The organism is Stenotrophomonas pavanii (assembly GCF_900101175.1).
Taxonomy (GTDB): domain Bacteria; phylum Pseudomonadota; class Gammaproteobacteria; order Xanthomonadales; family Xanthomonadaceae; genus Stenotrophomonas; species Stenotrophomonas pavanii.
In genome coordinates, this window is the sequence record NZ_FNFQ01000002.1 from 244,203 (window position 1) to 435,232 (window position 191,030).

The following is a 191,030-nucleotide window of genomic DNA, read 5'->3' on the forward strand; positions in this document are numbered from 1 at the left end:
CGCCCACCGCTGCGGTAGTGCCGGCCGCTGGCCGGCAACCTCACGAGCTCCGGCAACACCGTGCAGTTGCCGGCCAGCGGCCGGCACTACCGGTCGGCATCTACCGAGGGCGGCTTTGCTATCCTTTCACCCCACGCCAGGGAGCCGTCCCGATGCCATCGCTGTCGCCCCGCCGCCCGCTGGTGCTGCTGGCCCTGATCGTCGTGATGGCCGCGATCTTCCTGATCGACACCGTCACCGATTATGCGGTTGCCGCCGCCTGCTTCTACGCGGCGGTCATCCTCGCGGCGTCGCGCGTGCTGGCCGCCCGCGGCCTGATCACGCTGGCCATCGCCTGCATCGCGCTGACCGGGCTGAGTTTCTTCCTGACCCGCTTCGGCACCTACCGCATCGGCCTGGTCAACTCGGTGATCGGCATGCTGGTGATCGGCATCACCACCTACCTCGCGCTGAACATGGAAGCGGCCAAGGCCGCCGTGCAGGAGGCGCAGGGCCGCCTGTTGCGGGTGGCGCGCGCGTCCACCGTGGGCGAACTGACCACCTCCATCGCGCATGAAGTGAACCAGCCGCTGGCGGCCATCGCCAGCAGCGCCGAGGCCTGCCAGCGCTGGCTCGCGCAGGACCCACCGAACGTGGACAAGGCGCGGCAGACCGTGGCCCGCATCCTCGCCGACGCGCATCGCGCCGGTGACGTGATCGCCCGCATCCGCGGCCTGACCCAGGGCGCGGCACCGGAACGACGCGCCTTCGACCTGAACCAGGCCGTGGAGGAAATGCTGGCGCTGTCGCGCAGCGAACTGGACCGGCAAGGCGTGGCCGTAGCCCTGCTGCTGGACCCCGACCTGCCCCCGGTGCATGCCGACCGCGTGCAGGTGCAGCAGGTGATCGGCAACCTCATCCTCAATGCGGTGGACGCGATGGAAGCGGTGCCTGCCGCTGATCGCCGCCTGTCCCTGCTGACCCGGCGTGATGGCCAACGGGTCAGCCTCAGCGTGCGCGATCGTGGCGTCGGCCTGCCCGCCGAGCATCCCGAGCGCGTGTTCGACGCGTTCTGGACCACCAAGTCACACGGGTTGGGGCTGGGCCTCAGCCTGAGCCGTTCGATGATCGAGGCCAACGACGGCCAGATCCGTGCCGAACGCCCGGCAGGCGGCGGTGCCTGCTTCGTCTTCGACCTGCCGGTCGCCACGGATGTCCACCATGCGTAAGCCCACGGCCCCGGCCATCGATCCAGCGCCCATCGTCTATGTGGTCGACGACGATCCCTCTGTACGCGCGGCGCTGGAAGACCTGCTGGCCTCGATGGGCCTGCACGTGCGGGCGTTCGCGTCCACCCAGGCCTTCCTCGAACACGACCTGGAAGACGCGCCGGCGTGCCTGGTGCTGGATGTGCGGATGCCCGGGCAGAGCGGCCTCGAATTCCATCGCACGATGGGCAGCCATGGCCTGCAGTTGCCCGTGGTGTTCATCACCGGCCACGGCGACATCGCGATGGGTGTCAACGCGATCAAGGACGGCGCCATCGAGTTCCTGACCAAGCCCTTCCGTGACCAGGAACTGCTCGATGCCATCCACAAGGGCATCGAGATCGACCGCCAGCGCCGCCGCGAAGGCGACGTGCTGGGCGCGCTGCAGCAGCGCTGGGATTCACTGAACGCTGGCGAGCGCGAGGTGGTCGATGGCGTGGTGCGCGGCCGGCTCAACAAGCAGATCGCCGGTGACCTCGGGGTCAGCGAGATCACGGTGAAGGTCCGCCGCGCGCAGGTGATGCGCAAGATGGGCGCGCGCACCCTGGTCGACCTGGTGCGCATGTACGACCGCCTGCAGGCCGGTTCCGGCTGAGCGCCGCCCCACCTACTGCGGATCGGGCAGCGAATACAGCAGCCGGTACGCGTGGCGGCCCTCGCTGATGGTGATCTCCAGCGTGCCGTCCAGGCCCAGCAGGCCATCACTGCCGGAATCGGGCACGACCACCACCCTCAGCTCCGGCGTGCCGCGGGTCATCAGCCCGGTGTGCTGCAGGGTGAAGCCGCCCTGGCGCCCGGCCAGCGTGGCCGTCACCCGTTCCATCGCCACGTAGCCGGCCGAGCCCTGCACCGGCGTGCGGAAGGCCAGCATCTGGCCGACACTGCTGCCCTGCAGGTCGCCGGCGAAAGTCTTGTCGATCGACATCACCGCAATCGGGCCGTCGTTGCCACCAACCGGTCGCAGATCCACTTCAAACGTACCGTGTGCCTCACCCTGCATCCCGCGCTCCTGTCTGATCAGTCGGATTCCGCTACTTCTTCGTCGCCAGCACGATCACCCCGGCCACCACCAGCCCGATGCCGCTCCACTCCCGCAGGCTGGGCCGCTCGCCCAGCAACAGGTAGGCCAGCACGATCACCAGCACCACGCTGAACTTGTCCACCACCGCTACCTTGGCCAGCTCGCCGCTCTGCAGCGCGCGGAAGTAAAACAGCCACGAGGCGCCGGTGGCCAGCGCCGAAAGCACCAGGAACAGCTGGGTGCGCCCGGGCAGCAGCAGCGGGTTGGACCATTTGCCGGTGAGCACCACCAGCGGCAGGATCACCGCCGCCACCACCAGGGTGCGGATGGCCATCGCCAGGTCCGAGTCGACGCCCTTGACGCCAACCTTGGCAAACAGCGCGGTCAGCGCTGCGAACACGGCGGACAGTCCAGCCCAGAGCAACCATTGCGGTAGGTTCTGCACGAAGCCCTCGCTTGCCTGCTCGGCGGGTGTGCCAACGCTACTCCACCCTGCCATCGGTGGGGCTTCACCTGCCCATCACCGCCGCTACAATGGGCCAGGAATCGCCATGGGGCGATCTGCAGGGATTGCACCGTGCTTGAACAGGACACCCTCCTCGCCCAGAGCGGGCCCGCTGCCCGCGAGCGGCCCGGCCGGCCGTGCAGCGCGCGGCTTGCGCTCAACTTCCCCTTCGATTCGCAGCACCCTGCCCGTTCCGCGCGGCAGTTTTCCCATCGTTTGCCCTGGACGGAGCCGTCGAAATGCCCGAGAACACTCTCCTTGCCACGCCGGCTGCTTCGGCACCGATCAAGTACCTCGACCGCGCCATGGCCACGCTGCGGAGCCTGGGCTTGGCCGCTCCCCAGGACAACAACGCACCGGCCATCGCGCTGGTCTCGCAGTTGTCGAGCCTCGACCAGGGCCGGGTGGTGGCCATTGCCCGCGTGCTGCAGCAGTCCGGTCATTTCAACGCCGTGATGCGTGACGAAATCAGCTCGGCCAAGGTGTCCGACCGCTACACCGAGATCATCCGCGCCTTCGACAGCATCCGCGACGATGCCAGCGCCATGGTCGAACAGGTGCGCGACGGCAGGATCGACATGGGCGAGCGCCTGCAGAACCTGTGGATGAAGGTCACCCGCGGCGACATCCCGAGCCGGTTCGAGAAGATCCGCCGCACCTTCCTGGAGGTCAGCCGCGATTCGGCCGAACAGCTGCAGCGCGAATCGCGCGTGCTGGAGATGTACGGCGACTTCCGCCTGTCGATCAAGGATGCGGAAATCCAGGCGCATGAACTGTTGAAGCTGCAGGAGCAGGCGCTGGCCGATGCGCGCGAAGCGTTGAAGCAGGCGCAGGAGCGCGTGGAGTCGGCCGACCCGGGCGCCGATGCTGCCGACACCGGCCGCCTGGTCATGGCCCGCGATGAGGCCCTGCGCACCCAGCAGGCCGAAGAGTCGCGCTACCAGCTGGCCAAGGACCTGGCCGAGAACCTGCAGGTGAACTACGCCACGTCCGAGGCGATCATGCTGCGCGTGCACCAGTCGCACGAGGTCAAGCGCCGCGTCAACGAGCGCTCGGTGGTGTTCTTCTCCACCAATGAAACCAGCTTCACCGCCTTGAACCTGGCCTTCACTACGCAGATGGGCCTGCACGAGTCCACCCAGGCGCTCAACGCGATGACCGAGGGCACCTCCAAGGGCCTGGAAGCGGTGGCCAACATCGGCGACGACGTCCTGCACGAGGGCCTGAAGGCCGGCTATGGCGCCACCATCGGCGTCGATTCGGTGCGCAAGCTGGTCGATGCAGTGGTGCGCTTCCAGGAAACCTCGCTGCAGGAGATCGAGCAGCTGCGCAACCAGGCCACCCGCGATTCGGCCGAGATCGCCGAGTATGTCGAGCAGGGCAAGCAGCGTTTCGCTGCCCTGCTGCAGGCGCCGCCAAGCCCGGAGCCGCGCTGAAGTGAGTGCGACGATGGCCCCTGCGGAGCTGCAGGATGCACTGCTGACCATGGATGTGGTCGACCAGCTGCGTTACCGCAATGCCGAAATGAAGGCGCTGGCCGACAGCGGCCATGACAAGGCGGCCTTGAAGCGGCGCCTGCTTGAGTTGTACCGCTCGCAGGGAATCGAGGTCTCCGACGAGATCCTCGAGGCCGGCATCCAGGCCCAGCGTGAGCAGCGCTATCTCTACACTGCGCCGCGTGGCTGGAAGGCGTGGCTGGCGCGGCGCTGGATCGACCGCGCGCGCCTGCTGAAGTGGGCACTGGCCGTGGTCCTGGCGCTGCTGGTGCTGGTGGCGCTGCTGGTGATGGCACGCAGCTTCGGCGCGTTTGTGCACGACATCAACGTGCAGAACAACGTGCAGGCGCTGAACGACAAGGTCGCCGCACAGCAACAGGAGGCTGTTGCAGCGCGCGCCCTGCTGGCCGCGCAGGAACAGGCCCTGCAGGGCCTGCTGCCACGTGCCAGCGCCAGCGGCGACCGCCTGCAGCCGCTGACCGAAAGTGCGCAGGCCGCGCTGGCCGAAGCACAGCGCCACTTCGCCGAACTCCCGGCCACGATGGCAGCGCTGCCGACCCTTGTGCGCAAGGACAAGCTCACCCGGCTCAGCAGCGGTGGCAGCGCCACCGGCGAGCGCGCGGCCGCGCAGGTGGAGCAGCATCGGCTGGCTGCTGCGCAACGGCTCGCCAACGCACGGGACACCCTGCCCGCGCTGACCGAGCGGGTGAAAATCCTCGTCCAGGCCGTGGAGGCCAGCGAGCTGCTGGACACCACCAACACCGCCGCAAAGGCAGCACGCCTCACGCCGGATGCAGAGCAGGTGCGCGCACGCGCCTACACCGGCGGTGATGTCGCGCTGCGCGCAGGCGACATGGCCGCGGCCGGCCAGGCGGTGTCGACCCTGAAAGACCTCATCAGCAGCGCCGACACGCTGGCCGCGCTCAACGATCGGCTGGCCCGGCTCAAGGCCGACGGCCTGGCCACCGGCGTCGCCGGCGAAGACCGCAAGCGCTTCGAGCGAGCGCTGGACCAGGCCGCGCGCCTGATCCGGGTCGAGACGCTGGCCGAGGCCGGTCCGGCCCTGGACAACGTCAGCCAGCTGGTGGGGCTGCTGTCACAGACCCTGGTCTACCGCATCGTCAACCGTGACGACGAACGTACCGGTGTCTGGCGCTACAACGAAAAGGCCAACGGTGGCCGCAACTACTATCTGGTGGCCGAAGCGCTGGACGAAGCCGGCAACGCTGCCGAACTGCCGATCCGCAACGAGGAAACCGGCAAAGAGGAACGGGTCTCGGTGTTCGCGGTGCGCGTTCCGCAGGCTACCTATAACCGGGTCGCCGCCGACAAGCAGGACAACGGCATCATCGAGGACGACCTGATCGGCAGCAAGCCGCGTGGCAGCCTGTCGCCGCGTTTCCGCATGCCCACGACCGGCGGCTACATCACCGAATGGTGATGGACAAGGAACCGACATGAGAGATTTGAACGACGCGATCGCCGAAGTCGCGGCCGATATCCGCCAGGTCCAGGCATCGCTGGCCGAGCGTGGCGATGCGTGCCGGGAACTGATCAAGGAACAGGAGGCGCTGCACGGCCAGGTCCGCGAGGACTTCAATGCCCTGGCCCGGCTGCACGCCCAGGCGGCCATTGATTCGCCGCCGGCGATGGCCAGGGACCTGCTGCAGCAGTCCAGCGCCGACCTGCAGCGCCGTGACCGCAAAGCAGCGGTGCTGGCCGACGAACTACAGGCGCTGCTGGACATCGAACAGTCGTTGCAGCAGCGCTCGCAGGTGGCCGTGGCCGCACGCGACGCCGTCGGGGGGCAGTTGCAGGCACTGCAGGACCAGGTGGATGCTGCGCTGGAAGCGGACCCCGCCTGCCGGGCCCTGCAGGACGAACTGCAGCTGGCACAGGCGCGGGCCGAGACCGTCGAGCGCATGGCCGCCTCTGCACAGGCGGAGCATGATGCCAAGGCCGGCGCCTATCAGGCCGACCCGGTCTTCATGTACCTGCACCGGCGCGGCTTCGGCAGCACGGCCTACCGCAGCTGGCCACTGGTGCGCACGGTCGATGGCTGGCTGGCCGAGCTGTGCGGCTTCGAGCGCGCCCGCCGCGAGTACGCCACGCTGGTCGAACTCCCGCCGTACCTGCAGGCGCATGCCGGACAGGCCCGCGACGCGAGCGAAACTGCCCGCCAGCCAGTGCAGCAGGCCCGTGACGCCGCGCTTGCCCAGGCCGGGGGCGAGCCGCTGAGGCAGCAGCTGCAGACCGCACAGGGCGCCGTTGCACAGGCACTGCTGAACGAGCAGCTGCATCGGCAGGCCGTGGACGCCAAGCAGGCACAGATCGATGGCTTCCGCAGCTGGACCGACGCGGAGGGCAGTGCCCTGCTCACCGCGCTGGCACGCACGCTGTCGGCCACCGGCATGAACGAACTGTACCGGCGCGTCGCCGCCACGGCGTCCGGCGAAGACGATGCGGTGCTTGAGCGCATCCAAGGCACTCGCCAGCGCTTGGGCGAGATCGATGGCCTGGTGGCAGAGCACACCCGCGAAATGGCCGTACTGAAGAAGCGCCTGGACAACCTGCAGGCGACGCGCAGGAGCTACCAGGCGGCAGCAGACGCCGAACGCCAGGCCTACCAGGCCCCGACCTACCGCAGGGCCACCGCTACCGCAGTTTCGGCGTCCTTCTTCAGCACGACCCGCAGCGGCAGCAGCAGCAGCAGCGCTTCCTCGGGCGGCCTGTTCAACTGGGCATCGAGCAGCTCCAGCAGTTTCGATTCCAGCTCCAGCTCCAGCTCCAGTTCGAGTTCCCGCTCCAGCGCCCGTTCCGACAGTGGCGATGGCTTCAGCAGTGGCGGTGGCATCAGCGGTGGCGGGGATTTCAGGACCGGCGGCGGCTTCTAGCCCGGCCGTTGCCGGGTGCGCCCGGCCAGGCGCGTGTCCAGCAGGCCCACGCCCAGCAGCACCAGGCTGGTCAGCCAGCCGGCGGCGAGCAGGTGCGTCCAGGGCAGTGCCAGTCCCAGCGCCAGCAGCACCAGCGCGCCCAGCAGGTGGGAGCGCGGCGCGCGGCCGTAGACCACGCGCTTGTACAGGGCACTGCCCAGCAGGTAGAGCAGCGGACCGGCCACCATCATGGCGGCGTACTTCCAGGTCGTGCCTGCCCCCGGGTGGTCCATGACCAGGTCGTTGCCCACCGCAGTGGCGATGATGCCGGCGATCAGCAGCGCGTGTACGTAGTGGAAGTTGGCCCCCATCCGGCCGGGGTCGTCGGACCGGGTGATCGCGGCGGTGGCATCGCGACTGGAGATGCCGAAGTACAGCCACCACATCGCCAGTGTTCCGGCGAAGGTCGCCAGCACCGCCGACACCACCTCCGGGCTCCAGTGTTCGACCTCGCTGAGCACCCCGCCGGTGGCCAGCAACGTCTCGCCCAGGGCGACGATGACGAACAGCTGGCAGCGTTCGGCCAGGTGGCCGCCCTCGATCGTCCACTCACGGGTGTGCGATCGCCCCAGGCACGGGAACGCGAAGCCGAACATCGGCGAGATGTACTCGCAGGCCACCGCCAGCGCCCACAGTGCCAGCCGCAGATTGCCCTCGGCGGCCGCGCCAGCCAGCCAGAAACACGCCGACACGCTGACCCAGGCCAGCATGCGACGGAAGTTGGCTGCCAATGGGTGGCCGCGGCCTACCTCCAGCAGTACGAAGCTGGTGCGTCCCACCTGCATCGTGGCGTATGCCCCGGCGAACACCCAGGCGCGATCGGCGAACGCCTCGGGAATGGAGGAGGACATCAGCAACGCCAGCAGCATGGTGGCAAACAGCAGGCCACGGATGCGCGGCGCCTCCGGATCGAACCAGTTGCTGACCCAGCACGCATACTGCCACCCCAGCCACACCGCGAACCACAGCACCAGGGTCTGCAGCACGCCGGCCAGGTCCAGGTGGTGCAGCAGATGGTGGCTGAGCTGGGTGACCGCGAACACGTAGACCAGATCGAAGAACAGTTCTTCATAGGTAACGCGGGCATGGTGGCCGTCGCGGTGGCGCAGCGCAGGCAGTCGCAGTCGGGGACTCATGGCGGTCCTTCAGCGCGCCAGGCGCCAGTACAGGAGGGCGGCCAGCAACGCCGGCACGGTGAAGACCAGCAACAGGATCGGCAGCTCTTCTCGCAGGGCATAGCCTGCGTTGCTGACGCCCACCCACAGGTTGGCCACCGTGACCAGCAGCCACGTGGCGATGAACGCCAGCAGCGCGGTCGGCAGCTGCGATGTGCCGACGCTCCACAGCCGGCCAAACAGCGCGAATACGCCCAGCAACAGTACGCCGCCCAGCATCACCATAAGCACATGCATGGTCCACCTCCTCGAGCCTGTGGGCAGGCTAGCTGCGGCCGATTCTGCGCTCCAGCCCGTGGAGATGGATTCACAATCCAGGGCGGGCGAACAATGCTGCGCAGGCCGCGGCGGACCTTATCGCAGCCATGAATTATTCGCGAAACGGCCGGCGCGACGCGCATGCTAGCTTCAACGGCCTCTCCCCAGACACTTTCCGCCATGCGCCTCTGCCTGACTCCCCTCGCCCTGGCTGCCACGCTCGTCTTTGATGTCGCTGCCGCCGACGCACCGCTGCCGCAGCTCCGGGCCTACACCGTCGACGCTTCGTGGCTGCAGCCGATGGCACCGCTGCAGATTGCCGACCACACCTGGCAGATCGGCACCGAGGACCTGACCGCACTGCTGGTGCAGACCACCGAGGGCGCAGTGCTATTGGATGGCGGCATGCCGCAGATGGCCGATCACCTGCTGGACAACATGAAGGCACGCGGGGTGGCACCACAGGATCTACGGCTGATCCTGCTCAGCCACGCACACGCCGACCATGCCGGGCCGGTGGCGGAACTGAAGCGCCGCACCGGTGCCCAGGTGGTCGCGAACGCCGAAACGGCCGTGCTGCTGGCGCGCGGCGGCAGCAACGACCTGCACTTCGGTGATGACATCACCTACCCGCCGGCCAGTGCCGACCGCATCATCATGGATGGTGAAAGGGTGACGGTAGGCGGCATGGCATTCACCGCGCACTTCATGCCTGGGCACACCCCCGGCAGCACCGCCTGGACCTGGACCGATACTCGCGATGGCAAGCCCGTGCGCATCGCCTACGCCGACAGCCTGAGTGCGCCGGGCTACCAGCTGCAGCACAACGCACGCTATCCCCGCCTGGTCGAGGACTACCGGCGCAGCTTCACGACGGTGCGCGGCCTGCCCTGCGACCTGCTGCTGACCCCGCATCCGGGCGCCAGCCGCTGGAACTATGCCGCCGGTGCCGAGGCCGGAGCCAACGTCCTGACCTGCAAGGGCTACGCGGATGCGGCCGAGAAGGCGTTCGACGCGCAGTTGGCCAAGGAAACGGCCGGGGCCCGCTGATGCTGCAGATCCCGTAGCGCCGAGCCTACGCTCGGCTCCACACAAGACGCGTCGAAAAGTGCCGGCCAGGACGACCGGCACCCGCCGTCCATCAGCCGCCCTGCCCGTGCTGGGCAAACGGCTCGGTTGTGCCATCGGTGCGCACCAGTTCGACCGTGTACGGCTGGACGTAGCCATCGGGCATTTCCATACCCGGCGAGCCGGCCGGCATGCCGGGCAGCACCAGCCCGCGCGCCGCCGGTCGTTCGGCCAGCAGGCGCTTGATGTCCTCGGCCGGGATGTGGCCCTCCACCACGTAGCCGCCGATCTCGGCGGTATGGCAGGAGGCCTTGCCCACCGGCACGCCCAGGCGGACCTTGACCGGGTTCATGTCGTCGGTGTCTCGGACATCCACCTGGAAGCCGGCCGACTTCAGGTGGTCGACCCAGATGCCGCAGCAACCGCAGCTGGCGGTCTTGTGCACGATGGCCAGCGGCAAGGCCGGATCGACCTTGGCCGGGCTGGCCGGACTCGGGGCCGGTGCCTCGCTGGCGACCGCTGCCGCGGAGGATTCTTCGGCGGCACGCGCGCAGGCGGTCGTGGCCAACACAGTGCCCAGCAGCAGGCTGAGGGAGAGCGTACGGTTCATTGAGTGATTCCTTTGCAGAGGCGGGCAACGCGGCCCGCCGCCCACGCATCGAAGGCGCAGGCAGAGTCGAGAAAAAGTCGAACAGTCATGGCAGGCGCGTGAGGCCTGCAGGAATTCACGCGATGGGGGGACGCAACGGATCCGGCATCAATGGCGACGCGCGTTGCGGGCTACTGGCCGGAACAGGCGCCTCGCGCCAGGGCGAGGCGGGCGTTCCGTTCAACGCTGCCAGCATGCCTAAACACGCCGCCGGGCATTCGCACTCACTGCTCTGGCAGGCCAACGGGGCCGCATCATCGCAGCAGCCGACGGCTGCCATCGCGGCCGAGTGCGGTGCGGCGCAGTGATCCTGGTTGGCGGGACCGTTGTACGAAGATGCAGCGAGCGCCAGCCCCGGCGCATTCAGCGCCAGGGCCACAAGCAGCATCCATCGCAGCAGCAGGCCAGGCAGGTTCACCCGCCGATGATAGCCGATGCGCGCATCAACCGATCGCCGCCGCCATCGGCCGCATCCGCACCGGGATCGACTTGGCCGCTGGCGTGCCGCTGATCCGGTCGTAGTAGTCCAGCGGCAGCAATGGATTCAGTTCGGGGTAGTACCCGGCCAGCGCGCCGCGCGGCATCGGATAGTCCAGCACGGTCAGGCCCTCGATGCGCCGCTGCACGCCATCGCTGCTGATCGTCTCCAGGCTGACCCGCGCTTCCTTCTCCAGCCCGCGCGCCAGCCGGTCCTCGATGTTCATGAACAACACCATGCGATCGTTGTACACACCGCGATAGCGATCGTTGTAGCTGTAGATGGTGGTGTTGTACTGGTCGTGCGAGCGCACCGTGGCCAACCGCAGCATCTCCGGGTCGTGCACCGGATCGTCCACGTCCAGCCCGGGCATCACCAGGATGTTGGCCTTGCCATTGGGCGTGGGCCACACCCGGCGGCGCGGCGGGATGTCCAGATGGAAGCCCTGCGGCTGCTGGATGCGCTCGTTGAAGCCGGTGTAGATCTCCGGATACACCGCGGCAATCAGCTCGCGGATGGGCGCGTAGTCGTGCATGCAGCCGGCCCAGTCAACCCTGCTGTCGGGCAGCGTGGCCAGTGCCATGCGGCAGACGATCTCGACCTCGGGCAAGACATCGGCACTGACCGGCTCCAGTACCCCGCGCGACGCGGTGACATTCGACATCGCGTCTTCGATGGTGACGAACTGCTCGCCGGCCGACGTAACGATGCGCTCCGAACGCGCCACCACCGGCAGGATCAGCGCGTCGCGGCCATGGACCAGGTGCCCGCGGTTGAGCTTGGTGGCAATGCCCACGGTGAGCTCCAGGCCGCGCATCGCCTCATACGCACGCGGCGTATCGGGCACGGCATGAATGAAGTTGCCTCCCAGGCCGATGAACACTTTGGCGCTGCCGTCCAGCATCGCCTCGATCGATTCGACCACATGGTGGCCATGCTCGCGCGGCGGGTCGAAGCCGAACACCTGCTGCACGCGGTCCAGATAGGCCGGCTTCGGCTTCTCGTCGATGCCGACGGTGCGGTCGCCCTGCACATTGGAATGGCCACGGATCGGCCCGATGCCGGCGCCGGGCTTGCCGAAGTTGCCGCGCAGCATCAGCAGGTTGGCCACCTGCTGCAGCAGGCGCGAGCCGTACTGGTGCTGGGTCAGGCCCATGCCGTAGCAGATCACGGTGGCGTTGGAGCGGATGTAGATCTCCGCGCAACGGCGGATCTGCGCCTGCGATATACCGGACACCTGCACGATCTGGTCCCAGTCCTGCGCCAGCACGTCTTCGCGCAGCGCCTCCAGGCCCACCGTGTGTTCGGCCAGGAACGCGTGGTCGAGCACGCGCTCGCCCTGCGCCTCGCGCTCGAACATCACCTTCATCATGCCCTTGATCAGGGCCAGGTCGCCGCCGATGCGGATGTGCACGAACTCGCTGGTGATCGCGGTCGAACCGAACGTGGCCATCTGTACAACGTCTTGCGGTTCGGCGAAGCGGATCAGCGCACGCTCGGGCATCGGGTTGACCGCTACGATCGGGATGCCGCGTTTGCGCGCTTCGACCAGGTTGCTCATCATCCGCGGTGAATTGGTGCCGGTATTCTGGCCGATCACGAAGATCGCCTCGGCGTGCTCGAAGTCCTGCAGCACGATGGTGCCCTTGCCCACCCCGATGGCCGGCGGCAGGCCACGGCTGGTCGGCTCGTGGCACATGTTCGAGCAGTCCGGGAAATTATTGGTGCCGAACTCGCGCACGAAGATCGAATACAGGAACGCCGCTTCGTTGGGCGTGCGCCCGGAGGTGTAGAACTCGGCCTGGTGCGGGCTGTCCAGCGCCTGCAGGTGGCGGCCGATCAGTGCGAACGCATCGTCCCAGCTGCACGGCACGTAGTGGTCGGTGGCTGCGTCGTAGCGCATCGGCTCGGTCAGCCGGCCCTGCATCTCCAGCCAGTAGTCGGTCTGTGCCATCAGCTCGGTGACGGTGTACCGGGCGAACAGTTCGCGGCCGGCGCGGAACTGGGTGGCTTCCCAGGCCAGCGCCTTGGCGCCGTTCTCGCAGAACTCCAGCTTCTTGCGCTCGTCGGCATCGGGGAACGCGCAGCTCGGGCACTTGAAGCCGCCCGGCTGGTTCATCGCCAGCAGCGCCTTCGAGCCCTTGCCGATCACGCTCTGCTGCAGCAGCACCTTGGCCGTGGCACCGGCGGCACCCCAGCCTCCGGCCGGCTGGTCGTAGGGCTTGTAACGCGGCGGCTTCTGCTCGGACATGATCGGGGACCTGACGGGAGGAACGCAGCAACGAACGGCACAACGCGGTCCGGCAGTGCATCCAGTGGCACGACCAGCTGCACAGTCAAGCACGCCCGGCCACGCTTCGCCAGAGGGTGCCGGCGGATTCGGTACACCCTGGCATGGCAACGGTTACAGCCGCGTCTGCGCGCAGCCACTGCGCTATCCTCGGAACCGCAGGCGGTGGCCCGCCTCGCGGTTCTCCCTCGTCCGGACGCGCTGCATGCCTGATTCGATCCCACCCCACATCCCACCGGCCGGCACTGCCCAACGCCCCTTGCAGCGCTGGCGCGGCGGCACGCAACAGCAGCAGGTCGACGTCGTGGCCGAGGAAGTGCCGGTGGCGCTGCGCTACAACGATGCCGCCTTTGCCGTGATGATGGCCACACCGTGCGACCTGGAGGACTTCGCGCTCGGTTTTTCGCTCAGTGAAGGCCTGATCCATACGCCCTCGCAGCTGCTGTCGATCGATATCCGTCCCCAGCTGGAAGGCATCGAGCTGCAGATGACCGTGGCCGAGGATGCACCCGGCGCAAGCCTCGACTCGGACAAGGGGCGCCTGCTGCCCGGCCGAGGCGGCTGTGGCCTGTGTGGCACGCGCCAGCTGGAGGAGGTGCTGCGCCCCCTGCCGCAGATCCGCGAGCGCCGCAGCTATGCCGCCGCCGCCCTGCAGCGGGCGTTGGCCACCCTGGCGCAGCACCAGCCGATGAATGCAGCGAGTGGCTCGATCCACGCCGCGGCCTGGGCCGATGCCAGCGGGCGGATCGGCTGGGTACGCGAGGACGTCGGCCGCCACAATGCACTGGACAAGCTGATCGGCGCCCTGCACCACAACGAACACGCCATCGACGGCGGCCTGCTGGTGATCTCCAGCCGGGCCAGCTACGAAATGGTCAGCAAGGCGGTGCGCGCCGGCGCCAGCGTGCTGGCTGCGGTATCGGCACCCACCGCGCTGGCGATCGACCTGGCCCGCAGCGCCGGGCTGTGCCTGATCGGGTTCGCGCGGGAGAGCGGATTCAATGTGTACACCCATCCCGATCGGCTGCGGGCGGACGGGCTCCGGGACACCTGAGTGCGACCGGGCGCATGCCGCCCGGCCGCATACCGCTCAGCGCAGCGCCACCTTCGGGAAGTCCACCGGCACGTCGAACGCCACATTGACGTAATTGGTGAACAGGTTGAGCGCCACATGCGCGAGGATCTCGACGATCTGCTCATCGTCGAAGCCGGCCACCCGCAGCGCCTGAACATCGCCGTCGGCAATCTGCGCACGCTGCTCGACCACCTTCAACGCGAATCCCAGTGCAGCGGCGGTCGCCGGGTCGCTGGACTGTCCGGTCTGCGCGGCAGCCATCTGCTCACTGCTGGCGCCGGCCTTGCGGCCCAGTGCCGTGTGCGCGGCCAGGCAGTACGCGCAGGCATTGCGGTTGGCGATGGCCACGGCGATCTGCTCGCCCAGCAACGGCGACAGGCGACCGCCACCCAGCGCGCCGAACGAACCCCACATGCTGTGCAGGGCGGCCGGCGAGTTGGCCACAGCGCGGAACATGGCCGGGGTGGCGCCGAAGGCGGCGTGGACCTGGCCCAGCAGGGCCTGGCGGTCGGCGGTGGTGGTGGCGGCATCGATCAGGGGGACACGGGACATGGTGGATCTCCTTGGAAACGCGCCCGGAATTGGACGACCCGCTCATCCTAGGTAGACTCGCTGGACGTATCCTGCGCTATTCGCCACACCTGTTGTCCATTCGTCCATGACTGCGCCCACTGACGTCGCCACGCCCGATCGCCTCTCCACCCTGCTGGAACGCTTTCGCGTGCAGGCCGCGCTGTTTCACAGCGGCCCACTGTGCGGGCGCCATGTGTTCGAGCCGCAGCCCGGTCGTGCGTTCCTGCACATCCTGCGCCAGGGCGAAATGGAGGTTCGCCATCGCGAGGGCGATACGACGCTGCCTCGGCTGAAGATCGACGCGCCCAGCCTGCTGCTGTATCCGCAGCCGCTGCATCATGTGTTCTTCAATGCACCGCTGGATGGCCCGGATTTCACCTGCGCCACGCTGGACTTCGACGGCGGCGCGCGCAATCCGATCGTCCAGTCGCTGCCACCGGTGATGGTGGTGCCACTGGCGGCGATCGGCGAACTGGACGACACCCTGCGCCTGCTGTTCGCCGAGGCCGATCGCCGGCGCTGCGGCTCCCGGCTGCTGACCAACCGTCTGTTCGAGGTGGCGCTGATCCAGGTCCTGCGCTGGGTGGTCGATCATCCGGAGGCGGCAGGCGTCAGCCACGGACTGATGCGCGGGCTGTCCGATGCACGGCTGGCACGCACGCTGGTGGCGATGCACCAGGCGCCGCAGGAGGCGTGGACGCTACCGCGCATGGCGTCGACCGCCGGCCTGTCGCGCAGCGCGTTCGCGGCGGTATTCAAGGAGGTGATGCAGGCGACGCCGGCCAGCTACCTGCTGGACTGGCGGCTCAGCCTGGCCTGTACGCAGCTGCGCGCAGGTGTGGCGGTCAAGCAGGTGGCGATCGACGTGGGGTTTGCCGATACCGCGTCGCTGTCGAAGGCGTTCCGCAAGCGGCTGGGGGCATCGCCGCGGGCGTGGTTGGCCGCGAGCGACGCGCAGGCTGGGTAAATGGATGAGGGGTAGAGGCGACCGCTGGTCGACTATCGCGCGACGCGCGGGATTTTCCTGGCCTGACCGAAGGGCAGCCGACCCGCGGTCGGCTCTACCACGGGCGATCGAAGCGGCATTTCCGTGGCCTGGCCGGAGGGCAGCCGACCCGCGGTCGGCTCTACCACGGGCGATGTCTGCGCGCCGGCTGGCCGCTCAACTGGGCGACCCGTCAGGCTTCGCCAGCAGCCCGGCGATGCGCTCGGCGACTTGCGCGCGTACGCCTTCATCCAGCTGGCCTTCGTACATCGCCTCGTAGATCCACAGGCCATCGGCAGCCAGCCGCGCCACGAAATTGTCGAGCGCTGTCGCGTCGTCGCTGCCGGCTTCGGGTGCGGACGGCGCCCAGCGTCGCACTACCGGCCCCCACGGGCGCTCCGCGGCATCGGGGTCGCCCGATTCCAGCATGAACATCAGTTCGGCACGGGTGGCGCTCTGCGCCGACACGCGCACGAAGGTCTGGTAGCGCTCCAGCGCCGATGCCTGATCTGCACGCTTGCCCAGCAACGCTTCCATCGATGCTTCCCAGGCCTGCACCAGGTGTTCGTCGATGCCGCGGAGCAGCGCCTCGCGCGACGGAAAGTGGTACAGCAGGCCGCCGCGGGTCAATTTGGCCTCGGTCGCCACCGACTCGAAGGTCACCGCTCGCACGCCGTCACGATTGATCACGTTGACGGCGGCGTCGAGGATGCGCTCCCGCTTGCTGGTTCTCATGGCGTCATTTTACGCGATCGGCGGCGCCCTCGCGGCTGCCGGCCCGGCCACGCAGCAGTCCCGCGATGATCGTCGCACCCAGCGCCAGCGCCGCAGTGATCACCAGCAGCACGATCTGGTAGCCACGGTCATACGCGGCTGTGGCCAGCGCGAACCACTCGCCCTGCCCGCCTTCGCGCGCCGCGTGCAACGCCTGGGTGAAGCCTTCACGCGCCAGCGCCGGCATGTCAGCCGAAACCGGCAGGAACACGCCGTACATCGCCGCGCTCAGGCTGCCCAGCATCGCCACCGCCAGCAGGCCACCGAACTCGTAGGACACCTCTTCCACCGACGAGGCCATGCCCGCCCGGTGCGCAGGCACATTGTTGAGGATGGCCGTGGACGCCACCGAGATGGCCGCGCCCATGCCGAAGCCGGTGATCGCCATGCCGGCGATCACCCAACCGAGGCCGTGCGGAAAGCCGAACGCCACCACGCCGACGCCCAGCGCGCCCGCAGCCAGTCCGCCGCAGATCAATGGGCGCAGGCCGACCCGATGCAGGATGCTGCCGCCCAGCAGCGCGCTGGGCAGGCTGCCCAGCGCTGCCACCGACACCAGCAGACCCGCCTGCAGCGGCGTGAAGCCCGCCACCAGTTGGAAGCGCTGGGTGGTGACCAGCTGCAGGCCGGCCATCGCAAACAGGGTGAACACTGCCGACAGCGTGCCGGCCAGGAACGCCGGATTGCGGAAGATCGCGACGTCCAGCAGCGGGTACCGCAGCTGCTGCTGGCGGCGCGCGAACGCCGCACCAGTGATGACGGCCAGCAGCAGCGCGCCTGCACCCAGCGCATACGACGGCGGCGTAGCGATCAGCGACTTGATTGCCAGCACCAGGCCGGACAGCGCAGCCAATGCCAGAACTGAGGACACCAGGTCCCATGGCCGCGAGCTGTCGCGCTGTCCTTCCGGCGCCAGCAGCAGCGTGGCCACCAGCGCCATCACCACCACCGGCACGTTGATCAGGAACACCGAGCCCCACCAGAAGTGCTGCAGCAGCCAGCCGCCAATGATCGGGCCGAGCGCCGCACCGACGATGGCCACCGAGCCCCAGATGGCGATGGCGATGTTGCGTTCGCGCGCTTCGTGGAAGCTCAGGCCGATCAGCGCCAACGTGGCCGGCATCATCGCGGCCGCGCCGACCGCCAGCAACGCGCGTGCGGCAATCAGCTGCGCTGCGGTGTCGGCGAACGCTGCAGCCAGCGAGGCGACGCCGAACACCACCAGGCCGATCAGGAACATGCGGCGGTGACCGATGCGGTCGCCCAGCGTGCCCGCGCCCAGCAGCAGGCCGGCCATCACCAGCGGATAGGCATTGATGATCCAAAGCGCCTGGCCGGCACTGGCCGAGAGTTCCTCGGTCAGGGTGGGCAGTGCGGTGTAGAGCACGGAGTTGTCGAGGGTGACCAGCAGCAGGCCGGCGGCGACGGTGAACAGCAGTGCCCAGCGGCGGGCACGCGACAGGGCCGGGGCACTGGCCAAGGGCGGGGACAAAGCCATGGGAGAACCTGGTGGGGGTGGAGTACGGCCATAACTATACCGGATATCCTGTACAGTTATGGTCTTCAAAGCCCACCGATTCAGCTTTTGTAGAGGCGGGCTTGCTCGACTGCGCCGCCAGCCAGGCATGGCCTGGCTCTACTGAAACGGGCCAGGGATGGCCTGGCTCTACTGATGAACGTTTACCGGCAGTCCTCCGGCAGCGCGGCAATCGCCGACACCACCGCGCTCTGCATGCCCTGCCCCACGGCGGCGTCCAGTTCGCCGCCGATGCCCCCATGCTGGCGCCGCAGCTCGTCCTCGCACAGGCCGCGCACGCGCGCACGGGCATTCGCGCGCAGGCTGCTGCACCGCCAGTCGGTGCCGCCCAGCGGCAGCACCGAATACACCACGCTGTTGCAGGCGTTGCCGGCGCGCTGGTGCAATGGCAGTCCACCGAAATCCCGCGGCTCGCTGCTGCGCTGCGGGTCGAAGTAGCTGTCCGGGAACGTGCGCGCGTACTGTTCGATGTCCACCGCCATGCTGCGCCCACCGGCCAGCGGCATCTGCAGCGGCTGGCCGCACTGGGTCGCGTCGGCGCGGTGCTGGATGTACTGGTAGATCGGCCGGTCCAGCGATGGCTCCTGCTGGGTCACCGCACTCACCGACGCCAGCACCGGCAGCGATGCACGATTGGCCATGCGCGCCAGCAGCCCCGCCTGCGCGGGCTGGCAGCGGTCGCGCACGGTTGCCGCAAGCAGGAACAGCACGTCGTTGCGGAACGCGTGATCGTCGCGCAGGCGCTGTTCGATGCGCTGGCTGGCGTCGGCGGCCGGTGCCGGAAACGCGACCGCCGGCGGCGCGGTGGTTGCGCGCTGCCGCTGCCACAACGCCAGGAGCACGATTGCGCCCAGCAGCGCCGCGGCAGCCAGGATCCAGCACCGGCGCATCAGTTGCGAATCGCCGTCAGCGTGGCCGCCGCAGCATCGTAGGACGCGCTGGCGATGTCCGCGTCGAAACGCTTCACCTGCAGGCGGCCAGCGAGCCGGTACGGATCCCACAGATCACCCAGCGCGATCGGCGTGGCCAGGGTCACGTGGATGATCTGGTTCGGCGGCGGTGGCGGCACGTGGATGCAGGCCCCATAGAACGGCACGAACAGCAGTTCATCGACCAGCCCGGCATCGTTGGTGCCGAGCGGTACCACGTAGCCATCCAGATCCACCGCGCGACCGTCGACAGCGTCGACCACGCGCGAAGAGCCGAACTGCCTGGCGCGATCCGGGCTGGAATGGTCGATCTCCTGCCCCGGTGGCGTGCCGGAGCCGGTGTCGTCGATCAGCCCGCCCACGCCATCCATGCCACCGCGCGACAGGCCGATCTGCGGCGGCGGGCGCTGATAGGTGACCTCGTCGGGCCGCAACGCATCCCAACGGTCGATGGGGCTTTCGGCCGTGGCGGAGGGCGCGGGTTTGTCCTGCGGCGTGACCGCCACGGCATCGGCGCCCGGTGACGTGCAGCCTGCCAACCAGATGCATCCAAGCAGCAACACAGCGCTACGGTTCATAGGGCCTCAGCTGGGCATCGCGCATGGTGTAAGCAGAACCGGCCAGATCATCATCCAGCCGTTCGGCACGCAGGGTGCCGGCCAGGAAGAATGGCGAGTACATGTCCGGCATCTCGATCGGCCGCGGCAGCACCACGTGCACGATCTGGTTCGGCGGCGGCGGTGGCACGTGTATGCAGGCGCCGTAATACGGCACGAACAGGAATTCGGTCAGCCGCCCGTCCTGCGCGTTGGCCAGCGGTACCACGTAGCCCGGCAGGCGTACCGGTCGCTGCAGCACAGCAGCCACGGTACGGAACGTCCCGAACTGCGGCATGCGCCGGTTGCCGCTGTGCTCGACCTCCGGGCCCTCGCCCCGCTCCAGCGCGGCCAGTTCGTCCTTGGGCATCATCTGCAACCAGTCCAGCTCCTGCTCTGCCGCGTCCGCAGCGTCAGCGCGGTCGACAACCGGCGAAGGTGGCAAGGCCTGCACACCGGAATCCACCGGCCGCTCGCAGGCGGCCAGCGCCAGCACCATCGGCAATGGCCGCATCCAGCGCATGCTCAGCCTCCCGGTGACAGGCCATCGGCCAGCGTGCGCCGGTAGGCCAGCAATGCCGGCACCAGCCCGGCGACCGCACTGATCGCCAGCACGCCTGCTACCCAGGCCAGCTCGCGACCGTCCGGCCAGACATGGGTGATCGACAGGCCAAAGTTGGCCAACACCCAGCCGCGCCCTGCAAGGCTGGCGACCACCAGCAGTGACAGGGCCAGCACACAGGCCAGCGCACTGGTCGCCACCGCTTCCACCACCAGCAGGCCGGCGATGTAGCCCGGCCGTGCCCCGGTGGCACGCAGGATCGCCATCTCGCGCCGCCGCTCCTGCAGGGTCGAGACCAGCAGCGCCACCAGCGAGACCATGCCCAGCAGCACCACCATCGCGCTGATCAGCTGCAGCGCACGCTCGGCGGTGCCCAGCGACTGCCACAGCTGCTGCAGCGTCACGCCGGGCAGGATCGCCAGCATCGCCTCGTCCGGGTACTCATTGATCCTGCGCTGCACCGAAAACGTGGCGATGCGCGAGTTCAGGCCCAGCATGAAAGCGGTGATGCTGCTGGGGGTCAGATCCAGATGGCGGGCCTGCTCGGCGCTGACACGCTGGCTGCGCAGCTGCACGCCCGAGCGCCAGTCGACATGGATCGCCTCGATCGCCGCCAGCGAGACCAGCAGCGACGAATCGACCGGCGTGCCGGTGCGCTGCAGGATGCCGGCAACACGGAACGGCTTGTCGGCATGCGTGGCCAGGGTGACCGCACCGGTGCCGTGCGCCAGCACGATCGCATCGCCCAGGCCGACCTTCTGTGCCTGCGCCACCTCGGCACCGATCACCACGTCATACAGATCATCGAACCGCCTTCCGTTCGCGAACGCCAGCGCATGCCCGGCGCCGTAGCGATAGTGCTCGAAGTAGCCACCGCTGGTACCGACCACGCGGTAACCGCGCCACGAATCGCCCAGCGACAACGGCACTGACCACTTCACCTGCGGCAGCGCGGACAGCTCCTGGTAGGACTGCCAGGACACGTTGTTGGTCGGGTCGCCGATATGGAACACCGAGTACAGCAGCAGGTTCACCGGCCCCGAGCGCGCACCGACAATCAGATCGGTGCCGGACACCGTGCTGGCGAAACCTTCGTGCGCCTGCGTGCGTACGCGTTCGACACCCAGCAACAGGACCATGCTGAGGGTGATGACCAGCACGGTCAGGCCCACGCTCAACGCGCGGCTGCGCAGGCTGGCCCAGGCAAGCTCAAGCATGGCCGGCACCTGCCTGGTTGATCTCCGACAAGGCGATCGTGCGGTCGAACAACGGCTGCAGGCTGTCGTCATGGCTGACCACCAGCACCGTGGTGCCGGCCGCCTGGCACTGCGCAGACATCAGCTGCAGGAAGGCGGTCGCCGCCTCGCGGTCGAGCGCCGAGGTCGGCTCATCGGCCAGCAGCAATGCCGGGCGACCGATCAGCGCGCGTGCCGCTGCCACGCGTTGCTGCTGGCCGACACTCAGCGTACCCGCGCGCCGCTGCATCAGCGCCGGGTCCAGCTGCAGGGCCTGCAGCAGTCGCGCGATCTCGGCATTCAACGGCCCGCTGATGCGCGCGCTGCGCAGGCGGGAGAAACGCAGGCCCAGCGCAATGTTGTCGCGCACGCTGAGGAACGGCAGCAGGTTGAACTGCTGGAAGATCACGCCCAGGTGGTCAGCGCGGAATCGATCCCGCGCCGCGCCGCGCATGGCCTGCAGTGCGTGGCCTGCCACCTCGACACGGCCCTCTCCAGGCAGCAGCACACCGGCCAGCAGGCCCAGCAGGGTGCTTTTGCCGCCACCGCTGATTCCCCGCAGCAACACGCTGCTGCCCTGCTCGATCCACAGCCGCGGCACATCCAGCACCCGCCGCGCGCCGTAGCCGAACTGCACGCCCTCCAGCGCGATCATGGTCCGCAGGCTCACGGCGCCAGCACCACGCGCAGGTTGTCCGGGGTCAGCACGCTGCGGCTCTGGCCGTGGGCAGTGGCGCTGTTGACGATCACTTCATGCAGGCCCGGGAACAGCAGCGGCAGGCGCACCACGATGGCGCGCAGCTCGGCGGGCTTTGCACAGCGGTACTGCAGCGTTGCGTTGAACCCCGCGTGCCGGTGCTGACCTGGCGGCGGCGCGACGGCGGTCGCGTCGAAGCCCTCGGCCCTGGCATCGTTGCCTGAAAGGCGGCAGCCCGCGGCGGTGGGCAAGGTGACCCAGCTACCGCCCTGCAGCAGCGCAGTCGCACGCGCCAGCGCAGCCTGCTCGGCTGCATTGGCCGGCGGCCGCTCGAAATCGAGGATGCCGATGCCGGGGGCCTGCAGGCTGACGTCCAGGGTTTGCTGGTCAAGCGCAAGATCGACCGTGGCCTGGCCGTGCACGTGCGCCCCCAGCTGGCGGACGTCATGGGCCTGCGCGGCGCTGGCGGCCAGCAGCAGGGAAAGAGCAGCAAGACGCTTCATGGGGAAGGCTTCAATTGTTACTATGTAACATTATGGACCACATCCCCACGACGCCCGCAAGGGCCTTGGCCCAGTCGCCAACTTCGGCACGCTGGCACCCCCGCTTCGATCTTGCCGGCGCCTGGCTGTCGCTGGCCTGCGCCGCCCACTGCATCGCCCTGCCGCTGCTGCTGGCCTTCGTGCCGGCCGCGATGATGGCGCTGCGCTCGTTCCAGCACCCCGGCCATGGGGCGATGACGTTGCTGCTGGTGATGTCGCGCTGGGAATGGCTGTTCGCGCTGCTGGCCTCGTCGCTGGCCCTGGCCAGTACGACCGCCGGGGTGCGCCGGCATGGACGCTGGCAGCCCCTGTGGTGGGCGTGCATCGGCGCCGTCCTGCTGCTGTCGGCCTCGCTGTACCTGCCGCTGAAGGAATCGCTGCTCTGGCACGGCGTAGCGACGGCCATGGGTGGTGCGCTGCTGGCATGCGCGCACATCGCGAACCGGCGCGCGCTGCACAAGCGATAACGCCGGCCAGCGGCCGCACCCAACAGCTGATACGCAGTTGGTAGTGCCGGCCGCTGGCCGGCAACCCCGAGGTCTCGCCAGCCGGCCAGCGGCCGGCTCTACCCCTCCGTGCATGGGCCACGCATCAGGTGACGCGCAGTCGGTAGTGCCGGCCGCTGGCCGGCAACCCCGGGGTCCCGCCAGCCGGCCAGCGGCCGGCTCTACCCCTCTGTGCATGGGCCAGCCAACAGCTGGTACGCAGTCGGTAGTGCCGGCCGCTGGCCGGCAACCTCGGGGTCCCGCCAGCCGGCCAGCGGCCGGTTCTACCCCTCCGTGTATGGACCATGGAACAGCTGATACGCGTGGGTAGTGCCGGCCGCTGGCCGGCAACCCCGAGGTCCCGCCAGCCGGCCAGCGGCCGGCTCTACCCCGCCTTATTCGTCGAACGGGCGCTGCCCCAGCGTCTGCGTCACGTGGTCCACGAAACAGGTGATGCGTGCGGCCAGCGCGGTGTTGCGGTAGTACACCGCATTGATCGGCTGCCGCACGTCCTGCGTCTGTTTGCCGAGCAGCTGCACCAGTCGGCCCTCGCGCCGGTCCTGGCGGGTCAGGAAGTCCGAGAGGCACGCAATGCCCAGCCCGGCCACCGCCATCTGCCGCAGCGTCTCGCCACTGGATGAAGCGATCGCCGGCTCGATCACGAAAAGCCCGCCATCGGCATCGTGCAGCGGCCACTCGTTCAATGAACTGGGCTGGGTAAAACCCAGCAGATCGTGCTTGCGCAGCTGCTCCACGCGTGTCGGCGTGCCATGCCGGCGCAGGTACTCGGGACTGGCGACGACGCGGATGCGGCTGTGGCCGATCGGGCGCGCATGCAGGGTGGAATCGCGCAGCACGCCGATGCGGAACGCCACGTCGGTGCGCTTCTCGATCAGGTCGGTGATGCCCTCGTTGGAGTTCAGCTCCAGCTCCACCTGCGGGTAGCGCTCGCGGAAGCCCTCCAGCAGCGGCACGATCACATGCAGCATGAACGGCGTGGCCGCGTCCACCCGCAGGCGCCCGACCGGCTGCAGCCGCCGCGCCGCCATCTGCTCCTCGGCCTCGTCCACCGTGGCCAGGATCGTGCGCGCGTACTCCAGGAACGCCGCGCCCTCTTCGGTCAGTTCCAGCCGCCGCGTGGTCCGCCGCAGCAGGGTGGTCTGCAGCTTGTCTTCCAGCCGCGCCAGGGTGCGGCTGGTGGCCGAGATGGTCAGCTCCAGCGCCTCGGCCGCCGCCGTGATCGAGCCGCCATCGACCACCGCCACGAAGGCCTTCAGCTCATCCAGGGTGGTTTTCATTATTTACCTCGCCGCAAAAGCATTTCCCGTATACACGGCTTAATCAACAAATGTAAAGCGCCCACACTTCGCCCTGTCACGAGCCCGCCGGCTCTCAACCAAGTCCCTGGAGTCCATCATGAGCGTTCCTTCCTTTGGCGTCGGCACTTTCCGCCTGACCGGCCAGACCGTCATCGACTCGGTGCGCAACGCCCTCGACGTCGGCTACCGTGCCATCGACACGGCGCAGATCTACGGCAACGAAGCCGAGGTCGGCCAGGCCATCGCCGAATCCGGCGTTCCGCGCGACCCGCTGTTCCTGACCACCAAGATCTGGGTCGACAACTACGGCGCCAACAAGCTGATCCCGAGCCTGCGCGACAGCCTGGCCAAGCTGCGCACCGACTACGTCGACCTGCTGCTGATCCACTGGCCGGCGCCGGGCAATGGCGTTGAACTGCGCGAGTACATGACCGCGCTGGCCGAAGCCAAGCGCCTGGGCCTGACCCGCCAGATCGGTGTGTCCAACTTCAACATTGCGCTGACCCGGCAGGCCATCGAGGTGGTCGGCGTCGGCGAGATCGCCACCAACCAGATCGAACTGAGCCCCTACCTGCAGAACCCTGCTCTGACCGCCTTCCTCCAGGACCAGGGCATCACCGTCACTTCCTACATGACCCTGGCCTACGGCAAGGTGCTGAAGGATCCGGTGCTGGCCGCCATCGCCGACAAGCACCAGGCCACCGTGGCCCAGGTCGCGCTGGCGTGGGCGCTGCAACTGGGTTACTCGGTCATCCCGTCCTCGACCAAGCGCGAGAACCTGGCCAGCAACCTGCTCGCCCAGGACCTGCACCTGGATGCCGACGACATGGCCGCGATCGCTGCGCTTGACCGCAACGGCCGCGAAGTCGATCCGCCGGGCCTGGCCCCGGCCTGGGACTGAGGAGCCTCGCCATGGGCAGTGCGTTGGCGCGGCTGCAGGCCGGTGGTTTCAGCATCGGCATCGAAGCACCGCTGGACAATGACTGGACGCCACTGGGCGAGCAGGCACGACGCGCCGCGCGACGCCGGCCCGGCGAACCGGACCTGCAGCGCCATGCGGAACTGGCACGGTTGGCCGACCGCCTCGGCTTCCGTGCGCTGTGGGTACGCGACGTGCCGGTGTACGACCCGGCCTTCGGCGATGCGGCGCAGGTGTTCGAGGTATTCAGTTACCTCGGCTACCTGGCCGGCATCACCAATGACATCCTGCTGGGCACCGGTGCGGTGGTGCTGCCGATCCGGGAGCCGTTGCTGACCCTGAAGTCGGCGCGCAGCGTGCAGCGGCTGAGTGGTGACCGCCTGCTGCTGGGCGTGGCCAGTGGCGACCGCCCGGTGGAGTACCCGCTGTTCGGCCGTGACTTCGACAGCCGCGGCAGCCGCTTCCGCGAGCAGATCGCACTGCTGCGCGAAGGCGCCGCCGCGCACCTGCCGCAGGGCCTGGATGTGTTGCCCGCGGATGGCCCGGCCCTGCCGCTGTTCGTGGCCGGCCTGGCCCAGCAGCAACCGGCGTGGATCGGCCAGCACATGGACGGTTGCCTGGCCTATCCGGGCACGCCGCAGGACCATGCGCAACGCGTGGCGGCCTGGCGCGCCGTGGCCGGCAATAAGCCCTATGCCAGCTTCATCCACCTGGACCTGCTGGCCGATGCCAATGCCCCCCTGCAGCGCTGGCGCTTCGGCCTGCGCGGCGGCCGCAACGCCCTGCTGGCCGAGCTGCACGCCATGCAGGCCGCCGGTGTCGACCACATCGGTCTGCAGTTCCGCCGCAACGAACGGCCGTTGGCCGAGACCTTCCACGAAATCGCCGAGTACGTGCTGCCGCACTTCCCGGCCCATGCCGGCGCCGCCGCGGCGGCCTGACCGTTACCGGAGCTTTGCCATGAAGATGAAGACCCTGGCCGCGCTTGCGTTGGCTACCCTCCCGCTGTCTTTCCAGGCCACCGCCGAGGACTGGTATCCCTCTGCCTATGGCGCCAACGATGAGATCGGCGCGGCCAACCTGCTGACCGCGGACGTGGTCAAGCGCGCGGTCTCGCTGGTCAGGACCGGCAAGACCTATCCGCTGGCGGTGCCGGTGGACAAGAACCTGCCCGCGTTCCGCCACCGCAGCTTCCGCCTGTACAACGTGCAGGTCGGCCAGCAGGCCGGCAGGTCGCTGGGCCCCAACAGGTTCACCTTCAACGATGAACTGGTGAACGCGTGGACCGGCGTTGGCACCCAGCTCAACGGCATCGGCCATATCGGCATCGACAACGTCTACTACAACGGCAACAAGGCCGCCGACTTCGTCACCGTCGACGGCGTGCGCAAGCTCGGCGTCGAGAAGGTGCCGCCGATGGTCACGCGCGGCGTCGTGCTGGACATGACCGCGTACTACGGCAAGGCGATCGTGCCCGGCGGCACCGAGTTCACCGTGGCCGACATACAGGCCGTGCTGAAGAAGCAGGGACTGAGCCTGCGCAAGGGCGACGTGGTGCTCTTCAACACCGGCTGGCTGGAACTGATCGGAAAGGACGACAAACAGTTCCTGGAAGTGGAACCGGGTATCGGCATGGAGGCCGCGAAGTGGCTGGCCGACCAGGGCATCGTCGCCTTCGGTGGCGACACCTGGGCCTCGGAGGTCTACCCGAACCCGCACGGTGCCGAGGAGTTCCCGATCAACCAGTACATGCTGGCCAAGCGCGGCATCTACAACCTGGAGCTGATCGACAGCCGTGCGCTGGTGCGAGACAAGGCCTGGGAATTCCTGTTCGTGCTCGGCCAGCCGCTGTACGTCGGCTCGACCCAGGTCAACATCAACCCGGTGGCGATCCGATGAGCGCCGCCTCCGCCCTGCCGTTGTTCGCCGGCCGTCGCTTCCGCGTCCGCTATGACGGCCTGGCCGCCGACAACGTCTACAGCGCCGATGGCCGCCACGTGCAGTACGCCATCGTCTCCGGCGCCTATGCCGGTGCGCAGGGCGAAGCCGCCTGCGAGTGGCAGCAGATCAGCGAAGGGGTCTATGCCATTTCGTGGCAGGAAGCCGATGGCGCAACGGTCGTGCATGTCGATGACTTCGTCGGCGGTCGTTCGCTGGCCTGGTTCACCGCCACCGATGGCAGTTTCCATCGCATGCAAGGGCCGCTGCACCCGCTGTGATGCCGGCCAGCGGCCGGCACTACCGCGTGCGGTCGGACGGCTTCGCGTGCTGCTTCGGTAGTGCCGGCCGCTGGCCGGCAACCCCGGTCTGCTCGAACACCCCGGCCACCCAGTCGATGAAGACCCGCAAGCGTGGCGATGGCGTGCGGTTGCGCGGGTAGACCAGGCTCAACGGGCTTGGCGTCGGCGGCGCCTCCGGCAACAGCTCCAACAGCTGCCCGCGCGCGATGTACGGGTCCATCCGGTAGCGGGGCGCCTGGATGATGCCCAGGCCCGCCAGCGCGGCGCCGAGGAACGCATCCGCACCGGAGACACGCACCCGTGCAGGCAGCGGCACGTAGTGCACCTGCCCGGCCTGCTGGAACTCCAGGGGAATCAGCTGGCCGGTGGCGCTGGAGCGATAGCCGACCATTTCATGCCCGTCCTGCAGGGACGCGATGCTGCCGGGCACACCCTTGTCCTGCAGGTAACCTGGCGCGGCCACGGTGACCTCGCGCAGCATCGTCAACCGGCGCGCCGCCAGATCGCTGTCAGCCAGCGTCCCCACCCGCAGCGCCGCATCCACGCCTTCGCGCAGCAGGTCGACATAGCGGTCGCCTTCGCTGACCTCCAGTTCGATCTCCGGGTAGCGCTGCAGGAATTCCGGCAGGTGCGGGAACAGCAGGTGCCGGCCCAACGTGCCATGCACTTCGATACGCAACGGGCCGCGTGGCGGCGCATCCCGGAACGCGGCCTCGGCATCGTCCATGTCGGCGATCAGGCGCAGGCATCGCCCGTAGAAGGCTTCACCTTCCAGCGTCGGCACCACCAGCCGCGTGGTCCGGTGCAGCAGGCGCACGCCCAGCCGCTGTTCCAGCGCCTTGATCGCGTCGGTCACCGTGGCCCGCGGCAGCCCGAGGTCCTCGGAGGCGCGGGTGAAGCTGCGGCGCTCGACGATACGGACGAAGGCGCGCATGGCCGTGAAGCGGTCCATTGTTCGGCTATCCGGATGATGTTGGCGGATTATGCAGGATTATCCGAACGCGCAATGGCGCGAAGATGGTCCTGCGTCGCTCCGGCGCGTCCCCGTGGAAGCCACCATGACCCTCTCCCCCGCCCGCTCTGTCGCCCTGGTCACCGGCGGATCGCGTGGCATCGGTGCCGCCATCTCGCGTCGGCTGGCCGCCGATGGCCACGCGGTCGCGATCAACTATGCGGGTCGCCGCGACGACGCCGAAGCCTTGGCCGCCGAACTGAACGCCGCCGGCGCGCAGGCCATCGCGCTGCAGGCCGATGTGTCCGATCCGCAGGCGGTGCGGCAGCTGTTCGATGCCATCGACGCCCGCTTCGGCGGCATCGACGTGGTGGTCAACAGCGCGGGTGTGCTGCAGCTGGCCCCACTGGCCGATTGCGACGACGCCCTGTTCGATCGGGTGATCGGCATCAACCTCAAGGGCGCCTTCAACGTGCTGCGCGAAAGCGCGCGACGGGTGCGCGACGGTGGCCGGCTGATCACCCTGTCCACCAGCGTGGTTGGCATCAGGCTGGAGAACTACAGCGTGTATGCGGCCAGCAAGGCGGCGGTGGAGACGATGGGCGCGATCCTGAGCAAGGAGCTGCGCGGGCGCAACATCACCGTGAACGCGGTGGCGCCCGGACCGACCGCCACCGATCTGTTCCTGGATGGAAAATCGCCGGAGCTGATCGAGCGGTTGGCGAAGATGAACCCCCTGGAGCGGCTGGGTACGCCGGACGACATCGCCGGTGCGGTGGGGTTCCTGGCCGGTGCCGATGGCGGATGGATCAACGGCCAGGTGCTGCGCGCCAACGGCGGGATGGTGTAGATCGCGCGAGCGGCATCCACGCATGGCGTGGATCTACCTAGAAACCCGTGGCGGTTGATCGAATCCACGCAGGACGCGAAGCCCCTGTAGAGCCGAGCGTGGGCTCGGCTCTACAGCAGGGTCAGGCGATACGTGCCTCGCGGCGGCGATGCACCCAGTAGTACAACGTGGGCAGCACCAGCAGGGTCAGCAGCATCGCCGACAGCAGGCCACCGATCACCACCACCGCCAGCGGCTTCTGGGTTTCGGCACCGATCGCGTGCGAGGTCGCCATCGGCAGCAGGCCGAACATCGCCAGCAGCGCGGTCATCAGCACCGTGCGCAGGCGCTGCAGCGAACCCTGCACCACTGACTGCAGCAGGTCCATGCCCTGCTCGCGCAGCTGGGCGAAGCGACTGAGCATCACCACGCCGTTCAGCACTGCTTGCCCGAACAATGCAATGAAGCCGATCGCCGCCGACACTGAAAGCGGAATGCCGGTCAGCCACAGGGCCAGGATGCCGCCGATCATCGCCAGTGGCACGTTGGCCAGGATCAGCGCGGCGCTACTGATGTCCTTGAAGGCATCGAACAGCAGCACGAAGATGATCAGCACCGACAGCGGAATCACCCAGCCCAGCCGCTTCATCGCCCGCTGCTGGTTCTCGAACTCGCCGGACCACTCCAGCTGGTAGCCCTCCGGCAACTGTACGCTGGCCTCCACGCGCTTGCGCATGTCAGCCACCACGCTGCCCATGTCACGCCCGGCAATGAAGATGCTCACCGCCTTCACCCGCTGCGCGTTCTCGCGCGAGATGTTGATCGCGCCGCTGGCCATGCGGAAGTCGGCCACGTCGGACAGCGTCACCGTGTGGCCATCGCCGATGCCGACCGGCACCGTGCGCAACCGCTGCAGGTCGCGGTCGGCGTCGTCTAGGCGCAGCGTGATCGGGAACCTGCGGTCACCTTCCCACAGTTCGCCGACCTGGCGCCCGCCCAGTGCGGTCTCGATCACCTCGTCGATGTCGCGCACGTTCAGGCCGTAGCGCGCGGCGCGGTCGCGATCGATCTCGATCTGCAGTTGCGGCAATGAGCCGTCGCGGTCGATGAAGGCGCTCTCCACGCCCTCTACGCTACGCACCTGGCCGAGGATCGCCTGCGCCTGCTGGTTCAGCACGTCCAGGTCGGAACCGCTGACCTTGATCACCACCTGGCCCTTGATCTGCGAGATGCTCTCCAGGATGTTGTCGCGCACCGGCTGCGAGATCGAGAACTCAGGGCCCGGAATGCGCTGCTCCAGCGTACGCTGCAGATCACTGACCAACTGCCGCTTGTCCACGCCCTTCGGCCACTCCTTCTCCGGCTTCAACGCTACCAGCGCCTCGATCTGGTTGGCGCCCTTGGCATCGGAACCGTCTTCCGGGCGCCCCAGCTTGGCCACCACCGTCGATACCTGAGGAAAGGTCCCGACCAGCTCACGGATGCGCCGCGACTGCTGCTGCGCCTCGGCCAGGCTGGTGCTCGGGTCGAGCGTGGCGGTCAGCCAGATCGACCCTTCGTCCAGCTCGGGCAGGAACTCCGAACCCAGCCGCGTGCCCAGTGCCAGCGTGCCGACCAGCAGCGCAACCGCGGTCAGGACCACTGCACGCGGGCGGGCCAGTGCGCGCTCCAGGACCGGCCGGTACCAGCCGGTCAGGCGGTCCATCAGCGGATTGCCGTCGCGCATGCGATCGCGCCGCAGCCACCAGTAGCAGAACAGCGGCACCACGGTCAGCGCCAGGATCAACGCACCGATCAATGCCGAGGTCACCGAGTACGCCATCGGCGCGAACATGCGGCCTTCCTGGCGCTGCAGGGTGAAGATCGGGATATGCGCGGCGATGATGATCAGCATCGAGAAGAACGTCGGCCGGCCCACTTCCGACGCTGCCGAAAGAATGGTCGAGAACCGTGTCTTCCGGTCGGCCGTGGGTGGCAGCTTCGACAATCGCGAGACGATGTGCTCGGTCACGATCACCGCGCCGTCGATGATGATGCCGAAGTCCATCGCACCCAACGACAGCAGGTTGGCCGGCACGCCCCACAGATGCAGGCCGAGGAAGGTCGACAGCAGCGCCAGCGGCATCATCGCCGCCACGATCAGCGCGGCACGGGCGTTGTACAGGAACAGCCACAGCACCAGGAACACCAGCACCGCGCCTTCCAGCAGGTTGCTGAAGACGGTTTTCAGCGTGGTCGAGACCAGCCACGAGCGATCATAGAACGGCTCGATGCTGACCCCGGCCGGCAGCTGGTTCGCCTCGATCTCGGCGATGCGCGCATGCAGCGCGTCGAGCACGTCGGAGGGATTCTCGCCCTTGCGCATCAGCACCATGCCGAACACCGCATCGTCGTTGTCGTCCTGGCCGACCAGGCCCTGCCGGGGCAGGCCGGTGTCGGCGACGCTGGCCAGGTCGCGCACCAGGATCGGCGCGCCCCCGCGCTGCGCCACCACCACGTTGCCGATGTCGGCCGGCGAACGCATCAGGCCCACGCCGCGGATCAGGAACTGCTGCTGGCCGCGTTCCACGTAGCCGCCGCCGGCGTTCGAGCTGCCCTTCTCCAGCGCCTCGGCGAATTCACCCAGGCTGATGCCGCGGTCACGCAGCTTGTCCAGGTCCGGCTTGACCTGGAAGGTCCGCGCGAAGCCGCCGAAGCTGATCACATCGGCCACGCCCGGCACGGTGCGCAGGCTGCGCTCCATCGTCCATTCCTGCACGGTGCGCAGCTGGGTCGGCGTCATGTGCGGGCCCTTCAGCACGTACCGGTAGATCTCACCCACCGCCGAACTCATCGCCTCCAGTTCCGGCGTCACCCCTTCCGGCAGCTCCACCCCCTGCAGGCGCTCCAGCACCTGCTGGCGCGCGAAGTAGTCATCGGCCTTGTCGTCGAAGGTCAGGATGATCATCGACAGGCCGAACTGCGTATGCGAGAACACCCGCACCGAATGCGGGAGGCCGGACAGCGCCACTTCCAGCGGCATCGTCACCTCGCGTTCCACCTCTTCAGCGGCGCGGCCCGGATGCAGCGATACCACCGTCACCTGGGTGTCGGACACATCCGGAAAGGCTTCCACCGGCAGCACGCGGAACGCGGCGATACCCGCGCCGATGAACAGCAGCAGTGCCAGCATCACCATCAATGGCTGGCGCAGGCAGTACGCAATCAGGCGATCGATCATGGCGCAGCGTGCCCCGTGCCGGTGCTGGCAGCGGCCGGCGCGCTGTCCACCAGCTGCTGCAGCAGCAGCCCGCCTTCAACCACCACTCTGGCGCCCTGGGCCAGGCCCTCGCGCACCCACAGGCGGCCATCGCCCAGTTCCTCGGCATGCACGGCGTGGCGCGCGAAGCGGCCCTTGGCCTCCTCCACGAACACCACCTGCTTGCCGTCGATCAGCAGCACCGCGGCATCGGGCAGCGAGACACCGCCCTCGGCCGGCACTGCCACCTGCGCACGCACGTACTGGCCCGCCTTGAAACCGCGCGCACGGTTGTCCAGCTCGGCGCGCGCCTGCACCACGCGGCGCTCGCTGTCGACGAAGTCATCCACGTGCTGCAGGGTCGCCTGCAACGGTTGGCCATCGGCGCCGGGCACACTCACCTGCATACCCGCCTTCAAGCGTCCGGCCAGGCGCTCGGGAACATCCAGCAGCAGCCACAGGCGGTCCGGATCGCCGATCACCGCCAGCGGCTGCTCGCTGTCGGGGCTGACCGCCATGCCCGGGCTCATCCGCCGCTCCACCAGTACGCCATCGATCGGCGTGCGCAGCGGCAGGCGCTGGTCCACGTGCTGGCCATTGCCATACGCCTTGGCGAAGGCGGTCGCGCGCGCGTGATCGGCCTGGCTGGCGGCGAAGTTGGCCTCGGCTTCGTCCAGTTCACGACCGGACGCCACACCCGCCGCATGCAGCTCGCGGGTGCGGTCCAGTTCCCTGCGGGCCTGCTGCAGCTGCGCGCGACCACGCACACCATCAGCCTGGGCCTGGCCGAACTCGGGCGAGGTGATCCAGGCGATCACCTGGCCTGCCTTCACCTTCTGCCCAGGTTGTGCCTCGATGCGCGCCACCTGCCCTGCCAGTGGGGTGCGCAGCGCACTGGAGCGGGTCTCGTCCCAGACCACGCGGCCCGGCAGCTGCAGGTTGGCGCTGGCGACGGCGGTCACCGCCTCGCTGCGCAGTACATCCAGCTGGCGGCTGCTGGCGGGAAACTGGATCTGGCCGGCACTGACCTGTGGCGCGTCCTCGGTGTACGACGCCGGTTCGCGGCCGCAGCCGCCCAGCAGGGCCAGCGCCAGCAAGGCGGGCAGCACGGCATGGCGCGCCTGCGGGCGGCAAGCGACGGTGAACTTCATCGAGACTCTCCTTCTGCAACGGATGTGGCCGCTTCCCAGCGCGCCAGGGCGATGGCATGGTCGGCACGCGCCTCGATCAACGCGGCTTCGAACTCGCGCCAGCTGCGGCGCGCGTCAAGCAGATCGGTCAGGCTGGCGGCGCCGCGGCGGTAGGCCAGTTCGATGCCCTGCACCGCCGTGCGTGCGGCATCGGACTGCAGCCCTTCGTAGTCGCTGCGACGCTGCGCGGCCGACCGCGCGCTGGCCTGCAGCTGGTCCAGTTCAGCGCGCGCCTCGCGCTGCAGTACCTGCAGTTCCAGCGCCGCACTGTCACGCTCGGCTTCGGCGCGCTGGATCGCGCCGCGTGCACGTGACGGGCCGCCGAGCGGAATCGTCAGCGATACGCCCCAGGTGACACCGCTGATGTCGGTCGGCTCGCGCTCGGCCTCCACTCCCAGCTGGATGTCGCGGTGGCGCTCGCTGCGCGCCAGTGCCACACCGGCGTCGGCGGCGACCAGGCGTGAACGCGCCGCGCGCAGGTCGGCGCGCTGCTGCGGGTCGAACGCGCGTGTATCGGCGATGTTGCCTGGATCTGGCCATGGATCATCGGCACTGAGGTCATGGCTGTCGTCACGGCCAAGCAGCAGGGCCAACGCATGCCGCGCATCGCGCAGGTCCAGCGCGGCCTCGCGCGCCGCATCGGCCACCGCGAGGTCGTCCACCGCCAGTCGCGCACGATCCACCGGTGCCATCGCCCCAGTGGCGACCTGCTTGTCAGCGGCGGCCAGCTGCTCGGTCGAGCTCTGCCGGTTGGCCTCGGCGATCCGCACCCGCTCCTGTGCGCCCTTCAGTCCGAAATAGGCTTCATGCAGCGCCACCTGCTGGCGGCGTCGCGTGTCGAGCATCTCCAGCCCGGCCACCTGCAGCAACCCGTCAGCCTGGCGGATGCGCAGCGCACGCTTGCCGCCGCGCTCCCAGGTGAAGCCCAGGCCCAGCGTGCTGTCCATCCGCTTGTCCTGCCAGCGCCCCGGGCCGACGCCGTGCTTCGGGCTGATCTTGCTGCTGCCGATCGACAGCTCGGCCGCTGGCCGCAACGCGGCGGTCTGCGCATCGCCCTGCACCCCGCGCAGTTCCAATGCCATCGCGCGCAGGTCCGGGTTGTACGCCTCCATGGCGCGCTGCGCTTCCGCCAGCGACAACGCTGAAGCCACGGGTGCGCACAGCAGAGCGGCCAGCGCGGCCGCAAGACGAGGGGAGAAATTCATGCGCGTCACGGTAAGGTGACGCACTTGCGCCAAACTTGCCCCAACCTTGCACGAAGCTTGCAATGCGAATCCTGCTGATCGAAGAAGACGCCGCTCTGGCCGATGGACTGATCCGCGCCCTGCAGGGCGCCGGCCATCTGTGCGACCACCTTTCGCGCGGCCTGCACGCGCCGGCTGCACTGGCCAGCGCGCCGTATGACGTGATGGTGCTCGACCTTTCATTGCCCGATGTCGACGGCCTCGACCTGCTCTCGCGCCTGCGCAATGACGGCGTCACCCTGCCGGTGCTGATCCTCACGGCGCGCGACGGTGTGGAGGACCGCATCCTCGGCCTCGACCGGGGTGGCGACGATTACCTGGCCAAGCCATTTGCACTCGGTGAGCTGGAGGCGCGCCTGCGTGCGCTGTCACGCCGCCGCAGCGACGCACCGGCACAGAAGCGGCTGGGCCGGTTGTGCTTCGACATCATCCGCAATGAAGTGCAAGTGGAAGGCCAGCGCATCGAACTGACCGCGCGCGAGCTGTCGCTGGTCGAGGCATTGATGCAGCATCCCGGCCGCACCGTCACCAAGCAGCGCCTGTTCGACGCCCTGTACAGCTGGGACCACGAGGCCAACCTGTCGGTGATCGAAGTGCATGTCAGCCGCCTGCGCCGCAAGCTGGAGCAGGCACGCGCCGGCGTCGGCATCCGCATGTTGCGTGGCCTGGGGTATCGGCTGGAGGCCGGGGGTGACTGAGCGCGTGCACAGCCTGCGGGGCCTGCTGCTGCGTCGCCTGTGGCTGCCCTTGCTGGTGTTGCTGCTGTGCAGCGCGGTCGGTTCATTCGCGCTGGCCCGCTTCTACGCCGGCCAGGTCTATGACCGCTGGCTGCTGGACTCGGCGATGTCGTTGTCCGAGCTGGTGAAGGTGCAGGACGGGCGTGCCTCGATCGAGATCACGCCTGCGGTGTCGCGCATGTTCACCTGGGATACCGCTGACGAAGTGCATGGCGAAGTGGTCGACGCCGCGGGCGGGCGCCTGTATGGCGACCTGCCCGAAGCGCTGCCCCGCCCCTCGATCGCTGCCGGCAGCGACGATGCCGTCTACTACGACGCGCGCCTGCGTGGGCAGCCGGTGCGCATGGTCGAAGTCGTGGTCAGCGCCGGGCCGGGCCACGATATCCGCCTGCGCGTGGCCGAGACGCTGCGCAAGCGCCATCGCCTGGAGCGCAAGCTGCTGCTGACCAGCATTCCGTTCCAGGCCGCGATCCTGGCGCTGGCTGCGTGGCTGGCCTGGTCCGGTACCGGCGCGGCTGCACGCCACGCCAACCAGGTGGCGCGGCGGTTGGCCAGCCCACGCCCCGACCCGCTGGCGCCACTGGAGCCGGCGCAGGAGGCGCCGCGCGAACTGTGGCCGGCGGTGGAGGCCTACAACGCCCTGCTGCAGCGACTGGACGCCATGCAGGCCGCGCAACGGCGCTTCGTCAGCAACGCCGCGCACCAGCTGCGCACGCCGCTGGCGGCGATGCAGGTGGAGCTGGAGAGTTCATTGCGGCAACAGGATCCGCAGGCCCAGCAGCTGGCGCTGTCCGGCACGCTGGCCGGGTTGGCGCGGCTGCAGCACCTGGTCAACCAACTGCTGATGCTCAGCCGTTCGGAAGATCCCCATGGCAGCGTACTGCCGCTGCAGCCGCTGGACCTGGCCGCGCTGGCGCGGGGCGTGGTCGAGCGCTACGCCGACCGTGCGTTGGCGGCCGACGTGGACCTGGGTTACGACGGACCCGACGACGGTGTGCAGGTGCAAGGTGATCCGCAGCTGCTGCGCGAGGCGCTGGGCAACCTGCTGGACAACGCGCTGCGCTACGGCGCGGCGCCCGGTGTGATCACCCTCGGCGTTCGGCAGGAGACCGACGGCGTGCAGGTATGGGTAGACGATGACGGCGCCGGCATCGCCGAAGCCGAACGCGCACGCGTCACGGAACGCTTCTACCGGGCCAGCAGCGAGGGCGACGGCTGTGGGCTGGGCCTGGCGATCGTGGCCGAGATCGCGCAGCGGCATGGCGCGATGTTGAAGATCGAAACGGCGCCGCTCGGTGGCGCGCGGGTAGGGGTGCGGTTCCGTTCGCGTTGACGTCCTGCGTGCCAACCAAGGTTGGCACCTACCAGGTGCGGGGCAATGACGGCGGCAATGCGGCGCCGCTCCGCATCATCGGCTCATCGAATACGGCGCCTGCGCGCCCTGTCCCGGCCAGTCCTTGTTCGGCTCGGCCTGCATGCGGAAGTGCAGTTCGCCGCCCGCCAGGATTTCGTCATGGCCCAGGAAGGTGCGCTGCAGCGGCTTGCCGTTGAGGCTCACGCTGCCAACGTACGTGTGCTTGTCATCCAGGCCCTCGGCCACGATGGTGAACGTCTTGCCGTTCGGCAGACGCATCGCGGTCCTGGGCAGGAACGGACGGCCCAGGATGTACTCGCCCGAGCCCGGCGCCACCGGGTAGAAGCCCAGCGCGGTGAACACGTACCAGGCCGACATCTGGCCGACGTCATCGTTGCCGGCCAGCCCATCGGGGCGGTCTGCATACTGGGTGTCCATGATCTGCTTCAACCGCGCCTGGGTGCGCCACGGTTGGCCGGCGTACGAGTACAGGTAGGCCACGTGATGGCTGGGCTCGTTGCCGTGCGCATACCAGCCGATCAGGCCGGTGATGTCTTCCATGTGCTCGAAGATCGATGGATCCACCTTGGCGTTGAACACCTCGTCCAGGCGCGCGAGCAGTTTGTCGCTGCCCCCGTGCGCCGACGCCAGGCCGGCGACGTCCTGCGGCACGTACCACGAGTACTGCCAGGCGTTGCCCTCGGTGTAGTCGGTGCCGTAGCCGCTGGCGCTGGGGTCGAACGGCGTACGGAAGCTGCCATCGCGCTTGCGCGCGCGCATGAAGCCGGTGTCCTTGTCGAACGCGTTGCGCCAGTTACCCGCGCGTTTGTCGAAAGTGGCCGCGATGTCGGCCTTGCCCATCGCCTGCGCCATGCGTGCGATGGTCCAGTCATCAAAGGCGTACTCCAGCGTCTTGCTGGCCGCTTCGCCTTCCTCGTCGATCGGCACATAGCCCAGCTCACGGTACTGCGCGATGCCATCGTACGGGCCGTAATTGGCGGTCTCGACCATCGCCTTCAGCGCCTTGTCGGCGTCGAAACCACGAATGCCCTTCACGTAGGCATCGGCGATCACCGGCACGGCGTGGTAGCCGATCATGCACCAGTCTTCCAGGCCATGGAACGACCACACCGGGAGCATGCCGTAGGGACTGTGCTCATGATGCGCCAGCATCGAATTGACGAAGTCGCTGTTGCGCTTCTCCGGCTGCACCAGCGTCAGCAGCGGGTGCAGCGCGCGGTAGGTGTCCCACAGCGAGAACGTCGAATAGTGCGTGAAGCCGTCAGCCTTGTGCACCGCGTTGTCCGAACCGCGGTACTGGCCATCGGCGTCCATGAACAGCGTCGGCCCCAGCATCGTGTGGTACAGCGCGGTATAGGCACTGCGCCGCGCATGCTCGGGGGCATCGATATCGAGTACCGACAGCGCCTGCGTCCAGTCCTGCTTCGCCTGCGCACGCACCCGGTCGAAATCGAAGTCGGCCACTTCCGCGTCGAGGTTGGCGATGGCACCGGCCTCACTGACCGGCGAGATGGCTACCTTCACCACCAGCGGTGCATCCAGCTTGCCGAAGTTGAAGGTGCCGACCAGCTGCCGGCCTTCGATCTGGGCGCGCTGGGCCGGGTCCTTCTCGCCCGGCGGCGGGAAGCCCTTGTAGACGATGTCCTGCTCGGTGTTGTGCAGCTCATGGCCGGCCAGCGGCCGCGAGAAACGCATCGCGAAATACAGCTGGCGGCCCGGTGCCCAGCCACGGGTTTCGCGGAAGCCGGTCACGGTGCCATCGGCGCGCACCCGCACCCGCGACCACAGCACCTTGCCCGGGTAGTCGTACATGCTGGTACGCATGTCCAGCAGCACCTTGGCGTCGGTGCCCTTGGGGAAGGCATAGCGATGCACGCCCACGCGGGTACTGGTGGTCAGCTCGGCACGCACCTTGTAGTCGTCCAGGGTGACCGCGTAGTAGCCCGGCTCGGCCTTCTCGTCAGCGTGGCGGAAACGTGAGGCGTAACCGCTGCGCGGCTTCTCCGGATCACCCCGCTCCAGCCCGGGGTTGCCGGTGAACGGCATCAGCAGGATGTCGCCCAGGTCCGAATGACCGGTGCCGGAAAAATGCGTGTGCGAGAAACCGACGATGCTGCTGTCGTCATAGCGATAGCCCGCTGCCCACCCATAGGCCTTTTCGCGCGGCTGGATGCGCGTGTCCGGGCTGAGCTGGACCATGCCGAACGGCACCGTCGCCCCCGGGTAGGTATGGCCTTCTCCGCCGGTGCCGATGAACGGGTCGACCGAGGCGTATGCCTTGTCGGCGACGGTTCTGGCTGGGGCCGCACTGGCCAAGCCGGAAGCGAACATCGCCGTGGCGGCGACAGCGATCAGGAGGCGACGGTCCAGCATGGGCATCGGCATTTGGATCGATTCAGGTGGTGGTCCGATCCTAGCATCGGCCCGGCCCTGTCGCATGCTGCAGTGCGGCCGCCGGAACCGGCACGATGATTTGCACGTAATTGCATGGCCGGACGACGAGCCGCCTCATAGCCTTCCGGTCTCCCGCTTCCCGATCGGTGCCAATACGGCAATGGATGTCCACACATGCACTTCTGAAAGACCGCGCCTTCGGAGCGGGAGAAAGCGAGACGAACCATCAATTGGTACGCAGCGCCTCGATCTGCCCAGGATGGCGCCGCAGCGGACATACCGCTGCCGGGATTGGAACCCCGTTTTGAGCTACGAGATCTGCTTGCCGTAACTACGGCGGGCGGTGTGCGGCGGCCGCATGGCCCTCCGGCTTTTCTCGTAGCTCAGCCGAAGTTCCAACCTCGCATCGCCCGCCACCCTTGCGGTGGCCCTCGCACCCAAGGAGTTTCCGCATGACCCAACGTCTGCTCAGCCCGGCCATGGAGTCGCTGTTCCAGCGCATCGAACACGCCCTCAACAGCGCCGAAGGCATGGCCATCCTCATCGGCGAGCAGTACGGCCCCGAGCCGAAGCCGCCCGCGCCGATGGGCTACAACGCCAAAGAGATCGCCAATGCGATGGTCATGCTGAGCCAGCATGGCCGGTCGTTGCTGCAGAAGCTGCGTGCGGAAGCGGAAAAGGTGACCTATCACTAGGCCGCCCTGCAGCCGAGCCTGCTCGGCGCCGTGCGCACCGCACGCAGCGATTGCTGCCTTCAATCGGGCAATGCGCCCTGCAAGGTGGCGAGGTCGGCGCTGTCGACCGGCCTCACCACGCGCGCCACTTCCTGGCCGTCATGCAGCAGCACCACGGTGGGCCACAGTTTTACCTTGAACGCACGCCCCAGCGGCTTTCCCTTGCCATCCTCGATCTTCCAGTGCACCAGATCGTGGGCATCCACGAATGCCTGGAGTGCGGGCTGCGCCGCCTGGCAATGACCACACCAGGGTGCACCGAACTCCAGCAGCTGCCAGCCCGCCTGAGCTTCCACGTCCGCACCGGCGGGCTCGGCCGCCGAGTAGTCACGCATGAACGCCATGCCGGTTACGCCGCCAACGCTTTCTGGATATCCGCCAACGGAGCATTGGTCAGGTCCTTGGCAATATCGCCCAGCAGGCGCGCCTGGACTTCCTTGTGCAGCAGCGGGCGGATGCGGCCCAGCGTGGTCGGGTCTGCCACCAGCACCAGGTGTGCATAGCGGTTGTTGAGCGCATCTTCGTTCAACTGCTCGGCCACCTGCTTGGCGAACGTCGCCTCGTTGAGCTGCGAAATGGACATGTCCTTCGGCACCGCGCCGGCCGGGCCCTGACCAGAGACGCCCTGCTCGCTGATGTCCTGCAGGCGCAGCTCACCTTCCTGCTTCAACGCCAGCTGATGTTCGCTGCCGACGTTGGTGAACACGCGGGCCGAACCACCATCGGCGACGATGATCAGCGTGCCTTCGGGAATGCGACGGGTCATGCGATGCTCCTTCTCGATTGCGTTCAGCGCTACCGTAGACAGCGTGGCGTGAGCGCTGCGGCCAGAGTTCGTTCAACGCATGTCATTGCACGCTGCGCGGATGAACAGGCGCCATGGAACACAGCGTACAGATCAGTCCGCTTCGCTGCATGCTCACGCCGATGCCGTTATGATGAACGGATGATCGACACGACCCACTACGTGACGGGCGCACCTGTTACGTGGGAAGCACTGCCGACCGGCGCTTCGCTTGCCACGATCGCTCCCGCCCTGCCGTTCCACCGCCTCGCGCTGGATCCTGGCGGATGAAGCCCGCAGGCCCTCGGCCTGCACGCCCCACGCTGCTGTGACCTCCGGCCGCTGACTGCGCGACCGCTGTGATCCCGTTGCTGCGTTTCCGCCGTTGCGGCGGTGCGTTGCCGTGCGCGTGGCGTCGTGCCTGCACACATTCCCCGGCCCCCCACGCCACTCACCGATGCCCCTGCGCCACCTGCGCCTGCATCGCCGTTTCCGATTTCCGGGACCTACCTCACCGCTCATTTCCCCTCTTCTGCCCACAAGGGAGCCCCCATGCAGGACACCCCCGATGCACATGCCCATTTCGGCTGGTTCAAGCGCCGCCGCCACCTGAAGGTCGATGAGATCACCGTCGTAGACAAGCCCATGCTCAAGCGCGCCGTCGGCGCGGCCGCACTCGGCAATGCCATGGAGTGGTTCGACTTCGGTGTCTACGGCTACCTGGCCGTCACCATCGGCCAGGTGTTCTTCCCGTCCAGCAATCCCACCGCGCAGGTGATCGCCGCGTTCGCCACCTTCACCGTGGCGTTCCTGGTGCGGCCGCTGGGCGGCCTGGTGTTCGGCCCGCTGGGTGATCGTTACGGCCGCCAGAAAGTGCTGGCTTTCACCATGATCCTGATGGCGCTGGGCACCTTTTCGATCGGCCTGATTCCCGCCTACGAGCGCATCGGCATCTGGGCGCCGGTGCTGTTGCTGCTGGCGCGCGTGGTGCAGGGCTTCTCCACCGGCGGCGAGTACGGCGGCGCGGCCACCTTCATCGCCGAGTATTCCACCGACCGCAACCGCGGCCTGATGGGCAGCTGGCTGGAGTTCGGCACGCTGGGCGGCTACATCGCTGGCGCCGGTACCGTCACCGCGCTGCACATGCTGCTGAGCAGCGGGCAGATGCTGGACTGGGGCTGGCGCATTCCGTTCCTGGTGGCCGGCCCGCTGGGCCTGCTCGGCCTGTACATGCGCATGAAGCTCGAGGAAACCCCGGCGTTCCGCGCCTTCGCCGAGGAAGCCGAGAAGCGTGAGCACGAGCGGCCGGGGCTGGGCGCGCTGTTCCAGGTGCATGGCCGCCAGCTGCTGGTGTGCATGGGCCTGGTGCTGGTGTTCAACGTCACCGACTACATGCTGCTGACCTACATGCCCAGCTACCTCAGCGTCACCATGGGCTACGCCGAGAGCAAGGGCCTGCTGCTGATCATCATCGTGATGCTGGTGATGATGCCGCTGAACATCGTCGGCGGCCTGTTCAGTGACCGGCTGGGCCGGCGCCCGATGATCATCGGTGCGTGCATCGCGCTGCTGGTGCTGGCCATTCCGTGCCTGCTGCTGGTCGGCAGCGGCAGCGACGGGCTGATCTTCCTCGGCCTGATGCTGCTGGGGCTGGCGCTGGTGTGCTTCACCAGCTCGATGCCGTCCACGCTGCCGGCGCTGTTCTACACCCCGGTGCGCTACAGCGCGCTGTCGATCGCCTTCAACGTGTCGGTGTCGCTGTTCGGTGGCACCACGCCGCTGGTGACCGCGTGGCTGGTGGAACGCACCGGCGACCCGCTGGTGCCGGCCTATTACCTGATGGGCGCGGCGGTGATCGGGCTGGTGACGATGCTGTTCGTGAAAGAGACCGCCGGCCTGCCGCTGCGCGGTTCACCGCCGGCGGTCGGCAGTGAACGGGAAGCGGCTGCGCTGTTGAAGAGCGATGTGCCGGTGACGGTGGACCCGACCTTGCCGCCGCTGCCGGAGGCTTCAGAGGCCGAGCAGGTGAAGCCGGCCTGAGGCTCGGCGGGACCCGCGCTGTACAGCCGAGCCCGCGCCCGGCTGCCTTTCGGGGATCCGCCGGGCAAGGGCCCGGCGCGACGCCCCGTGCGACATCAATCACCCCGGGTGTTCAACGCCATCGCGCGCATCACGATGGGCTTGGCCCAGCCGGGCGTGTGCAGCAGGTCGGCTACCGCAATCGGGTACTGCAGTTCGCCCGCGGCCATGGCCAGTACCGGCAGCGGCACCACGCAGCCGTCGGCATCGGCCGGCGCGCTGTTGTCGTAGACATGCAGCTCGGCCAGGTGCGGCAGCAGCTCCAGCAGGTTCGCGCGCGCCGAATCGAAGCGCGCGTGGATCTTCTCCACTGGAATGTCATGGCCACCGGCGGCGACCCGCGCGGCAACGCGGGCGATATGCAGCTCGACGTTGGCCAGGCCACAGAACCAGATGGCCACGTGGTGGTGGTCGCACGCCTCGCGCAGCAGGCGCGGGATGGTGTTGCCCCCCAGCGTGGTCTCGAAGGCGAAGTCGGTGCCATCGGCCATGGCCTGGCGCAGGCGGCGGGCGCCTTCCTGCCAGGCCTCGGCGTTCGCCTCCGGCAGCGGCCAGCCGGCATTGACGAGGCGGCGGGTGAAGGAATCCGGGTTGAACCAGCCCAGCCCTTCGGCGTTCAGCCAGGTACCCAGCAACGAACTTTTGCCGGCGCCATTGACGCCGGCCAGCGCCAGGATGCGTCCCATCGATCAGAGCGGACGGCCGAGGGTGACCTTGCCGCCGCGCCGGATCGGCTGTCCCAGCACCTTGGCCAGCCCCGCCCCCTGCTGCAGGCCGGCCAGGGTCTGGTCGAACTCGCTGCGCAGGCGCTGCAGTTCTTCGTTGCGCTCGCCGGCATCACCGCCAGCGGCCTTGGCCAGCAGCTCCTGGTAGGTGCGGATGTCCACGATCACCGCTTCCGGGTGATTGTGGTTGGTGATGACCAGCGCCTGCTTCTCGCGCACGGTGCGCATCAGGCTCGGCCAGCCCCGGGTCTTCACCGACGAGGCCGGGGCCTTCTCAAGGCCAGGTAGATCCAGTGGCAGGGTCATGGCATCGCTCCAGGCGGGGTGGACGACCCCACTATACCCAATTTGGCCAAATTGGGGATAAATCCCCTTTTCAGCCCGATGATCCCGCTTCCGGGGCATCGGTCTGCAGCAGGCTGTCGCGCTCGCGCAGCGGGAAGCGGATCCAGGCATCGAGCCCCTGCGGGCCAAAGCGCAGTTCGCCGCTACCGGCCAGCTCGTACGGCACGCGCTGCTCGATCAGCGCCCGGCCCAGGCCGCGCTGGCGTGGCATTTCCCAGCCCTCCACGTCGGCATGGCGCTCGCACCAGTGCAGGCCCAGCCACGGTTCGGCGTCCTGCACCTGCAGATGCCAGGACACCTCGATCCGCCCCGCCTCGCGCGCGGCTGCGCCATAGCGCAGCGCGTTGCTCGCCAGCTCATGGATGGCCAACGACAGCACCTCGGCCGCTTTCGGTGGCAGCAGCACGTCTTCACCGTGCAGCTCGCACAGGCCCGTGCCCGGCATCTGCGCCGACACTTCCTCTTCGATCATCCCGCGCAGGCAGACCCCGGCATTGCCGCCGCGGGTCAGCAGGCTCTGAGTGCGCGCCAGCGACATCAACCGCCCGCACAGCCGCTCGGCGTACTCGTCCACGCTGGCCACGGTGCTGCGCGTCCGCCAGGCAAGGGCATGGATGGTGGACATGATGTTGCGGACCCGGTGCTGCAGCTCCGCCAGCAGCACCGCCTGGCGCTCGGTGGCGCGCTTGAGGTCGTCGATATCCACCGCAATGGCGAACACCCCGGTCACCTCGCCGTCTGCATCGCGCAGCGGCGCAGCGGCGACGCGTGTCCAGCGGGCGCGCCCGTCGTCATGGATGAACTGGAACTCCAGGCCAGGGACCACCGTCTCCCCCCGCAGGGCGCGGGCGATGGCGAAATCATGGGGTTCGATGGGCGAGCCGTCGGGGTGCCATCCCTGCCAGCGGTAGTGGTTGGGGCGATCGGTGTACGGCACCTTGCCGGTGGGCAGATAGGTCCGCATGCGGTCGTTGGACAGTTGCAGGCGGCCTTCGGCGTCGACAATGCAGACCCCTACCGGCAGCACCTTGAACGCCAGCGCCAGGCGGCGGTCGCTCTCCCGGCGCTTCTGCTCCTCGCGTTCACGGGCGGCCTGCGCGACATGCGCCGCCGTTGTCTCGAACATGGTCACCAGCACGCCGTTGATGCGCCCTTCCTCACCGCGGATGGGGCTGTAGGTGATGGTGAACCAGACATCCTCCAGCCGTCCCCGCCGCGCCAGCGGATAGAGCTTGTCCTCATAGGTGATGGTCTCGCCCTGCCACACCCGCTGGTAGATCGGGCCGTTGATGTGCCAGACCTCAGGCCAGCACTCGCGCGTGGGCTGGCCAAGCCCGCCCGGATGCTTGTCGGCGAGGATCTCGGCATAGCCATCGTTGTAGAGCTGCACCAGCTGCTGCCCCACAGCACGATCATCGGGAAGCCGTGGGCCAGCATCAGGTCGACGGTGGCGCGCAGGTGCGGCGGCCATTGCTCGATCGCCCCCAGCGGCGTGCCTGACCAGTCGTGGCGGGCAATTCGGGCGGCCATGCCGTCATGGCGCGCATGCGCCCGCAGCGACGGCGGCATGCCCGCCGGGCGCTCAACGGCCTGGAGACCCTCGATGCGGCGTGACATGCCGCGCAATCAGGCGATACCCGCAGCCGCCTGCGGGCGTGCCACCAGCCGTGCCAGCTGCTGCACCAGCGCCTCGATGTGATAGGGCTTGGTACAGCGGGGCGCGCCAGCGAAGCGGCTGGGCAGGTTGTCATCGTAGCCGGAGGTCAACATGAACGGCGTGCCGGCTTCCGCCAGGCGATCGGCCAAGGGGTAGACCAGTTCTCCCCCCAGGTTGATGTCCAGCAGGGCGACATCGATGGGGTGCTCATCGACCAGACGCCCCAGCGCCTGCAGGTCACCGGCCGGTCCCACCACCTGCGCTCCTTTCAGTTCCAGATAGTCCACCAGGAACATCGCGATGGCGAATTCATCTTCCGCCACCAGCACTCGCAGCCCTTTCAGGCTCTCTGGCTTGTTGCCCGCTTCCAGCACGACCCGCGCTCCTCGATACACGCGGCGTACCTCTGCCGCAACGCCTGCAGGATGCGCGAATCGGGCTACAAGGGCGCGTGATGATCGATGAAGATCGCGGCCACGACCTGTTCACTCCGGCCCTGCGACGGCGTCTTCAGAACGCGCGCTCCCATTTCAGGCTGAGCAGGCTGCGGTCGTGGCTGTACAGCCAGCCGACGTTGCTGTCGATGCGGGCATAGCGCAGGCTGAGGCTGGGGACCAGCCCGGCCACCGCCAGCCGCTCGCTGCGCACGATGGCGATCAGGGTCTGTTCTTCGTCCTGCCGGCGCGCCTCCAGCAATGGGCTCCAGGCCGCGTAATCGCGGTGGCGCAGGGTGATGAACACTGTGGCCGTGGTACCCCGCCACTGACGGGCCGCGCCCAGCCGCACGCCGCGCTGGCGGTAGCCGTTGGCCGGGTCGGCAGCGCTGCTGTCGGTCAGGTCCACGCCCGCGAACAGGGTCCAGCGCGGGTTGAGCGCGCGGAACCCGGTGGCATACAGCGCCGCCAGTTCGCCATCGTAGTTGTCGGCCAGGCCCGGCCGCCGGTAGCGCTGGCGTTTCCAGTCGGCCTCCAGCTTGAGCAGGCTGCGCGCGTCCAGCGCGTACTGCCATTCGCCGTGCACGCCACTGCCGCCCTGCAGGGCATGATTGCCCAGCGCCTGGTAGTCATAGCTCGGCGCCAGCTGCAGGGTGTGCCGTGCACTGCGCCAGCTGTAGCCGGCCTGCACGCTGGCGTTGAGCTCGTTGTATGCGCTGTAGCCACGCCAGGCCTGGCCGAACGCCAGCCCGCGCACGTACAGCCCATGATGGCCGGCCAGCGCCCAGCGCCGTTCCAGGTTGGCGTCGTAGTCCAGGCCGGTGGCGCGCTGCGCTTCGGGCAGCGTGCGTTCGATCAGGCAGGTGTCGCCGACACCGAACAGGCACGTGCGGCTGGCCGAACTGCGGTTGATGTTGTCGCTCCATGCAGGCCCGGCGGCGACCGAACCCTTCCAGCGCCTGCGTGCCTGCAACGCGTCCAGATAGCTGTCCACGCGTGCGCGCACACCAGCGGTGGCCGGATCGTTGCTGTCGATACCGGCCTTGATTGCACCGAACAATGCCACCGCCTCGCGGTCGCGCTGGTCTTCGGCATAGACACGCGCCAGTTCAAGGCGGGCGGGCAGGAAGTCCGGCTTCGCGGCCAGCAGTGCTTCGTACTCCTGTGCGGCGCGCGAATGATCACCGGCGACGCGGGCCAACGCACCCTGCGCATAGTGGCGCAGCAGCGGATCGTGCCCGGGAAGCTCGATGTACTCGGCCAGGAATGCCGCGGCGGCCGGCCACTGCTGGTGCTGCAGCGACAGGTACAGCGCCTGCCCGAGATCATCGACGGTGCGCTCCACCCGCACGGTCTGGCCATCGAGGGTGAGCGTCGGCCGTTGCGATTCGGCCTGCTGCAGGCGCTGCTGGTCCTGCTGCTGGTGGCGCAGTTCGCTGCCCTGTTCGAGCACGCGGCGGAGGTCGTCCTGCTGGGCGCGCACGTCGGCGGCAGCCAGCAGCAGGAACACGGGAAGCAGGGGGTGGCGCATGGTCGATCCGTGGTGCATGCAGCGGGCCGAAGCAGGGACTGGCGGATCGCGGCTTGTCCCTGCCCTGCCCCGTCAGGGGCGTGGCAATCAGTTCTTGCTGCCGCCGAAGGCGGTGTCGTACTGGCTGTTGCCGGCGAACGTGGCGATACCGGCCAGGGTGGCGGCGTTGGCGCCGAAGAACTGGCCCTGGCTGTTGCCGGTGACCGAACCGTTGGCGACGGCGGTGCCGGCGAAGGACGCGTCGGCGCTGTTGATGTTGGCGCTGATCGCCAGGGTCTGGCCACCACCGGCCAGGCCGCCGGTCAGCTTGCCAGTGCCGAAGTCCGCCGCGAAGGTGCCGCTGAGCAGGTTGCTGCCGTTGAACTTGTTCAGGCCGGCGACCGCGTAGGTGGCGGTGCCGCTGGGCAACGTGGTGCCTGCGCGGTCGCCGGCGAAGTACACCTGGCGGTTGTTGAAGCCACCCGCGGCGCCATCCTTGGACCATTCACCGAACCACACATCGCCACTGCCCACCTTGACGAAGTTGAAGTGGCCCATGCCGGCATGGTTGCCCGGCGTGCCGGTGATCGGCATGGCCAGCGTACGCACGGTCACGTTGCCCACGGTGGTGGGCGCCGAGTACGCGGACAGGCCCTGGAAATCGACCGGCTTGGCGTTGGAGACGGTGCCGACGCCGATGCCGGCCTTGCCTGCGCTGTGCGGCCCGCCGTTGACTTCGGAGGCACCGACCTTGACGTACAGCTGCGAATCGGTGGCCGGGCTGGCCGCACCGACGATGTCGGCCGCCTGGGCGGCACCGGCCAGGGCGAAGGTGGCGGCCATGGCCAGTACGGAACGGGAGATCATCTTCATGGAACTACTCCTTGGGTTGAGGGAACAACGGGTACAACAACAGAACAGGTGATCAGAAGCGCGCAGTGACACCGAGCTTCAGCGTGCGCCCCGGCGCCGGCAGCGTGGAGCGCGTGGCCGGGTCGACGTAGTAGCGGTTGCCGAGATTGGTCCCGACCAGCTCGACGCTGGCATGGTCGTTGATGCGCCAGCGCGCGTAGGCGTCGACGGTGGTGATGTTTCCCCAGGTGAACGGCACGTTCTGCCAGATCAGGCCACCACTGCCGCCATACAGGCGGTCACGATAGGCCTGCAGGTCCGGGTTCTGGTGGCGCTGGTAATGCACGATGCGGCTGCCCAGTTCCAGGCGCTCATCGAACAGCCGGGTGCCCAGCGACCCGTTCACCGACAACCGGGGAATGGCCTGGGTCAGCAGGTAGCCACTGACGAAGCCGTCCTGCACGCAGTCGGGCACCTTGCCGGCCAGTGCATCGAGCTGCACCGCCATGCTTTCGTCGCATACCTCGTTTTCCAGCGTGCGGCTGATGCCCAGGTCGATGAAGATGCGGCGGTTGTCGAAGCGCGCCTGCAGCTCCACGCCGCGGATGCGCTGCTTGTCCAGGTTGTCGAACAGGAAGTTGCCGTCGCGCTCGATCACGTTGCGGGTCTTGTGCACGTAGTAGGCCAGCTTCACGTCGGCATCAGCGGTGTTGCCGAACAGCGCCGACAGGTTGTGCACGTAGCCCACTTCGTAGTTGTAGGCGTGTTCGGGCTTGAGCGGGTACAGCGGGTTCAGGCTGCTGGAGAACGCGATGGTGCTCTCGAACATGCTGGGGAAACGCACCGCCTCGCTGTAACGGACATAGGCGCGCGCATTGGGCGAGAAATGCGCGGTGGCCGAGAAGGTCGGCAACCAGGCATGGTCGCGCCTGCGCTCATTGCGCCCGGATACCGTCTGCGGCCGCCCGCTCTGGATGCTGCACAGGATCTGCGCGCCCTGCACCGGCAACAGCCCGGGAATGGCCGCCACCTCGCCATTCAAGCAGGGGTTGCTGGCACGGCGGTAGTTGCCGTCCGCATCCGGCAGCCAGGGAATGCTGTGCTCCACCGCCACCGGCGTCTCGTACCTGCTCAGCAAGCCCTTGAGCAGATCATCGACGATGAAGCCCATGCCGATGCTGTCCCAGAACGCGCGCTGCGACTCGATGGCGTCGATCTCGCCCTGCAGGCTGGCCGGGCGCTCAGGCAGTTCGTTGACCCGGTAGCGGGCCTCCTTGGGGAACACCGAGGTGGTCATCAGCTCCGGGTGTTCCTGCAGGAAATCGTCGAAGGCCCAATAGCGCGCGTAGCGCACGCCGGCGCTCAGCGAGAGGAAATCCACCGGCCGCCAGTCCAGCACCAGATAGCCCTCGCCTTCCTGGCGGCGCCCGGCGCGCGGGTACATGCGCCAGCCATCGCTGACCCCGAAGTACGGGTCCGCCGAGCGCAGTTTCTCGAACTGCCAGTTGCCGCCCACGGTCAGGTCCAGGGTCGAATGCAGCGCGAAGCGGTTGCTCAGGGTCAGGCCGGTGCGGTCGTTGCGGGCATTGGCCAGCGCGGTATTGCGCAGGATCGGGCTGCTGCCGGGGTTCCAGTCGGGGTTGCTGGCAAAATTGGGGAAGCCGCCGGCGGTGTAGGTATCGCTGGTGGTTTCGGTGCGCCACAGGTTGGCACGCAGGTCCAGCCAGCGGCTGCCGGCGGGCTGCCAGTGGTATTCCAGGTTCCAGGCATCGGCATCGACGCGGCTCAGCGGCCACTGGATGCGGCCGTAGTCGGGCGCAGACAGGATGCGCGAGGGCATGATCTCGCCGTAGTGGGAGAGCGTACGCCGCCAGGTGGCGCGCAGCTGCTGGTCATCGTTGATCTGCCAGGTTGCTTTCAGCAGCCACGATTCCTGCTCATTGGAGGTGTTGGGCACCTCGTCGCCGGGCTTGAAATAGCGCGCCAGCGTGGTGATGTAGTCCAGGCCCTTGTACTCGAACTGCTCGCGTGGCTCCTGGTCGTAGTAGGCCGCGCCGCGGGTGCCGGAGAAGTAATTGCCGCGCTTGCGCCAGGCATAGGCCGCCATCACGTCGACATGCTCGCCGCGCAGGCCCAGCGCCAGCCGCCAGGCCTGGTCTTCCCCGGCGAACACATTGGTTTCAGAACCGCGCGACTTCACCGGCACCAGCAGCGTGCTGTCGGCATACGGCGCCGAGGGCGAGCCCTGCGGGAACCCGGGCACCGTGCGGTAGTCCTCGCCGGTATGCAGCCGCGGCAGGCGTGGCGCCACCGCATTGCTGCTGCCTTCGATCTTCAGCTCCCCGCCGAAGCGCTCACCGGCCTCCACGATGTCATCGACGTCGATGGTCTTGATCACCAGCGCGCCACCGATCCCGCTGTGCACATCGCGCACCAGCCCTGGCCCCTTGATGACCTGGATGCCACCTATCAGGTTGGGATCGATGTAGTTGCGGTTGCTGACGCCGTTGTAGCCGCGCCAGACCGTGAGCGCCTGCTCGCCACCGTCGATGCTGACCGGCACCCGCCCCGGCCCCTGGATGCCGCGGATGTTGATGTCCAGCGCGCCGCTGTTGCGCGCATCGCCGCTGAACACACCGACCAGATCCTTGACCACGTCGGCCGGATTGGCGCCGCGGTAGCGCTCCACCCGGTCGCGCCCCGAATACGCCGTGGTCATGTCCAGCGCGAACACATCGTCGTAGCCGCGCCGATCGCGGGCCTCACCCCCTTCCGACTGCAGGCGACCGGCCACGTCCAGTGTGTCGGTCACCCGCACCCCTTCCCCTTCCCCCGCCTCCGCTGCGGCGCGCAGGCTCCAGGTGCCATCCATGCCACGCAGGGCGCGCACGCCGCTGCCGCGCAGCAGCTGCTGCAGGGCCTGCATCTGGCTGTACTCGCCGTTCACCGCGCTGGAACGACGCCCTTCCACCAGGTCACTACGGAACACCACCTGCACATCGGCCTGGCGGCCAAAGCTGCGCACGGCATCGGCCAGCGGTTGTTCCGGGATGGCGTAGCTGCGCAGCGGTGCGGCCACCGCCGCTTGCGCCTGCGCGCTCGGCACCCAGGCCATCGGCAGCAGTGCAGTGGAGATGGCCAAGGCCAGGACAGTGGCGCGGCGATGACAGGCAGATGCCGTGGACGGCATGGACAGGAACTCCTCAAGCGGGGCGGGACCACGAGCACATCCGGTGCCGGTGGTGCGTCTGGCTTGAGGAGAAACGCTGTTTCGCTCTGGCTATACCTCTATAGACAGCCGGGTACGACCACTGCCCACGGTTTTTTCATGTTTTTTTCATGCGACCGATTCATGCGTGCTCCGCGAGTGCTTCACCACACCAGCAACGCACCGCCGGGCAAGCGCTGCACGCGCAGTCCCGCCTGCGCGGCCACGGCGTCGATGGCCGTGTCCGGCTGCTGCAGATGGAACAGGCCACTGACCCGCACGCGGGCGCTCTGGCCGGCCAGCACCCAGACCGGTGCACGCCGGTAGCGGCCGAGGTCGGTGATGGCCTGCGCAGCGGGCAGATCGTCGATGACCACCTCACCGCGACGCCACGGTGCCATCGCCTCCGGCGCGGCCTGCTGCAGCGGCTGCAGCCAGCGCCCGTCACGGAACGCCCGTGCCTGCCCGGCGCGCAGGCGCTGCACGCTGCCATCGCCCGGGCGCACATCGACCATGCCCTCGCTGACTTCGGTGGTGATGATCGCGCCCTGCATGGACACGCTGAACGCCGTACCGATATCGCGGATCCGGCCACCGCCGGCTTCGACCTGGAACGGCCGCTGCTCGTGCGCGACCTGGAACCAGGCCTGCCCGCGCAGCAGGCGCACGCGCCGCTGCGGGCCATCGAACGCGAGTGCCAGCGCGGTGCCGGCATCGAGCACCGCCGTGCTGCCGTCGTCCAGCTGCACCACGCGCGGCGCAGTGCTGCTGCGCAGGTCGCTGCGCGCGAGCAGCAATGCGTGGGGCGCGGCCGCGACCATCAGCACCACCACCGCTGCGCTGGCCAGCCGCCACGGCAGCCGGCGGCGCGGTGCGATCGGACGCAGCCCTTGGCGATCGGTGGTCAGTTCGGGCAGCGCGGCCAACACTTCGGGCCCGGCGGCGTCCAGCCGCAGCCAGAAGGCCTGTTGCTGGCGCCACGCCAGTGCGTGGCGGGGATCAGCCTGCAGCCAGCGCTGCAGGCTGCGTTGCTGGCGTTCCGGCAGCGGGCCTGCACTGCACCGTATCACCCAGCGCAACGCCTGCCTGGCCTGCCGCGGCGAGGGTTCGGACGTGGTCATGGTTGTGGCCTGCCGCACCGCGAACGGGTGCGCTTTCCTGTTGTGACAACGGCGGGCACGATCTGCCCACGGCAATCGCCGCTCATTGGCCCATTCCCCGCTGCTGTTGCTGGATCAGCAGCGCTGCGCGCAGCACATGCTTGCCGACCAGGCTCTTGGAGATTCCCAGGCGCGCCGCGATTTCGCGCTCGCTCAGGCCCAGGTAGCGGTTGAGCACGAAGCACTCGCGCACCTGGGCCGGCAGGGCCAGGATGGTCTGGGTGATCTCGCGCAGCTGGGCCTGGTCCAGCGCCTGCGCCTCGCCATCACCACGGGCCTCGGCCATGTCGACGGCGTACTCGGCCATGGCCCGGCGCTCGCGGGCGTCGGCCTGGCTGCGGTTGAGCGCGTGGTGGTAGGCCATCCGGTACAGATAGCCGCGCGGCTCCAGGATGGGCGGATCGCCGGGCACGCTGCTGGCCTTCAGGTACAGGTTCTGCAGGGTGTCCTCGGTGCTGGCCGGGTCGAGGTAGCGCGCGATGAAGCGGGACAACGCACGGCGCTCGCGGATCAGCAGCTCGACCAGCGCCAGGGCATTGGGAGACATAGGTGCCAAGGCCGGACCGGGGAATGATGGGCGTGATGGCGGCGGTCCGGACGTGGATTGTGGGCTGCGCGGCCGCAGGCGGCAAGCCGCGCCACGAAAGCATCATCCACGCACGGCGTGGAGAGGATCTACGGTTCCTCCAGCGCCTCGAAGCGTTCGGCGAGGTAATCGATCAGCGCACGCACCGCAGGCAACAGACCGCGTCGCGACGGGAACACTGCGTGCACGATGCCGTGCCTGGGCACCCATTCCGGCAGCACCCGCACCAGCGCGCCGCTGGCCAGCTCGTCGCTGATCATCATCCGCGGCAGCATCAGCACGCCCACCCCGGCCACCGCGGCGGTGCGCAACGCGATCATGTCATCGCTGACCAGCCGCGGGCGATGGTGCACGCTGGCCAGCACCTCGCCCGGCCCGGTGTATTCCCAGGCATGCTGCTGGCTGGGCGATGCCAGATCGACAGTCGGCATCATCGCCAGGTCGGCCGGCACCTGCGGCGTACCCAGCCGCTGCAGCAGCGCCGGGCTGGCACTGGTGCACCAGGCCCGGCGCGCCAGCACGCGCACCACCAGGTCACTGTCCTCCAGGGGTGGCGGCCGCACCCGGATCGCCACGTCCACGCCCTCGCCCACCACATCCACGCGCCGGTTGGTGGCGTCCAGCTGCACCGTCACCTGCGGGTGCAGGGCGAGGAAATCGGCCAGCATCGTGCCGATGCGCGCATGCAGGATCGCGATCGGGCACGCCAGGCGGATCGTGCCGCGCGGCTCAGCGCGTGACATCGCAATGGCTTCTTCAGCCGCTTCGGCCTCGACCAGCATGGCCTTGCAGTGGCGGTAATAGTCCTGGCCGACCTCGGTGACCGAGAAGCGCCGGGTCGAACGCTGGATCAGGCGCACGCCCAGCCGTTCCTCCAGCAGCGCGATGCGCCGGCTCAGTTTCGACTTCGGCATGGCCAGCGCCCGGCCGGCCTGCGAGAAGCCGCCGTGCTCGACCACCATGGCGAAGTAGAACAGGTCGTTGAGGTCACAACGGCGGATATCTGCGATGAACACGAGGCGACCTCCTGCGGCCGACGGCCTGCCGCCAGTGTTCACCATACAGGACTATGACGGCAACTATTGGCGTCTACCGGTCCCATTGTTGCGCCGATATCGTCTTCGCAACGAACAACAGCGGCCGGCAGCCCCGGCCAGGAGATCGCCATGAAGCGTGTCACCGGTACCTACAGCGCCCCCCGCCCGCACTGGGTGGGCGACGGATTCCCCGCCCGCTCGATGTTTTCCTACAACACCCACGGCCAGCACCTGAGCCCGTTCCTGCTGCTGGACTACGCCGGCCCCTACACCTTCGCCCCCAGCAATACCCCGCGTGGCGTCGGCCAGCATCCGCACCGCGGATTCGAGACCGTCACCATCGTCTATGAAGGTGAGGTCGCCCACCGCGATTCGACCGGCGCCGGCGGCACCATCGGCCCGGGTGACGTGCAGTGGATGACGGCGGCCTCCGGCATCCTCCACGAGGAATTCCACACGCCGGCGTTCAGCAGGCGCGGCGGCACGCTGGACATGGTCCAGCTGTGGGTGAACCTGCCGGCACGCGACAAGATGGGCGCACCGGGCTACCAGACCCTGCTCGACGCGCAGATTCCCTCGGTGGATCTGCCCGATGGCGCCGGCCGCGTGCGTGTCATCGCCGGCCGCTTCGACGGTCATGCCGGCCCGGCGCGTACCCACACGCCGATGGATGTCTGGGACATCCGCCTGCGGCAGGGCCGGCACGCCGAGCTGCCGGTGGCCGAGGGCCGCACGCTGGCGCTGGTGGTGCTGAAGGGCACGCTGCGGATCAACGGCGGCCAGCCGGTCGGCGAGGCGCAGCTGGTCACCTTCGACCGCAGCGGCGAGGACGTGTTCGTCGACGCCGACAGCGACGCCACCGTGCTGCTGCTCAGCGGCGAACCAATCGACGAGCCGGTGGTCGGCTACGGCCCGTTCGTGATGAACAGCCAGGCCGAGATCGCGCAGGCGGTCAACGACTTCAACAGCGGCCGCTTCGGCCAGATCGCGCACTGATCGTTTCAACGCGGCGGGCGATGGCCCGCCGCATCCTCCGGGCCCTCGCCCCCCCTTTCCAGGAGACTGACCATGAGTACCCCCGCCAACTTCAACGGTGCCCGCCCGGTGATCGATCCGGACAACGCCGCGATGCTGCTGATCGACCATCAGAGCGGCCTGTTCCAGACCATCGGTGACATGCCGTTCACCACCGTGCGCGCCCACGCCACCGCGCTGGCCACGATGGCCACGCTGGCAAAGATGCCGGTGATCACCACGGCCTCTGTTCCGCAGGGCCCGAACGGCCCGCTGATCCCGGAGATCCATGACGCGGCCCCGCATGCGCAGTACGTGGCGCGCAAGGGCGAGATCAACGCCTGGGACAATCCCGAGTTCGTCGCTGCGGTGAAGGCCACCGGCCGCAGGCAGCTGATCATTGCCGGCACCATCACCAGCGTGTGCATGGCCTTCCCGTCCATTGCCGCCGTTGCCGATGGCTACCAGGTGTTCGCGGTCATCGATGCCTCCGGCACCTATTCGAAGATGGCCGAGGAGATCACCCTGGCCCGCGTCGTGCAGGCGGGCGTCGTGCCGATGGACACCGCCGCGGCGGCCTCGGAGATCCAGCGCAGCTGGAACCGCGACGATGCCCAGCAGTGGGCCGAGGTCTACACGAAGATCTTCCCGAACTACCAGCTGCTGATCGAAAGCTACCTGAAGGCGCAGGAGGTGCAGAAGAACCACGAGCCGCTGGATTCGCAGCGCAGCTGAGCGCGCAAGACGGTACAGTCCAACGCGTCGGGCACGGCTCGACGCTACAGACCGATGGAGAACCTGATGGCCTACGCACGCATTGTTTCGACCGCCGACAATTACCTGCACCACATCAGCAATGGCCACTTCGATGTGGATGCGGACGAGCCCGCCGCGTTGGGCGGCCAGGGCAAGGGCTTCGCACCGTTCGACCTGTACCTGGCCTCACTGGCGGCCTGCACCGCCATCACCCTGCGCATGTACGCGCAGCGCAAGGGCTGGGACCTGGGCGAGTTCCATGCCGAGCTGCGTTCGGAACGTGACCCGGACGGACGCCTCCACGTGCACCGCGTGCTGCATGCCAGTGCCGAGCTGAGCGATGCGCAGTGGCAGCGATTGCTGGAGGTGGTGGAAAAGACCCCGGTCACCCTGGTGATGCGCGAAGGTGCGCGCATCACCAGTGAGCGTGGGGCTGCAGCGTAACCCCATCCACGCATGGCGTGGATCTACTGTGGAGCCAAGGGCAACGGCAGGAGCCGTTGCCAATGTCGCGCGCGGCGGGCCGGAAAGCCGGGCATGGGCCCGGCTCTACGGAAGCTTCAGCGCCGTGAATGCAGCACGGTGCGCTGGCGCATCGCGTTGAACTCCTGCTCCACCTGCTGGATGTCCTCGGCCTCGAACCCGGCCGCATCCAGCAGCTGGTCGGCGGCTGCGGCCGCCAGCGGATCATCGTCGCGCTGGCGCCAGCAGCGTGCCGGCAGGAAATAGCCCACTTCGCTGCGCCCGCGCATGATCACCACCGGCCGGCCCGCATACAGCAGGAACTCGGCCAGGTGCTGGCGCAGGCCCTCCACGGAAACATAGGCCGGCCCAGCGCCCAGCATCTGGCTGGACGGTTCGGGACTCTCGAACAGCTTGCGACGGCTCATCCACTCCTCCTTTTGAACAACGCGTGGTCTCCTTTCCCTAGACGGGTGCATCGCCGTGCCCCCGCCACGCGCCACGTGAACCGCATCACGCCACCACTCAGAAGCCGGTATTGAACTCCAGCTGGAACACGTCGATCGACAGCGGCGCACCGGACACTTCCTTGGCCGCCATCCACTTGCCGCTGATCCAGCTGCGCGCGTCCAGCGCGTAGGCACCGCCTACGTAGTAGCCGCGCGCATTGGTGCCGCCAAGGTGGAAGTTCGGATCGTTGTAGGCATCGGGCAGCGCGTCGGCCTCGATCCGCTTGTAGCCCAGCAGTGCCTGCCACTGGCCCTTCTCCTTCAGCTCGGCGGCACCGAAGGTGGCCTGCACCATCCATGCCGTGTCGCCGCTGCGGAAGGTATCGATGCTGGCGGTGCCGCCGGCGCCGTAGTTGTTGACGATGCCATTGTTGGCGCGGTTGAACATGGCCTGCTTGTCGTAGGCCAGGTTGCGGATGTAATCGCCCTCCAGGCGGAGACCGATGCCCTGGGCCAGCTGTGTGTCCCAGCGCAGGTTCAGCGTGGCCAGGCGGAACGCCGAGGCCAGGCCCACGTACTGCGGGGTCGGGGTGTTGGCCGGATCCAGCGGATTGCGCGCGATGTCGCGGATCAGCATCAGGGTGTTGCCCTTCTGCATGAACGCCGGGCGCGACCAGTCGGTGTCACAGCCCACTGCGCCCGCATACAGCGCGCACGGCGAGGACAAGCGGCCGCTGATGTTCTTGAAGTCGTAGTAGCCCAATGCAGCGCGCAACGCATTCTCGTCATTGAAGCGCCAGTTCACGCCGACCTGCGCACCGGACAGCCACTTGTTCTCGTTCGGCGTCTTGACCCGGCTCTGGCTGGGCGAGCTGTCGGAGGTGTACTCCAGCGGCACCACCGCCAGGTTGCCGAACAGGCCGAGATCGCGACCGTCGACGTCGTACTGCAGGTTGGCGGCCAGGCCGTCGAAGTTCAGGTCGTTGGAGAACAGCGTATCGCTGGTCCAGAACGGGTTGCCGAAGCGGCCACCGCGCGCCGTCACCCAGTCGGCCGGGCTGTAGGCCAGCCAGGCCTGGTCCAGCCACACGTCCTTCTTGCTCAGGCCGCCACCCAGCTGTTCGGTGGTCGACACCGGGCCATTGCTGCTGCCGCTGGCCAGGCGCACGCCGGCCGTGGTGTGCTGGCCGATGGTCGCCTCGATGCCCAGGCGCGCGCGGATGCGCCACAGGTTGCGGCGGTCCTGGCGGGTGTTCAGCAGCGGTGGCAGCTGCAGGTTGGTGTTGGTATTGGTGTCGAAGCCGTTGCCGGAATTGATCGACGACCAGTTGCTCACGATGTCGCTGTTTCGTTCGGAGAAGAAGCGCGACTCGCTGCGCACGCGCATGTCACCGGTGACCTTGATGCGCTTGGTCCACTCGGCCACTTCGTTCGGTGCCGCCCAGCCCTCGGACCTGGCCTGCGCCATCACGTCCTGGCGCACCTCGTCACGGATGCCGTCGCGCACGCTCTGCGGCACGTAGGGCACGCGCACGTCACCGGCCTCCAGGGCCACACCACCGCTGGCAGTGGCGGGTGCGGTGGCTGCGGTGCGCTGTGCAGCCGCTGCTTCGGCCTCGGCCTGGACCAGCAAGGCCTGGCCGTCTTCGGGCTTCAGCGCACCGCTGGCGATCAGGCCCTTGATCAGCTTGACCATGGTCGTTTCGGCGGCCATCGCACCGGCCGGGGCGGCCAGGCTGAGCAGCACGGCACAGCACAGCAGCGCCCGTCGGGCCGGCCGCGGGTGGCGGGAATCGGATCGTGCGCGGACGTGGTCGTTCATCACGGTTCTCATCGAAAGAAGGGAAATCGGGGAGGTCGGGAATCAGGCCCCGGGCCGGCGGCCCTGGATCAGGACGCGGGCGGGGAAATCGAGCGACGGCGGCGGTGCCTGGTCGACCTTGCCGATGCGGCGCAGTGCATCGAGCACGGCCGCGTCGGCCTCTTCGTTGCCGCTGCCACGCACCAGCTCGACCTTTTCCAGGCGGCCATCACTGGCCAGCCACACGTTCACCTGCAGCTGGAACGCCAGGCGCCTGACCTTGTCATCGCGCGAGATCGCCTGCTGCATCAGGTAGCCCAGGTAGCGCCCATAGGTGGCATTGCCGCCACCACCACGACCGACGCCGGACGAACCGCCACCGCTGCCGGACTGGATGCCGAAATTGTCACCACCGGCCTGCGCATCGGCATCCATCGTCACCGGATCGGCGTTGTCCGGCGTCGGCGTCGGCTCTTCGGCCGGCGTCGGCTGATCCAGCGGCTCCGGTTCGGGCATCGTCTCTTCCGGCGGCGTTTCCGGCTCTGGCGGTTTTTCCGGTGGCGGCGGGGGCGGCGGAGGCGGTGGCGGCAACGCCAGCATCGGCGGCTGCAGCACCGGCCGCCGGGTGCTGGCGGTGTCCTTGAACAGCAGCCACCACAGCGCGACGCCGAGCACCAGCAACGCGGCCAGCACCAGCGCGACGGTCACCAGCAACGGGCGACCGCGCATGCCGGGATCCGGCCGAGGGGGTTGATGGGCCGTCATGCCTCAGCCCTGCGCCTTGCCGGTGACCAGGCCCACCTGGGCCAGCTCCAGGCGCCGCAGCAGGTCCAGCACCTCGACCACGCGGGCGTACTGCACCTGCGCGTCACCGCGCACGATCACCGGGAAATCCGGCGTGGTCGCGCGCTCGGTGCGCAGGCGGTCTTCCAGCTCGGTCATCGTTACCGGGTAGGCATCGAGGAACACCTGGCCGCTGGGGTCGATGGTGATCGCCTTGGTCTTCGGCTTCTCCAGCGCGACGCTGTTGCTGGCCTTGGGCAGGTTGACCTCGATGCCGGGGATGGAGGCGTTGCTGGTCAGGATGAAGATCACCAGCACCACCAGCAGCACGTCGACGAAGGGCGTCACGTTGATGCCCTTCTCGCGCTTCTTGATGCCGAACTTCGCCTTCTGGCCCATGGCGCGCCCCTCAGCCCTGGACCGCAGCCGGGCCGCGCCCGTCCTGCTCTTCGGCCAGGCGCGCAGCGAACTCGTCGATGAACACCGCCATGTCCGCACCGATCGCTTCGGCACGCGCGCCCAGGTAGTTGTAGCCAAACAGCGCCGGGATCGCGACGCCCAGGCCGGCTGCGGTACACAGCAGCGCCGCGGCCATGCCCGGCGCCACCGAGTTGATGTCCACCGCGCCCGCCATCGCGGCCACCACGAACACCAGCATGATGCCGATCACGGTGCCGAACAGGCCCACGTAGGGCGCGCCTTCGATGGTGGTCGACAGCCAGTTCATGCGCCGCGCCATCGCCTCCTGCTCGCGCACCATCACTGCATCCATCGAGGCGCGGATCGCCGCGATGGTGGCACCACTGAGGTAACCGCTGTTGCCATCGCGCTGGTGGCGCTGCTGCATTTCATCGATGGCCACCTGGTAGATGCGCCACAGCGAGCCATCGTGCATGGCGGTGGGCGCCTTGCCCTGGCGGTCCATGTCGGACAGGGTGCGCAGCGGTACGCCGGACAGCTTGCCGAAGCTTTCGGTGAACACCGCATTGGCCTTGCTGGTACGGCCGAAGTGGCGGCTCTTGGCGATCATGATCGCCCACGACAGCAGCATCATCAGGCCAAGGATGGCGACCACCACCCAGGCATCGAACGGCATCGCCTTGAGAATGAAGGCGAAGTGGCTCTGCCCGGCCGACTGTTCGTCGGCGCCGTAGCTGATCAGGCGCGAGTCGGCCCCTTGGGCAGTCGCGTCGGCCAGCAGCAGTGCCGCCGGGCGTGCCACCCGCGAGATGCGCAACTCGTCCAGGGCACCTTCGAAGTTGGCCAGCGGCTGCGCCGCGCCCGGCACGTCGGCGCCGACCACCGGCGCGGTGGCCAGCGCCGGCAGCGCACCGCTCAGCTGGGCGACCACGCGACCATTGAGGTACAGCTGCAACGCGCCCTTCTCCGCAGTCAGCGCCACATGCGCCCACTGCCCTTCCGGAATCGGCTGCGCCGGGGTGCTGCGCTGGCCATTGAGCTGCACGAACGGCACGCGGTTCTCGATGCCCAGCACCAGTTCGGACGCACCGTCGCGACGCGCGTAGATCGCCTGAGCCGCGTTGTTGCTGCCCGGCTTGATCCAGGCCGAAACGGTGAGCGGCGCGCCCGCCTCCTGCGCCAGCGATGCGCTGGCCGGCAGCGGCAGCGGGCCGGCGCCCAGCTGCACGCCGCGGCCGATCACCGCGCCTTCCGACGGCGGCACCACGGCACCGGCGTTGTTGCCATAGGCGGTGGTGTCGCGTGCCGGTGCATTGGCCTCGGCAAAGTGGTAGACCAGCGTGTAGTCCGGATCGAACACCTGCTGGCCGTTGCCGCTGGCCGGGGCCTTTTCATTGCCGTAGTACATCCAGATCGTCTGCGGCGCGGCGGCACTGACTGCCGGCACGTCCACCCAGACCAGGGCCAGCCCGAGCGTGGGATTGAACTGCTCGATCTGGTGGGCCAGCACGGTACGGCCATCACCCGAGACGAAGCGCAGGTCGTTGCCCGCGTCCTGGGTACCGTCGAAGCCGAAGTTGCCGGTATGCAGGCGCAGCAGCAGCGGCGTGCGGCCCGGGTCACCGGCCAGGCCCGCGCCCTGCGGGCCGGCGTCGATGGTGATCGGCTTGCGGTACTTCCATTCGGCCTGCCACCAATTGGCATCGGCCGCAGCCGCAGGCAACGCGACCAGCGCGGCCAGCAGCAGCAACACTCGGGAAAGCAAACGGTCCATGCGAGGGGTCTCCGGAGAACGCATGTTCGAGGAAAGGGTCAGTAGCTGGTGCTGAGGTTGAAGTGCAGGCGCGGGTCGTCCTTGCGCGTGACCGGGCCATCGGCATAGGGCCAGGCGTAGTCCAGGCGCAGTTGCAGGTGGTCACCCAGGCGCAGCTGCGCGCCCAGGCCGACCGAGGCCAGGTTGTACTTGTCCCGCTGCTCGGGCAGCGGCTGGCGCAGGCGCAGGTAGGCCGCATCGGCAAAGCTGTAGACACGCAGGTCGGTGCCGCTCCACAGCGACCACGCCGGGGTGCGCCATTCCAGGTTGGCCAGGCCGCCGTAATCGCCGATCGCCTCGGCCGACAGGTAGCCGCGCACGGTGTACATGCCACCTGCGGCGAACTGCTCGGCCGACACCAGCGGCGCATCGGTCACCTGCAGCGAGCCGCGCGCATACCACTGCCAGTCGCTGCCGAAGGTATGCGTGTTGGCCACGTCGGCCTTGAAGGCCACGAAACTCGGGTCGGCCCAGTAGCGCTTCTGCCCGAACGCAGTGGCGTCGCTGCCGTAACCGAACAGGCGGCGGGTACCGGCCACCAGCTGGGTGTTGATGCTCAGCTGATCGTGCTCGCCCTGGCGCACGCCGACGAAGGCCAGGGTGATCGGCGCGTACTTCAGCGGCGTCTTCAGGCTGTCCTTGCCCATCTGGGTGTCTTCCTCGGTGTCCTTGAAATCCACACCGAGGCTGAGCTGGCGCCACCATTGGCTGCTGCCGGCCAGGCGATAGTTGAGCTTGAGGCCGATCGAATGGCCGTTGCCGATCACATTGGTGCCGGTGCCGGTACCGACCTGCCCGCCTGCATTCAACACGCGGCTGTCGGATCTGTAGCCGGAGGCTTCCAGGCTCCACGGCGTACCTTCGAACGGCATCGTGTACGAGGCGGAAAAGACCTTGGCCTGCTTCGTGTCTTCCGGCGCCAGGTACACGCCGATGTTGGCGCTGTGCCCCCGCTTCCACAGGTTGTCGTAGGCCAGCGACGCACTCAGGCGCAGTTTCTCGGTGTCGGCGCTGTGGTCGTTGTTGAGCGCCGCACTGGCGCGCCACGGCGACTTCTCCTCCACCTGCAGGTCCACATCCATCGTGCCCGGCACCTGGCCCTCGCGCACCAATGGCATCACCTGGCGACGTCCGCCTTCATTCAGTGCGGTCAGTTCCTTCTGCGCCTGGTCGAAATCAGGCACCTTGCCCTCGGCCAGCGCCGGCACGCGTTCGCGGATGCGTTCGGGCGATTCGTGGCGGGTGCCGACCACGCGCAGCTGGCCGATCGGCGTCTGCTGCACCTTCAGCAGCACCACGCCGCCACTGACCTGCTGCTCGGGAAGCTCGACGTAGACGGACTGGTAGCCCGCCTGCTGGTAGAGCGCATGGACCGCATCGCGCGCCTTCTCGACATCGGCCAGGGTCTTGCCCGGGCCGAGGAACGGTTCCACCGCGCGCTCAATGTCCCGGGGATCGAGCACGGTATTGCCGCGCACGATGTACTCGTTGATGTTCACGCTGGGCGCAGGCGCCGCCTCCTGCGCGAACAATGGCAGCGGCATCGCGGCCAGGGCCAGCACCAGTGGATGCAGGCGCAGCGGAAGGCGGGCGGCTCGGCACGGAACAGGAGTCATCGAAGGCATCGCGTCGTATCGAAGGGAATGGCCAGGGAGCGGCGCGTGGGTCTACCAACAGGACGTGCACGTCGCGTCAAAGCCGCCAACAGTTTTGTGACAGCCCTGTCATCTTTTGACAGCGCCGCGATGCCCGCAGGCGGACCCTGCATTCGCCACACGTCTTCATGGCAGAACATCGATTGCTGCGGGAGATTCGAGATGCGTGAATCGCCGATGGTGGGCCTGCGCGCTGCCCTCGCCCTTGCCCTGCTGCTGGCACTGCCACCGGTGCGCGCTGACGAGACGAAGAAGCAGGAAGACGCTGCACCCTGCATCGAAGTACAGGTCAATGGCGAGCGCATTCCGGCCTGGGACTGCCTGCAGCGCAAACTTGCGCCGGCATCGAAAGCGGCGAAATCACCGGCGCTCCCCGAGGCCGAACGCCTGATGCGGCAGCCCGCCAACCAACTGATGCAGTACAACCTGGAAGGCACGCGGCAGCGCATGGGCGATGCCTTCGGGCGCTCGGTGGTGCCGCAGCGACCTGCGCGCTGAGCCTGCCAGGCCTTCGCCGAGCCCACGCTCGGCAGGATCTTGTAGAGTCGAGCCATGCTCGACTGTCCGTCCAGACGCAGCCGAGCGTAGGCTGGGCTTTATGGGGCGGCCGGCACGATGCCATCGCTTGGAACCGGCGGCAGCTCGGGAACCGGCAGGCGGCGCGACCGCCCCGCCTGGTTCAGTTCCACCGCGTTGGCGCTGATGCTGGCGAGAACCGTGCAGGGCCCCAACCGCTGGCCCGGCGCGTAGGCTTCGGCAGGACGGCCATCCACGGAAAGCAGCGCCAGCGGCGCGTGGTCGCCGGCCATAACGCCCAGCACGACCACCTCGGTCTGCACCGCACCGGGGGACAGCAACCGCACCAGCGGCAGGCTGGCCACCGCATCGAACAGGGGCCTTGCAGGGGCCTCTGCGTGCGTTTCGCTGGCCGCCGCCGTGGGCGCCACCGCAGACAGGGTCACACCCCAATAGGCCACCACCGCCAGCAGCAGGGTTGCCGCCAGCAACGTGAGTATGCGATTGCGATCCCAGCGCCCGCCTTCCATGTTCCGCACCGTCGCCACGTTCGTGTCCGCTTACGCTAGCAGCTGCCGCTGACGCTTTTGTTTCATCATGCGTGCCTACGCTGGCTGGTATCGACCCGGACAGGAGGCGACGTCGATGCAGCACATGCCGCGGGGTTTCACCCTGCTGGAACTGATGGTGGTGCTGGTGATCATCGGCATCTGCACGGCGGGCATCGGCCTGGGCCTGGGCAGCCTGCTTGATCCGGGTCGCCAGCTGCGACAGGAAGCCGAGCAGCTGGCGCAGCGCCTGCAGGTAGCGCGCGACGAGGCGCGCATCGACGGCCGTCCGCTGCGCTGGCAGGCCGACGCCACCGGCTACTGGTTCAGCCGTCGCGAGGGCGCCCGCTGGGTAGACGTGCAGCGCGACGACCTGCTGCGCCCGCAGCGGTGGCGGCCCGCAGGCCTGGCAGTGCAACCGGCCACGCCGATTGAACTGAGCCCGGAGTGGATCGGCGTGGCGTGGGAACTGACGCTGTCGTTGCAGGGCCGCCAGCTGCGTCTTCGGGATGATGGCAGCGGACAGTTGCAGGTCGAGCAGTGAGGCGGGGAACGCGCGGATTCACGCTGATCGAAGTGCTGATCGCACTGGCGATCGTATCGATTGCGCTGGCTGCGGTGATGCGGTCGGTGGCAGTGGCCACCGATGATCAGTCGCGCCTGCGCGACCGTCGCCTGGCGCTGTTGTGTGCGCAGGACCGCTGGCAGGAGCTGCGCCTGGGCGGACAGGCAGCGCCCGATGCACGGCAGCGCTGCATGCAGGGGCGCAGCCGTTTCCTGGTGCTGCAGCATATCGGCACGGGGAGTGACGGGCAGCCGCAACTGGAACTCAACGTGGTGGCCGAAGATGCACCGCGGCAGTCGCTGGCGCGGATGCAGCTGCCGTGGACCGCGGCGCAATGAAGCGTAACGCAGCAGGTTTCACCCTGATCGAGGTGATGATCGCGATCACCCTCATGGGCGTGCTGGCGCTGATCTGCTGGCGTGCGCTGGACAGTGTGGCCAGCAGCGACCAGCGCCTGCGCCGGGCCGATGCCGAAACCACGGCGGCGCTGCGCGTTCTGCAACAGTTCCAGCGTGATATCGAAATGCGCGCAGACGACGCGCTGATGAATGGCGCGGTGCGCCCGGCCGATCAGCCGCAGCGGTTGCTGCCTCCTTCGCTCGCAAGCGAGCGGCATCCGGATGGAAGCTTCGCGCTGGAGATCACCCGCAGTGTCGGCAGCGACGGGCTGCGTTGGCAGCGGGTACGCTGGTGGCGCCAGGGCAGCACGCTGTGGCGGGCCAGTGGTGCGGCGACGGACCGGTATCCCCTGCCGGCGCCGGAGCCGTCGACGGGCATTGCGGTGGCGCATGAGGTGCAGCAGTTCGAGGTACGGGCGTGGCAGCCGGGCGCAGGCTGGGCGATCCTGCCGAGCGAGGGCGAGGTGCTGCCGGCCACTGCACTGGAGCTGCGGTTGGGATTGCGCGACGGGCGTGGGCCGCTGAGTTACCGGCGGGTGCTGGCGCTTTAGGGCGCTTGCCTGCAACGCATCCACGCATGGCGTGGATCTACTGCCGAGCCCGCCGCCGGGCGCGCTCCTGCACCCGGCGGCGCCGTGTCGGTGGTCCTCACCGCTGATGGCCGCTCCCTGCCCTCCGTGCCGTCCTGGCTGGGGCCGCTGCCGTTCCTTGGCGGCTGGCCCGATGCTGTCTGTTCCTGCAGGTCAACTGCATCCACGCACGGCGTGGATCTACTACCGGCCACGTTCGGCAGCATTGTGTGCCGACCCAGGTCGGCACCTGCCAGGATCGTGCGGTGCCTAGCGGCGCTGCGTGCCCTCGTCGCGACTTGCCTGCGGGAACTGGAACGCGCTGTCGGCGTCGTAGCCGTCGTTGGCGGTGGCGCCACGCGCCGGCGGGTTGATGCTGCTGGTGCCGCTGCCGAAGCCGAGGATCTGCACGCTGATCACCGACGGCTGGTTGCGCCGTGCATCGTCCTGGCTCTTGCGCATCACATCCTGCGCGGCCTGGCTGGCGCTGTTGGCCGCCGCACTGGCCGAGGCCAGCGCATTGACGTTGACCGATGCCAGCACCGGCAGGCCCTTGCTCTCGCCCTGTACCTGGATGTTGGCCGCGTTCAGCACCTGCAACGCGGCCAGGTTGATATTGCCCGAGACGCGGATGCCGGCCTCGCCCGCGTCGATGGTGCCCAGCGGCGCGATCAGGTCGACGTCGCCCGGCCGCACTTCGGCAATGGGGTTCAGCGTGGCGATGCCTGCACCACTGGCCGGGGCCTGCGGCGACAGGATCACATTGCCCCAGCCGTCATAGACGCGGCGCGGTGGCGTGTACAACAAGGTGGTCTGCGAACCGCGACCGGCATTGATGTCACCCTGCTCCGACCAGGCCAGGATGTCACCGCCGAACGTGGTCATCACCCGCGACAGGCCCAGCAGCACGCTGTCCTGGCTGAACAGCCGGATGTCCCCCTGCCCCTGCGTCACCAGCCCGGCACTGGCCGGTGGCACCACGCCCTGTACCCCCACCACGATCTGTCCACCCGGTGCCATCAGCTCGATGTTGCCGCCGGCTTCGGTACGCACGCCGGAGCCGCCATACATCAGGATGTCGCCGGTGCGTTGGATCGTCGCACCTGCTGCATCCTTGTCCGGCATCAGCGTGGCGATGGCCTCGCGGCCGCGCAGGTAAGAACCAACGCGTGGCCCATTCCGATCGGTGTACTCGCGGCCGCCTTCGCGCAGCTCGGCGTAGTAGACCTGGCGCAGGAAGATCCGCTGCTGCTCCTTCGGCAACCGGTCGAACGCCGCCAGTGCCTCGGCGCCGTCGGCAGCCACACCGAAGCGTTGTTGGAGCCACTGCTTCAGTTCCCTGTCGTAGATCTTCACCGCCTTGCCGGGCTGCGAGGCCAGCGACTGCGCCGGGTCGGCGAGCCTGGCCGGATCCAGATAGCGTGCGCGCAGTGCGTCGAAATCAATGTGCTGGTTGCCTGCGGTCACCGCAATGCTTGCGCCTGGCCGCGTATCACCCTGCACGATACCGCCAAGGCTGATGAGGTTGCCCGCCTCTTCCTGGCGCAGCTGCCGGCCTGCACTCACCTCGACGTCGCCGGGGCCGGCCACCGTCAGGTTGCTGCGGATGATGTCCCGTCCCGCTTCGATCCCGCTGATGTCGGTACCGCTGGTGTTGAGCGCGGTGACGTTCGCATTGATCACGTCACGCCCGGCGCGCAGTTGCACTGCCGATCCCGCTTCATACCAGTCAAACAATGTCCGGTTCGCGGTACCGGTGTTCTTCTCCAACTGCCGGCGATCACCACTGCCCAACCCGATGATGTCACCGGCCACGGCATAGAAGCGGCTCGGTAATGTGGGCCGGGACGTCAGCGCACCGGTGGTCGGGGTACTGGGGCCGAACGCGAACAATGGCAGCATCGCCGCCGGGTCTGGCCCCTGCACCCCATCGTTCGACAGATTGTGACTGACCCGGGTCCGGCTGACGCCCTGCTGGGCCATGAATGCAGGATCAAGCGGCCCAGGCAGGCGGGCGTCGCTACCGGAACGTGCAATGCCGGTGGCATTGGTCGCGGCATGGATCGAGCCCCCGGCCATAACATCGAGCCGGCCGCTGGCCGAAGGCGCGAGCAGGATCACATCGCCCGTGGTCGCCCCCGGTCCGAGGCCTCGAAGCGAGGCGCTGATGATGTCACCACTCGCAGCCACCGCGCTGAACCTGGACGGATACAGCCAGTAATTGATGCTGGCGGGAACGGATTGCTCGCGCAGCGCGATGCCTTCAGCGAACATGTTGCTACCGGTTGCATGCAGGCTGCCGGCCAGGCTGGGTGCGAGATTTCCGCCTACCGAGAACAGGTCCAGTGCCGTGCCTCGGGTCCAGAGCGAGAACCACGTCGTGCCAGCTGCATGCTGGCCATCGCCCAGAACCACGTCGTTGTAGTTGGACGTCGGTACACGCCCAGCATCTGCGGCGCCACCGAGAACAATGTCACCACGGGCCTGCAGCCGGGCAGTGGAATCCCCCAGGATGAGCACGGGCCCGGCCATCGCCACCGGCGCGTCGGCCACGAACGGATCCTTCAGGCCCAGCGTTCCGTAGCTGCTCTGTATCGCGCTGAGGCCACCGATGCGTGCCGCCTGCAGCAGGGTGCTGCCGCGCAGGTTGGTCACCGCGCCATTGAGATCCAGATCCTGCAGGAACCCTTCGGGCTGCTGCGCGCTGGCGCGCAGGCCCGGGTTCAACGCACCGCCACTGCGCAGCGTCAGGTCGCCGCCACCGGTCAGATGCAGCTCACCGTTGCTGACGCGCCCGGTCGACCCGACCGCAGCAACAATCGCGCTGGAGTGAGGCGCGGTCAGCAGGCCCAGGGCATTGCCCATCGGGTCGAGCACGCCGGCGTGCCGGCCCGCTTCCAGTGACAGGTTGCCGCCTCCCAGCGTGCCGAAGCCGGTGAAGCCGACCATGCGCGGCGCTGCGTCCGCTTCGGCGCCCACGGTGCTGTACGTGCCGAAGTTGATCCACCAGCTCGTCGGTGTCGCCTGCACGCCTTCGGTGGTGCCGGAACCCTGCCGCCACAACCAGCCGCCCACCGCCGCGCTTGAATGCCCGGCCTGGTCACGCTGCGCCGTACCCGATTCGGACCGGGCGGTCCAGGCGTCGCCGATGATGTCGCGCCCGGCTTCAACCCTGACATCGCCGCCATGGTCGGGATACCACGCACGGTAACCGGCCAGCGCCGCATCATAGTTGCCCGACACCTGGTTCCTGCCCAACAGCGCGGTCTGCCAGGGTGCAGCCGAACGCGCCGTGTTGAACTGCGCATCGCGGCCATCACCCAGCGCCGTCGGCGCACCTGCGGTGTACACACCGAAACCGGACTTCATGCGCACGTCCTGCGCGGCCAGCAGCGTCAGGTCTCCCTTGCCGGTGCGCAGCACGCTCCACGCGGGAGCGCCCAGCCGCCTGCCATAGGTCGTGACTTCAGTCAGCGTGCCGCCGCCGTAGCAGTAGCCCATTGCCGCGCAGATCTCTTCCTCCGACATGCCCATCTCGGCGCCCAGTTCCGTAGCCGGGCGGCCGACCCAGGATTCATCGCCCCACCATGCCAGCGAGCCTTCCTTGTCCACCAGGCGCGGCGCGGCGCCGCAGAAGGGACCTGCATCGCAGATCTCTGCCTCGGTAACCCCGAAGATCTCGGCGACCTCTGCAGGTGACTTGCCCGCCAGGCTCTCGTCGCCCCACCAGTACAGTGAACCTTCCAGATTGACGATCCGATCGCCCTTCCATTCCGTGGTCGTGGTCACTGTCCCGATGGTGCTGTAGTGGCTGTCGGCCAGCACGATGCTGCCGTCGCTACCCAAACGGCGGGTCCGCGGATCGGCGGCCGCCGTATCCGCACCGGCCACCGCGGTCAGGTCCCAGGAGGTGGTGACTTCGGGCAGCATCGCCGCCAGCGCCCAGTTGCGCCCCTGGCGCCCGCTGGCGTCGGCCGTTCGCAGCTTCACCGGCGCATCGCCGGCCAGCTCCACCTTGGTCATCGACGGGATGATCGCACCGGCATGCAGGTCCAGCGCGCCCGACAGCTTCATCGCCATCGGCAGCGCGACGCCGGCCGGCCACACCTGTGCAGCGACCGGCGCCGGCGTGCGCAGCCGGAAGCCGGCGCCCAGGCGCGCACCCGCCTGCAACGACAATGCCTGGGCCAGCACGGTTCCAGCCGCGACCACCTCGCCACCCGCCGTCGTCACTGCTGCGCCCAGCACGGTGCCGGCCGGCAGCAGCAGCGGTCCCGACAGCCGCATTTCTGCCGGCAGCACGGTTCCGGCCGGCAGGGTCACGGCGTCGAAGGGAAGTGCATAGTTCAGCGTGGCACCGGCGCGGAACTCGGTGCCGCGCTGCAACTGCACACCCTCGCCCGGCACGATCAGGTCACCACCGAACGCGGTGTTGGGCGTACCGCCACTGCGCCCTTCCAGCAGCACCCAGCCGTCCTCATCGGGATTGGCGGGCGGCGGCGCGAAGCCGTCGTTGATGCTGCCGTAGACGTTGATATCACCCTCGGCACGCAACACCAGCGCGGCCGACTCACCGAACCCGCGCCGCGCTGGATCGGTCCGGTTCGACTGCGGTCCGTAGCGGTACCCGGACAGATCGATATCGCCGGCCACGACCAGATCGCCACGCGGGTTGTCGCTGCTGGTCCGCGCCACGATCTGCACGCCGGGGCGAAGGCGGTAGCTGCCCAGGGCGGCAGTGCGCTGCTGCAGTCCTGCATTGGCCAGCGCAGCGTTCATCCATTGGCGGTTGTCCGGGTCCACCACCGTATCCAGCCACTGCTGGTTGATCACCTGCGGACGATGGCCATGCACGTCCGCAGCGCTGGCCAGCGGCGCCGAATCATAGCTGCGGAAGGCGTTGACCTGGAGGTCGCCGGCACCGGCGATGCGGAGTCCGCTGGCCGCGTCGATCGCGGCGTCGTTGCTGCCCACGCGTGGCACGTTGAGCTTGACGCTGCCGCGTGCGCGGCCATCGTTCTGGGCCGGGCCGCTACCCGCAGCCACCGAGGTGCCGGCGCGCAGGTCCATCGAAGACGACGCGCCCAGCTGCAGTGTGCCGTTGGCTGAAGTCAGTTCGATCATCGCCCGGTTCGGGCTGTCGATGATCTTGCCGTAACTATCGACGCGTAAGGCGCTGCCATGCGCATCCAGCGCCCCGTCCACGCGCAGCAGATCGCGGGCGGAAAGACGGATGCTGCCGACCTGCTCACCACTGGCATCGATGCGGCCGTTCACCTGCAGGCTGCCGCCATCGACGCTGATGTCCACGTGGCGTGCCTTCACTTCATCGCCGATGACAAGGTCGCCTTCGCTCAACTGGAACGTCCGGCCACCGGTAATGCCACCGGCAGTAAGCCGGGTGTTCAGGCCGGAGAAGTCCTGCAACTGGCGTGCACGCACTACCAGCTCGCCGCCGTCGTAGGGCACTTCGGTGCCACCGGCGTCGTAGCGGCCGCTGGCTCCGCCAAGCAACGTACCTGCCAGATCCACACGGCCGCCCTGCGGGCCCAACGCAGACACCGTCAAGCGGCCACCGCGGTTGTTGCGGGCGGAAAGATCAATGCGCGACGCCGCGTCGGCAACAATGTCACCTTCATGGCTCGACAACGCGACGTCACCGCCCCAGCTGTACTTGTCCACGTCGAACAGGTTGATCTTGCGCCCCGCCATGTCCAGCACCGCATGGCTGCCAAGCGCCATGCCCTGGCGGGCATTGGCCTCGAACCGACCGGACGCCAGCGCCACCCGGCTGTCGATCACCACGCGTTCGGCCGTGATGGACAACTCCGCACCCAACGCATCGCTGCCCGCGGTCGCCGCGGCGCCACGCAACTGCACCGTTCCGCCATTGCGGATGGCCAGCTGCGCACCCGCGCTGCCGGTCAGAAGCGGGGTGACGATATCCAGCGCGCCGCCGCTGAACTGCCAGCCACTGCCTGCCACGTAGTCGCCCTGCCGCTGGAAGACATCCAGGCTGCCCTTGCCGGAGAACAACATGCGATCCGACGCTGCCAGCGTAACGCCGGCGAAGCCAAGCACCTGGCGGTCAGCGGCCACCGACGAACTGGGCCGGGTGAAGGGCGCTCGCCCCAGCTCCAGCACCCGCGTAGTGATTTCCAGCTGCCCTTGGCCAAGCCGACCCACCATCGCCTCGCCGGCCGGCTGAGTCTGTTCACCGCCGGGCAATGGGGTGCCGGCCAGCGTACCGTCCCACACCAGCGTGTCGGCGAAAATGCGCGCACGATCGGTCGCGGTGCCGTAACCGTGAATGGCTGGCGCGCCCAGCACCAGGCTGCGCAGACTGCTGCGGCCGGTCGCACCGTCACGCGTATCCAGGTCCACGCTGCCGAACACATTGATGGCATCGCGCGCAGTCAGGCTGAGGGACTCGAGCGCCGGCGCGCCGGTGGCGGTGTTTCCGCGCAGTAATCGCTGCAGGACCTCCTGATTCATCGTCATGCCCGCCGGCAGGCCGCCGGCCGCCGCTGCCGCCGCGATCGCTTCGGCACTGCCAAGATTGAGCGCCGACATGCCCAACCCGAGCTGGCGCGTTCCGTAGCTCACCGCGTCGCCAATGCTCAGAGCGCCGTCGGTGACCACATTGATGCTGCCCGCCGACAGCAGCCGGGTCTGCCCGCTGCAGTTCGATTCGCAACCCCCGATGTCGATCGCCACCGGACCGGCCGCGCTTCCCCCCTGGGTACTGAGCGCCGTGAGGCGCTGATTGGACACGGCCAGCAGACCGCCTGAAACCAGGTAGGGTGCAGTGGGTTGCGCCACGCGCGAAGGATCGGCCTGGGACAGGGTGTTGATCGAAGCGCCCTGCTCCACCAGGATGCCGTTGCCCCCGAATGCAGCCGACAACAGGACTTCCTGCGCCGAAAGGCTGACACCGTTGCGCAACACAACATGCTGGGCGGTGCCTTCCACCGAGTAGGTGGTCGCATCACGCCGCAGCGCGCCACCGATCAGCAACGTCGACGGGCGGAATGCGTTGAGCGCACTGTCGAAAACGGTAGCCCCGCGCCCGCTCGCCGCCGCGCTGCCCTCCGTGACGATTTCCAGCATCGCGTCGTTGGACGCATGCAGGTTGACCGAAAGCGTGCCGCCGCGTCCGTCATTGCTGCCCGCATTGAAGCGGGACAGACCGTGGAACGTCACTGCCGGCGCGCCGGTGCGGCCCGCGCCTTCGCCGAACGTCAGGCTGAGAGCCGCGGCATCGGTCGGTCGCCAGCGCAACGCTTCGCCTCGCCGTTCGGCCACGCCCTCCACGAACGTGCTGTAGGACGTTTCGTTGTAGCTGGCATGGCGGCGCACCGCTTCGGCCGGGGTCAGCACCAGATCGGTGAGCAGTGGCGACACTGCCCCGCCCAGGCCTTGCGCTTGGTGCCCGCTGACACGCCAGGAACCCGTGCTTGTCGCCACCGGCTGCGTGTTGCCACGCGCATTCTCGGCACCGATCTCAACGCGGAATGCCCCCTTCTGCAGGGCGTAGTTGGCGGGCAGCAGCGTGTAGGTTCCGGCGGGCAGACCCGGCACTCCGCCGGGGATGACGATCTGCTGGCCGATCCGGGGGTCGGCACTGCCGTCAGCGGTCGCCAGCGGCGCCTGCGTGTCCGTCCGCCCCGGCACGATCGCATAGACCGCATTGCCGGCACGGCTGAAGCCGTAGCGCGGGTTCGCATCCGCCAGCGCATGCCGCAGGATATCGACCGAGCCACCCCGCCCGGCTACGAACGCGGCGCCGGACAGTTCGCCGCCTCCGGACACATCCACGACGCTGCCGGCGGCGCCGTTGAACGCACTGGCCACGATGTCCACGCCCATCGGAATGTTGACCGATCCGGGGCCCTGAACATCGAAATCGGCACCGTCGCGGCGCCACGCCACACCATCCACGGTGCCACCGAACGGCAGCGTCAGGCCGGCGCCACTGACGGAGGTCACGCTGCCCGCAAGCAGCTCGACGCGCGCAGCGCGGCTGGAGTTGAACTCAGTACCACCCAGCTGCACCCGGCCCCACGGCGCCTGCACGTTGCCGCCCTGCACTACCGTGGCGGCGGTCAGCGCCAGGCTGCCGAACGCCGAGTCCGGTGCCGGTTGCGCGCCACTGCCGACACCGTGGATGCGCAGTACCGCCTCTGGATTGGCCCAGCCCGGCAATCCCGAAGGTCCGGCCTCAGGCACGCCGGCCACGATGCGCCCCTGCGCCCGCGCGGCGGGATACAGGCGGGCGGCGCTGATATCGATCGATCCCGGTGCGGCGAACCTGGATTCCTGCAGACTGCTGGCCATCGGAGCCAGCATCCGGATGTCGCCGCTGCTCTGCAGGTTGACATGGTCGAAGCTCGCCAACCAGGTGACATCGCGCAGGTCGATCAGGTCGGCGGTCACATCGAACCGATGCTGCTTCCCTGCATCGATCGGCGCCTCCACCGGTCGCAACGTGCCTTCCCCGGCCGGCTGCCACCAGCGCCCCTGCGCAAGACGCACGTAAGGTGCGCTCAGCAGCAGGCGACTGCCCTCCTGGTTGCCCGCTGCAACGCCCAGGGCGCGTTCATTCGGGCCATGGATGCGCAGGCTCTGGTCCATGCGCAGAGTGACATCGCCTTGTGCCCGGATATCGCCGAACAGCGAAAGATGATCGAAGCCACCGGCCTTGATCTGCTCGACGGAGAGCGTGGCATGGCCGTACGCCAGGCGCTCGGGCAGAGCCTCGCCCGCCGGTGTGTCCTGGGTGAGCGAGATCGCCCGCGGTGCCAACACCTCCTTGTTCCTGGCCGTCGCGCCATAGGTGCCGCCGCCGAACGCGACCCCCAGCGTGCCGCCCCGTGCGCCATCACCGCCCGCCGCTGCATCGAGCGACCCTTGGAGGTACAGCGCATTGGCTGCACGCAGCACGATGCTGCCGCCATCACTGTCCACCCGGGTACGGCCGCTGCCTTCGACATCAAGCCACGCCGAGGCACCGGAGGCCTGCAGCCGCGCCCCGCGCTCGATGACCACAAAGGTATCCGGTGGCAGGTGGCGGACGTTGTCCTGGTCTTCCCAGTCCAGTGCACCACCAATCTCGATGGTTCCGCCCTTGCGCACCTGACCGCGCAGCATCTGCCGCGCATCGCCCATGGAAACCGCATCGCCACTGACATCCAGCAGCGCGCCCTCGGCGATCGTCCAGCGACGCTCGCGGCGTTGATCGCCGCGCACACCGGTCGGGTCGAATGCCTCATCGAGGCGGATCCGCCCGCCCGCTGCCTGCAGGTGGCCGGCCACGGTCACGTCACCCGAACCGAACAGCTCGATCGTCTGGCCGGGATCAACCCTGACCCCGGCCCCGGTGCCGACGCGCAGATCGGCCGCAGACAACAGATGTCCCGCGCGCAGCACCAGGCTGGCGCCACCGCGTTGGGTTACGCGCCCATTGCCAGGATCGGCCGTGTACAGTGGCTGCGTCCAGGCCTCCAGCGCCTGCTCCCGCGCCAGCGCATTCTGTGCGCCGGCTGCCAGGCGAATGCCCGGCCGTTCCACGTGCAGCAGGGTGCCCTCTTCAACCGTCAGCCCGGCATGGCTGGCGATGTCATAGCGGGCAAACCCACTCGTGAACAGCGGGGCCTGTAACCTCAGCAGATCCTCTACGGCCGCGGTGGAATCGCCGATGGCCAGCTTGCCGCCCGTTGCCAGGGTCAGTGCACCGCTGCCATTGCCGAGCGCGGTGATATGCACGCCATCCCCCATGCGCAGCCGACCGCTGCCATCCGTGGCGACATCGGTACTGGCCGCCTGCAGGCTGACACTGCCGCCCTTTCCGACGCGTCCCTTGCCATCGGTACCGATCGCACCACCGGCATCCACCGAAAGAAGGGCGCCATCGACCAGGGTGATGTCATGACTGCCAACGAAGCGCACCTGTCCGCCATCGATCCACGCCTTCGTTGCCAGTGCATCGGTGGCGAGCAGAGCGTTGCTCCAGCCGCCGGCAAGATCGATGCGGGCACCGGCAGCAGCCTCTACGCCCGCGCGGCCGCCGGAGAGCAGCGCCGTCGGCCGGCCGAGTACCGGAAGCAGGTTGCCCGCCTCCACCTGGCCACCGGCGATCTGCACGGTGCCGCCGAAACTGACCTGGCTGCCGGTGAGCGCAAGCTGCCCGCCCTCCTGCAGCGTGAGCGTTCCGTCCAGCGCAATGTGCCCGGCCGAGGCCAGATCCAGGCGTCCCCAGCGCTGTCCGCTCAGTACGTCGCTGTCCAGCCACACGGTGTTGCGCCTTGTCGCCCCGATCGGCGCCTGCAGCGACCATGGCGTGGGATCGGCCGGGATCCCGCCGATGCGCACCTGCGAGTCGAATACCCCGTTGCGACCCGTGCTGTCGAAGCGGCCGAGCCAGAGTTGTGCGTTTCGCGCGACTGCCGTCTGCGACTGCGAGTACCCCTCCTGTCCCGGGTCCGGCCGTGATGTCTGCAACTGGCCCTGGAAGGTGCCTGTCTCCACCTGCCCCTGCAGGACCACGGTGGGTGAAGAGACCTGCAGCCGGCCCGCATCGCGACCGACGGTATAGCCATTGTCGAAACGCTGGCCGGGTGCCACCAGCGGATTGCGGAACGATTCGGTCACCCCCCATCGTTCCTGCTTCACTTCGTAGCCCTGGTACAGACCGTCGTACAGCATTTCGGCCGGTGCATCATCAAGCCGGTACAGCTGCCCGTCGCGCCCACGCAGCCAGCTCTGCTGTACCACGCCCGACTGTACGTCCAGGCTGCCGCCGGCCAGATTGATGCGGGACCCGGCATGGCTGACCACTTCCTGGCCGGCCAGCTGCACGGTGCCGCCCAGCGCCGCCCACTCACCGATTGAATGCCCCTGGTTGTCCAGGTAACCGCCCACCTCAAGCAGGCCGCCGCCGGCGTACCAGCGCGTGCGGTCATAGCCGCCGGTGCCGGCAGCGACCTCGGTCAGCTGGCGGCGGTCAATCCACACTTCGCTGCTGATCAGCTTGCCACTGTCACGGTTGTCCGGCGAATCGCGCAGTTCATTGCCCTGCACCTTCACCTTGACGTTGTTGCTTTCCATCGCCACCTGCACGCCTACCGCACCGGAGACGTCCACCCGCGCCCCGTCGTCCAGGTAGCTGCGCCGGGCTGCATCGGAAACGACCTGGCCACCGGTCGCCACCGCCAGCGAGCCCGCCTGGAAATTCACGTCGCCGCCGGAGACGATCTCGATGCGCGACTGATCGCGACGGTCCTGCAGGCGCGAGAGGTTGTCGAAGGTGCCGCTGTTGCTGGACCCGCGAAGCTTGTCCTGCTCGGCGGATTCCTTGACGAGCGCATCACGCTGGGTATCCAGCGCGGTGGCCTTGCCATCGTCTTCGATCAGCACCGCCGTGGCAGACCCGGCCTGCAGGGTCACGCTGCCCTTGCTGTCGGATGCCGAGTTCAGCAGATGCACGGTGCCACGCTGGTTCAACGTCGTGGTGGCTACCGCCACGCCGGCCTGTTCGACGGTGCGACCGGCCAGCGTGACGTCTCCTTCGCGCGCCTGGATCAGGCCACTGTTGCGCACGTAGCCGGCCGTGCTGTCGCTGGCGAAGCGTGGCGCGATCTCATTGCCGCGGGTGGTGGACGCGGTGTTCTGCGCGGTGCCCACGCCGCGACGGATCACGAAACTGTCACCGGCCGCCAGCTGCGCCTGTCCCATGCGGGTTTCGATCTGGCCTGCGTTCTCCACGCTGTGGCCCGCCAGCAGCACATAGCCACCGCCACGGGTGGCCGTGGTCGGTTCATGGGTGGCGATGCGTGCACCACGTTCGACCATGACCTTGCCCACGGCATCGGTCAGCGCCGAGGTGTTCGCGTCGGCACTGTACAGGCCGTGCTCACGGAACTGCGCGTCACTGATCCGCGCTGCTGCCGCAACAAGGTTGCGGACGTTGACCTGGCTGTTGTTGCCGAACACCACGCCGTTGCGGTTGGCCACGAACACGGTGCCATTGGCCTTCAGCTGGCCCAGGATCTGGCTGGGCCGCGCCTGCGGATCATTGACGCGGTTCAGTACCGCCCAGTCGGGGTCCTGCAGGAAGTTCAGCGTGGTGTTGCCACCGATGTTGAAGGTCTCCCAGTTCAGGATCGCCTGGTCCGCAGTCTGCTCGATGCTGACCTGCAGCCGCCCGTCGGCAGCCTGCGACTGGATGGCCTCGCGGGCGTTGATCCAGCCGCGGGTCAATGGATTCTCGTCAACCTTCAGGCCGTCCTTGCCGAGGCCGTCGGCCACCACCACGCCCGCGTCACGTCGCCCCTGCCGCGCCTGTTCCTGCAGGCGCTGCTGCAGGGCGATCGCCTGTGCGGCCGTGCCCAGGTTGTCGATCGACTGCTGCAGCTTCTGCCGCGCCGCATCCTGCTGCTGCGCTGGCAACTGGAACTGGACCGGCACGCCGTTGGGCATGCGCCCGCTCTGCGCCGCCGCGCCCTGCGCCGCGCCGCGCTCGGCGAACCAGCCCGGGCTGAATGCCTGCTGGGCCTGGCTGGCCGGTGCCACCACCGTGCCCAGGGCCACGGCAACGGCCCAGGCCATCGGGTGGCTGCGCCACAGGGCAGCAGGAGGGCGGGCGTGGGGCGAATGCGGGTGCGACATCGGGGACCTCGTCAACCTGATGGGCCGCGTCAGCGGCGGCGAGTACGGATGGGCCTGCGTGACGCACGCCCTGCACCTGATAGACGGTGGTAGTGGCGTGAAGGCGACACCGCGCTCGCCACCGTGCGGGGCGAAAACGCAGAAAGCGCCGGCATTGCTGCCGGCGCCCTTTCATGTTCCAGACGAGCGCCGAAGCGAACGCCGTTACAGCGGACGGCCGATGCCCGAGCAGGTGCTCGGATTGTTCACCGCACCGGCGTTGGTGGCGGTGGCGAAGCGGGCGCGGACGGCGTCACGCCAGGCCTTGGTCAGCGGGATGAACTTGTGCGCGCGGATGGCGGCGTCGTTCGGGCCCTGCTCCACACCGTTGACCACGGTGCTGCCGTAGTGGCGGGTCAGGAAGCCGCGCACGTTGGCGCCGACGGTGGCGTTCTTGTAGCACTGGCCGAACACGAAGTTCGTGTAACCCGCGATCGGGTAGCCCGCGCTCGGATTGCCGAACACCGGCACCCAGTTGGCGGGGTTCTCGGCAGCAGCGCCGGTCGGCGGCGCCGCCGTTTCCAGGGTCGCCTGCACGCTCACTTCGTCCGGCGAGAAGCCCTTGACCTTGGCGACCTTGGTGGCATCGGTCAGGCTCGGGATCACGTCCGGACCGACATAGCCGATGCGGCCGTCGGCAGCGTAGACCGCGTTGTACAGCGCGGTACCGCCGGTGGCCGGGGCGGCGATGAAGTTCGACGGCACGGTGGTGAACAGGTTGGCGAAGGTCGACTGCACCGAGAACGCCGGCACGCCGTTGGTCAGCTTCAGGGTGGTGCCGGAGACATCGGCCGGCTGGCACGCGGCGGTCAGGAAACGGGCCAGCAGTTCGCTGGTGCCGCTGCTTTCGCCACGGTAGACCACCTGGATGGTGCCGCTGCGGGCGCTGTCGATGCTCGACCAGTTGGTGATCTTGCCCGAGAAGATGCCGCAGATCTGGGCGACCGACAGGTCGATCGCCGAACCGGCCTTGTTGAACGGAACGGTGACCGAAGTGGCGACCGACGGGATCTGCACCAGCGCGCCATAGCGGTTGGTGTCGCCGGACACGTTGTAGGTGCTGTTGTAGGTGCTCAGCTCGGTGCTGCTCAGCACCGAATCGCTACCGGCGAAGTGCACGGTGCCGGTGGTGGAGAACAGCGAGGCATTGTTTTCCAGGAAGGCCTTCTTGCCCGTGCCCGAACCGGTCACGGCGTAGCTGAAGTTGGCCGGCAGGATGCTGTCGGCCGCGCCCTTGTAGAGGTCGGCCGGCAGCGACGCGCCGCCGCCGGTCACGGCGGTCTGGGCCGAGGCGGCGCCAGCAGTGGCGAGCAGCGCGGTGGCAACCAGCGCGGCCAGAGTCTTGTACTTGTTCATGATCTTCTCCTGAAGGGTTTACTGCGAAGGGAAACACCGAGGGAGGAACGGTCACTACACGCCTGCTGCCGCCGAGGGCCTCCCAGCCCGCTCTGCGGCGACGTGGCCATGCTGGTCCGCGCCGATGACAAGCCGCTTAAGAAACCTGTGGAAGATCAGGAAAAGGTGTGGAGGATTGTCTGGAGAATCGGCCCATTGCCACATTCCAACGACGCCGCCCGATCGACTGGATGGAATCGACTGAATTGAATCGACTGGATGGAATCGACCTGATGGGATCGACTGGGTAGAGTCGACTGTTAGTCGACTGCTTTTCACACGCAGAAACGGTCTGAACGCACTCGGTCGCCGCGCTGGTCGACTAACAGTCGACTCTACCCGTGATGCGCGTTGCGCATCACTGCACCAATTGATTCATTTCCATGATCGGCATCAGCACGGCCAGCACGATCGTCAGCACCACGCCGCCCATCACCAGGATCATGGTGGGCTCCAGCAACGCGGTCAGCGCCATCGCACGGCGCTCGATCTCGCGCGAGATCGTCTGCGCAGCGCGATCCAGTAGCGGCGCCAGCGAACCGGTCTTCTCGCCACTGGCCACCAGATGCACCAGGATCGGCGGATACACCTTCTGCACCTTCAGTGCGGCGCCCAGCGCAGCGCCTTCGCGTACGCGCGCGGACACGTCATCGGCACAACGCGCCAGCAACGCATTGCCCAGTGTCTGCCGGGCAGCTTCCAACGCGCGCAGCAGCGGCACGCCGGCATCCAGCAGGATGGCCAGCGTCGAGGCAAAGCGCGCACTGTTCACACCCAGCACGAAACGCCCGGCCATCGGCAGCCGCAGCAGCATCGCGTCCCAGCGCAGGCGCAATTCGGGCCGGCGCAACGCCAGCCGCCAGGCCACCACCAGCGCAGCGATGCCCAGCCCCACCCACACGCCCCAGCTGCGCACGAAGGCGCTGGCGGTCAGCATCACCTGCGTGAGCATCGGCAGCGTCTGCCGTGCCTGCACGAACGCGGTCACCACCTGCGGCACCACGTAGCTGAGCAGGAAGATCACGATCGCCACCGATACCAGGCTGATCGCCGCTGGATAGATGAACGCGGTCAGTACCTTGGCCTGCAGCGCATTGCGTTCTTCGATGTAGTCGGCCAGGCGCTCCATCACCCGCGCCAGATCGCCGGAGTCTTCGCCAGCGCCAACCAGCGCCCGATAGATCGGCGGAAAATCGCGTGGCCGCGCGGCCAGTGCCACGGTCAGGCGCTGGCCGGCCCGTACATCTGCACGGACGGCGGTGAGCGCCTGCGCGACATGCGGGCGCTCGGCCTGCTCGATCACTGCACTCAGTGCCCCTTCCAGCGGCAGGCTGGCGGCCAGCAGGCTGGCCAGCTGGCGCGTGGCCCAGGCCAGCTCGCTGGCAGACAGCCGGCGAGCGCGCCAGCCACCACCGGCAGTGCGCGCCGCGCGGACCTGTACCGGCGTCAACCCGCGTCCACGCAGCAGCTGGCGAGCACCGCGCGGGCTGTCGGCATCCAACTGGCCCTTCTCGATGCGGCCCTGCGCGTTGGCAGCCTGGTAGTCGAACAGTGCCATGCAGGCCTCAATCATCGCCGGTGACGCGCAGGATCTCTTCCAGCGTGGTCACCCCGCCGTCGACCCAGCGTTGGCCGTCCTGCCGCAGGGTACGCATGCCCGCACGCCGTGCGGCCTCGCGCAGCGCGGGCTCGCCCTGTCCTTCATGGATCAATGCGCGTACCCGGTCGTCCACCACGAACAGCTCGTGGATGCCGGTGCGCCCGCGGTAGCCGCTGTTGGCGCAGGCCGCGCAGCCCACCGCGCGCCATACGGTGCGGCCCTCGCCATCCAGTTCGGCACGCCGGCACTGCGTGCACAGCCGCCGCACCAACCGCTGCGCCAGCACGCCGCGCAGCGACGAGGCCAGCAGGAACGGCTCCACGCCCATGTCGGCGAGGCGGGTCACCGCCGAAATGGCATCGTTGGTGTGCAGCGAGGCCAGCACGCCATGGCCTGTCAATGACGACTGCACGGCGATCTGCGCGGTTTCCAGATCGCGGATCTCGCCGATCATGATGGTGTCCGGATCCTGGCGCAGGATCGCGCGCAGCGCGGTGCCGAAGCTCATGCCGATGCGCGTGTTGACCTGGATCTGGCCGATGCCGGCGAAGTCGTACTCCACCGGGTCTTCCACCGTCAGGATATTGCTGGTGCTGCTGTCGAGCTGGCCCAGCGCAGCGTACAGCGAGGTGGTCTTGCCGCTGCCGGTCGGCCCGGTGACCAGTACGATGCCATGCGGCTGCCGGATCAATCCGGTGAACGTGGCCAGGGTGTCATCGGCCATGCCCAGGCGCTGCAGCTGCAGGCGGCCGGCATCCTTTTCCAGCAATCGCAGCACGGCGCGCTCGCCATGCCCGGTTGGCACCGTTGAAACACGGATATCCAGCGGCCGCCCGCCCACGCGGATCGCAATGCGGCCGTCCTGCGGCAGGCGTTTCTCGGCGATGTCCAGGTGCGCCATGATCTTGATGCGTGATACCAGCGCCGCATGCAGGGCGCGCCGCGGCTGCACCATGTCGCGCAGCGTGCCGTCCACCCGGTAGCGCACCACCGAATGGGTCTCGAACGGCTCGATATGCAGGTCGCTGGCGCCATCGCGTGCAGCCTGTGCCAGCAGCGCGTTGATCATGCGTATCACCGGCGCATCGTCCTGTGCATCCAGCAGATCGGTGACCTCCGGCATGTCCTGCATCAGCCGGTCCAGATCGACTTCGCTTTCGGCGGCACCCACCACGGCAGCGGCATCGCCGCCGTCCCGGTACTGCTCGCCCAGCCGCTGTTGCCAGGTGGTGGCCTCCAGTACCTGGAACGGCAGCGGTCCATGCCGGCGGCGCAGTTCGGCTACGGCCCACGGCGCGGTGTCGGCGGTGCCAAGCAGCACCGGCTCGCCGCCCGCCTCGGACAGCATCACCCCATGGCTGCGCACCCAGGCGTACGGCAGCGGCGCGGCGGCGCTCACGGCCCGATCACCAGTTCCGGCGTGTAGCCGAGCCCGCGCAGCTGCTGTAGTGCCGGGTCCAGCGTCGCCGGATCGCGCGGCAATCGCACGCGCAGGCGCTGCCCGCCCTCGCCCGGGGTCGCTTCGGCGTAGGCCTGCAGGCCCAGTGCCCGCACCTGCGCCACCCCCTGGCTGGCACGCGCCGGGTCCAGCCCCTGCGCGAACTGCACCAGCTGCGCATCGCCGTCGCCGGCTGGGTACAACGCCGCCAGGCTGGTGGTCTGCAACGGCTGGCCCCGGCCATCGCGCGCATTGCCCTGTCCAAGCACGGACAGGTCCTGCGGCGGCAGCTGCGGCGCCGACAGCGCCGGCAACGCCCAGCTCTGCACCGGCTGCGCACTGGCCTGCGCGTTGCGCATGTAGTCGTAGCGATCGCGGGTCAGGCGCTGACCGGCGGCGGGGTCGCGCACCACGTGCGGGCGCAGGAACACCATCAGGTTGGTCTTGCTGCGCTTGCGCGTATCACTGCGGAACAGTGCGCCCAGCACCGGAAGCTTGCCCAGGCCCGGCACCGCGTCTCGGCCGTGGCTGACATTGTCCTCCAGCAGCCCCCCCAGGACCATGATCTGGCCATCGTCCAGCAGCACGCTGGTATCCAGTGCACGCTTGTTGGTGATGATGCCGGCGGGGCTGTTGGCACTCTGCGCGTCGATGCTGCTGACTTCCTGGTAGATGTCCAGCTTCACCGTGCCGCCCTCGGAGATCTGCGGCCGTACCCGCAGCTTCAGGCCCACGTCCTCGCGCACGATGGTCTGGAACGGGTTGTTGCTGCCGCCGCCACCGTCGGTCACGTAGCGGCCGCTGACGAACGGCACGGTCTGGCCAACCATGATGCTGGCCGCTTCGTTGTCCAGCGTCATCAGGTTCGGCGTGGACAGGATGTTGGCCCCGCCCTTGCTCTGCAGCGCGTTGGCCAACGCTTTCATGTTGAGGATCTGGCCGACACCGGGCAGGTTGAGGGTACCGTCGATCACGCCGATCTTCAGGCCATCCCTGGGCAGCACGTCCAGCGTGGTGCGCGCGGTGCTGCTGAGCCCGCTGCCGCCGCTCGCGCCACCGAAGTGGGTGCCACCGAAGGTACGGCCATTGCCCAGCATCCATTGCACGCCCAGCTCCGCCGCATCGGTCTGGTTGACCTCCACGATCAGGCTTTCCACCAGCACCTGCGCACGGCGCTGGTCCAGCTGGTCGATCACCCGCCGCAGATTGCGGTACACCGGTTCCGGCGCAGAGATCAGCAGCGTGTTGGTGGCCACGTCCGCCTGTACCGAGATGCCGTTCTGGCTGAAGCCGGTGCTTCCCGCATCGATCGGGTCGCGCCGGCTCGGGTCCAGCCGCTGCGATTCCAGCGCATTGCCTCCGGTCTTGGCCTGCTGCGGTTGCGACGGCTGCGTGGGCGTGGAACGGTTGGCCTCACCCGGCAGTGGCGTGATGCCTTCCGTGCTGCCCATTGCCGGTGCATCGCTCTGCCCGGCCACCACGCCACGCAGCACACCGGCCAGCTGGTTGGCCTGGGCGTTGCGCAGGTAGACCACATGCAGATTGCCGGACTCATCCTGGGCCCGGTCCAGCTTCTCCACCAGCTGCCGCGCCAGGCGGGTGCGACCGAGGCTGCTGGAACGCAGCAGCACGCTGTTGCTGCGCGGGTCGGCCATCACCACCACCTTCTGGCTGGGCTCGGCGCCCTGTGCATCCAGCAGCGGCGCGACCATCGCCGCGACATCAACGGCAATGCCCTGTTGCAGCTTCACCACGTCGGTGTCCATGCCGGCCGGTGTATCGACGCTGGCGATCACCTGCGCGATGCGCTCCAGGTTGTCGGCGTAATCGGTGATCACCAGGGTGTTGTTGCCCGGATTGGCGGTGATCGGGTTGTCCGGGCTGATCAGCGGCCGCAGCACCGCCACCAGCGCAGCCGCGTTCTCGTAGCGCAGCGCGAAGGTGCGGGTGGTCACCTCACCGCCGGCACCGCCCGTGCCGACACGTCCTCCCAGCAGCTTGGCATCGGCCTGCGGCACCACCCGGCTGACGCCGCCGTTCTCGACCACCGCGAAGCCCCGCATGCGCAGCGCGCCCAGCAGCAACTGGTAGGCCTGGGTACGGCTGACCGGGCCATCGGACACCACCGTCATCTTGCCGGACACCCGCGGATCGACCAGGAACTGGCGGCCGGTGAAGCGTGCCGCCATGCGCAGCACGCCACCGATATCCGTGTCCACCAGGTTCAACTGCACCGGCTCATCGTGGCTGTCCTGTGCCTGCACCGGTGCCGGCGCGTGCGCCATGCCCACGATCAAGGCCAATGCGGTAGTGCAGGCAAGGCTGCGCATCGCCCTCATGGATGGGCACCCGCAGTGGCCACCATCACGATGTGTCCGGAAATCCGTGCGGCCGGCATGTTCGCATCCCCCGTGCGTGTCAATTGCAGTTGCTGCAGCTCGATGGCCGGGTCGGCCAGCAGCGGCAGCAGCCAGTTCCATAGCGCATCGGCGGGCACCGCCTGCACCTGCAGGTGCCAGCGCCCGTCGCGCGCTTCGATATGCAGGCCGTCGGCCAGGCCGGCGGTCCTGATTGCATCGCGCAGCCCGGCCAGTGTCGGGTGCTGGCGCTGGGCCTGCTGCTGGCGTTCACGGGCGCGCAGCAGCGGCGCCAGTGCGCGGGACTGCGCCTGCAGCCGCGGCAGTTCAGCCTGCCAGTGTGTGCGCTGCTTCAGCAGGGGCTCCAGCCACAACGACCACAGGCCCGCCACCAGCAGCGCCACCACCATCACCCACAGCATCCGCCGGTCGCGCGGTGGCAGGCGCTGCCAGCGCTGCTGCAGGCGCGCCCATCCCTCACCCAGGTGCAGCGTTCGGGCTGTCACTGCCCCGCTCCGCTCACCCGCAGGCGTCCATCGGCTTCGCGCGCCAGCTGCAGGCCCTGCGCCTGCACCGCATGCTGCCAGTGCTCAAGCCGCTGTGTATCGTCAGCCAGGGCCCGGGCATCGGCATCCAGCTCCATCTTCAGCTGCCCCGGCTGGTAGTGCAGGCTGCGCACCTGCCCTGCCAGCTCCGGAACGGCCTGCAGCGTGGCGGCCACCTGGCGCTGCAGCGGTGGCAATGGCGGCGCCGGCGGTGGCAGCGCAAGTACGCGCCTTGCCTGCACCACCGGGTCCACCACCGTGGTGATCTCCGGAAAGCGTGCGCTGAACTGCCGCGCCATGTCCTGTTGCAGCGCTTCACCCTCGCTTCGCCAACGCGCGACCTGCAACTGCAACCCCAGCGCGGCCAGCAGTACGGCTGCCAATGCCAGCCCGATGGCCAGTCGCGGCGACTGGCGGCTCGCGCCGGGCAGCGGCAATGACCACCCCGGCAAGGGCCCGCAGGCCTGCTGCGCAGGCGCGACTGCGCTGGCCGGCAGGTTGTCCGGCCACGCCGGCGGCACGCTGCCGATCCATTGCACGGCCTGCACCCCCGCCTGTTGCAGACGCCCGGCCAGCGCCTGCATCACTGCACACGCGTCACGCCCGCCATGCCATTGGACGAAACCCCGGTCGCGCCCGTTGCGCACCAGCAGGTGCGCGCCGCTGACCTGCAGCGTGGCCTGGCCGGGCTGCCAGGGCAGCAGCAGAGGCGTTGGATACAGTGCCTGCAGCTGCAGTGCGCACGAAGCCAGCAGCTGTTGCAGTTGCACGATCGGCTGCTGGCCGAGCCAGGCCACCGCAACCGTGCCATCCGCTGCCTGCGCACCGTGGGCCAGCGTGACCTCCTGCAGGTCATCCAGCAGCATCGCCTCCACCTCACCCTGCAGCGCCGACTGCAGGCGGCGCCCGGACAGCGGCGGCAGCTGCAGTTCCAGCAGGATCAGGTCGTTCGGATCAAGGCAGGCATGCACCGTGGCCTGCGGATGCCGCAGGCCCAGCGCCGCCAGCGTGTCGCTGCCGTGGGCCAGCACCCTGCCCTTGTGCAGCTGCACCCAGTCCACCGTGCTGTCGGCGCGCAGCCCCGCCAGCGCCGGCAGGCGCACCCGAAGCCGCACGGTCATGCGCCGATCCTCGTCCACACCCGTTGTACACGCGCCCCGTCGTCGCGGTACTCGCGCCAGAGCAGCGCGCGGAAATCCACCGCGCTGCCGTCCGCCTGCACCTGGCCGACGGCCAGGAACCACTCGCTATGGATACCCAAGGGAAGCACCGCCATCTGTTCGTTGCTCAGTTGCAGCCGATTGGCGATGTCGCCGCGATTGAGCAGCCAATGGCCAGCGTCGCGCTCGCCGAGCAGCGCCTGCAGTCGTGCCGGTTCCACCGCTGGCGTCACCGCCTGCAGAACACTCAGGTCGCTGGTGTTGGCATTGACCAGGGTCTGCGACGGCAACACCACGGTGCGCCGCGCCAGCGCCTGCAACGCCATCGGATCGGCACCCGGCAGCGCCTGTTCGATCAGTGATTCGCGCGGCAGCGGTGCCTGCGCCTGCATGTCGCCATCGCGCAGGCGCACCTGGATATGGTCCGCGGCGGACGCGCATGCACCCTGGCCCAGTCCTTGCCCGGCACACAACGCGATGAACGCGCGCCGCGCCTCGGGGTCCGGCCTGCCATGCGCAAGGAGATTGCGCAGGTTGAACATCGACTGCGCGTCGACCAGCTGCAGCTGCACCGGCAACGGCGCCTGCAGCGCCAATGGGCGCGCCCAGCGCCCGCTGCGCACCGTGGTCAGCTGTTCCTGTACATCCTCACGCAGCTGCTGCGCCGCATGCTCCAGCGTGGCGTCGACCGCCATGCGTACCTGTGCGCGCAACTGCTCGGCACGCAGCGCACGCAGCTGCGCCGACTGCCGGGTCAGCAGCGCGGTGGCGATCACCGCCACCAGTGCCACCACCAGCAGGGCGACGATCACGGCCATGCCGCGCTGGCGTGTGCACGACGGTGAGTACATCAGCTGTGCCATGGTCGCGCCTCACAGCTGCCAGGAGCCGATGTCCGCGTTTCCGGCTTCACCGCCGGGCTTGCTGTCCGCACCCAGCGAGAACACATCGACGTCACCATGGCTGCCGGGAACCTGGTACTGGTACGGATGGCCCCACGGGTCGTTCGGCAACCGGTCCAGGTACGGTGTTACCGGCAGCGCGCCGCTGCCCTGCGGTGGCTTCACCAGCGCCTGCAGGCCCTGTTCGGCACTGGGATACCGGCCGTTGTCCAGCTTGAACAGCTTCAGCGCCTGCATCAACGCCGCAATGTCCTGGCGCGCCGCGACCACCCGTGCCTGGTCCGGCCGGTCCATCAACCGCGGCACGATCAGTGCGGCGAGAATGCCGATGATCACCACCACCACCATGATCTCGATCAGGCTGAAGCCCTGCTGCCGAGCCCTGCGACCACGAACCTGCGTTGCCATTGTTCCGCCCTCGTCATCCTGGAAGAGACCGCTGCACCATGGTCAGCGGTGCATGTGTCAGTACGATAAACATCCACCGCCGATTCGCTGCGCGTGCACCTGCGCGGGCAGAATGCGTGCAGACGGTACACAGGCCGCCTCGAGCAGCTGCGGCGGCATCCTGGCCAGCAGGTCATCCAGGCAATCGCGCAGCACTGGATGTGCGCACGCCTGCAGCAGGCGCGCGCACTGCATCGGTGACCACGCCGTTCCGTGGTCGAGGCCGATGAACGCCCGGTAGGCCTGGTGATAGCGCAGGTCGTCGTCGACGCGCTGGGTACTGTTCAGATCGCGCACGACCACCAGCAGGGCCGCACGTTGCAGCAGCCGCGCTTCCCCCGCGTCGAGCGGCAATACATGCATGGCCGCTTCGGGCCACGGCCGTAGCATTGGATCGAGCGCGCTTCGCAGTGCCACCAGCGGATGTGCACTGCTGTCCAGTGCCGCCCAGCGCACTGCGTCCGCCCAGGCATCACTGGAGAGCAGCCAGACCCAGGAGTGGCCGTAACGTTGCACGTTCACCGGTGCATGCCGCGCCTGCTCCAGTGACTGGCTCAGGTGGCGATCCAGCTCCAGCATGCTGATCCTGCGGCTGTCTGCCATCTGCGTCGCCCGTGCTCCGCGACGCATGGTGCGTCGTACTCTGGAGAAGACGTCAGCGGGGCAGGTGAAGCGACAGCGCGATTGCAGCGCTGTGCGCTGCGTGGTGTTTCATCGGCAGCGTCATCGCAGCGTCATCCGCCTGCAGGCTTCGCGCTGCATCCGCGGTGCCTCACCGCCACAACGGCGTGCCAGTACCGCCACGTCGCTGCGCGCAGCGAAGGCAACCAGGGCATCGGTCATGTCCACGTCATCGCACCACGACGCCATCGCACTGCGCACCGCCGGCAGCTGCCAGCCATCCATCACCCCGTGGCTGCCCGCCACGAACCAGTGCCACAGCCGATGGTGCCGCACCTGCTCGTGCAGTTGTGCAACGCTGTCGAGGCCATGCATGTCCATCAGCAGCAGTGCACGTGCCAGCGCCGCCGGCGGCAGCGCTCCGGTCTCAGCCAGGGGCAGCAGCTGCTGCTGCAGCCGCAGGAGCATCGCCAGCGGATGCGACTGCGGATCGAATTCCAGCAGCACCCATTGTTGCTGCCACTGCGCATCGGACACCACGCACACCCATGGCGAGCCATAGCGGTGCACCATCAGGGGGCGCCGTTGGGTGGTTTCCAGCAGCGCCGACAGATTGCGACGCAGATCCAGCACACCGATGGTCTCGTTGCGCACCCCAGGCTTCTCCTTGCTTGCAACGGCCCTGCGCGGCGCGCACGGCCCGCGTCTTCATCTATCCAAGGACGGCGATGCCACCGGGAAAGCGACGCAGATCCAGCGACAGGGTCAGGCGCAGCTGCTCCAGCGCCGCGTCCGGATCATCGATGCGGAAGCGTCCGCTCACCGGCGCGCGCGCCAACGCCGACTCACCCAGCAGCACCTTGCCGCGGCGATAGCGGTTGATCTCGTCCACCACCTCACGCAGCGGTGCGCGGCGGAACACCAACATGCCCTCGGTCCAGGCACTCACCTCGGCAGCGACGGCCTCGGCCACCACGCCACTGAGGCGCTCGTCGTAGCGGGTCTGCTGCCCCGCCTGCAGTTGCAGGCGGCCCTGCGGGTGCTCGATGCGGGCGCTGCCCTGCAGGCAGGTCACCTGCACCCGGCCGTGGGTGTTGCGCACGTCCAGGCGCACCGCGCCTTCATCAGCAATCACGCAGCCCGGGCCGGCGAACAGTGCCAGGCGCAGGCCGGCCCCGGTTTCGATCGCGGCCTGGCCCTGCACCAGCTCGAAACCCTCGCCCTGCGCGTCCACGCGTCGGCGCAGGCTGCTCTGCGTATCCAGTTCGATCTTCAGCTGCGGCGAAGGCGCGATCTGCAGCCGCTCACCGGTGCCGGTATGGAAATCGGCCGTCATCGCCGTCACCGGGGGCCACAGCCCCAACGGCGGACGGACCGCCGCCACCACTGCCAGGCTGGCGGGGGCGGCAATCGCCGCGCCCAGGAAGGCACGCCGGCTCCAGCGTTGGACCGGCGTCGGCGCGAGCGGTTGGCGTGCAGCGGCAGGCAGCTGCTCGCCGGCCAGGCGTACCTGCTCCCATTGCCGGCGCGCACGGCCGAATGCTTCGCGATGACGGGGATCAGCCTCGCACCACGCGCGGAAGCTGCGCCCGTCGGCCGCGGTTGCCTCGCCCGAGGTCAGCCGCACCAGCCACGCATGGGCCTGGCGCTCGACGGCATCCAGCGGGCGTTGCGGGCGATCGTCAGGATCCATGGGGGCTCATGCCGGACCCGCACGCTGCGGGGTTCTGCTCGGCGTCAAAGTGTAGACGGATGCCGCCGTTCAGAACCGCACCTGGCGCCCCTGCCCGCTGCGTTCGGCCAGGTAGTCCTGGGCCGCCTTCAGCTCACGCTGCACCAGCCGCAGCGACACCCCCAGGTGGTCGGCGACGTCGCGCTGCTGCAGGCCGTCGACGCGGATCGCCAGCAGGATGCGGCGGCGACGCTCGGGCATGCGCTGCAGCAGGCCGACCATGTCCTCCAGCGCGAAGTCCAGTTCGGCCGCCTGCGCCGGGCCCGGTGCCGGGTCGGCCATGTCCATCAGTGCTTCCACTTCTTCCAGGCTGAGCAGGCGGTGGTCGGCACGTTGGCGGTCGATCACGGTATTCATCGCCATGCGCAGCAGGTAGGCCGCGGGGTTCTGCACCGCGTCCAGGCGGTCGCGACGCGCGCTCAGGCGCATCCAGGTGTCCTGCAGCGCATCGCCGGCCAGCTCCTCCGAGCCCAGCTTGCGCGCCAGCCGGCGCTTCAGCTCGTCGTAGGCACCCACCAGGTGGTCCATCAGGTCAACTGCCCCAGCCGTACCGTTGCTCATGTTCGAATCCTTGAAGTCATGGAAGGGGCGAGCGACCGCCACAATCGTGGCCGGTGCCGGAAGGACGGATCTGCAGCGTCACCGGTTGGGGCAGCGCCGCGGCCCCGGTCGCCAGCTCCAGGCCCTGCATCGCCTGCAGCAGGCGTGCATCGCGGCGATCACTGCCACTGCCGGATAGCAACGCGGGCTCGCGCACGTGGCCTTCGCGATCAATGCGGAAGCGCAGCGTGGCAGCGTAGCGGCCGGGCGCGATCTCCGGGTCGTCACAGAACGCCGCACGCAGGCGCTGCTGCAGGCCACCGTAGCGACGCCGACGCTCGGCCTCAGGGAGTTCAGCACCAACTTCGGGGCCGGTCGCCAACGGCGCGCCCCGGCGCAGCACCACACGCTGCTCGCCGATCACCTCGGCCTCGATACCGGAGTCCTGCAGCAGCACCCGCAGTGCCGGCAGTGGCGGCAGGTTGGCGTGCAGCGGATAGCTGCTGCGCTCGGCGGCAAGGTCGCCCGGGTACATCACCGACCACCCGCTGATGACACTGAAGCGCTCGACCGCCTGTTCCAGCGGCTGCGCCGGGATGTCGTAGGCATGAACAGCGTCCTGCGCCGCAGCGGCAGAGGACAGCAGCAGCCATGCGGCGATCGCCACTTTCCAAGTTCTGACCGCATGGTGTCCATTCAGCCCCCTGACGTAGAACACGTGACCCTCGGCAGCGACAGCAGCTGCAGTGGACGCACGACGCGGCCGGAAACCCGGCCCGCGCGCGACCCGCAAGCGGGCTCAAACCGTACCGGGGCCACATGTCATTGCGATGACCGCCGCCCACGGCCGGGCGTCGAGGCAGGCTCCGTGAAGCCGATCACCCATCAGGAATCAATGACTCGAGCAGACATGATCATCTGCCCGGGGTCCGCGCCCGTTGAGCAGCGACGGGATCCGACCCGGACAGATCGCGGGAAGCCGTCAGCCGGCGGGGCGGTATGGCCAGGCAGGACCGTTGGCGCCATGGATGGCGCCATCGAGCCCCCAAGGAAGGGTTTACGGCGTGTCCTGCCTGGCCATACCGCCCCGCCGCCCCAGGGAGCATCGCTGTTGCTGTTGCTCCTGAGGTTGCCGGCCAGCGGCCGGCGCTACCTGCGGGTGCCGGGTGCAACCCGGCCGCACCCCCGTCCCTCACAGCGGCAGCTGGGTCGTCTGCTTGATCCGCTGCATCGGAATCTCGGTCTTGGTGTTCTGCACGCCGGCAATCCGGTTCAGGTGCTGCATCTGGAACTGACGGTAGGCATCAAGATCGGCCACCGCCACCCGCAGCAGGAAATCGCAGTCACCCGCCATCAGATGGCATTCCAGCACTTCCGGGAACGACTTGATGCTGTTGATGAAGTGGTTGGTGGTGTCCTCGTCCTGCCCGCGCAGCCACACCCGCACGAACACCGTGAAGCCACGGCCCACCTTGGCCGCGTTCAACAGCGCCACGTAGCGGTCGATGTAACCGCCCTCCTCCAGCAGCCGCACCCGGCGCAGGCACGCCGACGGTGACAGCCCGACCCGTCGCGCCAGCTCCAGGTTCTGCAGGCGGCCATCACACTGCAGGGCGTCGAGGATGCGTCGATCGAGGCTGTCGAGCTGGTACTGCATGCAATTCCACCTTGGTGGTACATGGCCGCAGGAAATTTCAATCATCCCGAATCAAGTGGCATCAACGCAACCCGATTTCGTGATTGGCCCGTTAGCATGGAGCCCCCCACCTCGTTGTGCCCTCCATGGACGCCCGTACTTCCCTGCCCCTGCCCGACACCTGCGACACCGCGCCGCGCGCCGAATTCCTGCGCGGCCTGCGTGCCGCCGTGCCGGTGATGATCGGCTTCATCCCATTCGCCCTGGTGCTCGGCGCCCAGGCGGCCCAGAAGGGCCTGAGCGCACTGGAAGTGCCGCTGATGACCGGGCTCAACTTCGCTGGCGGCTCGGAGTTCGCCGCCGTCGAACTGTGGACCTCGCCGCCGCACATCGCGTTGATCGTGGCGATCACCGCGCTGGTCAACAGCCGCCACCTGCTGATGGGCGCCAGCCTGGCCCCGTTGCTGCAGCACCTGCCGCGCCGCCGGGTCCTGCCGGCCCTGTTCTTCATGTGCGATGAAAGCTGGGCGATGGGCGTGGCCGATGCGCGCCGCCGTGCCCTTGGATTCAGCCTGGCCTATTACCTGGGCGTCTCGGCGGGACTCTACACCGTCTGGGTCGCCTGCACCGCGCTGGGCGCGATCGTCGGCCCGCTGCTGGGCGACATCCATGCCTATGGTTTCGACATGGCCTTCCCTGCCGTGTTCCTGGTGCTGCTGCGCGGCATGTGGCAGGGCATGAAAGCGGCGCGGCCGTGGCTGGTCAGCCTGGTGGTGGCCGCAGCCACCTACCTGCTGATCCCAGGCGCATGGTACGTGGCCAGCGGCGCGCTCGCGGGCCTGGCGGCGGCCTGGCTGCTGGCGGAGGATGCGGCATGATGTTCAACGGGCTGATCCACTGGACCTCGGTGCTGACCATCGTGCTGATGGCTGCCGCCACCTACCTGACCCGCATCGTCGGCTTCCTCGCGCTGCGCAACCGCACCTTGAGCAAGCGCGCGGTGACGGTGATGGAAGCCGCGCCGGGCAGCGTGCTGATCTCGGTGATCGCCCCGGACTTCGTCGCCGACCAACCCGCCGACCTGGCCGCGCTGGCGATCACCCTGCTGGCCGCCACCCGGCTGTCGATGCTGCCGACGGTGCTGATCGGCGTCGCCTCGGCCGGCCTGCTGCGCTACCTGATGGGCTGACTGCGTGGTGCGCCGGGCAAAGGCCCGGCGCTGGCCAGTCATCGCAGCACGCCCTGTACGCGCGCTGCCGTCAGGCGCTGCTGCTGGCCGCCAGCAGGCACAGGCTGCGCGGCTGCAGGGTCCAGCTGCCCGCCTCGTCCGGCTCCACCGGCGTCTCATCGGTCTGCAGCAGTACGCGCCGGAACGACAACGCCTCGTCCGAGACCCGGAACTGCTGCGGCTGGTCGCCGGCATTCAGCAGCAGTGCAAGGCTGACATGCCGCCCCGGCTCGCGCAGGCCGCTGTCGGGGCTGCGACCGTCCAGGATGATCAGCAGCGCCCGCAGCGCCGGATCGTGCCAGTCCGCCGCCTCCATCGCGCGGCCATCAGGGTGCCGCCAGTCGATATCACGCAGGCCGAGCGCTTCATCGTATTCACCGCGCAGGAACCGGTTCCTGCGCAGCAGGCCGTAGCGCCGCCGCAGCGACAGCGCGCGCCGCACGAACGCCACCTGCGCCTGCGCCGCCGGCTGCGCGGCACGCTCCCAATCGATCCAGCTCAGTGGATTGTCCTGGCAGTAGGCGTTGTTGTTGCCCTGCTGCGAATGCCCGAACTCATCGCCGGCCAGCAGCATCGGCGTCCCCTGTGCCAGCAGCAGCGTGGCCAGCAGGTTGCGCATCTGCCGCGCACGCACCGACAGGATCGCCGGATCATCGGTATCGCCCTCCACCCCATGGTTGCTGGAGAGGTTGTGCGAATGGCCATCACGGTTGTCTTCGCCGTTGGCTTCGTTGTGGCGATCGTTGTAGCTCACCAGGTCATGCAGGGTGAAGCCGTCGTGTGCGGTCACCAGGTTGATGCTGGCCGAGGGTCGCCGGCCATGGTGATCGAACAGGTCGGCCGACCCGGTGAAGCGGGTAGCGAATTCCGGCAGCTGCCCGCCATCTCCGCGCCACAGCGCGCGCACCGTATCGCGGAAGCGGTCGTTCCATTCCGCCCACCCCGGCGGGAACTGGCCCAGCTGGTAGCCCCCCGGGCCGATGTCCCATGGCTCGGCAATCAGCTTCACCTGGCTCAGGATCGGGTCCTGGCGCACGGCGTCAAGGAAGCTGCCCGACGCATCGAAGCCATGCCGCTCACGGCCGAGGATGGTGGCCAGGTCGAAACGGAACCCGTCCACCCGCATCTCGGTCACCCAGTAGCGCAGCGAGTCCATCACCATGCGGAGCGCGCCGGCGTTGGTCAGGTCGAACGTGTTGCCGGTGCCGGTATCGTTGATGTAATAGCGGCGATCATCGGCCAGGCGGTAGTAGCTGGCGTTGTCGATGCCCTTGAACGACAGCGTGGGGCCCAGCTCGTTGCCCTCGGCGGTGTGGTTGTAGACCACGTCCAGGATCACCTCGATGCCGGCGTTGTGCAGCCGCGCGACCATCTGCTTGAACTCGGCCACCGTACCCAGCGACAGGTAGCGCGGTTGCGGCGCGAAGAAGCCGATGGTGTTGTACCCCCAGTAGTTGCGCAGGCCGCGCTCGAGCAGCTGCTGGTCATCCACATAGGCATGCACGGGCAGCAGCTCGATGGCGGTTACGCCGAGGTCGCTGAGATGATCGACCAGCGCGTCATGGCGCAGCGCGGAGAACGTGCCGCGCTCGGCCAGCGGGACGGCGGGATGCTGCATGGTCAGCCCGCGCACGTGCGCTTCGTAGATCACGCTGCGGTCCCAGGGCGTGGCCGGCGCACGTTCGGCGCCCCAGCTGAAGGCCGGATCGATCACGGCGCAGCGCGGCATGTAGCCGGCGCTATCGCGGCGGTCGAAGCTGAGGTCGCCATCGCGATGGCCAAGGGTGTAGCCGAACAGGTGCGGCGCCCATTTCAGTTCACCGACGATCTGCTTGGCGTAGGGGTCCAGCAACAGCTTGTTGGGGTTGAAGCGATGGCCTTCCTCCGGCGCATACGGGCCATGCACCCGGTAGCCGTAGCGCTGCCCGGGCCGCACATCGGGCAGGTAGCCATGCCAGATCTCATTGGTGTACTCCGGCAGCGCGATGCGTTCCACTTCGCGGTTGCGCGCGTCGAACAGGCAGAGTTCGACCCGGGTGGCATGCCGCGAGTACAGCGCGAAGTTCACGCCCAGCCCGTCCCAGGTCGCCCCCAGCGGGAAGGGCCGCCCTTCGCGCACGCGCGAGGTCTGCGCCCACTTACGGCTGGCCATCGTTTTCCTCCTCGCCACGTGCTGCGGCGATCTCGGCCTCCACCAGCCGCTCGGCCATGTGCCAGTGCCGCTGCTGCTGGTCGTCCGGGCGCCCCTCGGCTTCCCAGATCTGGTGGGCCAGTGCCTCAATCCGCTGCCGTCGTTCCCTGCTGTCCATCCCTACCTGTCTCCTCGTTGATCCATATCGCCAGCGGGCTGCCAGCCAGAAGCCTGCCCACGTCTGTGGTTGCGTTGAAATGTTCGATGCGCCCGTTCAGGAGGTTGCGCATGGGGCCTGCCGGCAGCCCGCGCAGCGCCACGCCGGTGCCGACGTCGTGCACGGCGTGCAGGCCGGGACCGGGCATCGCCGTGTGCGAACCACGCCGCACGATCACCAGCAACACCTGTGCCTCGTGGCTGCGCGTGAACGCCAGCCACGGCGAGCGCGCGGGCACCGACAACGGCTGCAGCTGGCCGCACAGGAACAGGTGCGGGTGCGTGCGGCGGCAATCCAGCAGTTGCCGCAGCAGGAATGCCTTGATGCCACCGTCGTGCCAGTCCTCCAGCAGCGCCGGCCACGCGCGCGTGTCGCGCAGCCACGCCTGCCGCGCCGGGTAGTCCACGGCACGCCGGTTGTCCGGGTCGACCAGGCTCAGGTCCCAGCCTTCCCCGCCCTGGTAAAGGTCAGGCACGCCGGGCAGGCAGTGCTGCAGGCACAGCTGCGCCAGGCCGTTGCAGGCGCCTGCCGGCGCGATGCGTGCCACGAAGGTCGCCAGCGCCTCGCGCACCGGGTGCAGGGGCGCTGCGTCCAGCAGCGCGCGCAGCCATTGCGCGGCGGCCTCCTCTACAGCCACGTTGGGGTCAGACCAGCTGCTGACCCGCTTGCCCTCGCGCAATGCCTTGGTCAGCCACTGCACCATCCTCGATGCGAAGTCGGCGCCGGGGGCCCCGTGCATCGGCCACGCCGCCACGAGGGCCTGCCACAGCGCGTACGCCTCGGCACCCGGCAACGGCACCGGCATGCCGGCCGTGGCCGCCATCCGGCGCCAGCACTGGACCGCGCCCTGCCACTCCCTCGGGCAGGTGCTGAGCACCGCCAGTCGCGCCCGGCTGTCCGCGCCCCGCTTGTGATCGTGGGTGGCCAGCGCCAGCAATGCCCTGGGATGGCGACGCAGGCGCGCCGTGGCTTGTTCCAGCAGCGCGCGCCCCTGCATGCCCAGCCGCTGCGGATCACTGCCGACGTCGTTGCGCGAGAGCAACCTGAAATAGCGATAGAACCCGGTGTCTTCCACCGACTTGGCATTCAACGGCGCGGCCAGTTGACCGAAACGCACCCGCAGTGCGCGCTCGGCCTGCGCCTCGCCGGGAAGCACTGCCAGCAGCAGGTCCAGCGCCGCGCGTGCCGCACCGTCCAGCGCCTGGCGCGCTGCAGCGCCGGCGTCGGCCAGCGCCTTTCGTTCACCCGCCCCCTGCAGCGAATAGGGCCGGTAGGTGCGGTAATGCCCCAGCACTGAAGCCAATGCGCGGGCCAGCGCAGCCACTCCGATATCGGCTTCGGCCAGCCGTGGCTGCAGGACCTGCTGCGCGCTGCGCAGCAGTCGCTGGAAGTCGGCATGAAGGCCTTGGCGCAGCAACATGGCGCGGGCGTCCTGCTGGATCCGGTCGAAGCTGCGCGGGTCACCGCCCAGCGCCTGCCACGTGCGCGAAAGCGCGGGTGCAGCCGCCGGATCGTGCAACCAGGCACCGGCCTGGTCCATGAAGTCATAGCCGGTGGTGCCGTCGCAGGCCCAGTCGTCGGGCAGCTGCTCGCCCTCGGCCAGTATCTTCTCCACATGCAGGCTGACGGCCTGCGGCTCACGACCGCCGGCCGCGCAGGCGGCGTCGAGCGATTGACGCAGGCGCTGCAGGTACGCGCCCGGGGAGGACAGGCCATCCACGTGGTCGATGCGCAGGCCGTCCACCCATCCCTCGCGTACCAGCCGCAGCGGCAGCGCATGCACTGCGTCGAACACATCCTCGCGCTCCACCCGCAGCGCGGCCAGTTCGTTGATATCGAAAAAGCGCCGGTAGTTCACCTGATCGCCGGCCGTGCGCCACCAGGCCAGCCGGTAGTGCTGCCGCTGCAGCAGCGTGTGCAACCGTTCAACACTGCGATTGCAGCGCTCGGCCCACGCCAGCCACTGCGCGGGCTCCAGCGGATGGCTGCGCGGCGACAACGGCAATGCCAGCCCATGGTGGCGCAGCACGGGCCGTGCGTTGTCCACCACCACGCGCACCACGCCGTCGCGCACGGCGTCGTGCAACGGCCGGTCCAGTACAGGCAGCCAGAGCCGGCCCTCGCAGCCCGGCGCCTCCCAGTCGATATCAAACCATGCTGCGTGCGGGCTTCGAGGCCCGTGCATCAGCACATCGCTCCACCACGGGCTGTGCGGGGACGCCGCCAGATGGTTGGGAACGATGTCCAGGATCAGGCCCATGCCATGCGCGCGCGTCACTTCCGCCAGCTGCCTGAAGCCCGCTTCACCGCCCAGTTCCGGATTGATGCGAGCCGGGTCGATGCCATCGTACCCATGCGTCGACCCGGGCACCGCCGCAGCGATCGGTGACAGGTAAAGGTGGCTGACGCCCAGCGCGGCGTAGTACGGCACCTGCGCGGCAGCCGCCCCGAGGTCGAAGCCTGCGTGCAGCTGCAGGCGCGCGGTGGCACGCAACCCCGTCATTGCCCGGTCCTGCGGCGCGTGGCACTCAGGCGCGCCACGCGCGCATCGACAGCGTCAACATCCCACGTCGGCGGCAGGCGGCGGCGCCAGTTGGGATGGCCGTCGACGGTGCCTGGCAGGTTCACCTGTGCGCGACCGCCCAGCGCGTCTTCCAGCGGCAGCAACGCCAGCCGGGACGCCGAGTGGGCGACCAGTGACAGCGCCCTGGCGTCCAGCGGCGCGCCCTCGCCGCCGGCTGCTGCAGACAGTGCCTGTGCGTCGCTGGCGCGCGCGCTCAGTGCCGCTGGCAGGTCCGCCAGCTCGCCCAGGCGTGCACGCCAGCGCAGGTCACGCCCGCGCAGCCAGCCGGCCAGCGGCGGCAGATCATGGGTGGAGGGCATCGCCACTGCATCGCGGCGCCACTGCGGCGCCGGCAGGAAGCGCGCGCCGTTGCGGGCAAACGGCAGGACCTCGATGCCCAGAATGCCCCGGGCTGCCAGCCGCTGGCGCATGCCCGGCGGAACCACGCCCAGGTCTTCGCCGATCAGCACGCAGCGATGCCGCCAGGACTCCAGCACCAGCAGGTTGATCAGATCATCGAACGGATAGCGCAGGTACACCCCCTGCCCGGCGCCCGCGCCACGGGGCAGCACCCACAGCCGCAGCAGGCCCAGGATGTGATCGATGCGCAGGCCGCCGCGGTCGGCCATCACGGCGCGCAGCACGCGGAGGAAGGGTGCGAAGCCCTCCCGCTGCAACGCCATCGGTGACCAGCTGGTGATGCCCCAGGCCTGGCCGAGCGGATTGAACGCATCGGGCGGCGCACCCAGTTCAAGTCCCTGCAGCAGATCAGCCCCACCGGTGCGTGCCTCCACGCCCTGCGGCGCGCAGCCCACGGCCAGGTCGGCAATCAACCCGATCGAGGCGCCCTGGTCGCGCAGCGTGGCGTGCACCTGCGCCCAGCCCTGCCGTGCCACCCACTGCGCAAACGCATGGTCGTCCGCGCTGCCGGTGAACCGGTCGGCGGCATGCTGGCAATAGTCCCGCAGCGGATCGCCCTGCATGGCACGCCAGGTTTCGATCTGCGCGTGCTGCGCCGGTGCCTGCGCTGCAATCCAGTGGCGAACCTGCCGCATCCAGCGCCACTTCACTGCCGCCGAGTGCGGCCAGTCGATGCGACGTGCGGCAGTCCCCGCTTCCACCGCCGCCGCCAGCGCCTCGTCCCCGCCCAGCACGCTATGGGCAGCCTCGGGCAGCACCTGCGGCAGGGAGACCTGCAGCGGGTCGAGCCAGCGCCGGTCGCTGGGCGAATAGGGGCTGTAGCCCGGGCCCGGTGGCAAGCCGGCGTGCAGCGGGCTCAACGCCAGTGCGTCGCCGCCATGCCGGTGCAGCAGCTCGCTCCACCGTGCACAGCCGGCACTGTCACCGATGCCGGCATCGCCAGGGGCGCGCAGGCTGTACACCTGCGCCGACAGGCCCCAGCCGCGCAGCGTGCCCCGCGGCCACCAGGCACGCTGTGGCGCCACCGCAACCGCCTGTTGCCGGTCGCCCCGGCGCCACTGCCAGTAACCCGGCTGGTCCGGCACGCGCCAGCGGCCCTGCGCATCGGCACGGGCGGGCAGCACTGCGCCCTGCTCATCCACCCAGCTCGCTGCGCCGGCTGCCTCCGGCATCGCCAGCAGCTGTCCGCAGCAGGCCGTGCGCAGGCCAGCGTACTCGGGCACCGTCTCGCAATGCAGCCCCTCCAGCACGGCGCGCAGCACGTCCGGCGCGACCTCGCGCGCGGCACCGGCCACGTCGGTCCAGCGGACCAGCAGGCCCGCACGGCGGGCCGTTTCGCGCACCGCTGCATCCGTGCTCATGCGGCGATCCAGCAGGCCAGCACGCCGCCGCCTGCCGGCAGCATCCCGGCCGCGTCCGGACCCACGACGCAGTCGCCGGGCGGCACCGCATGCGCCACCGGCACAGGGCCCACGTTGATCGCGATCCACCATTGGCCCGAGGGCAACTGCCAGCCCGCCTGCACCGCGCCTTGGCCCAGCACGCGCGCGCCCAGCGACCGCGCCTGCAGCAGGCCCGGCTGCAGATAGCGCCTGCGCAGGCCGAGGAACTCACCCGTGCAGCGCAGCCAGTGCTGCGACCAGGGATCATCGCCAGGCGGCGGCGTGTACGACGCCTGCAGGGTCGCCGCATCGTTCGGGTCCGGAATACGCGCGCGCGCGGCGGCGTCGGCAAAGGCGCTGAAACCGGAGAACTCACGGCGACGCCCTTCACGCACCGCCTCGTCCAGCGGCGGCGCGTAGTCGGTGAAGAACAGGAAGGGCGATTGCACCTGCCACGGTTCGCCCATGAACAGCAGCGGGATCATCGGCGTCAGCAGGGTCAGTGCCAGCGCCGCGCGCAGCGGCGCAGGATCGGTCAGCATCGACAGGCGCTCGCCGAAAGCGCGGTTGCCCACCTGGTCATGGTTCTGCGCGAATACCACAAAACGCGCGGGCGACAGGTCGGCGCTGGGTTCGCCGCGGGGATCGCCGCGTAGGTCCGGTTCGCCCTGCCAGGCGAATCCCTCGGCCAGGCAGCGGGCCAGCAGTGCTTCGGCGCGACCGGCATAGGCCGCGTAATAGCCCTCCTGCTCGCCGGTCAGCATCACGTGCAGCGCATTGTGGAAGTCATCGTTCCACTGTCCCTGGTAGGCGCCGCGCAGCCAGCGCGCCTGGTTGCGTTCGTTCTCCAGCACCACGTGCGCGTGCGGGGCCACCGCACGTACCTCGTCGGCCAGTTGCTGCAGGAAACGGTCATCGTCAATGGCGTGCACCGCATCCAGGCGCAGCCCGTCGACGCCATAGTCGCGCAGCCACATCAGCGCATTGTCGATGAAGAACCGCCGCACCCAGGGCTGGCGGAAGTCGATGGCCTCGCCCCACGGCGTGCTGCGATCGTCACGGAAGAACCCGCGCGCGTAGTCGCGCAGGTGGTTGCCCTGCGGCCCGAAGTGGTTGTAGACCACATCCAGCAGCACCGACAGCCCTGCATCGTGCGCCGCCTCGATGAAGGTCCTCAGCGCTGCCGGCCCGCCGTAGGCATGGGCCGGCGCATACGGGAACACGCCGTCGTAGCCCCAGTTGCGCTGCCCGGGAAACTGCGCGACCGGCATCAGTTCGATGGCGGTAACGCCCAGCGCCGCCAGCAGCGGCAGCTGCGCAGCCAGCGCAGCGAAGCCGCCGCCCGCTTCGATATGCACTTCATAGATCACCAGGTCCTGCCAGGCATGCCCGTGCCAGGCAGGCCGCGCTGCCTCCGTATCCAGCACCACCGCGCTGTCGCCGTCGATGCCGTCCGGCTGCCAGCGCGAGGCCGGGTCGGGTACGTCCTGGCCGGAAGGCAGGCGGAACCGGTACCGGTCGCCGTGCGATGCTGGCGTTCGCAGCCAGTGGCAGCCGTCCGGGTCGCGTTGCATCGGTCGCTGCGTGCCGTGCAGGCACAGCGCCATCGCGACTGCGTCCGGTGCCCATACGCGGAACTCCACCCCGCCACCGGCCACAGGCCATGCGCCCAGGCGCGGCGCGACTGTCGTCATGCATCAACCTGCAGGTACAGCGTGGACAGCGGCGGCAGCGTGAGCCGCAGCGACTGGGCGTGGCCATGCATCGGCCGCGGCTCGGTATGCACTGCTCCAAGGTTGCCGCTATTGCCGCCGCCGTAGTACGCGCTGTCGGTGTTGAGCCGTTCGCTCCAACGCCCCGGTTGCGGCACGCCGACCCGGTAGCCCTCGCGCCGCACCGGGGTGAAGTTGCTCACCACCAGCAGGGTGCGGCCGCTGCCGGCAGGATCCCGGCGGATGAACGCGTAAACGCTGTTGCGGTTGTCATCGGCCACGCTCCAGTCGAAACCCCGCTCGTCGCGCTCGTCGCGATGCAACGCAGGTTCGGCGCGGAGCACGTTGTTGAGGTCGCCCACCAGGCGCGACAGGCCCTGGCCCTCGTTGCTGGCCGCCTGTGCCCAGTCCAGCGCCGCATCGTGCGACCATTCGTGGCCCTGGCCGAACTCACCGCCCATGAACAGCAGTTTGCTGCCCGGGTGCGCCCACATGAAGCCGTAATACGCGCGCAGCTGGGCCAGCCGCTGCGCTGGCTCGCCGGCCATCTTGGCCAGCAGCGCCCCCTTGCCGTGCACCACCTCGTCGTGGGACAGCGGCAGCACGAACCGTTCGGAGAAGGCGTAGACCAGGCCGAAGCTGATCTCGCTGTGGTGATGCGGGCGATGGACCGGGTCGCGCCCCATATACTGCAGGGTGTCGTGCATCCAACCCATGTTCCATTTGTGGGTGAAGCCAAGCCCACCCTCCTCCACCGGCGCGGTCACCCCCGGCCATGCAGTGGATTCCTCGGCGATCACCAGCACGTCCGGAAAGCGCTCGCGCAGCGTCTGGTTCATCCGCCGCAGGAACGCGACCGCCTGCAGGTTCTCGCGTCCGCCCTGCTCGTTGGGTATCCACTCGCCCTCGGCACGGCTGTAGTCCCGGTACAGCATCGACGCCACTGCGTCCACGCGCAGACCGTCGATATGGAAGCGCTCCACCCACTCCAGCGCACTGCCGATCAGGTAGGCAGCCACTTCGTTGCGGCCATAGTTGTAGATCAGCGTGTCCCAGTCGGCGTGCACGCCTTCGCGCGGGTCGGCGTGCTCGTACAGCGCGGTCCCATCGAACCCGGCCAGGCCATGGGCATCGTTGGGGAAGTGCGCGCTCACCCAGTCCACGATCACCCCGATGCCGGCCTGATGGCAGCGGTCCACGAAGCGCGCGAAGGCCTGCGGCGTGCCGTGGCGCGCCGTCGGCGCGTAGATCCCCAGCGGCTGATAGCCCCAGGAACCACCGAAAGGATGCTCGCTGACCGGCAACAGTTCGATATGGGTGAAGCCCAGCCCGGCCACGTACGGAATCAACCGGTCGGCCAGGGCATCCCAGTCGAGCGGCGCACCGTCGTCGCTGCGCTGCCAGGAGCCCGCATGCACTTCATAGATCGACAGCGGTGCGCGGGTTCCGGCCTGGCGGCGGGCCGCCAACCATGCGTCATCGTGCCACTGCATCGGCACAGCCGAAGGCACCCGCGATGCGGTCGCCGGTGGCAGCTCGGCCCAGCGCGCCATCGGATCGAACTTGTCGGGCATCACCCGGCCGTCGGCGCCGACGATGCGGAATTTGTAGCGGGCACCGGCCTGCACGCCCGGCAGGAACAGCTCCCACACGCCGGCGGTGTGACGCAGCCGCATCGGATGGCGTCGGCCGTCCCACCCGTTGAAATCGCCAACCACGGCGACCCGCCGGGCATTGGGCGCCCACACCGCGAAGCGCACGCCCGCAATGCCCTGCACCTGCGTCGGCACCGCACCCAGCTGCCGCGCCGCATCGGCATCACCGGCATGGAACCGCTGCAGCAGGGCTTCGTCCAACAGTGGACCGAACGCATAGGCATCGTGCACCTGCTCCACGCCCTGTTCGAAATGCAGGGCAAGCAGCGGTATCGCCGCGTCGCCGGCCGCGCCCTCGAACAGGCCGGGCAACGGGCCGGGGGACAGGTCCCAGCGCCGCCCGTCGTCTGCAATCACCTCGACGCGCTGCGCGTGCGGCACCAGCACGCGCAGCTGGCGTCCGCCTTCTGGCTGGCGATGCGGGCCCAGCCAGGCGAATGCATCGGCCGGGCGTGCATGGACGAGGTCCTCCAGCGCCGGCGCGACGCGCTGCTCCAATCCCGTCTCCGTGATCGCTTCATCCTCCAGGGCGGCCAGATGCAGGCTGTCGTGGCTCATGCGGCCACCTGGCAGGTCTGCTGGTACAACGCCAGGTAGGCGCGCCCTGCCGCATCCCAGCCCCCTGGCCGCAGCATGGCCGCGCGGCGCATGGCCTGCAGCAGCCCCGGCAGGCGGAAGGTGCGCATCGCCCGTTCCACGCAGCGGCGCAGGCCATCGGCATTGGCGCCATGGAACAGGAAACCGGTCACGCCGTCCTCCACGGTATCCACCAGTCCGCCGGTCGCGTGTGCGATGGGCAGGCAGCCGAAACGCTGCGCGTACATCTGGCTCAGTCCGCAGGGTTCGAAGCGCGAAGGCATCAGCAGGAAATCGGCGCCGGCAAACATCTGGCGGGCCAGCGCTTCCTCGAACCCGATGAAGGCGCCCACCCGCCCCGGGTAGCGCCGGGCCAGCGCCTGCACCTGCGCTTCCACCTGCGGCTCGCCACCGCCGATGATGACCAGCTGGCCGCCGGCCGCCACGATCTGTGGCGCCACGTCGCAGGTGATGTCCAGGCCCTTCTGGTGCACCAGCCGCGAGACCACCGCGAACAGCGGCCCGGTCGACGGCGCCAGCCCGAACGCCTTGCGCACCGCATGGGCGTTGGTGGCGCGCCCGGTCCACTCGCCAATGCCGAAGTGGGCCTTGAGATGGATGTCGCGGCGCGGGTCCCAGCTGGCGTCGATGCCGTTGACGATGCCACTCAGGTGCCCGCCGGCTGCGCGACGCGCCAACAGGTCATGCAGCCCGCAGCCGTCATCCGGGGCGGTGATCTGCTGCGCGTAGCGCAGGCTGACCGTGTTCAGCCGCGTGGCATTGGTGATGCCGCCCTGCAGGAACGACATCTGCCCGTGGAAGTGCAGTTCATCCAGGTGTTCGGCCGGCACGCCCAGTACCGGCGCAAGCGCGTAGGGGAATAGCCCCTGGTAAGCCAGGTTGTGGATCGTCAGCAGGGTCGGCACGGCCGTCCGGTCCCAACGCACGTAGGCGGCCGCCATGGCCACCGGCCAGTCATTCAGGTGCAGCAGCTGCGGCGACCAGTCCAGCCCGGCACGCCCGGCCGCAATCTCCGCCGCCGCATGCGAAAGCGTGGCGAATCGAACCGCGTTGTCCTTCCACTCCTGCCCCTGCCCGTCCACGTAGGGCGAACCCTCACGCTCGTACAGCTCCGGCGACAGCAGGACGTAGATCGGAAGGCCGTCGGCCTGCACCGCCATGCCGATCGTGCACGCCGGCAGGCCGGCCCGCGCGCTGACCTGCCCCACCCGCTGCAGCTGCGGCAGGCGCTGCAGTACCTCCGGGTAGCCGGGCAGCAGCACGCGCGAATCACAGGCACCGCGCACCGCACGCGGCAGGGCCGCAGCGACGTCGCCCAGGCCACCGGCCTTGACGAAGTCCGCCATCTCGGTGGCAACGAACAACACGCGCTGCACCAGTTCCGGCAGATCCAACGGTTGCGAGTGGCCGCGGCGGGTGCCGATCGGCACGGGCGTGACGGGAGAGATCGCAACGGGTGAAGCGGACTGGGCGGCGCGGGCCATGGGGATGATCTCGGATGCTTCAGGCAGACAGACGCCAGCGGCGCCCGGACGGGCGCTGAGGCTGGGAAGGAAGTCGACGCAGGACGTGGGGGACGCCAGCGAGAGGCTCAACAGGACAATAGCCCTGCATGCGATCAACCAACCGTGAAGCCATGGCGATTTCTTTGTGACAAGGCGTCATGAGCTCAGTACACATGACGCGCGCCCGCCCGCCGCCCGCGCCTCTCCTGTAGCGCCGGGCGCACGTTCGGCTGCGGGCAGTCCCGTTGCCGCTCGAGCCGAAATGGGCTCGGCTTTGCAGGGATTCTCCCTGCGACACCCGGTCGCAGCCCATCGCGCCACGCGCTTGACCAATGTCAAACCACCGGCCGCCGCGCGGGCGTATCTCTATGCAGGACCCGAACACGCCGGCACTGCCGGCCCCTACAAGGATCCTGCAATGAGCTACTCCCCCGACAACGCCCAGCTCCTGAATGCGCTGCAGAACGTCATGGTGATCTCCACCACCGACCTGCAGGGCAACATCACCTACGCCAATGACCTGTTCTGCACCCTCACCGGCTTTGCCCGCGAGGAACTGATCGGCCAGCCGCACAGCATCGTGCGCCATCCAGACGTACCCAAGGCCGTCTACAAGGACATGTGGGACACCATCAAGGCCGGCCGCACCTGGACCGGCATCGTGCCCAACCTGGGCAAGGGCGGCGTGCTCTATGTGGTCGATACCACCGTGCAGCCGCTGTTCGACGCCGAGGGCAACATCACCGCCTACATCAGCATCCGTCGCGTGGTGAACGACCTGATGCAGAACTACGACCTGGTCGAGTTCAGCAAGGAAAAGTTCGACGACTTCTACGAGGCCGCGTGAACGCCCTGCCGACAAGCATGCCCTTCAGCCGCCTGCTGGTGGGTTACGCGTCCGAGTCGGGCAATGCTCGCGCCCTGGCCCAGCGCCTGGGCGCGGGCCTGCAGCCGCATGGGCCGCAGGTACTCCCGTTCAACGACATCGACGTAGCCAGTCTCGGCCACGGCGACGTGCTGCTGGCGATTTCCAGCTCCTTCGGCGATGGCGAACCGCCGGCCAATGGCGAGCGGTTCTTCGAAACCCTGCGCCGGACCCCGACCTTGAGCGGCCTGCGCTATGCGGTGTTCGGCCTCGGTGACACCGGCTACCCGAGCTTCTGCGGCTTCACCAAGGCGTTGGATGCCGCGCTGAGCGAGCGCCAGGCGCAGCCGCTGTTGCGCCGCGTGGATGCCGACCTGGGCTACGAGCCGTTTTTCCAGCAATGGCAGCCGGTGCTCGGCCAGGTGCTGGATGGCGACCTCAGCGCTGGCCAGGACCTGCACCTGCAGGTCACCGCCTATGGCGAAGACAACGCCTTTGCCGCGCGCATCCTCGAACGCCGCCGCTTGAACAGCAGCGACCCGGCCGCGTGGCACCTGGAGTTGGGCATTGCCGGCAGTGGCATGGCCTATCGCGCGGGCGACACCCTGCACGTGGTGCCGGAGAACGACCCAACCCTGCTGCACGCAGTGGCCCGCTGGTACGGCGATACCACGGCCGTGGCCGCCCTGCGCGACCGCGAGCTGCGCCTGCTGAGCAAGAGCGTGCTGCGCGAGCTGGCCCGGCTCGGTGGCAGCGAAACGCTGAAGGGCCTGCTGAAGGTCAGCCAGAAACGCGAGCTGGACGCCTACCTGCACGGCCTGGACCTGCTGGACGTGCTGCAGGACCACGCCACCCCGGACAGCGTGCCGCTGCCCCGGCTGCGTGAACTGCTGTCACCGCGGCTGCCGCGTGCCTATTCAATCGCCTCGCACCCGTCCGACGACCAGCTGAGCCTGTGCGTGCGCGAAGTGCGCTACCCCCTGCGCGGCCGCGAGCGCTTCGGCACTGCCACCGGCAGCCTGCTGCATGGCGGCGACCATGCCCGTGTGTACTGCCGCTCCAACCCTGGCTTCCACCTGCCCGATACCGGCGAGGCACCGCTGCTGCTGGTCGGTACCGGCACCGGCATCGCACCGTTGATGGGCCTGATGCAGGAGCTGCAGGCCAGTGCCTGCGAGCGCGAAGTGCACCTGGTGTTCGGCGAGAAGCATCGCCAGCACGACTACCTGTACCGCGACCAGCTGCAGGACTGGCAGGCGCGTGGCGTGCTGGCCGGCCTGCACACCGCGTTCTCGCGCGATGGCGCCGACAAGGTCTATGTGCAGCATGTACTGCAGCAGCGTGCCAGCGAGGTGCGTGATGTGCTGGCCCGCGGCGGGCATGTTTACCTGTGCGGCAACAAGCGCCACCTGGAAGGCGCGGTACGCGAGGCCATCGATGCCGTCGCCGGTGCAGGCCAATGGGACGCGCTGCGGGGCGAAGGCCGCACGCACTGCGAGTTGTATTGACCCGTGCACTGGACCGCACGGACCTTGAACCGGTAGAGCCGGCCGCTGGCCGGCTGCCCAGCATGCCTTGGTTGCCGGCCAGCGGCCGGCACTACCAGAATATGTAGCCAATCATCGCCTGCGCATCACGGTAGAGCCGGCCGCTGGCCGGCTGCTCAGGATTCGGTGGATGCCGGCCAGCGGCCGGCACTACCAGAATATGTAGCCAATCATCGCCTGTGCATCATGGTAGAGCCGGCCGCTGGCCGGCTGCTCAGAATTCCGTGGTTGCCGGCCAGCGGCCGGCACTACCAGAATATGTAGCCAATCATCGCCTGTGCATTACGGTAGAGCCGGCCGCTGGCCGGCTGCTCCGCATGCCACGGTTGCCGGCCAGCGGCCGGCACTACCATCAGATGTGACCCACCATCGCCGGTGCGTCCATCACGGGTCAACCGCCGACGATGCGGCCGTCCACCATGCGCGCCACCTGCTGGCCAAACATCGCCACGTCCTGCGGATCGTGGCTGATCAACAGCAGCGGAATACCGGTCTTGTCCAGCACCGTCTCCAGTTCCTGGCGCAGGTGCTGGCGCAGGTCGTGGTCCAGCGCGGAGAACGGCTCGTCCAGCAGCAGCGCCCGTGGCTGCGTCACCAAAGCCCGCGCCAAGGCCGTGCGCTGGCGCTGCCCGCCGGATATCTGCGACGGCAGCAGATCCCCCACCGTGTCGATGCGGAATGCGTGCAGCCACTGCTCCACAGCGTCGAAGCGCTGGCCCACGCGCGGATTCAACCAGCCCTTCTCCAGCCCGAACGCCACGTTCTGGCGCACGCTCAGGTGCGGGAACAGCGCATAGTCCTGGAACACATACCCCAGCCGACGGTGCTGCGGCGGCACGTCCACGCCAGTGGCCGCATCGAACACGGCCTGGCCTTGCAGGCGCACATGCCCCTGCCCTGGCCGCAGCAACCCGGCCACCGCCTTCAGGGTCAGGCTCTTGCCCGCGCCCGACGGCCCGGCCAGCACCAGCTGCCGTTGCGTGCACTGCAGCGCGACGTCCAGCACGAATGCCTGGCCTGCAGCCTGCAGGCGGCGCTGCACGCGCAGGTCAAGCCACATCGCGCAGCTCCCGGCGAGGCCCGCCCACCAGCCGCGCGGCCAGCAACAGGATCACGATGCACACCGCCGAGGTCAGGATCACCAGCGCATTAGCCTTGCCATCCTGCCCGGCCTGCACCGCCTCGTAGATGGCGATCGACAGCGTCTGCGTCCGGCCGGGAATGCTGCCGGCCACCATCAGCGTCGCGCCGAATTCGCCCATCGCGCGTGCGAAGGCCAGCAGCAGGCCGGCAAGAATGCCGCGCCACGCCAGCGGCAGCGTGACACGGAAGAACACCGCGGCTTCGGACACGCCAAGCGTGCGCGCGGCCTGCTCCAGCTGCCCGTCCACATTTTCGAACGCGGCGCGTGCCGGCTTGAACACCAACGGGAACGAGGCCACCGCCGCCGCGATCACCGCGGCCTGCCAGGTGAACACCAGGTTGATGCCGAACCACGATTGCAGCCACGCGCCGATCGGGCCGTTGCGGCCGATCAGCACCAGCAGGTAGTACCCCAGCACCGTCGGCGGCAGCACCATCGGCAAGGTCAGCACCGAATCCAGCAGTTCACGGCCGGGAAAACGCCGACGCGCCAACAGCGCACCCAGCGCCACGCCCAGCACCAGATTGATCGCGGTGGCCCAGCCGGCCACCTTCAGCGACAACCCCAGCGCGGTCCAGTCCAGATCCATGCCTCAGGGGGTGCCGAACCCGTGCCTGGCCAGGATCGCCTGGCCCTGCGGCGACTGCACGAAGGCAGCGAAGCGCCTGGCCTCTGCCGGCTGCGTACTGGCGCTGGTCACCGCCAGCGGATAGGCGATGCGCCCGGACACCGGCACCACGAACGCGCGGCGCACACGGTCAGGCATTGCCTGCGCGTCGGTGGCATAGACGAAGCCCGCATCCACTTCACCGCGCGCCACGTAATCCAGCGACTGGCGCACGTTCTGGGTGGTGATGGCCTTGCCCCGCACTGACGGCCACAGCCCTGCCGCGTCCAGCGCGCCCTTGGCATAGCGGCCCACCGGCACGCTGTCCGGGTTGCCCAGTGCGATGCGCTGCACGCCGGCGCCGGCCAGATCCTTCAGTCTGCGCGGCGGCGCCTTGGCCTGCGGAGGCACCACCACCCACAGCGTATTCACCGCGAACACCGCGCGGGTGCCGGCCGCCAGCAGGTTCTGCTGCTGGGCCTGGTCCATCGTGGTCTCGTCGGCCGACGCAAACACATCCACCGGTGCACCGCGGCTGATCTGCTGCAGCAACACGCCAGAGGCGGCGAAGTTGAAATCGACTTTGGTCCCCGGGTGCGTCTTCTCATAGACCGCGCCGAGTTCGCGGAAGCTCTCGGTCAGGCTCGAAGCCGCCGACACCGTCAGATCGGCCGCCCAGGCCGGCACAGAGGCCAGCAACCCCAGCCACAACACTCCCGCTCGCTTCATGCCCAGTCCCCCTGCCTGATCAGTCCAGTCCGGATTCCCGCACCGCGGCCAGCGCCGCCAGCCGATCCGGGTCCAGCAACAGCATCTCACGTTGGTTCACCGCAATCACGCCGTCGTCGCTCAAGCGGCGCAGTACCCGGCTCACCGTCTCCGGCGCCATCCGCAGGTAGTTGGCGATCTCGGTGCGGGCCATGCTCAGGTTGAAACGGGTGGCCGAGAATCCGCGCCGGGCGTAGCGCTGTGAAAGATCCAGCAGGAACGCCGCCATGCGCTCCTCGGTGCGATGGTTGGCCGCCAGCGTGGCGACCTTGCCGATCTCGGCGCTGAGCAGGCTGAACAGCCGCGCCTGAAGCCCCGGCATGCGCGTGGCCAGCAGGCTCAATCGCGGAAACGAGATCCGGCACAGGTAGACGGTGTCCAGCGCCACGGCATTGCACGGGAAGCGCGCGCCGTGGATGGCATTGAGCCCGATCACCTCGCCCGGCAGGCTGAAACCCAGCACCTGCTCGTTGCCCTGGCTGTCATCGACGAACGTCTTGACCATGCCCGCGCGGACCGCCGCAATCGAATCGAACGGATCGCCGGCACGGAACAGGTAGTCACCGGCCTGGAACGGACCCACGTGATCGACCAGCACATGCAGTTCACCCAACGCGGCCTTGTCGTAGCCCTGCGACATGCAGGCATCGGAAAAGGCGCAGGTACTGCAGAAGTGCAGCGCGTCTCCGTCATCGGCGGCTGCCGGGTTCGGCGTGACTGGCCGGGAAAATGCAGCAGAGGGCGGCGTATGGGGCATTGCAGCAACGCAGGCACGAAGGCCCTCATCATACGACAGCGCGCCATCCGGCCCTGCGCAACCTGCGCCTACTCTGGCGCGGGTTCGGAACGCCGCTGCGGGCCACGCTGGCGCACGCTGTCGCGCACGTCCACATCGAACTGCAGCTGCAACATGCTGTCGTCATCCAAGGCGATACCGAAGCCCAGGCCATCGCGGCAGGGCAGCCTCTCCGCTAGTGCTTGAACCGCTTCGCGTGGCAGCACCAACCGGCAGAATGTCCCGCCATCGAGCAACACCGCCTGATCGCCGGCATGCAGCGACAGCGCCACGCCCCAGCCACCGCTGCCACCAAAGCGGGTCAGGTTCTCGACCGACTCGCCTGCCAGCAATCGTGCCAGTTCTTCCTCATCCACGCGCAGGCGCATCGATTGCTGTTGCAGCTGGACCTTCATGCTGTGATGGACTCCCACTCTGATGGCGTATTGCAGTTGAGCAGCAACGCCCGATCCTCGGGTGCCAATGGCAGCCGGGTCACGCCCAGGCGTTCCTGCAGGGCGCGCAGTGAACGACGCGCCGTCGGATCCTCAATCAGCTCCTGCAGCACGCGGCGGCAATGATCATCGATCTGCAACCGCATCGGCAACGGCTCGTCGTCGAATACCGTGCAGGCACGCCCTTGATCGGCCTGCAGCCGTTGCAACAGCGCGGGCGTCACCCGCGGCGTATCGACCGGCACCACCCAGGCGGGGCCATCGGGCATCTGCATCGCCACACTGTAGAGGCCGCCCAGCGGGCCGCAGCGTGCGACCCGGTCCGGAATTCCGCCAAACACGGGATAGTCACCGCTCACCCACACCCGCCCGGCGCCCGCCTGCAACAACAGCCCCCGCATGTGTTCCAGCACTGTGCGGCCGTGCCAGGGCAGCAGCGCCTTGTCGCGGCCCATCCGGCTCGACAGGCCTCCGGCCAGCACGATGCCGTTGATGGTTCCATTCATGGTAGAGCCACGCCATGCGTGGCTGCGCCGGCCGGATTCATCGGGAAAGCCTCATCCACGCATGGCGTGGATCTACTGGACCCGACGCCCCCCGAAGGGCCCGGTCAATGCCCGTGGTCATGGGTGTGGTCGTGGGAGTGCGAAGCTTCGCTGTCCGCATGGCACAGGCTGCAACCTTCGCTCCACTGGCTGTCGCCGTCTTCGTAATGCTCCTGCTTCCAGATCGGGCACTGGTGCTTGACCACCTCGATCAACTGCCGGCAGGCGCGGAACGCCTCGTCACGGTGCGGGCTGCCGGCGGCCACCACCACCGCCACATCGCCGATGCCGAGCCGGCCCTTGGCGTGGGCCACATACAGCTTCAGCTTCGGCCCGAACGTGGCTTCGACCTCGGCGGCCAGGCGCTTGAATTCGTTCAGCACCAGCGGTTCAAACAGATCGTAGGTGATCCCGGTCACCCGCCGGCCCACATTGACGTCGCGCACCTTGCCGATGAACACATCGATGCCGCCGAAGCCCGGATCGGAAACCGCCGCGATGCCCTCGGCCGGATCGATCGCCGCCTGCGCGCGGTCCACCACCTTCGCGATGATCGTCTCGCTCATCGCTCAGCCCCCGCTCACCGGCGGCAGGATCGCCACACGACCATCGTCGGGCAGCGCCTCGTGGTCGCGCAGCACGCGTTGCTGGTCGGCGAACGCCGAATAATCCAGCAGGCCGGCACGGAAACCCGGCCAACGCAGCGGCAGCAGCTCGCGCAGCGCCTGGCGCAGATCGGCCACGGTGCCACCGGCCACCTCCACCGCGATCTCGCGGCTGGCATCCAGATCGGAAAACGCACCGAACAATTGCAGATTCACCTGTCTCATCACGGCTCCTGGCTCGCCAGCTGCACAGGGTCCTGATGACCCCAGCCCTGCACGCGCACTGGCGTGCCGGCAGGGGCGAGACCGCCCTCGCCGTCCAGCACCACCCAGGCGTTGGCCTGCAGCATGGACATCAAACGGAACGACTCCTGCCCTGCCAGCACGCGCGCACTCAGGCGGCCCTGCGCGTCCACTTCCACCCGGGCCCGCGCATGGAAGCGCAGGCCCGGCGGCGTGCGCACGTCGGCCTGCAGCGGCAACGTCAACACCGGCTCCGGTGCCAGCCCCAGCAGGCGGCGCAGCACCGGTTCCACGAAGAAGCGCTGGCCCACCGCAGCCGACACCGGGTTGCCCGGCAGGCCGAAATACAGCGCCCCATTGGGCAGTACCGCGAACAGCAACGGCTTGCCGGGGCGGATCGCCACCTTGTGGAACACGATGCGCGCACCTCGGCCACGCAGCGCGTCGGGAATGAAATCGTAGCGGCCGGCCGACACCGCGCCGGTGCTGATCAACAGCTGCGCACCCGCGTCCAGCGCTGCATCGAGCACCGCATTGAACGCGGCCACGTCATCGCCCACCGTGCCCTGCCAGACCACCTCGGCACCGGCGGCCTGCAGGCGACTGACCAGGTACGGCCGGTTGCTGTCACGGATCTGCCCGGATTCCAGCGTCTGCGCCGCCTCGGTCACCAGTTCCTTGCCGGTGGCGATCACCGCAGCCCTCGGCCGTGCCACCACCGCCACTTCGCCCACGCCGATGGCATGCAGCAGGGTGCGCGCATTGATGTCCAGCACCTGCCCGGCCTGCAGCACGCGCTCGCCGTCGCTAACGTCTTCGCCACGCAGGCGCACGTTCTGGCCTGGCTTCACCGTGCCCTTCAGGGCAATGCGGGTCGGGCGTCCTTCTTCGCTGGCGAGGATCTCCACATTCTCGACCGGCACCACCGTATCCAGCCCGACCGGCATGCGCGCACCGGTCATGATTTCCCAGGCACCCTCGCCGCCTTCGGCGCCGGCATCGCCTGCTGCCTGCCAGCCCTGCACAGCGAACTCGGTACCGGCCTCGAACGTCGCGCCGTTGGCGCGCAGCGCGAAGCCGTCCATCGCCGAATTGTTGAACGGCGGCAGCGACTGCCCACTGATGATGTCACTGGCCAGGGTTCGGCCGCCGGCCTCATGCAGCGGCAGGCGTTCGGCCGGCAGCGGCGTGGCCGCATCCAGCAGGTGCTGCAAGGCCTCGCTGTAGGGAATCATCAGTGGCCATCCCCCTCGACCATCGCCAGGGCGTGGCCCAATACCGGCGCCAGGATGTCCAGGCACTGCGCCGCCGCCTTCGGGCTGCCGGGCAGCGCGAACACCAGCATGTTGCCCAGCTGCACCACCTCGGCGCGGCTCAGCCAGGCCATCGGCGTGTGCTGCGCACTCAGGGCCCGCACCATCTGCGCCAGGCCATGCACCGGCCGCGCGTTCAAGGAACGCAGCGCCTCAGGGGTCAGGTCGCGCGGGCCCAGCCCGGTACCGCCGGTACACAGGCACAGGCGCACGCCCTCGGCAGCCAAGGCCTGCAGGCGGCTGGCCAACGGCTGGATGCCATCGGGCAGTACCTCGGCGGCCGCCACCTCGCCCCCCAGCTTCTTCAGCCCGCCCACCAGGGTCGGGCCAGAGATATCCTCATAGGTGCCTTCGCTGGCGCGATCGCTCAGCGTGATCACCGCGCAGGCAGCGCCCTCCAGGCCCTTCGGCGCACGCGGCTTGAAACGCGCGAGCTCGGCCTCGTCCATGCCATCCGGGTGCAACCAGACCCCGCGCTTGCCGCCTTCCTTGAACAGCAGGCGGATGCCCTCGATGCTAAGTGCCGGCTCCACCGGCTTGCTCAGGTCGTACAGGGTCAGCAGCGCCGCGTTGACGCCGGCCAGTGCCTCCATCTCCACGCCGGTGCGCGCCTCGCTGGCGCACTCGCACCACACGCGGATCGCCTGCCGTTCCGGTACCGGCGCGCAGAACACCTGCACCAGTTCCAGCGGCAGCGGGTGGCACAGCGGCATCAGCATCGAGGCCATCTTGGCGCCCTGCAGGCCGGCAATCTCGGCCATCACCAGCGCATCGCCCTTGGGCAGGCGGCGCTCGACAATCAGCGGATAGGCCACCGGACCGGCATGCAGCTCGCCCACCGCCACCGCACGGCGGCGGCTGATGCGCTTGTTGCGCACATCGGCCATGTGGAAGGCCGCGTTCAATTCCCCACTCATCGTGTTGCTCATCCTCCGATGGAGGCCAGGTGCGGGGTCAGCCCGGTCTGGCCCTGGTGCAGTCCATGCCCGGCCGCTTTCAGGCCAAGCTGGGTGGTGATGCGTGCCAGCAGCGCGTCGTGGTCTTCGTCGCGTTGCAGCAGCGGGCGCAGTGGCACACCGAACTCGCCGAACAGGCACAGCCGCAGGTCGCCCCTGGCGGTCACCCGCAGGCGGTTGCAGCCCTTGCAGAAGTCACGCGAATACGGGGCGATGATGCCGATGCTGCCGCGATGGTCGGGGTGGCCGAACTCGCGCGCCGGGCCGGCATCGGCCGCGCGCGGCCGCTCGTGCCAGCCCGCGGCGAGCAACTGCTCGATCACCACGTCGGCGCGCAGGTGGTGGCGCTGGAAATAGGCTTCGTTGTCGCCGGTGCGCATCAGCTCGATGAAGCGCACGCTGAAGGGGCGATCGCGCAGGTACTCCATCCACTGCGGCAGCTCGTCGTCGTTCAGGCCGCGCAGCAGCACCGCGTTGAGCTTGATCGCCGGCAGGCCCAACGCCTGCGCCAGGGCCAGGCCCTGCTGGATCTCCGGCAGGCGGTCATGGCCGGTGATGGTCTTGAAGCGTTCGCGCTGCAGGCTGTCCATGCTCACGTTCAGCGCAGTCAGGCCGGCCCGGTGCCAGCCCGGCAGGCGCCGCGGCAGCAGCGTGCCATTGGTAGTGATGGCCACCTTGCGGATGCCCGGCACCGCCGCCACGGTGGCGATGATCTCGTCCAGATCCTTGCGCAGGCTGGGCTCGCCACCGGTCAGGCGGATCTTGCTCATCCCCAGCGCGGCAAAGGCCCGCACCAGGCGGCCGATTTCATCCACCTGCAGGAAACGCGGGTGGCCGTCGGCTTGGTACCCGTCGGGCAGGCAGTAGCTGCACCGGAAGTTGCAGGCTTCGGTGAGCGACAAGCGCAGGTACGGAAAGCTGCGTCCGAAGCTGTCGGTGAGTTGGCTCATGGCTGTTCCGCCTCCTGGTACCACCCTGCAGCCCTGCCCCTGAACGGGTTGTCGTCCCCAACCCGCAGAGTGCGCTGGGGCGTTGAAAGCGTCAACCCGGGACAGCCCGCAGCCTGAATTGGCACCGCCTGTCGTGATAGGCCCTCCCCGCCCGTCCCGTTCGCCGTGACAACCTCGATCCCTGTCGCAGATTGCACGCTGCGGGCGGATCACTACGCCAGCCAGCACTGGCGGGGCTTAACAGCGTAGGACAATGTCAAAAGCGTCTCCAATCGAGTGATGTTTGCAACTCTTCTGATTGGCATTGCACAGCGCCAGGGGCTCAGATGGCGTGCCACCGGAAAAGGGTGGCCGGGCTTCGAACACCCGAGTTGATGTTGATGTATGCGCTTGCCAGCCGGCGCCACCTTAGCGTGGCGCCGGCTGGCAATCCGTCTGCCGGCTATGGCGGGCGGTGCGTGGGGGCCTTCGGGCCCGCCGGACTGACATCAACCCGGTGTTCGAACCACGTACCGTCCGCCACTTTTATGGGTGGCGGCTACCGATTGCCCTGCACGGAGCCTTGCCATGAACGAATCGGACTTCCCGCATCTGCACGCCTACCGCGGTACCGCCCACGACGACGGTTCGCCACAGGCTGCGCCTGCAGTTGACACCAATACCTTCATTGCCAATCTCCACCGCATCGGCTCCGGTGCGGCGGCCGACGGACAACCCTGGCCGGAGCGTCACCAGCTGCCCGGCCGCTGCCTCGCCCTGGCCGACGCCGATTGCGCGTTGAATGGATTGCGGGTGGTGCTGGAAATGCTGTTGGCGGCCGAACGCACCCGTCAGAACGGGGAACCGGAAGAGTACGTGGGCGACCGGGTGATGGAGGGGTTGGTCATGGCTTGCCAGTCGCTGTGCGCGCAGGCGGTGGGGCGGTTGCAGCCCGAAGGGTGAATGCCAAGCGCAACACCCTTCAGCGAGGATCGCCTCCCGCCCGACACGCCGTCGGCGCAGCCCCCTTGTTCGGGGGAACCGCGTGTACATTCCAGCGATCTGCCAAAGCGCGTTCGACGCGGAAAGAGAATGACCATGCCTCGGCGGGCATCTTCCCTTCAGAGAAGCCAATAGCTATCTCGAAGCGATCCAATCCGAGGTTCCCCGCCTCCAGTCCCGAGCCATCTTCCCGCTTCACTCCGATGTAGACGACAGGGCGTTTCACGTCCACCTTTGCCCTGGCAAGCTGGCGATCCAATTCAGCGCTGCCATCGAAGAACTGCATTCCTTCGTCCTTGGCGATAGAGCTGAGGGTCTGCTTGAACCGATTCACGCCCTCTTGGTCATGTACGCAGAACTGGATCATTTTGAAGGGTCGCTTCCCTAGAGCCCATGCGCCGCCAGAGAATCCAAGTCCGACTTCAATCAGAAGTAGTGCTGTCAGGATCCTCACCATCATCAAGGCCCCAATATGCAAGGTGTGGCGGCCAACGCCGCCGCAGAGTCAAAAATCATGACCCCAAGCACATCTCCGCTCGGTCTTCTCAGGCCGCTTCCCCTGAATGAGGGAGACCTTGTCGGGCGTGAGGAATCTCGGCACGGAATGTCCTTCAGGGCACTGCACCCGCCATCGGCAGATGCTCGATCCGCCATGTCCTGGCGTAGATAAGAATTACGCTTCCGGTCGAGGTGGTCTCGATACGGAAACACTTCAGGCCGGACAACGGATAGCCGACCGCCTTCCAACGATCAAGAAGATGAGCAAGCCCCGGCTCGTCGTCCTCGACCCTGGCGAACTCTATTCCCTCCTCCCCCAGTACGCCGAAGTTCATGAGCGCCGAGCACCCGTAGGCTTCCGAGAAGCAGACGGTTGCCTGCCGGCCGTCCGGCCAGCGCACGTGGACCTTTACCTCGTCGCATACGCCAGGTTTGCTCCTATCAATGTTGATGGCCAGCAACGTGGCGTCACACCATTCGAGGGAGTTGACATCTTGGTTCATCTACTGGAATCCACCAGATGCATACCACGGTGGTGCGACCTCGTCCGCCCCTTCCTCTCTCTCACCACTCCTGAAGCTCCCCAAGGTTGAGATGCCGAGCATAGGAGCGCCGACTACTGATCTGCACCGGCTTGGATGCGAAACTCCGGCCGTCCCTGCATTCAACGGCGAATTGGTAGCTCTGGGGTTCCGGCCCTGCAACGACCATCACGTGGACCGCGAATGTGCTTCCAACCGGTTTCGACGAAACTACACCTTCGCCCTCCCCGAGCATGCTCAGCTCACAATCGAGAGCGCGAACGTCACCCTGACCTGGCGGCACGGTTCCCGAGACGCGCACGATCATATCGCCACCCAATGTTGCACAGCCGGCCAGAACCAGGCCGGCAACGACAGCGGCGACACACCCCACCCTTGGCATCCCCGAATCCTCAGTACGCACTGCGACATCTCACGCCGATAGCCGGTCAGGGACGCATCAACCTGATCAATAGAGACCCGCCATGATACGAATGTAGTCGTCGAGCGAATCCACCCGGCGATCGACTGCAATACCACGTTTTTTTGCGAGCGATTGAAGCTCGAATATCAACACCCCATACCCCGAGTCCCAACCATGAGCTTCACCGGGCGACAGTTCCTTCGAAAATCGATCTCCAGGACGGAGCTTCCCGGAGGGCAAACGAAGCTCGCCTGCAACATGCTCCAGCAGCTCCACTACGGTTTCCTGGTCCAGGCCACTCTCCGCATAGTATCGGTCATAGAAGCCAGTTGGCGACAGCGCCTCTCTTTCTCTCAGTTTGTCTTTCATTTCCATTCGCCTCTATCCACCGCCTGCGCTGCAGCCACAATAGACCATGGAGCCGATATCCCAGAACCCCTCCCATACAGTCGTCACCACAGCCACGCGCCCCAAAAGTCTTCCTGCCGAACTCCACGACGCTTGAACTGGACCGAATCGGCGTCCGTTTGCCGCCCGCTGCATCGCCTGCCCGGCTTGGGAACCCGCAGCATGCTGCCACGTCGTGGCATGAGGAGCAGCGCTGATGCCCGAGCCAGTGCTTCCAACTGCAGAATTGGCAGCAGCATTTGCCACCTGTGCGCCGGATGCGACTTCACCAGTTGTCGACGTACTCTCCGGCCCGCTAGCGCCAAGCTTGCCCCAGTCCCATCGCCTCTCCGAAACGCAATCGGCGAAGGTTGCCTGAAGCCCATGCGGATCATTTAGGGCAATCGGCATGGATCCAACATAGGCATAGGTGTTTACTCCACCTTCCAGCCCGATTGGATCACTCTGCGAGTACCGCCCCACCGCCGGGTCGTACTCGCGCTGGTAGTTGTAGAACAACCCACTCGCATCCGTCGCCTGCTGGCCCGGGAAGCGCAGTGCCAGCTCGAACGCCACACCATCGCCGTCCGGGTCAGCACTTGGAATCTGGTTGCCGAACACTTCGCTCTTGTTGCTCCACTCCCAGATCGCGACATCGCGCGCCGGGTCGATCACCACGCGCGGGGTGCCCAGGTGATCTGGTTGGACGTAGGCCAGTTCTGGCACGCCGGTACTCGGCACGTTGATCAGCGCCACCGGATAATTGTCCAGCCAGATGGCCTGCTGCTGCGCCTGGCCCGTGGCCGAGTAGTTGCCCAGCCATTGCCCCGCCTCGTCATACAGGGTGATCTGAGCAGCGCCACCAGCCGGAGTACGCAGCACGCGCTCGCCCCGGTGGTTGTAGCCGTAGCTTTCCAACACGGCATTGCCCTGCTTCACCGCGTTCATGCGGTTGGCATCGTTGTAGGTGAACGCCTTGCTGCCAATACTGGTGGTATTGCCCGCTGCGTCATGGCTGCGTGCCTCGCCATCCACCGCAGTCAGGCGATGGCTGGTTGCGGGATAGGTGTAGCTGGCGGTGCCTGCCGAGGTGGTCAGCGCGGTGCGATTGCCGGTGGCGTCATAGGCATAGGTTTCGATCGGCGTGCCGGTCGCGCCGTCCTGAGTCTGGGTCAGGCGACCCAGCGTGTCGTAGGCGTACTTGGCCAGCACCGTCGAACCTGCGCCGTTCTTCAGCTCGGTGATCGAACCGACCGGATCATAGTCGTAGCCCAGCGACAGGCCACCTGCGGCCGGGTCATGTACCGCCTGCGGGCGGTAATCCAGATCCAACGGGCGCTGCAGCTGGCGGCCGTTGCCGTAGGTCCAGCCGATGGCCGGGCCGAAGGCCGCGTAGGTCACGTTGTTCACCACGATCTGGCGCGCCTGGCCGGGGCGGGTCAGGCCGATCTGGCTGATGCGCCCCCGGCTATCGCGTACATAGTCGGCCACGCTGCCGTCGGGGTAGGTCAACGCAGTCAGACGGCCTGACTTGCTATAGGCGTAGCGCAGCGTGCTGGCGACACCATTGATCGCCTGCACTTTACGGGTGACCTGGCCGAAACGGTCATGGCAGTACTGGGTGCTGCCATTGGCATGCAGCACCTGCCCCAGGCGTCCCTTGGCAAAGCGTTCGTCGGCGGCACAGACCGCTGGCGCCACGTCATAGCTGTAGCCCACGTCCAGATTGGGGTCCGGGTAGGCGATGCCGATCAGGCGATTGAGCGCATCGTAGTGATAGGTGGCGGTGATGCCGCGTGCATCGGTCGCCGTCTTGCGGTTGCCGGCGGCATCCACTGTGAAGCTGCTGGCGCCACTGTCCGGGCTGACCTGCCCGGTCAGGTCACCAAAACCGTTGTAGGCGTAGGTGGTGTGCAGGCCCTTCGGGTCAGTGACCTGGGTGACCTGGTCCAGCGCGTTGTACTGGCTGCGGATCTCCGCCGCGACGCCGCCGACGTCCTGCAGGGTCTGCGCCAAGCGGTTCAACGGATCGTACTGCTGGCTGGTCACGCGCTGCAGGGCATCGGTCACCGTCTGTGGGTTGCCGTTGGCATCGTAGGCAAAGCCGGTGGCGTGGTTGCCCGCATCCTTCAGCGCGGTCAGCTGGCCAAGCGTGTTGAACGTCCGTGCCAGGGTGCGACGCAGGGTGCCGCCAGTATCCAGCGTGTCTTCCTTGAGGCGGTTGCCGGCGTTGTCCAGCGTGTAGTGAATCGTGTTGCCTACGTTGTCCTCGATATCAGTCAAGCGCAGCGCCGCATCGTAGACATAGGAAACGCTGCTGCCGTCGGGCTCGGTGATCTGTTGCACCTGGCCGGTCGGCCAGTAGCTGATCTGGATTATCCGACTCTCGGCAGTGGTCGCGCCACGCACGGTGACCGAGGTTGGCCAGCCGCGGGCATGGTAGGTGTAGTCGGTGACCACGCCGTTGGCATCCTTGACCGACAACGGCCGCCCGAAAGCGTCGTAGGCCAGAGTCTCGACCGTCTGGCCCAGCGCATTGGTCACGCTGCGCAGGTCGCCCTTGCGATAGGTGCAGGCACCTCCGGTCGCGCACCCTGCATCATCCGCCGAGTAATAGGCATAGGTAACGGCATCGGCCACATCCGTGCGCGGGCCATCCACACTCTTCAGCAGCCCCTCCATCGGGCAGCCGCCTGCCGCTGCCACATCAGCGGCTTCGCAGTACGTGTAGCTGGTGATGCGCGTCTGACCGGACGCGATGTCGGTCACCGTGTTGGCCGTCGGCTGGCGTCGGGTATTGAAGGACGTTCGGGTTTCACGATTGCCGATGCGGGTGGTCAGTACCGCATTGATTTCGACGTCGCGCGCCGTGGTCGCCACACGCTGCTCGGGCAAGCCGACCGCTTCGGTCACGGTATGGATGCTGACGGCACGACCACTCACCGGATCGGTGCCCTGCGCATAGGTGTGCTTGGTCTGGATGCCGCGGCGATCGGTGTAGGTATCCAGACGCCGGCGGAAGTCGACACTCTGGTCGTAGTAGGTTCGGCTGACGGTTCCCTGCGAATCCGTCAGGCCGGTCACCTTGCGCGACGGAGCGCTATCGCCGCCGGGTGTAAGGGTGTAGTCGGTCTGCCGCCCCAGCGCGTCGGTCACCACCGCACCGCCATTGGGGCTGTAGGCCAGTGTCACGCCATCGGCACCGCCGGCATGCTGACTGGAGATCACACGGCCGGTGGAATCGTAGGTGAAGGTGCTGTAGCGGCGACCGTCCTCGGCGGTGATACCCGTCAGATGCTGGGGGAAAGCCTGGTTCTCGTAGTGATATGTGCGCACGCCGCCACCCGCATAGGTCACCGTGGCGACCTGGTTCTGCGATGTGTAGGTGTAGGTGGCGAGCGAAATGCCTTCGACCAGCACCGAACTGATCAGCGCCTCATAGTCGTTGGACTGGTAGACGAACTCCAGTGTGCGGCCACTGCTGTGGGTGACGGTCGCAAGGCGGTCGCTGTCGTCGTAGATATAGGTCAGCGACGTGCCATCCGCGAAGCGCTTGGCGGCCAGACGGCCGTCCGCGTCGAAGGTCGAGATGGAGCCCTCCGAGTACAGTGTCCAGTTGCCGTTCTGGACCAGACGATCGCCACTGTCGTCGTCCGCCTCATAGGCTTGGCCGACCTTCTTGAATGCACGCTGGAAACCAGTACTTTCAATGATGCCCACGCTGTCGACGCCATCCAGTGCCAGATGGGCGCCCAGCGAATGGGTCCAGCCATAACCGAAGCCACCGGATGAGGTCGAGATGCCGGAGTGATAGAAGCGCGTCAGCGCGATCCAGCCCAGATCGAAGTCCGGCGCGATCTCGTACTTCTCGCCCGTTTTAACATCACATGGGTTGCCGACATTACCGTCGCAGGTACCGCCGTTGGAGGCCGGGTCCTTGTCGGGAATCGGACTCATGTTCACCGCTGTATCGTTGCGGGACATGGGGCAGCTACCGTTGCCGCCGTCCTTATCGCACTTCTGCGACTTCGATGTGATGGTCGCAACGAATTCTTCGCTGACGCAGGCGTTGTGCTTGTTGGACCACTGTGTGAGGGGAATCGGGCAGTTCAAGCGCCGGGTACGCGCGACCGCCACCGTTCCGGTGTACGGCGTGCAGGGTGATTCAGCCGTGTTGTTGCCCGCCATGGAAGTCAGATCGTAGTAGCGCGACTCGATGACACCTTCCTGATCGGGCGAAGCTGCAAACCAGTCGCCAGAAGGAGTGACCGCCGCCCCGGGGCACACGGGATTGCTGGCTTGTTGGTCCGCAAGAAGATCGGCCACCATCGCCTCTTCCGTCGGGAATATGTCACGCCCGATGTAGGACCAGTCCGGGTCGGAGGGCTGCGACTTCCCCATCCAGTAGGTGATCGACGTATTGCCGTTCAAGTGCACAACTTTCGACTTGATCTTGTCGACAGACTGCCAGCCGAACTGGAACTCCGGCGGGAATGGACTGGGTGCGGGAAGGCTCTTGATCGCCTGCACCGCCTGCTGCTGGGTCTTGTACTGCGTCGAATTGCCGCCGGGCTGTGAAATGCGCCAGGTGATCTTGCTTTCCTGCGCCTGTGCCACTGCGGGGGCGAAGCAGCCAACGGCAACGATCGCCAGCACGGCACACGAAATGGTCTTCAGTGGTTCCAACATCCCTGTTCTCCTTCCTGGAGGAACACAGCGCCGGCGGGAACGAGAACGCGGAGCTGTGCCCCGCGTCATGCTTCGGATCGTCCCTGGTCCGGAATGCGGCGGTGCCACATGCCGCCTTTATCGTTGAGGACGCTTGCACGTTCAAGTGTGGAGTTGCGTAACCGATCACAGATTAAGCATCCAACGCCATTCAGCGGTCTACGCTCCGTCCCCATGACTTCCTGCACAGGGAGTCGGTGTTATACCTCACTACATTACCAGCACGACCTGTCGCGAGGTCGGCAGGCTGCGGCACTCCGCTGCAGACCTGACCCATCGGAAGGGCCGGCACGCGTCACGACCCAGGGGAATGGCAATGAAAAGCAGCCGAGTGACGTTGTGGGCGCTGGCCGCGGTGATGGCCGCGGCGGGCACCGCCCACGCAGGGGAAATCCAGGTGGATCGCGGCGCCTACGCGCTGCAGGCCGAAGAGACCGGGGCCGGCCCGATCACCGTGGTCTTTGAATCCGGCTTCGGGCAGGGCGCGGGGGCCTGGAAGGAGGTGGTTGCCGGTCTGGGGCGCGACTACCACAGCATCACCTACGCCCGTGCGGGACTCGGCAAGTCCGGCAGCGACGGTCACGCCAAGCGCATCGATGCGCATCTGGCCGACCTCACGGCCGTGATCGATACGCTCGCACCCGGTCGCCGCGTGGTGCTGGTAGGTCACTCCTATGGCGGCCTGCTGGCCACGGAGTTTGCACGCCGCCATCCGGAGCGCCTACAAGGCCTGGTGCTGGTAGACCCGGCCACGATGGGTCAGCGCCATGCGTTCAAGCAGGCCGACAGTGCCCGCGTGCAGGCAGACGATGCCCAGCTGCGGGCGATGCTGCCGCCGGCCATGGCCGCCGATTACGCCGTGCTGACCGAACAACTGGATGCACCCGGTGCGGAAACCCCGCGCACGATGCCGGACTTGCCGGTGGCGCTGCTGACTGCAACGCGGCTGGCTGCCGAACCGCTGTTCTTCGAAGAAACCGCAGCGGGCAACGCACTCTGGAAGGCGCAGCACGCCCTGCTCTTCTCGGGCTTCACGCGTGGCTCGCATCGCTACCTGGCAACCGGCCACACCGTCCAGCGCGAGGACCCTGCTGCGGTGGTGGCCGCGATTCAATCGGTCTCCGACACCTCGAAGTAGCCGTTCCAGGCAACGGCCTTCCGGGTTGTCCCGGCTACTGCCCCCGCAGGCGCACCGCAAAATAGCGCGTCGGGGAAAGGCCAAGCGCCTTCTTGAACATGGTGATGAAGGCCGTCACCGACTCATAGCCCAGCGTCTCGGAAACGCGTTGCACGGGTGCACCACCGGCGAGTTCACGAATGGCGATGAGCAGATGCAGCTGCTGTCGCCAGCGCCCGAAGGACAAGCCCGTTTCCCGTTCGATGAGCCGGCTCAACGTGCGCTCGCCCAGGGCCAGGCGCACGGCCCACTGGCTGATGGTGCTGCGGTCTGCCGGATCCGCCGACAGCGCCGCCGCCAGCGCACGCACCTTCGGGTGATGGCTGACCGGCAGCGACAGATGCTCGGCCGGCATCTGCACCAGTTCGTCCAGCAGCACCCGCGCCAACCGGTCGGTGTGGCTGCCATGCGGGTAGTCCAGCGGCGCGTCGGCCAGGTGCAGGATCATCTCGCGCAGCATCGGCGAGATCGCCAGCGTCACGCACTGCGCCGGCAGGTCGACGACGCCGGGCTCGACGAACAGGTAGCACAGGCGCGCGTTGGCGGTGGCGCGATTGCTGTGCGGCATGCCGCCCGGAATCCAGACGCCACACTGGGGCGGCACGATCCACAGCGCATTGGCCACTTCGCAGGTCACCGCGCCATGCAGCGCAAGAATCAGTTGACCCTTGCGGTGCTCATGCACGGGAATCTCTGCGTCGAGCTCGGCCACCTGCAGGCGGCTGGCAACCGCCGGGCGATCGGTCTCGTCCGGGTCCAGGTCAAAGCCGGGGAGCGAAATGCGAGCCATTCTCACATTGACCGGTTTTAGCGATTGGTTGTCATTGTAGCGAAGTTCGCCAGTGCGGCCGATCACTAGCATGAGCCGCATGCACCTCCCCACACCTTTCCTTCCCCACCTGTTCCAAGCATTTGCCCGGTTGAAAAGCCCTGCCCTCCGGACCGACCAGGAGGCGGTGCTGTTCTCGCTCAAATGCCTGCTCGCCGCGTCGCTGGGGCTATATGTCTCCCTGCGGATCGGCCTGAATCGCCCATTCTGGGTGATCGGGACGGTCTATCTGGTGTCGCAGCCCCTTTCCGGGGCAACACTCAGCCGCGGCCTGTTCCGCCTGCTCGGTACCGTGGGCGGGGCCGTCGCCACCGTCGCGCTGGTGCCGCGTTTCGCCAATGCGCCCCTGGTGCTGAGCGCCGCGCTCGCGGCGTGGATGGCGCTGTGCCTGTACCTGGCGATGCTCGACCGCACGCCGCGTGCGTATGCGTTCCTGCTGGCCGGCTATACCACCAGCCTGATCGGGTTTCCTGCGGTGATGGTGCCGGGAGACGTGTTCACCATCGCCATCACGCGGGTGCAGGAAATCGCCATCGGCATCCTGGCGGCTACGCTGGTACATGGGCTGGTGCTGCCGCGCCGGGTCTCGATGCGCGTGCACGCGCGGGTTGCTGCCGTGCTGGATGACGCGGAACGATGGACACGCGACATGCGCGCCGGTGCATCGGACACGGTGCTGGCGACGGACCGCTCGAAAGTGGCCGCCGACCTGCTCGAGCTGCATGTGCTGTCGATCCACCTGCCCTTCGACAGCGCCCACGGCGTGGCCCAGGTGCAGATCCTGCGTGCCCTGCATGACCGGATGCTGGATGTACTGATGCTCTCCAGCGCGGTGGAAGATTCCCTCGCACGGCTGCGCTCATCACAGGCCAGCGCCATGGATTCGCCTGGCTGGCGCGAGCTGATGCAGACCGGCCTCGCCGCGCAACAGGCCGAGCTCGACCTCGCCCACGCCGACTGCCGCGTGCTGCAGGCACTACTATGCGCTGCCCGCCCCGGCTGGCGCCGGCATGTACCTGCCCGCCTTGCGCGACATGCGCAGGGTGCGGTACTTCACCGGGATCATCGGCTTGCCCTGCGCAGCGCGCTGGGCGCGTTCGTCGGCATCCTGCTGAGCTGCGTGCTGTGGATCGTTACCGGCTGGTCGGAGGGCGCCACGGCGGTGTCCATCATCGGCACGGCGTGCGTGCTGTTCGGCACGATCGAAGCGCCTGCGCCGCATCTCATGCGCTATCTGGTGGGGTCGTCGATCGGCGTTGCCGTCGGCCTGCTCTACGGCCTGCTGATCTTCCCCGCGTTGTCCGATATCACCGGCCTGATTGCCGCGCTCGCGCCGGTGCTGCTGCTGTGCGGATCGTTCCTGACCCGGCCACCCTTCATCATGGCCGCCTTGGGCGTGGTGCTGACGTTTCCGCTCATCGCCGGCCTGGGTGCGACCAATACGACCAACATCGTCGGCGCGCTCAACAACAGCGTTGCGTTGTTCATCGGTACGACGGTGGCATTGTGCAGTATGCAGTTGTTCCAGACCGCCGATGCGGGCCGCAACCGCGCTCGGTTGGAGCGTTCGATCCGTCGGGATATCGCACGACACGCCGCCGGACAAGGCGGCGTGGCCCGGGCCTGGCTCAGCCGCATGCTGGATCGAATCGGGCAGCTCGCTGCCCGGTTGCGGGGCCGTTCCAGTGCTGCACACGACCTGCGGGCATGGTTTGCGGACGTGCGCGCGGTACGTGCATCCAACCAACTCCGCGCACTGGACAAGTGTCAGGACAACCCGCAGGTCCGGGCGCTTCATGCGGCACTGGTCGAACGCATCGCTGCACATTTCAGGGTACGCGCCCACTCGGCACGCAGTGTCGACATCCATCTTCTGGAACTGCTGGACCGCATGCACGAGGCCGCGACGGCCAGCAGCGGGGCTGATCGGGATCGCCTGTTGCATCTGCTCTGCAACCTGCGCCGCGACCTGCTGATACCCGCGCTCACCCATCGGCACTGACCTCATGCTTTCTGATCTTTCCATTGATGGGGTGCTCATTCCAGCACTGCTCGCCGTGGCGGTGGCCGCGCTGGTGCTGTCGGTGCTGACCTCACGTCTGCTCGCCAGCCTGGGCCTGTACCGGTGGTTCGCCGCGCGGCCTCTGGTGGGCCTGTCCCTGTTCGTGATCCTGGCGGAGCTGATGATCCGGCTCGCGCCCCTGCTCGAGAAATGAAATGAAACACCTGCTTGCTGTCATCGGGCGCTGGAGCGCCACACTGGGCGTGTGCGCACTTGCTGCCGTCGCCGCGCTTTCCCTCTGGAGTCGTTACGAAATGCGCCCGTGGACGCGGGACGGGCGGGTGCGCGCCGATGTGGTGCGCGTTGCATCAGACATGGGGGGGCTGGTGACCCAGGTGCGGGTGCACGACAACCAGCGGGTCAGCGCCGGACAACTGCTGCTGGTGCTGGATCAACCGCGCTTCGCTGCCGCACTTGAGAAGGCCGACGCGGCGGTCAGCAGCGCACGCGCCACGCTGGCGCTGGCCCGCCGCGAATCGACGCGGGACAACGCACTGGGCAACCTGGTCGCCTCGGAAACACGCGAACGCAATGCCGCCAAGGTCGACACCGAGCTGGCCGCCTTGGCGCAGGCACGGGCCGAACAGCGCGTTGCCCAACTCAACGTGCAACGCACCGAGGTGCGCGCGAGCACCGACGGCATCGTCACCAACCTGGACCTGCATGCGGGCGATTACCTTCAACCGGGCGCGCAGGCGCTGGCGCTGATCGACACCGGCAGCCTGCGTATCGAGGGCTACTTCGAGGAAACCAAACTGGGCTGCATCACCGAGGGCGATGCCGCGGTGGCGCGGCTGATGGGCGACAGCCGCGATGTCCGCGGACACGTGGAGACCATCGCCGCCGGCATCGCCGACGATCAGCGCTCAAGCACGCACAACCTGCTGCCTGCCGTTGCACCGACCTATACCTGGGTCAGGCTGGCCCAGCGCATCCCGGTACGCATCCGTATCGACGATGCGCCGGCGGATACCCGCCTGATCGTGGGTCGCACCGCGAGTGTCACCATCACGCCCTCGGTACAGGGAGCCTGCAAGTGAGCGTGCGAACAGTGCGTGGTGGGCTGCTTGCCCTGCTGCTGCCGATGACGGCCTGCGTCTCCGGCCCCGACTATCACCTGCCTGCGAATGCCGTCGCGGCCTCCCCCCAGGCGGCGCGTTCGTTCATCTCGGGCCAGGACGCATCGTTCAGCCGCGACGTGCCTCCGGATCGGTGGTGGCAGCTGTATGGCGACCCGCAGCTTGACGCCTATGTAGGCGAAGCACTGGTAGCCAATACCGATCTGCGCGCCGCCGATGCCAACCTCCGGCGCGCCAGCGCCACCGTGCTGGAGTACCGCGCGCGCGGGGCCGTGCAAGCCGACGTGGATGCATCGGGCACGCTCACCCATGCCGGTGGCTACACCCAGGCGTCGGCCGCGCCGCAGTCGTATGTGCTGGGCCTTCACCTCTCCTATCCACTGGATCTTGCAGGTGGCATCCGCCGCGGTATCGAAGCCGCCAACGCGGACGCGGAGGCCGTCGCTGCGGCACGGGACCAGGTCCGCGTGGTCGTCGCTGCGGCCGTCACCCGGGCCTATCTCCAGGTGTGCACCCGCAATCACACGCTCACTGCAACCCGACAGGTGCTGGCGATACAGCACGCCACGCTGGAGGCAACCCGTCACCTGGCTGCAGGCGGGCGTGGAACGGACTTCGATGTCAGCCGTGCCAGCGCCGCGGTCAACCGCAGCGCGGCGGCGGTACCGCACCTGCTGGCGGAGCGCCAGGCCGCACTGTTCGAGCTGGCCGCACTGATGGGCAGGGTCCCGGCAGACTATCCCAGGGAGGCGGAAGCCTGCCCCCAGCCCCCTGAGCTGGAGCAGGCGCTGCCGGTCGGTGACGGCTGGCAGCTGCTCCAGCGGCGCCCCGACATACGTGCCGCCGAGCGCAGCCTTGCGGCGGCCACGGCGATGATCGGCGTAGAGACCGCAGACCTTTATCCGCGGGTCACCTTGGGCGGTTCCCTGGGTACAGCGGGCACGCGGCGTCAGCTGCTTTCGGCCGACGGTTTTGGGGTGAGCGTCGGGCCACTGCTCTCATGGCACTGGCCCAACCGCCGCGTGGCCAAGGCCCGCATCGCGGCGGCCGGCGCCAATGCAGAGGCCACTCTTGCTTCTTTCGACGGCGTGGTGCTGCAGGCCCTGCGCCAGACCGAGACCGCGCTTTCTGCCTGCACGCAGGAGCTTGAACGCGAGCGCAGCCTGGCGCAGGCGCGTGGGGATGCAGAGCGGGCCGCCGGGCAGGCACAGCAACTGTACCGTTACGGCAGGATCGATTTCCTCGACGTGCTTTCGGCCCAGGCCGCGCTGGCAGATGCGGAGTCCGCACTGGCCGCCTCGCGCGCGCAGCGGGTCGACCGTCAGATGGATGTGTTCCTGTCACTGGGGGGCGGTTGGGCTGCAGGGGCCGTCGCCGTTGGTGCGACCCGCTGAGATCGTCTTCGCAGCCGCAGCCGCTCCCCGATCTGTTCATGAAAGCCCTGTCCACACCCGTATTCATTCACACAGCCTGCCCTATATTCGCGCTCACAGCGCCGCATATCGCGGCCATGACGGAGGCATCCCGATGACATCCATACGTCTTCTTGCCATTGCCGTGGGCTCGGCCGCAGCACTCGCCGTAGCGCCCGCCTTCGCCGATCCGCCGCACCATGCCCGCGGCAACGGCCCGCCGCCGCATGCAGGCGGCCCGCACCACCGCGATGCGCCGCCGCCGGGTTGGCAGAAGAAGGCCTGGCGTCGTGGCGAGCGCCTGCCGTGGGCCGAAGTGGACCGCCGCTACTGGGTAGACGATTACGCGCGCTATCACCTGCGGGAGCCGGGCCGCGACCGGCGCTGGGTGCGCCAGTCCGACAACGAGTACCTGTTGGTGGAGATCGCCACCGGCTTGATCGTCGACGCCCTGCATCGTTGAAGCGACCTGCAACGTCCCACGCGGGGCGATCTGCCTCGGTGCAGACACCTTACGACCGGGGCCGCCCCGGTCGGCGGTGTCTGCGCCCACGGCGCCCCGCCCGACTCCGCGGCCCGCCATGCAGGCCCTCCCACAGCGCGATATACCCGCACATCAGCGCTGTGGCAAATAGCCCCATCGCCACCAGTATTTCGAATCCCCGATCACCAAAGAGCAGGCGAATGGAGGTCTCCAGTGAGCACAGCCTGCCGCAGCGCAGGCCGTGCTCGTTGAAGCCATGGATGAGCACCAGTACGCCCATCAGCCCGCACCACGCCATCAGGGCCAGGCTTGCGATGAAGATGAAAGGTCGTTGGATACGCATGCGCTCGTCGCGATCTTCTACGGTGATGTCCAGCGCGACGTTGCGAGCACGCGATCGGAAGCATCCAGCTCTACCGACCAGGCTTGGGTATCCAGGCCCAGCCGGTTCTCATACCACCATCGCTGCGCACAGCGACCACTGCATCCACGGTTGGCATAGCGGGTAAAGGGAGCACCGCCGTGCTCCACCACGTCAGGCTGCCCCAGCGCCCGCAGTACCTCGGCCCTGCTCGCCCCGACCGGGACCGAGGCAAGCGCGTGGGAATGCCACGCTGAGATCGCCGAGCAACCGGCCACGTACGCCACGAACAGGCCGGCCAGTCCCCACATCAGTGTCCTCATTGACAGATCCCCTCCTGCGCCGCGCGCCCGCGCATCATCCGCGCAGACGCTCTTCGACGTCAAACCCCAACGACGAGCGGACCTGTTGCAGCGCCCGGCAACCGTGCTAGCGTGCGCCGACCGATGATTCAGGATGAACGCAGGGACACCCGTCGATGGCAGGCAAGCGCCGGAAGGACAGGATCACGCAGGAGCACGGTCTGTTCGTGAAGCGGTACGGGCCCAAGGGCGGCGCCATGCCAAATCCAGCGACCGGCCCTGCGACTGGAACTGCGAGAGCGGCTCAAGCGTCTGGCGCCAGAAGAGCGGGTCAGGATGCTCCCCGGTGAGGACGACAACGATGATCAGCCCTGGAGGAGTGATCCGGCGCGCCATCTTCGTGACGCTCTGCAGTGTACTGTGCGCCTGCGGCCTGGTGATGGACAGTTCGTTCGACACGCTGCGCGAGGCGCTCGATTCCGACATGGTGAACAAGGGATGGATTCCCGGCTGGGTGCCGCAAGCGGCGACCGACCTGCGGGAGGTACATGACCTCGACTCGAACACCAGCGCGCTGGCCTTCACCAAACCCCCTGCGGTATCACTGCAGCTGCCTGCGGATTGCCAGGCAACGACATTCAGTAGCAGCGATCCTGTTGCGTTCGATCGATACTGGTGGCCGGGCGACTGGACGCTCAAGTCGTCGTACCGCGTCTTTCGCTGCGCGCCCGAATCCGGAAAATCAGTCTTCGTCGCCATCAACAGGACCGAAGACCACGTGCTCTTCTGGCGAACCTACGCGCGGTGATGCGCCAGCGCCCCCCTATTCCTCCCCAGGACCCCATGATGCCCAACGCACGAGCACGCTTCGCTGCCCTCGCCCTCTTCCTCCCGGCGTGCTTGCCGGCCTACGCCGCAAAGGACGCCCCTGCCGACGTCGAGGCGATCAAACAGGTGGTCGAATCCTTCCGTACCTCGCTGATCAACAAGGACAAGCCGACCTACATGAGCCTGTTCTTCTCTGATAAACCGGAAGACATCGGCTGGCAGTACGTTTCCGAGGATGTGCGCCTGCAGGACATCCGCAGGGCCAAGCCCGATGCGATCAAGGCACGGCGGATTCCCGCCAACAACTTCATCGCACTGATCGACGGGGCGGTGGCCTCGCCGAAGCCGAAAGAAGAGACATTCTCCAATACGAAGATCGAGACGGATGGCGATGTGGCCTCGGTGTCGTTCGACTACAGCTTCCACGACGATGGGGTGAAGACCAACTGGGGCAAGGAAATGTGGCAGCTGATCCGGACTGAGCAGGGCTGGAAGGTCTTTTCGGTGATCTATTCGATCCGCGATTCACGCAGCCCGGCCGAGTGAACGTCGCTGGATGGCGCCGAGCGCCGATTGCGATCCATTCAGCCAGCGCATTGGCAATCAGCCAGTGATCGGGCAGAGTTCGGCCACGCGCAAGGACGCATGCCATGACCCGCCTGCTGATCATCGAAGACAACCCCGAGCTGGTTGCCAACCTGTATGCCTTCTTTGAACCGCTGGGCTACGTGCTGGACGACGCCCGCGACGGCGCCAGCGGGCTGCGCCGGGCCACGCAGCACGACTACGACGCCATCCTGCTGGACCTGATGCTGCCGCGCCTGGACGGCATGACGTTGTGCCAGAAGCTGCGCCAGGAGTTCCAGAACCCGGTGCCGATCCTGATGCTGACCGCGCGCGACCCGGTGGATGACCGGGTGCAGGGCCTCGCCCTGGGCGCGGATGACTACCTGGTCAAGCCGTGCTCGCTGAAGGAACTGGACGCGCGGATCAAGGCCCTGGTACGACGCGCGCAGGGTCGCCAGGTCGACAGCGTGCTGGCGTGGAAGGACCTGCAGGTGGACACGCGCTCACCACAGGCCTGGCGGCAAGGCCGCTGCATCGCGCTGACGCCCACGTCGCACAAGCTGCTGATGTGCCTGGTGCGTGCGGCGCCCGCGGTGGTCCGCAAGCAGGAGATGGAGTATCTGGTCTGGGGCGACGAACCACCGGACAGCGGCGCGCTGCGAACCCACATCCATGAGCTGCGCCTGCTGGTGGACCGCAGCTTCGACACCGCGCTGATCACCACGGTACACAGCGTCGGCTGGCGCATGCAGGCGTGAGCCCTGCGTCCCTCTACCGCCGCCTGAGCCTGCGCACTCGCATCACGATCTCGTTCGTGCTGTTGATGGCCGGTGCCATGGGGTTCATCGTGCTGGCCGAGCAGGTCGACTACGACCAGGTCCGGGCCGCCGTCGTTGCGCGGACCCAGCACAGCGAAGTGCAGCGGCTGCAGGCCGCGCTGGCCCGGGGCCAACGCCCCGCCCTGCCAGCGGGGACCCGGTTGTACGATGCCGATGACGTGCCCGCTGTGCTGCGCCAGTACGGCCCGGGCCATCACGGCGAAGAGGCGCCCAACGAGTGGCACCTGAGCGTCTTCGACAGCGGCGGCCAGCGCTACTACCTGCTGCAGGACGCAGCGCACTATGCCTATCTGGAACATCTGATCAATGCCTTCGCCGCGCTGGTCATTTCGATCTGCGTGCTCGGTGCCTTCCTGATCGGCCGCAAGGTCGCGACCCACGTCATCGCGCCCATCACCCGATTGGCCGATGCGGTGCAGGACGGCCACAAGCCCTTTCCCTACCAGGACGCACGCGATGAGATCGGCGTGCTCGCGCGCGCCTTTGCCCGCCATAGTGACGAGCTCGAACGGTTCCTGCAGCGCGAACAGTGCTTCAGCGGCGACGCCAGCCACGAGCTGCGCACGCCCTTGGCCATCATCGGTGGTGCTGCCGAGACGCTGGCCTGCCAGTTGCCGCCCGACAGCCACCTGGTTCCCAGCGCCGAGCGCATCCTGCGCACCACCCAGGAGATGCAGCGCCAGCTGTCCTGCCTGCTGCTGCTCTCGCGCGCCCCCGGCACCGTGCCGCGCAATGAAGTGGCCCTGCGCCCGTTGATCGAAGCCTGCATGGAGCGCTGCCAGCCCTGGCTTTCCGGCAAGCCGGTGATCGTTGCGTTTGATGCCCGGCATGACGCCGTGCTGGTCACCAACGCGGATCTGGCGCACAGCATCCTGTGGAATCTGCTGCGCAACGCCTGCCAGTACACCGAAAACGGCGAAGTGCGGATCACCCTCCACGACAACGCGCTCATCGTCGCTGACACCGGGCCCGGCCTGCCCTCCAGCATCGATCCACGGCAGTTCCAGCGCTTCGTGCCCAGTGGCGTGCACAGTGGCGAAGGGCTGGGGCTGTCGATCGTGCAGCGGATCGTCGAGCATCTGGGCTGGACGATGACCGTGGAATCCTCCGGGCAGGGGTGCCGGTTCACCCTGCGCTGGCCCTGCCCCCGCATCTGACGGATTCCTGACATCCGGCTGCACATGCTCGGGGTTGCTCCCCCGCTCTGGATACGGCATGCAGCACCCCAAGGACAGCGGCAAGTACCCGCACGGCAAGACCGGACTGAGCCGCGTCTTCCACACCCTCATCCATTCGCGCGATGGCTTCATCGCCACCTTTCGCGGCGAGGCGGCATTCCGCCAGTTGTTGCTGCTGCACGCACTGCTGATGGCGGCCGCGTTCGTGCTGGACATCAGCACGGTCGAGCGGGCGCTGGTGCTGGCGGTCTGTTTCATCAGCCTTCTGGTGGAACTGCTGAATTCCGCGATTGAGGCCGTGGTTGATCGCATCTCGCTGGAGCAGCATCCGCTGTCCAAGAACGCCAAGGACATGGGCAGCGCCGCGCAGACCACCGCGTTGTTGATGGTCGGTGCGGTGTGGGGCGTGATCCTGCTTGGCTAGCCCGGCAATCCTGACAACTTCCTGATAAAGCCGTTTCGATACTGCGCGCACTCCTGTTCCGCGGAACCTGCTCGTGCGTCAATGCCTCCGTTTCCCACGGCCCCATCCGATCGTTCTGGTCTGGGCCGCCGCACTGTTCTTCGCCACGATTGGAAACATCGCCCTCTGGAAGACGCTGTGGGGGCTGATCGACCTCAACAGCCTGCGCAGCGTGCTGTTCCTGGCCAGCCTGCCGCCGCTGCTGTTCTGCCTGTTCAACCTGCTGCTGACGCCGTTGCTGGCACTCCCCTTCGTGCGCAAGCCGCTGCTGGTGGTGCTGGTCGTCGTCAGCGCCGCGTGCAGCTACTTCATGCTGCACTACAACGTGCTGATCGACCGCAGCATGGTGCAGAACGTGTTCGAAACCAATCAGGCCGAACTGAACGCCTATCTCTCGCTACCGCTGCTGCTCACGCTGCTGGCGCTGGGCGTGCTGCCGGCCACCGCGCTGGTCCTGCTGCGCACCACGCGCCGAGCGGCCTCGCTGCGTTCCCTGCTGGTGTGGCCGGCCAATGTCCTGGCGTCGTTGGTGGTGCTGCTGGTGATCGGCTTTGCGTTCTACAAGGACTATTCCTCACTGCTGCGCAACAACCGCTACATCCGCGACCAGGTGCTGCCGCTGAACGTGCTGCGCCATACCCACGGCTACCTGAAAAGCCTCTACAGCACCCGCCAGCAACCGCTGCGCAGGATCGCCATGGACGCACGGCGCACCGCGGGGCCACGGCCCAGGCTGGTGGTCATGGTGGTCGGTGAAACCGCACGGTCACAGAACTTCCAGTTGAACGGCTACCCGCGCGCGACCAACCCGCGGCTGTCGCGCAACGACGGCGTCTTCAGCTTCAATGATGTCTCCTCGTGTGGCACCGCAACGGCCATCTCGGTGCCGTGCATGTTCTCGCAGATGACCCGCCAGCAATACGACGACGTCCGCGCGGCGACCGAGGAGAACGTGCTCGACATCCTGCAGCGTACCGGCGTCGGCGTGCTCTGGCGCAACAACAACAATGGCGGCTGCAAGGGCGTGTGCGAGCGCGTGCCGACCGAGGACATGCCCGCGCTCAAGGTGGCCGGCCAGTGCGTCAATACCGACGGCACCTGCTACGACGACGTGCTGCTGCATCAGCTCGGCGCACGCATCGACGCGATCAACGGCGATGCCCTGGTCGTGCTGCATCAGCTTGGCAGCCACGGGCCCACCTACTTTGAACGGTATCCCGCAGCGTCGCGGGCCTTCAGCCCGACCTGCGACAGCAACCAGATCCAGCACTGCAGCAACGAGGCACTGGTCAACACGTATGACAACACCCTGGTGCATACCGACCGGGTGCTGGCGGAGACCATCGACCTGCTGCGGGGCTATTCGGACCACCGCGACGTTGCGCTGATCTATGTCTCCGACCACGGTGAGTCGCTCGGCGAACGCGGCATGTACCTGCATGGCACGCCTTACTTCATCGCCCCGCGCGAACAGACCCAGGTGCCGATGGTGATGTGGTTCTCAACGGAATTCAGCCGCAACGCGGGCCTGGACATGGCCTGCCTGCGTGGGAATGCGCTGCACCGCGCGTACAGCCATGACAACGTGTTCCATTCCCTGCTGGGCCTGTTCAGTGTCAGCAGCGCCGTATACCAGCGCGAACGCGATGTGTTCGCCGGCTGCCGGGCGACGACCGCCGCGCCACTTGCCACTGCGCCGGCAGAGCGGCACCGGCTGATGCCGGTCACCGCCCGGAACGTGGCGCGTTACTGTGCGGCCAGGGCGAAATCCAGGCCGGCGCACACCGCAGCCACCTGGGCGTCATTGCATTCCTGCGGGTTGGTGCGCGGGCTGTCCGGGTAGACCTCGGTGGTGGTGGCAAAGCGCGCATCGGTGAAGCCGGCGCAGGCACCGATCGAACGCGACTCACCCCAGACCACGCCCGGCGACTGCAACGGCAGGCCGACCAGGTTGCCCTCGGCGTCGGCCGGAGCGATATGGGTGATGGGCGCGACCGCGGCGATCAGGGCCTTCTGGAACTCGGCCTGCGGATCTTCACTGTTGCCGATCACGTAGAAGCCGTCCGGAATGGTGTCGCGCTCGAACGGCTTGCCGTCGCGGGCGCAGCGGGCCGGATCGAACTCGTGCAGGTCGCTGTCGGTGGTCTCGTGCAGGTCCAGGTGCACCAGCAGGTTCGGCTTGCGCTCGGCCACCCAGCGCATCAGCGCGGCCGCTTCCTCGATCTGGCCGCCATCACGGAAGCTGCGGTTGGGATCGATCGCATCCGGGTTCCAGCGCTGGATGCGCTCGTAGCCCCAAGGGCTGACGCACGGCGCCACGATCAGGTTCAGCCGGCCCAGATAGCGCTCGGCCTGCTGTTCCAGGAACTGCAGGGCACCGTGCACGCCGCTGGTCTCATAGCCGTGCACGCCGCCGGTGATCAGCGCGGTCGGCAGCGCCGGGTTCCAGTCATGGTTGACCACCGCGAACAGTGGGTAGTGGTCCGGCGCATAGTCCAGCTGGCCGTACTGGATCACGTCGAAGACGCTGTCGTCCAGCCGCTCAAGGGCCGCCACCACATCCTCCTGGTAGCTGCGCTGGCGCTGCTGGCGCGCCCGCCACTGTGCGCGTTCGGCGTCGCCCCAGGGCTGTCCGGGGGTGCCGATCGGGTAGAACTGCGCAACAGTCATGGGGTACTCCAGGGGTCGAACGGGATGGGTGCAGCCGGACATTCTAAGCCCTGTCGCGCCTGCGGGTACCCTGCCCCGGCCGCGCCTTCATCCAGCCGGGGTCATCTGGTTGTAAAATCAACGGTTTTTGGCCCCTCACCCCTTGATGGCGAACGCAGCGCAGCCGGTCCTGGGTGGACCAGAGTTCCTCCGCCTGCTCGCCCGTCTCAGCGACGGCGCGATGCCGGCCACCAGTCCCGCCCTGACCGATCGCCTCGGCCAGTGGGTGGACTGGAGCCGTGCCGTGGCCCTGTCCGGGGCGCTCGGCGGACGCCTGCCCGAGCCCGGTGAAGCCACCGAAGCGGTCGAGGATGTGCTGGCCGACTGCGTCCAGGCGCACGCCAGCCTGCTGGCCTCGATCAGTGAGGATGCCGAGGCCGAGCGCCTGCTTGATCTGGCCGAAGCTGCCGCTGCACCCAACTTCGCCTCGCTGCGCCAGCGCTACCGGGTACTGCAGCAGGCCATCCAGACCGCCACCGGGCGCCTGCGCGGCCGCCTGCGCGACCAGCTGGTGCAGGTTTCGCCCGAGCTGGCGCGGCTGGCCGAGGTCGATGCGGTGATGGAACAGACCCTCACCCCGCGCGAGCACAGCCTGCTGGCCACTGCGCCGGCCGCGCTCGGCGCCCGTTTTGAACGCGTGCACGGCCAGCCCGGCTGGCGCGCGGCCTTCCGCCATGACATGCGCACACTGCTGCTCGCCGAACTGCAGCTGCGCTTCCACCCGATCGAAGGGCTGCAAGATGCCCTGCGCTCCCACTGACCGGAACACCATGTCCAGAACTGCTTTCCATGTCGTTGTTTTCCTTGTCGGCCTGCTGGCCGTGTGTTGGATCGGCATCGGCTACGTTTCGGTGCATCCGCTGGGTGCAGCGGTGGCAGCGATCATCGCGGCCTGCTACATCGCCGGCGGCGTGGAGCTGTACCGCTACCGTCAGGCCAGCAACGGCCTGCGCAGCGCACTGAGCGACCTGTCCAGCGCGAAGGAGAGCCTTGCCGCCTGGCTGGAACGCGTGCCGCTGGGCCTGCGCAACGCCGTGCGCCTGCGCGTGGAAGGCGAGCGCACTGCTCTGCCCGCGCCGGTGCTGACCCCCTACCTGGTCGGCCTGCTGGTGCTGCTGGGCATGCTCGGCACCCTGCTGGGCATGATGGACACGCTGCGTGGCACCGGGCTGGCCCTGCAGAGCGCCACCGACATGGCCGCCATCCGCGGCTCGCTGGCCTCGCCGGTGCAGGGCCTGGCGGTGGCATTCGGTACCTCGATCGCGGGCGTGGCCAGCTCGGCCATGCTCGGCCTGTTGGCCGCCCTGCTGCGCCGCGACCGCCTGCAGGCCGTGCAGCAGCTGGACCGCGCCATTGCTGGCGACCTGCACCCGTATTCGCAGGCCTGGCAGCGCGCCGAATCGCTGCGCCTGCTGCAAGCACAGTCCACCGCCCTGCCTGCCCTGGTCGACCGTCTGCAGGCGATGACCAGCACCTTTGAACAGCACAGCGCGGCCGCCAATGAGCGCCTGCTGGCCGGCCAGGCAGAATTCCTGGCCCAGAGCCAGGCCCTGCAGGAACGCCTGGCCCTGTCGCTGCAGCAGTCGCTGCGCGAGGGTGCTGAAGCCAGTGCCGCTGCCATCGGTGGCGCACTGCAGCCGATGGCCGAAACCACGCTGGCCGGCCTGGCCGAGCACGGCGAAGCACTGCACGCCCGTGTCGAGCAGGCCGTGCAGCAGCAGCTGGCCGGCTTGAGCGAGGGTTTCGAGCGCAGCCGCGTCGCCACCGAGGCCAGCTGGGCCAAGGTGGTGAGCGAGCAGACACAGGCACAGCAGTCGCTGGTCAGCGAACTGCGCCAGCACCTGCAAGCCTTCAGCGAGAGCCAGGGCACGCACGCCGAAGCGCTGGTGGCGCGCATCGGCGAGCGCCTGCACGCCGATGCACAGGGCAATGCAGAGGCCTTGCGCGCCGCCGCCGAGCAGCAGCAGACCCTGAACGCCGCGCTGGTCGAGCGCCAGCAGCAGGCGCTGCTCGCAGCCGGCCAGCAGCTGGACGAGCACGCGCAAGCGTTGCTGCAGGCACTGGCCCAGCACCACAGCGCCAGCCAGTCCCTGCTGCAGGACCACGAGCAGCAGCGCTCGCAGGAGTGGCAGGCCGCGCAGGCCGCCGCCGCGACCGCGCACGCCGAGCTGCAGGCCAGCCTGGACAGCCGCGAACAGCAGCGCCAGGCGCGCTGGGATGCGGTCAGTGCCGAACTGCAGCAGGCCCACGCCACCCTGCAGGCGCAGCTGCAGGCCGGCGACGAACAGCGCCTGCAGCGCTGGAGCGATACCTTGCAGCATGTGTCCACCGAGCTGGCCGCACGCCTGCAGGCCAACGGCGAACGCCTGGCCGCGCAGCAGCAGCAGGTCTGCGACACGCTGGCGGCCACCGCACAGCAGATCGGCGAGAACGGTCGCGCGCAGGCCAGTGCCACGCTGGCCGAGGTGTCTACCCTGCTGCAGACCGCCGCGGCCGCGCCGAAGGCTGCCGCCGATGTCATCAACGAGCTGCGCAGCACGCTGTCCGAAAGCCTGGTGCGCGACAACGCAATGCTGGAAGAACGCGGTCGCCTGCTGGCCACCGTGCAGACGCTGCTCAATGCGGTCAACCATGCGTCGCACGAACAGCGCACCGCCGTGGACGCGCTGGTCGGTGGCTCGGCCGAGTTGCTGGAACGCGTCGGCAACCGCTTCACCGACCATATCGCTGCCGAGACCGGCAAGCTGGACGGCATCGCCGCCGCGCTCAACGGCAGCGCTGCCGAAGTGGGCCAGCTGGCCGGCACCTTCGGTGAAGCGGTCGAGCAGTTCGGCGCCGCCGCCACCGCGTTGTCCGGCCGCCTGGAAGAGATCGGTGGCGCCCTGGACGCCTCGCTGGCCCGCAGCGATGAACAGCTGGCCTACTACGTGGCGCAGGCGCGCGAAGTGGTCGACCTCAGCCTGCTGTCGCAGAAACAGGTGATGGAAGAACTGCAGCAGCTGGCTGCGCGCCGCGGCAAGGCCGGCAGCGCATGAGCGACGAGCTGGAGGTCGACGGCGGTTCGCACGCCCCGATCTGGGCCGCCTTCGGCGACCTGATGTCGGTACTGCTGGGCGCGTTCGTGCTGATCCTGGTCGGCGTGGTCGCGGTGCAGCTGGAGCTGTCGCAGCGGCTGGACCAGGAAGTGAAACAGCGCCAGGCCGAAGCCAAGCGCCTGCAGACGCTGGAACAGGCGCTGGCTGGACCTCTGGCCGCCGGCCGCGTGACGCTGGTGGATGGCCGCATCGGCATCAGCGGCAGCGTGCTGTTCGCGCTGAACTCCGACCAGCTGCAACCCGAAGGCCAGGAGCTGCTGCGCAGCCTGGCCGCGCCGCTGGCCGCGTACCTGGGCAGCCGCGAGGAAATCCTGATGGTCAGCGGCTTCACCGATGACGCGCCGGTGCGCGAAGGCAATCGTCGTTTCGCCGACAACTGGGAGCTGTCCGCGCAGCGATCGCTGACCGTGACGCGTACGCTCATCGCCGATGGCGTGCCGGCCGACGCCGTGTTCGCCGCCGCATTCGGCAGCGAGCAGCCGGTCAGTTCCAATGCCAATGAGGAAGGCCGAGCGCGCAACCGTCGCGTCGAGATCGCGCCGATTCCCAAGCCCAAGGTCGCGGATGCCAAGTAAGCCGCCAGCACTGGAGGGCCTGCGCGCACTGGTGCGTGATCTCGATGCGGGGTCGCGCTCGCTGCCGCATTACCCGCAGGTGCCGATGCTGCAGCAGGTGCAGCGCGAGTGGTCGGAGCTGCGCAGCGAACTGCAGGTGCGCCGCTCCCTGCGCACCGAAGCCCCCGCCGACGGCGGCCCGCTGAACTCGGCGGTGCTGGTGCAGCGCATGCTGGATACGATGCAGGCGACCAGCCCCGGCTACCTGCGCCACTTCATCGACTACGTGGACACGTTGTCCTGGCTGCAGGCACTGCAGGATGGCGCCGCCAGCGGCGGTGATACCGCAAAGCCGAAACGGACACGCAAGCCGCGCTGACCATTGATTGGTAGTGCCGGCCGCTGGCCGGCATCACATCCAGGCCGACCACGGCCGAAGCGCGCGCAAGCGGCACTGAACAGCGAATGGCCGCGCTGACGATTGATTGGTAGTGCCGGCCGCTGGCCGGCAGCCACGCATCTCCGCGCGGGTCATGTGGTTGCCGGCCAGCGGCCGGCACTACCATCGCGGGTACTCTGTGCGCCGGAACGAAATCTGCGCGGCGCTTCGGTTCCGCTGTGGTAGTGCCGGCCGCTGGCCGGCATCACATCCAGGCTGACCACGGCCGAAGCGCGCACGCGGTGCTGAACAGCGAATGGCCGTGCTGAACATTGATTGGTAGTGCCGGCTGCCGGCCGGCAGCCACGCATCTCTGCGCGGGTCATGTGGTTGCCGGCCAGCGGCCGGCACTACCATCGCGGATGCTCTGTGCGCCGGAACGCGATCTGCGCGGCGCTTCGGTTCTGCTGTGGTAGTGCCGGCCGCTGGCCGGCATCACATCCAGGCCGACCACGGCCGAAGCGCGCACGCGGTGCTGAACAGCGAATGTCGGTGCCGAACATTGATTGGTAGTGCCGGCTGCCGGCCGGCAGCCACGCATCTCCGCGCGGGTCATGTGGTTGCCGGCCAGCGGCCGGCACTACCATCGCGGGTACTCTGTGCGCCGGAACGCGATCTGCGCGGCGCTTCGGTTTCGCTGTGGTAGTGCCGGCCGCTGGCCGGCATCACATCTAGGCCGACCACGCATACGGATACTCGCCAATCTGCCCAGCAAGACCGGCGCGCACCGGATTCCCCAGAATGTACAGCGCCTGCCGCGCCAGCGACTCTTCGGTCCTTACTGCATGATCGAAGTAGCCGGGCTGCCACACCGTACTTCGACGGCCCGCCAGGCGATTCAGGGCAAGTGCGCTCGACGATTTCATCCGGCGCGCGACGTCTGGAAGGTGAGCTGCACGCAGCTCGAACATCCAGTGGACGTGATCCGGCATGACAACCCATGCGTGTGACCGTACGAGCCCGCGCTGTTCGATGTAATGGAACTGGTCGACTACACATGCTGCTGCAGCTTCGCTTTCAAAGAGCCGGCGGCGCTGGTGGGTCGTGGTTGTCAGGACATAGGCCTGGCCGATGATCGAGTGACGGCCCAGGCGGAGGCGATGGCTGCTCATGCGCCATGGTGGGTCGATCATTGGGCGTTGGCTGTCAGGCCAAGCCTCAATGGGGGTTGGGAGATGTCTGAAGTTGAATGAGGTTGCCGGCCAGCGGCCGGCACTACCGGGGCTGTGGGTTGCCGGCCAGCGGCCGGCACTACCGGGGCCATGGGTTGCCGGCCAGCGGCCGGCACTACCGGACCTCAGCCGCGCAGGGTGGCGCCGCCGTCCACGTACAGATCGCTCATCGCCACGTGCCCGGCTTGCTCGGAGAGCAGGAACATCACCGAATGGGCGATATCCTCCGGGGTGGCGAGTTTGCGCAGTGGGATGCCGGCCTTGTAGATCTCCGGGCTGCCGGCGATCACCCGCTCGGCACCGTGCTCGTCCTGCCACATGCCGGTCTGCATCGGGGTCAACGTCGAGCCCGGGGCGACGATGTTGCAGCGGATGCCCAGCGGCGCCAGTTCCAGCCCGAGGCAGCGGGTGAACATGGTGGCGGCGGCCTTGGATGCCGCATAGGCGGCCATGCCGTGCCGCGGCACGCCGGCTGCATTCGAGCTGACGGTAACGATCGCGCCCCGCCGGCGCGGCGACATCACCCGCGCCAAGGCACGCCCTACGTGGAACACGCCATCGGCGTTGACCGCGAACACCCGGCGCCAGTCGGCGTCGCCGGTCTCGGCGACGCGGCCCACGTGCAGCACGCCGGCCACGCTGGCGGCCAGCATGATCGGCCCGATGCTGGACTCGACCTGATCCACCAAGGCGTCCACTGCGGCGCTGTTGGTTACATCAAGTGCGAGCGACGTCACCCGGCTATCGGCCACGCGCGGCGCCTCGCGATCAGTCGCCACCACGATGCAACCGGCCTCGACCAACAGCCGTACCAGTGCCTCGCCGATGCCCCCGGCGGCACCGGTCACCAGTGCCACGCGACCTTCAAAACCGGTCAATTGCATGTTGCGGTCTCCTGTTGCTCGTCCCAGTGGCGCAACCGCGCCGACAACCACGGGGCCAGCTGCGCCACCGCGTCGCGGCCGGTCAGCTCGGCATGCAGGAACGGCAGTTCCAGCGCCTGCACCTTGCGTGCGTGCGTCCGCCACAGCGCCGACTGCAGCTGTGGCCGCGCCTGGTGATCCCGGCCCGCGCGGACGTGCACCAGCGTGCCGTCGAACGGTTGGTGGATGTGTTCGCGGATCAGCCGATTGGTACCGGTCACCGCGCGCACCACGCCATCGAGCACCACATCCGGCAGGCTGCCCAGTGCACTACCGCCGCGTCGAAGGAACGCGAGAATGCGTTCACGGCTGTCCAGTTCCGGATGCGCATCCGGATCGTGGCCGGCGATCGCGAGCAGTGCCCGCAGTGCGGCGATGGCATCCGGTTCCGGCTCGGCCCGCCAGCACTCGCTGGGATAGGCATCCAGCAGCACCAGTTCGCCGACGTCGCGGCCGATCTCATGCAGGCGCACCGCCATCGCCTGGGCGAGGATGCCGCCCACCGACCAGCCCAGTAGATGCACCGGCCCCTTCGGCTGCAGTGCGACCACGCGCTGTACGTAGTCGTTGGCCATCGCCTCGATGCTGCTCGGCAGTGGCAGCCGCGCGTCCAGTGCCGGCGACTGCAGGCCATACACCGGGCGGGCGGGTTGCAGTGCCCGGGCCAGGCTGCGGTAGTTCCAGGCGATGCCACCGGCCGGGTGCAGCACGAACAGCGGCGTGGGTCCGGCAGCGTCGGTCGCGGCCAGCGCGATCACCGGCCCCAGTGCGTGATCGGCCAGCGCGGGCGGCTCGGCAATGCGAACCGCCAACGCGGCCACGGTGGGCTGCGCGAACAAGGCGCCCAGGCCCAGGTCGCAGCGCCAGCGCTGCTCGATCGCCAGCAGCAGGTGCACCGCCGACAGCGAGTCACCGCCGAGACTGAAGAAATCCGCATCCACCGCCACCGGCGCTTCACGCCCCAGTGCCTGGGCAAACAGCAACGCCAGTTCCTGTTCCAACGGTGTGCGTGGTGCCAGTCCAGCGACTTCATGCTGCGGGGGCTTCGGCAACGCGTTGCGGTCGAGCTTGCCGTTGGCGGTCACCGGCCAGTGATCCACGCCGACAAACGCCGAGGGCACCATGTAATCCGGCACGCGCGTGGCCAGATGGCTGCGCAGCACTACCGCGTCGGCAAGCGCCTCGGGCACATAGGCCACCAGGCGTGCGTCGCCGGGCGCATCCTCGCGCAGCAGCACTTCTACCCGCTCCATGCCCGGCAGTTCGCGCAGTGCCGCCTCGATCTCGCCCAGCTCGATGCGCAGGCCACGCAGCTTCACCTGGTGGTCGCTGCGGCCCAGGTACTCGACCGCGCCATCGTGGCGCCAGCGCGCGACGTCGCCGGTGCGGTAGATGCGCTCGCCCGCCAGGAAAGGATCTTCAAGGAAGCGCTCGGCGGTAAGATCGGCGCGACCAAGATAGCCGCGTGCCAACTGCACGCCGCCCAGGTAAAGGTCACCGGCCACACCGACCGGCACCGGCTGCATCCGGGCATCCAGCACGTACAGGCGGGTGTTCCAGACCGGGAACCCGATCGGCACCGGCCGCGAGCGATCCTGCGCCGACGCCGGCCAGTAGCTGACATCCACTGCGGCCTCGGTCGGGCCATACAGGTTGTGCAGTTCAGCGTGCACGCGCGCATGGAAGCGGTCGCGCAACGCAGCGTCCAGCGCCTCGCCACTGGTGAATACCCGGCGCAGCTGCAGCCCTGCCGAAGCGGGCGCAGCGAGGAAAGCGTCGAGCATCGACGGCACGAAATGCGCCGTGGTGATGCCATGGCCACGGATCAAGCGTGCCAGTTCAGTGGGATCGCGGTGCGCATCGGGCCCGGCAACCACCAGCGTGGCCCCGCACAGCAACGGCAGGAAGAACTCCCAGACCGAGACATCGAAGGTCGCCGGGGTCTTCTGCAGCACGCGGTCATCGGCGCCGATGCCGTAGTGCTCGCGCATCCACAGCAGGCGGTTGACGATGGCGCGGTGTTCGACGACCACGCCCTTGGGCTCGCCGGTCGAACCGGAGGTGTAGATCACATAGGCCGCATCGCTGGGCGCCGGATCGGCCCACGGCGCGGCGAAGCTCAGCGCGGTCCACTGCTCCGGCGCCAGCACTGGCACGCCGGCCACGCGCGTCGCTACGTCCGCCGCAGCCAGTACACACACCGGCTGTGCCGACGCAAGAATACGCCCCAGCCGCTCGTCGGGATGGGCAAGGTCCAGCGGAAGATAGGCCGCGCCTGCACGCAGCACCGCGACCAGCGCGATCACCAGCTCCAGCGAGCGCGGCAATGCCACCGCCACCACGCTGTCCGGGCCGACATCCATTGCCCGCAGCTGTGCCGCCAGCGCGAAACTGCGCGCTTCCAGCGTCGCGTAATCCAGCGTCGTATCGCCGAACACCAGCGCCGGCGCGTGCGGGTCGCGGTCCATGCCCTGTTGCAGCAGCTCGACCAGGGTGGTCTCCGGCAGCGCGTGCGCAGTGGCATTGAAACCCTGCAGCAGCTGCAGCGCCTCCGCGGGCGTCGCCAGGGGCACGGCGGCGATATCGTCAGCCTGCAATGCCGCCGACACGAAATGCAGCAGCCGCGCCGCGTGCGCCTCGACCTCCTCACGGCTGTACAGCGCGGGATTGGCCTCGATCTCCAGATCGAGAAGGTGCTGGCCATCGCCACGGAAACCCAGCGTCAGGTCATCCACCGGCCCGGTGCACAGCACCTCCAGCGTCGCCTGCACGCCGGTCAGCGCCAGCGGCTTGTAGAACGGCTGCACATTCACCAACGGACCGTGCAGGCGCTGCTGCGCGCCGACCAGGCCCAGGTCCCGGCGCAGCTGCTCACCGCGGTAACGGCCGTGCTTGCGACCCTGGCTGAGCTGCCGGCCCAGGCCGCGGGTGAAGGCCTCGACGCTGCCCTCGCCGGCCGCTACGCGCAGCGGCAACACGTTCATCACCATCGCCGGCACCCGCGCCGACGCGTTGCCGAGCCGCGCCATGTACGGCACGCCCAGCACCACTTCATCGGCAGCGCTCATCCGCCGCAGGTACTCGGCCGCCAGCGCGGCCAGGACATCCGGCCAGGGCTGCAGCCAACGTGCCGACGCCTGCAGCAACGGCTCACGGAAGGCCGCATCGAGCGGCTGCACCCAGCGCAGCGCGTCATCACTGGCCGCGAGCGTGCCGGCCAGGCCTACGCCTGCCGGTGCGCCCTGCATGTGCGCACGCCACCACTGCCCGGCCTGCGCGCGGCGCGGGTCGGCGCGATACGCGGCATCATCGGCCAGCACGCCCGCCAGCCCCGGCAGCGGTTCACCCGTGCGACCGGCGTACAACGCGCACACCCGATCAGTAAACAGCGCCATGCCGTAACCATCGGCCGCCAGATGATGCACGCGCAGGTACCAGACCCAGCGCAGGCCACCCAGATCGAACAGTACCTGCTGGCTGATCCGGTCCCGGGTGGGATCGACCGGGCTCAGCCGGTCGGCGTGCATCAGGTTGCGTGCCGCAGCGGCGGGATCCGCCTCGGTGGACACATCGCGCACCGAAAGCAACGGCACGTGTGCCGGATCATGCCACTGCAGCGGCTGGCCATCGGCGCCCTCGGCAAAGCGCAGCGCGAAGGCCTGGGCCTCGACGGCAGCCTGGTCTGCCGCTGCAACGAATGCGGCCACGTCGAGCGGGCCGTCGATCCACACCGCGTGCGCGGTATTGAACGACGGATTGCCCGGTGCCAGCCGCTGTGCGAACCACAGTCCGGCCTGGGCCTCGGTCAGCGCCACCGGCGTGGCCAGCGCGACGGCGTTCATGCGTGCTGCGCGGCCTGCAGGTGCTGCACCACGCCCCACCACTGGCGCAGCGTGGTGTGCTCGGCCAACTGCGAGAATTCCAGCGGCAGGCCGGTGTTGCCCCAGGCCAGGACCAGGCCGAGCATGCGCATCGAGTCGAGGTCCAGGTCGATCAGGTTGTCGTCGTCACCGATCTCGGCCGGCGTGCACTCCAGCACGCGCGCGACGTCGGCGCGCATCCGCTCCAGATCCAGCACCTCACCGGTGGCCGTCATCACAGCACCTCCAGCAGCTGATCGGTGGTCATCGGCACACCGCAGGTGCGCGCGATCCAGTGCAGCGCCTGATCGTGGTCGGCGCGCGAGAAGTCCGCCACCGCATCGGCGGCGATGAAGGCCTCGATGTCACGCTGGAAGGCCTCGACCACGGTCGCGGTACAGCCGATATGGGCGTACACGCCGGTCACCAGCAGCTGGTCACGCCCACGTACCCGCATCAGCGTCTCCAGGTTGCTGCGCTGGAAGGCGCTATAGCGATGCTTGACCAGCACATGCTCGCCCGGCTGCGGCGCCAGCGCCTCGATGATCGGCTCATGGTCGGCGCTGCGACGCATGCCCGGTCCCCACAGGTCGGCCTGCAGGCCACGGTCACGCCGGTCCTGGTCGCCATGCTGGGCGGTGTAGAACACCGGAATGCCCTGCGCGCGGCAGTGCGCCAGCAGGCGCACGATGTTGTCCACCGCCGGCCGCAAGGGCGTGCTGCCGGCGTCGAATGCCGCCAGGAAGTAGCGTTGCATGTCGTGCACCAGCAAAGCCACACGATCGCGCTGCGGGCGCCACGGGCCACGCGCCTGCGGTAGTTCGGCGGCGGTCGGCAAGGGATAGTCGGTGATACGGGGCAGCGCCATCAGCGCGTTCCTCCTGTCTGTTGCAGATGACGCGCACGCAGTTGCGCGCGCAGTTCGCGGCGGCTGATCTTGCCGACCGCCGTGGTATTGAAACTGTCGACGAACACGATCTGGTCGGGCACCTTGAACGCAGCCAGACCGCGCCCGCGCATCCACGCCTTCAGCGCCGGCGCCTTGAATGGCTCGCCCTGCGGAATCACGAAGGCACAGCTGCGCTCGCCCAGGTACTCATCGGGAATGGAGACCACGGCGGCGTCGAACACGCCGGGGTGGGCCAACAGGTGGTCTTCGATCTCTTCGGCGGAGATCTTCTCGCCCGCGCGGTTGATGTGGTCACCAGCGCGGCCCTGCACCACCAAGTAGCCCCCGGGCAGCTGCTGCACGCGGTCGCCGGTGCGATAGAAGCCGTCGTCGGTGAACGAGCGGGCATTGGCCACCGCATCGTTGTGGTAGCCACGGATCGTGTACGGTCCACGGGTGAGCAGATGCCCCACCTCGCCTTCGGCCACCGGCTGGTCATGGTCATCGACCACGCGCACTTCGTCATCCGGGCTGATCGGCCGGCCCTGGCAGGCCACGATCAGTTCTTCCGGATCATCCAGCCGCGTGTAGTTGACCAGCCCTTCGGCCATGCCGAACACCTGCTGCAGCGTGCAGCCAAGGCCGTCGATCACCCGGCGTGCGGCTTCCGGGACCAGTTTGGCCCCGCCTACCTGCAGTACCTGCAGACTGGACAGGTCATGCCTGCTGCTGGCGGCGGCCTGTGCCCACAGCAACGCCAGCGGCGGCACCAGCCCACAGCAGGTCACCTTCTCGCGGGCGATCAACGGGAAGGCCGCATCCGGACCGGGGCCGGGACTGAGCACCACGCGGGCGCCGGCATACAGCGCGCCGAAGAAGCCGGGCGAGCTCATCGGGAAATTGTGCGCGGCCGGCAGCGCGACCAGATAGACGCTGTCGCGGTTGATGCCGCAGAGGTCATTGCTGGCACGAAACGAGTAGATGTAGTCGTCGTGGGTACGCGGAATCAGCTTGGACAGCCCGGTACTACCACCGGAAATCTGCAGGAACGCCACCGACTGCGGGTCCGGATCGGGCGGCAGCTGGCTGCGGTCACCCTGCAGCGCCTCCAGCGCGAAGAACTCCGCCGCATCGCCGTCGATCACCACATTGCGCACCGCCGGGACCTGGGCCTGTAGTGCCCGCGCCAGCCCGCGATGATCGAAGCCATCGTGCAGGGCCGTGGTGATGTAGGCACTGGCTTCGGCCTTGTTGGCGAAGTGCGCCAGCTCGGTGATGCGGTGCGCCGGCAGCGCGTACACCGGCACCAGGCCGGCCCGGAACAGGCCGCAGACCGTGCTGATGAATCCTGCGGTGTTGCCCAGCTGCACCAGCACCCGTTCGCCTGGCTGCAGGCCGAGCGCCAGCAGGCCGGCACCGATGCGCCCGGCCTCGTGCCACAGCTGCGCGTAGCTCAGGCGAACATCACCGGCGACCACCGCGATGTCGTCGGCATAGCGCTCTGCACGTTCGCGCAGGAACGCCGGGAACGTCTCGCCACGCCAGTGACCGGCTTCGCGATAGCGCGCCACCAGCGCGTCGGGCCACACCTGCTGCAGTGGCAGGCGGGAAAAGTCAGCGGAGGTACTCATGCGGCAGGCTCGTTGGTGGGCGCGGATGCATGGACACCCAGCGCGTTCAACAGGGCAGCGAACTTCGCTGCGGTTTCGGCCACCTCGGCCTCGGGTTGCGACTCGGCGACGATGCCGGCGCCGGCAAACAGGCGCAGCTGCGTGCCCTGCAGGCGCGCGCAGCGGATCGCCACGTACCAGTCGCCGTCACCCTGCGCGTCCAACCAGCCCACGGCGCCGGCATAGAAGCCGCGCGGTACCGGTTCCAGTTCGCAGATGCGCTGCAGCGCCGCCAATCGCGGCGTACCGCAGACGGCCGGCGTGGGATGCAGCTGCGCCAGCAGCGCGGCCGCCGATGTCTGCGGATCCTTCAGGGTGGCATGGATGCGGGTACCCAGATGCCACATGCTGGCGGTGGCATGCAGCGCTGGGCGCGGCTGCGCATCGATGTGGCTGCAGTACGGCGCCAGGCCGTCGACGATGGCCTCGACCACATGGCGGTGCTCGTCGTGGTCCTTGGTCGAGGCCAGCAACGCCTGCGCGGCCCGCTCGTCCTCGGCGGCATCGGTGCTGCGCCGCGCGGAGCCCGCCAGCGGGTGCGACAACAGCTCGGCGCCACGCTTGCGCAGCAGCAGTTCCGGCGTCGCGCCCACCAGCCAGGCGGGCGCCTGCCCCGGCGCCACCGGCAACGGCACCGCGTAGGTCGCCACCGAAGGATCCGCGCCCAGGCGTGCCAGCAGCACCTCGGGGGAAAGTGACTGCCGCGTGCGTGCCAGCAGGCTGCGCGCCAGCACCACCTTCTGCAGGTCCAGTCCGGGCGCGCGCAGTACCTGCACCGCAGCCGCCACCAACGCCGCGTATGCCTCGGGCGCGGGCTCGGCCTGCAGGGCACCCTCCAGCGCCGGCGCGGCCTGCGGCGGCAACGGCAGGGCTGGCAGCAGGCGCTCGGGCTGGTACAGCGCGTCGTCGGCACGCGGTTCGAATGGCACCGCACCGACCAGCAGGCCCGGGCCGCCACGCTGCTGCGCGAAGAAAGCCGAAACGCGCTCTGCGAGCGTCGCCAGTGCACCGGCCGGCAGCGTGGCGCGGCAACCGCGTGCGTGCACGTGCTGGCCGGCGTGCTGCAGCAGGAACAGCGACGCGTCGTCGGTGCCTTCCTGCGGCGCGGGCGCAGCCTCCGGCCACGTGCCCTGGATCAGGGAATCGTTCATGGGGTCTCCTTCATCCGATGCACTGCAGCCAGCGCGCACAGCAACAGCAGCAACGCGCCGACCAGCAGATATGGCAGGCTGGGCCCGCCGCGATACAACAGCGTGCCGAGCATCGGCCCGGCCACCATGCCCAGCCCCTGCGCGGCAGCGACCGTGCCTGCCGCAGCGCCCTGCTCATGCGCTTCCACCGCGTCGGCGGCCAGCGCCTGGAACGAGGGGAACACGAAGCCCATGCCGAACGCGGCCAGCGCATAGGCCGCCGGCAACTGCCAGCCCTGCTGCACGCCCGCCACCGAAGCAAAGCCCATGCCGGAAATCAGCGCGCCGAGGACGATCCAGCGGCGTGGATGGACCTCCAGCTTCATCACCAGCGCCTGCGCCAGGATCAGGCCGACGCCAACGGCGGTGAGTGCAATGCCTGCCATGCGTGCACCCGCAGCCGCATCCAGGCCCAGCCGATCAATCGCGAAGAAGCCGACGGTGACCTGCGCGATGGTGACCGAGACCATGGCGATGAACGCCGCCAGCTGCGGCAGGCGCAGGCGCGGGTCGAGCCGGCTCATCGGCGCGCGGCGCTGCAGGGAAGCACCTACCACCGGCGGCGTCGCTGGCAGCCGCCAGGCCAGCAATGCCAGTGCCAGCAACGGCAGCAACGCGGCCACGTACAGCGCCAGCGAAAGGTTGGTATAGGCAAGCCAGCCGGCAGCGGCCGGGCCGAGCACCATGCCCAGTGCATTGGCGCTGCCCAGGCGGGCGAGGAATTTCGCACGTTGGCCGGTCGGTGCCTTGTCGGCAATCAGTGCCGCTGCGGTAGGCGGCACCGCCGCGTAGAACAGGCCGATCAGGCCTCGCGCACCGACCAGCACCAGCACCGATACCAGTACCGGCGGCACCGCCTGCAGGGCAACATCGATGAACACCGCCAGCGCGATGTAGACCACGGTGTAGGCGCTCATCGCCAGTGTCAGCACGCGCTTGCGGCCGATGCGGTCGCTGAGCTGGCCCCAGGGGCGCGCGGCCAGCATCCACAACACGCCCGCGGCGGTGACCGACAGTCCGGCATGCCACTCGGACAAGCCGAGTAGGCGGACCACCGGACCGATCACGGCGACGAAGGACATCATCGCCATGGTGCCGATCAGGGCAGCCACTACCAGCGCCGGCAAGCCGGGAACGACGGGACGTGCGTGCATGGAACACCAGCCGTAACAGGAAGGGATCGGCGGGCGCACGTGCGCCCCGCCCGGCACCGGCCCTGCTCAGGTCCGGATGCCACCCTTAAATGATAACGGCTCGTATTTGCATTTGATACCCATTCTCTTGAATGGGCGTGCAACGCGGGCTTCAGCGGCCGGAGCGTAGGTCCAGCAGGCCACGGCGCTTGAACCACCACTCCAGCGGCAGCGTCACCAGCGGCGGGATGGCTGCCAGCAGCGCCAACGCACTGGCCCACCACGGCCAGCGCAGGCGCAGCGCCGCAAACAAGGTCACCGCCACATAGACCAGGAACGCTACGCCGTGCAGGGGTCCGAACAGTTTCACCAGTGCCACGTTGGCGATCGGGCCGTACTTGATCCACATGCCGATGAGCAGGCCGGCCCAGGTCACGGCCTCGATGAAAGCGACCGCGGCGAACAGGCGTCCGCTCGGGTGTAGGGGGGAACGGGGGGTGACGCGAAGCTCCGGCATCGGGGTATCAAATGCGAATGATACGCAGATGCGAACCGCATATGGAGTCGAGCCGTGTTCGACTGCTGGAGCGTGTCCACCAAGGTGGACACCTACCGAAGCGTGTATGGCAGAACGTGCTCACCGATCTCGCGCAGCACCGCATCCATCGGCCTCCCGTTGTCGACCAGGTTGAACATCACGTGCGCCACGCCCTGCGCATGCACGCGCAACAGATAGTCACGCAGGCCATCGCGGCCGACCTTCAGGCCCAGCGGCAGCGACTCGGCGGGCGCCTGCGGATCGGCCTGCAGGTCCAGCAGCATCGACTGCACGAACGGCTTGCCTGGCCCACCGCGCTGCATCAGCGCCTGCTGCCACAGGCCGATCCGCCCCTCCTGCGCAGCTTCCTCGCGGTGATAGGTGGCCCAGCCCTCGGCCTCACGCGCGATCCACTGCAGGCTCTGCCGCGCCGTGCCCACCACCAGCATCGGAATGCGCGTGGCAGGCGCCGGCAGCACGTCGAAGCCACCCGTGGCCTGCAGTACGGCGGTCCGCTCATCGGCCTCCGGTGACAGCGCCGCGCGCAACAAGGTCCAACGATCACGGAACGTCGCCGCCCTGCCCTCCAGGTCCTCACCGAAGGCGGCGAACTCTTCCGGGCGGTCGCCCGAACCCAGGCCCAGCACGAACCGCCCGTCACTGATCCGGTCCAGGCTCAGTGCAGACTTCGCCACCTGCAACGGCTGGCGCAACGGCAGCACGATGGCGGCGCTGCCGACCACGATGCGCCCGGTCGCGGCGGCCAGCATGCCCAGCCACAGGAAGGGATCGTCCAGCGCACTTGCTGTCGCGTCTGGTCCCTGAGGCACCATCAACGGCACATCGCGCGCCCACAACGCGGCAAAACCAAGATCGTCGGCCAGCCGCGCAATGCGCCGCGCCGCGCCCGGATCGGCCAGCCCGTGCGCCGCAACGGGCGTCATCAGGCCCAGGCTCAATCCCTGTTGCGGAAACAACGAAGCGTAGGCGGCATTGAATTCACTCATGCGACCAGCTTAGCGTGCAGGCACCGGGCGACGATGACACGCCACGCACCACAGGAAGAACGCTGCATGCCGAGGATCCGCCCCGCCCACATTGATGACCTGCCCGCGATCAGCGCGGTATGCCTGGCCGCATTCACTGCGGCGGTCGCGCCTTCGCTCAGCGCGGCCGGCATCGCCACCTTCGGCAGTGTCGCCGCCGCCGACGCGTTCGCTGTCCGCCTGCAGGGCGACAACCACATCCTGGTGGCCGAGCAGGACGACCGCATCGTCGGCGTGGTCGAGCTGAAGGAAGGCCGCCACCTGGCGATGCTGTTCGTCGATCCCGGCTGCCAGGGCCAGGGCATCGGCCATGCCCTGTTCGAAGCCGTGCTGCCGCACCTGCGCACACCGCTGCTGACCGTGCGCGCCTCGCTCAACGCAGTGCCTACCTACCTGCGCTATGGCTTCGAGCTGGACGGTGATGTCGGCGAGTTCAACGGGCTGGTGTACCAGCAGATGGGGCGGGCAGCCGCCTGAGGGCAGCGGGTGTCATGCCCCGCTGCACGGCCGATATAAGCAAACTGAATCAGCACACTCCCCGGCCATTCCTACAATGGCCTGTCCCCCCTTCGAGATGCCGCCGATGCGCGTCGCGCTTTCCGTGTTGCTGCTGGCTTCGGCGCTGAGCGCCTGCACCCCGGCCCCGGTGTCCACCGCCAGCTCCGCCGAGGCGCCCGCGCCCGCGCCGGCGTCCGCCATCGCCTGGCGCCAGGGCGATGTGGACGATGCCTTCGCCGAGGCCGCCGACAGCGGCAAGCCGGTGCTGCTGTACTGGGGCGCGGTCTGGTGCCCACCGTGCAACCAGCTCAAGGCCGGCCTGTTCAAGGACCCGGCCTTCATCGCGCTGACCGGCAAGTTCGTGCCGGTTTACCTGGATGGCGATGAGGAAGGTGCGCAGGCCTGGGGCGAACGCTTCGGGGTGCGCGGCTATCCGACCCTGATCGTGCTGGACCCGCAGCGCAATGAACTGACCCGCGTGGCCGGCGGCAACGACGCGGCCGAACTGACCCGTGCGCTGACCGTCGCGGCCGGGCGCCGCAGCGCCATCGCCGCCACCCTGGCAACGGCACTGGCCACGCCGGACAAGCTGGCCGCCGAAGACTGGCAGGTGCTGGGCGACTACGGCTGGGAAGTCGACGCCAACCGCCTGGCCGGCGAGCGCAAGAGCCAGGACGTGCTGCGCCAGCTGTCCAAGGCCGCACCCGACGCGGCGCTGCAACGCCGCTTCGCCCTGCTGGCCCTGGCCACCGCCGACACGCCCGCCAGCTCGCCCACCGAGGTGCGTGAGCTGCTGCAGGCCGTGCTGGCGCAACCTGCCGAAGTCCGTCGTAACCGCGAACTGCTGGGCTACGCGGGCGCGACGCTGGTCAAGCAGGCCAGCGCCGGCCCGGCCACCAGCAACACGCTGGGGCAGCAGCTGCTGGTCGCGCTGGAGCGCGCTGATGCCGAACGCGGCGACCGCGCCGACGACGCATTGTCGCGCGCACTGACAGAAGTATCGCTGGCCCGCCAGCAGCAGCCGAAGGGCGCACTGCCCGCGGCGCTGGTTGAGCGGGTCAAGCAGCGGGTGGCCGCTGCCGATGCGGCCGCCACCGATGCGCACGCACGCCAGGCGACGATCAGCAGCGCGGCGTACGCATTGCGCCAGGTCGGCGACGACGCGGGCGCCGAGGCGCTGTTGCTGGCCGAGCTGAAGCGCAGCGAGCAGCCGTACTACTACATGCCCGAACTGGCCGAGCTGGCCGAACAGCGCGGCGATACCGCCGGTGCACTAGAGTGGTTGAAGCGCGCCTACGACGGTGCACAGGGCCCGGCCACCCGCGTGCAGTGGGGCGTGCTGTACGTGGAAGGGCTGCTGAAGCTGGCACCGGACGACGCACCGCGCATCGAGCAGGCCACCGCCTCGCTGATCGCCGAACTGGAGGCGCAGCCATCGGGGTACCACCAGCGCACCCGCCAGCGCTTCGAGCGCCTGGCCGGGCAGTTGAAGGCCTGGAGCGGCAAGCACCAGGGCACGGAGACGCTGGCACGGTTGCAGCAGCGGATGCAGCAGGCATGCGGCGATCAGGCCGACAGTGGGTGCAGGGATTGGCTGAGTTGAAGTAGTTAAAGGTAGTGCCGGCCGCTGGCCGGCAATCGGGGCGAGTCGGGTTGCCGGCCAGCGGCCGGCACTACCACGCCTCGATGTCCATCGGTTCTGCTCTTGACCTCAACCATTGTTGAGGTGCGATAACGATCTCCGCGCGGCCAGCCCCTGGCCTTTCCCATGGAGATTGTTTCGATGTCGTACTCGCTTCCCCCGCTCTCCTACGCCTACGACGCCCTTGAGCCGCATTTCGATGCGCGCACGATGGAGATCCATCACGGCAAGCACCACCAGACCTACGTCAACAACCTCAATGCCGCCATCGAGCAGGCCGGCATCGCCGAGCAGCCGGTCGACGTGCTGATCGCCAACCTCGACGCCGTGCCCGAGCCGCAGCGTGGCGCGGTCCGCAACAACGGCGGTGGCCACGCCAACCACAGCCTGTTCTGGACCGTGCTCAGCGCCCACGGTGGTGCACCCGATGAGGAACTGGCCGCGGCCATCGACCGTGATCTTGGTGGCTTCGCTGCCTTCAAGGACGCCTTCAGCAAGGCCGCGCAGACCCGCTTCGGCAGCGGCTGGGCCTGGCTGACCAGCGATCGCGATGGCCGCCTGCAGGTCGAAAGCAGCGCCAACCAGGACAGCCCGCTGATGGGTGCAGCCGTCGGCCTGTCCGGCAACACCCCGATCCTCGCACTGGACGTCTGGGAACACGCCTACTACCTGCACTACCAGAACCGTCGCCCGGACTACATCGGCGCGTTCTTCAACATCATCAACTGGGCCGAGGTCGGCCGGCGCTACCGCCAGGCCAGGGCCTCATGAGCGGCGAGACACTGCCGTACGCCGGGCCGTGGGCGGGGGTGTTCCCCGCCCCGGCCCCGGTGCCGTCGGTCGAGATGCCGCCGCGCGCCCTGCGGCGGCTGCTCGGTCACTTTCCGACCGGCGTGGCCATCGTCTGCACGCGCGATGCGCAGGGCAAACCCATCGGCCTGACCATCAATTCGTTCGTACCGGTCTCGCTGCAACCGCCCCTGGTGCTGTGGAACCTGGCGTTGCATGCACAGAGTCTGTCCACCTTCCAGCGTGCCCGCCGCTTTGCGATCAGCGTGCTGGCGGCCGACCAGGAAGCGCTGGCCCGGCGCTTCGCCGATCCGCAAGTCCGCAATCGCTTCGACGGCCTGGCATTGCTGGATGACGACGACGACGCCCCACCCCGCATCGCCGGTGCCGTGGTCCATCTCACCTGTACCCGCCACGCACAGTGGCCGGTGGGCGATCACCTGCTGCTGGCCGGCCGCATCATCGACGTGCACGAGAACGGCGGTGCGCCACTGCTGTTCCATCGTGGCCGCTTCCAGCCGGGACCGACCGAACTGATGGTGGAGGTCCGCTGATGGACATCGAAGCATTGGAATGCATGCTCGCCGCCGGCAAGGACGGCGCGCTGCTGCGCTTCGGGCTGGGCAAGGGCTGGCTGGATGCCGGCAATCCGGTGCGCGCGGCCACCCATCTGGGTCACTGCGTGGTGCTTGATCCGCAGTACTCGGCGGCGTGGAAGCTGCTCGGCAAGGCGTGGTTGGCCAGCGGCCAGCCGCAGGCGGCGCGCGAAGCGTGGCAGCGCGGGCTGCGCGTGGCCGGCAGCAAGGGCGACCAGCAGGCACGCAGGGAAATGCAGGTGTTTCTGCGACGCCTGGACCGCGAGCAGGCGGACCTGGCGAACGCGGGCTGAGCCGATCAGCCCGCGTTGGCCGATGCCGGTGCCGGTGCCGACATGATGTCGGCCATCGGCAGGCGGCGCGGCTTGCTCGGGAACGCGTGGCGCAGGATGCGCCACACCACCTGGCCGAACTGGCGCGGCAGCGAGCCGTTGTTGTAGTGCTGGCCGTAGCGGCGGCAGATGTCCTTCACTTCCTTGGCGATGGCCGCGTAGCGGTTGGCTGGCAGGTCCGGGTAGAAGTGGTGCTCGATCTGGTGGCTGAGGTTGCCCGACAGTACGTTGATCAGGAAGCCGCCGCTGATGTTGGACGAACCGCGCAGCTGGCGCAGGTACCAGTGCCCGCGCGACTCATTGCGCAGGCATTCCTTCGGGAAGGTCTCCGATTCGGCGGTGAAGTGGCCGCAGAAGATGATCACGTAGGTCCAGATGTTGCGCAGGCCGTTGGCCACCAGGTTGCCCAGCATCACGGTGAGGAAGAACGGGCCGGCCAGCAGCGGGAAGAACACGTAGTCCTTCAGCACCTGGCGCAGCATCTTGCGCGCCACCGGTCGCGTCTGCAGCCACATCGCACGGGCGCTCATGCGGCCCTTGAACCAGCGGCCCAGGCGCAGGTCCTGCGCGGCCACGCCCCACTGGAACAGCAGTGCGAAGATCGGCGCGATGATCGGCTGCAGCAGGTAGAACGGCTTCCAGCGCTGCTCCGGGAAGATGCGCAGCAGGCCATAACCGATGTCATCGTCCATGCCACGCACGTTGGTGTAGGTGTGGTGGCGGAAATTGTGGGTCTTGCGCCAGTTGTCGGCGGTGGCCACGATGTCCCACTCATAGGTATTGCCGTTGAGCTTGGGGTCGCCGGTCCAGTCGAACTGGCCGTGCATCACGTTGTGGCCCAGCTCCATGTTCTCCAGGATCTTCGACAGCGCCAGCAGCAGTGTGCCGGTGATCGCGGCCGGCCACAGCAGCGGCATCCAGAACAGCGGCGAGAACGCCGCCAGGAACAGCAGGCCACGGCCACCCACGCCGAACCAGCGCACGGCGGCAGCCACGCGGCGGATGTAGCGGGTATCGGAGGCGCCGAGGCTGCCGATCACACGGTCGCGGATCGCGTCGAGTTCCTCGCCGAAGGCATGCATCTCGGCAGTACTCAGGGCACGGTCGGTAGCGCGGGTCATGGCAGGCGTCCTCAGAGATCCAGGGTCAGGTCGGTGGTCGGTGCGCTCACGCAGATCCGCACCGGCTGTGCCGATTCGGACTGCAGGTCGCCGGTGCGCAGGTGGCGCGTGGCGCCACTGACGCGGTCACAACTGCAGGTATTGCAGATGCCCATGCGGCAGCCATGCTTGGGCTTGATGCCATGGGCTTCCAGGCTTTCCAGCAGCGAACGGCCACGCGGCACGCTCAGCTGGCGGCCACTGCGCGCCAGCGTCAGCGACACCTCGCCCTCGCTGCTGGCGTCACGCAGCGGCGCTGGCGGGGTAAAGGCCTCGGCCTGGAAACCGGCCACCTGGTGCGCCAGGCGTTGGCGCGCGGCGGCGACGAAGCCGTCCGGACCGCACGCCAGCACATGGCGCTGCGCCAGCGGCGTGTCATCGCCGGTTACCTGCAGGTCGTGGCGATCAATGCGCGCGGCAGGTACATCGCCTTCGCGGGTGGTCAGCAGGTGCACGCGCAGGTTCGGCTGGCGCGCGGCCAGTGCCTGCAGCTCATCACGGAACTGCAGGTGGGCGGCACGGCGCTCCCAATAGAACAGGTCCACGGGCGCGGCCAGCGGGCGCTGGCAGGCCTCGCGCAGCAGGCTGCGCATCGGCGTGATGCCACTGCCGGCAGCCAGCAGCAGCACCGGCGCCGCCGTCGGCAACTGGAATTCACCGAACGCAGCCTCCAGCCGGAACAGCTCGCCCGGTTGCGCATGCTTGACCAGATGCTGGCTGACCCGACCGCCATCGACGGCCTTGACGGTGATCGCCAGCTCGCGCGGCCCCAGGACGGTGGGACTGTAGCTGCGCTGGCACAGGCGCCCGTCAAGCTCCACGCCCAGGGTGACGTGCTGGCCGGCGCGCATGCCGGCCCAGTGCCGGTTGGTGCGCAGGACCAGCGTCGCCGCGCCCTCACCGGCCGGCTCGCGCCGCACCAGGCGGGCCACTGGCTCGCGCAGGGTCCACAGGGGATTGAGCTGGCCCGCCCAGAAATCGAACAGCGACGGCGAGACCCAGCGGTATGGAGAAAACAGGGACGGACGGACGACAGCGCTCATGGGCGAACTATACGGGCGCACATACACCTGTGTATACACGTGTATATTCAACCGGATTGGGTATGATTCAGCCTCGCCCCACCGGAACCCCCATGGCCGCCGCCACCGCCTTGTCGACGCATGAAGATGCCAACAGCCCGGCCCGCCGTACGGTGAGCCGCGAAGACCTGCTGGCCGCCGCCCTGAAACTGATCGGCCCGCACCGCAGCCTGTCCACGCTCAGCCTGCGCGAAGTGGCACGTGAGGCCGGCATCGCGCCGAACAGCTTCTACCGGCAGTTCCGCGACATGGACGAACTGGCCGTGGCGCTGATCGACGCCGCTGGCCGCTCGCTGCGCACCATCATCGGCGAGGCCCGCCAGCGCGCCACCTCCACCGCCACCAGCGTGGTGCGGGTCTCGGTGGAGACCTTCATGGAGCAGCTGCGCGCCGACGACAAGCTGCTGCACGTGCTGCTGCGCGAAGGCGCGGTCGGCTCGGACGACTTCAAGCACGCGGTCGAACGCGAGCTGCACTATTTCGAAGAAGAGCTGCAGCACGACCTGGTGCGCCTGGCCGCGCTGGACGGTGCCGTGCTGCATGCCCCCGAACTGGTGGCCAAGGCCATCACCCGGCTGGTGTTCGCGATGGGGGCCACCGCCATGGACCTGCCGCCGGAGAAGGACCCGGAGCTGATCGAACAGATCTCCACGATGATCCGCATGATCATCGTCGGCGCCCGCACGCCCGCCGCATTCCGCCGCGGCTGACAATCGGCCGCCGGGGCCGGATCCCTTTCCACAGGGAAGGGCCCTGACCCCGACCTCCCGCCCACACCGCACTTCCAACCGCAGGCCGTGCGTGGCGCGGCGTCAGCGGTCTGCTCAGCCGCCCTCGGCCTTGCGTACGAACGCCTCGAACAACGCCAGCGTCTGCTCGCTCACGTGATGCTCGATGCCCTCGGCATCGCGGCGTGCGGTATCGGCGTCCACGCCCAGCGCCAGCAGGAAACGCTCCACGGTCTGGTGGCGCTGGCGGCTGGCATGCGCCAGCGCCTCGCCTTCCGGGGTCAGGAACACGCCACGGTACGGCCGCTGCACCACCCAGCCGTCGCGGGCCAGCCGCCGCAGCATCTTCGCCACAGTGGGCTGGGCCACCCCCAGGCGGGTGGCGATGTCGACCTGGCGGGCCTCGCCGCCGTCGGCCAGCAGGTCCGAAATCAGCTCGACATAGTCCTCCACCAGCTCCATCCGGTGCGCCTCGCGTACTTGCCGGAAGCTCTCGACCTGGCGCTCGGCCTCGATCAAGGGGGTGCTCTTCAGCGATGTCGAATCATCGGTCTTGCCCACGCGTGCGCCTGTCCTTCCGGTGTGATCCAGGGTTGAAGCTGAATTCTGGACCAGTCACACCTTAAAGACGATTGTTTCACATTGCTAATGACTATAGCCGGAGCTATATTAAGCCCATGGATACCCTGGCGCCCCGCGACCCTTCGGCCACCACCCCGGCCAGCCTGGGTGCGCTCAACGCCTCGGTCGCAGTGCCCGACAAGGGCCACTGGTGGTTCCGCCTGATGGCCTTCCTTGGCCCGGGCTACATGATCTCGGTCGGCTACATGGACCCGGGCAACTGGGCCACCGACCTCGCCGGCGGTTCGCGCTTCGGCTACCTGCTGCTGTCGGTCATCCTGATCTCCAACCTGATGGCGGTGATCCTGCAGGCGCTGTCGGCGCGGCTCGGCATCGCCACCGGCATGGACCTGGCGCAGGCCTGCCGCGCCCGTTACCCCAAGCCGGTGAACCTGGCGCTGTGGGCGCTGTGCGAGGCGGCGATCATCGCCTGCGACCTGGCCGAGGTAATCGGCACCGCGATCGCGTTGAAGCTGCTGTTCGATCTGCCACTGCTGTGGGGCGCGGTGATCACTGCGCTCGATACGCTGCTGGTGCTGCTGCTGATGAACCGCGGCTTCCGTGCGCTGGAAGCGTTCGTGATCGCGCTGCTGATGGTGATCTTCGCCTGCTTCGTGGTGCAGATCGCGATGGCCGCGCCACCGGTGATGGCGGTACTGGGCGGCTTCATTCCGCGCGCGCAGGTGGTGACCGATCCGCACGCGCTGTACATCGCCATCGGCATCATCGGTGCCACGGTGATGCCGCACAATCTGTACCTGCATTCGTCGATCGTGCAGACCCGCGCCTACCCGCGTACGGATGAAGGTCGCCGCAGCGCGCTGCGCTGGGCGGTGACTGACAGCACGATTGCGCTGACATTGGCATTGTTCATCAACGCCAGCATCCTGATCCTGGCCGCGGCCGTGTTCCATGCCAATGGCCGTTTCGACGTGGAAGACATCGAGCAGGCGCACCAGTTGCTGGCACCGATGCTGGGCGTGGGCGCGGCGGCGACCTTGTTCGCGGTGGCGCTGCTGGCGTCGGGCCTGAATTCGACAGTCACCGCGACGCTGGCCGGCCAGATCGTGATGGAAGGCTTCCTGCACCTGCGAATGCCGCCGTGGCTGCGTCGGCTGATCACGCGCGCACTGGCGATCATCCCGGTGGTGGTGGTGATCGTGCTGTTCGGCGACCAGGGCGCGGTGAAGCTGCTGGTGCTGAGCCAGGTGGTGCTGTCGATGCAGCTGCCCTTCGCGATCATCCCGCTGGTACGGATCGTGACCGACAAGGTGACGATGGGGGCGCTGGTGGCGCCACGCTGGCTGGGTGCGGTCGCCTGGGTGATCGCGCTGGTGATCGTGGCGTTGAACGTGAAGCTGCTGGTCGACACGTTCACCGGCGCCTGACGCCAATTGCCGGGGTCGGTCCTGCCCCAGTGGATCCACGCCATGCGTGGATGCCTTTACACGTTGTGGGGGTCAGAGCCCTTGCCTCTGGCAAGGGCTCTGACCCCGCCCGGTCCGCGCTACAGATGCAACGCGATCGCGGCCTCGATCTGCTGCGGCGACTGGAACCCGGCCAAGCGCGTGCGTTCGTCGCCATCACGGAACAGCGACAGCGTCGGCGTCTGCCGCAGCCCCAACTCCCTGAAAAACGCCTCGCCCAGCACTTCCAGCTGTACGCGCAGCAGGGTCGTGCCCTGCCCCGCTGTGCTGTTGGCCACCCGGTGCAGCGACATTTCCAGCATCCGGCAGCCCGGGCACTGGTCCTTGTGGAAGTCCACGAGCACCCGCGGGTGCTCGGCCAGCAACTGCTGGAACTGCTCAGGCGTGGTGGCGTCGATGATCTGCATCGTTGTTGCTCCGGTAATGGGCCAGGACCGCATCGGTCCAGGCATCGATGGCTGCGGCATGGCGCGCGCCATGCGGCATCTGTTCGATCTCCAGCGGCGGGTAGTCGCTGCGGAAATAGCGGATCAGGCGATGCACGGCGCCGCAGTAGTACTCCTGCCCCCACTGGGTTTCGCCGGTACCGAACACCGCCAGCTGCCGGGGGTGCTCGCCACGCTCGGCAATGCCAGCCACCCACGCCTTCATCTCCGCCGGCGTGCGGCCGGCGTTGTCGGTCCAGCAGCCCAGCAGCACCAGATCGGCCTCGTCAGCGGCCAGCGGCGGTGCCTGGCGCAGGTCGTCGGCCTCGTGCCAGTGCACTGCATGCCCGGCGGCGCGGCAGCGCTCGGCAATCTGCCGGCCCAGCTCGCGGGTGTTGCCGCTCAACGAGGCGACCACCATCAGGATGCTGAGTGCCGCGCCGGACTCAGAGGTCGTCGAAGCCGTTGTCGACGTTGGTCTTCTTGTAACTTGCATTGCGCATCTCGAAGAAGTCGGTCTTGGTCTCGGTGAAGTTGTCGGCGTAGGCCTTGATCCACGGCATCACGTTGTCGGTGGTCTCGCTGTACAGCCGTTCGATGCCGAGCATGCCGGCCATCTTGTTGGCGCGGTACTTCACGTAGCGCGTCATTTCCTCCACATCGATGCCGTCGATGCCGTCCAGTACTTCCGACGACCACTGGGTTTCCAGTTCGATGGCGTGTTCGAACGCCTGGTGCACATAGTCGGTCAGCTCGTGGGTCTGCAACGCCGGGTTCTCGCCGATGATGGCGCGGATCAGCTCGCTGATGAACTTGGTATGGGCCAGCTCGTCGCGGTTGATGAAGCTGATGATCTTGCCGGTGCCGGTCATGCGGTTCTGCCGCACCAGGTTATAGAAGTAGGCGAAGCCGGAATAGAAGTTGATGCCTTCCAGGATCGAGGACTGGATCAACGACCTGAGCAGCGTCTCGGCAGTCTTCTCGCGCATGAAATCGTCATACGCCCCCATGATCGGCGCGTTGCGCTTGATGATGGTCGGGTGGGTACGGGCGATCTCGAAAATGCGGTTCTGGTTCGGCAGGTCGGTGATCGAGGCCAGCACGTAGCTGTAGCTCTCGTTGTGGATCACTTCCTGCTGGCCGATGATCGCGGCGTTGGCATGCGCGGCCGGGTCGGTGATGTACTCGGCCACGTTGTAGATGAAGCGCGTCTGCGGTGAATCGAGCGTGGCCAGCAGGCCGATGATCGCGTCGTAGGCATTCTTCTCGCGGCCGGACAGCTCGCCGTACTGGCGCGCGTCGGCCTTCATGTCGACTTCGTCGGGGATCCAGAAGTTGGTCGACAGCTCCTTGTAGGCCCGATAGAACGACGGGTACGGGATGTCATTCCAGTTCAGGATGCCGCTGGTGCGGCCGTTGATGATGCCGGTGCTGCGGTTGGGATGGCGCGGTTCGAGGATCTTGATGCGGTCGAGGGGGGTTGCCATGGGTTTCTGCCTTCGTTCTCTTTCCATCGTGTTGCCGGCCAGCGGCCGGCACTACCGTGGGTTGCGGTGTTGCCGGCCGGCGGCCGGCACTAGCGTGGGTTGCGGTGCTGCCGGCCAGCGGCCGGCACTACCGTAGGTTGCCGGCGGTCAGCTGGCGCACCACTCGCATTCGCTGATGTCGATGTCGTTGGAGCGCACGTAATAGGTGGTTTTCAGGCCTTGGCGCCAGGCGCTGAGGTGCAGCTCGAGCAGCGTGCTGGCGCGGATCGTGCTGGGCACGTACAGGTTGAAGCTGATCGACTGGTCGACATGGCGCTGGCGGCGCGCGTTCTGGCGCACGCTGGCGAACTGGTCGACCTTGTAGGCGCCCTTCTCGTAGTACGGCCAGGTCTCCAACGACAGCCCCGGCGCCGCCACCGGCCGCCGGAAGTCCTTCTTCTCCTCGTAGTAGAACGCGCTGTAGATCGGGTCGATCGAGGCGGTGGAACCGGCGATCTGCGCGGTGCTCATGTTCGGCGCCACCGCCAGCAGCCAGCCGTTGCGCAGGCCGTGCGTGGCCACCTCGTGGGCCAGGCTGTCCCACGCGGCACCGCTGTAGTCGCGGTCGCGGAAGTAGCGGCCGTTGTGCCAGTCGCTGCCGGCGAACATCGGGTAGCTGTCCTTCTCCTTCGCCAGTTGCGCACTGGCCTGGATGGTCAGGAAATTGATGCGCTCATACAGGCGGTCGGCCAGTTGTTCGGCCTCCGGTGAATCCCACTGGATCGCCTGCTGCGCCAGCAGGTGGTGCCAACCGAAGGTGCCCAGTCCGATCGCGCGGTACTTGCGGTTGGTGATCGTGGCCTGGGGCACCGGCAGCGCGTTGAGGTCGATCACGTTGTCGAGCATGCGCACCTGGATCGGGATCAGGCGCTCCAGCACATCGGTGGCCAGCAGGTCATCCGGCGCACGGATCGCGCGGCCGAGGTTGATCGAAGACAGGTTGCAGACCACGAAGTCGCCGGCACGCCGGGTCGTGACGATCTGGTCGCCGCTGACGATCTCCTGGATCATCCGCGTCGGGCTCATGTTCTGCAGGATCTCGGTGCACAGGTTGCTGGAATAGATCATGCCGGCGTGCTTGTTCGGATTCCTGCGATTGACCTCGTCGCGGTAGAACAGGAACGGGTTGCCGGTCTCCAGCTGGCTGAGCATGATCCGCTTGAACAGATCGATGGCCTTCACCGTGCGGCGGCTGATGCGCTCATCGGCCACCAGCTCGGCGTAGCGGTCGCGGAAGCTGCCCGAACCGCGGTTTTCGTCATAGACGTCCTGCAGGTACCAACCCTTGGCCTGCTTCACTTCGTGCGGGTCGAACAGGTACCAGTCGGCACGGCGCTCGACCGCCTCCATGAACAGGTCGGGCACGCACACCGAGGTGAACACATCGTGCGCGCGCAGGCGTTGGTCACCGTTGTTCAGTCGCAGGTCCAGGAACGCTTCGATGTCGCGGTGCCAGATGTCCAGGTACACCGCCACCGCGCCCTTGCGCTGGCCGAGCTGATCAACCGACACCGCGGTGTTGTTGAGCTGCTTGATCCACGGCACCACGCCGCCGGAGGAGTTGGGCACGCCGCGGATCGGTGCGCCGCTGCTGCGCACGTAGCCCAGGTAGGCACCCACGCCGCCGCCGTGCTTGGACACGCGGGCGATATCGGTGTTGGAGTCATAGATGCCCTGCAGGCTGTCGTCCACCGTATCGATGAAGCAGCTGGACAGCTGGCCGCCCACCTTGCCGGCGTTGGCCAGGGTCGGCGTGGCCACCGTCATGTACAGGTTGGACAATGCCCAGTACGCCTCGCCGACCAGCTGCATGCGCCGCTCGCGCGGCTTCTCTTCCTGCATGAGATACAGCGCGATGGTCAGCCAGCGCTCCTGCGGCAGTTCGTAGACTTCGCGGCTGCGGTCGCTGGCCAGGTAGCGCGTGGCCAACAGGTACAGGCCGTTGTAGGCGAACAGGCGGTCGCGCTCCGGGTCGATCATCTCGCCGGCCTGCTGCAGCTCTTCCTTCGAATAGCAGCGCAGGATGTCGTTGCTGTAGATGCCGCGGTCAGCCAGGCTTTCCTGCAGGCCCACGTAGGAGCCGTACTTCAGGCTGACATCGTAGAAGCGATTGCGGCTGGCACGCTTGTACAGGCGGCGCAGGTAGATGCGCGCGGCGAACTGCTCCCACTCCGGCGCGACCAGGTCCACCCGCGATTCAGCCTCACGGATCAACAGATCGACCAGATCATCGGCAGTGATGCTCGGCTTGCGCTCGACCATCGCCTGCACCACGCGGCGGTAGTCGCTCACATCCAGCTGCGGGAACTCGGCATGCACGGCATCGATGCTGCGCTGCAGGCGCGCGGCGTCGAACGGCAGGCGGCGATTGCCGGCCTCCTTGGTGATCCAGGTCGGCACGCGCTCGCCGCCAGCGCGCATGGCGTCGCCGGCGCCGGCCAGATCGGCCGCGCGGTAGGTGTTGTCGGTCATGGTCCTGCGTCTCCAGGCTCGCACGCACTGCGGCGTCGATGCCGTGGCAGCCCTGCACGCGATACCGGCGCTCGGGGCGATCGGGGTGGGATGCCAAAGCGCGGGAACACCAGGTCGTCGGCAAGTGCCTGCGCCTGCGGCCGGTATCCGGGCCGTGGGGGCGACCTGTGTCCGCGCGATGGCGGCCGCGTCGACACGGCAAGCCTTCAGGGGCGGGCCGCGGGACGTTTGCTGCATGTCCGGCGGCGGCGGCTGACCGGGAGTGACGGCCACAACATAGTGGGGATACTTCCAACCGTCAACACAAGATGCGGTAATCACGACATGCCGCGACGATCCGTCGCAGGATGCCGTGTTGCACCCGCAGCACCTTGTCGACGCGGCGCACGTCCCCAGTTCGGTACAACATCACTTTCTCCGGAACCTCGCTCATGCGCGCTGCCCAGTACCCCTCGTTCGGCGATCCGGCCGACGTCCTTGCCATCGCCGATGCCGCCCTGCCCGAGCCCGGCCCCGGCGAGGTGCGCATCCGCACTGTGCTGGCCTCGATCCACAACCACGACCTACTGACCGTGCGCGGGCTGTATGGCTACAAGCCGACGCTGCCGGCGATTGGCGGCAGCGAAGCACTGGGCGTGGTCGACGCACTGGGCGACGGCGTCGACGGCCTGCAGATCGGCCAACGCGTCGCCGCCGCATCGGTGCACGGCACCTGGGCCGAGGCGTTCGTCGCACCGGCCCGCATGGTGATCCCGATGCCGGAAGCGATCCCGGACGAAACCGCTGCACAGCTGATCGCCATGCCGCTGAGCGCATTGATGCTGCTGGAATTCCTGCACGTCGAGCCGGGCCAGTGGATCGTGCAGAACACTGCCAACGGCGCGGTGGGCAAGTCGCTGGCGATGCTGGCGCGGGCGCGCGGCGTGCACGTGGCCAACCTGGTGCGCAATGCCGATGCGGTCGCGCAGCTGCAGGCGCTGGGCATCGATCATGTGTTCGACACCTCGGTGGACGGCTGGAAGGATCGTGTGCGTGCAGCGACCGGCGAAGCGCAGGCGGCGGCCGCGGTGGATTCCATCGGTGGCGACGCCAGCGGTGACCTGGTCGACCTGCTCGGCCACCACGGCACGCTGGTCTCGTTCGGTGTGATGAGCGGCGAACCGATGCGCATCCCGGCCGGCGGCCTGATCTACAAGGAGGCCACGGTGAAGGGCTTCTGGGGCAGCAAGGTCAGCCAGGCGATGGCGGTGGAAGACAAGCGCCGGCTGGTGGGTGAGCTGCTCAAGCGTGCGGCCAGCGGCGAACTGACCTTGCCGGTGGAGAAGATCTTCGCGCTGGACGACATCGCCCAGGCGGCGAAGGCCGGCGCCGGTTCGGGCCGCAACGGCAAGGTGCTGCTGCGGCCTTGAGGATCGGACAACCGGGGTCAGATCCCTTTCCGTTGCAAAGGGATCTGACCCGCGCGAGCGGGTGCGCGTCAGAGCTCCGCGGCCCTTGCACCGTTCGTTAAGAACCTGTGATGTATAACTGAATGCGCTTTCGTCATTGGAAGGCGTACTTGCCTGCATGCGGTACTGACGGCTCCTCCCCCGTTCGGCGTTGTCGCTTCCATGTACCGCACCACCCTGAACCTGCTTGCCGGCGCGATCGCGCTGGGCCTCACCGCCGGCGCTGCCGGCGCCGCTGAAACCGCCGACTCCGGCAAGGACAGCACCACCCTGGGCACCGTGCTGGTGACCGGCTCCAACATCAAGCGCAGCGACACCGCCGGGCCGAATCCGGTGCAGATCGTCAGCCGCGAACAGATCGAGCAGACCGGTCGCTCCACCCTCACCGACGTGCTGCGCAACCTGTCGGCCAATGCCGGCAACAGCTTCGACGAGCAGTACACCGGCAGCTTCGCCGCCGGCTCGGCTTCGATCGGCCTGCGTGGCCTGTCGCCGAAGAACACGCTGGTGCTGGTCAACGGCTATCGCGTGTCCAACTTCGGCTTCGCGCTCAACACGCAGGACACCTTCGTCGACCTCAACGCGCTGCCGATCAGCGCGGTTGAACGCATCGAAGTGCTGAAGGATGGGGCCTCGGCGGTGTACGGTTCCGATGCCATTGCCGGCGTCATCAACATCATCCTGCGCAGGAACTTCCAGGGCCTGGAAGTCGGCGGTGGTTTCGGTGCCGCCACCCAGGGCGGCCTGGACGAACGCAAGGCCAACCTGCTGGCCGGCTTCGGTGACCTCGAACAGCAGGGTTGGAACGTGCTGTTCGGGCTGGACCTGCTCAAGCGTGATCGGCTTGATGCAGACCAGCGCGCCTATACCCGCAGCGGCGATTTCCGCGACAGGCCCGGTGGCCGCCTGGCCGGCTGGTCCACCGCCGGTGGCAACTGGCTGTCCAATCCGCGCGCACCGCAGCCGTTCGCCAACTGCCCGGACGGCAGCCAGTTGCGCCCCTACAGCGATTTCGGCAGCACCCTGCCCGGCCAGGCCTGTGCCTTCAACGCGCAGCCGTTCAAGACCCTGCAGCCCGGCGCCGAGCGCCTGCAGGCATCGTTGAGCGCGACCTACCGCTTCAATGACAGCGTCGAGGCCTTCGCCGACGTGCTGTACAGCCACAACAAGGCCGACCAGATCTTCAGCGCGCCGCTGACCGTGGGCCCGGGCCTGCGCGCGTACAACCCGGCCACCGGCACGCTGATCGACGTGCCGGCGGTGCTGCCGGTCGGCCACCCGAACAACCCCGGCAGCACGCCGCTGCCGTTCGAGTACACCTTCTTCGATCTGGGCCCGCGCCTGAAGGACAACACGCAGGTGTTCTACCGCGCCCTGGCCGGCGTGCGCGGCAGCGGCGAACGCTGGGACTGGGAAGTGGCAGCGCTGACCTCGCAGAGCGCGCAGCGCGAATACGTCGACAATTTCGTCAACCGCTACGCGTTCGAACAGATCCTGCGCGATGGCAGCTACAACTTCCTCAACCCGTCCAGCACGCCGGGTGCGCTGGATGCACTGCGCCTGCAGACCAAGCGCCCGGGTTGGTACAGGCTGCACTCCTTGAACGTGAAGGCCTCGACCTCGCTGTGGGAACTGCCGGCTGGTGCGGTCGGCTTCGCCTGGGGCGCCGAGTTCCGCAAGGAGTCGCTGGACGCGCGTACCAGTGCACAGGTGCTGTCGGGCACCGAACTGCGCCCGGCGATCAACGTGGTCAACGGCGAACGCCAGGTCAGCGCCGCCTACGCCGAGCTGAGCGTGCCGCTGCACCGCACGCTGGAACTGCAGGTGGCCGGCCGCGGCGACCACTACGACGATTTCGGCAACGCGTTCTCGCCGAAGGTGGCGCTGCGCTGGCAGCCGCTGGACAGCCTGCTGCTGCGCGGCTCGTTCTCGCGCGGCTTCCGCGCACCGTCGCTGCCGGAAATCGCACCGGGCCAGACCATCAGCTACGGCTCGGTGATCGATCCGCTGGACCCGCTGCAGCCCGGCGGCAGCCGTGGCGTGACCAACATCCGCACCGGCAACCCGGACCTGAAGGCCGAACGCTCGCGCAACTTCAACGTGGGCGCGATGTGGTCGCCGGACGGCGATACCAGCATCGGCCTGGACTGGTACCGCATCGAGCAGGACAACCTGGTCAAGCCGGACAGCGCGCAGTTCATCGTCGACAATCCGGCGCTGTTCCCCGGCCGCGTGCAGCGTGATGCACAGGGGCGCATCCAGTTCATCACCAACCAGTACGCCAATCAGGGCGAGCTGACCACCTCCGGACTGGACCTGGAGGCCAATCGCAGCTTCCGCACCGAGGGCTGGGGCACCTTCACCGTCGCCGGCAGCTGGACCCATCTGCTCAGTTTCAAGCAGCCGCTGGTGGCCGGCCAGGCGCCCTATGACGGGGCCGGCAACAACCGCCACGGCGCGCTGCCACGCACCCGCGGCACCACGTCGCTGAACTGGGCGGTGGGCGACTGGAGCAGCACGCTGAGCCTGCAGTACGTGAGCGGTTACGACCAGCGCGTGGCGACGGCCACCAGCAATCCGGGCCTGCGCGACCGCGTCAAGCCGTACCACCAGCTGGACCTGTACGTGGCGTATGAAGGCATCGCCAACACCACGCTGTCGTTGTCGGTGCTGAACCTGACCGACAAGGACCCGCCGTTCGATCCGGCCGGTGGCTCCAACGGTTTCGACATCAGCCAGTACAACCTGCGCGGGCAGTTCGTTTCGCTGGGGGCGCGCTACCGGTTCTGATGCACCAACGGGGCGGCGGTGAAGCGCCGCCCCGTCCGCGTTGCCGGCCAGCGGCCGGCACTACCATCAACGTGCATCACCGGCTCAGGTGCAGGAACTGCAGGTGCCGTTCGTACTGGCTGATGATGTCGTTGATGATCTGCTTGCGGCTGTAGCCGACCAGGTCATAGTCCTGGCTCCGCCCTGTCCGCAGTAGAGTCGACTGTCAGTCGACTCGCGCGCGAAGCGCGGGCCATTCGATGTCCGCAAGCAGGAGCAGTCGACTAACAGTCGACTCTACCCATCCAGGCGTTCCTGCATCACCGGCTCAGGTGCAGGAACTGCAGGTGCCGTTCGTACTGGCTGATGATGTCGTTGATGATCTGCTTGCGGCTGTAGCCGACCAGGTCATAGTCCTGGCTGCCTTCGAACAGGTGCACTTCAGCGCGGTAGTAGCGCTGGTTGCGCAGCTGCTGGGCGGCGAACGACGGGGTCAGGTAGCCGCTCAGGATCACCCGGTACAGGAAGTCCTGCTGCTCGCCGTGGTTCACCGTCAGCTCCATGTCGCCGGCCTCGAAGCGGGTGGCCACGTCCCAGCCCTGCCCGCGCAGCTGTTCGGCCACCGCCTCCATCGCCGGCTTCACCGTGTCGTCCATGAAGCGGTAGACCTGGTCGCGCACCGGGAAGTGCATGGCCTGGCTCAGGCGCTGGCGCCAGCCCTGGTGGTGGCGGTCGTCGCCGATCAGCGGCGAGGGCCGGTACTGCAGCGCGCGCTTGCGGTGCGATTCATCACTGAAGGCGCGGGTCAGGCCCCACATCATCAGCAGCAGCACCGCCGAGAACGGCAGCGACGCCAGTACCACCGCGGATTTGAGCGCGTCGATGCTGCCGGCCAGCAGCAGCCCGGCGGTCAGCACGGCGATCACCGTGCCCCAGAACACGCGCAGCCAACGCGGGCCATCGTCCTCCGGTGCACCGCCGTGCGAGGACAGCGTGGACAACACCACCGCCCCCGAGTCGGCCGAGGTCACGAAGAAGATGAAGCTGACCAGCACCGTCACCGCGATCACCGTGCGGCTCCACGGGTAGCTGTCCAGCAGTGCATACAGCACCGTCGGCGGATCATTCACCGCCAGCTGTGCCAGCTGCTGCTGGCCGTGGTGCAGTACCTGGTCCAGCGCGCTGTTGCCGAAGATCGACAGCCAGGCCAGGGTGAAGCCCAGCGGGATGAGCAGCACGCCGAACACGAATTCGCGGATGGTGCGGCCACGCGAGATGCGCGCGATGAACAGGCCGACGAACGGCGCCCAGCCGATCCACCAGGCCCAGTAGAACACTGTCCAGCCGCCCAGCCATTCCGGCCGGCCACCGTAGGCGTACACGTCGAAGCTCTTGCTGACCACGCTGCCCAGATAGTCGCCCAGGTTCTGCATCAGCGTACTCAGCAGGTACTGGGTAGGGCCGGCGCACAGCATGAACAGCACCAGCGCGATCGCCAGCAGCATGTTGATGTTGGCCATCCAGCGCACGCCCTTCTCCACGCCTGATACCGCCACGGCCACCGCCGCGCCCATCATGCTGACCACCAGGATGATCTGCACCAGGTTGGAGTGCGGGATGTTGAACAGGTGCGACAGGCCCGCATTGAGGTGCAGCACGCCGAAGCCCATGTCGGCGCCGATGCCGAACACGGTGGCGACGATGCCCAGCGCATCCACGGTGTAGCCGATCGGGCCGTTGATGCGCTTGCCGATCAGCGGATAGAGCGCCGAGCGCAGTGCCAGCGGCAGGTTGTGGCGGTAGGCGAAGTAGGCCATCGCCATTGCTGCGAGCGCGAACACGCCCCAGCCGTGCAGGCCCCAGTGCAGGAACAGCAGCTGCATGGCCTGGCGCGCGCCGGCCTCGCCCGCCGCCGGGTCGCCCTGCGGCGGCTGCAGGTAATGGGTCAGCGGTTCGGATACGCAGAAGAAGAACAGGGTGATGCTGATGCCAGCGGCGAACAGCATGCCGGCCCACGAGAGATAGCTGAACTCCGGCTCGTCATGGTCGGCGCCGAGCTTGATGCCACCGTACTTGGACAGCGCCACGCCGACCACAAACACCAGGTACAGGGTCATCGCGAGCAGGTAGTACCAGCCGACATTCAGGGCGGCCCAGTCCTGGGCCTGCAGCAGCAGGCGGCCCGCACCGAGCGGATACAGGCTGACAAACAGCGCGAACGCCACGACAACGATCGCCGCGAAGGCGAACACAGGCCGAAGGGTGCGCACCGGGGATTGTTGCGGCTCCAGTACATCCATGGGGCGGCGTTCTCCGGTAGATCAAAGGGTTAGCCGACCAATTCTGGCTGAACCGCAGTGGACGGCGCATGAAGTCGCGGCCTGCCTGCATCAGCCAGCCCCGCATTTCCGTGCTATCACGCGCGCGCCGGCACGCTTGTTTCGGGTTTGACCGCACGCGCCGGAACAGACCCGGACCGCGCGCGCCATCCCATCACGACAGGGCGTGCACTGCACACAGCTTGTTGCCATCCGGATCGCGCAGGTAGGCCAGGAACAGCTCGCGACCAGCCATGGTGCGGACGCCCGCCGGGTCTTCAATGGCGGTGCCGCCGTGGGCCACGCCCGCATCCTGCCAACCACGCACGGCCTCGGCACTGCCAAGGCTGAAGCCGATGGTGCCACCGTTGGCACGACACGCCGGTTGCCCGTCGATCGGCGCGGTCACGCCGAACATCCGCCCATCCTTGAAGTACAGCAGCCGGCCCTTCTCGTCGAACACGCCCGGGCGTGCCCCCATCGCGGCGAACAGGGCGTCGTAGAAGCGGCGCGCGGCATCCATGTCGTTCGTTCCGACGGTGATGTGGCTGAACATGCGGGCACTCCATGTGGAAAACCGCAGTGTCGATGAGCGCAGGTGACTTCGCAAATCGCGCACCGGTGCCGCCATGCTCGCGAGCCGCCACGCGCGAAAGGACCCGGTGCTACTTGGCGGTGCTGAGCAGCAGCACCGCCGCGGTGACCAGGGCGATGCCAACCCAGCCGATCGGGCGCAGGCGGTTGCCGAACAACAGGCGACCGCAGCTGGCCGTACCGATCACGCCGATCGCGCCCCACAGCGCGTACGCAGTGGCCAGGTCCATGTAGCACACGGCCTGGCCAAGCAGGGCGAAGGCGATCCAGACCAGGACGATCGCAGCGACGCCCCAGCGCCAGCGGCGGAAGCCCTCCGACTTGGCCACCATCATGTTGGCGGCGACGTCGATCAGCGCCGAACAGATCACGAAAAACAGGGCCAGGGTATTCATCAGTGCGCCTCCCCAAGGGTGACGCAGACGATGCCGACCACCGCCAGCACCAGGCCGGCCGGCTGCTGCAGCGACAGGCTCTCGCCGAAGACGGTGAGGCCGACCACGGTCAGCAGGGTCAGGCCGAGGCCTTCCCACACCGCGTACGCCACGCCCACCGCGATGCGGCGCACCGACTGCGCCAGGAAGAAATAGGACAGCGCCAGCGCGCCGGCCATGATCAGATAACCGGCCCAGCCGCCATCGCGGGCGGCGTGGGCCATGAACGAGGTGCCGACCACCTCGGCGATGATCGCCACGGTCAGGCAGGCCCAGGCGACCAGTGCGCCACGGGCGGGAACGGTACGGGACATGTGAAACTCCTTGCGGGGCGGGCATCGCGCACCGCCTTCGGTAGATCCACGCCGTGCGTGGATGATCTCGAGCGCGGTGCAGACACCGCTGATGGAGATCAGTATCATCGTCTTTTACGGTGGTATCAAAATAGATTCCATCGACTGGAGCGATGGATCAATGCCCTACTCCCCAGAATCCCTGCAGGCCTTCGTGGAAGCCGCCGCGCTGGGCTCGTTCTCGGCTGCGGCGCGACGGCTGCGCAAGACCCAGTCCACGGTCAGCACCGCCATCGCCCACCTGGAGGCCGACCTGGGCGTGAGCCTGTTCGACCGCAGCGGGCGCTACCCGCAGCTGACCGAAGCCGGGCGCCAGGTGCTGGGTCATGCGCAGGAAATCCTGGCTGCCGATGCGCGCCTGCAGCAGTTGAGCGTGCGCCTGGCCGCACCGGTCGAGTCGCGCCTGACCGTGGTGTTTTCCGATGTCTACCAGCTCGATCCAGAGCAGCGGATCCTGCAGCGCTTCGCCGAGGCGTTCCCGGAGATCGAACTGGAATGGCTGGATGCCGAGGGTGAGGACGTGCTGGAACTGGTCGGCAGTGGTCGCGCCGGGCTGGGCCTGCTGCCCAGGCAGGAGCGCTATCCCGATGGGCTGGTGGCGCGACCGCTGGCCCACCACAGCGAACTGTCGGTGTACGTGGCGCGCGACCATCCGCTGGCCAGCGCCGGGCGTCGCGCCGCCGCACAGCTGGCGCGGCATCGGCAGGTGCGCCTGAGCGCGGAAGTCGATCCTTCCCGCGTGATCACCGGCCTGGCCTGGACCGCCACCGACTACCTGATGGTGATGGAGATGGCCGAGGACGGCATTGGCTGGGCCGAGCTGCCGCGGGCGCTGGTGCAGCGCTATGACCGCGGGCGCCTGGTGGAACTGGCGCTGCCCGGCTGGCCGCGGCGCATCCACAGCGACCTGCTGTGGCGCCGCGACACGCCGCCGGGACCGGCTGCCCTATGGTGGGCCGACGCACTGGGGTGAGGTAGTGCCGGCCGCTGGCCGGCAATCCCGGTCTCGCGTGGGTGCCGGCCAGCGGCCGGCACTACCGGTCAACGATGGGCGATCGCATCATCCAGCGCCGCGGCACGCCGCCGGAACCGGCCGCCCTAGGGGGGGGCCGACGCATTGGGGTGAGGTAGTGCCGGCCGCTGGCCGGCAATCCGGTCTCGCGTGGTTGCCGGCCAGCGGCCGGCACTACCGGTCAACGATGGGCGAGCGCATCATCCAGCGCCGCGGCACGCCGCCGGAACCGGCCGCCCCAGGGTGGGCCGACGCATTGGGGGGAGGTAGTGCCGGCCGCTGGCCGGCAATCCTGGTCAACGATGGGCGAGCGCGTAACCCAGCGCCGCGGCACACCGCCGGAACCGACCGCCCCAGGGTGGGCCGAGGCATCGGGGTGAGGTCGTGCCGGCCGCTGGCCGGCAATCCCGGTCAACGATGGGCGAGCGCGTAATCCAGCGCCGCGCACACCGCCGCCACCTGTGCGTCGTTGCACTGCTGCGGGGTCGCCCGTGGGCTGTCCGGGTAGACCTCGGTGGTGGTGGTGAACTTCGCACCGGTGATGCCCGCGCACAGTCCGAGCTTCACCAGCGGATACTCGATCACGCCGTGGGCGATCACCGGCGAACCGATGATCTCGCCTTTGTCATCGGCCGGGGCGATATGGGTGACCTTCTCCACGGCGGCGATGACCGTCTGCTGGAAGGCCGGCTGCGGGTTCTCGCTGTCATCCACCAGGTAGAAGCCATCGGGGATCAGGCCCGGCTCGAACGGCTTGCCGTCACGGGCGGCCAGCGCCGGGCGGAACTCGCTCTCGTCGCTGTCGGTGGTCTCGTGCAGGTCGATGTGCAGCACGAACTGGCCCTTGTACGGCGCGATCAGGTCGATGACCGCAGTTGATTCACGCGCAGGGCCATCGGTACGGAAGTTGCGGTTCGGGTCGATCGCATCGAAGTTCCAGCGGTTGATGCGCTCAAAGCCCCACGGATTCACGCACGGCGCCACCAGCAGGTTGGCCTTCCCGGCATAGTCGGCAGCGTGCTTTTCGAGGAACTCCAGCGCGCCCATCACGCCACTGGTCTCATAGCCGTGCACGCCACCGGTGACCAGGGCGGCCGGCAGCGCCGGGTTCCAGTCGCGGCTGCGCAGGGCGAACAACGTATAGGTCTCGCCAGCGTAGTCGAGCTGGCCGTAGGCCACCTTGTCGAAGCGCGAGGCCAGCGCGTCGATGCGCGGCAGCACCTCGTCGTCATAGCGACGCAGGCGCTGCTGGCGGCTCCGCCACGCCTCCCGTTCCGCTGCGCCCCACGGCTGGCCAGGGGTTCCGACGGGGTAGAAGGCGGCTTGGGACATGGCAGATCTCGGCGGTCAGGAAAGCAGTCGCGCACTTTACCACCGGGGCATCGGCATGACCCGGCAGCGCATTCCCTTGCACAACGGAATCGGCAATAATTCTCATTTACGACCTTCCGCAGCCCGAACCGATGCCCTTCCACGCCCTGCAACCGGCCCGCCTGCCGCTGGCCGCCGCCCTCGCCCTGTGCCTGTTCCCGGCTGCTGCCGCCTTCGCGCAGGACAGCGCCACCACGCTGGACAGCATCCAGGTTTCCGGCAGCTGGCTGGGCACCGGCCTGCACGACAGCGTCAAGCGCTTCGCTGGCGCACGCACGGTGGTCGACCGCCAGCGCATCGAGGCCAGCGGCGCGGCCAGCATCGGCGACGCCATGCGACGCATCCCCGGCGTGCAGGTCACCGACAACTCCGGCACGGCCGGCAGTTCGGTGTCGCTGAACATCGGCGTGCGCGGCCTGACCGGGCGCTACTCGCCGCGCTCGACCGTGCTGCTGGATGGCGTACCGCTGGCGGTGGCGCCCTATGGCCAACCACAGCTGTCGTTCGCACCGACCAGCCTGTCCAACATCGACTCGATCGACGTGGTGCGTGGCGGCGGCGCGGTGCGTTACGGCCCGCAGAACGTGGGCGGCATCATCAACTTCAGCACCCGCGCCATTCCGACCGACGCAGGCCTGCACGGCGAAGTCGGCGCGCGCTACACCGCCCATGACCATGGCGGCGGTGACAGCACCCAGTACAACATCTTCCTCGGCGGCACCGGTGACAACGGCCTGGGTGCGGCCCTGCTGTACTCCGGCCAGGATGGGCGTGGCTGGCGCCAGGGCAGCGATGACCGCTTCAACGACCTCGCACTGAAGTTCGCTTACGCGATCGACGAACAGCAGGAGCTGCGCGCCAAGCTCTCCTACTACGACGTGCGTTCACTGACCCCGGGCGGCCTGACCCGTGCGCAGTACGAGGCCGACCCGTTCCAGAACACCCGCCCCACCGATTTCTGGAAGGGCCACCGCACCGGCATCGACCTGGGCTACACCAACACGCTGTCGGCCAACAGCGAGTTCGAGGTGCTGGCCTATTACAACGAAAGCAGCCGCGCCAGCTCGTTGATCAACGCCGCCAACACCCAGCTGACCGTGCAGCCGCGTGACTACCGCGTGCTCGGCATCGAGCCGCGCTACACCCAGCGCCTGCACTGGGGTGCCAGCGTGCACGACATCACCGCCGGCTACCGCTTCCTGCGCGAACGTGGCAACGACCGCAGCTACACCGTCACCCGCCGCACCGGCGTGGCCAGTGCCACCACCCGCTTCGACAACGCCACCGATGCCCATGCGTTCTACATCGACGACCGCATCGCGATCGGCCCGTGGCGGATCACCCCGGGCGTGCGCATGGAATGGATCGACATGGACCGTCGCCAGGCCGGCGGCGGCGCCACCTTCAGCAGCCGCAACGACAAGGCCCTGCCCTCGCTCAGCATCGCCTACCTGCTGACCCCGCAGCTGACCTTGTTCGGCAACTACACCACCTCGTTCGGGCCGGTGCAGAACATCCAGCTCAACTCGCAGACCGCCCGCAATCCGCTGAACCCGGAAGTGGCAAACACCGCCGAGCTGGGTGCGCGCTGGCAGGACGGCGCACTGCGCGCGGAGGTGACCGTGTTCAAGATGCGCTTCGACAACCAGATCCTGCAGGTGCCGGGCATCACCCCACCGACCTTCCAGAACATCGGCGCCACCGACCACAAGGGCGTGGAAAGCGCGCTGGAGTACCACTTCGCCGAGGACAGTGCGCTGGCCGGGCTGGAGCTGTACGCCAACTACACCTGGACCCAGGCGATCCAGCAGTCCGGTGACAACCGTGGCCTGGACGTGCCGTTCTACGCGCGCGACACCGACAGTGTCGGCGCCCGCTATGCGCTGGCCGGATGGACCTTCAATGTCTCCAGCACCCACCAGAGCGGCCAGTTCTCCGATGCGGCCAACACCTGGGACGAAAGCGCCGATGCGCGCGTGGGCCGCGTGCCGGGCGTGCGCCTGTGGAACGCGCAGGTGGCCTGGCAGGTACCGGGCCTGGGCGACAGCGAGATCGCACTGGGCGTGAACAACCTGGCCGACACGCGCTGGTACACCCGCAACGTCGATGGCAACGCCGGCCGCATGGTGGCCGCGCCGCGCACCTTCTACGTGCAGGGCCGCTACCGCTTCTGACGCGGTAACCGCCCGATGCAGTGACGGTGGCGATCACGGTGGCGGCGTATGATGCCGCCACCATGTCGCTGCCTGTTTCGCCATCGCGCCTGCACCTGGCCTTCCAGGGCCTGCGGCTGCGGCTGCGCGGCAGCGACCTGTGGTTCATCGCGCTGGCCCTGGTGGTCGGACTGATCGCCGGCTACCTGACCCTGCTGCAGTCCGGCATTGCGCGCTGGCTGCAGGGCACCCTGTACGGGCTGGACGACGGCATGCGCCTGAGCTCCCTGCCCGCGCTGACCTGGACCGCATTGCTGGTGCTGCCGCTGGGTGGCCTGCTGGTCGGGCTTGTCAGCCTGGCGGCGGCACGGCTCAAGCGCCCGCTGCTCGACGCGGTGGAAGCCAATGCCCTGCACGGCGGCCGCATGTCGATGCGCGACAACCTGATCGTGCTGACCCAGACCCTGCTCTCCAACGGCTGTGGCGCATCGGTCGGGCTGGAGGCGTCGTATACGCAGATGGGCGCCGGCAGCGGCTCGCAGCTGGGCCGGGTGATGCGCCTGCGCCGCAACGATGTGCGCATCCTGGTCGGCGCCGGGGCCGCCGGTGCGATCGCCGCCGCCTTCGGTGCCCCCCTGGCCGGTGCGTTCTACGCCTTCGAGATCGTCATCGGCGCCTACACCCCGGCCGCACTGGCGCCGGTGGCGGTTGCCGCACTGGCCGGTGCGTTCGTGGCCGACCAGGCGGGCATCGAGGCCTACCTGCTGCCAGCCGCTTCGACGATTGATGTCCGCGCCGCCGACTATGCCATCTACGGCCTGCTCGGCTGCTGTTGTGCGATGGTCGGCATCCTGGTGATGCGCTTGATCGCCTCGATCGAAGGCACGGTCAAGCGCAGCCCGCTGCCGCTGTGGGGACGGCCGGTGGTCGGCGGCCTGCTGCTGATCCCGCTGGCCCTGGCCAGCCCGCAGGTGCTGTCGTCCGGCCATGGCGCGCTGCACCTGGACTTGACCACGCAGCTGCCGCTGATCTGGATCGGCGGGCTGCTGGCCCTGAAATGCCTGGCCTCGGGCATCTCGCTGGGCTTCGGCTTCCGTGGCGGCCTGTTCTTCGCCTCGCTGTTCATGGGCACCCTGGTCGGCGCGCTGTTCGCCGGCCTGCTGGCGCTGGCCACCGGCGTGCCGGTGATCGACGCCACCTCCGCCGCGCTCGCCGGCATGGCCGCGCTGGCGGCGGCCGTGGTCGGTGCGCCGATGACCATGGCCATGCTGGTACTGGAAGGCACCCACGACTTCCTGCTGACCAGCGTGGTGATGAGCGCGGTGCTGGTGTCCAGCACGCTGGTCCGGCAGTGGTTCGGCTATTCGTTCTCGACCTGGCGCATGCACCTGCGCGGAGAGACCATCAAGAGCGCCCGCGACGTGGGGTGGGTGCAGAACCTCAGCGCCGGCCGGCTGATGCGCAAGGGCGTGGCCACCGCTCCGTCCGATCTCGACGCCGCCGCGTTCCGCCAGCGCTTCCCGCTGGGCTCAGGCAGCCGCGTGGTCCTGATCGACAGCGAGGGCCACTACGCTGGCATCGTGCAGATCCCGCGCGTCTACGGCGATGGCGTGAAGCCGGAAACCGCGATCGGCGAGCTGGCCGAGAACCGGGAGGTGTCGCTGTCGCCGGCCGCGGACGTCGTGAGCGTGATGCAGCGCTTCGACCAGACCCAGGCCGACGAACTGGCCGTGGTCGCCGCCGACGGCCAGGTACTGGGCGTCGTCTCCGAAGCTTTCGTGCGCAAGCGCTACGCCGAGGAGCTGGACAAGCGCCAACGCGAACTGATGGGCGAGCGCGTCGAGGACACCGACTGACCCGCAAAAAGGGGACGGAGGGGATTAAGTCGTTTCCGGCACCCTGGCGATCGACATCCCGGATATCCACGCATGGCGTGGAGCTACTGTCACTTCGACGCGATAGACTCCGGCCATGCGCTTCATCGAGACCTTCCAGGCGGGCCCCTTCGCCGACACCGTCGTCAGCCTGCTGGCTGCCTTCGTGCTGGGCACCCTGATCGGTGCCGAGCGCCAGTACCGGCAGCGCACGGCTGGCCTGCGCACCAATGTGCTGGTCGCGGTCGGCGCCGCCGCCTTCGTCGACCTCGGCATGCGCATCGCCGGCAGTGCCGAGGCGGTACGGGTGATCTCCTACGTGGTTTCCGGCGTTGGCTTCCTGGGTGCCGGCGTGATCATGAAGGAAGGCATGAACGTGCGCGGCCTAAACACGGCCGCCACCCTGTGGTGCTCGGCGGCCGTTGGCAGCTGCACCGGCGCGGACATGCTGGCCGAGGGCGTGCTGCTGACCGTGCTGATCATCGCCGGCAACACCCTGCTTCGGCCCTTGGTCAATGCGATCAACCGCATCCCGATCAACGAGGCGGCGACCGAGGCCACCTACGAGGTGCGCCTGAGCGTGGACGCCGAAGCGGTGCCGCGGGTGCGCGAGCGCCTGGTCGACGCGCTGGAGGCGGCGCAGTATCCGGTGGGCGACGTACAGCTGGTCGAGCATGCCGACGCGCCCACCGACGTGATCGCAGTGCTGGTCAGTACGGCGGTCAGCGCCGACGAGCTGGACCTGGTCCTGGCGCGGATGGAGCACGTGCCGGGCGTGCTGCATGCCACCTGGGAAGTCAGTACCCGCGATTGATTCAACCGCCCATCCGCTGCTGCGCGCGCAACAGTTTCCGGAACGAACCGCACTTGCGGGCATCCTCCGCCTGCGGGCAGGCCGCCGCGCGCTGCAGGTGCCTGCGCACCCGCTGCAACCGGGTGATCTGCCGCTGCAGCACCTCGGCCTGTGCCAGCAGTGCCTCGCGGTCGAGTGAGATGCATCCCTGCGGCGACGGCAGTGATGCACCGATCTGCTGCAACGACAGCCCGGCCGCCTGGCCCAGGCCGATCAGCGCCAGCCGTTCCAGCACCTGCGCGTCGTACTGCCGGCGCAGGCCGCGGCGGCCCAGTACCTGCAACAGCCCCAGCTGTTCGTAGTAGCGCAGGGTCGAGGCCGGCACGCCGCTGCGCTTGACCACCTCGCCGATATCCAGTTCACGCATGGGCTTGACCTCAAGTCACCTTCAAGCGCCAACCTAGGGCCAATTTCCCGGCGAGGCAAGGCCATGGCCAGTACATCCCCTGTTGATCAGAACACCCTGTGGAACGGTCCCGGCGGCCAGATATGGGTCGAACAGCAGGCCATCCTCGATGGCCTGTTCCAGCCGATGGCCGACCTGCTGGCCGCCGAACTGCCGCAGGCCGTCACGCAACTGCTGGACATCGGCTGCGGCACCGGCGCCAGCCTGCTGGCCGCAGCGGCAGCGCGCCCGGCGGCGCACTGCACGGGGCTGGACATTTCCGCGCCGATGCTGGCGCTGGCCCGCCAACGCGCCGAGGCCGCCGGACGGGCGGCTGACTTCATCCTTGCCGATGCACAGCGGCATCCGCTGCCTTCCGCGCACTTCGACTGGATCCAGTCGCGGCTGGGGGTGATGTTCTTCGACAATACCGAGGCAGCCTTCGCCAACCTGCGCCGCGCGGCACGACCCCGCGCCGGCCTGCACTTCATTGCCTGGCGCAGTGCCGAGGAGAACCCGTTCATGACCACCGCCGAGCGCGCCATCGGCGATGCGCTGGATCTGCCGCCCCGCGTGCCCGGCGCGCCGGGACAGTTCGCCTTCGCCGATGGCGAACGCGTGCAGCGCCTGCTGCAGGCGGCCGGCTGGAACGATGTGGAGGTGACTGCCGTGGACCTGCCCTGCGCGCTCGCCCGCGACGACCTGCCCACCTATGTCGGCCAACTGGGCCCATTGGGCATGGCATTGCGGACGTTGCCGGACGAACGCGCCCATCCACTGCTGTCCAGGGCGCTGGCGGCATTCGCACCGTTCATCGAGGGCGACCGCGTGCGCGTGGACGCCGCATGCTGGCAGGTACGCGCCCGCGCCTGATACAGGAAAAGGGGACGGAGGGGATTAAGTCGTTTCCGGCACAGCCGGGGCAAGAACGACTTAATCCCCTCCGTCCCCTTTTTCTTCTAGAGCGCCTCGCCGGCGTCGGCCAGGCGCGATTCGATCAGCGCGTACCACTGCTGCAGCACGTCGATCAGCATGTCCAGCTCGGCATCGGTGCGCTGGGCCCGGCCGCTGCGCAGGCACGCCTGCGCTTCCTGCAGCTGGGCCAGGAAACCGGCCACCGTATCGGCCTGCAGGATCAGGCCTGGCAGTCGCCGCCCGGGGATGCGCACCACGGCGTGGTTGCCGAGCTGCCCGTACACGCTGAGAGTGGCTTCCGTCTTCATGGAGAGGGGCAGGAATTGGGCATTCATCACGTGCACCGTTTGCAGACCTGAGCCGCCGGCAGGCGTGGACGACGGGGGAGACGTTGCCACGCCTGCCGGCAGTCAGGGGGGACTCGGGATGCCGGGGCATTGCCCCGGCGCAGGAAATTCAACGCGGCTGCGCCATGCCGGCGATCTGCACGCGCCGGTTCGGTGCCAGGCACGCAATCAGCTCACGCCGGTTGCGCTGCGCGCACTGCACGATCGGCTCGGCGGCACCACGTCCTTCGGCACTGATGCTGGTGTCCGGCACGCCCCCCTGCACCAGCGCGGCGCGCACCGCCTCGGCACGCCGCTGCGACAGCGCCTGGTTGTAGTTGGCGCTGCCGATGCGGTCGGTGTAGCCGGTCACCCGGATCGACTGCACCTGTGCGGCCTCGCGTACCTGCGCCAGGATGCCCTGCACCGCGCGCTGCCCTTCGGCACTGAGCACTGCGCTGTCGAAGCCGAACAGCGCGTCGGCCGACAGCCGCAGCGGTTGTTCCGGCAGCGGCGCCGGCGCCAGTGCCGGTGGTGCCGGTGGCCGCGGCGGCTCGAGTACGGCCGCGCATGATTCCGGCTTCCAGTAGCCCGCCTGCGCAGTGCCCTTGCTGTCGAAGCGGACCTGGAACTGGCAGGTGAAGTACTCCGCGCCCTGTGCGGTGCGGAAATTGAACAGGTAATTCCACTCGCGTACGCCCCACATGCCTTCGTTGAAATGCGGCGTACCCAGCAGTGTGTACAGCTGCCGCTTGCTCATGCCCGGTGCGAACCGGCGCAGGTCGGCAACGTCGGGATAGATGCCTTCCTTCAGCGAGGCCTTCGAGACCTCCGGGAAGTGCACGGTGGTGGCGTCGGCCGGACCCTCGGCGGCCGGCGCATGGCTGCGGCACGCGGCAAGCAGGCCCATTCCCAGGGCCAGGCCCAGCGTTGCGGCGAACCGGCCGGCGCGGGCGATACGATGCGGTTTCATGTCATTCCCCCTGTAGACGTTTCCGCGATGCCGGGCCGCGCGTGCGGCCCGGCCGCGGGGATCACCACTGGATGCCGGCACCGACGGCCACGCCGGCCTCGCCTCGGCTGTTGGTCGAACCGCTGAACTTGTAGATCCAGCGACCGCCTTCGGAGACACCGGAGATGCCCACCGCCACGCCCGATTCGCCGTTGTAGCTGCCGGCCGCGATCGAGGCCATGCTGCGGCCCGCTTCACTGGGCTGCGGCAGGGCGGCGGTGGCCATCGCCGAAGCGATACCGGCCGAGGCGCGGTTGTCGGTCTTGCGCAGGTCGCGCTCGAAGCCGCCCATGCGCTCATCGGTATAGGCCTTGGACCAGTCCAGGGTCTGCGCCATGCCCGACTTCAGCTGGTCCACGTTGACCGCGTCGGTACCGGCGGTACCGGCAGCGACGTTGCGTACCGTGGTCGGCCCGCTGCTGGTGCTGCCAAGGGTGACGCTGTTGTAGTTGGTGGCCCCATTGACCGTGGTGTCGTAGCGGATCGTGCCCTGCTGCGAGGCCTGCAGCTGGCGCACGTTGACCGCGTCGGTGGCCTGCGAACCGTCGGCCACGTTGACCACCTGGCGTTCGGCACCGCTGGCACCCACCGAGACCGTGTTGGCACGGTTGGCCACCGAGCCCGCACCCAGCGCCACCGAGTTGTCGGCCTGCGCCTGTGAACCATTGCCCAGCGCGGTCGCGTTGGCCCCGGCCGCGCTGGAGCCTGCACCACCGGCGGCCGAGTTGGCACCACTGGCGGATGGGTCGGCCAGGTTGTTGGTGTTGTTGGCACGGAAGCTGCCGGCGACGTTGGTGATGTTCTGGATCTTCTGGTCGGTGTAGGCCTTGGACTGGTCGATGGCGTAGTTCACGCCGTTCTTCAGCTGGCCGACGTTGGTCGCATCATGGTCATCGGAGCCGTCGGCGACATGCGTGATCTTGCGTTCGCTGCCACTGCTGCCGATCGACACCTCGCCAGCGGAACTGCTGGCGCCGGCCTGCCCGTAAGCCCCGGTATAGCCACTCTGCGCACCGACGCTGGCCACCGAACCTGCACCCAGCGCCACGCTGTTGCCGGCGCTGCTGCTGGCCCCGTTGCCGACCGCCACGCTGTTGGCGCCGGCTGCACTGGCCTGCGGGCCCACGGCCACCGCTTCGGCACCGGCCGCGCTTGCCGCCGCCGCGGTCGAGTTCACCGCCAGGTAGGCACTGCCACCGCCGCCGTTGCTGATGCGCTGGTTGAGGATCCTCAGCGAACCGTCCACGGCAGTGAAGGCCGCGGTGACGTTGTTGTAATCGCCACTGGTGAAGGTGCCATCGGTGGCGATGCTGGAGATGCTGAACGTCGGCGCGGTCCACACATTGGTGCTGCCGTTGTAGGCGGTGCTGCCACCAAAGTAGTTGGCGAGGGTGCTGTTCGTGTTGAACAGCTGGTCGCCGGTGATGGCATCAGTGCTGCCGGCCAGGATGCTGCCGGCGGCCACGTTGGTGATCTTCACCGCGCCGCTGCCGGTACCCGTCAGCGTCACGCTGTTGAGCACGTTGCCAGCGCCATCGACGTCGTACTTCACGGCCAGCTTGTCGATCTCGCCGGTCTGGTCGGCAACGTTGGCCAGCGAGTTGCTGACCGCATCGAAGGCGGTGCCGACATCGTTGTAGCTGCCCCGGGTGATGGTGCCGTTGGCGGCCACGTTGTTGATCGAGTAGGTCGGTGCGGTCAGCACGCCGTTGGCATCGACTGTGGCGCCACCCCCCAGGTGGGTGGCCACCGCCTGGTTGGCGGCGAACAGCTGGGCCCCGTTGATGGCCTCACTGCTGGTGGCGCTGACCTGGCCCGGGCCGAGGTTGCGCAGCGTGGTGGCGGTGCCGGTCTGGCCCAGCGTGGCGCTGGCATAGTTGACGCTGCCATCGGCGTTGAGGTCGTAGCGCAGCGCGCCCTGCTCCGATGCCTGCAACTGTCCTACGTTGACCGCATCGGTGGCCGCGGTACCGGCCGCCACGTTGACGACCTGACGCTCTGCGCCAGCAGCACCGATGGAAACCGTGTTGGCACGATCTGCAAGGCTTCCCGCACCCACCGCGATGCTGTTGGCCGCCGTCGCCCGCGCATTGGTGCCGACCGCAATCGAATCGGCGCCGCTGGCCACAGCCTCGGTACCGGTCGAGTTCACCCGCAGGTACTTGGTACCGCCGTTGCGGATATCGGTGATCTGCGTGTTGAGGTTGACCAGTGAACCATCCACCGCCGCGAAGGCATCGGTGGCGTTGGTGTACAGGCCCTGGGCGATGGCGCCGGTGGTGGAGATCGTGCTGATCTCGAACAGCGGCGCGGTGAAGATGCCACTGGCCGGGTCAAAGGCTGCACGACCACCGAAGAAGCTGGCGATGGCGCTGTTGGTTGCCGCCAGCTGGCCACCGTTGACGGCCTCGAGGCTGCCCGCGGTGACCGCACCGGCGGCGAGGTTGCCGATGGTGGTGGTGCCCGTGCCTGCACCGAGGGTGACCCGGCGATAGTTCGGATTGCCGCCGGCGTCCAGATCGTAGGTCACTGCCGCATCCGCCACGCCATTGATCAGGCTGATGGCCCCCTTCAACTGCGCGACGTTGACCGCGTCGGTGTTGCCGCTGCCCGCAGCCACGTTGGTGATCTGGCGCTCGCCCCCGCCGGCGGTGCCCACCGACACTTCACCGGCCGACACCTGCGGCGCCGTGAGGCCGTAGGCACTGTAGCTGGCCTGCGCACCACGCAGTGCGGCCGAGCGGTAGCCCAGCGCGACCGAATTGGCCTGGTTGGAGGTGGACTCGGCACCCAGCAGGGTCTGCCCGTTGGCGGTGCCGACGGCACTGTCGCCGACGATCACCGAATGGCCCATGCGCGCGGCATAGTCGGCCGTCGGCACGCCCGTCGGGTTGCTGGGATCGTTCACGCCATCACCGGGGAAGGCGACGTTGGCATCGACCTTCGGCAGCTCATGCCGTGCGTTGGCACCGATCACCACTTCCTTGGAGCCGTTGGCGAAGGCGCCGTCACCCATCAGCACCTGGTAGTCCTGCGCGGCGTTGACGGCCCAGCAGGAGATGTCGGCCAGCGCGATGTCCAGGCACTTGGCCGCCCACGCCGGCGAATCGGTCGGCAGAAGGAGGCCGAGCAGGCCACCGGGATTGCCGTTGTTGATGTTGTAGATGTAGCTGTCGGAGGTCACGCCACCGATCAGGGTCAGGTGCGAGCTGCCGCCCGTGGCCGCGCCGCCCAGGCCATTGAGGGTGCTGCCGACCGGCGACAGGTTGACCACCGGCAGACCCAGCACGTTGACCGCCGAATAGGTCTGCATGACGTTGGCGTTGCTCAGCTTGAGATTGCCGTTGCTGACGTAGCCATCGCCGCCGAACAGGCTGGTGGTGGTCGGCCCGATCAGCTGGCCGACATTGCCGACCAGGCCGCCGGTGCCGATGATCAGGCCGGCATTCGGGTCAGCCGGCGCCGGCGCCTTCGGACTGGTCGGCGGGATCGCCGACGGCTGGGTCAGGCCGAGACTGCCGAGCGTGCCACCCACCAGGCCACCCACGGCGCTGCCGAGGTTGCCGACGGTGCCATTGAGATTGCCGTTGAGCAGGTTGCCCACCGCGCTGCCGACGTTGCCCAGCGTGCTACCCAGCACGCCGCCCAGGCCAGTGCCGGGGCTGCCCGTGGTGCCGTTGAGAATGCCGCCGACTGCACCACCGACGGTGCCGACCGTGTTGTTGAGCGTGCCGCCCACTGCACTGCCGACCGTCCCGACGGTGCCGTTGAGTGCGCCACCTACTGCGCTGCCGACCGTGCCGACGGTGCCGTTGAGTGCGCCACCTACAGTGCTCCCGACAGAGCCAACCGTGCCGTTGAGGGCACCGCCCACTACGCCACCGACCGCACCGACCGTGTTGTTGAGCG

Annotated in this window: 166 protein-coding genes and 1 pseudogene; 60 read left to right on the forward strand and 107 right to left on the reverse strand. The window is 68.2% G+C overall.

Translation table 11 applies throughout. The annotated features are described in order from the left end of the window. The first annotated feature begins 152 nt into the window (after window positions 1–152). Both BLS66_RS04580 and BLS66_RS04585 read left to right on the forward strand, forming a co-directional pair. Window positions 153–1,208, forward strand: a complete 1,056-nt coding sequence (locus BLS66_RS04580; protein ID WP_074725218.1) for a sensor histidine kinase — start codon at window positions 153–155, stop codon at window positions 1,206–1,208. Beyond that, entirely contained in the window at window positions 1,201–1,842 is a 642-nt protein-coding gene (locus BLS66_RS04585; RefSeq protein WP_074725219.1) for a response regulator transcription factor, read from the forward strand. Before BLS66_RS04580 ends, BLS66_RS04585 begins: the two co-directional genes overlap by 8 nt. Window positions 1,843–1,854: 12 nt before the next feature. On the opposite strand, the gene BLS66_RS04590 is transcribed toward BLS66_RS04585, so the two are convergent. Then, window positions 1,855–2,247 (reverse strand): DUF3224 domain-containing protein, encoded by a 393-nt coding sequence (locus tag BLS66_RS04590; protein WP_074725220.1) that lies wholly within the window; start codon window positions 2,245–2,247, stop codon window positions 1,855–1,857. A 31-nt stretch (window positions 2,248–2,278) separates the two neighbouring features. Further along, window positions 2,279–2,713, reverse strand: coding sequence for an EamA family transporter (locus BLS66_RS04595; RefSeq protein WP_049467122.1), 435 nt, complete (start codon window positions 2,711–2,713; stop codon window positions 2,279–2,281). A gap of 299 nt (window positions 2,714–3,012) precedes the next feature. Here BLS66_RS04595 and BLS66_RS04600 point away from each other — a divergent pair, with 299 nt between their 5' ends. Genes BLS66_RS04600 through BLS66_RS04610 form a run of 3 tightly spaced genes read left to right on the forward strand, consistent with a single transcriptional unit; the run spans window position 3,013 to window position 7,163 of the window. Next, window positions 3,013–4,209: a cell surface protein gene (locus BLS66_RS04600; protein WP_074725221.1), complete on the forward strand. Its 1,197-nt coding sequence runs from the start codon at window positions 3,013–3,015 to the stop codon at window positions 4,207–4,209. 1 nt (window position 4,210) lies between these two features. Beyond that, window positions 4,211–5,710 (forward strand): DUF6384 family protein, encoded by a 1,500-nt coding sequence (locus tag BLS66_RS04605; RefSeq protein WP_244152951.1) that lies wholly within the window; start codon window positions 4,211–4,213, stop codon window positions 5,708–5,710. A gap of 16 nt (window positions 5,711–5,726) precedes the next feature. Beyond that, entirely contained in the window at window positions 5,727–7,163 is a 1,437-nt protein-coding gene (locus BLS66_RS04610; RefSeq protein WP_074725223.1) for a coiled-coil domain-containing protein, read from the forward strand. Here BLS66_RS04610 and BLS66_RS04615 read toward each other — a convergent pair. Both BLS66_RS04615 and BLS66_RS04620 read right to left on the reverse strand, forming a co-directional pair. Beyond that, window positions 7,160–8,338 carry a low temperature requirement protein A gene (locus BLS66_RS04615; protein ID WP_074725224.1) on the reverse strand — a complete coding sequence of 393 codons (1,179 nt, stop codon included), beginning with the start codon at window positions 8,336–8,338 and terminating at the stop codon, window positions 7,160–7,162. The genes BLS66_RS04610 and BLS66_RS04615 overlap by 4 nt on opposite strands. 9 nt (window positions 8,339–8,347) lie before the next feature. Further along, on the reverse strand, window positions 8,348–8,614 hold the full coding sequence (locus tag BLS66_RS04620; RefSeq protein ID WP_074725225.1) for a hypothetical protein: 267 nt from the start codon (window positions 8,612–8,614) through the stop codon (window positions 8,348–8,350). A 201-nt stretch (window positions 8,615–8,815) separates the two neighbouring features. On the opposite strand from BLS66_RS04620, the gene blaL1 reads away from it, so the two are divergent. Next, window positions 8,816–9,685, forward strand: coding sequence for a L1 family subclass B3 metallo-beta-lactamase (gene blaL1 / locus BLS66_RS04625; RefSeq protein ID WP_074725226.1), 870 nt, complete (start codon window positions 8,816–8,818; stop codon window positions 9,683–9,685). A gap of 91 nt (window positions 9,686–9,776) precedes the next feature. On the opposite strand, the gene BLS66_RS04630 is transcribed toward blaL1, so the two are convergent. Together BLS66_RS04630 and BLS66_RS04640 are read right to left on the reverse strand one after the other, a co-directional pair. Then, on the reverse strand, window positions 9,777–10,313 hold the full coding sequence (locus BLS66_RS04630; protein WP_083348134.1) for a DUF411 domain-containing protein: 537 nt from the start codon (window positions 10,311–10,313) through the stop codon (window positions 9,777–9,779). Between the two features lie 482 nt (window positions 10,314–10,795). Next, window positions 10,796–13,081, reverse strand: a complete 2,286-nt coding sequence (locus BLS66_RS04640) for an FdhF/YdeP family oxidoreductase (RefSeq protein WP_074725228.1) — start codon at window positions 13,079–13,081, stop codon at window positions 10,796–10,798. 244 nt (window positions 13,082–13,325) lie between these two features. On the opposite strand from BLS66_RS04640, the gene fdhD reads away from it, so the two are divergent. Next, a complete protein-coding gene (gene fdhD / locus BLS66_RS04645) occupies window positions 13,326–14,174 on the forward strand; it encodes a formate dehydrogenase accessory sulfurtransferase FdhD (protein ID WP_053463071.1) in 849 nt (282 codons plus the stop codon). Between the two features lie 36 nt (window positions 14,175–14,210). Here the strand turns inward: fdhD and BLS66_RS04650 are convergent, their stop codons facing one another. Continuing rightward, the gene (locus BLS66_RS04650) at window positions 14,211–14,747 is read right to left on the reverse strand and encodes a carboxymuconolactone decarboxylase family protein (protein WP_074725229.1); all 537 of its coding nucleotides are present in this window, start codon (window positions 14,745–14,747) and stop codon (window positions 14,211–14,213) included. A gap of 106 nt (window positions 14,748–14,853) precedes the next feature. Between BLS66_RS04650 and BLS66_RS04655 the strand changes: the two genes are divergently transcribed. Then, entirely contained in the window at window positions 14,854–15,735 is an 882-nt protein-coding gene (locus BLS66_RS04655) for an AraC family transcriptional regulator (RefSeq protein WP_074725230.1), read from the forward strand. Between the two features lie 195 nt (window positions 15,736–15,930). On the opposite strand, the gene BLS66_RS04660 is transcribed toward BLS66_RS04655, so the two are convergent. The 8 genes from BLS66_RS04660 to BLS66_RS04695 all read right to left on the reverse strand — a co-directional run bounded on the left by BLS66_RS04660 (window position 15,931) and on the right by BLS66_RS04695 (window position 22,586). Continuing rightward, window positions 15,931–16,488 (reverse strand): TetR/AcrR family transcriptional regulator, encoded by a 558-nt coding sequence (locus BLS66_RS04660; RefSeq protein ID WP_074725231.1) that lies wholly within the window; start codon window positions 16,486–16,488, stop codon window positions 15,931–15,933. A 4-nt stretch (window positions 16,489–16,492) separates the two neighbouring features. Continuing rightward, window positions 16,493–18,025, reverse strand: a complete 1,533-nt coding sequence (locus BLS66_RS04665; protein ID WP_074725232.1) for an MFS transporter — start codon at window positions 18,023–18,025, stop codon at window positions 16,493–16,495. 182 nt (window positions 18,026–18,207) lie between these two features. After that, window positions 18,208–18,954 carry a hypothetical protein gene (locus BLS66_RS04670; protein ID WP_074725233.1) on the reverse strand — a complete coding sequence of 249 codons (747 nt, stop codon included), beginning with the start codon at window positions 18,952–18,954 and terminating at the stop codon, window positions 18,208–18,210. Then, complete coding sequence (locus BLS66_RS04675; protein WP_074725234.1) at window positions 18,954–19,571, reverse strand: DUF3299 domain-containing protein; 618 nt, start codon at window positions 19,569–19,571, stop codon at window positions 18,954–18,956. Before BLS66_RS04675 ends, BLS66_RS04670 begins: the two co-directional genes overlap by 1 nt. Further along, the gene (locus BLS66_RS04680; protein ID WP_074725235.1) at window positions 19,561–20,112 is read right to left on the reverse strand and encodes a DUF3299 domain-containing protein; all 552 of its coding nucleotides are present in this window, start codon (window positions 20,110–20,112) and stop codon (window positions 19,561–19,563) included. The genes BLS66_RS04675 and BLS66_RS04680 overlap by 11 nt, the downstream gene beginning before the upstream one ends. A gap of 2 nt (window positions 20,113–20,114) precedes the next feature. Then, on the reverse strand, window positions 20,115–21,368 hold the full coding sequence (locus tag BLS66_RS04685; RefSeq protein ID WP_074725236.1) for an ABC transporter permease: 1,254 nt from the start codon (window positions 21,366–21,368) through the stop codon (window positions 20,115–20,117). Then, window positions 21,361–22,041 carry an ATP-binding cassette domain-containing protein gene (locus tag BLS66_RS04690; RefSeq protein ID WP_241738657.1) on the reverse strand — a complete coding sequence of 227 codons (681 nt, stop codon included), beginning with the start codon at window positions 22,039–22,041 and terminating at the stop codon, window positions 21,361–21,363. Before BLS66_RS04690 ends, BLS66_RS04685 begins: the two co-directional genes overlap by 8 nt. An 11-nt stretch (window positions 22,042–22,052) precedes the next feature. After that, on the reverse strand, window positions 22,053–22,586 hold the full coding sequence (locus BLS66_RS04695) for a ZrgA family zinc uptake protein (protein WP_074725237.1): 534 nt from the start codon (window positions 22,584–22,586) through the stop codon (window positions 22,053–22,055). A gap of 32 nt (window positions 22,587–22,618) precedes the next feature. Between BLS66_RS04695 and BLS66_RS04700 the strand changes: the two genes are divergently transcribed. Next, window positions 22,619–23,092: a MerC domain-containing protein gene (locus tag BLS66_RS04700; RefSeq protein ID WP_074725238.1), complete on the forward strand. Its 474-nt coding sequence runs from the start codon at window positions 22,619–22,621 to the stop codon at window positions 23,090–23,092. A 413-nt stretch (window positions 23,093–23,505) separates the two neighbouring features. Here the strand turns inward: BLS66_RS04700 and BLS66_RS04705 are convergent, their stop codons facing one another. Beyond that, window positions 23,506–24,408, reverse strand: coding sequence for a LysR family transcriptional regulator (locus BLS66_RS04705; RefSeq protein ID WP_057493378.1), 903 nt, complete (start codon window positions 24,406–24,408; stop codon window positions 23,506–23,508). Between the two features lie 118 nt (window positions 24,409–24,526). Between BLS66_RS04705 and dkgB the strand changes: the two genes are divergently transcribed. The 4 genes from dkgB to BLS66_RS04725 are packed head-to-tail and all read left to right on the forward strand — an operon-like array spanning window position 24,527 to window position 27,567. Next, a complete protein-coding gene (gene dkgB / locus BLS66_RS04710) occupies window positions 24,527–25,330 on the forward strand; it encodes a 2,5-didehydrogluconate reductase DkgB (RefSeq protein ID WP_074725239.1) in 804 nt (267 codons plus the stop codon). Between the two features lie 11 nt (window positions 25,331–25,341). Beyond that, the gene (locus BLS66_RS04715; RefSeq protein ID WP_074725240.1) at window positions 25,342–26,289 is read left to right on the forward strand and encodes a TIGR03571 family LLM class oxidoreductase; all 948 of its coding nucleotides are present in this window, start codon (window positions 25,342–25,344) and stop codon (window positions 26,287–26,289) included. Window positions 26,290–26,308: 19 nt separating this feature from the next. Next, entirely contained in the window at window positions 26,309–27,247 is a 939-nt protein-coding gene (locus BLS66_RS04720; protein WP_143025127.1) for a cyclase family protein, read from the forward strand. Beyond that, window positions 27,244–27,567, forward strand: a complete 324-nt coding sequence (locus BLS66_RS04725; protein WP_074725241.1) for a MoaF-related domain-containing protein — start codon at window positions 27,244–27,246, stop codon at window positions 27,565–27,567. The genes BLS66_RS04720 and BLS66_RS04725 overlap by 4 nt, the downstream gene beginning before the upstream one ends. 19 nt (window positions 27,568–27,586) lie before the next feature. On the opposite strand, the gene BLS66_RS04730 is transcribed toward BLS66_RS04725, so the two are convergent. Next, window positions 27,587–28,540 carry a LysR family transcriptional regulator gene (locus tag BLS66_RS04730; protein ID WP_074725242.1) on the reverse strand — a complete coding sequence of 318 codons (954 nt, stop codon included), beginning with the start codon at window positions 28,538–28,540 and terminating at the stop codon, window positions 27,587–27,589. A 106-nt stretch (window positions 28,541–28,646) separates the two neighbouring features. Between BLS66_RS04730 and BLS66_RS04735 the strand changes: the two genes are divergently transcribed. Further along, window positions 28,647–29,390 (forward strand): SDR family oxidoreductase, encoded by a 744-nt coding sequence (locus tag BLS66_RS04735; RefSeq protein WP_074725433.1) that lies wholly within the window; start codon window positions 28,647–28,649, stop codon window positions 29,388–29,390. Window positions 29,391–29,511: 121 nt separating this feature from the next. Here the strand turns inward: BLS66_RS04735 and BLS66_RS04740 are convergent, their stop codons facing one another. The 3 genes from BLS66_RS04740 to BLS66_RS04750 are packed head-to-tail and all read right to left on the reverse strand — an operon-like array spanning window position 29,512 to window position 35,002. After that, window positions 29,512–32,589 carry an efflux RND transporter permease subunit gene (locus tag BLS66_RS04740; protein ID WP_074725243.1) on the reverse strand — a complete coding sequence of 1,026 codons (3,078 nt, stop codon included), beginning with the start codon at window positions 32,587–32,589 and terminating at the stop codon, window positions 29,512–29,514. Then, window positions 32,586–33,758, reverse strand: a complete 1,173-nt coding sequence (locus BLS66_RS04745; RefSeq protein WP_074725244.1) for an efflux RND transporter periplasmic adaptor subunit — start codon at window positions 33,756–33,758, stop codon at window positions 32,586–32,588. The genes BLS66_RS04740 and BLS66_RS04745 overlap by 4 nt, the downstream gene beginning before the upstream one ends. Further along, window positions 33,755–35,002 carry a TolC family protein gene (locus BLS66_RS04750; RefSeq protein ID WP_074725245.1) on the reverse strand — a complete coding sequence of 416 codons (1,248 nt, stop codon included), beginning with the start codon at window positions 35,000–35,002 and terminating at the stop codon, window positions 33,755–33,757. Before BLS66_RS04750 ends, BLS66_RS04745 begins: the two co-directional genes overlap by 4 nt. Before the next feature lie 62 nt (window positions 35,003–35,064). Between BLS66_RS04750 and BLS66_RS04755 the strand changes: the two genes are divergently transcribed. Further along, the gene (locus BLS66_RS04755; protein ID WP_074725246.1) at window positions 35,065–35,739 is read left to right on the forward strand and encodes a response regulator; all 675 of its coding nucleotides are present in this window, start codon (window positions 35,065–35,067) and stop codon (window positions 35,737–35,739) included. Next, window positions 35,732–37,111 (forward strand): sensor histidine kinase, encoded by a 1,380-nt coding sequence (locus BLS66_RS04760; protein WP_074725247.1) that lies wholly within the window; start codon window positions 35,732–35,734, stop codon window positions 37,109–37,111. Before BLS66_RS04755 ends, BLS66_RS04760 begins: the two co-directional genes overlap by 8 nt. Before the next feature lie 75 nt (window positions 37,112–37,186). On the opposite strand, the gene BLS66_RS04765 is transcribed toward BLS66_RS04760, so the two are convergent. Beyond that, a complete protein-coding gene (locus BLS66_RS04765) occupies window positions 37,187–39,538 on the reverse strand; it encodes a GH92 family glycosyl hydrolase (RefSeq protein ID WP_074725248.1) in 2,352 nt (783 codons plus the stop codon). A gap of 461 nt (window positions 39,539–39,999) precedes the next feature. On the opposite strand from BLS66_RS04765, the gene BLS66_RS04770 reads away from it, so the two are divergent. Beyond that, window positions 40,000–40,242, forward strand: a complete 243-nt coding sequence (locus tag BLS66_RS04770) for a hypothetical protein (protein WP_074725249.1) — start codon at window positions 40,000–40,002, stop codon at window positions 40,240–40,242. 59 nt (window positions 40,243–40,301) lie between these two features. Here the strand turns inward: BLS66_RS04770 and BLS66_RS04775 are convergent, their stop codons facing one another. Continuing rightward, window positions 40,302–40,625 (reverse strand): thioredoxin family protein, encoded by a 324-nt coding sequence (locus tag BLS66_RS04775; protein ID WP_074725250.1) that lies wholly within the window; start codon window positions 40,623–40,625, stop codon window positions 40,302–40,304. Between the two features lie 5 nt (window positions 40,626–40,630). Next, window positions 40,631–41,047, reverse strand: a complete 417-nt coding sequence (locus BLS66_RS04780; protein ID WP_014037377.1) for a host attachment family protein — start codon at window positions 41,045–41,047, stop codon at window positions 40,631–40,633. A 570-nt stretch (window positions 41,048–41,617) separates the two neighbouring features. On the opposite strand from BLS66_RS04780, the gene proP reads away from it, so the two are divergent. Continuing rightward, entirely contained in the window at window positions 41,618–43,105 is a 1,488-nt protein-coding gene (proP, locus tag BLS66_RS04785) for a glycine betaine/L-proline transporter ProP (RefSeq protein WP_049467055.1), read from the forward strand. 95 nt (window positions 43,106–43,200) lie between these two features. On the opposite strand, the gene BLS66_RS04790 is transcribed toward proP, so the two are convergent. From BLS66_RS04790 to BLS66_RS04835, 10 genes and pseudogenes are all read right to left on the reverse strand, one after another. Next, window positions 43,201–43,830: an ATPase gene (locus BLS66_RS04790; protein WP_074725251.1), complete on the reverse strand. Its 630-nt coding sequence runs from the start codon at window positions 43,828–43,830 to the stop codon at window positions 43,201–43,203. Window positions 43,831–43,833: 3 nt separating this feature from the next. Beyond that, window positions 43,834–44,175 carry a type II toxin-antitoxin system prevent-host-death family antitoxin gene (locus tag BLS66_RS04795; protein WP_049467051.1) on the reverse strand — a complete coding sequence of 114 codons (342 nt, stop codon included), beginning with the start codon at window positions 44,173–44,175 and terminating at the stop codon, window positions 43,834–43,836. A gap of 70 nt (window positions 44,176–44,245) precedes the next feature. Beyond that, window positions 44,246–45,831 (reverse strand): annotated as a pseudogene (locus tag BLS66_RS04800) (sensor histidine kinase). A gap of 9 nt (window positions 45,832–45,840) precedes the next feature. Next, complete coding sequence (locus tag BLS66_RS04805; RefSeq protein WP_074725252.1) at window positions 45,841–46,245, reverse strand: response regulator; 405 nt, start codon at window positions 46,243–46,245, stop codon at window positions 45,841–45,843. 136 nt (window positions 46,246–46,381) lie between these two features. Next, window positions 46,382–47,836, reverse strand: coding sequence for a surface lipoprotein assembly modifier (locus BLS66_RS04810; RefSeq protein ID WP_074725253.1), 1,455 nt, complete (start codon window positions 47,834–47,836; stop codon window positions 46,382–46,384). Window positions 47,837–47,923: 87 nt separating this feature from the next. Then, complete coding sequence (locus BLS66_RS04815) at window positions 47,924–48,688, reverse strand: Slam-dependent surface lipoprotein (RefSeq protein ID WP_074725254.1); 765 nt, start codon at window positions 48,686–48,688, stop codon at window positions 47,924–47,926. A gap of 52 nt (window positions 48,689–48,740) precedes the next feature. Next, window positions 48,741–51,857 carry a TonB-dependent receptor gene (locus BLS66_RS04820; RefSeq protein WP_074725255.1) on the reverse strand — a complete coding sequence of 1,039 codons (3,117 nt, stop codon included), beginning with the start codon at window positions 51,855–51,857 and terminating at the stop codon, window positions 48,741–48,743. A gap of 182 nt (window positions 51,858–52,039) precedes the next feature. After that, complete coding sequence (locus BLS66_RS04825) at window positions 52,040–52,996, reverse strand: FecR family protein (RefSeq protein ID WP_074725256.1); 957 nt, start codon at window positions 52,994–52,996, stop codon at window positions 52,040–52,042. A gap of 82 nt (window positions 52,997–53,078) precedes the next feature. After that, a complete protein-coding gene (locus BLS66_RS04830) occupies window positions 53,079–53,582 on the reverse strand; it encodes an RNA polymerase sigma factor (RefSeq protein ID WP_074725257.1) in 504 nt (167 codons plus the stop codon). Window positions 53,583–53,710: 128 nt separating this feature from the next. Further along, a complete protein-coding gene (locus tag BLS66_RS04835; RefSeq protein WP_074725258.1) occupies window positions 53,711–54,637 on the reverse strand; it encodes a LysR family transcriptional regulator in 927 nt (308 codons plus the stop codon). Between the two features lie 150 nt (window positions 54,638–54,787). On the opposite strand from BLS66_RS04835, the gene BLS66_RS04840 reads away from it, so the two are divergent. The 3 genes from BLS66_RS04840 to BLS66_RS04850 all read left to right on the forward strand — a co-directional run bounded on the left by BLS66_RS04840 (window position 54,788) and on the right by BLS66_RS04850 (window position 56,872). After that, complete coding sequence (locus BLS66_RS04840) at window positions 54,788–55,654, forward strand: pirin family protein (protein ID WP_074725259.1); 867 nt, start codon at window positions 54,788–54,790, stop codon at window positions 55,652–55,654. Between the two features lie 72 nt (window positions 55,655–55,726). Then, a complete protein-coding gene (locus BLS66_RS04845; RefSeq protein ID WP_074725260.1) occupies window positions 55,727–56,407 on the forward strand; it encodes an isochorismatase family protein in 681 nt (226 codons plus the stop codon). A 66-nt stretch (window positions 56,408–56,473) separates the two neighbouring features. Then, entirely contained in the window at window positions 56,474–56,872 is a 399-nt protein-coding gene (locus tag BLS66_RS04850) for an OsmC family protein (RefSeq protein ID WP_074725261.1), read from the forward strand. 116 nt (window positions 56,873–56,988) lie between these two features. Here the strand turns inward: BLS66_RS04850 and BLS66_RS04855 are convergent, their stop codons facing one another. The 6 genes from BLS66_RS04855 to BLS66_RS04880 all read right to left on the reverse strand — a co-directional run bounded on the left by BLS66_RS04855 (window position 56,989) and on the right by BLS66_RS04880 (window position 63,772). Next, window positions 56,989–57,318, reverse strand: coding sequence for a hypothetical protein (locus BLS66_RS04855; RefSeq protein ID WP_049467031.1), 330 nt, complete (start codon window positions 57,316–57,318; stop codon window positions 56,989–56,991). Between the two features lie 97 nt (window positions 57,319–57,415). Next, window positions 57,416–59,161 carry a putative porin gene (locus BLS66_RS04860; RefSeq protein WP_074725262.1) on the reverse strand — a complete coding sequence of 582 codons (1,746 nt, stop codon included), beginning with the start codon at window positions 59,159–59,161 and terminating at the stop codon, window positions 57,416–57,418. Between the two features lie 42 nt (window positions 59,162–59,203). Next, complete coding sequence (gene tolA, locus BLS66_RS04865) at window positions 59,204–59,869, reverse strand: cell envelope integrity protein TolA (RefSeq protein ID WP_074725263.1); 666 nt, start codon at window positions 59,867–59,869, stop codon at window positions 59,204–59,206. 39 nt (window positions 59,870–59,908) lie between these two features. Then, the gene (locus BLS66_RS04870; RefSeq protein WP_074725264.1) at window positions 59,909–60,322 is read right to left on the reverse strand and encodes an ExbD/TolR family protein; all 414 of its coding nucleotides are present in this window, start codon (window positions 60,320–60,322) and stop codon (window positions 59,909–59,911) included. 10 nt (window positions 60,323–60,332) lie between these two features. Then, complete coding sequence (locus BLS66_RS04875) at window positions 60,333–62,117, reverse strand: DUF2341 domain-containing protein (protein ID WP_074725265.1); 1,785 nt, start codon at window positions 62,115–62,117, stop codon at window positions 60,333–60,335. Between the two features lie 38 nt (window positions 62,118–62,155). Continuing rightward, on the reverse strand, window positions 62,156–63,772 hold the full coding sequence (locus BLS66_RS04880) for a ShlB/FhaC/HecB family hemolysin secretion/activation protein (RefSeq protein ID WP_074725266.1): 1,617 nt from the start codon (window positions 63,770–63,772) through the stop codon (window positions 62,156–62,158). 201 nt (window positions 63,773–63,973) lie between these two features. On the opposite strand from BLS66_RS04880, the gene BLS66_RS04885 reads away from it, so the two are divergent. Then, window positions 63,974–64,309 (forward strand): hypothetical protein, encoded by a 336-nt coding sequence (locus tag BLS66_RS04885; protein WP_074725267.1) that lies wholly within the window; start codon window positions 63,974–63,976, stop codon window positions 64,307–64,309. Between the two features lie 98 nt (window positions 64,310–64,407). Here BLS66_RS04885 and BLS66_RS04890 read toward each other — a convergent pair whose 3' ends face one another. Next, on the reverse strand, window positions 64,408–64,857 hold the full coding sequence (locus BLS66_RS04890) for a general secretion pathway protein (protein WP_074725269.1): 450 nt from the start codon (window positions 64,855–64,857) through the stop codon (window positions 64,408–64,410). A 115-nt stretch (window positions 64,858–64,972) separates the two neighbouring features. Here BLS66_RS04890 and gspH point away from each other — a divergent pair, with 115 nt between their 5' ends. Genes gspH through BLS66_RS04905 form a run of 3 tightly spaced genes read left to right on the forward strand, consistent with a single transcriptional unit; the run spans window position 64,973 to window position 66,389 of the window. After that, window positions 64,973–65,419 carry a type II secretion system minor pseudopilin GspH gene (gspH, locus tag BLS66_RS04895; protein WP_049467019.1) on the forward strand — a complete coding sequence of 149 codons (447 nt, stop codon included), beginning with the start codon at window positions 64,973–64,975 and terminating at the stop codon, window positions 65,417–65,419. Then, window positions 65,416–65,778: a type II secretion system minor pseudopilin GspI gene (gene gspI / locus BLS66_RS04900; protein ID WP_074725270.1), complete on the forward strand. Its 363-nt coding sequence runs from the start codon at window positions 65,416–65,418 to the stop codon at window positions 65,776–65,778. The genes gspH and gspI overlap by 4 nt, the downstream gene beginning before the upstream one ends. Further along, complete coding sequence (locus BLS66_RS04905; RefSeq protein ID WP_074725271.1) at window positions 65,775–66,389, forward strand: prepilin-type N-terminal cleavage/methylation domain-containing protein; 615 nt, start codon at window positions 65,775–65,777, stop codon at window positions 66,387–66,389. The genes gspI and BLS66_RS04905 overlap by 4 nt, the downstream gene beginning before the upstream one ends. 288 nt (window positions 66,390–66,677) lie before the next feature. On the opposite strand, the gene BLS66_RS04910 is transcribed toward BLS66_RS04905, so the two are convergent. The 15 genes from BLS66_RS04910 to BLS66_RS04980 form a co-directional block, all read right to left on the reverse strand. Next, complete coding sequence (locus BLS66_RS04910; protein ID WP_074725272.1) at window positions 66,678–79,073, reverse strand: filamentous haemagglutinin family protein; 12,396 nt, start codon at window positions 79,071–79,073, stop codon at window positions 66,678–66,680. A 204-nt stretch (window positions 79,074–79,277) separates the two neighbouring features. Beyond that, window positions 79,278–80,468: a substrate-binding domain-containing protein gene (locus BLS66_RS04915; protein ID WP_074725274.1), complete on the reverse strand. Its 1,191-nt coding sequence runs from the start codon at window positions 80,466–80,468 to the stop codon at window positions 79,278–79,280. Between the two features lie 397 nt (window positions 80,469–80,865). After that, the gene (gene gspF, locus BLS66_RS04920) at window positions 80,866–82,065 is read right to left on the reverse strand and encodes a type II secretion system inner membrane protein GspF (protein WP_074725277.1); all 1,200 of its coding nucleotides are present in this window, start codon (window positions 82,063–82,065) and stop codon (window positions 80,866–80,868) included. A gap of 7 nt (window positions 82,066–82,072) precedes the next feature. After that, window positions 82,073–83,506: a type II secretion system ATPase GspE gene (gspE, locus tag BLS66_RS04925; RefSeq protein WP_074725280.1), complete on the reverse strand. Its 1,434-nt coding sequence runs from the start codon at window positions 83,504–83,506 to the stop codon at window positions 82,073–82,075. Next, the gene (gene gspD, locus BLS66_RS04930; RefSeq protein WP_074725281.1) at window positions 83,503–85,884 is read right to left on the reverse strand and encodes a type II secretion system secretin GspD; all 2,382 of its coding nucleotides are present in this window, start codon (window positions 85,882–85,884) and stop codon (window positions 83,503–83,505) included. The genes gspE and gspD overlap by 4 nt, the downstream gene beginning before the upstream one ends. Further along, the gene (gspM, locus tag BLS66_RS04935; RefSeq protein ID WP_074725283.1) at window positions 85,881–86,408 is read right to left on the reverse strand and encodes a type II secretion system protein GspM; all 528 of its coding nucleotides are present in this window, start codon (window positions 86,406–86,408) and stop codon (window positions 85,881–85,883) included. The genes gspD and gspM overlap by 4 nt, the downstream gene beginning before the upstream one ends. Beyond that, entirely contained in the window at window positions 86,405–87,568 is a 1,164-nt protein-coding gene (gene gspL, locus BLS66_RS04940; protein WP_074725286.1) for a type II secretion system protein GspL, read from the reverse strand. Before gspL ends, gspM begins: the two co-directional genes overlap by 4 nt. Continuing rightward, entirely contained in the window at window positions 87,565–88,425 is an 861-nt protein-coding gene (gspK, locus tag BLS66_RS04945) for a type II secretion system minor pseudopilin GspK (RefSeq protein WP_143025132.1), read from the reverse strand. Before gspK ends, gspL begins: the two co-directional genes overlap by 4 nt. A gap of 54 nt (window positions 88,426–88,479) precedes the next feature. After that, window positions 88,480–88,917: a type II secretion system major pseudopilin GspG gene (gene gspG, locus BLS66_RS04950; protein ID WP_049466480.1), complete on the reverse strand. Its 438-nt coding sequence runs from the start codon at window positions 88,915–88,917 to the stop codon at window positions 88,480–88,482. 57 nt (window positions 88,918–88,974) lie between these two features. After that, window positions 88,975–89,559: a hypothetical protein gene (locus tag BLS66_RS04955; protein WP_074725289.1), complete on the reverse strand. Its 585-nt coding sequence runs from the start codon at window positions 89,557–89,559 to the stop codon at window positions 88,975–88,977. Between the two features lie 120 nt (window positions 89,560–89,679). Beyond that, a complete protein-coding gene (locus BLS66_RS04960; RefSeq protein ID WP_074725290.1) occupies window positions 89,680–90,231 on the reverse strand; it encodes a transposase in 552 nt (183 codons plus the stop codon). Between the two features lie 58 nt (window positions 90,232–90,289). Beyond that, the gene (locus BLS66_RS04965; RefSeq protein ID WP_074725291.1) at window positions 90,290–91,270 is read right to left on the reverse strand and encodes a FecR family protein; all 981 of its coding nucleotides are present in this window, start codon (window positions 91,268–91,270) and stop codon (window positions 90,290–90,292) included. Window positions 91,271–91,339: 69 nt separating this feature from the next. Continuing rightward, window positions 91,340–91,870 carry an RNA polymerase sigma factor gene (locus BLS66_RS04970; RefSeq protein WP_057493299.1) on the reverse strand — a complete coding sequence of 177 codons (531 nt, stop codon included), beginning with the start codon at window positions 91,868–91,870 and terminating at the stop codon, window positions 91,340–91,342. Window positions 91,871–91,886: 16 nt separating this feature from the next. Beyond that, a complete protein-coding gene (locus BLS66_RS04975) occupies window positions 91,887–92,567 on the reverse strand; it encodes an STN domain-containing protein (protein ID WP_074725292.1) in 681 nt (226 codons plus the stop codon). Between the two features lie 474 nt (window positions 92,568–93,041). Beyond that, complete coding sequence (locus tag BLS66_RS04980; RefSeq protein WP_049468528.1) at window positions 93,042–93,506, reverse strand: Lrp/AsnC family transcriptional regulator; 465 nt, start codon at window positions 93,504–93,506, stop codon at window positions 93,042–93,044. 125 nt (window positions 93,507–93,631) lie between these two features. On the opposite strand from BLS66_RS04980, the gene BLS66_RS04985 reads away from it, so the two are divergent. Next, window positions 93,632–94,363 carry an AzlC family ABC transporter permease gene (locus BLS66_RS04985; RefSeq protein ID WP_049468526.1) on the forward strand — a complete coding sequence of 244 codons (732 nt, stop codon included), beginning with the start codon at window positions 93,632–93,634 and terminating at the stop codon, window positions 94,361–94,363. Continuing rightward, the gene (locus tag BLS66_RS04990) at window positions 94,360–94,674 is read left to right on the forward strand and encodes an AzlD family protein (RefSeq protein WP_074725293.1); all 315 of its coding nucleotides are present in this window, start codon (window positions 94,360–94,362) and stop codon (window positions 94,672–94,674) included. The genes BLS66_RS04985 and BLS66_RS04990 overlap by 4 nt, the downstream gene beginning before the upstream one ends. A 70-nt stretch (window positions 94,675–94,744) precedes the next feature. On the opposite strand, the gene glgX is transcribed toward BLS66_RS04990, so the two are convergent. The 7 genes from glgX to glgA are packed head-to-tail and all read right to left on the reverse strand — an operon-like array spanning window position 94,745 to window position 106,874. Continuing rightward, on the reverse strand, window positions 94,745–96,865 hold the full coding sequence (gene glgX / locus BLS66_RS04995; RefSeq protein ID WP_074725294.1) for a glycogen debranching protein GlgX: 2,121 nt from the start codon (window positions 96,863–96,865) through the stop codon (window positions 94,745–94,747). Continuing rightward, window positions 96,852–97,022 (reverse strand): DUF2934 domain-containing protein, encoded by a 171-nt coding sequence (locus tag BLS66_RS05000; protein WP_074725295.1) that lies wholly within the window; start codon window positions 97,020–97,022, stop codon window positions 96,852–96,854. The genes glgX and BLS66_RS05000 overlap by 14 nt, the downstream gene beginning before the upstream one ends. Further along, entirely contained in the window at window positions 96,991–99,564 is a 2,574-nt protein-coding gene (gene treY, locus BLS66_RS05005; RefSeq protein WP_074725296.1) for a malto-oligosyltrehalose synthase, read from the reverse strand. The genes BLS66_RS05000 and treY overlap by 32 nt, the downstream gene beginning before the upstream one ends. Next, window positions 99,561–101,405, reverse strand: a complete 1,845-nt coding sequence (locus BLS66_RS05010; protein WP_074725297.1) for a 4-alpha-glucanotransferase — start codon at window positions 101,403–101,405, stop codon at window positions 99,561–99,563. The genes treY and BLS66_RS05010 overlap by 4 nt, the downstream gene beginning before the upstream one ends. Continuing rightward, window positions 101,402–103,120, reverse strand: a complete 1,719-nt coding sequence (treZ, locus tag BLS66_RS05015; protein ID WP_074725298.1) for a malto-oligosyltrehalose trehalohydrolase — start codon at window positions 103,118–103,120, stop codon at window positions 101,402–101,404. The genes BLS66_RS05010 and treZ overlap by 4 nt, the downstream gene beginning before the upstream one ends. Further along, window positions 103,117–105,351, reverse strand: coding sequence for a 1,4-alpha-glucan branching enzyme (locus BLS66_RS05020; protein ID WP_074725299.1), 2,235 nt, complete (start codon window positions 105,349–105,351; stop codon window positions 103,117–103,119). Before BLS66_RS05020 ends, treZ begins: the two co-directional genes overlap by 4 nt. After that, window positions 105,348–106,874 carry a glycogen synthase GlgA gene (gene glgA / locus BLS66_RS05025; protein ID WP_080352941.1) on the reverse strand — a complete coding sequence of 509 codons (1,527 nt, stop codon included), beginning with the start codon at window positions 106,872–106,874 and terminating at the stop codon, window positions 105,348–105,350. The genes BLS66_RS05020 and glgA overlap by 4 nt, the downstream gene beginning before the upstream one ends. Window positions 106,875–107,313: 439 nt before the next feature. Here glgA and BLS66_RS05030 point away from each other — a divergent pair, with 439 nt between their 5' ends. Together BLS66_RS05030 and BLS66_RS05035 are read left to right on the forward strand one after the other, a co-directional pair. Beyond that, window positions 107,314–107,742, forward strand: a complete 429-nt coding sequence (locus BLS66_RS05030) for a PAS domain-containing protein (protein ID WP_074725300.1) — start codon at window positions 107,314–107,316, stop codon at window positions 107,740–107,742. Then, entirely contained in the window at window positions 107,739–109,268 is a 1,530-nt protein-coding gene (locus tag BLS66_RS05035) for a diflavin oxidoreductase (RefSeq protein WP_074725301.1), read from the forward strand. Before BLS66_RS05030 ends, BLS66_RS05035 begins: the two co-directional genes overlap by 4 nt. 430 nt (window positions 109,269–109,698) lie before the next feature. Here the strand turns inward: BLS66_RS05035 and BLS66_RS05040 are convergent, their stop codons facing one another. From BLS66_RS05040 to moaA, 11 genes are all read right to left on the reverse strand, one after another. After that, window positions 109,699–110,367, reverse strand: coding sequence for a sulfate/molybdate ABC transporter ATP-binding protein (locus BLS66_RS05040; protein WP_074725302.1), 669 nt, complete (start codon window positions 110,365–110,367; stop codon window positions 109,699–109,701). Further along, window positions 110,357–111,040 carry a molybdate ABC transporter permease subunit gene (gene modB, locus BLS66_RS05045; RefSeq protein WP_053505238.1) on the reverse strand — a complete coding sequence of 228 codons (684 nt, stop codon included), beginning with the start codon at window positions 111,038–111,040 and terminating at the stop codon, window positions 110,357–110,359. Before modB ends, BLS66_RS05040 begins: the two co-directional genes overlap by 11 nt. Window positions 111,041–111,043: 3 nt before the next feature. Beyond that, a complete protein-coding gene (modA, locus tag BLS66_RS05050; protein WP_074725303.1) occupies window positions 111,044–111,787 on the reverse strand; it encodes a molybdate ABC transporter substrate-binding protein in 744 nt (247 codons plus the stop codon). 19 nt (window positions 111,788–111,806) lie between these two features. Further along, window positions 111,807–112,583 (reverse strand): helix-turn-helix domain-containing protein, encoded by a 777-nt coding sequence (locus BLS66_RS05055; RefSeq protein WP_074725304.1) that lies wholly within the window; start codon window positions 112,581–112,583, stop codon window positions 111,807–111,809. Window positions 112,584–112,651: 68 nt separating this feature from the next. Further along, the gene (locus BLS66_RS05060; RefSeq protein WP_053463025.1) at window positions 112,652–113,017 is read right to left on the reverse strand and encodes a hypothetical protein; all 366 of its coding nucleotides are present in this window, start codon (window positions 113,015–113,017) and stop codon (window positions 112,652–112,654) included. Then, a complete protein-coding gene (gene mobA / locus BLS66_RS05065) occupies window positions 113,014–113,562 on the reverse strand; it encodes a molybdenum cofactor guanylyltransferase (protein ID WP_074725305.1) in 549 nt (182 codons plus the stop codon). The genes BLS66_RS05060 and mobA overlap by 4 nt, the downstream gene beginning before the upstream one ends. Window positions 113,563–113,666: 104 nt before the next feature. Then, entirely contained in the window at window positions 113,667–114,167 is a 501-nt protein-coding gene (locus BLS66_RS05070) for a molybdenum cofactor biosynthesis protein MoaE (RefSeq protein WP_049437589.1), read from the reverse strand. Between the two features lie 3 nt (window positions 114,168–114,170). Further along, window positions 114,171–114,431 carry a MoaD/ThiS family protein gene (locus tag BLS66_RS05075; protein ID WP_005413671.1) on the reverse strand — a complete coding sequence of 87 codons (261 nt, stop codon included), beginning with the start codon at window positions 114,429–114,431 and terminating at the stop codon, window positions 114,171–114,173. Then, window positions 114,431–115,684 (reverse strand): molybdopterin molybdotransferase MoeA, encoded by a 1,254-nt coding sequence (locus BLS66_RS05080; protein WP_074725306.1) that lies wholly within the window; start codon window positions 115,682–115,684, stop codon window positions 114,431–114,433. Before BLS66_RS05080 ends, BLS66_RS05075 begins: the two co-directional genes overlap by 1 nt. Continuing rightward, window positions 115,684–116,679, reverse strand: a complete 996-nt coding sequence (moaCB, locus tag BLS66_RS05085) for a bifunctional molybdenum cofactor biosynthesis protein MoaC/MoaB (RefSeq protein ID WP_074725307.1) — start codon at window positions 116,677–116,679, stop codon at window positions 115,684–115,686. Before moaCB ends, BLS66_RS05080 begins: the two co-directional genes overlap by 1 nt. A gap of 8 nt (window positions 116,680–116,687) precedes the next feature. Next, window positions 116,688–117,668, reverse strand: coding sequence for a GTP 3',8-cyclase MoaA (gene moaA, locus BLS66_RS05090; protein WP_074725308.1), 981 nt, complete (start codon window positions 117,666–117,668; stop codon window positions 116,688–116,690). Window positions 117,669–118,235: 567 nt separating this feature from the next. Between moaA and BLS66_RS05095 the strand changes: the two genes are divergently transcribed. Then, entirely contained in the window at window positions 118,236–118,610 is a 375-nt protein-coding gene (locus tag BLS66_RS05095) for a hypothetical protein (protein WP_074725309.1), read from the forward strand. Between the two features lie 19 nt (window positions 118,611–118,629). Here BLS66_RS05095 and BLS66_RS05100 read toward each other — a convergent pair whose 3' ends face one another. From BLS66_RS05100 to BLS66_RS05115, 4 genes are all read right to left on the reverse strand, one after another. Continuing rightward, on the reverse strand, window positions 118,630–119,016 hold the full coding sequence (locus BLS66_RS05100) for a hypothetical protein (protein ID WP_074725434.1): 387 nt from the start codon (window positions 119,014–119,016) through the stop codon (window positions 118,630–118,632). Between the two features lie 244 nt (window positions 119,017–119,260). Continuing rightward, the gene (locus BLS66_RS05105; RefSeq protein ID WP_074725310.1) at window positions 119,261–119,650 is read right to left on the reverse strand and encodes a hypothetical protein; all 390 of its coding nucleotides are present in this window, start codon (window positions 119,648–119,650) and stop codon (window positions 119,261–119,263) included. 487 nt (window positions 119,651–120,137) lie between these two features. Continuing rightward, a complete protein-coding gene (locus BLS66_RS05110; RefSeq protein WP_130767970.1) occupies window positions 120,138–120,461 on the reverse strand; it encodes a S1 domain-containing protein in 324 nt (107 codons plus the stop codon). Between the two features lie 12 nt (window positions 120,462–120,473). Continuing rightward, window positions 120,474–125,168 (reverse strand): RHS repeat-associated core domain-containing protein, encoded by a 4,695-nt coding sequence (locus tag BLS66_RS05115; protein ID WP_244152954.1) that lies wholly within the window; start codon window positions 125,166–125,168, stop codon window positions 120,474–120,476. Window positions 125,169–125,523: 355 nt separating this feature from the next. On the opposite strand from BLS66_RS05115, the gene BLS66_RS05120 reads away from it, so the two are divergent. Next, a complete protein-coding gene (locus tag BLS66_RS05120; RefSeq protein ID WP_074725312.1) occupies window positions 125,524–126,345 on the forward strand; it encodes an alpha/beta fold hydrolase in 822 nt (273 codons plus the stop codon). Between the two features lie 34 nt (window positions 126,346–126,379). Here BLS66_RS05120 and BLS66_RS05125 read toward each other — a convergent pair whose 3' ends face one another. After that, complete coding sequence (locus BLS66_RS05125; protein WP_074725313.1) at window positions 126,380–127,174, reverse strand: AraC family transcriptional regulator; 795 nt, start codon at window positions 127,172–127,174, stop codon at window positions 126,380–126,382. Window positions 127,175–127,244: 70 nt separating this feature from the next. Here BLS66_RS05125 and BLS66_RS05130 point away from each other — a divergent pair, with 70 nt between their 5' ends. From BLS66_RS05130 to BLS66_RS05150, 5 genes are all read left to right on the forward strand, one after another. Then, window positions 127,245–129,215 carry an FUSC family protein gene (locus BLS66_RS05130; protein WP_244152955.1) on the forward strand — a complete coding sequence of 657 codons (1,971 nt, stop codon included), beginning with the start codon at window positions 127,245–127,247 and terminating at the stop codon, window positions 129,213–129,215. Window positions 129,216–129,219: 4 nt separating this feature from the next. Next, window positions 129,220–129,429, forward strand: a complete 210-nt coding sequence (locus BLS66_RS05135; RefSeq protein WP_049469594.1) for a DUF1656 domain-containing protein — start codon at window positions 129,220–129,222, stop codon at window positions 129,427–129,429. A 1-nt stretch (window position 129,430) separates the two neighbouring features. After that, a complete protein-coding gene (locus BLS66_RS05140) occupies window positions 129,431–130,315 on the forward strand; it encodes an HlyD family secretion protein (RefSeq protein WP_074725315.1) in 885 nt (294 codons plus the stop codon). After that, window positions 130,312–131,748 carry an efflux transporter outer membrane subunit gene (locus BLS66_RS05145; RefSeq protein WP_074725316.1) on the forward strand — a complete coding sequence of 479 codons (1,437 nt, stop codon included), beginning with the start codon at window positions 130,312–130,314 and terminating at the stop codon, window positions 131,746–131,748. The genes BLS66_RS05140 and BLS66_RS05145 overlap by 4 nt, the downstream gene beginning before the upstream one ends. 133 nt (window positions 131,749–131,881) lie before the next feature. Then, window positions 131,882–132,229, forward strand: coding sequence for an RcnB family protein (locus BLS66_RS05150; protein WP_019659905.1), 348 nt, complete (start codon window positions 131,882–131,884; stop codon window positions 132,227–132,229). Between the two features lie 49 nt (window positions 132,230–132,278). On the opposite strand, the gene BLS66_RS05155 is transcribed toward BLS66_RS05150, so the two are convergent. Both BLS66_RS05155 and BLS66_RS05160 read right to left on the reverse strand, forming a co-directional pair. Next, window positions 132,279–132,593 (reverse strand): hypothetical protein, encoded by a 315-nt coding sequence (locus tag BLS66_RS05155; protein ID WP_074725317.1) that lies wholly within the window; start codon window positions 132,591–132,593, stop codon window positions 132,279–132,281. A 17-nt stretch (window positions 132,594–132,610) separates the two neighbouring features. Further along, complete coding sequence (locus tag BLS66_RS05160; RefSeq protein WP_074725318.1) at window positions 132,611–132,934, reverse strand: hypothetical protein; 324 nt, start codon at window positions 132,932–132,934, stop codon at window positions 132,611–132,613. Between the two features lie 340 nt (window positions 132,935–133,274). On the opposite strand from BLS66_RS05160, the gene BLS66_RS05165 reads away from it, so the two are divergent. The 6 genes from BLS66_RS05165 to BLS66_RS05190 all read left to right on the forward strand — a co-directional run bounded on the left by BLS66_RS05165 (window position 133,275) and on the right by BLS66_RS05190 (window position 138,631). Next, complete coding sequence (locus BLS66_RS05165) at window positions 133,275–133,721, forward strand: YbbD-related protein (protein ID WP_049469580.1); 447 nt, start codon at window positions 133,275–133,277, stop codon at window positions 133,719–133,721. A 35-nt stretch (window positions 133,722–133,756) separates the two neighbouring features. After that, window positions 133,757–134,287, forward strand: a complete 531-nt coding sequence (locus tag BLS66_RS05170; RefSeq protein ID WP_074725319.1) for a nuclear transport factor 2 family protein — start codon at window positions 133,757–133,759, stop codon at window positions 134,285–134,287. A gap of 104 nt (window positions 134,288–134,391) precedes the next feature. Continuing rightward, complete coding sequence (locus BLS66_RS05175; RefSeq protein WP_053463016.1) at window positions 134,392–135,066, forward strand: response regulator transcription factor; 675 nt, start codon at window positions 134,392–134,394, stop codon at window positions 135,064–135,066. Further along, window positions 135,063–136,304: a sensor histidine kinase gene (locus tag BLS66_RS05180; protein WP_074725320.1), complete on the forward strand. Its 1,242-nt coding sequence runs from the start codon at window positions 135,063–135,065 to the stop codon at window positions 136,302–136,304. Before BLS66_RS05175 ends, BLS66_RS05180 begins: the two co-directional genes overlap by 4 nt. A 58-nt stretch (window positions 136,305–136,362) precedes the next feature. Continuing rightward, window positions 136,363–136,749, forward strand: coding sequence for a diacylglycerol kinase (locus BLS66_RS05185; protein WP_049469570.1), 387 nt, complete (start codon window positions 136,363–136,365; stop codon window positions 136,747–136,749). A 73-nt stretch (window positions 136,750–136,822) separates the two neighbouring features. Beyond that, complete coding sequence (locus tag BLS66_RS05190; protein ID WP_074725321.1) at window positions 136,823–138,631, forward strand: phosphoethanolamine transferase; 1,809 nt, start codon at window positions 136,823–136,825, stop codon at window positions 138,629–138,631. On the opposite strand, the gene BLS66_RS05195 is transcribed toward BLS66_RS05190, so the two are convergent. Continuing rightward, on the reverse strand, window positions 138,535–139,458 hold the full coding sequence (locus BLS66_RS05195) for a M14 family metallopeptidase (RefSeq protein WP_064238699.1): 924 nt from the start codon (window positions 139,456–139,458) through the stop codon (window positions 138,535–138,537). The genes BLS66_RS05190 and BLS66_RS05195 overlap by 97 nt on opposite strands. A 145-nt stretch (window positions 139,459–139,603) precedes the next feature. Between BLS66_RS05195 and BLS66_RS05200 the strand changes: the two genes are divergently transcribed. The 4 genes from BLS66_RS05200 to BLS66_RS05215 are packed head-to-tail and all read left to right on the forward strand — an operon-like array spanning window position 139,604 to window position 143,525. After that, complete coding sequence (locus BLS66_RS05200) at window positions 139,604–140,257, forward strand: DUF3348 family protein (protein ID WP_074725322.1); 654 nt, start codon at window positions 139,604–139,606, stop codon at window positions 140,255–140,257. Between the two features lie 10 nt (window positions 140,258–140,267). Continuing rightward, window positions 140,268–142,532, forward strand: coding sequence for a DUF802 domain-containing protein (locus BLS66_RS05205; protein WP_074725323.1), 2,265 nt, complete (start codon window positions 140,268–140,270; stop codon window positions 142,530–142,532). Then, on the forward strand, window positions 142,529–143,167 hold the full coding sequence (locus BLS66_RS05210; RefSeq protein WP_049469557.1) for an OmpA family protein: 639 nt from the start codon (window positions 142,529–142,531) through the stop codon (window positions 143,165–143,167). Before BLS66_RS05205 ends, BLS66_RS05210 begins: the two co-directional genes overlap by 4 nt. Next, on the forward strand, window positions 143,157–143,525 hold the full coding sequence (locus BLS66_RS05215) for a DUF2894 domain-containing protein (RefSeq protein ID WP_049469554.1): 369 nt from the start codon (window positions 143,157–143,159) through the stop codon (window positions 143,523–143,525). Before BLS66_RS05210 ends, BLS66_RS05215 begins: the two co-directional genes overlap by 11 nt. A 731-nt stretch (window positions 143,526–144,256) precedes the next feature. On the opposite strand, the gene BLS66_RS05220 is transcribed toward BLS66_RS05215, so the two are convergent. The 10 genes from BLS66_RS05220 to BLS66_RS05265 all read right to left on the reverse strand — a co-directional run bounded on the left by BLS66_RS05220 (window position 144,257) and on the right by BLS66_RS05265 (window position 155,967). Further along, on the reverse strand, window positions 144,257–144,697 hold the full coding sequence (locus tag BLS66_RS05220) for an REP-associated tyrosine transposase (protein WP_074725324.1): 441 nt from the start codon (window positions 144,695–144,697) through the stop codon (window positions 144,257–144,259). A 185-nt stretch (window positions 144,698–144,882) separates the two neighbouring features. Then, window positions 144,883–145,641: a 2,3-dihydro-2,3-dihydroxybenzoate dehydrogenase gene (locus BLS66_RS05225; protein WP_074725325.1), complete on the reverse strand. Its 759-nt coding sequence runs from the start codon at window positions 145,639–145,641 to the stop codon at window positions 144,883–144,885. Next, complete coding sequence (locus BLS66_RS05230; RefSeq protein WP_074725326.1) at window positions 145,632–149,522, reverse strand: enterobactin synthase subunit F; 3,891 nt, start codon at window positions 149,520–149,522, stop codon at window positions 145,632–145,634. The genes BLS66_RS05225 and BLS66_RS05230 overlap by 10 nt, the downstream gene beginning before the upstream one ends. Beyond that, entirely contained in the window at window positions 149,519–149,776 is a 258-nt protein-coding gene (locus tag BLS66_RS05235) for a phosphopantetheine-binding protein (RefSeq protein WP_049465419.1), read from the reverse strand. Before BLS66_RS05235 ends, BLS66_RS05230 begins: the two co-directional genes overlap by 4 nt. Then, on the reverse strand, window positions 149,776–150,408 hold the full coding sequence (locus BLS66_RS05240) for an isochorismatase family protein (RefSeq protein WP_049465418.1): 633 nt from the start codon (window positions 150,406–150,408) through the stop codon (window positions 149,776–149,778). Before BLS66_RS05240 ends, BLS66_RS05235 begins: the two co-directional genes overlap by 1 nt. Continuing rightward, window positions 150,408–152,060 (reverse strand): (2,3-dihydroxybenzoyl)adenylate synthase, encoded by a 1,653-nt coding sequence (locus BLS66_RS05245; RefSeq protein WP_074725327.1) that lies wholly within the window; start codon window positions 152,058–152,060, stop codon window positions 150,408–150,410. The genes BLS66_RS05240 and BLS66_RS05245 overlap by 1 nt, the downstream gene beginning before the upstream one ends. Continuing rightward, on the reverse strand, window positions 152,057–153,250 hold the full coding sequence (locus tag BLS66_RS05250; protein WP_074725328.1) for an isochorismate synthase: 1,194 nt from the start codon (window positions 153,248–153,250) through the stop codon (window positions 152,057–152,059). Before BLS66_RS05250 ends, BLS66_RS05245 begins: the two co-directional genes overlap by 4 nt. Then, on the reverse strand, window positions 153,247–154,443 hold the full coding sequence (locus BLS66_RS05255) for an MFS transporter (RefSeq protein WP_074725329.1): 1,197 nt from the start codon (window positions 154,441–154,443) through the stop codon (window positions 153,247–153,249). Before BLS66_RS05255 ends, BLS66_RS05250 begins: the two co-directional genes overlap by 4 nt. A gap of 151 nt (window positions 154,444–154,594) precedes the next feature. Then, complete coding sequence (locus BLS66_RS05260) at window positions 154,595–154,939, reverse strand: DUF3817 domain-containing protein (RefSeq protein WP_074725330.1); 345 nt, start codon at window positions 154,937–154,939, stop codon at window positions 154,595–154,597. 92 nt (window positions 154,940–155,031) lie between these two features. Continuing rightward, complete coding sequence (locus BLS66_RS05265) at window positions 155,032–155,967, reverse strand: TIGR03571 family LLM class oxidoreductase (protein ID WP_074725331.1); 936 nt, start codon at window positions 155,965–155,967, stop codon at window positions 155,032–155,034. Between the two features lie 66 nt (window positions 155,968–156,033). Here BLS66_RS05265 and BLS66_RS05270 point away from each other — a divergent pair, with 66 nt between their 5' ends. The 5 genes from BLS66_RS05270 (at window position 156,034) to BLS66_RS05290 (ending at window position 159,824) form a co-directional block, all read left to right on the forward strand. Beyond that, window positions 156,034–156,483, forward strand: a complete 450-nt coding sequence (locus tag BLS66_RS05270; RefSeq protein ID WP_074725332.1) for a GNAT family N-acetyltransferase — start codon at window positions 156,034–156,036, stop codon at window positions 156,481–156,483. A gap of 97 nt (window positions 156,484–156,580) precedes the next feature. Next, window positions 156,581–158,107, forward strand: coding sequence for a thioredoxin family protein (locus BLS66_RS05275; protein ID WP_074725435.1), 1,527 nt, complete (start codon window positions 156,581–156,583; stop codon window positions 158,105–158,107). A gap of 180 nt (window positions 158,108–158,287) precedes the next feature. Further along, window positions 158,288–158,917, forward strand: coding sequence for a superoxide dismutase (locus BLS66_RS05280; RefSeq protein ID WP_074725333.1), 630 nt, complete (start codon window positions 158,288–158,290; stop codon window positions 158,915–158,917). Then, window positions 158,914–159,489 (forward strand): flavin reductase family protein, encoded by a 576-nt coding sequence (locus BLS66_RS05285; RefSeq protein WP_074725334.1) that lies wholly within the window; start codon window positions 158,914–158,916, stop codon window positions 159,487–159,489. The genes BLS66_RS05280 and BLS66_RS05285 overlap by 4 nt, the downstream gene beginning before the upstream one ends. Further along, entirely contained in the window at window positions 159,489–159,824 is a 336-nt protein-coding gene (locus BLS66_RS05290; RefSeq protein WP_074725335.1) for a tetratricopeptide repeat protein, read from the forward strand. Before BLS66_RS05285 ends, BLS66_RS05290 begins: the two co-directional genes overlap by 1 nt. A gap of 5 nt (window positions 159,825–159,829) precedes the next feature. Here the strand turns inward: BLS66_RS05290 and BLS66_RS05295 are convergent, their stop codons facing one another. Next, a complete protein-coding gene (locus BLS66_RS05295) occupies window positions 159,830–160,984 on the reverse strand; it encodes a fatty acid desaturase family protein (RefSeq protein ID WP_049465397.1) in 1,155 nt (384 codons plus the stop codon). Window positions 160,985–160,995: 11 nt separating this feature from the next. Continuing rightward, complete coding sequence (locus BLS66_RS05300; protein ID WP_074725336.1) at window positions 160,996–162,066, reverse strand: ferredoxin reductase; 1,071 nt, start codon at window positions 162,064–162,066, stop codon at window positions 160,996–160,998. A 92-nt stretch (window positions 162,067–162,158) separates the two neighbouring features. Here BLS66_RS05300 and fabR point away from each other — a divergent pair, with 92 nt between their 5' ends. Further along, on the forward strand, window positions 162,159–162,815 hold the full coding sequence (fabR, locus tag BLS66_RS05305) for an HTH-type transcriptional repressor FabR (protein WP_049465393.1): 657 nt from the start codon (window positions 162,159–162,161) through the stop codon (window positions 162,813–162,815). Window positions 162,816–162,929: 114 nt separating this feature from the next. On the opposite strand, the gene mntR is transcribed toward fabR, so the two are convergent. Then, entirely contained in the window at window positions 162,930–163,394 is a 465-nt protein-coding gene (gene mntR, locus BLS66_RS05310; RefSeq protein ID WP_049465391.1) for a manganese-binding transcriptional regulator MntR, read from the reverse strand. A 116-nt stretch (window positions 163,395–163,510) separates the two neighbouring features. Between mntR and BLS66_RS05315 the strand changes: the two genes are divergently transcribed. Next, on the forward strand, window positions 163,511–164,842 hold the full coding sequence (locus BLS66_RS05315; protein WP_074725337.1) for an Nramp family divalent metal transporter: 1,332 nt from the start codon (window positions 163,511–163,513) through the stop codon (window positions 164,840–164,842). A gap of 119 nt (window positions 164,843–164,961) precedes the next feature. Here BLS66_RS05315 and BLS66_RS05320 read toward each other — a convergent pair whose 3' ends face one another. The 4 genes from BLS66_RS05320 to BLS66_RS05335 all read right to left on the reverse strand — a co-directional run bounded on the left by BLS66_RS05320 (window position 164,962) and on the right by BLS66_RS05335 (window position 169,253). Beyond that, on the reverse strand, window positions 164,962–165,288 hold the full coding sequence (locus BLS66_RS05320) for a thioredoxin family protein (protein WP_049465388.1): 327 nt from the start codon (window positions 165,286–165,288) through the stop codon (window positions 164,962–164,964). Next, window positions 165,260–165,727 (reverse strand): flavodoxin, encoded by a 468-nt coding sequence (locus tag BLS66_RS05325; protein ID WP_057493254.1) that lies wholly within the window; start codon window positions 165,725–165,727, stop codon window positions 165,260–165,262. Before BLS66_RS05325 ends, BLS66_RS05320 begins: the two co-directional genes overlap by 29 nt. Window positions 165,728–165,752: 25 nt before the next feature. Further along, the gene (locus BLS66_RS05330; RefSeq protein ID WP_049465385.1) at window positions 165,753–166,793 is read right to left on the reverse strand and encodes a ribonucleotide-diphosphate reductase subunit beta; all 1,041 of its coding nucleotides are present in this window, start codon (window positions 166,791–166,793) and stop codon (window positions 165,753–165,755) included. Window positions 166,794–166,940: 147 nt separating this feature from the next. Further along, window positions 166,941–169,253, reverse strand: a complete 2,313-nt coding sequence (locus BLS66_RS05335; protein ID WP_240908406.1) for a ribonucleoside-diphosphate reductase subunit alpha — start codon at window positions 169,251–169,253, stop codon at window positions 166,941–166,943. 482 nt (window positions 169,254–169,735) lie between these two features. Between BLS66_RS05335 and BLS66_RS05340 the strand changes: the two genes are divergently transcribed. Together BLS66_RS05340 and BLS66_RS05345 are read left to right on the forward strand one after the other, a co-directional pair. Continuing rightward, entirely contained in the window at window positions 169,736–170,713 is a 978-nt protein-coding gene (locus BLS66_RS05340; RefSeq protein ID WP_053462989.1) for a zinc-binding dehydrogenase, read from the forward strand. A gap of 201 nt (window positions 170,714–170,914) precedes the next feature. After that, a complete protein-coding gene (locus tag BLS66_RS05345) occupies window positions 170,915–173,542 on the forward strand; it encodes a TonB-dependent receptor (RefSeq protein WP_074725339.1) in 2,628 nt (875 codons plus the stop codon). 299 nt (window positions 173,543–173,841) lie between these two features. Here BLS66_RS05345 and betT read toward each other — a convergent pair whose 3' ends face one another. From betT to BLS66_RS05365, 4 genes are all read right to left on the reverse strand, one after another. Further along, window positions 173,842–175,821 carry a choline BCCT transporter BetT gene (gene betT, locus BLS66_RS05350; protein ID WP_074725340.1) on the reverse strand — a complete coding sequence of 660 codons (1,980 nt, stop codon included), beginning with the start codon at window positions 175,819–175,821 and terminating at the stop codon, window positions 173,842–173,844. A gap of 193 nt (window positions 175,822–176,014) precedes the next feature. After that, a complete protein-coding gene (locus BLS66_RS05355; protein WP_074725341.1) occupies window positions 176,015–176,395 on the reverse strand; it encodes a VOC family protein in 381 nt (126 codons plus the stop codon). Between the two features lie 109 nt (window positions 176,396–176,504). Continuing rightward, window positions 176,505–176,828, reverse strand: coding sequence for a DMT family transporter (locus tag BLS66_RS05360; protein WP_049469113.1), 324 nt, complete (start codon window positions 176,826–176,828; stop codon window positions 176,505–176,507). Next, complete coding sequence (locus BLS66_RS05365; protein ID WP_074725342.1) at window positions 176,828–177,181, reverse strand: SMR family transporter; 354 nt, start codon at window positions 177,179–177,181, stop codon at window positions 176,828–176,830. The genes BLS66_RS05360 and BLS66_RS05365 overlap by 1 nt, the downstream gene beginning before the upstream one ends. A gap of 160 nt (window positions 177,182–177,341) precedes the next feature. Between BLS66_RS05365 and BLS66_RS05370 the strand changes: the two genes are divergently transcribed. Continuing rightward, window positions 177,342–178,193 carry a LysR family transcriptional regulator gene (locus BLS66_RS05370; RefSeq protein WP_074725343.1) on the forward strand — a complete coding sequence of 284 codons (852 nt, stop codon included), beginning with the start codon at window positions 177,342–177,344 and terminating at the stop codon, window positions 178,191–178,193. A gap of 450 nt (window positions 178,194–178,643) precedes the next feature. Here BLS66_RS05370 and BLS66_RS05375 read toward each other — a convergent pair whose 3' ends face one another. Then, window positions 178,644–179,564, reverse strand: coding sequence for a M14 family metallopeptidase (locus BLS66_RS05375; protein ID WP_049464510.1), 921 nt, complete (start codon window positions 179,562–179,564; stop codon window positions 178,644–178,646). A gap of 131 nt (window positions 179,565–179,695) precedes the next feature. On the opposite strand from BLS66_RS05375, the gene BLS66_RS05380 reads away from it, so the two are divergent. From BLS66_RS05380 to BLS66_RS05390, 3 genes are all read left to right on the forward strand, one after another. Further along, window positions 179,696–181,777 carry a TonB-dependent receptor family protein gene (locus BLS66_RS05380; protein WP_074725344.1) on the forward strand — a complete coding sequence of 694 codons (2,082 nt, stop codon included), beginning with the start codon at window positions 179,696–179,698 and terminating at the stop codon, window positions 181,775–181,777. 62 nt (window positions 181,778–181,839) lie between these two features. Continuing rightward, on the forward strand, window positions 181,840–183,612 hold the full coding sequence (locus tag BLS66_RS05385) for a chloride channel protein (protein WP_049464512.1): 1,773 nt from the start codon (window positions 181,840–181,842) through the stop codon (window positions 183,610–183,612). Window positions 183,613–183,727: 115 nt separating this feature from the next. Further along, window positions 183,728–184,444, forward strand: coding sequence for an MgtC/SapB family protein (locus tag BLS66_RS05390; protein WP_049464505.1), 717 nt, complete (start codon window positions 183,728–183,730; stop codon window positions 184,442–184,444). Between the two features lies 1 nt (window position 184,445). On the opposite strand, the gene BLS66_RS05395 is transcribed toward BLS66_RS05390, so the two are convergent. After that, on the reverse strand, window positions 184,446–184,850 hold the full coding sequence (locus BLS66_RS05395) for a MerR family transcriptional regulator (protein WP_049464503.1): 405 nt from the start codon (window positions 184,848–184,850) through the stop codon (window positions 184,446–184,448). Between the two features lie 63 nt (window positions 184,851–184,913). Between BLS66_RS05395 and BLS66_RS05400 the strand changes: the two genes are divergently transcribed. Then, window positions 184,914–185,741: a class I SAM-dependent methyltransferase gene (locus BLS66_RS05400; protein WP_074725345.1), complete on the forward strand. Its 828-nt coding sequence runs from the start codon at window positions 184,914–184,916 to the stop codon at window positions 185,739–185,741. Between the two features lie 86 nt (window positions 185,742–185,827). Here the strand turns inward: BLS66_RS05400 and BLS66_RS05405 are convergent, their stop codons facing one another. From BLS66_RS05405 to BLS66_RS05415, 3 genes are all read right to left on the reverse strand, one after another. Continuing rightward, window positions 185,828–186,118: a DUF6959 family protein gene (locus tag BLS66_RS05405; protein ID WP_014037513.1), complete on the reverse strand. Its 291-nt coding sequence runs from the start codon at window positions 186,116–186,118 to the stop codon at window positions 185,828–185,830. Window positions 186,119–186,239: 121 nt separating this feature from the next. After that, entirely contained in the window at window positions 186,240–187,082 is an 843-nt protein-coding gene (locus BLS66_RS05410; protein ID WP_064238727.1) for an OmpA family protein, read from the reverse strand. Between the two features lie 61 nt (window positions 187,083–187,143). Then, window positions 187,144–191,030 (reverse strand): YadA family autotransporter adhesin (locus tag BLS66_RS05415; protein WP_074725346.1); only part of this gene is annotated, 3,887 nt, incomplete at its 5' end.

Excerpts from the sequence above, each read along its gene's own strand:
- treY (WP_074725296.1), bottom strand. The coding sequence starts at position 99,564 with ATGACGGGGTTGCGTGCCACCGCGCGCCTGCAGCTGCACGCAGGCTTC.
- BLS66_RS05060 (WP_053463025.1), bottom strand. The coding sequence starts at position 113,017 with ATGAAGGTCCAGCTGCAACAGCAATCGATGCGCCTGCGCGTGGATGAG.
- BLS66_RS05360 (WP_049469113.1), bottom strand. The coding sequence starts at position 176,828 with ATGAATACCCTGGCCCTGTTTTTCGTGATCTGTTCGGCGCTGATCGAC.
- fabR (WP_049465393.1), top strand. The coding sequence starts at position 162,159 with ATGGCCGCCGCCACCGCCTTGTCGACGCATGAAGATGCCAACAGCCCG.
- BLS66_RS05330 (WP_049465385.1), bottom strand. The coding sequence starts at position 166,793 with ATGGCAACCCCCCTCGACCGCATCAAGATCCTCGAACCGCGCCATCCC.
- glgX (WP_074725294.1), bottom strand. The coding sequence starts at position 96,865 with ATGGCCAGCCGTAAGTGGGCGCAGACCTCGCGCGTGCGCGAAGGGCGG.
- BLS66_RS05215 (WP_049469554.1), top strand. The coding sequence starts at position 143,157 with ATGCCAAGTAAGCCGCCAGCACTGGAGGGCCTGCGCGCACTGGTGCGT.
- BLS66_RS04675 (WP_074725234.1), bottom strand. The coding sequence starts at position 19,571 with ATGAACCGTAGCGCTGTGTTGCTGCTTGGATGCATCTGGTTGGCAGGC.
- BLS66_RS05000 (WP_074725295.1), bottom strand. The coding sequence starts at position 97,022 with ATGGACAGCAGGGAACGACGGCAGCGGATTGAGGCACTGGCCCACCAG.
- BLS66_RS04610 (WP_074725223.1), top strand. The coding sequence starts at position 5,727 with ATGAGAGATTTGAACGACGCGATCGCCGAAGTCGCGGCCGATATCCGC.
- BLS66_RS04585 (WP_074725219.1), top strand. The coding sequence starts at position 1,201 with ATGCGTAAGCCCACGGCCCCGGCCATCGATCCAGCGCCCATCGTCTAT.
- BLS66_RS05265 (WP_074725331.1), bottom strand. The coding sequence starts at position 155,967 with ATGAGTGAATTCAATGCCGCCTACGCTTCGTTGTTTCCGCAACAGGGA.
- BLS66_RS05390 (WP_049464505.1), top strand. The coding sequence starts at position 183,728 with ATGCGCTTCATCGAGACCTTCCAGGCGGGCCCCTTCGCCGACACCGTC.
- BLS66_RS05040 (WP_074725302.1), bottom strand. The coding sequence starts at position 110,367 with ATGTGGCTTGACCTGCGCGTGCAGCGCCGCCTGCAGGCTGCAGGCCAG.
- BLS66_RS04905 (WP_074725271.1), top strand. The coding sequence starts at position 65,775 with ATGAAGCGTAACGCAGCAGGTTTCACCCTGATCGAGGTGATGATCGCG.
- BLS66_RS05010 (WP_074725297.1), bottom strand. The coding sequence starts at position 101,405 with ATGAGCACGGATGCAGCGGTGCGCGAAACGGCCCGCCGTGCGGGCCTG.
- gspG (WP_049466480.1), bottom strand. The coding sequence starts at position 88,917 with ATGGCAACGCAGGTTCGTGGTCGCAGGGCTCGGCAGCAGGGCTTCAGC.
- BLS66_RS04670 (WP_074725233.1), bottom strand. The coding sequence starts at position 18,954 with ATGCGCCGGTGCTGGATCCTGGCTGCCGCGGCGCTGCTGGGCGCAATC.
- BLS66_RS05105 (WP_074725310.1), bottom strand. The coding sequence starts at position 119,650 with ATGAACCAAGATGTCAACTCCCTCGAATGGTGTGACGCCACGTTGCTG.
- BLS66_RS04690 (WP_241738657.1), bottom strand. The coding sequence starts at position 22,041 with ATGATCGCGCTGGAGGGCGTGCAGTTCGGCTACGGCGCGCGGCGGGTG.
- BLS66_RS05030 (WP_074725300.1), top strand. The coding sequence starts at position 107,314 with ATGAGCTACTCCCCCGACAACGCCCAGCTCCTGAATGCGCTGCAGAAC.
- BLS66_RS04790 (WP_074725251.1), bottom strand. The coding sequence starts at position 43,830 with ATGGGACGCATCCTGGCGCTGGCCGGCGTCAATGGCGCCGGCAAAAGT.
- BLS66_RS05070 (WP_049437589.1), bottom strand. The coding sequence starts at position 114,167 with ATGAGCGAGACGATCATCGCGAAGGTGGTGGACCGCGCGCAGGCGGCG.
- betT (WP_074725340.1), bottom strand. The coding sequence starts at position 175,821 with ATGGATGTACTGGAGCCGCAACAATCCCCGGTGCGCACCCTTCGGCCT.
- BLS66_RS05410 (WP_064238727.1), bottom strand. The coding sequence starts at position 187,082 with ATGAAACCGCATCGTATCGCCCGCGCCGGCCGGTTCGCCGCAACGCTG.
- BLS66_RS04665 (WP_074725232.1), bottom strand. The coding sequence starts at position 18,025 with ATGGCTTTGTCCCCGCCCTTGGCCAGTGCCCCGGCCCTGTCGCGTGCC.
- BLS66_RS04825 (WP_074725256.1), bottom strand. The coding sequence starts at position 52,996 with ATGACCACGTCCGAACCCTCGCCGCGGCAGGCCAGGCAGGCGTTGCGC.
- BLS66_RS04640 (WP_074725228.1), bottom strand. The coding sequence starts at position 13,081 with ATGTCCGAGCAGAAGCCGCCGCGTTACAAGCCCTACGACCAGCCGGCC.
- BLS66_RS05220 (WP_074725324.1), bottom strand. The coding sequence starts at position 144,697 with ATGAGCAGCCATCGCCTCCGCCTGGGCCGTCACTCGATCATCGGCCAG.
- BLS66_RS05165 (WP_049469580.1), top strand. The coding sequence starts at position 133,275 with ATGATCAGCCCTGGAGGAGTGATCCGGCGCGCCATCTTCGTGACGCTC.
- BLS66_RS05250 (WP_074725328.1), bottom strand. The coding sequence starts at position 153,250 with ATGAACGATTCCCTGATCCAGGGCACGTGGCCGGAGGCTGCGCCCGCG.
- blaL1 (WP_074725226.1), top strand. The coding sequence starts at position 8,816 with ATGCGCCTCTGCCTGACTCCCCTCGCCCTGGCTGCCACGCTCGTCTTT.
- BLS66_RS05115 (WP_244152954.1), bottom strand. The coding sequence starts at position 125,168 with ATGTTGGAACCACTGAAGACCATTTCGTGTGCCGTGCTGGCGATCGTT.
- BLS66_RS04830 (WP_074725257.1), bottom strand. The coding sequence starts at position 53,582 with ATGTCTCCCAATGCCCTGGCGCTGGTCGAGCTGCTGATCCGCGAGCGC.
- BLS66_RS04840 (WP_074725259.1), top strand. The coding sequence starts at position 54,788 with ATGAAGCGTGTCACCGGTACCTACAGCGCCCCCCGCCCGCACTGGGTG.
- BLS66_RS05395 (WP_049464503.1), bottom strand. The coding sequence starts at position 184,850 with ATGCGTGAACTGGATATCGGCGAGGTGGTCAAGCGCAGCGGCGTGCCG.
- BLS66_RS04765 (WP_074725248.1), bottom strand. The coding sequence starts at position 39,538 with ATGCCGATGCCCATGCTGGACCGTCGCCTCCTGATCGCTGTCGCCGCC.
- gspL (WP_074725286.1), bottom strand. The coding sequence starts at position 87,568 with ATGACCGTGCGGCTTCGGGTGCGCCTGCCGGCGCTGGCGGGGCTGCGC.
- BLS66_RS04875 (WP_074725265.1), bottom strand. The coding sequence starts at position 62,117 with ATGGACCGTTTGCTTTCCCGAGTGTTGCTGCTGCTGGCCGCGCTGGTC.
- BLS66_RS04630 (WP_083348134.1), bottom strand. The coding sequence starts at position 10,313 with ATGAACCGTACGCTCTCCCTCAGCCTGCTGCTGGGCACTGTGTTGGCC.
- BLS66_RS05055 (WP_074725304.1), bottom strand. The coding sequence starts at position 112,583 with ATGCCCCATACGCCGCCCTCTGCTGCATTTTCCCGGCCAGTCACGCCG.
- tolA (WP_074725263.1), bottom strand. The coding sequence starts at position 59,869 with ATGCGCGGTCGCCCGTTGCTGGTGACCGTCGCGCTGGTGCTGGCCGCG.
- glgA (WP_080352941.1), bottom strand. The coding sequence starts at position 106,874 with ATGGCCCGCGCCGCCCAGTCCGCTTCACCCGTTGCGATCTCTCCCGTC.
- BLS66_RS05140 (WP_074725315.1), top strand. The coding sequence starts at position 129,431 with ATGAAACACCTGCTTGCTGTCATCGGGCGCTGGAGCGCCACACTGGGC.
- BLS66_RS04775 (WP_074725250.1), bottom strand. The coding sequence starts at position 40,625 with ATGGCGTTCATGCGTGACTACTCGGCGGCCGAGCCCGCCGGTGCGGAC.
- BLS66_RS05375 (WP_049464510.1), bottom strand. The coding sequence starts at position 179,564 with ATGTCCCAAGCCGCCTTCTACCCCGTCGGAACCCCTGGCCAGCCGTGG.
- BLS66_RS04730 (WP_074725242.1), bottom strand. The coding sequence starts at position 28,540 with ATGGACCGCTTCACGGCCATGCGCGCCTTCGTCCGTATCGTCGAGCGC.
- BLS66_RS04795 (WP_049467051.1), bottom strand. The coding sequence starts at position 44,175 with ATGACCCTGCCACTGGATCTACCTGGCCTTGAGAAGGCCCCGGCCTCG.
- BLS66_RS04680 (WP_074725235.1), bottom strand. The coding sequence starts at position 20,112 with ATGCGCTGGATGCGGCCATTGCCGATGGTGCTGGCGCTGGCCGCCTGC.
- dkgB (WP_074725239.1), top strand. The coding sequence starts at position 24,527 with ATGAGCGTTCCTTCCTTTGGCGTCGGCACTTTCCGCCTGACCGGCCAG.
- fdhD (WP_053463071.1), top strand. The coding sequence starts at position 13,326 with ATGCCTGATTCGATCCCACCCCACATCCCACCGGCCGGCACTGCCCAA.
- BLS66_RS04655 (WP_074725230.1), top strand. The coding sequence starts at position 14,854 with ATGACTGCGCCCACTGACGTCGCCACGCCCGATCGCCTCTCCACCCTG.
- BLS66_RS05340 (WP_053462989.1), top strand. The coding sequence starts at position 169,736 with ATGCGCGCTGCCCAGTACCCCTCGTTCGGCGATCCGGCCGACGTCCTT.
- BLS66_RS05230 (WP_074725326.1), bottom strand. The coding sequence starts at position 149,522 with ATGAACGCCGTCGCGCTGGCCACGCCGGTGGCGCTGACCGAGGCCCAG.
- BLS66_RS04985 (WP_049468526.1), top strand. The coding sequence starts at position 93,632 with ATGGACGCCCGTACTTCCCTGCCCCTGCCCGACACCTGCGACACCGCG.
- BLS66_RS04965 (WP_074725291.1), bottom strand. The coding sequence starts at position 91,270 with ATGGATCCTGACGATCGCCCGCAACGCCCGCTGGATGCCGTCGAGCGC.
- mobA (WP_074725305.1), bottom strand. The coding sequence starts at position 113,562 with ATGAATGGAACCATCAACGGCATCGTGCTGGCCGGAGGCCTGTCGAGC.
- BLS66_RS05080 (WP_074725306.1), bottom strand. The coding sequence starts at position 115,684 with ATGATTCCCTACAGCGAGGCCTTGCAGCACCTGCTGGATGCGGCCACG.
- proP (WP_049467055.1), top strand. The coding sequence starts at position 41,618 with ATGCAGGACACCCCCGATGCACATGCCCATTTCGGCTGGTTCAAGCGC.
- BLS66_RS04695 (WP_074725237.1), bottom strand. The coding sequence starts at position 22,586 with ATGAAGCGTCTTGCTGCTCTTTCCCTGCTGCTGGCCGCCAGCGCCGCG.
- BLS66_RS05175 (WP_053463016.1), top strand. The coding sequence starts at position 134,392 with ATGACCCGCCTGCTGATCATCGAAGACAACCCCGAGCTGGTTGCCAAC.
- BLS66_RS05290 (WP_074725335.1), top strand. The coding sequence starts at position 159,489 with ATGGACATCGAAGCATTGGAATGCATGCTCGCCGCCGGCAAGGACGGC.
- BLS66_RS04755 (WP_074725246.1), top strand. The coding sequence starts at position 35,065 with ATGCGAATCCTGCTGATCGAAGAAGACGCCGCTCTGGCCGATGGACTG.
- BLS66_RS05100 (WP_074725434.1), bottom strand. The coding sequence starts at position 119,016 with ATGATCCAGTTCTGCGTACATGACCAAGAGGGCGTGAATCGGTTCAAG.
- BLS66_RS05160 (WP_074725318.1), bottom strand. The coding sequence starts at position 132,934 with ATGAGGACACTGATGTGGGGACTGGCCGGCCTGTTCGTGGCGTACGTG.
- BLS66_RS04720 (WP_143025127.1), top strand. The coding sequence starts at position 26,309 with ATGAAGATGAAGACCCTGGCCGCGCTTGCGTTGGCTACCCTCCCGCTG.
- BLS66_RS04620 (WP_074725225.1), bottom strand. The coding sequence starts at position 8,614 with ATGCATGTGCTTATGGTGATGCTGGGCGGCGTACTGTTGCTGGGCGTA.
- BLS66_RS04860 (WP_074725262.1), bottom strand. The coding sequence starts at position 59,161 with ATGAACGACCACGTCCGCGCACGATCCGATTCCCGCCACCCGCGGCCG.
- BLS66_RS04980 (WP_049468528.1), bottom strand. The coding sequence starts at position 93,506 with ATGCAGTACCAGCTCGACAGCCTCGATCGACGCATCCTCGACGCCCTG.
- moaA (WP_074725308.1), bottom strand. The coding sequence starts at position 117,668 with ATGAGCCAACTCACCGACAGCTTCGGACGCAGCTTTCCGTACCTGCGC.
- BLS66_RS05245 (WP_074725327.1), bottom strand. The coding sequence starts at position 152,060 with ATGAGTACCTCCGCTGACTTTTCCCGCCTGCCACTGCAGCAGGTGTGG.
- BLS66_RS05345 (WP_074725339.1), top strand. The coding sequence starts at position 170,915 with ATGTACCGCACCACCCTGAACCTGCTTGCCGGCGCGATCGCGCTGGGC.
- BLS66_RS05150 (WP_019659905.1), top strand. The coding sequence starts at position 131,882 with ATGACATCCATACGTCTTCTTGCCATTGCCGTGGGCTCGGCCGCAGCA.
- BLS66_RS05125 (WP_074725313.1), bottom strand. The coding sequence starts at position 127,174 with ATGGCTCGCATTTCGCTCCCCGGCTTTGACCTGGACCCGGACGAGACC.
- BLS66_RS05300 (WP_074725336.1), bottom strand. The coding sequence starts at position 162,066 with ATGAGCGCTGTCGTCCGTCCGTCCCTGTTTTCTCCATACCGCTGGGTC.
- BLS66_RS05355 (WP_074725341.1), bottom strand. The coding sequence starts at position 176,395 with ATGTTCAGCCACATCACCGTCGGAACGAACGACATGGATGCCGCGCGC.
- gspH (WP_049467019.1), top strand. The coding sequence starts at position 64,973 with ATGCAGCACATGCCGCGGGGTTTCACCCTGCTGGAACTGATGGTGGTG.
- BLS66_RS04770 (WP_074725249.1), top strand. The coding sequence starts at position 40,000 with ATGACCCAACGTCTGCTCAGCCCGGCCATGGAGTCGCTGTTCCAGCGC.
- BLS66_RS05285 (WP_074725334.1), top strand. The coding sequence starts at position 158,914 with ATGAGCGGCGAGACACTGCCGTACGCCGGGCCGTGGGCGGGGGTGTTC.
- BLS66_RS05130 (WP_244152955.1), top strand. The coding sequence starts at position 127,245 with ATGAGCCGCATGCACCTCCCCACACCTTTCCTTCCCCACCTGTTCCAA.
- BLS66_RS05235 (WP_049465419.1), bottom strand. The coding sequence starts at position 149,776 with ATGACGGCCACCGGTGAGGTGCTGGATCTGGAGCGGATGCGCGCCGAC.
- BLS66_RS05270 (WP_074725332.1), top strand. The coding sequence starts at position 156,034 with ATGCCGAGGATCCGCCCCGCCCACATTGATGACCTGCCCGCGATCAGC.
- BLS66_RS05325 (WP_057493254.1), bottom strand. The coding sequence starts at position 165,727 with ATGGTGGTCGCCTCGTTGAGCGGCAACACCCGCGAGCTGGGCCGGCAG.
- treZ (WP_074725298.1), bottom strand. The coding sequence starts at position 103,120 with ATGACGACAGTCGCGCCGCGCCTGGGCGCATGGCCTGTGGCCGGTGGC.
- BLS66_RS05225 (WP_074725325.1), bottom strand. The coding sequence starts at position 145,641 with ATGCAATTGACCGGTTTTGAAGGTCGCGTGGCACTGGTGACCGGTGCC.
- BLS66_RS05315 (WP_074725337.1), top strand. The coding sequence starts at position 163,511 with ATGGATACCCTGGCGCCCCGCGACCCTTCGGCCACCACCCCGGCCAGC.
- BLS66_RS04590 (WP_074725220.1), bottom strand. The coding sequence starts at position 2,247 with ATGCAGGGTGAGGCACACGGTACGTTTGAAGTGGATCTGCGACCGGTT.
- BLS66_RS05335 (WP_240908406.1), bottom strand. The coding sequence starts at position 169,253 with ATGCGCGCTGGCGGCGAGCGCGTGCCGACCTGGATCACCAAGGAGGCC.
- BLS66_RS05185 (WP_049469570.1), top strand. The coding sequence starts at position 136,363 with ATGCAGCACCCCAAGGACAGCGGCAAGTACCCGCACGGCAAGACCGGA.
- BLS66_RS05295 (WP_049465397.1), bottom strand. The coding sequence starts at position 160,984 with ATGACCCGCGCTACCGACCGTGCCCTGAGTACTGCCGAGATGCATGCC.
- BLS66_RS04990 (WP_074725293.1), top strand. The coding sequence starts at position 94,360 with ATGATGTTCAACGGGCTGATCCACTGGACCTCGGTGCTGACCATCGTG.
- BLS66_RS04705 (WP_057493378.1), bottom strand. The coding sequence starts at position 24,408 with ATGAAAACCACCCTGGATGAGCTGAAGGCCTTCGTGGCGGTGGTCGAT.
- BLS66_RS04745 (WP_074725244.1), bottom strand. The coding sequence starts at position 33,758 with ATGAAGTTCACCGTCGCTTGCCGCCCGCAGGCGCGCCATGCCGTGCTG.
- BLS66_RS04740 (WP_074725243.1), bottom strand. The coding sequence starts at position 32,589 with ATGATCGATCGCCTGATTGCGTACTGCCTGCGCCAGCCATTGATGGTG.
- BLS66_RS05075 (WP_005413671.1), bottom strand. The coding sequence starts at position 114,431 with ATGAGACAGGTGAATCTGCAATTGTTCGGTGCGTTTTCCGATCTGGAT.
- BLS66_RS04810 (WP_074725253.1), bottom strand. The coding sequence starts at position 47,836 with ATGCGCCACCCCCTGCTTCCCGTGTTCCTGCTGCTGGCTGCCGCCGAC.
- modA (WP_074725303.1), bottom strand. The coding sequence starts at position 111,787 with ATGAAGCGAGCGGGAGTGTTGTGGCTGGGGTTGCTGGCCTCTGTGCCG.
- BLS66_RS05195 (WP_064238699.1), bottom strand. The coding sequence starts at position 139,458 with ATGACTGTTGCGCAGTTCTACCCGATCGGCACCCCCGGACAGCCCTGG.
- BLS66_RS05205 (WP_074725323.1), top strand. The coding sequence starts at position 140,268 with ATGTCCAGAACTGCTTTCCATGTCGTTGTTTTCCTTGTCGGCCTGCTG.
- BLS66_RS05370 (WP_074725343.1), top strand. The coding sequence starts at position 177,342 with ATGCCCTACTCCCCAGAATCCCTGCAGGCCTTCGTGGAAGCCGCCGCG.
- BLS66_RS04580 (WP_074725218.1), top strand. The coding sequence starts at position 153 with ATGCCATCGCTGTCGCCCCGCCGCCCGCTGGTGCTGCTGGCCCTGATC.
- BLS66_RS05120 (WP_074725312.1), top strand. The coding sequence starts at position 125,524 with ATGAAAAGCAGCCGAGTGACGTTGTGGGCGCTGGCCGCGGTGATGGCC.
- BLS66_RS04850 (WP_074725261.1), top strand. The coding sequence starts at position 56,474 with ATGGCCTACGCACGCATTGTTTCGACCGCCGACAATTACCTGCACCAC.
- BLS66_RS05405 (WP_014037513.1), bottom strand. The coding sequence starts at position 186,118 with ATGAATGCCCAATTCCTGCCCCTCTCCATGAAGACGGAAGCCACTCTC.
- BLS66_RS05320 (WP_049465388.1), bottom strand. The coding sequence starts at position 165,288 with ATGCAGATCATCGACGCCACCACGCCTGAGCAGTTCCAGCAGTTGCTG.
- BLS66_RS05275 (WP_074725435.1), top strand. The coding sequence starts at position 156,581 with ATGCCGCCGATGCGCGTCGCGCTTTCCGTGTTGCTGCTGGCTTCGGCG.
- BLS66_RS05110 (WP_130767970.1), bottom strand. The coding sequence starts at position 120,461 with ATGAAAGACAAACTGAGAGAAAGAGAGGCGCTGTCGCCAACTGGCTTC.
- BLS66_RS04685 (WP_074725236.1), bottom strand. The coding sequence starts at position 21,368 with ATGCTTGAGCTTGCCTGGGCCAGCCTGCGCAGCCGCGCGTTGAGCGTG.
- BLS66_RS04910 (WP_074725272.1), bottom strand. The coding sequence starts at position 79,073 with ATGTCGCACCCGCATTCGCCCCACGCCCGCCCTCCTGCTGCCCTGTGG.
- BLS66_RS04820 (WP_074725255.1), bottom strand. The coding sequence starts at position 51,857 with ATGCCGTCCACGGCATCTGCCTGTCATCGCCGCGCCACTGTCCTGGCC.
- BLS66_RS04780 (WP_014037377.1), bottom strand. The coding sequence starts at position 41,047 with ATGACCCGTCGCATTCCCGAAGGCACGCTGATCATCGTCGCCGATGGT.
- BLS66_RS04750 (WP_074725245.1), bottom strand. The coding sequence starts at position 35,002 with ATGAATTTCTCCCCTCGTCTTGCGGCCGCGCTGGCCGCTCTGCTGTGC.
- BLS66_RS04735 (WP_074725433.1), top strand. The coding sequence starts at position 28,647 with ATGACCCTCTCCCCCGCCCGCTCTGTCGCCCTGGTCACCGGCGGATCG.
- BLS66_RS04955 (WP_074725289.1), bottom strand. The coding sequence starts at position 89,559 with ATGGCAGACAGCCGCAGGATCAGCATGCTGGAGCTGGATCGCCACCTG.
- BLS66_RS05255 (WP_074725329.1), bottom strand. The coding sequence starts at position 154,443 with ATGCACGCACGTCCCGTCGTTCCCGGCTTGCCGGCGCTGGTAGTGGCT.
- BLS66_RS05135 (WP_049469594.1), top strand. The coding sequence starts at position 129,220 with ATGCTTTCTGATCTTTCCATTGATGGGGTGCTCATTCCAGCACTGCTC.
- BLS66_RS04725 (WP_074725241.1), top strand. The coding sequence starts at position 27,244 with ATGAGCGCCGCCTCCGCCCTGCCGTTGTTCGCCGGCCGTCGCTTCCGC.
- BLS66_RS04700 (WP_074725238.1), top strand. The coding sequence starts at position 22,619 with ATGGACCACATCCCCACGACGCCCGCAAGGGCCTTGGCCCAGTCGCCA.
- BLS66_RS05095 (WP_074725309.1), top strand. The coding sequence starts at position 118,236 with ATGAACGAATCGGACTTCCCGCATCTGCACGCCTACCGCGGTACCGCC.
- BLS66_RS05170 (WP_074725319.1), top strand. The coding sequence starts at position 133,757 with ATGATGCCCAACGCACGAGCACGCTTCGCTGCCCTCGCCCTCTTCCTC.
- BLS66_RS05020 (WP_074725299.1), bottom strand. The coding sequence starts at position 105,351 with ATGAGCCACGACAGCCTGCATCTGGCCGCCCTGGAGGATGAAGCGATC.
- BLS66_RS04815 (WP_074725254.1), bottom strand. The coding sequence starts at position 48,688 with ATGAAGATGATCTCCCGTTCCGTACTGGCCATGGCCGCCACCTTCGCC.
- BLS66_RS05385 (WP_049464512.1), top strand. The coding sequence starts at position 181,840 with ATGTCGCTGCCTGTTTCGCCATCGCGCCTGCACCTGGCCTTCCAGGGC.
- BLS66_RS05200 (WP_074725322.1), top strand. The coding sequence starts at position 139,604 with ATGGCGAACGCAGCGCAGCCGGTCCTGGGTGGACCAGAGTTCCTCCGC.
- modB (WP_053505238.1), bottom strand. The coding sequence starts at position 111,040 with ATGGATCTGGACTGGACCGCGCTGGGGTTGTCGCTGAAGGTGGCCGGC.
- BLS66_RS04660 (WP_074725231.1), bottom strand. The coding sequence starts at position 16,488 with ATGAGAACCAGCAAGCGGGAGCGCATCCTCGACGCCGCCGTCAACGTG.
- BLS66_RS05210 (WP_049469557.1), top strand. The coding sequence starts at position 142,529 with ATGAGCGACGAGCTGGAGGTCGACGGCGGTTCGCACGCCCCGATCTGG.
- BLS66_RS04885 (WP_074725267.1), top strand. The coding sequence starts at position 63,974 with ATGCGTGAATCGCCGATGGTGGGCCTGCGCGCTGCCCTCGCCCTTGCC.
- BLS66_RS04600 (WP_074725221.1), top strand. The coding sequence starts at position 3,013 with ATGCCCGAGAACACTCTCCTTGCCACGCCGGCTGCTTCGGCACCGATC.
- BLS66_RS05380 (WP_074725344.1), top strand. The coding sequence starts at position 179,696 with ATGCCCTTCCACGCCCTGCAACCGGCCCGCCTGCCGCTGGCCGCCGCC.
- BLS66_RS05155 (WP_074725317.1), bottom strand. The coding sequence starts at position 132,593 with ATGCGTATCCAACGACCTTTCATCTTCATCGCAAGCCTGGCCCTGATG.
- gspF (WP_074725277.1), bottom strand. The coding sequence starts at position 82,065 with ATGGCACTGTTCGACTACCAGGCTGCCAACGCGCAGGGCCGCATCGAG.
- gspK (WP_143025132.1), bottom strand. The coding sequence starts at position 88,425 with ATGGCCGTGATCGTCGCCCTGCTGGTGGTGGCACTGGTGGCGGTGATC.
- gspD (WP_074725281.1), bottom strand. The coding sequence starts at position 85,884 with ATGAGGGCGATGCGCAGCCTTGCCTGCACTACCGCATTGGCCTTGATC.
- BLS66_RS05365 (WP_074725342.1), bottom strand. The coding sequence starts at position 177,181 with ATGTCCCGTACCGTTCCCGCCCGTGGCGCACTGGTCGCCTGGGCCTGC.
- BLS66_RS04890 (WP_074725269.1), bottom strand. The coding sequence starts at position 64,857 with ATGGAAGGCGGGCGCTGGGATCGCAATCGCATACTCACGTTGCTGGCG.
- BLS66_RS05280 (WP_074725333.1), top strand. The coding sequence starts at position 158,288 with ATGTCGTACTCGCTTCCCCCGCTCTCCTACGCCTACGACGCCCTTGAG.
- moaCB (WP_074725307.1), bottom strand. The coding sequence starts at position 116,679 with ATGAGTGGGGAATTGAACGCGGCCTTCCACATGGCCGATGTGCGCAAC.
- BLS66_RS04880 (WP_074725266.1), bottom strand. The coding sequence starts at position 63,772 with ATGACTCCTGTTCCGTGCCGAGCCGCCCGCCTTCCGCTGCGCCTGCAT.
- BLS66_RS04615 (WP_074725224.1), bottom strand. The coding sequence starts at position 8,338 with ATGAGTCCCCGACTGCGACTGCCTGCGCTGCGCCACCGCGACGGCCAC.
- BLS66_RS04855 (WP_049467031.1), bottom strand. The coding sequence starts at position 57,318 with ATGAGCCGTCGCAAGCTGTTCGAGAGTCCCGAACCGTCCAGCCAGATG.
- BLS66_RS04870 (WP_074725264.1), bottom strand. The coding sequence starts at position 60,322 with ATGGGCCAGAAGGCGAAGTTCGGCATCAAGAAGCGCGAGAAGGGCATC.
- BLS66_RS05260 (WP_074725330.1), bottom strand. The coding sequence starts at position 154,939 with ATGCCGGAGCTTCGCGTCACCCCCCGTTCCCCCCTACACCCGAGCGGA.
- BLS66_RS04915 (WP_074725274.1), bottom strand. The coding sequence starts at position 80,468 with ATGAACAAGTACAAGACTCTGGCCGCGCTGGTTGCCACCGCGCTGCTC.
- BLS66_RS04970 (WP_057493299.1), bottom strand. The coding sequence starts at position 91,870 with ATGAGCAACGGTACGGCTGGGGCAGTTGACCTGATGGACCACCTGGTG.
- BLS66_RS04845 (WP_074725260.1), top strand. The coding sequence starts at position 55,727 with ATGAGTACCCCCGCCAACTTCAACGGTGCCCGCCCGGTGATCGATCCG.
- BLS66_RS05240 (WP_049465418.1), bottom strand. The coding sequence starts at position 150,408 with ATGGCGCTGCCCCGTATCACCGACTATCCCTTGCCGACCGCCGCCGAA.
- BLS66_RS05400 (WP_074725345.1), top strand. The coding sequence starts at position 184,914 with ATGGCCAGTACATCCCCTGTTGATCAGAACACCCTGTGGAACGGTCCC.
- BLS66_RS04650 (WP_074725229.1), bottom strand. The coding sequence starts at position 14,747 with ATGTCCCGTGTCCCCCTGATCGATGCCGCCACCACCACCGCCGACCGC.
- BLS66_RS04715 (WP_074725240.1), top strand. The coding sequence starts at position 25,342 with ATGGGCAGTGCGTTGGCGCGGCTGCAGGCCGGTGGTTTCAGCATCGGC.